Here is a 230,686-nt window from a genome sequence, read left to right as displayed (position 1 = left end):
TGTCCACAATCAGCTTGGCCTTGGACGCGATCAGTGCGTAATCGAACTTGTCGTGATCGGTGGCCAGTACCACAGCGTCGAAACTTGCCAGGTTTTCAGCGGTCAGTGGCTCGCTGCTCAGCTCAAAATGATGCTCGCGCATTTTCGGGAAGTCAGGCACATGAGGGTCGCTGTAGGCAACAACGCCGCCCTTGGCTTCGATCAACTCCATGATTTCAACGGATGGCGATTCACGCATGTCGTCGACATTCTTTTTATACGCGATGCCGAGCACCAGGATTCGGCTGCCTTTGAGTGCCTTGCCTGCGTCGTTGAGACCATCCATCAGTTTGCCCAGGACGTACTCAGGCATGGCTTGGTTGACCTCACCGGACAACTCGATGAAGCGGGTGTGCAAGCCGTATTCGCGCGCTTTCCAGGTCAGGTAGAAAGGGTCGATCGGGATGCAGTGGCCACCCAGACCTGGGCCAGGATAGTAAGGCGTAAAGCCGAACGGTTTGGTGGCAGCTGCATCGACGACTTCGAAAATGTCGATACCCATGCGGTCGGCAACAATTTTCATTTCGTTGACTAGGCCGATATTTACAGCTCGGTGAATGTTTTCAAGCAGCTTGGTCATTTCAGCTGCCTTGGTGGAGCTCACCTGCACGACTTGATCGATTGCTTGTTCGTAGAGCGCGACGCCCACCTCCAGGCAGTGCGGCGTGTGACCGCCGATGACTTTCGGGATGGTGCGGGTTTCAAAATTCGGGTTGCCCGGGTCTTCACGCTCAGGGGAGTACACCAGAAAGATGTTCTCACCGACAACCAGACCACCTTCCTGCACACGCGGCAACAACTCTTCTTCAGTGGTACCTGGGTAGGTCGTGCTTTCCAGCGATACCACCTGTCCAGCACGCAAGTAAGGCTTAAGCGCGTCGGTGGTGTTGATCACGAAACTCATGTCCGGCTCGCGATACTTGTTCAACGGGGTAGGCACGCAGAGAATCAACGCATCGCACTCGGACACACGAGTAAAGTCGGTCGTTGCTTCGAAGCCACTCTGGCGTGCCTTGGCGATGTTGGCGGCGGGGATATGTTCGATGTAGCTCTGACCGGCATTGAGCTTATCGACCTTAGCGTCATCGATATCGATGCCCAGGACATTAAAGCCAATAGCGTTGTAACGCAGCATCAGTGGCAAGCCTACGTAGCCGAGACCAACAATACCAATCAAGGCCTGCCTGCTTTTGAACTTCTCTACTGCTGTTTGTTTAATGTCTGTCATTTCTCGCAACTCACCTTGAATTAACCTACCCTTGCGCGCCGTTTATGCCACAGAGGGCTTCACTCCCTAAAATTCGTTCGACATACGAGCGAACCGCATGCCGCCCTTACGTCTCGCTTAGCTGCGGCCGGAACTGTCCAGATCGACATAGCGCCACATGGGAAGCCCTATGAAAGCAGCTGCAATCATAAGGACTCACCCACCAATGTTCTATCGAAGTTTGCATGAATGGCGATCTTATCTGCTAGCCGGAATCCAACATCAAAAGGGTCACACCAAAACGATGTCACCCTAACATCATCCAGTTGCAGAGGTAGGATCTCTTTGATTTCTCGTTTCGCTGCCGACCATACCTGACGCCACCACTCGCTCAGCAGAGCCCTCAATTTCAAGGGTTTTGAGATGACGTAATCTGGTTTTTATCATCCCGCGTGCCAGTGCAATGATGGCCCCAAGCACAAGCCCTGCAACCAATGCAAATAAGACAATCAAGACTTTACGTGGTTTGACTGGACGGTTCGGTGCTACTGCCTGTTGATCCACATCGACCAGTCGTAGCTGCGACATATCTGTATTGATACCTTGAAGGCGCATACGCTCTACACGCAGTGATTCGATGCCTTCAAGAAACAGCGTTTCATTTTTTCGGGCCTTAAGCGTTTCAACCTTACGATTGGACTCCAATAGGATCAACTGCTTGCGAATCTGAGCGACCCGGGGCGATGTAAAATCATCTGAGCTACGCTTACGCAAAGTATTGCGCTCAGCTTCGAGGGCATCGGTGCCCAAGAAGTACATGGGAATCTGTTGATTATTCACCTCAGTGCGGATCACGTTTGCACTACCCAGCGAATCTTGCCCCATGGATGATGGGGTTGACGGCCTTCTGATACCTAGGCTTCTCGCGATCGAGATTGCTTCATCAAGCTGGGCCAAGCGAGCCTCGCGTTGCATTTTCAACTGAACTCGCAGCGCCTTTAATTCATCCTGCAACTCTGCTCGCTTAATATCGTCACTTTCCACTAACTTGGCAATTCGGCTTTCTTTCTTAGCACCATATTCCACTTCAGCGGACTTGAGCTGGTCATCTATTTCCTGAAGGCGGTTACCGATAATCACCTGGATATCTTGGGTCAACTGAGCCCGCTCGCGCGATATAGCATACGCCACAAAATCATTGAGAACAGAGACACCATCCACCCCCTCTTCATAGCGCAAGTCTACGCCAATAAAGGAACTTAATGGATTTGCTTTCTTAAGGTCAGGCTGAATTACTTTCAAACTACCTGAATTGAAGTTACTGAAGGCTTGTTCTGGAGACTGCCCCAGTGAACTGTAGGCCTCGACCAACTCAGGTCTGGATCGGAAAAAGCTCCAGCGGGCATCATACGAATCTAATGTAGCCCCGAGCCGCTTCAGCGCTTTGTCCGGTGGCAGACTATAAACTTTGGATCGGTTCAACAAGTCGAGGTCGTTCAACGCAGCGGGACGCAATACCGCACTCACTTCGTAGATCGGAGTAATCATATATGCGTAGAAGCCGCCCAACACTGCGCATAATACCCCGGCACCGACGATCAGCGCTTTACGCCGCCAAAGCACTTGAAGGATATTAAAAAGATCAATCTCATCTTGAGCATGATGCACTGCTGAAACGCGAGAAACACTAGTCACTGCTTAGGCCTGTCTGTTGAATGGACAACACTCACTCAAGACAGGCGTCCTTGGACCATAGCTCGGCAGATCGCAGAGTCATCCATCAGTACAATCCATGTCATCAGTGACGGGGGCGCTATTCTCGCACCATCCGTCACCTCACAACAACCTCAAGTGGAGTCTCTTTGCTATCAAGGCATCCACGCTATGCTCAGGCAACTCTGCGTCTGACCCATACATCCCGACCCAACGCAACTACCACCCCAAGCCCGAGGCCCACTAAAGCACTCAGCAGTACAATTATCACCTTCCGAGGTTTTACCGGCTTGTCTGGCTGATCAACTACACCATCCTGCTGATACACCGCAATCAGCGAAGGATCGATTTTGAGGTTTCGGTAGAAAGTCAATTTTTCCTGCTTGCCTCGCAGCCCCTTGATAAACGGGTCGTCGGAAGCTCGCGATTCAAGGTTAGCAATTTCCGCCTCGAGCGCGTTGCTACCCCTCATATAGATGAGCGCTCCGTTCATTCCGGCTGAAACCTCACTGGAAACCTCGCCCGAAATAATCGGCGGCTTTTCAAGGCCAATTGAGCGGGCAACACGTAGCGCCTCCTTAAGTTGAACGATTTCGTCCTCGCGATGTTTGCGCGCGGTGACCTTGGCGCTGGCAATTTCCTGCTGAAGGTTGTCCGCTTTGACCAACGCCTCGCTTTGGTTGCCCCTAAGCACTTCCCGCTTGGCTTTGTCAGCAGCCATCTCAGCGTAAGTAGCCACCCAAGTCGCCGCCTGCTGAGGATCTTCGACGTTAGCCGTGATCACATATCTCAACGGAGAGTCTTTGGCTGCCATTCCAACCTTAAGCAAACCATTGAATTGGTTGTAAAGCGCATCACGCGAACCACTGCGCTCTTCCTCCCCCAGCGTCGTTAGATAGACTGTGCGGAAGAAATTGTTACGCACAGCCTCAGATTGCAGCGATCTGAGATAGACCTCATACACATCCTTGATAGAAAACAAGCCCAAGCCGGAATCCCCACCCCGACCATAATTCAACTGAGCAACATCATTCTGTGAAGGGGGCTGCACATACAGCTTGGCTTCGTAGACAGGTGAGGCTAGTGATGCATAGGCAATCCCTAAAATAGTGATTGGCAAGGCAATGATGGCAACCCAGATTTTTTGCCGCCAAATTCCTTGCACCAACTCAAACAGATCAATTTCATCGTCACCACGGCGCTCAGGTTCATTGCGCATTTATTCTAATTTTCCTTGGGTCCGTCTAACTGTATTCGTACTTGAGGAGCGCGATCGTCGGGCCTTGACTGGCCTCATCACCCCAGAGCCAGAAGATTTCCACCCTCTCCGATCTGTAGCGTAGCGGCATTTTGCCAACCTGCTCGCGACTTCTTCGAATTGCTGGTGCTCTCGCCATATTGGGAGCAATATCTGAAGTAGAACCCCAAAAAGCGCAATAAGTTCAATCGCTTCCGACCACCAACCAACCCATCTGCCAAGCGGTCAGTCGAACCCAGGGATCATCGCCTTCACCTCTCGCCCCACCTCAGCAAAACGTTGCAGAAGCGCTTCCCTCAACGCACGCTTCGCCCTGCCCTCTCCATGCACCAGCACTATTTCACTGGGTGGTTGCTCCATGCCGATTGCAAATTCGACCAAGCCCGCCTGGTCCGCATGGCCGGAATAGCCTTCCAGGGTGATGACCTTTGCCCGCACTTCGTACATTTGCGCATCAAGATCGATTTGAACGAATCCGGACGCGCCTTCGCTTGCCTGGATGACTGCTCCTGGGGTGCCTTTGACCTGATGCCCGACGAACACTACTTCATGGCGGGGATCACCCACCATGGCCTTGAGGTAGTTGACGATGCGACCACCCGAGCACATACCGTTGCCGGCGATGACGATGGCTGGGCGGCCGGTGCTTTTTAGATAGTTGACGACTTGTTGGTGTTTGGCGTGGGTGTCGATGCTGATGAGCTGTCGGAATCCCAATGGCGCTCGGCCTTCGCTGAGGCGTTGTCGGGCTTCATCATTCCAGCACTGGTGCAGGTCACGATAGGCCTGGGTAATGCGTTGAGCCAAGGGGGAGTCGAGGACGATCGGCAGTTGGGACCAATCGATGGACTGGATCAGGTCGGTTTCGCTGCCACTTTCGCTGGCATCGGTTTTCAGTAGTGCTTTGCGGTGGAGTATGTCTTCGATTTCGTACAGCAGTTCCTGGGTTCGGCCGAGGCTGAATGCCGGAATCATGATGGTGCCCTGGTCCGCCAGTGCTCTATCGATGGCAGCTTCAAGGCGTTGCTGGCGCTGCATGCGGTCAGGGTGCAGGCGGTCGCCGTAGGTGCTTTCGAGTACCAGGATGTCGGCACGCTCAGGCGGCTGGACGCTGCGTAGCAGCGGATTGCACGGTGCTCCCAAGTCTCCCGAGAAAACGACGCGGGTGTCTTTTTCAGCACCTGCAGATTGAACCTCGCATTCAACGTAAGAGGAGCCAAGCAGGTGGCCTGCGCGCTGTAGACGGATTCGACATTGGACGTTGTCGCGGTCTACCACTGAATGCCACTGACCATAAGGCAGAGGCAGGATGAGCTTTTGGATGCGCTCTATGTTGCGCTTCACTTGAGCCGGCTCGTTGGTGATGCCAAGTTTAAAGGCGTCTTCCAGCACAAGCGGCAGTAGCCGAGCTGAGGGATCGCTACACAGTATCGGGCCGTTGAAACCTGCCGCTAACAAGGCGGGGATGCGGCCGACATGATCGAGGTGAACATGGGTGACTACCAGCGCCTCGATACCACGAACATCGAAGCCCAGGTGCTGTTCGGTATCTTGTGCGTCAGCCCCTTGTTCGAGGCCGCAATCCACCAACAGACTGCAGTGATCATCCAGGTGGAGTTGATGGCAGGAGCCAGTGACGCCGCGGGTGGCGCCATGATGCGAAAGGGTTGGATAGCCCCTCATGGAAGGTATGCTCCAGGCTGGTAAAGAGGGCCGCTATAGTCCCATACCCTCCTCGGCACCAAACCCGGACGAATCGCACTCCCCTCTAGGAAAAGTCCGATTATCACGCAAGACCTCCTTAGGAGGTTGCTCGCAACCGACGCTTGCTACGCAGCACGCCATAAGCCCCGAGCAATGGGCCTATCGCCAGTCCGACCAGCAACGCGGCAACCACAGGAACTGCGACGGGCATTTCCGGCGCTGACCAACCAAACAGGACCAAGGCAACGGTCTGCTGGTTTTCCAGTACGAAAAACAGCACCAGTAACGCTAGCGCCAGAACAAACAATACCGCCAAGGCGCGCTTGAGATTACGCATCACTCGCCCCCTGGCATCCAGTCTGCATCTTGCTCTTCTTCATTGACGCGATCGCGCAGTTCTTTGCCAGGCTTGAAGTGCGGCACGAATTTGCCGTCAAGACTGACCGACTGCCCCGTCTTTGGATTGCGGCCTACCCGTGGCGCACGGTAGTGCAGGGAGAAGCTGCCAAAGCCTCGGATCTCGATACGATCTCCGGTCGCCAGGCACTGGGACATCTGTTCAAGCATGGTCTTGATGGCCAGCTCCACATCCTTGGATGAGAGCAGCCCTTGATGGGTGACAATACGTTCGATCAGCTCCGACTTCGTCATATTTTTCCCTTCTTTATCAAGCAGCTAGATCATTGCTTCATTGTTTTTAGCATGACCTGAAGGTTTTGAACAGGGTGGTTATTGACTTAATCGAAGAAACTTGTATCGGACACATCATGAAGAAACCCAAAGGACTTCACTGGCGGGTCTCGTCGAAGCAAGCGGGGGGCAATGTTGCAGCGACTTTCTGTGAAGGCCTGACGCATGGATTTCGCCACTGACAAGCAGGAACCGGGGAACGCACCCCGCCATCGGCGCCCTTGCAAGACGGTCATAGGAGTTAGCAAAATTGAAAAAGCCCTCTTAAAAGAGGGCTTGAGTCAGGGTATAAAAATTTCAGCCGACCCTGTTATTACCTTCTTACCGTTCGCCACGCACACTGTATCAAAGAAAACCCGCCGTTTGGAAATATCGACGGATGTTACTGTAACGGTAGCGGTAACAGTGTCATCTATATAAACAGGCCTCAAAAACGAAAGATTTTGAGATACATAAACACAACCTGAACCAGGCAGTCGCGTCCCGAAAATCGCAGAGAAGAAACCTGCAGACATTAGACCGTGAGCGATTCGTTTTTTAAATCTTGAGGCCTCAGCATACTCTTTATTAACATGCACAGGATTATGGTCACCACTCAGACCTGCGAACGACTTAATATCGGCATCAGTGATAGTTTGAGAATAACTGGCAGTCATACCCGGATAAATAGAATCTAATGGAATACTGGAGAAATCCATATCAACCACCCAAACCCTTTCTTCCCAACGGCTTGGCGGGATTGCCAACGACGGTATCGCCCGCTGAAACACTCTTGGTTACAACAGCCCCCATACCCACGATTGCACCTTCGCCGATTATGATAGGCCTCTCAGGCGTACCTTGTTTAATAATGGCTCCAGTGCCGATGTAAGCATGATTTTCTACTATTACATTGCCGTTGCATTTTACACCGGGTGCGAATGTAACAAAGTCACCAATAACACAGTCATGAGCGACGTACGAATAAATATTCGCCTGAAAGAACTTACCAATCTTGGCATTTGAAGTGATGATTGTTAGTGGGCACAATACAGCCCCCTCACCAAATGAGTTGCCATCAAGGCGCACACCTGAAACAGCGTATATATTGAATGGCCTAGCCCCTCTACCTAACATAGCCTCGGCTACTCGCTCTCTCGTTCTCCCACTACCAATGGCAATATTGAAAAGATACTCATCTGCAGGAGTAGAGAAAAACTCTTCAGTACTTAATACTTCATAACCGTTAACAAGTTTTTCTGTAACACCATCATCGATAAATACAAGGCGGAATGCGTCCTGACAAACCATTCCTATATATTCCTTGGCGACAGGCATTACCTCCCGACCGAATCCCCCAGCGCCGACAATTCCGTATAGCAACATTCCAAGTCCTCACACGACTCAAGCGAAAATGGTAGGGGTTCTACCTAGATGAAGATCATATCGAATGATGCCACATATCAAGCACGCCGTGCTCGGGCACCTCGGGCTAAGCCAAAGTTTTGCAAGTCGAAGGCAGCACCCGCTGCAATAGCTGAAGGAGTTCTCCCTGCAGTCTCGGAAGCTGTTTCTGGAACAAGACCTGGCCAATTCCACCTTACCGCGTAGAAGGAGCCATCATGGATGATGAACTCATGCTGGACTGGCAAACACAACTACGTCTTGCCGGATAACCTGAGCGGAAAACAAGCATAAAAAAAGGGCGACCCGAAGGCCGCCCTTTTTTGATCCAAGCAGAACTTAGTTCTGTTTGGCCATTGCCTGACGCAGCAGCGCGGCCATGGTGGTATCAGCAGCTTCCGGAGCAGTTTCTTTCAGGCTCTGGATGGCTTCTTTCTCTTCAGCGTCGTCTTTCGACTTGATGGAGAGGCTGATTACGCGGCTCTTGCGGTCAACGCTGATGATCTTGGCTTCGATCTCTTCGCCTTCCTTCAGAACGTTACGCGCGTCTTCAACGCGGTCACGGCTGATTTCGGAAGCTTTCAGAGTAGCTTCGATGTCGTCGGCCAGGGTGATGATGGCGCCTTTGGCGTCAACTTCTTTTACAACACCCTTAACGATTGCACCCTTGTCGTTCGTTTGAACGTACTCGGAGAACGGATCGCTTTCCAGCTGCTTGATGCCCAGCGAGATGCGCTCACGCTCTGGATCAACAGACAGGATGACGGTGTCCAGCTCGTCGCCCTTCTTGAAGCGACGTACGGCTTCTTCGCCGACTTCGTTCCAGGAGATGTCCGACAGGTGAACCAGGCCGTCGATGCCGCCGTCCAGACCAATGAAGATACCGAAATCGGTGATCGACTTGATGGTGCCGGAGATCTTGTCGCCCTTGTTGAACTGGCCAGAGAAGTCTTCCCATGGGTTCGACTTGCACTGTTTGATGCCCAGGGAGATACGACGACGCTCTTCGTCGATGTCCAGAACCATAACTTCCACTTCGTCGCCGACTTGTACGACTTTCGAAGGGTGGATGTTCTTGTTGGTCCAGTCCATTTCGGAAACGTGCACCAGACCTTCCACGCCTTCTTCCAGCTCTGCGAAGCAGCCGTAGTCGGTCAGGTTGGTAACACGCGCCATTACGCGAGTGCTTTCTGGGTAACGAGCTTTGATAGCAACCCATGGGTCTTCACCCAGTTGCTTCAGGCCCAGGGATACACGGTTACGCTCACGATCGTACTTCAGAACCTTGACATCGATCTCGTCGCCAACGTTGACGATTTCCGATGGGTGCTTGATACGCTTCCAGGCCATGTCGGTGATGTGCAGCAAGCCATCAACGCCGCCCAGGTCAACGAATGCGCCGTAGTCGGTGAGGTTCTTGACGATACCTTTGACCTGCTGGCCTTCCTGCAGCGATTCCAGCAGAGCTTCGCGCTCGGCGCTGTTTTCGGCTTCCAGGACACTGCGACGGGAAACGACAACGTTGTTGCGCTTCTGGTCCAGCTTGATGACCTTGAATTCCAGCTCTTTGCCTTCGAGGTGGGTGGTGTCGCGCACTGGGCGGACATCAACCAGGGAGCCCGGCAGGAACGCACGGATACCGTTAACGTCGACAGTGAAGCCGCCTTTAACTTTACCGTTGATAACGCCCTTGACCACTTCTTCGGCGGCGAAAGCTGCTTCCAGAACAATCCAGCACTCGGCGCGCTTGGCTTTTTCACGGGACAGTTTGGTTTCGCCAAAGCCGTCTTCGACCGCGTCCAGCGCAACGTGAACTTCGTCACCGACCTTGATGGTCAGCTCGCCAGCTTCGTTGTAGAACTGCTCGAGCGGGATGACGCCCTCGGACTTCAGGCCAGCGTGTACGGTAACCCAGTCGCCGTCGATGTCGACAACGATACCGGTGATGATCGCACCCGGCTGAAGATTGAGGGTTTTCAGGCTTTCTTCAAAGAGTTCTGCAAAGCTTTCGCTCATTTTAATTCCTGTAAATTAGGGCGAAACATACGCCCATCAGCCACATTCCAGACAATGTGGGTTTCGTTCATATAAAGGAAAGCGGACAGGACGTTGACTGGTGCCCCTGTCTGCTTACCTGGTCATCAGGCGATATCGCGAAGTGCGATTTCACTCTTGATGCGTTGCAACACCTGCTCGATGGACAACTCCGTGGAATCCAGCTGTATCGCGTCGGCCGCCGGTTTGAGCGGGGCCACTGCGCGCTGGGTGTCACGCTCATCGCGCGCACGAATCTCATCTAGCAGACTCGACAGACTAACATCTTCGCCTTTGCCCTTCAACTGCAAGTAACGTCGACGGGCACGCTCCTCGGCGCTGGCGGTCAGAAAAACCTTCAAGGGCGCATCGGGAAACACCACCGTACCCATGTCGCGACCGTCGGCGATCAGCCCCGGCGCTTCCTGGAACGCGCGCTGACGCTGCAACAATGCATCACGCACCGCAGGTAGCGAGGCGACCATCGAGGCCCCGGCACCAACGGTTTCGGTACGAATCACATTGCTGACATCCTCACCCTCGAGAATGATCTGCTGCAATTTGCCTGGTTCGGCGGCAATAAACTGCACATCCAGGTGTGCCGCCAACTTGACCAGCAACTCTTCATTGGTCAGGTCAACGCCATGATTGGTGGCAGCGAACGCCAACAGGCGATAAAGCGCACCCGAGTCCAGCAGTTTCCAGTTCAGCTCACGCGCCAGAAGACCGGCAACGGTACCTTTACCCGAGCCACTTGGACCGTCGATAGTGATAACTGGCGCTACGCTCACGGCTTGCCCTCTTCTGCAACACGGATCCCGACTTCAGCGCACAGCGACAGGAAGTTCGGGAACGAAGTAGCAACGTTTGCACAATCATGGATACGAATTGGCGCAGTGGCACGCAGCGAAGCAACACTGAAGGCCATGGCAATACGGTGGTCGCCGTGCCCGTGCACTTCACCGCCGCCAATCGGACCACCCTCAATGATGATACCGTCCGGAGTCGGCTCGCACTTCACACCCAGGGTCAGCAGGCCATCAGCCATGACCTGGATGCGGTCGGATTCCTTGACCCGCAGCTCTTCGGCGCCGCGCAGTACGGTGCGCCCTTCAGCACACGCCGCGGCTACGAACAGCACCGGGAATTCGTCGATAGCCAATGGCACCAGGTGCTCTGGAATCTCGATACCCTTGAGTTTAGCGCCGCGTACGCGCAGGTCTGCGACCGGCTCACCGCCTACTTCACGCTGGTTTTCCAGGGTGATGCTACCGCCCATCAGGTTGAGGATATCAATCACACCAGTACGGGTCGGGTTGATACCCACGTGCTCGAGCACCAGCTCCGAACCTTCGGCAATCGACGCGGCTACCAGGAAGAAAGCTGCCGAGGAGATGTCAGCCGGCACTTCGATGTGGGTCGCAGTGAGCTTGCCGCCTGCTTCCAGGGAGGCAGTCGGGCCATCGACCTCAACCGTGTAGCCGAAGCCGCGCAGCATACGCTCGGTGTGGTCACGGGTAGGTGCAGGCTCGGTGATGGTTGTCTTGCCTTCGGCGTACAGGCCGGCCAGCAGCAGGCAGGATTTCACCTGAGCACTGGCCATTGGCAGGGTGTAGGTCAGCGCCTTGAGCTTGTGACCGCCACGAATGGTCATCGGTGGACGACCTTCTGCTGCAGTCTCGATCACCGCACCCATTTCCCGCAAAGGATTGGCAACACGGTTCATCGGACGCTTGGACAGCGACGCATCGCCGGTCAGCACGGTATCGAAAGGTTGCGCGGCCAGCAAGCCTGAGAGCAGGCGCATGGATGTGCCGGAGTTACCCAGGTAGATCGGGCCCGGCGGCGGCTTCAGGCCATTGAGGCCGACGCCGTGAATGGTCACTCGACCATGGTGCGGGCCTTCAATGACTACGCCCATGTCGCGGAACGCCTGCAGGGTCGCCAGCGCGTCTTCACCCTCAAGGAAGCCTTCGACTTCAGTGGTGCCTTCGGCCAGGGAGCCCAGCATGATCGAGCGATGGGAAATCGATTTGTCGCCTGGTACGCGAATTCGGCCAGACAGTTGGCCACCAGGTTTTGCCAGGAAAATCAGGTCGTTGGAGTTCATAGCGTCCACATAGGCCCGGCGGGCCAGGATTTTACTGAAATGCTCGCGGGCAACCCGGGCGCGCGTGAAGACGCCCAGCAATTGATGCCCATCCCCTGCATCGACCGCGTCGCGCAAGGCGTCGAGGTCGCTGCGAAATGTATCGAGTGTGCGCAGAACAGCTTCGCGGTTGGCGAGAAATATGTCGTGCCACATAACCGGGTCGCTTCCGGCGATTCTTGTGAAATCGCGGAAACCTCCGGCAGCGTAACGGAAGATATCCAGGTTTTCATTGCGTTTGGCCAGCGAATCGACCAAACCAAAGGCCAGCAGGTGCGGCAGGTGGCTGGTCGCCGCCAGTACTTCATCGTGGCGCTCGACCTGCATGTGCTCGACGTCGGCGTCCAGCGCACGCCAGAGCTGATCGACCAGCGCCAGGGCTTCTGGTGCGGTTTCAGCCAACGGCGTGAGAATCACCTTGTGACGGCGAAACAGCGCAGCATTGGAGGCCTCTACCCCGCTTTGCTCGGAGCCGGCAATCGGGTGCCCGGGCACGAAGCAAGGCAGATGCCCACCCAAGGCCTCACGCGCAGCACGCACCACATTACCCTTGGCGCTGCCGACATCTGTCAGCACCGCCTGCCCAAGATCAAGCTGCGCCAGGCGCGCCAGAAGTTTTTCCATGGCCAGGATCGGCACCGCCAACTGAATGACATCGGCACCGACGCAGGCAACAGCCAGGTCTTCTTCGCAGCGGTCGACCACACCCAGCTCCACCGCCACTTTTCGTGACTGCGGGTCCAGGTCGACACCGACCACTTCGCGGCACAAGCCGCTTTCGCGCAGCCCTTTGGCGAACGAGCCACCAATGAGCCCGAGACCGACCACTACCAAGCGGCCGATAAGCGGCCCGGCTTTGTTTACCACGACTTCAACCACGGGGCAGGACCCTATTCAAATCTGCGTGCACGCCACTCATTACTTCAAAGTACCGCTTTTGGATAGGAACCCAAGACCTTGAGCGCCACGGCCTCCTGGCTGATCTGCTCCAGCACGGCCTTGATCAGCGGATCACGGTGGTGACCGATGAAGTCGATGAAAAACACGTAGGTCCATTTACCACTGCGCGACGGACGGGTTTCGATACGCGTGAGGTCGATGCCGTTCTCGTGGAACGGTACCAACAACTCGTGCAAGGCGCCCGGCTTGTTGCTCATGGAGACGATGATCGAGGTCTTGTCGTCGCCGGTAGGTGGCACTTCCTGACTACCAATCATCAGGAACCGCGTGGAGTTGTCCGGGCGGTCCTCGATTTTCTCGGCCAGGCGGGTCAAGCCATACAGACCTGCAGCCATGTCACCAGCAATGGCAGCCGAGTTCCACTCACCCTTGACCCGCTTGGCAGCTTCGGCGTTGCTCGCTACCGCTACGCGTTCGACGTTCGGGTAGTGGGCGTCCAGCCACTTGCGGCACTGGGCCAGCGACTGGGCGTGGGAGTAGATACGGCTGATACTGTCGGTCTTGGTGTTTTCACCCACCAGCAGGTGATGGTGAATCCGCAGCTCAACTTCGCCACAGATGACCATGTCATGCTCAAGGAAGCTGTCCAGGGTGTGGTTGACGGCACCTTCGGTGGAGTTTTCCACCGGCACCACACCAAAGTTGACGGCACCGGCCGCCACTTCGCGGAACACTTCGTCGATAGCAGCCATCGGCTTGCTGATGACCGCGTGACCGAAGTGCTTCATTGCCGCGGCCTGGGTGAAGGTACCCTCAGGCCCCAGGTAGGCAACCTTCAGCGGTTGCTCCAGGGCCAGGCACGAGGACATGATCTCCCGGAACAGACGGGCCATTTCTTCGTTACCCAGGGGCCCCTGGTTACGGTCCATGACGCGCTTGAGCACCTGGGCTTCACGCTCCGGGCGGTAGAAGATCGGCTCTTCACCGGCAGGCAGTGCTGCCATCTTGACCCGAGCCACTTCCTGGGCACAGCGGGCACGGTCACTGATCAGCTCGAGAATTTTCTCATCGAGGCTGTCAATGCGCACCCGCAGCGCCTTGAGTTCCTGCTCAGACATCAAGCGTGCTCCTTCTCGAATTCAGCCATGTAGCCTACCAGCGCTTCGACCGCGTCCAGGCCCAGGGCGTTGTAGATGGAGGCACGCATGCCGCCCACCGAACGGTGACCCTTGAGGTTGAGCAAGCCACGGGCGTCGGCACCGGCCAGGAAAGCCTTGTCCAGGCGCTCGTCAGCCAGGCGGAACGGTACGTTCATCCAGGAACGGGCGTTGGCACTGATCGGGTTGCTGTAAAACTCGCTGCTGTCGATAAAGCCGTACAGGCGATCTTTCTTGGCCCGATTGCGTTTCTCCATGGCTTCAACGCCGCCTTGCTCCTTGAGCCACTCGAAGACCAGGCCCGAGAGGTACCAGGAATAGGTCGCCGGGGTGTTGTACATCGAGCCGTTGTCGGCGGCGACCTTGTAGTCGAGCATGGTCGGGCAACTGCTGCGGGCGCGACCGAGCAGGTCTTCGCGGACAATTACAACGACCAGGCCGCTTGGGCCAATGTTTTTCTGTGCGCCGGCGTAGATAAGACCGAAATCGGAAACATCGACCGGACGGGAAAGGATGTCCGAGGACATGTCGACGACCAGCGGTACGCCACCGGTCTGCGGCACCCAGTCGAACTCCAGACCACCGATGGTCTCGTTCGAGGCGTAATGCACGTAGGCGGCACCCGGCGTCAGGTTCCACTCGTTCTGACCAGGGATGTTCAGGTAGTCGTAGGGTTTGGCGCTGGCAGCAACGTTGATGTTGCCGAAGCGACGGGCTTCTTCAATGGCTTTTTTCGACCAGATACCGGTTTCGATATAGTCGGCAGTGCCATTTTCAGGCAGCAGGTTCAAGGGGATTTCGGCGAACTGCTGGCTCGCACCGCCCTGCAGGAACAGCACTTTATAGTTGGTGGGAATGGACATCAGGTCGCGCAGATCCTGCTCGGCCTTTTCGGCAATGGCCACGTAGTCGTCGCTACGGTGACTCATTTCCATCACTGACAGACCCTTGCCATTCCAATCCAGCATTTCGGCCTGGGCGCGCTGCAGAACAGCATCGGGAAGCGCAGCAGGGCCTGCGCAGAAGTTAAAGGCTCGTTTGCTCACATCCACTCTCGCTCTGCTCATGATGTCCGGGGAGCGGGCCGTGCGTTGCAAACCTGCAGCGCTACGGCCACCCCACCTGGATTACGCTACTGTTGGTTATTCCTGCGGCGCCTCTTCGTCGCCAGCGGCAGCGGCCTCTGGTGCTTCAACGGCGTCAGCATCTTCCTCGTAGTCTTCGTCGCCTTCCTCTTCGGATGGCTCCTGGACACGTTCCAGACCTACCAGGGTCTCGTCACTGGCCAGCTTGATCAGGGTGACACCCTGGGTGTTACGACCCAAGCTGGAAACCTCACCAACGCGGGTACGGACCAAGGTGCCCTGGTCGGAAATCAGCATGATTTCTTCGCCTTCCTGCACCTGCACCGCACCGACCAGACGGCCGTTACGCTCGTTGCTGACCATGGCAATAACGCCTTGACCGCCACGCTTGTACTCGGGGAACTCGCCGATTTCGGTACGCTTGCCAAAACCACGTTCGGAGGCGGTGAGGATCTGGCTGCCCTCCTCCGGAATGATCATGGAGATCAGCTTCTGGCCTTCGGCCAGACGCATGCCGCGTACACCACGGGCGGTACGGCCCATGGCCCGAACATCGGACTCTTTGAAACGGGTGACCTTGCCAGCGTCGGAGAACAGCATGACTTCGCGCTCGCCATCGGTGATGGCGGCAGAAATCAGTACGTCACCTTCGTCCAGCTCCAGGGCGATCAGACCGACGCTACGCTGACGGCTGAACGACTCCAGCGGGGTCTTCTTCACGGTACCGTTGGCGGTCGCCATGAAGATGAAGTGACCTTCGGTGTATTCCTCGACCGGCAACATGGTCGAGATGTACTCGCCTTCGTCCAGCGGCAGCAGGTTGACCAGTGGTCGACCGCGCGCGGCACGGGAGGCTTCCGGAATTTCGTAAGTCTTGAGCCAGTACACCTTGCCCTTGCTGGAGAACAGCAACAACGTGGTGTGGCTGTTGGCTACCAGCAGGTGCGAGATGTAGTCCTCGTCCTTGACGCCAGTGGCCGACTTGCCTTTGCCGCCACGACGCTGAGCCTGATAGGCCGCCAGCGGTTGGGTCTTGGCGTAGCCGCCGTGGGAGATGGTCACAACCCGGTCTTCTTCCGGAATCATGTCGCCCAGGGTCAGGTCGAGGCGCGCATCGAGGATTTCGGTGCGGCGCACGTCGCCGTATTCGGCACGGATCAGTTCCAGCTCTTCGCGGATCACTTCCATCAGGCGCTCAGCGCTGTTGAGGATGCGGATCAGCTCGCCAATCTGCTTGAGAATCTCCTGGTACTCGGCCAGCAGCTTCTCGTGCTCCAGACCGGTCAGGCGGTGCAGACGCAGGTCAAGAATGGCCTGGGCCTGTTCCGGCGACAGGAAGTACTTGCCATCACGCAAGCCGAACTGCTCGTCGAGGTTTTCCGGACGGCAGGAGTCGGCACCCGCGCGCTCGACCATGACCTGTACGGCGCTCGATTCCCACGGCGTGCTGATCAGCGCTTCCTTGGCTTCCGACGGCGTCGGCGAAGCCTTGATCAGGGCGATGACCGGATCGATGTTGGACAAGGCAACCGCCTGGCCTTCAAGAATATGGCCACGCTCACGCGCTTTGCGCAGTTCAAACACGGTACGGCGAGTAACAACTTCGCGACGGTGACGAACGAATGCTTCGAGCAGGTCCTTGAGGTTCAGTACCCGTGGGCGGCCATCGATCAGCGCGACCACGTTGATCCCGAAAACGCTCTGCAGCTGGGTCTGGGCGTAGAGATTATTGAGAATAACCTCTGGCACTTCGCCACGACGCAGCTCGATGACGATACGCATACCGTCCTTGTCGGACTCGTCGCGCAGCTCGGTGATGCCTTCGAGTTTCTTTTCCTTGACCAGCTCGGCGATCTTCTCGATCAGACGCGCCTTGTTCAGCTGATACGGCAGCTCGGTAACGACGATCTGCTGACGGCCACCGACCTTGTCGATGTCCTCGACCATCGAGCGTGCACGCATGTAGATGCGCCCACGACCAGTGCGATAGGCCTCGATGATGCCCTGGCGACCGTTGATGATTGCTGCGGTCGGAAAGTCAGGACCCGGGATGAACTGCATCAGTTCATCAATGGAGATTTCCGGATTGTCGATCAGCGCCAGGCAACCGTCGATGACTTCACCGAGGTTGTGCGGCGGGATGTTGGTTGCCATGCCCACGGCAATACCGCTGGAACCGTTGACCAGCAGGTTGGGGATCTTGGTCGGCATGACCGCCGGGATCAGCTCGGTGCCGTCGTAGTTGGGCACCCAATCGACGGTTTCCTTGTGCAGGTCGGCCAGCAGCTCATGGGCCAGCTTGGTCATGCGCACTTCGGTGTATCGCATGGCCGCGGCATTGTCGCCGTCCACCGAACCGAAGTTGCCCTGGCCGTCGACCAGCAGGTACCGCAGCGAGAATGGCTGCGCCATACGTACGATGGTGTCGTATACAGCCGTATCACCATGCGGGTGGTACTTACCGATCACGTCACCGACCACACGGGCGGATTTCTTGTACGGTTTGTTCCAGTCGTTACCCAGTTCGCTCATCGCATACAGAACGCGGCGATGCACGGGCTTCAAGCCATCACGCGCATCGGGCAGTGCACGCCCGACAATGACGCTCATCGCGTAGTCGAGGTAGGACTGTCTCAGTTCGTCTTCGATATTGACCGGGAGGATTTCTTTGGCCAGTTCGCCCATGAGAAGCCTGATTCCTTTTTCTGGTGAAACCTCGTCACATCCATATGGGACGAACGAAGCTCGCCGCTGCAAAGTGACTCCTTGCAGCGACTTACGACAAATCAACGAGTTAAGCCATGGATCTGCGCAGTAAAGACAGCCTCATAAGGCTGCCTTGGAAACCGTCGGATGTTACCACAATCGCCCAGACGGTGGGAGTAGGCTGCGGCACTACTACCCTACTGCTCGTCAGTAACGCCCGCCAGGCCGTACCAGCAGGCCGCAAGCGCAGGCAAACACTCAATGCAACCGCTTGCGACACATCAGTTGCGCCATCTTTACCGTGTCCGGACGTTCGACAATACCTTTCTCGGTGACAATGACATCAATCAGGTCCGCCGGGGTTACATCAAATACCGGATTGAACGCGTCGACCTCGGCGCCCACGCGCTGGCCGGCAATTTCCATCAGTTCGCTGGCATTGCGCTCTTCCAGAAGGATGTCTTCACCGCTGTCCAGGTTCAGGTCGATGCTCGAACTCGAGGCAACCACCATGAAGCGCACGCCGTGGTGCATGGCATTGACTGCCAACTGATAAGTACCGATCTTGCTGGCCACGTCGCCATTGGCGCTAATGCGCTCGGCACCGACAATAACCCAGGTAATACCCTTGGTTTTCATCAAGTGGGCGGCAGCGGCATCGGCATTGACGGTCAAGGGAATGCCATCGTTGGCCAACTCCCAGGCCGTCAGCCGCGAACCTTGCAACCATGGCCGGGTTTCGTCGACATACACCCGTTCAACCATGCCCTCCAGAAAAGCTGCACGAATGACCCCCAAGGCCGTGCCGAAACCGCCGGTTGCCAACGCACCAGCGTTACCGTGGGTAAGCACCGCCTGCTCGTTGCCCTGATGCTTGCGAATCAGCTCGGCGCCCAACTGGGCCATAGTCAGGTTTGCTTCTCGATCGCTGTCGTGGATGGCAATGGCTTCGGCCTCCATGATGGCCGCCACATCCTCACCTTCCTTGATTCGCAGCAGACGCTCGCGCATGCGATTGAGCGACCAGAACAGGTTGGCGCCGGTTGGACGCGAATGCAGCAGGGTCTCGAAGTCTTCCTCCAGGGCCATTTCCCAATCGTCGCCCTCAGCCAGGCGCTGGCGCACGGCCATGGCCAGGCCATAGGCCGCACAAATGCCGATGGCAGGCGCACCGCGCACTCGCATCGACGCAATGGCTTGCGCCACCTGGGCTGCATCGGAACAGGCTTGCCAGCGCTCTTCAGCTGGCAGAACGCACTGGTCGAGCAAGTACAAGATGCCATCACGCCAATCGATGGCGTTCACCTTCTCTGCTGCCAGTAGTCGATCGCGCATGCCTCACCCCGTCATTCGGACATCAAAAGCGCACGATTATAGCGAGCCCCAGGCGCAGACGCTCGGGTATACTTCGCCCTCAGCCCATGTGTCCCAGGAAAATCCTGCCATGCCCAAACCCGCTACACCGCTCGACCTGTTGCTCCTGCCTACCTGGCTGGTGCCTGTCGAACCTGCCGGGGTGGTATTGAAGGATCATGGCCTGGGTATCCGTGATGGCCACATTGTTTTCATCGGCACCCGCGCCGAAGCCGAGCGCTTTGTCGCCAGCGAAACCCGCGAGCTGCCAGGCTGCCTGCTCAGCCCCGGGCTGATCAACGCGCACGGCCATGCCGCCATGACCCTGTTTCGCGGCCTGGCCGACGACCTGCCGCTGATGACCTGGCTCGAAGAACACATTTGGCCGGCCGAAGGCCGCTGGGTGGATGAAGCATTCGTGCGTGATGGCACCGACCTGGCGATCGCCGAGCAGATCAAAGGTGGCGTTACCTGTTTTTCCGACATGTACTTCTTCCCCAAGGTCGCCAGTGAACGGGTACACAACAGTGGTATCCGTGCGCAAATCGCCGTACCGCTGCTCGACTTTGCGATACCAGGCGCACGCACCGCCGAAGACGGCCTGCATCAGGCGGTTGAATTGTTCGGCGACCTGCGCTACCACCCACGCATAACCGTGGCCATGGGCCCGCATGCCCCGTACACGGTGAGCGACGAAAATCTGGAAAAAATCCGCGTCATCGCCGAAGAACTCGATGCACCGATACACATGCACATCCACGAAACCGCGTTCGAGGTGGAGCAATCGCTGGCCACCCGCAACGAGCGCCCACTGGCCCGCCTGGCGCGCCTGGGCCTGCTCGGCCCGCGCCTGCAGGCTGTGCACATGACTCAGATCAGCGACGACGACCTGGCCCTGCTGGTAGAAAGCAACACCAGTGTGGTGCATTGCCCGGAATCCAACCTCAAGCTGGCCAGTGGTTTCTGCCCCGTGGAGCGTTTGTGGCAAGCGGGTGTCAATGTAGCTGTGGGTACCGATGGCGCAGCCAGCAACAACGACCTCGACCTGCTTGGTGAAACCCGCACCGCCGCCTTGCTGGCCAAGGCAGTGGCCGGCTCGGCTGCTGCTCTGGATGCACACCGGGCCTTGCGTATGGCCACCCTCAATGGGGCACGGGCGCTGGGCCTGGAAGCAGTGACAGGTTCGCTGGAAGTGGGCAAGGCTGCCGACATGGTCGCATTCGATCTGTCGGGATTGGCCCAGCAGCCACTCTACGAGCCGGTTTCACAACTGATCTACACCAGCAATCGTGACTGCGTGAAGCATGTCTGGGTTGCTGGTCAACAATTGCTCGATGAGCGCCGCCTGACCCGCATGGACGAGCAGGCCCTGCATGCCGCCGCCTGCGCCTGGGGCCAGCGGATCGGCGAGCGTAGCGAATAACCGGCCGGCCGCTGAGGCTGCCAGCCCGTGACACCTTTAATCAAAGTTTCAGAGGAGCGCTCCATGAGCAACGTCGACCACGCAGAAATCGCTAAATTCGAAGCCCTGGCCCATCGCTGGTGGGACCGTGAAAGCGAATTCAAGCCCCTGCACGACATCAACCCACTGCGGGTCAACTGGATTGACGAACGGGTCAAGCTGGCCGGTAAGAAGGTTCTCGACGTCGGTTGCGGCGGCGGCATCCTCAGCGAGGCCATGGCTCAGCGCGGCGCCACTGTCATGGGTATCGACATGGGTGAAGCACCATTGGCCGTGGCACGCCTGCATCAGCTCGAGTCCGGCGTAGAGGTGGAATACCGCCAGACCACCGCCGAGGCGCTGGCCGAAGAAATGCCCGGGCAGTTCGACGTGGTGACCTGCCTTGAGATGCTCGAGCACGTGCCTGATCCTTCTTCGGTGATCCGTGCCTGCTACCGCATGGTCAAGCCCGGCGGCCAGGTGTTCTTCTCGACCATCAACCGCAACCCCAAGGCTTATCTGTTCGCGATCATCGGCGCTGAATACATCATGAAGCTGCTGCCGCGCGGCACCCACGACTTCAAGAAGTTCATCCGCCCTTCCGAGCTCGGCGCCTGGAGCCGTGAAGCCGGCCTGAACGTCAAGGACATCATCGGCCTGACCTACAACCCGTTGACCAAGCACTACAAGCTGGCCAACGATGTCGACGTCAATTACATGATCCAGACCCTGCGCGAGGAATGAGCATGCGCCTGAGAGCAGTACTTTTCGACATGGACGGCACCCTGCTCGACACGGCGCCGGACTTTATCGCCATCTGCCAGGCGATGCTCGCCGAACGTGGCCTGCCGGCAATCGACGACCAGCGCATCCGCGACGTGGTCTCCGGCGGTGCCAAGGCGATGGTAGCGGTTACCTTCAACCTTGACCCAGAAGCACCGGAATTCGAAGCCCTGCGCCTGGAGTTCCTCGAGCGCTACCAACAAGGTTGTGCGGTTCACAGCAAACTCTACGACGGCATGGCTGAATTGCTCGCCGACATCGAGAAAGGCAACCTGCTGTGGGGCGTAGTCACCAACAAGCCGGTGCGTTTCGCCGAGCCGATCATGCAGCAGCTGGGCCTGGCCGAACGCTCGGCCCTGCTAATTTGCCCCGATCACGTGAAGAACAGCAAGCCAGACCCCGAGCCGCTGATCCTTGCCTGCAAAACCTTGAACCTGGACCCGGCCAGCGTGCTGTTTGTCGGTGATGACCTGCGCGACATCGAGTCTGGTCGTGATGCCGGCACCCGCACCGCAGCGGTGCGCTATGGCTACATTCACCCGGACGACAACCCCAACAACTGGGGTGCGGATGTTGTGGTCGATCATCCGCTGGAGCTGCGCAAGGTGCTCGATAGCGCACTCTGCGGCTGCTGATTTGGTCACGCGGGCAAGCCCCCACAGGCTGGTAGTCTCCCCTGTGGGAGCGGGCTTGCCCAGCGATGAAACGTCCCACTTCCCACGAGGTAACCCCATGTTCGAATATTCCGCCCGCCCCGACCTGCTGCAAGGCCGGACCATCATGGTCACCGGCGCTGGTCGTGGAATCGGTGCAGCTGCGGCCAAGGCCTACGCCGCCCACGGCGCGACCGTACTGTTACTGGGCAAGACTGAAGGCAACCTGAGCCAGGTCTACGATGAGATCGAAGCGGCCGGCCACCCCAAGCCTGCGGTGATTCCATTCAACCTGGAAACCGCGTTGCCGCATCAGTACGACGAACTGGCAGCAATGATTGAAAACGAGTTCGGCCACATCGACGGCTTGCTGCACAACGCCTCGATCATTGGCCCGCGCACGCCGCTGGAGCAGTTGTCTGGCGATAACTTCATGCGCGTCATGCAAGTCAACGTCAACGCCATGTTCATGCTCACCAGCACCCTGCTGCCGCTGCTCAAGCTGTCTAAGGATGCATCGGTGATCTTCACTTCCAGCAGCGTCGGGCGCAAAGGCCGGGCCTACTGGGGCGCCTACGGTGTGTCGAAGTTCGCCACCGAAGGGTTGATGCAAACCCTCGCCGACGAACTGGAAAACGTGGCCCCGGTTCGCGCCAACAGCATCAACCCAGGCGCCACCCGCACCAGCATGCGTGCCCAGGCTTACCCGGGCGAGAACCCGGAGAACAACCCGTTGCCTGAGCAAATCATGCCGGTCTACCTGTACTTGATGGGCCCGGACAGCACTGGCGTCAACGGCCAGGCGTTCAACGCCCAGTAAGCTCAGCTCTCTACCAGTTCCGCCTGAACCCGGGCGGGCTGGTGCTGTTCCAGTTGCATGCAGCGCTCCAGAAACAAGTACATGTAGTCGTAGCTCTTGCACACCGCCCGCCGCAGCTCGGTCTGCAGCGCCTGGGTTGGATGATTGCCCGCCAGGGTGCAGACGATTTCCAGTGCTTCCCATGGGTGGGCGTCATCGTACTGGGCATGCATCTTCAGCCACTTCATGGCGCGCTTGCGACCCTCCTCGGGGAAGCCCTGGGCATAAACGCCGGTAGAGCACACCACCGCCGACCATTCGCCCGTCGCACCTTCGATTGCATAGTTGGTCGCCGCCACCGCCACCACCAGCGAATCGGCTGCACAGGTGTGCCAGCACCAATCGCTCAATGCGTTGAGCTCAGCCGGCACTTCCTGGGCCTGCAGGTCTTCCAGGCTAACGCCATGGGCCTGGCTCCAGTACAGCCAGTAATCGGCATGATTGAGCTCGACACGAATGTTGCGCATCAACCAGCGACGCGCCATGTCTTCGCCGGGATGGCGGGCGTAGCGGGTCTTGGTCAGGTTCTTGGCCATGTACAGGGAAAACTGTTCGACTACCGGCCAGCCGCCAATCAGGTACTGGCGCATGGTGCGGGCGCTGAGCCGGCCATCTCGCATACGCTGGTAAAGTTCGTGTTCGACTACCCGACGCTTGCTCTCATGACAGTCTTTGATCAACTGCTGGGCCCAGAGCGGGTAACTGGTGGGGTCCATCAATGGACCGGTACGAACAAACGCGTCAATCACTTTTAGCTCCTTGTTCCTTGTGATTATTCGTGCAGATTTCAGCGAAAAGTCCCTGGTGCCTTGAACAACAAAGGCCTTGCTGCAATCCGTTGGCGCTGCAAGCTGTCGCAGGTAAAGGCCTGCGGTCGCTCGATCAGGTAGCCCTGGGCGTAGTCGACGCCTATTTCCTGCAGGGCTTGCTCAATCAACGGCGTTTCGACGAACTCGGCAATGGTGCATTTGCCCATGACATGGCCGATATGATTGATGACCTCAACCATAGCTCGATTGACCGGGTCATCGAGCATGTCCTTGACGAAACTGCCGTCGATTTTCAGGAAATCCACGGGCAGATGCTTCAAGTAAGCAAATGACGACATTCCGGCGCAGAAGTCATCCAGCGAGAACCGGCAACCGAGGCTTTTCAGCTCGTTGATAAAGCGTATGGCACTGCCCAGATTGGCAATGGCACTGGTTTCGGTGATCTCGAAACAGATCATTTGCGGCGGAATATCATACTCACCGAACAGCCGGCGCAGGTACTCGAGGAATTTGTCATCGCCAATGCTGCTACCCGATAGATTGATCGCACACATGGCCAGTGGGCCATCACCGCGCTCATCCAGGCACTGGCGAATCACCTCGAAAACATTGCGTACCACCCAACGATCCAGCGCAGTCATCAAACCGTAGCGCTCGGCGGCTGGAATGAAACTGTCGGGCAGGATGATGCGCCCGTTTTCATCCTGCAGGCGCAGGAGAATTTCGATGTGCCCTGCCCCGTCATGCGCCCCGAGGGCCGCTATTTCCTGGGCGTACAGGCAGAAGCGGTTTTCTTCCAATGCCACATGCAGCCGCTGAATCCAGGCCATTTCGCCGAAACGCATGGACAACTCGCTGTCGTCGGCATGGTACACCTGGACCCGATTGCGGCCCTTTTCCTTGGCCATGTAGCACGCCATATCCGCCGCCCGCAGCGAAGCCTCAAGGGTGACGGGCGCTTGGGCAACATGCACCAAGCCGATGCTCACGGTGGTCATGAACGGGCGGTTCTTCCAGACAAAATGCAGGTTCTGGACGGCTTGGCGCAAGCTTTCAGCAATGCGCTCCGCCTGCTCGTGGCCACAATTCTCAAGGAGGATACCGAACTCATCACCGCCCAGGCGCGCCAGGGTATCGCCTTCGCGCAATCCCGCCTGCAGCACGGCACAGATATGCCTGAGCAGTTCGTCACCGGCGGCATGCCCACAGGTGTCGTTGACCAGCTTGAACTGGTCAAGATCGAGGAACATCAGCGCGTGCCGCGCCGGCTTACGCGCCAGGGCGTTGAGTGCCTGCTCCAGGCGATACTCGAATTCGCGGCGGTTGGCGAGGCCGGTCAGTGCATCATGGGTCGCCTGCCAGGACAGGTTGGCGATGTACTGACGCTCCTGGGTCATGTCATGCAGAACCAGCACGGTGCCACTTATCTGCCCTTCAGCCATGATCGGTGCACCCACCAGGGTGACCGAGACGGTGCTGCCATCAAGGCGCTGGATCAGCTTGGTATGCTCGGTGCCGCCGCTGAAGTCTCCACCCAGAATGCGTTCGACCAATGTCAGGCTGTTTTTCTCGGCGCTCTCGTCGAGCAGGCTGAACAGCGCCGCCAGGGGCAAGCCCTGGGCCTGGGCCGCATGCCAGTGGGTCAATTGCTCGGCCGCAGGGTTCATGTAAGCGATGCAGCCTTCAACGTCGGTGGTGATCACGCCGTCGCCAATCGACTCCAAGGTAATCTGCGCCCGCTCCTTTTCTACCTCCAAGGCGTTGGCAAAGGCTTGTCGTTGGGCCAGCAACTTGCTTGAGCGCATCCATGCCAAGGCAATCAGAAACAAGGCGGTGGCCAGGTTGGTCACCAGCAGTACCCGCAGCAGTACACGGGAACCTTCGCCCAAAGCATCACTGAACGCTCGGGCCGCAGGCGTTACACCATCGTTGATAGTGGCGATGCGCGCCTTCCATTCGGCCACATCGCTGGCGGTGGCGGTGTTACTGCGAAAGCCGTCCTGCATCTGTTGAGCGACATCGTTGAGCTGCTTCAGAAAGCTATCGCCCACCGACCACAGCTCAATGGCCTTTTCCAGGTAACTGACCTGGCGAAAGTTCAAGTACAACCAGATAAGACTGGAGACATCATCGGGGTGATTGCCGCCCTGCAAAATACCGCGTCGCGCCGCGTCCAGATCCGGTTCGGGCAGATCCAGGGCAGCACGCAGGTCGTGTCCGCCCTGCGGCACGGCGAAGGCAGTCTGGTACTTTGCGAAAACCGCTTCATCGCGATTGTCGGCATACAGGTTGAGGTAATAGATGGCGTCCTTTTGCCCCTTGGACCAAAGGCTCTCCCCTGCTACATAGCCACGTACTGCCGACAAGGCGTAGAGACTGATCCCCCCCAGTAATGCCTGAAACAACACCACGGCGACAAATGGCCAAATGATGCCGAACAAGTTCGGGGCTTCGAGAGTCCTTTTTCGCTTCATGAGGTCCCTTGCACACAGAGCCGGATGAATCTTTATCTTATAAAGGCACAGCCTAGGCTATTTGCTCGCAATACTGGAGAGCTTTTCTCCTTTACACGCAGTTTAAGCTCAACTCTGCTGCAGATGACCATACAGCTTGGCATACAAGCCGCCATCAGCGATCAACTGCTGATGATCGCCATCCTCGGCCACATGCCCACCATCAAACACCAGTACCCGGTCTGCCTGCTTCACTGCTGACAGACGATGGGCAATGATCAACGTAGTGCGCGCACTGAGAAAGCGTGCAAGCGCCTGGTGCAGGTTGTATTCGGTCGCCGCATCGAGGGCCGAGGTCGCTTCGTCGAGAATGACCACCTTGGGCTCGGCCAGCACCATGCGTGCGATTGCCAGGCGCTGGCGCTGGCCACCCGACAGGCGCACGCCCGAGCGGCCCACCACGGTGTCCAGACCACGGGGTAGCGCGGCGATGGTGGTTTCCAACTGGGCAATAGCCAGCGCCTGCCAGCAGGCTTCGTCGCTGCAGTCTCGCCCCATGGTCAGGTTGGCACGCACGGTGTCGTTGAACAGCGACGGATGCTGCAGCACCACAGCGACATGCTCGCGCAAGGTTTCCAGGCCGATGTCCTGCAGGGTCGAACCACCGAAGCGAATGGTACCGGCCTGCGGGCTATAGAGGCCAAGCAGCAACTGCACCAAGGTGCTCTTGCCGCCACCACTGGCCCCGACGATGGCAACTTTTTCACCGGGGGCAATGGACAGGTTCAACTGATCGAGAACCGGTTCGTCGGCATAGGCAAAGCGCAAGCCCTGCACTTCGATACCGACGGTGTCACGACCTCTGAATGGATCGACGCCACCTGGGTATTGCGGCTCGTCGGCACGCGCCAGCAACTCGTTGAGCCGGCTCAATGCGCCGCCTGCAGCGTAGTAGGCGTATTGCAAGTTCAGCAACTGCTCGACCGGGCCAATCATGAACCACAGGTAGCTGAACACTGCCAGCATCTGCCCGATCGACAGGTCGGAAAACAGCACCGTGAGCATCGCTGCCGCGCGGAAAATATCGATGCCGAATTGAAACAACAGACCACTGGCGCGGCCGCTGGCATCACTCTTCCACTGCGAAGCTACCGCGTAATTACGCACTTCCTGGGCACGCAAGCCCAGACGCCCGAGGAAATAGCCCTGACGGTTGCTGGCCCGAATTTCCTGGATGGCATCCAGGGTTTCGGTCAGCGCCTGGGTGAAGCGTGAAGTACTGTCGTTCTCCAGCTTCTTCAGGTGCTTGACCCGCTTACCCAACTGCACCGTGGCAAAAATGACCAAGGGATTGAACAGCAGAATCAACAGCGCCAGCTTCCAGTGCATCCACATCAAGATCGCCGCGGTGCCGGTAAGGGTCAGCATGGCGACCAGGAAGCGGCTGAGGGTTTCACCGACGAACTTGTCCAGGGTATCCAGGTCAGTGACCAGATGAGTGGTCACGGTGCCGCTACCCAGGCTTTCGTACTCTTTGAGGGAAATTCGTTTGAGACGCTCGATCAGGCGAATACGCAGGCGGTAGACAATATCCTTGGCAAGGCCCGCGAACAGCTTGGCCTGGACCACGTTGAAGGCCAGTGCGGCGCACCGCAGGCACAGCGTGAGCACCAGCATCAAACCGATGTAACCTGCCGCTACCTGCCAGCTGCCCGGCAGGAACTGATTCATCCACTTGAGCGCGGCATCACCATGCCCGAGCAATACTTCATCGACCAGCAACGGTAACAACAGCGGGATAGGAACGCTGCACAGGGCCGCCAGTACCGCGACACCGTTGGCAATCCACAGGGCTTTTTTATGCTGCAACGCCAGACGGCGAATTTCCGCCCAGCTCAGCCGATCGGCAACGGCGGGCGCCGGCCCCGGCACAGGGTCGGGTGACCCGGGGACATCAAGCACAGGCAGCCTGCTGCAGCCAGCGGCCGAGCAGCGGACTGAGGGATTCAAGCGGCTGATACCCATTGGTCAACAGCGCCAACTGACCGTTACGTTCCGCCAGCAAGGTTGGAAACCCGGCGATGCCCAGATCCTGCACCCAGGTGATATCGGAGGCCGTGGCCGAACGCACGTCAGCACTGGCAAAGCGCTCGGCAAACAGCCCGCGCTCGTAGCCGGCCTTTTCAGCCAGCTCCACCAGTTTCGGCGCAAGGGTGACGTCTTCACCACCTTGGTAGAACGCCTGCTGGATAGCCGCGAGCAATATCCAGGTGCGCTCCACGTCCAGGCCGCGCGCCGCCACCAATGCCCGACAGGCAGGCTCGGTGTCGTAGACGAAACCTTCCGGCATCGCCCCTTCAAGGGTAAAGGGCTGACCGGTGGCGGTATTAACAGCCTGCCAATGATCAAGAATGTAGCCGCGAGTCGATGCGTCCAGTGCACTGCTGCCGGTACGCAAGCCGCCTGGCACCAGGTGGGTTTCGACACCGGCGTCACGGGCCTGGGCGATCAAGGCCTGCGCGACGGGTGCAAAGCCCCAGCACCAGGAGCACATCGGGTCCATCACATAGAGCAGGCGTGCGGACATCTATCAGGCCTCGGCGGCTTTGCGGTAGTTGTGACCGATTGGGTGCGGCATGTTGCGAGCCTTGGCCAATTCGATCTGCTTCTGCCGGTCAACGGCGCTGCGGCGGGTCTTTTCGCTCAAGCTGTCCCAGCAATGCGGGCAGCTGATACCTGGCGAATAATGCTCGGACGCACGCTCTTCGACGCTGATCGGTGTACGGCAGGCATGGCATTGGTCGTAGTCGCCCTCGCTCAGGTCGTGACGCACAGTGACCCGGTTGTCGAACACGAAGCAGTCGCCCTGCCAGCGGGTTTCTTCCTGCGGTACCTCTTCGAGGTATTTCAGGATGCCGCCTTTAAGATGATAGACCTCTTCGAAACCTTCACCGAGCATGTAGCTGGAGGCTTTTTCGCAACGAATGCCGCCGGTGCAGAACATGGCCACTTTCTTGTGGCGCGATGGGTCGAAGTTGGCCTTGATGTAGTCCGGGAACTCACGAAAGGTGGTGGTTTTCGGATCGATTGCACCATCAAAGGTGCCGATGGCCACTTCGTAGTCATTACGGGTGTCGATGAGCAGTACTTCCGGGTCGCTGATCAGCGCATTCCAGTCCTTGGGCTCAACATAAGTGCCAACCTTGTGGTTCGGGTCTACGCCCGGCACACCCAGGGTAACGATCTCTTTCTTGAGTTTGACCTTGGTGCGATAGAACGGCTGTTCATCGCAATAGGACTCCTTATGATCGATATCCTCGAGCCGTGCGTCGCTGCGCAGCCAGGTCAACAGGCCATCGATCCCTTCGCGGGTGCCCGACACGGTGCCGTTGATGCCTTCTTCGGCCAGCAGCAAGGTGCCCTTGACGTCGTTGCTCAACATGGTTTCGAGCAGCGGTTCGCGCAGTTCGATGTAATCTTTCAGGGTGACGAACTTGTACAGCGCCGCCACGACGATAGCTTGGGTCATGCAATGAATCTCCAGGTGGTCACCCTCGTAAAGGGCGGACCGGATGACAAAAAAAACGCGCCGTCGAGCGGCGCGTTGCACATTCTAGCAAAAACCTGACGATGAAATCAGTGTTTGCTACCACCTGCGCAGGTGGGTGAAGCGGGTGCTGCACCGACCTTCTGCCATTCCTCAGGGGTATAGGTATGCAGGGCCAAGGCATGCACCTGGCCCATCAACTCGCCGAGGGTGGCGTAGACCTTCTGGTGGCGCTTCACGCTGTTCAGGCCAGTGAACTGTTCGCTGACCAGTACAGCTTTGTAATGGGTTTCCTGCCCACGGCTGTGCATATGGCTTTCATCGAGCACCGACAGGTGCTGAGGCGCCAGCGCGGCCAGGCTCTGTTCAATCTTTTGCTGCATGGACATGGCGGGCTCCGCGTATTACTTCTTCGCTGGCGCGGCGGCCTTGCCAGCGTTCGGGTCAAGTTCCTTGGTCATATCAGCCAACAGCTTGTTGACCACCGGCACTGCACTTTCCAGCTTTTGCTGGGTCAGTTGCGCCGATTGCTGGGTGACCTGAGGCATTTTTTCCAGGACTTTCTTGCCCAGCGGCGACTGGTAGAAGGCTACCAGGTCTTTCAGCTCGCTTTCGCTGAAGGTGCTGGTGTACAGCTTGACCATGTCGGGTTTGAGCTTGTTCCAGCCGATGGCCTGGTCCAGCGCGGCGTTGGCCTTGGCCTGGTAGCTGTCGAGCACGGACTTTTTCGAAGCAGGCGCCTTGGTCTGCTCGAAACGTTGGGCAAACATCTGCTGCACCTGCATATAGACCGGGGTGCCCAGCTTGTCAGCGTGCGCCATCATGAGGAATTTTTCGGCACTGGCGTTGTGGCTAGCGGTATCGGCAAGCACCTGGCCGCTGGCGCAGACCAGCGCAACAGCAGTGCAAAGGGCGCGAAGACGGGTCATCGTAATTCCTTCATTAGGACAGAAGAGGTAGTACCCCAGAGTAGAGCATTCTGCGCCGACTCGGGCGCAGCACTCAAGTGGGTCGACGAGCGATGGAACCGCTGCGACTAAAAGGGACCTAAACTGCGAATTCAGACCACAAGGGAGTGAGTGCAGTATGAGCCGTATCGAAACTGACAGCCTGGGGCAGGTCGAAGTTCCTGAGCAGGCCTACTGGGGAGCCCAGACACAACGCTCGATGATCAACTTCGCCATCGGCAAGGAGCGCATGCCAATCGCTGTCCTGCATGCGCTGGCGATGATCAAAAAGGCTGCTGCACGGGTCAATAACCGCAACGGAGACCTGCCGGCCGATATTTCCCGTCTGATCGAACAAGCGGCCGATGAAGTGCTCGATGGCCAGTTGGACGATCAGTTTCCACTCGTCGTCTGGCAGACAGGCAGTGGCACGCAAAGCAACATGAACGTTAATGAAGTTATCGCCGGGCGCGCCAACGAACTGGCCGGCAAAGGGCGCGGCGGCAAGATTCCGGTTCACCCCAACGATCATGTCAATCGCTCGCAGAGCTCCAACGACTGCTTTCCAACGGCCATGCACATTGCCGCGGCGCAGGCTGTTCAGCACCATCTGCTGCCAGCGATCACCGAATTGTCCTCAGGCCTGGCCGAACTCTCGGCACGTCATCTGCACCTGGTCAAGACCGGTCGCACGCACATGATGGATGCCACCCCGATCACGTTTGGCCAGGAAGTATCGGCCTATGTCGCTCAGCTCGATTACGCCCAGCGCGCAATCCGTGCCGCGCTGCCCGCCGTGTGCGAGCTGGCCCAGGGCGGTACCGCGGTCGGCACCGGCCTCAACGCCCCACATGGTTTTGCCGAAGCTATCGCCGCAGAGTTGGCCGCCCTCTCCGGCCTGCCCTTCGTGACGGCGCCGAACAAGTTTGCCGCCCTGGCCGGGCATGAGCCGCTGACCACCTTGGCCGGTGGCTTGAAAACCCTGGCGGTGGCCTTGATGAAAATCGCCAATGACCTGCGCCTGTTGAGTTCAGGCCCGCGTGCCGGCCTTGCCGAAGTGCGCCTGCCGGCCAACGAACCGGGCAGTTCGATCATGCCTGGCAAGGTCAATCCGACGCAGTGCGAGGCGCTGTCGATGCTCGCCTGCCAGGTGCTGGGCAACGACACGGCGATTGGCTTTGCCGCAAGCCAGGGGCACTTGCAGTTGAACGTATTCAAGCCGGTCATCATTCACAACCTGCTGCAATCGATCGAGCTGCTGGCCGACGGCTGCCGCAACTTCCAGCAGCACTGCGTGGCCGGCATCGAACCCGATGCCGAACAAATGGCAGCGCACCTGGAACGCGGGCTGATGCTGGTCACCGCGCTCAATCCGCACATCGGCTACGACAAGGCGGCGGAGATAGCCAAGAAGGCCTACAGCGAAGGCACCACCCTGCGCGATGCGGCCCTGAGCCTGGGCTACCTGAGTAACGAACAGTTCGATCAATGGGTACGCCCGCAAGACATGCTCGAACCGGGTAAAAAAGGCTGAATCAGCGGGCCAGGCGCACTCGCCTGGCCCGCCAGCCGGCAAGCAGCGACGGCCCCAGCGCAGTCAGCACCGAGCCCACTACCACCACCATTGCACCGATATATCCCAGCGTGTTGATCTGCTCGGCGTGCACATAGTCAGGCCAGAACCAGGCCGCCAGCGCCACGGCGACAAACGTCACCAGCGGCGTCAGCGCCAGGGTGGCACTGACCTTGGACGCTTCCCAGTGCGCAAGCGCTTCGGCGAAAGCGCCATAGGCAACCAAGGTATTGAGGCAGCAGGCGAGCAATAGCCAGCCTTGCAGCGGGTTCAGTTGCAAGGCTTCTAGCGGATGCACCCACGGCGTGAGGAGCACCGCGCAGCACAGGTAGATGACCATCATCACCTGCATCGAATTCCACACCGTCAACAATTGCTTCTGACTCAGGGCGTAAAACACCCAAATGGTGGTAGCCAGGATAATAGTCAGTACACCGGTGGTGTAGACACTCAGGGACGTCAGCAGCTCTTCCAGGCGTTGGTTGAAGAACAGGCCAAACCCCATCAGTAGAATCAACAGGCCCACACCCTGCCCCAGACTGAAGCGTTCCTTGAATAAGATCACACTGGCCACCAGCAGCAGCACCGGACCAAGCTGCACCACCAATTGCGCGGTGCCCGGGCTGAGCAGGTTGAGTCCCATCAGGTACAGCACGTAGTTGCCGACCAGGCCACCCGTGGCCAGCGCTACCAGCCCCCAGCCTTTGCGCCCAAGACGATTGAACGACGGCAGGCGCTTGCTGGCCGCCAGCCAGGCAAACAACAGGCCGCCGGACACCAACAGGCGAAACCAGGTGACGGTGACCGGGTCCATCACCTGCAACACTTGTTTGAGCTTGATCGGCAGAATGCCCCAGAGCAAGGCGGTCAGTAGTGAAAGTGACAGACCGTAGACCCAGCGTCCGGAAGAAATGTGCATAACAGCCTCAATAGCCCTGTGTGGCGGAAGCCTGAATTCTACGGATTGGCTGTGGGGGCCGACAGGTACAATTGCAGAAAAGATTTCAGCACTTCATTCCCCGAGCGACTGCTATTTCTTGTCTTTTTTGAACGCTGCCTCCAGGGCATTGTTGATGGTGCGCAACACTTTAACCCGCGCCCAGCGCTTGTCATTGGCTTCAACCAATGTCCATGGCGCGATTTCGGTACTGGTGCGGTCAACCATGTCGCCGACAGCTTCCGCGTATTGCCCCCACTTTTCGCGATTGCGCCAGTCTTCCTCGGTGATTTTGAAACGCTTGAACGGAATCTTTTCACGCTCCTGGAAACGCTCGAGCTGAGTCTGTTCGTCAATCGACAGCCAGAACTTGACCAGCACTACACCGGCATCGGTCAGTTGCTCTTCAAAGTCGTTGATTTCGCCGTAGGCACGCATCCAGTCGGCCTGGCTGCAGAAGCCTTCGATGCGCTCGACCAACACGCGGCCGTACCAGGAGCGGTCGAACACGGTGAATTTGCCGCGTGCCGGCACATGGCGCCAGAACCGCCACAGGTAAGGTTGTGCGCGTTCCTCTTCGGATGGCGCAGCAATCGGCACGATACGGTACTGCCGTGGGTCCAGTGCCGCGGCGACGCGACGAATGGCGCCGCCCTTGCCCGCTGCATCATTGCCCTCGAACACCGCCACCAGGGCATGGCGACGCATATGCTTGTCGCGTAGCAAACCCGCCAGCCGCGCTTGCTCGGTGATCAATTGCTCCTGGTACTCGCTTTTGTCCAGACGCAGGGTCATGTCCAGGCTACCCAGCAAGCTGCGCTCATCGATACTCTCGCCCAGCGGGGCGACGTGGGCGCGATGAATCGGTGCATGCTGGACCTTGAGTGCGGCCTGCAAGCCTTCAAGCAGAATGCGCCCGACTGCCAGGCTGCGGTAATGCGGGTCAACACCTTCAATGACATGCCAGGGCGCGTAATCTCGGCTGGTCTGGCGCAGCACCCGTTCACCGAAACGCACAAAGCGATCATAGGTTTGCGACTGCTGCCAATCCAGCGGGCTGATGCGCCAGCTGTGCAACGGATCGTCCTTGAGCGCCTTGAGCCGCGCCTTCATCTGTTTTTTCGACAAGTGAAACCAGAACTTGAAGATCAACGCCCCTTCGTCACAGAGCATTTCCTCCAGGCGCTCGGCGCCGCGGATGGCCTGGTCGAGCACGGCATCCTTGAAATGCCCGTGGACCCGCCCCTGCAGCATCTGGCTGTACCAGTTGCCGAAAAACACACCCATTCGCCCCTTGGCGGGCAATGCGCGCCAATAGCGCCAGGCCGGTGGCCGCGCCAGTTCTTCGTCAGTCTGTTGGTCAAACGTACGCACTTCAATCAGGCGCGGGTCCATCCACTCGTTGAGCAGCTTCACCGTTTCGCCCTTGCCAGCGCCTTCAATACCGTTGATCAACACAATCACCGGGAAACGCGCCTGCTGTTTGAGTTCGAACTGTGCCTCCAACAACGCTTCGCGAAGTGCGGGCACTTCAGCGTCGTAGGTTTCTTTATCGATTGCGTGACCAATTTCAGCGGATTCGAACATACCAGGCTCCCTACATGGATAAGCAAGACTAGCGGATCGAGGCCCTCTTTGTCCGGCAAACAAAGATTGCTCCAGGTCAGGCCAACAGTGTCGTGTCGATCAGCTAAAATGCCGTTCTAGCCTGACCTGAGCCGACCATGACTGAAGTAACCCAATACGCCCAGATCGACTGGGACGAGCAGGGCCGCCCCCATTCGCGCCAGTTCGATGACATTTATTTCTCCAAGGACCAGAGCCTGGAGGAAACCCGTCATGTGTTCATTGACCAGAACGACCTGCGCCAGCGTTTCAGCACGATGGCGCCGGAACAGTGCCTGGTGATCGGTGAAACCGGTTTTGGCACGGGACTGAATTTCTTCTGTGCCTGGCAACTGTTCAACGAATGCGCAAACGCCGATGCCCGCCTGCATTTCATCAGCGTGGAAAAGTACCCGCTCAGTCATGCTGACCTCGCTCGTGCCTTGGCCCTGTGGCCGGAGTTGGCGCCTTTCAGTGCTGCGCTGCTGGCGCAATACGTGGCGGTGCATGATGGCTTCCAGACCTTCGTCTTCGATCAGGGCCGGGTGCGGTTGACCCTGATGATTGGTGATGCCCTGGAGCAACTGCCACAACTCGATGCCGAGATCGACGCCTGGTTCCTCGACGGCTTCGCCCCGGCGAAGAATCCGCAGATGTGGACACCGGAACTGTTCACTCAAATTGGCCGCCTCTGCGCTGCCAACGCCACCCTCGGCACGTTCACCAGCACCGGCTGGGTGCGCCGCGGCCTGATTGCCGTAGGCTTTGAGATGAAGCGCATCCCGGGTATCGGCAAGAAGTGGGAAGTACTGCGTGGGGTCTTTCGTGGCACCCCCGATATCCAGGACAACACGGCTAGCGTCGCGCCCTGGTTCGCCCGCCCTCCTGCCCTGAACGGCCCACGTCAGGCCCTGGTCATAGGTGCCGGCCTTGCCGGGTGTGCCAGCGCCGCCAGCCTTGCCGCACGGGGCTGGCAGGTCAGCGTGCTGGAACGCCATGCGACCGTGGCTGCAGAAGCCTCGGGCAATCCACAAGGGGTGCTCTACCTCAAGCTTTCGGCCCATGGCACAGCGCTGTCACGTCTGATTCTGAGTGGCTTCGGTTACACCAGACGCCTGCTGCAATGCCTGCAGCGGGGGCAGGATTGGGACGCCTGCGGTGTACTGCAACTGGCTTTCGACAGCAAGGAAGAGCAACGCCAGGAAACCCTGGCCAACGCCTTCGACCCGCAACTGCTGCAGCGCCTGAGTCGCGAGCAAGCACAGGCTGTGGCCGGCGTAGCCCTGGCCAGTGGCGGATTGTTCTACCCCCAGGCGGGTTGGGCGCATCCGCCGGCGTTGTGCCAGGCGCAATTGCAGCACCCCAATATCACCTTGCTGACCCACCACCAGGTGATGCAACTGCGAAAAGTCGATGGCCTGTGGCAGGCCTGGGAGAGCGAGAAATTCCTCGCCAGTGCACCGGTGGTGGTGCTGGCCACTGCCGCCGAAATCCAGCGCTTCGAACCTTGCGCCGGCCTGCCGCTCAAGCGCATACGCGGGCAGATCACCCGCTTGCCAGCTACCGCCCGAAGCCAGACCTTGAACACCGTGGTATGCGCCGACGGCTACGTTGCACCGTCACGAGGCGGCGAGCACACCCTGGGCGCCAGCTTCGACTTCCATAGCATCGACACGACCCCCACCGTCGAAGAGCACATCGGTAACCTGCACCTGCTCGATGAAATCTCCAGCGACCTCGCCGAACGCCTCGACACCCACCAAATCGACCCACACACCTTGCAGGGACGCGCAGCCTTCCGCTGTACCAGCCCAGACTATCTACCAATCGTCGGCCCGCTGGCCGATCGACAAACGTTCGACCAGCAATACGCCGTCCTGGCCAAGGATGCCCGTCAGGTGCCAGAGACGCCCTGCCCCTGGATCGAAGGCTTGTACATCAACAGCGGCCACGGCTCGCGCGGAATCATCACCGCGCCACTGTCCGGCGAAATGATCGCCGCCTGGATCGACAACGCACCACTGCCAGTCCCGCGCGACGTAGCCGAAGCCTGCCACCCCAACCGCTTCATGCTGCGCGAGTTGATTCGCGGAAAAAAAACAGCGCCAACTCCCAAGCCCTGAGCTAGAAGTACTGCAAGCGGCACCTCCCGCTTGCAGTCTTGCAGCTCAAAGCTCGTCGCTACCGCATATAACCAATCGTTCTAAAACTCTCGCCAGCCCGCTCGGTCAGTTTCAATGTGCCCGCGTTTTGGGCACCTTCCCCAACGGCAAAACCGGTAAGGACTTATGTGCGGATTAGCTGGAGAGTTTCGTTTCACCCCTGTTGCCCATCCACCACGCCCGGCGGACCTCGCCGCGGTCGAGCGAATGACCCATCACCTGGCGCCTCGCGGGCCGGATGCCTGGGGCTTTCATAGCCAGGGCCCTATTGCGCTGGGCCATCGTCGGCTGAAAATCATGGATCTGTCCGACGGCTCGGCGCAGCCCATGGTCGATAGTCAGTTAGGTTTATCACTGGCCTTCAACGGCGCCATCTACAACTTCCCTGAACTGCGCAGCGAGCTTGAAGAGCTCGGTTACGGGTTCTATTCAGACGGCGACACCGAGGTACTGCTCAAGGGCTACCATGCCTGGGGCGCCGATTTGCTGCCGCGCCTGAACGGCATGTTTGCCCTGGCGATCTGGGAGCGCGACACCCAACACCTGTTTCTTGCCCGCGACCGTCTCGGGGTCAAGCCGCTATACCTGTCGCGCAACGGCGAGCGTCTGCGCTTCGCCTCAAGCCTGCCGGCCTTGTTGAAAGGCGGCGACATCAACCCGATGCTCGACCCGGTAGCGCTCAACCATTACCTGAATTTCCATGCGGTGGTGCCTGCACCGCGCACCCTGCTGGCCAATGTGCAGAAGCTGGCGCCGGCTACCTGGATGCGTATCGATGCCCAAGGCCGTGTCGAACAGCAAGTATGGTGGCAACTGCAATACGGACCGCGCACCGACGAGTTGGACCTGAGCCTGGAAGACTGGCGTGACCGCGTACTCGACAGCACCCGCGAAGCCGTGGCGATTCGTCAGCGGGCAGCCGTCGATGTCGGCGTCCTGCTGTCCGGTGGCGTTGATTCGAGCATGCTGGTCGGGCTGCTGCGCGAAGTGGGCGTGGAAGACTTGTCGACCTTTTCCATCGGCTTCGAAGATGCCGGTGGCGAGCGCGGCGACGAATTCCAGTATTCGGACCTGATCGCACGCCATTACGGCACACGCCATCATCAGTTACGTATCGACGAGCGAGAAATCATCGAGCAACTACCGGCTGCATTCCGCGCCATGAGCGAGCCGATGGTCAGCCACGACTGTATCGCCTTTTACCTGCTGTCACGGGAGGTAGCCAAACACTGCAAAGTGGTGCAAAGCGGCCAGGGCGCTGACGAGTTGTTCGCCGGTTATCACTGGTACCCGCAGGTTGATGGTGCATCGAACCCTTATGCCGCCTACCGCGACGCCTTTTTCGACCGCAGCTTTGCCGACTACGCCGAGACGGTTCAACAGCCGTGGCGACTCGAGCATGACGCTGCCGGCGACTTTGTCCGCCATCACTTCGCTCAACCCGGCGCCAGCGACGCCGTGGACAAAGCCCTGCGTCTGGACAGCACAGTGATGCTGGTCGATGACCCGGTCAAACGCGTCGACAACATGACCATGGCCTGGGGCCTGGAGGCTCGCACGCCGTTTCTGGATTACCGCCTGGTGGAACTGTCGGCGCGCATCCCGGCACGCTTCAAACTGCCCGATGGCGGCAAGCAGGTGCTCAAGGAAGCGGCACGCCTGGTGATCCCCAGCGAAGTCATCGATCGCAAGAAAGGCTACTTCCCGGTACCGGGCCTCAAGCATTTGCAAGGTGCCACGCTGGACTGGGTGCGCGAACTGTTGCTCGACCCAAGCCAGGATCGCGGCCTGTTCGAACCGGCCGCCCTGGACCGCCTGCTCAGCGACCCTCACGGCCAATTGACGCCGCTGCGCGGTTCGAAGCTCTGGCAACTGGCGGCTTTGAACCTGTGGCTCAGCGAACAAGGAATCTGATCGATGAAAGCCCACGCTTCACCTTATGGTCAGCGCCTGGTTCGCGGCCAGGTACCGTCCTACGAGCGTCTGCAGGCGCAACTGGCTGGCGATGGCAGCGATCCTCACGACCAACCGCGTTCGCTGCATTGCGGCTGGGGGCGCTTGCTGATCGGTCACACCTATCCCGACCCGCAAAGCCTTGCCTGCGCGTTGCAGGATGAGCGTGCCGGGGAACGCGATATCGCCCTGTATGTGGCCGCCCCTCAACAAGTGTTGGCCCAGGCGCCCCAGCAGTTATTCCTCGACCCTTCCGACACGCTGCGCCTGTGGTTCACTGACTACCGTCCGGCACAGCGGGTGTTTCGTGGTTTTCGTATCCGCCGTGCGCAGAACGACAGTGACTGGCAAGCCATCAACGCCCTGTATCTGGCGCGCAATATGCTGCCGGTCGATCCGGCGCTGCTCACCCCGCGCCACCAAGGCGGCCCGGTGTACTGGTTGGCCGAAGATGAAGATACGGGCGCGGTGATCGGCAGCGTGATGGGCTTGAATCATCACAAGGCTTTTGCCGATCCCGAGCACGGCAGCAGCCTCTGGTGCCTGGCGGTCGACCCACATTGCACCCGGCCTGGGGTGGGCGAAGTGCTGGTGCGGCACTTGATCGAGCATTTCATGAGTCGCGGCTTGAGTTGTCTCGATCTTTCGGTGTTGCACGACAACCGCCAGGCCAAGCGTTTGTATGCGAAATTGGGCTTTCGCACCCTGCCGACCTTCGCGATCAAACGCAAAAACGGCATCAACCAGACTTTGTTCCTCGGCCCAGGTCCGCAGACCGGGCTCAACCCCTATGCCCGCATCATTGTCGAGGAAGCCTACCGACGCGGCATTGAGGTACAGGTCGATGACGCCGACGCCGGTCTGTTCACACTCAGCCTGGGCGGTCGGCGGGTACGCTGCCGCGAGTCGTTGAGCGACCTCACCAGCGCCGTGAGCATGACCCTGTGCCAGGACAAGAGCCTGACCCACAAGGTACTGAAGAACGCCGGCCTGCAATTGCCGGCGCAACAACTGGCGGGCAACGCCGACGACAACCTGGCCTTTCTCGAAGACCATGGCGCGGTGGTGGTCAAACCCCTGGATGGTGAGCAAGGCCAGGGGGTGTCCGTCAACCTCACCAGCCTTGAAGAGATCAGTCAGGCGGTGGAAAACGCCCGGCGCTTCGACAGTCGTGTGTTGCTGGAAAGCTTCCACGAAGGCCTGGACCTGCGCATCGTGGTCATTGGTTTCGAAGTGGTGGCTGCCGCCATTCGCCATCCTGCGCACATTGTCGGCGACGGCCAACATGCAGTCGGCGCGCTGATCGAAGCCCAGAGCCGACGCCGCCAGAGCGCTACCGGCGGCGAGAGCCGCATTCCGCTCGACGACGAAACCCAGCGCACCCTGCACGCGGCTGGGGTCGACTACGACACCGTGTTGCCTGCCGGCCAGCGCCTGGCGGTACGACGCACTGCCAATCTGCACACCGGCGGTTGCCTGGAGGACGTCACCGAGCGCCTGCACCCGACCCTGGCCGACGCGGCGATCCGCGCCGCGCGCGCCCTGGACATTGCGGTCGTCGGCCTCGACCTGATGGTCACCGCCGCCGACCAGCCCGACCACGTTTTCATCGAAGCCAACGAACGCGCCGGACTGGCTAACCACGAGCCACAACCCACTGCCGAACGCTTCGTCGACCTGCTGTTTCCACACAGCCGGCCGGCACCCTGAGCACAGGAGGATACATGGCTGAACAGCTACCGGAACCTGACCTCAATTACCTGCAAAAAGTCTTGTTGGAGATGCTCGCCATCCCCAGCCCCACTGGTTTTACCGACACCATCGTGCGCTATGTTGCCGAGCGTCTGGAAGAACTCGCTATCCCCTTCGAACTGACCCGCCGCGGCACCATTCGCGCAACCCTGAAGGGTCGCAAGAGCTCTCCGGACCGCGCCGTTTCAGCCCATCTGGACACCATCGGCGCCAGCGTGCGGGCGATCCAGGACAATGGCAGGCTGTCGCTGGCGCCGGTAGGCTGCTGGTCGAGCCGCTTCGCCGAAGGCAGCCGCGTCAGCGTCTTCACCGACAATGGGGTACTGCGGGGCAGCGTGTTGCCGCTGATGGCCAGCGGACACGCCTTCAACACCGCCATCGACCAGATGCCAGTGAGTTGGGAGCATGTTGAATTGCGCCTGGATGCCTACTGCGCCACCCGTGCCGATTGCCAGACCCTGGGGATCGACATCGGCGACTTCGTGGCCTTCGATCCATTGCCGGAATTTACCGAAAGCGGCCATATCAGTGCCCGTCACCTGGACGACAAGGCCGGCGTCGCAGCACTGCTGGCGTCACTCAAGGCCATCGTCGACAGCGGCGCACAACCCTTGATCGACTGCCATCCGCTGTTCACCATCACCGAGGAAACCGGCTCAGGCGCGGCGGCTGCCTTGCCCTGGGACGTCAGCGAATTCGTCGGTATCGACATTGCGCCTGTCGCCCCCGGTCAACACTCCAGCGAGCATGCCGTGAGCGTCGCCATGCAGGACTCGGCGGGGCCCTATGACTATCACTTGTCACGGCATTTGCTCAAACTTGCCCGCGACAACGAACTGCCTGCGCGCCGCGACCTGTTTCGCTACTACTTCAGCGATGCCCACTCGGCAATTACCGCAGGCCACGATATTCGCACTGCGTTATTGGCTTTTGGTTGCGATGCCACCCACGGTTACGAACGAACGCATATCGACAGCCTGGCTGCCCTGAGCCGGTTACTGACCGCCTACCTGCTCAGTCCGCCGGTGTTCGCCAGCGATTCGCACGCCACCGGCAGTTCCCTGGAAAGCTTCAGCCATCAGTTGGAGCACGACACCCAGATGGAAAGTGACACGCGCGTGCCGGCAGTCGACAGCCTGGTAGGCAACAAGGGTTAGCGCCTACACAGTAAGGGCAGGTTTGGCGTAGCATGCGGGCTTATTTCGCCAAACCTGCGCTGATTATGCTGATTCCCTACGACCAACTGGAAGCCGAAACCCTCACCCGCCTGATCGAGGACTTCGTCACGCGCGACGGCACCGACAACGGTGACGACACGCCGCTGGAAACCCGCGTGTTGCGCGTACGCCAAGCGCTGGCGAAGAAACAGGCGTTTATTCTCTTCGATCTGGAAAGCCAGCAATGCCAGCTGTTGGCCAAGCACGACGTGCCCAAGGAATTGTTCGACTGATCAACTCGGGTTCTTGGCCACCTTTTCGGCTATTCGTCGGTAGATCTCGGCGCGGTGCACTTCGATTTCACGGGGTGCACTGATACCAAAGCGCACCACATTGCCCTCCACCGACAGCACCTTGACCTTGATTTTCTCGTCAATAGTGATGACTTCGCCAACTTCGCGGCCTATTACTAACATGCTCCGATCCTCCACTAAGCTGAGAATTCGGAGACTGCACGGGGTGTCAGAGCGCTTCAATACTCCGCCGGTCAAATAGACCGATCCCACCAAAGCTGGCGATAACTCCTACAGATTTTCGACGTCTGAGCCAGCTCAGGCACTCTGCAACCGTGGCCCCAGCACGATGATGCTTGCGCCCAGCACACACAGCAACGCACCGATCCAGTCGCTACCCAAGGGCCGCGCCCGCTCGACCAGCGCCAGCCAGAGCAATGAAGTGACGATATAGATCCCACCGTAGGCGGCGTAAGCGCGCCCGGCATAGGCCGCTTCGACGCGCGTCAGAATCAGCGCGAACAGGGTCAGGCTCAAAAGCGCTGGCGCAATCCACCAGCCGCTTTTGCCTAATCGCAGCCACATGTAAAAGGCGTAGCAACCGGCGATTTCAAAAACCGCCGCAAGAAAAAACAACACGTAATTGATCACACCGGCAATCCCGTTCCAACTGAAAACGGCCCTAGGATAGCCGATCCGGTTCCTCGCCAGTGGCACGCGCCAGGCCTGTACTACACAACAGGCTTGGCTTTGGCGCGCATTTTTTCTGCCATGACGGCCATCTCGTCATAGATCAATTGCGGGTTGCGCTGCTTGAGCGTCCAGGCTTCGCGCCCCTGCTCGTGGGGCAGAATCAGGAACTGACCCTGAGCAACCTGCTGGTAGATGTACTCGGCTATATCGGCGGCGGTAATCGGCGAGCTTTCAAGCAGCTTGCCGACCTGCGCCTTCATCGCTGGGGTCGGGCCCCGGAACGAGTCCAGCAGGTTGGTCTGGAAGAACGACGGACACACCACGTGCACGGCGACTTCCTGCTGGCGAAGCTCAATCAACAGGCTTTCCGAAAGCGCCAGTACACCAGCCTTGGCCACGTTGTAGTTGCTCATGGCCGGCCCCTGCATCAACGCCGCCATCGAGGCAATATTGATGATCCGGCCTTTGCTGCGTTCGAGCATCGGTAGAAATGCCTTGCAGCCCTTGACCACGCCCATCAGGTTGATCGACAGCTGCCACTCCCAATCCTCCAGCGACAACTCGGCAAAGAAGCCACCAGCAGCAACACCTGCGTTGTTGACGATGACGTCGATACCGCCAAACTTTTCCTCGCAGGCCTGGGCCAGTGCAGTCAGTTGGCTGTAGTCGCGTACATCGCAGCGCTGCACGAAACCCTGACCGCCCGCCTGGCTGACCAATACCAGGGTTTCCTTGAGGCCAGCCTCGTTGACATCCGCCAACGCCAGTTGCCAACCCTCGCGCGCCCAACGTAGTGCGATCTCCCGGCCCAGGCCCGAGCCTGCGCCAGTAATCATCATGCGATTTTGCATAGCCGGATGCCTTGTACGGTTCTGAAAGTTAGCGCCAGTGTAGCGAAGGCATGGCCTGCCCCCACGCTCTATCAGGATGCTGAATGGCACAGGCAAACAGTGATGAAAGCAGAATTAAACTTTTCGCTGCGCAAAGGAGTCGGAATTAACAAGCGGGCATGAAACCCATGACCGATTAGATGGATTGTACCGATACGCCTACTCCCTCAAGTCAAACAAGGAAATTGCCATGGGCACCATTCTCATCATCATTCTGATACTGCTGCTGATCGGTGGTCTACCCGTCTTCCCGCACTCCAGAAGTTGGGGCTATGGCCCGTCCGGTATCATCGGTACGGTTCTTATTATCCTGTTGATCCTGTTGCTACTAGGCAAAATCTAGACGCAGCAAAAAGCCGCAGGCCAATGCAGTACACATACTGCAGTAACGTGCGGCTTGAGGTGTTCAGTTGGTGACTAATAAGGCAGCCCCTGAACCCAGGGGCTGCCTTATTACTTAGTGCGAGACTGCACCGCTGGCACCCAGGCCAGTCTGCGAACGAACAAACTGCGGGAAGAACAACGCGCGTTCCTCGTCAGCTGCCTTGGACTTGTCAGTGATCGAGAAGAACCAGATCCCAACGAAGGCAATGAGCATCGAGAACAGTGCCGGGTACTCGTACGGGTAGATCGCTTTCTCATGACCGAGGATCTGCACCCAGATGGTTGGGCCGAGAATCATCAGTGCCACGGCGCTGATCAGACCCAACCAGCCACCGATCATGGCGCCACGGGTGGTCAGTTTTTTCCAGTACATCGAGAGCAGCAGTACCGGGAAGTTGCAGCTGGCAGCAATCGAGAACGCCAGGCCGACCATGAAGGCAATGTTCTGGCTTTCGAAAAGAATACCCAGGCCGATCGCCAGAATTGCCAGGGCAATGGTGGTGATTTTCGAGACACGGATTTCATCCTTCTCGTTCGCCTTGCCCTTCTTGATCACGCTGGCGTACAGGTCATGGGACACCGCGGAAGCACCGGCCAGGGTCAGGCCGGCCACTACTGCCAGAATGGTCGCGAAGGCAACCGCCGAAATGAAGCCGAGGAACACGCTGCCACCGACGGCGTCAGCCAGGTGCACCGCTGCCATGTTGTTGCCGCCGATCAGGGCGCCAGCGGCGTCCTTGAAGTCCGGGTTGGTGCTGACCAGCAGAATCGCGCCGAAGCCGATGATGAACGTCAGGATGTAGAAGTAACCGATGAAACCAGTCGCGTAGAGAACGCTCTTGCGTGCTTCCTTGGCATCGCTGACGGTGAAGAAGCGCATCAGGATGTGCGGCAGGCCAGCGGTACCGAACATCAGTGCCAGACCGAGCGAGAACGCCGAAATCGGATCTTTGACCAATCCGCCAGGGCTCATGATTGCTTCACCTTTAGGGTGAACATCAATGGCTTGCGAGAACAAGGCGTTGAAGTCGAAGTTGACGTGCTTCATCACCATCAGGGCCATGAAGCTGGCACCGGAGAGCAGCAGCACAGCCTTGATGATCTGTACCCAGGTGGTCGCCAGCATGCCGCCGAACAACACGTACATGCACATCAGGATACCGACCAGAATCACTGCGACATGGTAGTCCAGACCGAACAGCAGTTGGATCAGCTTGCCAGCACCCACCATTTGCGCGATCAGGTAGAACGCCACCACCACCAGCGAGCCTGAGGCCGACAGGGTGCGGATTTCCTTCTGGCCAAGGCGATACGAGGCGACGTCGGCAAAGGTGTATTTACCGAGGTTACGCAGGCGCTCGGCAATCAGGAAGAGAATGATCGGCCAGCCGACCAGAAAGCCGATCGAGTAGATCAGGCCATCGTAGCCAGAGGTGAACACCAGGGCGGAAATACCCAGGAAGGAGGCTGCCGACATGTAGTCACCGGCAATCGCCAGGCCGTTCTGGAAACCGGTGATACGGCCGCCGGCTGCGTAGTAGTCGGAGGCAGAGTTGTTGCGCTTGGAAGCCCAGTAGGTGATGCACAGCGTTGCACCGACGAAGGCGACGAACATGAGGATCGCAGCCATGTTCAAAGGTTGCTTGTGCACCTCGCCGGTAAGGGCGTCGGCGGCCCAGACGGCAGGTGCGAAAACGCCGAAGGCCAGAGTTGCCAGAAGACGCCGGATCATTGCTGTGCCTCCTTGAGAATCGCTTTGTTCATCTCGTCGAACTCGCCGTTGGCGCGACGCACATAGATCGCCGTCAGCACGAATGCCGAAAGGATCAGGCCAACACCGAGGGGGATACCCCAGGTAATCGAAGAATCAGGACTGAGCTTGGCACCCAATACATGCGGGCCATAGGCGATCAACAGGATAAAAGCGGAGTAGAGACCGAGCATGATCGCCGAGAGAATCCAGGCGAAACGTTCACGTTTTGACACCAGCTCCTTGAACCGCGGGCTGTTTTGTATCGAGAGATAAATGCTGTCGTTCATTGTTTTTGTCCTCGCAGCACAGATTAGGTAGTACCCGCTCCACTTTATGCTGCCTTTGGACGCACTCCAGACGACCTTAGTCTTAGATGCAAAACTGTTTTACCGATTCGGTAATAGCCAGGAACGACAAGGACCGCAGCACTGTTGTCAGTGCTGCGGTCCTGGAAGATGCGCGATAGAGGCTTCAGGCTATTATTTGGCGATCCATTCCGCGACGCGTTCGGGGTGTTTGGCCACCCATTCCTTGGCTGCGGCTTCAGGCTTTGCGCCCTCTTGAATGGCCAACATGACCTCGCCGATTTCATCCTTGGACTGCCACTGGAACTTCTTCAGGAAGGCCGCGACTTCGGGCGCCTTCTTGTCCAGGTCTTTACTGCCGATGCTGTTGACCGTTTCAGCGGCACCATAAACGCCTTTCGGATCGTCGAGGAACTTGAGTTTCCACTTGGCAAACATCCAGTGCGGCACCCAACCGGTGACGGCGATGGATTGCTGCTTGGCATAGGCGCGACCCAGTTCGGCGGTCATCGCTGCGCCGGAGCTGGCCTGCAATTTGTAGCCGGTCAGGTCGTAGTCCTTGATCGCCTGATCGGTCTTGAGCATCACCCCCGAGCCTGCATCGATGCCGACGATTTTGTGCTTGAAGCTGTCGTCAGTCTTCAGATCGGCCAGCGATTGCGCCTTGACGTACTCGGGGACGATCAGGCCGATCTTGGCGTCCTTGAAGTTGGGGCCGTAGTCGACAACGTTATCTTTGTTCTTGGTCCAGTAATCACCATGGGTGACCGGCAACCAGGCCGAGAGCATGGCGTCGAGCTTCCCGGTGGCAACCCCCTGCCACATGATGCCGGTGGCGACGGCCTGCAGTTTGACGTCATAACCGAGCTTCTGCCTGATCACTTCGGCAGCCACGTTGGTGGTGGCGACACTGTCGGACCACCCATCGACGTAGCCGATGCTCACTTCCTTGGCCGACGCGTGTGCAGCGCCAATGGCCATTACCAGGGCTGTGCCCACCCCCAGGAGTCGTCGCATTTTCATCAAAGCTTCCCCTCGTCACGTCACGGAAGTTGCATCATCAACCGCTACCGCCCTCTGACCTGCTCTGGCAACGACCTTTAGGCATCGAGAAGCGACATCACATCGCCAGCAACTAGTGCCGTTACATGAAGCAACATGCAGCCTGGCCAAGTTTTCCGCCCAAGGCTTTAGCCCGGCTCATTTGCAGGTACTATTGACGGCTTTGCTCCCTGACGGTCCGATCCATGTCCCCGACTGCCCGCTTCCCCTTGTTGCCGTATCTATTCGCCTGCCTGCTTGGCCTGTTTGCATTGGCAGGCCTCTGGTATGGACTGGGCCAGCCGGTGGTCCTGCCGGATGCGGCCAGTGCCTCGCACAAATTGCAGTGCGCCTCCTACACCCCGTTCGACAAGGACCAATCGCCGTTCGACCAGCCATTCAAACTGCGCCCGGCGCGCATGGACGCCGACCTGGCATTGCTTTCCCAGCGCTTCGAGTGCATTCGCACCTATTCGATGACGGGGCTGGAGGCCATTCCCGAGCTTGCTCGCAAGCATGGGTTGAAAGTCATGCTCGGCGCCTGGATCAACGCCAATCCGGTCGATACGCAAAAAGAGGTCAACGCCCTGATTGCCTCGGCCAACGCCAACCCGGATGTGGTCAAAGCAGTAATCGTCGGCAACGAAACCCTGCTGCGCAAGGAAGTGACCGGCCCGCAATTGGCTGCATTGATCAAACAGGTGAAAAGCCAGGTCAGTGTGCCGGTGACGTATGCCGACGTCTGGGAGTTCTGGCTGCAGCATCCGGAAATCGCCCCCACCGTAGACTTTCTCACCATCCATCTGCTGCCTTACTGGGAAGATGATCCCAAGGGCATCGACGATGCCCTGGTGCACGTCGGTGAGATTCGCCAGGTGTTCGGCAACCGCTTTGCGCCCAAGGATATCGTCATTGGTGAAACCGGCTGGCCCAGTGAGGGCCGACAACGCGAAACCGCACTGCCTAGCCGGGTGAATGAAGCGCGGTTCATTCGCGGTTTCGTCACCATGGCCGAGCAGAACGGCTGGCATTACAACCTGATCGAAGCCTTCGACCAACCCTGGAAACGTGCCAGCGAAGGCGCGGTAGGGGGTTACTGGGGCCTGTACGATGCAGACCGCCAGGACAAGGGCATTCTCGAAGGCCCGGTGAGCAATCTGGTGTTCTGGTCGCAATGGTTGATCGCAGGTGTCCTGCTGTTTGCTGCCACCCTGCTGCTGGCCGGTCGTGTCAGTAGCACCCGCGCAGCCTTGCTGTTGCCGCTACTGGCAGCCCTTGGTGCCGCGAGCCTGGGCCTCTGGGGCGAGCTGGTACGAATCAACAGCCGCTTTGTTGGCGAATGGATCTGGGCGGGGTTGCTGGCGGGCTTGAACCTGCTTGTCCTCGCCCACGCGGCGCTGGCACTGGCGCAACGGGACGGATGGCGCCAACGGCTATTTGCCTGGCTTGAAGCACGTGCTGGCTGGTGGCTGCTGGCGGCAGGTTTTGCTGCGGCAGTGAGCATGCTGGCGCTGGTGTTTGACCCGCGTTATCGCAGCTTCCCGAGCGCTGCATTGATTCTGCCAGCGGTGGTCTACCTGCTGCGCCCGGTGCGCGGACCGCGGGCAGAAATAGGCTTGCTGGCCTTTATCGTTGGCGCCGGCATCGCCCCGCAATTGTACAGTGAAGGCTTGAATAACCAGCAGGCGCTGGTATGGGCGGGCGTCAGTGTGCTGATGGTTGCGGCGCTGTGGCGCAGCCTGCGGGTTCGTGTTCAGGGCTAGGACCAAACGTGGTTAGCGCCTCAATGTGGGAGCCGGCTGCCGGCGATGGGACTGCCACGCAGCCCTTTGCGGATGAGCCCGCTCCCACCTGGGGGTGATTCGCTAGCGCGAACGGCGCACCAGGCGCAATCCTGCCAGTACCACCGCAAACACCGCGATGCTGGCGGTGTACAACACCAGCGCCGGAATCCCGAACACCAAGGCCAGTACCGCCAGGCGCCAACCCGCACGGGCAGGCAGCACTTGCGCCAGCAGCGCCAGGCCCAGGGCGGTCCAGGCGATGACCCGAAAGTGAATCATCAACCCCAAGGTCGAGCGTGCCTGGCACTCCCACAGTTGCGCCTGCTCGGCACAGATACCCACCCATTGGCCATCTTCCATCAGCACGTAACGCACCCCGTAACTGACCGCGACCCATAAGGGCACAAACAGCAACAATATGATCAGCGGCAAACGGCGAGACATGCAATGCTCCGGAATCTTCGAATTCGGCGCCCAGCATAATGGTCCGAGCCGTCTATGCAAGGCAAAAGCGCCAGGCTCGGCTACTTTGAACTGAAGATAAATGGAACCAATTGTTGCCGCACTACAGATGAAAGCGGCAACATCTGGGACGATAAATGCCGGAGCGCCAGGCAACTTTGCCAGGGACATCATGGTCCTAGCCTGCGTTACGCAATTTGCAGTTGCCTTTTTTGGGGATCCGTCATGCTTCGATTACTACGCCTCGCTGCCCTCGCGGGCGGCATTTTTCTGAGTGCGTCCGCTTCGGCACAAGATATCGATGCCGCCAGTTACGGCTATCCGCTGACCAATCCGTTCGAAGCGACCATCGCCACCACGCCCCCGGACCTGCGTCCGGAACTGCCCACCGACGATGATATCTCTCAATCCGACTACAGCCTGAACCTGCGTCCGGAGCGTGCCTTCACCCTCCCCGATAATTTCTGGGCAGTGAAGAAACTCAAGTACCGCCTGGCTAGACAAGACCACCCGGCACCCCTGATATTTCTCATTGCCGGTACAGGCGCACCCTACTCCAGCAGTATCAACGAATACCTCAAGCGGCTTTTTTACAAAGCCGGTTACCACGTGGTGCAGTTGTCCTCGCCAACCAGCTTCGACTTCATCACCTCGGCGTCGCGCTACGCCACACCGGGTATAAGCCAGGACGATGCCGAAGACCTCTACCGGGTCATGCAAGCGGTGCGCGCCCAACATCCGCGACTGCCGGTGACCGAGTACTACCTCAGCGGTTACAGCCTGGGTGCATTGGATGCTGCATTCGTCAGCCACCTGGATGAAACCCGACGCAGCTTCAATTTCAAGCGCGTGCTGCTGCTCAACCCACCCGTCAACCTGTACACCTCGATCAGCAACCTCGACAAGATGGTGCAAACCGAGGTCAAGGGCGTAACCACCAGCACCACTTTCTACGAACTGGTGCTGAGCAAGCTCACCCGCTACTTTCAGCAGAAAGGCTACATCGACCTCAACGACGCCCTGCTCTATGATTTCCAGCAATCGCGGCAACATCTGAGCAACGAACAGATGGCAATGCTCATCGGCACCTCGTTTCGCTTCTCTGCCGCCGACATCGCCTTCACCTCCGACCTGATCAATCGTCGCGGGCTGATCATTCCGCCCAAGTATCCGATTACCGAGGGCAGTAGCCTCACGCCGTTTTTCAAGCGTGCGCTGCAGTGTGACTTCGACTGCTACCTGACCGACCAGGTCATTCCCATGTGGCGCGCACGCACCGATGGCGGCAGCTTGTTGCAACTGGTCGATCAGGTCAGCCTCTATGCGCTTCAGGATTACCTGCAAAACAGCTCGAAAATCGCCGTGATGCACAACGCCGATGACGTGATTCTCGGCCCGGGCGACATTGGCTTTTTGCGCAAGACCTTTGGCGATCGCTTGACCCTTTACCCCCACGGCGGCCATTGCGGCAACCTCAACTACCGCGTCAACAGCGACGCCATGCTGGAGTTTTTCCGTGGTTAAACACCTATTGATTGCCACCGCACTGTTTGCCAGCGCCCTGGCCCAGGCTGATGAAGTCGCGCCGCGTGCCAGCGTGGTCGAAGCCGATGGCTTCACCGAGCCACTCAAGGAATTGAAATTCAACCCGGGGCTGGACCAGCGAGAGTTCGAACGCTCTACCCTGGCGGCACTCAACGTCTACGACCCGCTGGAGTCGATGAACCGGCGGATATACCACTTCAACTATCGCTTCGATCAGTGGGTGTTCCTGCCAGTAGTCGATGGCTATCGCTACATCACCCCAAGCTTTGTGCGCACCGGGGTCAGCAACTTCTTCAGCAACCTGAGCGATGTGCCCAACTTGCTCAACAGCCTGCTGCAGTTCAAGGGCCAGCGCTCAATGGAGATCACCGCACGCTTGCTGCTCAATACCACCATCGGCGTTGGCGGGCTGTGGGACCCGGCAACGAAAATGGGCTTGCCCTACCAAGGCGAAGACTTCGGTCAGACCCTGGGTTTCTACGGCGTGCCGGACGGTCCTTACTTGATGTTGCCAATCCTGGGCCCTTCGAACTTGCGTGACACCAGCGGGCTGGTGGTCGATTACAGCGCTGAGAACTGGATCAATTACCTCAATGTCGCCGAAGTCAGCAGCAACCATCCAGAAGTGTGGATTTTGCGCGCGATCGACAAGCGCTACACCACCAACTTCCGCTATGGGCAACTGAACTCGCCATTCGAGTATGAAAAAGTCCGCTACGTGTACACCGCAGCGCGTCATCTACAAATCGCCGAGTAATCCTGCTCAGCCAGCGGCCTGGGGCAAGCCGAGGAAGTTGCACAACTCCCGACGCTTGGCCAGGGCATCGCGACGCCCCAGCTCGATCAGCTCACTGCAGTAGCCCGCCTCGAACAACAGGTAGCTGAGCACACCGGCACCGCTGGTTTTCGTCGCCCCCGGGCCACGCAGAAACAGGCGCAGCGCCGCAGGTAGCTCGCGTCGATGGCGTGCAGCGATTTCATCCAGCGGCTGACTCGGGGCCACCACCAATACATCGACTGGCGCCAGGCCAAGGCGACGGCGTTCCAGGTGCTCGGGCATCAGGTGGCTGAGGTGGTTCAGGCGCTGCAACAGCTCAATGTCGTCCTCCAGGCTGTCGATGAAGGTGCTATTGAGCATATGCCCGCCGATCTGCGCCAGGCTCGGTTGCTGACCGCTGAACACCCGCGCCCGCGACTCACCCTCCAGCGGCCGCTGAGGGTTGCCGCTGACCCCGACCACCAGCACGCGGCTGGCCCCCAGGTGCAGCGCCGGGCTGATGGGCGCCGATTGGCGAACCGCACCGTCACCAAAGTATTCCTCGCCCAACTTGACTGGCGCAAACAACAACGGAATGGCTGAGCTGGCCAGCAAGTGTTCGACGCTCAAGCGCGTCGGCAAGCCGATGCGACGGTGGCGCAGCCAGGGATCGATCGCGCCCTTGCCCTGAAAGAATGTGACAGCCTGACCCGACTCATAACCGAAGGCTGTGACCGCCACCGCATGCAGGTGCTGCTGTTCGAGCGCCTGGGCGATACCGTTGATGTCCAGGTGTTCGTTGAGCAACTGACGCAACGGCGAACTGTCCAGCAACGCCACCGGCACCGGCGCGCCCAGGCCGAGAAGGCTATGCCCGACAAAGCGGCTAGCCTGGCGAATGACCCCGGGCCAATCGCTGCGCAGTACCTGGTGACTGCGAAAACCCTGCCAGAAACTGGTCAGGCGGCGGATGGCATCGGCAAAATGCATGGCGCCACTGGCCAGGGTCACAGCGTTGATTGCCCCGGCGGATGTACCGACGATCACGGGAAACGGATTGCCAGCATTGGCAGGCAGAAGATCGGCGATCCCGGCCAGCACACCCACCTGGTAGGCGGCGCGGGCGCCACCGCCGGAGAGGATCAATCCTGTGATCGGTTGTGCTGACATGGTGTCTCTCAAGAAAAATATCGGCCCGCGAATGGCTTCAACGCCGCTTGTCGTAGAGCTTCGGCGCCCCCGGCGGCCGTGACTTGAAACGTCGGTGAGCCCACAGGTACTGCTCGGGGCATTCGCGCAGAGCACTTTCGATCCACTGGTTGATGCGCAGGCAATCGGCCTCTTCAGTCTCGCCGGGGAAGTCCGCCAGCGGTGGATGAATCACCAGCCGGTAACCGCTGCCATCAGCCAGGCGCTGCTGAGTGAAGGGAATCACCCGGGCCTTGCCCAGACGGGCAAATTTGGTGGTCGCCGTGACCGTCGCCGCCTCGATACCGAACAACGGCACGAACAGGCTTTGCTTGGCGCCATAATCCTGGTCGGGTGCGTACCAGATTGCGCGTCCGGCGCGCAGCAGCTTGAGCATGCCGCGCACGTCCTCGCGCTCTACGGCAAGCGAGTCGTGGTTGTGCCGCTCGCGGCCGCGCCGCTGAATGAAGTCGAACACCGGATTGCCGTGCTCGCGGTACATACCGTCGATGGTGTGTTCCTGGCCAAGCAGGGCTGCGCCGATTTCCAGGGTGGTGAAATGCAAGGCCATCAGAATGGCCCCTTGGCCTTCACGCTGGGCAGCCTGCAAATGCTCCAATCCTTCGATATGGGCCAGACGCGCCAAGCGGGCTTTTGGCCACCACCAACTCATGGCCATTTCGAAGAAGGCGATGCCGGTGGAGGCAAAATTTTCCTTGAGCAGGCGCGTGCGCTCGACGGACGGTAGTTCCGGGAAACACAGCTCCAGGTTGCGCGCGGCAATGTACCGGCGCTCACCGGCCACCCGATACATCAAGGCACCCAAAGCGCGCCCGATAACCAGCAGAACCCGGTACGGCAGCTGCACGATCAGCCACAACAGGCCCAGGCCCAACCATAGCGGCCAGAAACGCGGGTGGAGAAAATAACGACGAAAACGCGGGCGATCCATTAAAGATTCCGGAATGACAATGGCCGTGCATTCTACAACGGTTCGGCACGGGTTGCGGCTAACCGGCGTTCTCGTTATAAGTCAGGGCACTTTTTCGCAACAAGCCGTCCAATGCAGACCATGAGCCAAACCCAAACGTCAGACCAAGACCCCGTGTTCCAGCTCAAGGGCAGCATGCTTGCCATTACTGTGCTTGAGCTCGCCCGGAACAACCTCGAAAGCCTCAACCGGCAGTTGGCGGCCAAGGTCGCCCAGGCACCCAATTTTTTCAGCAACACGCCGCTGGTGCTGGCCCTGGACAAACTTCCGGCAAGCGAAGGCGCAGTTGATCTGCCAGGGCTGATGCGCGTCTGCCGCCATCATGGCCTGCGCACTCTGGCCATCCGTGCCAGCCGCATCGAAGACATCGCCGCGGCCATTGCCATCGACCTGCCGGTGCTGCCGCCGTCTGGCGCTCGCGAACGTGCAGTCGAACCGGAGCCTGAGGTCAAGCCTGCTCCGGCGCCACCACCGCCCCCCGCGCCTGCCCCGGAGCCTGCGATCAAGCCGACCAAGATCATCACCACGCCGGTACGTGGCGGTCAGCAGATCTACGCCCAAGGTGGCGATTTGATAGTAGTGTCGTCGGTCAGCCCGGGCGCGGAACTTCTCGCCGATGGCAACATCCATGTGTACGGTGCAATGCGTGGCCGTGCACTGGCCGGGATCAAGGGCAATACCCGTGCGCGCATTTTCTGCCAGCAGCTGACCGCCGAAATGGTCTCGATCGCCGGACAGTACAAGGTCTCCGAGGACTTGCGCCGCGATCCGCTATGGGGGGCCGGTGTGCAGATCAGCCTGTCTGGTGACGTGTTGAACATCACCCGTCTTTAACGGATACTTGCCGCCATTTTCTGCGCAACTTTTTTCGATGTTGCCGTTTTTTTTGTATTTTTGGGACTCGACGTCCTTTTTCATTAGGGGTGAAGCACCTTGGCCAAGATTCTAGTGGTTACATCCGGCAAGGGTGGTGTGGGTAAGACCACCACCAGCGCCGCTATTGGTACCGGCCTCGCACTGCGTGGCCACAAGACAGTCATCGTCGACTTCGACGTCGGCCTGCGTAACCTCGACCTGATCATGGGCTGCGAGCGCCGCGTGGTGTACGACTTCGTCAACGTGGTAAACGGCGAAGCCAACCTGCAACAGGCGCTGATCAAGGATAAACGCCTTGAGAACCTCTATGTCCTGGCCGCCAGCCAGACCCGTGACAAAGATGCGCTGACCCAGGAAGGCGTTGAAAAGGTCCTGATGCAGCTCAAGGAAGACTTCGAATACGTGGTCTGCGACTCCCCGGCCGGTATCGAGAAAGGTGCCCACCTGGCGATGTACTTCGCCGACGAGGCCATCGTCGTGACCAACCCGGAAGTCTCCTCCGTACGTGACTCGGACCGCATGCTAGGCCTGCTGGCGAGCAAATCGCGCCGCGCCGAACGCGAAGAAGATCCGATCAAAGAACACCTGCTGATCACCCGCTACCATCCAGAGCGCGTGAGCCAGGGCGAAATGCTTGGCGTTGAAGACGTCAAGGAAATCCTCTCGGTTGCCCTGTTGGGCGTGATTCCGGAATCCCAGGCGGTGCTCAAGGCATCCAACCAGGGTGTCCCGGTCATCCTCGACGACCAGAGCGATGCAGGCCAGGCGTACAGCGATACTGTCGACCGCCTGTTGGGCAAAAATGTGGAACATCGGTTCCTTGATGTTAAGAAGAAGGGATTCTTCGAGCGCCTGTTTGGAGGCAACTAACCAATGAACCTTTTTGACTTCTTTCGTGCCAGCAAAAAAGTAAGCACCGCCTCGGTCGCGAAAGAGCGTCTACAGATCATCGTGGCGCACGAGCGCGGTCAGCGCAGTACTCCGGACTACTTGCCAGCCTTGCAGAAGGAACTGGTGGAGGTAATCCGCAAATACGTCAACATCGGCTCCGATGATGTGCATGTCGCTCTGGAAAATCAGGGCAGCTGCTCAATCCTGGAACTCAACATCACCCTGCCCGATCGTTGATCGGCGCTTACGGGTAACCTGCCACGGCGATGGCTGGTGCTTGTGTAGGAGCGGGCTTGCCCCGCGATAGCGATGTAACTGAACCATCGCAATCGCAAGGCAAGCCCGTTTACACATAGGCGTCAGTCGTCGCCGTTGGCGTTTGCAGAGAACACGCAATGCCGCTGTCCAATGTTCAAGTCCTCTTCGAAGACGCTGCCATCCTGGTGATAAACAAGCCGACCTTGCTGTTGTCGGTGCCTGGGCGCGCCGACGACAACAAGGATTGCCTGATCACCCGCCTGCAGGAAAACGGCTATCCCGATGCCCTGATCGTCCATCGTCTGGATTGGGAAACCTCGGGCATCATCCTCCTGGCCCGCGACGCCGATAGCCATCGCGAGCTGTCCCGGCAGTTTCATGACCGTGAAACCGAGAAGGCCTACACCGCCCTGTGCTGGGGTCAGCCGGAACTCGACAGTGGCAGCATCGATCTGCCGCTGCGCTACGACCCGCCGACCAAGCCACGGCATGTGGTCGACCACGAACAAGGCAAGCATGCCCTGACCTTCTGGCGCATTGTCGAACGCTGTGGCAATCATTGCCGCGTGGAGCTGACGCCGATCACCGGGCGTTCGCATCAGTTGCGGGTACACATGCTTTCAATTGGCCACCCGCTGCTCGGTGACCGCCTGTACGCCTACCCCGAAGCCCTCGCTGCCCATGAGCGCCTGTGCCTGCACGCGAGCATGCTCAGCTTTACCCACCCGGTTTCCGGGGAGCGCCTGCGCTTCGAGTGCCCGGCCCCGTTCTAATACAGCGCACCGCGGCGCCAGCCCGCCTCCAGACCGTTTGGGAGCGGGCTTGCGCCACGACAGGCACGCCACAAATCCGCCGCCAAGTACGTTAAACTCGCGCCACTGCTGTCTGGAGTGACCTATGCGCGAAGCACTGAATCAAGGCCTGATCGACTTTCTCAAGGCCTCCCCCACCCCCTTTCATGCCACCGCGGCCTTGGCTCAGCGCCTTGAAGCTGCCGGTTACCAGCGCCTGGACGAGCGCGATAGCTGGGCTACCGTGGCCGGCGGTCGTTATTACCTGACCCGCAACGATTCTTCGATTATCGCCTTCAAGCTCGGTCGTCACTCGCCGCTGCTCGACGGCATTCGCCTGGTGGGTGCGCACACCGACAGCCCGTGCCTGCGGGTCAAGCCACAACCCGAACTGCAGCGCCACGGCTTCTGGCAGTTGGGCGTGGAAGTCTACGGTGGCGCCCTGCTCGCGCCCTGGTTCGACCGCGACCTGTCCCTGGCCGGACGCGTAACGTTCCGGCGCGACGGCAAGGTCGAAAGTCAGTTGGTTGACTTCAAGCTGCCGATTGCAGTCATTCCAAACCTGGCGATCCACCTCAATCGCACCGCCAACGAAGGCTGGGCGATCAACCCGCAAACCGAACTGCCACCGATCCTGGCCCAGGTTGCAGGCGACGAGCGCGTCGACTTCCGCGCCCTGCTCACCGACCAACTGGCCCGCGAGCATGATCTGAACGCCGATGTGGTGCTGGACTACGAGCTGAGTTTCTACGACACCCAGAGCGCAGCCCTGGTTGGCCTGCACGGTGAGTTCATCGCCGGTGCGCGCCTGGACAACCTGTTGTCCTGCTACGCCGGCTTGCAGGCTTTGCTCAACGCCGACAGCGAGGAAACTTGCGTACTGGTGTGCAACGACCATGAAGAAGTCGGCTCCTGCTCGGCCTGCGGCGCCGATGGCCCGATGCTGGAACAGACCCTGCGCCGCCTGATGCCCGATGGCGACGACTTCGTGCGCGCAATCCAGCGCTCGCTGCTGGTCTCGGCCGACAACGCTCACGGCGTCCACCCCAACTATGCCGACAAGCACGATGGCAACCATGGCCCGAAACTCAATGCCGGCCCGGTCATCAAGGTCAACAACAACCAGCGCTACGCGACCAACAGCGAGACCGCGGGTTTCTTCCGCCATTTGTGCATGGCCGAAGAGGTGCCAGTGCAAAGTTTTGTCGTGCGCAGCGACATGGGGTGTGGCTCGACCATCGGCCCGATCACCGCCAGCCACCTGGGTGTACGTACCGTGGATATCGGCTTGCCGACCTTTGCCATGCACTCGATTCGTGAACTCTGCGGCAGTCAGGACCTGGCCCATCTGGTAAAGGTACTCACTGCTTTCTACCGCAGTCGCGACCTTCCATAGCGTTGCAGCGCACGTCGTTTTGCGGCGACCTTGTTTTGTCGCATCCGTGTCGCCGCCAAGGCCGACACCCACACGAACCCGGACAACCGGGTTCGTGCCCCATCACTGACCTCAATCACCCCTTGTGCCGGTGTTTCCCGCTATCCTTGAACATAAATTCGAATTCAAGGACCTTGCCGCATGTCAGCTTTTCAATCCCTGTTCCTTCCCGTTATGGCCGGCCTGATCATGCTGACCGTGGGCTTCAACTTCCGCGACCGTAATTTTGGCGTGGTGATGATGTGGATCGGCACCCTCGGCATGATTGGCATCATGTGCTGGAAGATCCTCGAGAAACTCAACTGACAAATACACTACACTCGGGCGATTGATCGTTTTGAGGTTGATTGTCCGGTGCCTGCCTTTTTCCGCGTATTAGCTTTATTCCTGGCGTTATTCACCTTAGTCCCAGCCTATGCTGCCGGCCTGCCGAGCATGCTCGGTGGCAGCAAGGCCCAGCCAGAGGCAACCGAGCCGCTGGGCCAGTCCCTGGATGAGGTGATCAAGACCCTGGAAAACGACCAGCAGCGCACCAAGCTGCTGGCCGATTTGAAGAAGCTGCGCGACAGCACCAAACAAGCCCAACCCAATGCCGAGCAAGGGGTGCTGGGCCTGATCGGCACCACTTTCGCCGAGCTGGAAAAACAGTTCAGTGGCGATGCCAGTCCGCTCACGCGCTGGAGCCGGGAACTTGAACTGGCACAAATCGAATTCGACGCACGCCTGGTGCCCCTGCACGAATGGCCGCCGATTCTGTTCGGCTTTGCAGCCATCATTGCCCTCTGGAGCTTGCTGGCCTACGCCCTCAACTGGGTCAGCCATCAGGTACGCCTGCGCTTTGGCCTGAGCGAGGAACTGCCGCAGCATCCTCGCACTTGGGACCTGGTGCGCTTTGCCTTGCGCAAGCTCGGACCGTGGCTGGTGGCCTTGGTCATCACCGTGTACCTGAGCTTCGTTCTGCCCTCATCGCTGGGCAAGTCGATGGCGATGGTACTGGCCTACGCCCTGGTGATCGGCACCTGCTTCTCGGCCATCTGTGTCATCGCCTTTTCCCTGCTCGATGGTCCGCACCGCCATCGCGCCTTGCATATCCTCCGTCACCAGGCCTTTCGCCCCCTGTGGCTGATCGGCAGCTTCGCCGCCTTTGGCGAGGCGATGAATGACCCACGCATGGCCGGTACCCTGGGCGATCATCTGGCCCATACCCTGGCCACCCTGGCCAATGTGCTCGCCGGGCTATCCACCGGGTTGTTCATCCTGCGTTTTCGTCGACCCATCGCCCACCTCATTCGCAACCAACCGCTGTCCCGGCGCCTTACCCGCCGCGCCTTGAGCGACACCATCGAAATTCTCGGCACCTTCTGGTATCTGCCTGCCCTGGTGCTGGTAGCGATCTCACTGATTGCCACCTTTATCTCTGCCGGGGACACCAGTACAGCCTTGCGTCAGTCGTTGATGTGCACAGTACTGCTGATCCTGTGCATGGTCATCAATGGCCTGGTACGCCGCCACGGCCTCAAGCCGCAACGTGCCAATCGCCGCCAGGCGGTGTACAGCGAACGCTTGCGCAACTTCGGCTACACCTTGGTGCACATGGGTATCTGGCTGGTGTTCATCGAGCTGGGGATGCGCGTCTGGGGTTTCTCCCTGATCGCGTTCACTGAAGGCGAAGGCCACGAAGTGGCAGTTCGGCTACTGGGTCTGGCCGGTACCCTGATCGCCGCCTGGCTGGTCTGGATTCTCGCCGACACCGCCGTTCACCACGCCCTGACCCGCTCGCGCAAAGGCCTGGCCAATACCCGCGCGCAAACCATGATGCCGCTGATCCGCAACGTGTTGTTCGTGGCCATTTTCATCATTGCGGTGATCGTAGCCCTGGCCAACATGGGCATGAACGTCACACCGCTGCTGGCCGGTGCCGGTGTCATCGGCCTAGCCATCGGCTTCGGTGCCCAGTCGTTGGTCGCCGACCTCATTACCGGTTTGTTCATCATTATCGAGGACTCGCTGGCCATCGATGACTACGTCGATGTCGGCGGTCACCTGGGCACGGTCGAGGGCCTGACCATTCGCACGGTGCGCCTGCGCGACATCGACGGGATTGTCCACACCATCCCGTTCAGTGAAATCAAGAGCATCAAGAACTACTCCCGCGAGTTCGGCTACGCGATTTTTCGTGTGGCCATCCCGCACAGCATGAACATCGACCAGGCCATTAGCCTGATTCGCGACGTCGGCCAGAAGATGCGCAACGATCCGTTGATGCGTCGCAATATCTGGTCACCGCTGGAGCTGCAAGGGGTCGAGAGCTTCGAGTCGGGCTCGGCCATTCTGCGCGCACGCTTCAAAACCGCGCCGATCAAACAATGGGAAGTTTCACGGGCGTTCAACCTGGCGCTCAAGCGCCAACTCGACGAAGCAGGCCTGGACCTGGCCACGCCGCGCCTGAGCGTACAGGTGATCACCAGCGATGCCAGCACGCCATTCAACGATGGCGATAGCAAGTCTTAACCGGCTTCGGCCTTGATGCGAATGGCATCGTGGCGCCAATACTCCAGGTCACAGTCGATCAGCCTGCCGTGCTGATCACTGTTGACCCGGGTAATGTGCAGCCCGGGGTTACCCACCGACACCTTAAGCGCAGTGGCTGCCGCCGAGGGCAACGCCGTCGGCAGGATCTCGAAAGCCACCCGCCCATACGCGATACCGTAGTGACGGGCATAAAGTTCGGTCAACGACTGGCTGAGGTCGTGATCGAGAATGCCCGGAAAGTACTCCGGGTTAAGGTAGTGCTCGGCATACAGCACGGCACGATCGTCGATTCGCCGTAGCCGACAAATCTGGATAACACTGGACAGCGGCGCCAGTTGCAGACGCGCGCAGACCATCGCGGCTGCAGGCAGCAAGCGCGCCGACAACAATTGTGTGTGCGCTTCGCGGCCCTGCTCGCGGACCATGGCATGGAAGTGGCTGCGCTGGATCAGGTCATACGTCAGTCGTTCAGGTGCAACGAACCAGCCACGCCTTTCCTCCCGATAAATCAACCCGCGTGCCTCCAACTGCACCAGCGCCTCGCGCAGGGTAATGCGCGTGGTGTCGAACACTTCACTGAGCTTGCGCTCGGCCGGCAGTTTGCAGCCGGGCGACAGCAGACCATGCTCGATCTGCTCCTGCAGGGCATGACAGATGGCTGTTACTGCACGGGGCGGCAGTGGCGTCATCGAAGGTTACCTATCTGGACTAGTCCAGCGCTGGCAGCGCACACAATTGGCGCCTTCAGGGCTATGAGAATAGTGCAAGCCTAGGCACCACAGATGAATCTCAGATGACAGCCAAGGTGGTCTACGCTTGATTTTCAGGGGCACAGACCCTGAGCAGGCGTGGCTGCGGACATTAAATTGTCATGCAACAGGCCTACCTTGGCTCGGGTATTGCTGACCTAGACCAACCGAATCGCAACAACGTCCAACAACACTTTTCGCGTTTTGCACGGCACCCATCAAGGAGCTTCGGATGAAACAGCTTTTTCTGGCCTCACTGCTCGGTTCGACCATCGCCCTGTGTACCACGGCCATGGCCGCCGGTACCGACCTCAAGGCCCTCGAGGACGCCGCCCGCAAGGAAGGCGCCGTCAATAGCGTAGGCATGCCCGATGCCTGGGCCAACTGGAAAGGCACCTGGGAGGACCTGGCGAAAAAGTACGGCCTCAAGCACATGGACACCGACATGAGTTCGGCTCAGGAAGTGGCCAAGTTCGATGCGGAAAAAGACAATGCCAGCGCAGACATTGGTGACGTCGGAGCCGCGTTCGGGCCGATAGCAGTGGCCAAGGGTGTGACCCAGCCGTACAAGCCCAGCACCTGGGAACAGATCCCGGATTGGGCCAAGGATAAAGATGGCCATTGGGCCCTGGCCTATACCGGCTCCATTGCCTTCATTATCAACAAGCAACTGGTCAAAGCCGAAGACATGCCCAAAACCTGGCATGACCTGGAAAAAGGCAAATACAAAGTCGCCATCGGTGACGTAGGCACTGCGGCCCAGGCGGCCAACGGGGTACTGGCCGCAGCCATCGCTTACAAGGGTGATGAAAAGAACATCGAGCCAGGCTTGCAGTTGTTCACCAAGCTGGCCCAGCAGAAGCGCTTGTCGCTGGCCAACCCGACCATCCAGACCCTGGAGAAGGGTGAGATCGAAGTCGGCGTGGTCTGGGACTTCAACGGCCTGAGCTATCGCCAGCAGATCGACCCGACGCGTTTCGAGGTGCTGATTCCGTCTGATGGCTCGGTGATTTCCGGCTATACCACCATCATCAACAAATATGCCAAGCACCCCAACGCCGCCAAGCTGACCCGTGAGTACATCTTCAGCGATGCCGGACAGATCAATCTGGCGCAAGGCCACGCCCGACCAATCCGCGCCGAGCATCTGAAGCTACCCGCTGAGGTACAGGCCAAACTGCTGCCGAACGAGCAGTACAAGTCTGTGCAGCCAATCAAGGACGCCGCGGCCTGGGAAGCGACCTCCAAGAAGCTGCCACAGATGTGGCAGGAGCAAGTGATTATCGAGATGGAGTGAAGTTATTCGCCGGGCGAGCCCGCACCCACCAGGTTTCTCCTGGGGGAGCAGGCTTGCCCGGCGATAAGCCCCCTGCTACCGCGGAGAAGCCATGAAACACAACGTCATCCTGGTCCTGCTCGATGGTCTGAACTACCAGGTAGCCCACCACGCCATGGGTCACCTGCACGCCTATGTCGAGGCTGACCGCGCCGCCTTGTATCGGGTCGAATGCGAACTGCCAGCCCTGTCGCGGCCACTGTACGAATGCATCCTCACCGGCGTAGCGCCAATCGACAGCGGCATCGTGCATAACAACGTCACCCGCCTGTCGCAGCAACGCAGCATCTTCCACTACGCCCGCGAAGCCGGCCTGGGCACTGCGGCGGCGGCCTATCACTGGGTCAGCGAGCTGTACAACCGCTCACCGTTCGATCCGCTGCGCGATCGTCACACCCATTCGCCCAAGCTGCCCATCCAGCACGGGCTGTTCTACTACGCCGACCACTACCCGGACTCGCATCTGTTCGCCGATGCCGAATACCTGCGCCGCCGCCACGCACCGAACTTTCTCCTCGCCCATCCGATGAACATCGATGACGCCGGCCACCGCCACGGCCTGGACAGCAGCCAGTATCGCAACAGTGCGCGCAGTGCCGACATTCTTCTGGCCGACTACCTGCACACATGGCTGCAGGAGGGTTATCAGGTGCTGGTGACTGCCGACCACGGCATGAACAACGACCGCTCGCACAACGGCCTGCTGGTCGAAGAACGCGAGGTCCCACTGTTCGTGTTTGGCGAAGCGTTCAGCCTTGATCCGGCGGCCAAGCCGTTGCAGACCGAATTGTGCGGCACCATTTGCGAGTTGCTGGGTGTCGCGCATGACAAGCCTGTGTGCCGGGAGCTGCTCAAGTGAATTCGATCAAACGCGGCCGATGGCTGGCGATGCTTTTCCTCCTGCCTTTTGCGCTGTTCTTCATCATTTTCCAAATCGCCCCCTTGGCCTGGGTCGCGATTCACAGCCTGCAGGCAGAGAGTGGCTGGGGCCTGGCCAATTTCAGCAAGATCTTCGACTCGCGCTTCTACCGCCAGGCCATCCAGCACAGCCTGGAGATCAGCTTCTGGTCGAGCGTATTCGGCATTGTCATTGCCGTTCTCGGTAGTTATTCCTTGCGCAAGGTCGATTCACGCCTGCGCGATTTCGTCAACGCATTCGCCAATATGACCAGCAACTTTTCCGGGGTGCCGCTGGCCTTCGCCTTCATCATTCTGCTGGGTTTCAACGGCGCGCTGACCTTGCTGCTGAAGCAGGCCGGCATCATCGAAGACTTCAACCTCTATTCGAAAACCGGGCTGATCATTCTCTACACCTACTTCCAGATCCCGTTGGGTGTATTGCTGCTTTACCCTGCCTTTGATGCGCTGCGCGAAGACTGGCGAGAATCGGCGCAACTGCTCGGTGCCAGCACCTGGCAATACTGGCGGCATATCGGCTTGCCGGTGCTGACGCCCGCGCTGCTGGGCACCTTTGTGATCCTTCTGGCCAATGCCCTGGGTGCCTATGCCACGGTCTATGCCTTGACCACCGGCAACTTCAACGTATTGCCGATTCGCATCGCCGCGCTGGTGGCCGGCGACATCTCACTGGATCCGAATCTGGCCAGCGCCCTGGCGATGATCCTGGTCGGGTTGATGACCTTGGTGACCATTGTCCATCAATGGCTGCTGAAGAGGAGCTACCATGTCGCGCGCTGAACCGGGCACCCACCCGCTCTACCATCGCCTGATGGTCTACCTGCTGTTCATCATTCTCCTGCTACCGCTGGCCGGCACCCTGCTCTACTCGCTGGCCACCAGTTGGTCGGCGAGCCTGTTGCCCAGCGGTCTTACCTTCAAGTGGTACCTGGCGCTGTGGAGCGACCCGCGGTTTCTTGCGGCCTTCGGGCAATCGTTGCTGGTCTGCGTCGGGGCGCTGGTGTTGTCGGTGCTGCTGATCCTGCCGCTGCTGTTCGTGGTGCACTACCACTTTCCGCGCCTTGATGCGCTGATGAACATCCTTATCCTGCTGCCCTTCGCCGTGCCACCGGTCGTGTCTTCAGTAGGTTTGTTGCAGCTGTACGGTTCAGGGCCCATGGCCATGGTCGGTACGCCGTGGATTCTGATCGGCTGTTATTTCACCGTGGCCTTGCCGTTCATGTATCGGGCAATTACCAACAACCTGCAGGCCATCAATCTGCGCGACTTGATGGACGCCGCCCAACTGCTGGGAGCAAGCACGTTCCAGGCTGCGTTCCTGGTGGTGCTGCCAAACCTGCGCAAGGGTCTGCTGGTGGCCTTGCTGTTGTCGTTCTCGTTCCTGTTTGGCGAGTTCGTCTTTGCCAACTTGTTGGTGGGCACCCGTTACGAAACCCTGCAGGTGTACCTGAACAACATGCGTAACAGCAGTGGTCACTTCAACAGTGCCCTGGTGATTTCCTATTTCATCTTCGTGCTGGTGCTGACCTGGATCGCCAACCACCTGAACAAGGACAAGTCCTGATATGAGCTTTGTCAGCGTACAGAATCTGCAAAAAAGTTATGGTGGCAACCCGGTGTTCAACGACATCAACTGCCAGATCCAACGCGGTGAATTCGTCACCCTGCTCGGCCCCTCCGGCTGTGGTAAATCCACCCTGCTGCGTTGCATTGCCGGGCTGACAGCGGTCGACAGCGGCAAAATCCTCCTCGACGGCAATGATCTGGTACCCGTGAGCCCACAAAAACGTGGAATCGGCATGGTGTTCCAGAGCTACGCCCTGTTTCCCAATATGACCGTGGAGCAAAACGTCGCTTTTGGCCTGCGCATGCAAAAGGTCAATGCCGATGAAACCCGCACGCGGGTGCGTGAGGCGTTGCAATTGGTAGAGCTGCAGGACTTCGCCAGCCGCTATCCACATCAGTTGTCCGGCGGTCAATGCCAGCGCGTCGCCCTCGCCCGCTCACTGGTCACCCGCCCGCGCCTGCTGTTGCTCGACGAGCCCCTGTCGGCTTTGGATGCGCGAATTCGCAAGCATTTGCGCGAGCAGATACGCCAGATCCAGCGCGAGCTGGGCCTGACGACAATCTTCGTCACCCATGACCAGGAAGAAGCGCTGATTCTTTCGGACCGTATCTTTCTGATGAATCAGGGCCGTATCGTTCAGAGCGGCGATGCCGAAACCCTCTACACCGCGCCCGTGGATGTGTTCGCGGCCGGCTTTATCGGTAACTACAACCTGTTGGACGCGCAGAGCGCCAGCCGCTTGCTGCAACGCCCCGTGGACAGCCGCCTGGCGATCCGCCCGGAAGCTATCGCCCTGAGCCTTAGCGGTGAGCGGGAAGGCCTGGTACGCGGCCACAGCCTGCTTGGCAATGTGATCCGCTACCGCGTCGAGGCCCGCGGAGTAGAATTGATGGTCGATGTGCTCAACCGCTCGTCCGCCGATCTGCACCCCGACGGCCAGCGGGTATCCTTGTTGATCGATCCCACCGCCCTGCGCGAAGTCGCGTGAGGGTTGCACAGGAGCTTTTCTGAATATGGCACTAGCGATTTTCGATCTGGATGAAACCCTGATCCACGGCGACTGCGCCTCGTTGTGGAGCGAACAGATGGCCCGCCTTGGCTGGGTCGATGGCGAATCCTTCCTGCGCCGCGACAAGGAACTGATGGACGCCTACGGCAAGGGACACCTGGCCATGGAAGACTACATGGCGTTCAGCCTCGAGCCCTTGATCGGGCGTACCCCGGAAGAAGTCGATCACCTGGTGGGACCCTGGGTTGAAGACTTTATCGAGCCGATCATCTTCAGCGACGCCACCCGAACCATCGCCGAACATCGCAAGGCCGGTGACCGCATCCTGGTGATCTCGGCCTCGGGCACCCATTTGGTGGGGCCGATTGCCGCGCGCCTGGGCATTGATGAGTACCTGGGGATCAATCTGAGCGTGCAAAACGGGGTGTATACCGGCAGCACCAGCGGTGTTCTGACCTACCGTGAAGGCAAGATCACTCGTTTGCTGGAATGGCTGGATCAGGAAGAGGAAAACCTTGAAGGCGCGAGCTTCTACTCGGACTCGCGCAATGACCTGCCACTGCTGGTGAAGGTCGATTACCCGCATGTGGTCAACCCGGACCCGGTGCTGCGCGAGCATGCCGAAACCAACAATTGGCCGATTCACGCCTGGACTTGATCGACGTCGTCGCGGGGTAATCCCGCTCCCACTGCTGTGGGAGCGGGATTACCCCGCGAACTGGGTTACGCCAGGCTCTCGTCGATCACCAGTACCAACTTGCCCGACACTTGATTGCTGGCAAGTTCGGCAAACGCCGCTTCGGCGTCCTTGATCGGGAAGGCCTTGGCCAGTTGTGGCTTGAGCCGCCCTTCAGTGAACAGTGGCCACACTTGCTGGCCCAGATCGCTGAGCAGTTCCGCCTTGAATTGATCGTCGCGCGTGCGCAGCGTCGATCCGGTCACTTGCACACGCTTGACCAGCAGTTGCGCCAGATCCAGCTCGGCCTTGCGCCCGCCCATCAAACCAATGATCACCCAGCGTCCATCCCGGGCCAGCAGTTTGAGGTTCAGCTCGGCGTAGTTGGCCCCGACCGGGTCAAGAATCACATCGAACGGCCCGAAATCACTCAGGCTGTTCAGGTCATCACCGCGCACCACCCCGGCGCTGGCCCCCAGCGCTTCGCAGTAGGCCAGGCGCTCGGCCGAACCGACGCTCACCCAGCACGGGCTACCGAAGGCTTTGCACAGTTGAATAGCGGCCGAGCCGACGCCACTGGCGCCCGCATGCAACAACACCTTCTCGCCCGGTTTGAGTCCAGCCAACTGGAACAGATTGAGCCAGGCAGTGGCGTACACCTCGGGAATCGCCGCGGCTTCGTGCAGGCTCAAACCTTCCGGCACCGGCAGCACATGACGGGCATCCACCACCACTTCTTCAGCCATGCCGCCGCCCGCCAGCAGCGCACAGACGCGGTCACCGACCTGCCAGGACGAACCTGCGCCCACTTCAGTGATCACCCCCGAGCATTCCAGGCCAAGAAACTCACTGGCCCCAGGGGGTGGTGGATAAAGCCCTGCACGTTGCAGCAGATCGGCACGATTGAGGCCAGCAGCAGCCACACGAATTCGTACTTGACCGATATCGCAAGCTGGACTTGTCGTCGCAACCCACTCCACATGTCCGTCAACGCCTTGCAATGCCTTCACAGTGCCTCCATAGTTGAGTCATGACTGAGCCTGGGTGCTGTAGCCCCGGGCTTTTTGCATTATGCGTCCGGTTCTTATGGAACCGGCGAATTCAAAGACGGCCTAATATGCGTGATCAATTGTCCCTACGTCGAATCAGCATGAAGCATTTTTTACCAAGCACCACCCTCGCACTGTTGATCGGACTGGGCAGTTTGCCGTTTACGGGCAATGCATTGGCTGCCAACAGCTGGGATAAACTCCAGCCTGATCGCGATGAAGTCGTCGCCAGCCTCAACGTGGTCGAGCTGCTAAAGCGCCACCACTACAGCAAGCCGCCGCTCAATGACGCGCGCTCAGTCATCATCTACGACAGCTACATCAAGCTGCTCGATCCTGCGCGCAGCTACTTCCTGGCCAGTGATATCGCCGAGTTCGACAAGTGGAAGACACAGTTCGACGACTTCCTCAAAAGCGGCAACCTGGACCCTGGCTTTACCATCTACAAGCGCTACCTGGACCGCGTCAAGTCGCGCCTGGACTTCGCCTTGGCCGAGCTGAACAAGGGCGTCGAGAACTTCGACTTCAACACCAAGGAAACGCTGCTGGTCGACCGCAAGGACGCCCCGTGGATCAAAAGCCAGGCAGAACTCGACGATCTGTGGCGCAAACGTGTCAAAGATGAAGTCCTGCGCCTGAAGATCGCCGGCAAAGAGCCAAAGGCCATCCAGGAACTGCTGACCAAGCGCTACAAGAATCAGCTTTCGCGCCTGGACCAGACCCGCGCCGAAGATATCTTCCAGACCTACATCAACACCTTTGCGCAGTCCTACGACCCGCACACCAACTACCTGTCGCCCGATAGCGCGGAAAACTTCGATATCAACATGAGCCTGTCGCTCGAAGGTATCGGTGCTGTGCTGCAAAGCGACAACGACCAGGTCAAGATCGTGCGCCTGGTGCCTGCCGGCCCTGCTGCCAAGACCAAGCAAGTCGCTCCGGCCGACAAGATCATTGGTGTCGCCCAGGGTGACAAGGAAATGGTCGACGTGATCGGCTGGCGCCTGGATGAAGTGGTCAAGCTGATTCGTGGCCCGAAAGGTTCGGTGGTACGCCTGGAAGTGATTCCAGCGAGCAACGCCCCGAACGACCAGACCACCAAAATTGTGCCGATTACCCGAGAAGCGGTGAAACTCGAAGAGCAGGCAGCGAAAAAATCGGTGCTCAAGCTCAAGCAGGACGGGCGCGACTACAAGCTCGGCATTATCGAAATTCCGGCTTTCTACCTGGACTTCAAGGCTTTCCGGGCCGGTGATCCAGAGTACAAGAGCACCACCCGTGACGTGAAAAAACTGCTCACCGAACTGCAGAAGGAAAAAGTCGACGGCGTGGTCATCGACCTGCGCAACAACGGCGGCGGCTCTCTGCAGGAAGCTACCGAGCTGACCAGTCTGTTCATCGACAAAGGCCCGACGGTGCTGGTACGCAACGCCGATGGTCGCGTCGATGTGCTTGAAGATGAAAACCCCGGTGCCTTCTACAAAGGTCCGTTGGCGCTGGTGGTCAACCGCCTGTCCGCCTCAGCCTCGGAGATTTTCGCCGGTGCCATGCAGGACTACCACCGCGCACTGATCCTGGGTGGCCAAACCTTCGGTAAAGGCACGGTGCAGACGATTCAGCCGCTCAACCACGGCGAGCTGAAACTGACCCTGGCCAAGTTCTACCGGGTTTCCGGGCAAAGCACCCAACATCAGGGCGTACTGCCGGACATCGATTACCCGTCGATCATCGACACCAAGGAAATTGGCGAAAGCGCCCTGCCCGAAGCCATGCCGTGGGACACCATCCGTCCTGCGATCAAACCTGCGGTCGACCCGTTCAAGCCGTTCCTGGCCCAGCTCAAGGCACGCCACGACAGCCGCACCGCCAAGGACCCGGAGTTTGTCTATATCCGTGACCGCCTGGCGCTGACGCAAAAGCTGATGAACGAGAAAACCGTCAGCCTCAACGAAGCTGAACGCCGTGCCCAGCATGCCGATATCGAAAGCAAGCAACTGGCGCTGGAAAACACCCGACGCAAGGCCAAGGGCGAAGAGCCGCTCAAGGAACTGAAGAAGGAAGACGAAGACGCGCTGCCAGCGGAGCCGGACGATACCAAACCGGAAGACGACGCCTACCTCGCGGAGTCGGGACGTATCTTGCTCGACTACCTGGGCTTGAACTCGGCAGTGGCGAAAAACAACCCGTAAAACGGTGATGGCAAAATAATGTGACTGTGCCTCCATTGCGTCATTAAACAGTCACGATTCTGTCGTGAAATAAGGGACTGAGCGCCACTGGCCTCAGTCCCTTTTTTTCAAGGTAGTACCGCCATGACCGTGACCGAACAGCTCAGCGCGTTGAGCACCATTCTTGCTCAAGGCGGCTTGCACAGCCTGTTCCAGCCGATTGTCTGCCTGTCCGAGCGGCGTATCCTCGGCTACGAAGCCTTGAGCCGTGGCCCGTCCAACAGCCCGTTGCACTCCCCCATCAACCTGTTTGGCGTCGCGCGCCAGGCCGGTCGACTGACCGAGCTGGAAGTGGCCTGCCGGGAAAGCGCCTGCCGACGCTTCAGTCAGCAGCAACTGGATGGCAAGCTGTTCCTCAACGTGTCTCCTGAGTCCTTGCTGGAGCCTCAGTATCAGTCTGGGCGCACCTTGAAAATGCTTCACGAGCTGGGTTTATCGCCAAGCCGGGTGGTCATCGAGCTCACCGAACAAACGCCCACCGACGATTTCCAGCTGCTGTTCAATGCCCTGCACCACTATCGTGACATGGGGTTTTCGATTGCCCTGGATGACCTGGGCGCCGGCTATTCAAGCCTGCGCTTGTGGTCGGAACTCCGTCCGGACTACGTCAAGATCGATCGTCACTTCATCGATGGTATTCACCTGGACACGGTCAAACGCGAGTTCATCGGTTCCATTCTGCAAATCGCTCGAGCATCGCGAGCGCAAGTGATCGCCGAAGGCATCGAGCTTGCCGAAGAGCTCAAGGTATTGACCGAAATGGGCGTCGACCTTGTTCAGGGCTACTTGCTCGGCCGTCCCCAGGAACAGCCATCGCGAGATATCCAGCACATGCTGGCCAGCCCTGACCGGCAAATGCAGCCCCTGAGCGAAGACAGCGGCAACCTGGCGGCCCTGCTCAACGAGCAGCCTGCGGTGCCGCAGGGCACCTCCACCGCGCAGGTGTTGGACCTGTTTCGGCGTCAGGCCAACCTCAATTCGCTGGCAGTGCTCAATGAACACCGTCAACCCTGCGGTATCGTCCACCGTCATTCGTTGTCCGATGCCTTGCTCAAACCCTTTGCCACCGACCTGTTTGCCCGCAAGCCGATCAGCAGGCTGATGAGCGACGACTTTCTGGCCGTGGAGTTGACCCAGTCGCTGCAACAGGTCAGTCGCTTGCTCACCAGCCGAGCACGCCAGCGCATTGAAGAAGACTTCATCATTATTCATAACGGCCGCTACTTGGGCCTGGGTCGGGTAATCGATGTGCTCAAGTTGATCACCGAACAAAAAATCCAGCAGGCGCGTTACGCCAATCCCCTGACCCTGTTGCCTGGCAACGTACCGATCCAGCAGTGCCTGACTCGCCTGCTGCAACAGCAGCGCGAGGCAACAATCTGCTATGTGGATATCGACAGTTTCAAACCTTTCAATGACATCTACGGTTATGCCCGTGGCGACGAGGTCTTGCTGTGCCTGGCCCAGTGCCTGAATGAACGGGTAGATCCCAACCACGACTTCGTCGGTCACATTGGCGGTGACGATTTCATGCTGGTTCTGGGTTCTGCCGACTGGGAGCGCAGGCTGCAACTGCTGCTCGAAGACTTCCAGCGCCAGTGCCGGCGCTTCTACCGCCCCGAACACGCGCAGGCCGGGTGTTTCATCGCCCCCAATCGGCAAGGGCAGCGTCAGGAGTTCGCGCTGTTGTCATTGTCGATCGGCGTGGTGCACCTGCGCCCGGAGGCATGCGCCGACCTCGATGCCGGGCAGCTCGCCGAACTGGCATCACAGGCCAAGCACCAGGCCAAGGAACTGTGCGAGCACAGCCTGTACCTGATCGATACCGTGGGTACGGATCAGGCTTCTTCTTTTTCCGGATAGCTGAATTCGAACACGCGCACCACTTCCGAGGCATGCCAGGAAGCAGCGGCCATTCCGTCAGATGGGCCGGTAAAGCGTCCGAGGCGCTCCACACACTCGAAAAAGCCGGTACGTGGCAAGCGGCTGGCACCTTGGCTGATCACCAGCGAGCTGCGCAGTGGCTGTTCGGCACGGGCATCGAGTGCCGCCAGATGTTCCAGCGCCGCGGTCAGGGTTTGCATGGCAGGGCTGGGCAGTTGCAGGCGTTCAAGTAACGCACGATAGGTCAGCAGGTGGCGTTGGCGGCGAGCCAGATCCAGCTCATCGAGCAGGCCATCCCAGTGCTGACGGCTGATCCGTACGCCGCTCACGTCGGCTCGCTCCATCCAGGTACACCTAGCTCCCACGCCAGGCTACGACGAATCGCGGCATCGGGGTGGCGCTCGCCGCTCTCGATCAAGGCCAGGTACACCGGGCTGATACCAACGCTGCGAGCCAGTTGCTCGGCGGCCAGTCCCTTGCCCTCGCGCAAACGCCCCAGCTCGCTGAAACACGGCAAGCTGCTGGTTTCTTGAGAGGTAGCATGCGCATCTTCAACAACCGTCGACTCCAACTGGCCTGCTGCCTTGAGCAGTGCCTGGTACTGCTCCCAAGGTACAACCGCATATTCGGGTTGACCGTCCCGGCTGATGACCTGAATACCCATTGCAACCCCCTTGTAGGATTACGAGATGTAATTTGTAGGCATAATCCTTATGCCAATTATATTACCAGCCCACAAGGGTGTGCAGCGTACTGATGAAATTAGCCTTTAGTCTGCTCCAGGCGTAGCGCTTCAGGGGTATCGGGCAGGCGTTCGACAACCCGCAGTTTTTCCGGCGCCTGACGCTTGCGCCAGGCGCTGAACGCCGCCAGCTCATCAGATACAGCCTTCATTACCCAGGCCAGGACGGCGATATCATCCAGCATGCCAACCCCCAGCAACCAGTCGGGAATGGCATCCAGCGGGCTTACGAAGTACAGCAACCCGGCGACGACGGTAACCAGCGCCTTGGTGCTGATCGAGCGGTATTCACCGCGCCACCAGGCCAGGCACAGCGCCTGCATCAAGCGCACGTCTTCGCGCAGCTTGCCCAGCCGTGGGCCTTTGCGCGCCACGGCGAAAATCAACGCTGGCAGACGGCCACGGCTGAGCAATCGCTCGGCCAAGGGCAGAAAGCGGGCGAAATTCCACGGAGCTTTCATACGTCCTCCATCCCCACCGGGGAAATGTTATCCACAATTATTGTGGATAACCTTGTGAACAGAGCCACTTTTGGAGCTCAGGGCGCCCGCCCGGCAAGGGCCGGGCTTAAATCGGGCGTTTTTTACACACCTGTTTCAATTGCGCAAACGTTTTGCCAATCCTGCACCTTTTACACATGGGGTGCAGCTTTTCAGACCGTCTGAGCCCTACAGCGTTCGTATCGATTACACAAACAACAACGCCCCGTAGAGACGGGGCGTTGTCGGTACTGCAAGCGAATTTACTCGGCTGCAGGATCAGCTGGCGCCTCGGCGTCAGGCTTGGCCTGGTCCTTGATGCCCAGCAGTTCCAGTTCGAATACCAGAACCGAATTGGCCGGGATCATCGGGCTTGGGCTTTGTGCGCCGTAAGCCAGGTCCGACGGAATGAACAGCTTGTACTTCTCACCAACGTGCATCAGTTGCAGGCCTTCGACCCAACCCGGGATCACGCCGCTTACTGGCAGGTCGATCGGGCTGCCGCGCTCGACCGAACTGTCGAATACCTTGCCGTCGATCAGCTTGCCTTCGTAGTGAACAGTGACTACGTCGGTAGGCTTGGGCTGAGCGCCGTCGGCCTTCTTGACCACTTCGTACTGCAGGCCCGAAGCAGTGGTGACGACACCGGCTTTCTTGCCGTTTTCATCAAGGAACTTCTTGCCAGCGGCAGCCGATTCTTCGCTCATCTTGACCAGGCGCTCTTCAGCGCGCTTCTGCAAGGCAGCAAAGGCTTCGACCAGTTCTTCGTCCTTGATTTTCTGTTCTTTCTTGCCGACAGCATCTTCGATGCCTTGAGCGACAGCTTTAGAATCAAGGTCGTCCATGCCTTCCTGAGCCAGGCTTTTGCCCATGTTCAGGCCAATACCGTAGGAGGCTTTCTGTGCCGGAGTCTTGAGCTCGACGCTGGTCTGCGAATCGCAACCCGCCAGGACCAGACTAACCAGGGCAACCGCAGCCGCCAACCGATGCTGTTTCATGCTATTTCCTTGTTCATGCGCCAATAGGGCAATCGAGTAAAGCCGCGAGCTTATCAGGCGGCCACGACCAATGGCTACCGGCATGAGAGCAAGAAAAGCCGGATAAGTTCAGCCAAGTAAATCCATCTTCATACAAAGCTGCAGCCAGTGGCCAGTATTGACGGGGCCACGCACTTGGGCAACTTCTTCCAGCAGGTTTTGTAGCTGTTTGTAAGATTGCCAGGATTTCACGGGTAGCTGCCATCGCGGTACTGCCCTGCCACTTCGCGCAGCACTTCGCACAGCCAGCGCGTGGGCAAGCTCAACGGCAAAGCGGCATTGCTACAGATGCCTACCGAGCCGCCCGGCTCTTGTACGCCAAGGTCCAGCTCGCACAACTCACCGCGCCCCAGGTCGATGCGCACCGCATCCCTGGGTGCGACCCACACCGCGTCACTGCTTTGCACGTAACGCCGGCTCAAGGCGGGCGAAAGGGTTTCCAGGCGCTGGGCCGGCTGCTCGATGGCGCACTGGATAAACAAGCTGTCGGCATGCTTGCGAATAGTGGTGCCGGCCAGCGGTAGCACCAATGGGTAACGCCCCAGTTGGCTGCGCTCGACGGGCTGGCGCGCAAGCAACGGATGAGCCGGACGCACCACCAGTGACATCGACTCGCTGTACAGATGTTCGAACGATAGGCCCTGGATCTGCGGACTGTCGGTCATGCGTCCGATCACCAGGTCAAGCTCGCCGACATGCAGTTGCGCCAGCAGGTGCGCGCTGGGCCCGGTGGCGACACTGACTACCAGGGCCTGGTGACGTTGATGCAGGCGGCACAGCACCTCCGGCATCAGCAGGCTTTCCACCGTCGACAGTACACCGACCTTGACCTGTGGTGGCGCATGTTCTTCGCCACGCAAGCTACTCACGCCTTCGCGCAAGGCCTGCACACTGGGCCCTGCGTAGCGCATGAAGCGCACCCCGGCAGAGGTCAGTTCGACGCCCTGCTTGCTGCGCTCGAACAGGCGGGTCTGCAAAAGCGCTTCAAGCTCCTTGAGGGTCTTGGAAATCGCCGGCTGACTGATCGCCATGGCGTCAGCAGCCTTGGCGAAACTGCCCTGACGAGCGATTTCGAGAAAGCACAACAGGTGGCGGAACTTGATTCGGGTGTCGAGGTTCATCCGCGAAGTTTATCGAGGCCCTGACCCGTCTGCGACTGCTTTCGCCGGATGAACCTGTTGTTACTACATTCCGATCTCTACCTGGTCACCGCGAATCCGCACCGGCCATACTTGCAGCCCCTGCTGTGCATCCTCCAGGCAGTGGCCATCGCGGAGGCTGAAATGCTGTTTGTACAAGGGCGCTGCCACCACCAACTCGCCCTTGATGTGTCCGATCAGGCCGCGACCGATCACATTGGCGCCTGACTTGGGGTCGTGGTTGTCGATAGCAAACAGGGGTGTTTGCTCCTCGGGCAGGTAGAACAGCGCCACCTGCCGGCCTTCGAACCAGACAACCACGCCCGATTGCGCAACCAGGTCCTGGCGTTTGCACACCGTTTGCCAGTCTTGGGTTTGCAGGTTTACAGCAGCATTGGACAGACTCATCACAGCACCTCTTCAGTGGTCGGGATCAAGTGAAGCTCTGCGGCGGCAATGGGGCGGCGTTGACCACGCTCACGAACAAAGTGCACGCCGGGATCTGGGCGATGGTCATTGACGAAAGTGCGAAAGCGCTTGAGCTTCTCGGGATCCTTGAGAGCATTGGCCCATTCACATTCGTAGCGATCGACCACTAACTGCATCTGAGCTTCCAGCTCGGCAGCCAGGCCTAGTGAATCTTCGATAATGACCTGTTTCAGATAGTTCAAGCCGCCTTCCAGGCTCTCGCGCCAGACCGACGTGCGCTGCAATTTGTCGGCGGTGCGGATGTAGAACATCAGCACCCGGTCGATGAGGCGGATCAGCCCGGCATCATCCAGATCAGTGGCGAACAGCTCGGCATGCCGCGGACGCATGCCGCCATTGCCGCAGATGTACAGGTTCCAGCCCTTCTCGGTGGCGATTACACCAATATCCTTACTCTGCGCTTCGGCACATTCGCGGGTGCAGCCAGAAACCGCGAACTTGAGTTTGTGCGGCGAGCGCAGGCCCTTGTAGCGGTCCTCCAGAAGCAAGGCCATCTTCACGCTGTCCTGCACGCCGTAGCGACACCAGGTGCTGCCGACACAGGATTTCACCGTGCGCGTGGACTTGCCGTAGGCGTGGCCGGTTTCGAAGCCGGCTTCGATCAGCTCACCCCAGATCGCCGGCAACTCGTGCAATTGCGCGCCAAAAAGATCGATGCGCTGGCCACCGGTAATCTTGGTGTAGAGGTCGTACTTTTTCGCCACCTCACCGATGACGATGAGCTTGTCCGGGGTGATTTCACCGCCAGGAATCCGTGGCACCACCGAATAGGTACCGTTCTTCTGCATGTTGGCCATGAAGGTGTCGTTGGTGTCCTGCAGCGGCACCAGCGATGCGTCCATGATGGGCTGGTTCCAGCACGATGCGAGGATGGAGCCGACCGTGGGCTTGCAAATGTCGCAACCGACATGGCCGCGACCATGCTTGGCGAGCATTTCGTCAAAACTGAGGATGCCCTCAACGCGCACCAGGGCATACAACTCCTGGCGCGTGTAGGCAAAGTGTTCGCATAGGCTCTTGTCGACACTGACACCCCGGGCAATCAGCTCGTGCTCGAAGACCTGCTTGAGCAATGCCGCGCAACCACCGCAACCGGTACACGCCTTGGTCTGTTGCTTGAGGGCAGCCAGTTCGCCACAACCCTCGTCGATGGCGCCGCAGATCGCGCCTTTGCTGACGTTGTGGCAGGAGCAGATGGTCGCAGTGTCCGGCAGGGCATCGGCACCCAGGGTCGGCGCCCCGGACACTTGCGGCAGAATCAAGGCCGCGGGATCAGCCGGCAGGGCAATTGCATTCTGCACGTATTGCAGCAAGGTGTCGTAATAGCTGTTATCGCCTACCAGCACCGCGCCCAGCACGCGTTTGCCCGAGGCATCCACCACCAGACGGCGGTACGCCGAGTTGGCTTCGTCGATGAAACGGTAGCTACGCGCCCCGGGTGTCGCACCATGGGCATCGCCGATTGAACCGACGTCAACCCCGAGCAACTTGAGCTTGGTCGACATGTCGGCACCGTTGAAGCGTGCGGCCGCATCCCCCATCAGCGTCGCCGCAACGTTACGCGCCATGCTGTAGCCCGGTGCTACGAGACCGAACACGCTGCCGTTCCACGATGCGCATTCGCCAATGGCAAAAATCCGCGGGTCGCTGCTGCGACAGTCGCTGTCGATCACCACGCCACCGCGTGCGGCAATCTCCAAACCGCTGTTGCGCCCCAGGGCATCCTGCGGGCGGATACCGGCGGAAAACACGATCAGGTCGGTTTCCAGGAATTCGCCACCATCGAAGTTCATCCGGTAGCGATAATCTTCACCGGTTACCACCGCTTGCGTGCCACGCGAGACATGCACACCGACGCCAAGTGCCTCGATCTGCGCCCGCAGGGCTGCGCCACCTTCGCTGTCCAACTGCACCGGCATCAAGCGTGGTGCAAACTCGACCACATGCGCTTCGAGCCCCAATGACTTCAGGGCATTGGCAGCTTCAAGCCCCAACAAGCCACCGCCGACCACCACGCCGCGCCGTGCATTGGCAGCTGCCGCGCGGATGCCATCAAGGTCATCGAGGGTGCGGTAGACCAGACGCGACGCCCCTTCGCAGCCGACGACTGGCGGAACGAAAGGGTATGAACCGGTGGCCAGGATCAATTGATCATAGGGGTAGCGACCAGCCGACGTCAGCACTTCACAGCGGTCGCGGTCGATCTCCAGCACGGCTTCACCCAAATGCAGGCTGACGCCGCTGTCGGCGTACAGGCTCGCAGCACCCAGGGCCAAGGCTTCAGCGTCGCTGCCACTGAAATACTCGGACAAGTGAACACGGTCGTAGGCACGCTGGCGCTCCTCACCGAACACCCGCACTTCGAAACGGCTCAAGGCATTGCGCTCAATCAGTTGCTCAACGCAGTGATGCCCGACCATGCCGTTGCCGACGATGATCAACTTTTGCCGCTGGACGATAGTTTCTGCATTCATACCCGATCCTCACTCAAGGCCATTCACGGTGGCTGTGCTGCTGGGGCTAGCCCGGAAAAACAAAAAGGCGCCTGGAGCCGAAGCTCCAGGCGCCTTTGCCTGGTCGTTTTATGTAGTTCAGGGTGCAGATCGCCATTGACCCGCCAGAACGTTGTAACAGAGCAGCAGCACAGAGCGTGCCAACTGCCGAAGTCCCTGAAACCGCGGCCTGCGGTTACGACAAAGCGCACTTCCCGACCCAGCCTGGTGCAGCCCTCCCTCTTATGGGGCGCTCAATACACATCGCGCAGATAGCGCTTGTTGCGACTCATCTCTGCGACGTAGGCATCAGCCTGATCGACGTTCATCGCGCCATGCTTGGCAATCACCTGCTTGAGCGCCGCATCGACGTCACGGGCCATGCGCTCGGCATCACCACAGACATAAAAGTGCCCCCCTTCCTCCAACCAGCGCCAAAGCTCAGCGCCTTGTTCGAGCATGCGTTGCTGCACATAGATTTTTTCCGGCTGATCGCGGGAGAACGCGGTGTCCAGCCGATGCAAATGCCCTTCGCGCTGCCAGGTCTGTAACTCGTCCCGGTAGTAAAAATCACTGGCAGCCTTTTGCTCGCCGAACAGCAACCAGTTGCGCCCCTTGGCCCCCTCGGCCTGACGCTCCTGCAAAAACGCTCGAAACGGTGCGACCCCAGTACCGGGACCGACCATGATCACCGGCGCGGAGTTGTCCTTGGGCAAACGAAAATGGGCCGTCGGTTGGGTGAAAATGGCCACCTCGGCTTGCGTGGCGCGATCGGCCAAATAGGTGGAGCAAACACCTTTGCGCTGGCCGTAGCGAACGGTAGAGAGGGTCAGATGAACCTGGTCCGAATGCAGCTTGGGGCTCGAACTGATCGAGTACAGCCGGGGCTGCAAGGGTTTGAGCAGGCTCAACCAGGTTTCCTGGTCCCATTGCGGCTGGAAGGCATGCACCAGGTCGATCAGTTGTTTGCCCCACAGCCACGCTTTGAGGGCCGCCTTGTTCTGCGGCTTGAGCATATCGGTCAGCATTGAGTCGCCGCTATGCCGGGCGATGGCCTCAAGGATTGCCGGGGTAATGCGGGCAATTTCCAGGTGCTCGCTCAAGGCGCTGAACAACGCCATGTCGGCCTTGCCTTTAAGGCTGACAGGGCTGGCTCCCTCAAGCCCCGCCGCCGTCAGCAACTCATCCACCAGCGCCGGGCAGTTGCGCGGCCACACGCCCAAGGCATCACCCGCCTGATAGCGCATTTCGCTACCGGCCAAATCGAAGATTATCTGCCGTGTTTCCTTGCTCGCTCCTGGACTGTTCAGCAAGCGGTTGCCCACCAATCTGGTCGGCAACGGATTGTGCTTGTTGAAACCCGAGGTCGCCGGCGCTGGCATAGGCAGAGCAAGCAGCGGCGCCTGCTGGCCGAGCTTGCTGAGCAAGGCCTGCAGCCATTGCCCGGCGGGCTCGCTGAAGTCACCCTCGCAATCGACGCGTGCCAGCAGGCGCTGGCCGCCCACCTCGGACAAGCGCTGGTCCAGCTTGCGACCAAAGCCACAAAACTGCTCGTAGCTGGAATCGCCCAGGGCCAATACCGCATAGGGCAGCCCGGCACAGCGTTGCGAATGCTCGCCATGCAGGTCCTGCCAAAAACCGGCGCCTGAATCTGGCGCATCGCCGTCACCAAAGGTGCTGGCGATCAACAGCAGACTTGCGGGGCTATCGAGTTGCGCCAGCGCTACATCTTCCATGCAGCTCAACTGCACCGCCAGCCCCACTTCGCGCAAGCGCGCTGCGCACTGTTCAGCAAGGGCCTGGCCGTTGCCGGTTTGCGAGGCCCAGAGCAACAAATGCTGGTCTTGCGTCGAAACAGGCGGTTGCTCAATTTCAACTGCTTTTATGCGCTCACCTGCTACCCGGCTTAACGCCACTGCGCAGTATTTGAAAGCAGGTTGCAGCGAGTCAGGATCAACGGCGTCACTGGTCAGTGCGTTAATTGCCAGGTTTTCACCGTAGACATCATTCCAATGAAAGGGTGCAAAACAATTGCCCGGCAGCACCCGCGTGGTGATTCGTGCCGGTAATACCGCCTGGCCCCGTCGTGAACGTATTTGCACCTGATCTTTTTCAGCGATACCCAGGCGCGTGGCATCTTCCGGATGAATTTCCACAAAGGTGCCAGGGTCAAGCTTGTTCAGTGCGGCAACCTTGCCGGTCTTGGTCAGCGTGTGCCATTGATGCTGGACCCGGCCGGTATTGAGCACCAAGGCAAACTCATCATCCGGCAACTCGGCAGCGGGCAGGCACGGACGCGCAAAAAAGCGCGCCTTGGCGCTGCTGGTGGGAAAGGCAATGCTCGGCGTATGCCCTTGAACATCGCAGTACAGCGTCTGGCTGATGCCGTCGTTGCGATAGCGCAGCGAGCTGCGCGTGTCTGTGCGCCCGGGTTCGCACGGCCACTGCCGAGGCGCCTGGCGCAACGCGGTATAGCTGATCCCACGCACGTCGTAGCCCGTCGCGGGATTCCAGGCGCGGCGGATCTCATCGAATACAGCCTCGGCATTTTCGTAGCTGAAGGCCTCGGCGTACCCCATGGCACAAGCAACTCGGGCGATGATTTGCCAGTCTGGCAAGCTGTCACCCGCAGGCTCTACGGCCTTGTTCATCAACGTCAGGTTGCGCTCGGAGTTGATCATCACCCCTTCGCCTTCGGCCCAAAGCGTCGCGGGCAAAAGGATATCGGCGTAGCGGTTGGTTTCGGTATCGAGAAAGGCATCCTGGGTGATCACCAGCGCTGCCTTGCGCAATCCATCGATCACCTGTTGGCGATTGGCAACGCTGGCCACCGGGTTGCTGCAGATGATCCAGCACGCCTTGATCTGCCCTGCAGCCAATTGCTCGAACAACGCCACAGTGCCATCCCCTGCTTCACTGCGCAGGCTACCGGCAGGCACTTGCCAGAGCTGTTCGACAAAGGCCCGATCACTGTCGATCAAGGCCGACCGCTGACCGGGCAGGCCTGCGCCCATGTAGCCCATCTCGCGCCCCCCCATCGCGTTAGGCTGGCCGGTCAGGGAGAACGGCCCACTACCCGGCCGACAGATCGCCCCGGTGGCCAGGTGCAGATTGCACAAGGCGTTGGTCTGCCAGGTGCCATGAATGCTCTGGTTCAGGCCCATGGTCCAACAACTCATCCACTCCGGCGCCTGGCCGATCCAGTCGGCGGCCTGGCGAATGTCCGCCTCGGCAAGCCCGGTTATGGCCGCGACGCGCTCGGGGGTGTAATCCTCGAGAAATTCCGCCATGGCCGCCCAGCCTTCGGTGTAGCGCTCGATGAAGGCATGGTCACAGTGGCCCTTGTGCCTGAGTAGATACAGCAGGCCATTAAGCAGCGCCAGATCGGTGCCCGGCTTGATCTGCAGGAACAGATCGGCCTTGTCGGCGGTCGCACTGCGCCGCGGGTCGACAACAATCAGTCGAGCCCCAGCCTTGAGCCGATCAAGCAGACGTAGAAAAAGAATCGGATGACAGTCGGCCATGTTCGCGCCGATGACGAAGAAGACTTCGGCGCGATCGATGTCCTGGTAGCTGCCCGGTGGTCCGTCGGCGCCCAGTGATTGCTTGTAGCCACTGCTAGCGCTGGCCATGCACAGGCGCGAGTTGGACTCGATGTGTCGGCTGCGGATAAAACCTTTGGCCAGTTTGTTGATCAGGTATTGGGCCTCCAGCGACATCTGCCCGGAGACATAGAACGCCAGGGCGTCCGGTCCGTGCGCGTCGATGATTGCGCGCAAACGCAGCGCCGTCTGCTCGATGGCGACATCGATGGGGGTCTGCACCGGATCGCGCTGGCGTTCATTGCGCACAAAGGCGTGCTCCATGCGACCTGAATCGCACAGCGGCAGATGCGCGGTCAGCCCTTTGGTGCACAAGCGCCCGAAATTGCTCGGATGCTGCTTGTCACCACTGATCTTGGTTACCCGGTTGCCCTCAACCGACATGACAATGCCACACCCAACCCCACAATAAGGGCAAACGCTACGCACACTGGTGCTGTTCATCTGCCGACCTCCTGCTTGCGCAAACAAAAAGGCGCCCTGCTGCCCCGGCTCGAAAAAACAAGCAGGGCAACACGGCGCCTTTGTCGTGAACGGGGCAATCTGCGTTGATTGCCGAATGCTCAAGCTAAAGCAAGGGTCGCGCCAGAACCGCAGGCGCCGCATGAGCCCGCGATTTGCTCAAGCGCGCAGCGCAACTTTTGCACTGCCTTGGGTATGCGCGCACCAACTCGGCCCATGCTGGCACGGAGAAAGCAATGGCGTACCAGCGTGCTGGTGGCGTCTGGGAAAATTCCAGGCACAAAAAAAGCGACCCTAAGGTCGCTTTCTTTGTTGCTTCAGGGTGTTCAGTGGGCCCTGAAGCTAAATATGGCGCAGCGGACGGGACTCGAACCCGCGACCCCCGGCGTGACAGGCCGGTATTCTAACCGACTGAACTACCGCTGCGCTATACACTGAGTGGTGGGTGATGACGGGATCGAACCGCCGACCCTCTGCTTGTAAGGCAGATGCTCTCCCGGCTGAGCTAATCACCCTTCGTCTCGGTGTGGCGCGCATTCTACGGAGCACCGAACACTCTGGCAAGCACTTTTTTAAAAAAATTTTTCAGGCGTTCCAAAGACTTAGCGCGGGGTTGGCCTTGGGTGCCTGCTCGGAGAATAATGCCTGCCTATGTATTAAGGAGAGCTTCACCCCATGTGGTTCAAAAACCTGCTGACCTACCGCCTGACCCAGGATGTCCCGTTCGATCCCGAAGCACTGGAAACCGCTCTGGCCAGCAAGCCGGCGCGCCCTTGCGCCAGCCAGGAGTTGACCACTTATGGCTTCGTCGCCCCATTCGGCAAAGGCGAAGATGCTCCACTGGTTCACGTCAGCGGTGACTTCCTGCTGATCGCTGCGCGCAAGGAAGAGCGTATTCTTCCAGGCAGCGTGGTACGTGATGCGGTGAAAGAGAAGATCGACGAGATCGAAGCTGAACAAATGCGCAAGGTCTATAAGAAGGAGCGCGACCAGATCAAGGACGAGATCATCCAGGCTTTCTTGCCACGTGCCTTTATTCGCCGCTCGATGATCTTCGCTGCCATCGCCCCCAAGCAGGGCCTGATCCTGGTCAACTCGGCCAGCGCCAAACGTGCCGAAGACCTGCTCTCGACCTTGCGTGAAGTCATGGGCTCGCTGCCCGTGCGCCCGGTAACCGTAAAAATTGCCCCGAGCGCAACCATGACCGATTGGGTCAAGACCCAACAAGCAGCGCCTGACTTCTATGTACTGGACGAATGCGAACTGCGTGACACCCATGAAGACGGTGGCATCGTGCGCTGCAAGCGTCAGGATCTGACCAGCGACGAAATCCAGCTGCACTTGGGTACCGGCAAGGTAGTGACCCAGCTGTCACTGGCCTGGCAGGACAAACTGTCGTTCGTACTCGACGACAAGATGGTCATCAAACGCCTGCGCTTCGAAGAACTGCTGCAAGACCAGGCCGAAGAAGACGGCGGCGAAGAAGCCCTGGGCCAGCTCGACGCCAGCTTTACCCTGATGATGCTGACCTTTGGCGATTTCCTGCCGGCGCTGTTCGAGGCATTGGGCGGCGAAGACATTCCGCAGGGCATATAAGCCTAAAGCTTCAAGCACCAAGTGAAGGCATGTCCTGCGTATTCCATGCCTTTACTTGAAGCTTGAAACTTGCAGCCTTAAGCTGCCGAACGGTGAGGACGACCTCACGACGCAACGCGTGACCATTACGGGGACGGCCCCATCATTCGATGGAGATACTGCATGTCCTGGATCATTCTGTTTTTCGCCGGCCTGTTTGAAGTTGGCTGGGCTGTCGGCCTCAAGTACACCGACGGTTTCACTCGCCCTTTGCCCACCGTGCTGACTGTCGCTGCCATGCTGGTCAGCCTCGGCTTGCTCGGGTTGGCAATGAAGGAGCTGCCGCTGGGCACCGCGTATGCGATCTGGACCGGGGTTGGTGCGATCGGCACGGTGATCGCCGGAATCATCCTGTTCGGCGAGTCCATGGCGTTCATGCGCCTGGCCAGTGTTGCCCTTATTGTCGCAGGTCTGGTCGGCCTCAAGGTCAGCGCCAGCTGACCTTGAGCTCGCCTGTTAGCGCACGTCGCCACGCAACTGGCTGACCCGCTCGCGCAACAGTGCCGGTTCTGCTGTCTCTACCGGGATGGCAGCACCGGCTACCAGGGTCACCCGCGACCATAAGCGGTGAAAAAAGCCCTTGGCCGGATCACGGCTGAAGAAACTTCCCCACAAACCCTGCAAGGCCATCGGTATCACCGGTACCGGTGTCTGCTCGATGATTCGGCTCAAACCGCCCTTGAACTGATCAATCTCGCCATCGCAGGTCAACTTGCCCTCGGGGAAAATACACACCAGCTCGCCTTCAGCCAGATAGGCGGCAATCTGCTTGAACGCCTGCTCATAGATTTCCGCGTCTTCGTTGCGTCCGGCAATAGGGATGGCGCCTGCCGTGCGAAAAATGAAATTGAGCACCGGTAGTTGGAAGATCTTGTAGTACATGACAAAGCGAATCGGCCGACGCACTGCGCCACCTATCAACAACGCATCAACAAACGACACATGATTGCACACCAGCAGTGCCGCTCCTTCCTCCGGAATTTGTTGCAGGTCTCGATGCTCGACCCGGTACATGGAATGGCTGAGTAACCAAATCATGAAGCGCATGGTGAACTCAGGAACAATCCGGAAGATGTAGGCGTTGACGCCGATGTTGAGCAGCGACACCACCAGGAACAGCTGGGGAATGGTCATCTCCACCAGGCTCAGCAGCACGATGGTGACAATTGCCGACACCACCATGAACAACGCATTGAGAATGTTGTTCGCAGCGATCACGCGGGAGCGCTCATTCACCGCGGTACGCGATTGGATCAAGGCATACAGGGGCACGATATAGAACCCACCAAATACCCCCAGGCCCACAATCGACAGCAGTATCCACCAGGCCTGAGTCATCCCCAGAAGCGTCAACCAGTCATAAGGCGTCGCTGCTGTGGGCACATCCCCGGAATGCCACCACCAGAGCAAACCAAACAGGGTCAGGCCAAAGGAGCCAAAGGGCACCAGGCCGATTTCCACCTTGTGACCGCTGAGGCGTTCGCACAGCAGTGAACCCAGGGCGATGCCGACGGAAAACAGGGTCAGCACCAAGGTGACCACGGTTTCGTCACCGTGCAACCAATCCTTGGCGTAGGCCGGAATCTGCGTGAGGTAGATGGCCCCGACAAACCAGAACCAGGAGTTGCCGACAATCGAGCGAGACACTGCTGGTGTCTGCCCCAGTCCCAAACGCAAGGTGGCCCAGGACTGGGTGAAAATGTTCCAGTCCAGCTTCATCTGCGGCGACGCTGCACTGGCCCGTGGAATCCACTGGCTGGACAGATAACCGAGCACAGCCACCGCGACCACCGCCGTGGCAACCACAGGCGCATAGTGACTGCTGGACATCATGACCCCAGCGCCGATGGTACCGGCCAGAATCGCCAGGAAGGTGCCCATCTCCACCAGGCCATTGCCGCCCACCAACTCCTGCTCTCGCAGGGCTTGGGGCAGGATCGAGTATTTGACCGGCCCGAACAGTGCCGAATGGGTACCCATGGCGAACAGCGCCAGGAGCATCAGCGCCAGATGATTGGTGAGAAAGCCGATGGCGCCCACTGCCATGATGCCAATTTCGGCCAGCTTGATCAGTCGAATCAAGGCGTCCTTGGGATACTTCTCGCCAAACTGCCCGGCCAGGGCGGAGAACAGGAAAAACGGCAGAATGAACAGCAAGGCGCAGAGGTTGATCCAGATCGAGCGGTCACCCTCGATGGCCAACTTGTAGAGAATGGCCAGGATCAACGATTGCTTGAACAGGTTGTCGTTGAAGGCCCCGAGCGACTGGGTAATGAAGAATGGCAGAAATCGCTTTTTGCCAAGAAGACTGAATTGCGAAGTTTGACTCATCGTCCGTGTACCTGAGTGGGGCTTTGTCATTGGAGGCACGCAACCCGCACAAAGCCACAACCACCCAGGTAATTACAACCTACTTATGTAAGCTGACAATGCACGGCGAGGCGAACAACTCACCACGCCAGGCGCCGCGCAAGGTCAGACTGAAGACCATCAACCACAAGCCGACCAGCGCGACCACCAACACCAGCCCCATGTGTTGGAAGAACGCCAGTCCCAACCAGGCACCGAGTTTGAGGGTGGCCAGGCTGTAGACACCCAGCGGGAAAGTGAAGCCCCACCAGCCCAGATTGAACGGCATGCCATGGCGCATGTAGCGCCAAGTGATCAGCACCGCTGTGAGCAACCACCACAAGCATGCGCCCCATAGCACGATCCCGGCGATCAAGCCCAGGCCTTGAGCGATCTCCCCCAGATTGCCAAAGCCGTTGGCGGCAAATATCGCGGGTGCATCAGCCCCCAGTAGCAACATGCCCAGGGCGCCGGTACCGATAGGGCCGAGTGCCAGCCAGCTGGACGCCGCCATGTTGGCAGCAGGTAATTTGTGCAAGGCCATGCGCAGCATGAGAATGGTCAGAATGCTGAAGGCCACTGGCAGCGATACCGCCCACATCACATAACTGGTCACCAGCACCTGAAACTGGCTGTGGGCATCGACCAGGTGCGGCGCCAACTGACCGCCACTGGCAGCAGCAACCTCCGCGGCGACTACTGGCAGCAGCCAGACAGCGGTCATCTGATCGATGCTGTGCTCCTGGCGGGTGAACATCAGGTAAGGAATCGATACCCCGCAGAGCAGCGCCAGGCCAACATCGAACCACCACATCGCCTCGATCCAGGGCACGATCCCTTCGCCCCAGCGATCAATGCCAAATAGCAGGCATCCATTGAGGATGGTCGCCAGGCCCATCGGAATAGTGCCGAAGAACATCGACACCGTTGAATGAGCAAAAATCTGTCGCGCCTCATCGAAGAACATGACCCAACGTGCGACGTACAAGCCGCTGAACAGTAAAAACAGGGCAATGGTCAGCCACCACAGCGCCTGCGCCAGACTCTGCAGATTGCTCATACCTATTTGCATGAGAGCCAGGGACAACACCCCGGTGCCCATGGTTGCAGCGAACCAGTTGGGGGTGAACTGACGGATAACCTCACGGGGATGCGCCAGGTGGCGCAGGGGTCTGAGGGGCGAAGCGTTGTGTTGCAAGCACGGCATGATCGAGGTCTCCTGTTGGTCGGTGACGCAAGATCATCCTAGGACGAAAAATAATATCTATAAAATGGGTATTTTATCTATCTGTTATCTATTTTACAGATGTATAAATCCTCTGTTCAGGCGTTGTTCACCGAGCGTATGCTTCACCGTTGTCGGCTTATCGCAGTAACAACAAGGACGTGAAAATGCTCGCCGCCGCAAGACGCTACAGCCCACAGGTGCGCCTGTTGCTGGCCACCACCTTTGTATTGACCCTAGCCCGTGCAATCACCCTGCCCTATCTGGTGGTCTACCTCGCGCAGAACTTTTCCCTGGATATCAGCGGCATCGGCTTGATGATTGGCGGCGCGTTGATTGTTGCGTCGCTGTTGAGTCTGTATGGCGGCTACCTCATCGATACCCTGCGCAGCTATACGGTGATCATCGCCTCGACCCTGGTGTTCACCGGGGCTTTCATTGCCGCAGTGGCCAGCCGTGAATTGAGTCTGTTCTTCATTAGTCTGGTCCTGATCAACCTGGCATTGGCGGTTGTCGACATTGCCGCCAAGGCTGGATTCTGTGCACTGTTACCGCTGGATGAGCGCTCCGAGGTGTTCTCGATCAAATACACCTTGAGCAACGTCGCTTACGCGGTTGGGCCATTCGTTGGTGTAGCGCTGATTCTGCTCGATGATCATCTGCCTTTTCTGGTATCTGCCCTGTTGGGCCTGGTCATGTGCCTGATCTATCGGCGCTGGGGCGAGCGCTCGGCACGGGCAAATCTGGATAACGGCCCGCAGGCGGGTTTTCTCAGTGTGGGTGGGCAACTGCTCAAAGATCGTCGACTGATCTGCTTTACCCTCGGCGGCGCGCTCAGCGCCGTGGTGTTCGGACAATTCACCGCTTACCTGTCGCAGTACCTGGTGGTCACCAGCAGTGCCAGCGAAGCGGCCCGGTACATCAGCTACCTGGTAGCCACCAACGCGGTTACCGTCATCGCCCTGCAATACGTGATCGGCCGACGTATCAGCAGCCGCCAGTTGATGCCCTGGCTGCTTGCCGGCATGGCATTGTTCCTGGCTGGGCTGCTTGGCTTTTCCCTGGCCCAGTCGCTGCTGGCCTGGTGCCTGGCAATGCTGGTATTCACCCTGGGAGAAATCATCGTGATCCCGGCTGAATACATGTTTATCGACAGCATCGCTCCTGAGCACCTGCGCGGGGTTTATTACGGTGCACAAAACCTGTCCAACCTGGGTGCTGCCCTGGGCCCGGTAATTTGCGGATTCGCTCTTGCTCACCTGGTGCCCGTGGCCACGTTCTACCTGCTGATTGGCTCCGTGTGTCTGGCGGCGCTGTTCTATTACCTGGGCGCCAGAGGAAACACCGGCGCGACAGCTTGAATTGACGCAAGGCCAGATCGCGGTGGGCATTTCAATCTGCTTTTTCATCTTGAGCTTGGCCCACCCGCCCCGACAACCCTATTGACCACGTTGTCAGCGAACCTGCGACGCTCTGCCACTGCTACCATCGTCGGCGCTGACGAAGCGTCTACGGCGTGCCAGACTGATTAATCGAGATTCGCCGTTACGCCGACGGCTCTAGCATATTTTTGTTTCGGAGTAGTCATGTCGCTGTCCAGTGGGCTGATCGCCGTGGTCGCCCTGGCCTATATGGCCATCATGTTCGCTATCGCATTCTATGGTGACCGCCGTAAAACGCCGTTGCCACCGCGCCTGCGCGCCTGGGTGTACAGCTTGTCGCTGGCGGTGTACTGCACCAGCTGGACGTTCTTCGGCGCGGTCGGCCAATCCGCCGAACAACTCTGGGCCTTCCTGCCCATCTACCTGGGCCCTGTGCTGTTGCTGCTGTTTGCACCCTGGGTGCTGCAGAAAATGGTGCTAATCAGCAAACAGGAAAACATTACCTCGATCGCTGACTTCATCGCCGCCCGCTACGGCAAGTCGCAGTCACTGGCGGTGGTGGTGGCGCTGATCTGCCTGGTGGGCGTACTGCCGTACATTGCCTTGCAACTCAAAGGTATTGTGCTTGGCGTGAACCTGTTGATCGGCGCCAGCGCCGACGCCACCGGCAGCCGCGTGCAAGACACTGCATTGGTGGTCTCGCTGGTACTGGCACTGTTCTCCATCGTGTTCGGTACCCGCAGCCTGGATGTCACCGAACACCACCGCGGCATGGTCCTGGCCATCGCCTTCGAATCGATGGTCAAACTGCTGGCATTCCTGGCCGTCGGTATCTTCGTTACTTTCTACCTGTATGACGGTTTCGACGACCTGTTCAGCCAAGCGAAATTGGCGCCGCGCCTGGAAGGATTCTGGAACGAAACCGTCAATTGGCCCTCGATGGTGGTCCAGACCGGGGTGGCGATGATGGCGATCATCTGCCTGCCGCGACAGTTCCACGTCACCGTGGTCGAAAACATTGAACCGCAGGATCTGCGCCTGGCGCGCTGGGTATTCCCGACGTACCTGATTCTTGCGGCGCTGTTCGTGGTGCCTATTGCCCTGGCCGGACAAATGCTCCTGCCAGGAGTCATACCCGACTCGTTCGTCATCAGCCTGCCGTTGGCCGAAGCACATCCGACCCTGGCGCTGCTGGCGTTCATCGGCGGTGCCTCTGCCGCCACCGGTATGGTTATCGTCGAAGCCGTGGCCCTGTCGACCATGGTGTCCAACGACATGCTGCTGCCGTGGTTGCTGCGGCGCAACAACGCCGAGCGTCCATTCGAAGTGTTCCGTCACTGGATGCTGTCGGTACGCCGGGTGACCATTGTCGCCATCCTCCTGCTGGCCTATGTCAGCTATCGACTGCTCGGCTCCACGGCCAGCCTGGCCACCATCGGCCAGGTCGCCTTTGCCGCAGTAACCCAGCTGACGCCAGCAATGCTCGGTGCCCTGTACTGGAAACAGGCCAACCGCCGGGGCGTGTTCGCAGGCTTGGCAGCGGGGATTTTCCTCTGGTTCTATACCCTGGTCCTGCCGATCGCCGCCCATAGCGTAGGCTGGTCACTGGACCTGTTTCCTGGCCTGGCCTGGCTGCATGGCAACCCGTTGAACCTGCCGATCACGCCGCTAACCCAAGGTGTCGTGTTGTCGCTGGCGGGTAACTTCACGCTGTTTGCCTGGGTCTCGATCCTGTCGCGCACCCGCGTCTCCGAACACTGGCAGGCCGGCCGCTTCATTGGTCAGCAAACCAGTGCCCGCCCCAACAGTCGCTCGCTGCTGGCGGTGCAAATTGACGACCTGCTGCACCTTGCCGCGCGTTTTGTCGGTGAAGAACGCGCGCGCCAGAGCTTCATCCGTTTTGCCTACCGCCAGGGCAAGGGTTTCAACCCCAACCAGAATGCCGACGGTGACTGGATCGAGCATACCGAGCGCCTGCTGGCGGGCGTGCTGGGGGCGTCCTCGACCCGAGCCGTGGTCAAGGCGGCCATCGAAGGCCGTGATATGCAGCTTGAGGATGTCGTGCGCATCGCCGACGAAGCCTCGGAAGTCCTGCAGTTCAACCGCGCACTGCTGCAAGGCGCCATCGAAAACATCAGCCAGGGCATCAGCGTGGTCGATCAGAACCTGCTGCTGGTAGCCTGGAATCGCCGGTATCTGGAGCTGTTCAACTACCCGGACGGCCTTATCAGTGTCGGCAGACCGATTGCCGATATCATCCGCTATAACGCCGAGCGCGGTCTTTGCGGGCCGGGTGAAGCCCAGGTTCACGTAGCCCGCCGCCTGCACTGGATGCGTCAGGGCCGCGCGCATACCTCGGAGCGGCTGTTTCCCAACGGTCGCGTCATCGAGCTGATCGGCAATCCAATGCCTGGCGGCGGCTTTGTCATGAGTTTCACCGACATCACCCCGTTCCGCGAAGCCGAGCAAGCGCTCAAGGATGCCAACGAAGGCCTTGAGCAACGGGTCACCGAGCGTACCCAGGAACTCTCGCAATTGAACCAGGCGCTGACCGAGGCCAAGAGCCATGCCGAGTCCGCCAACCAGTCGAAAACCCGCTTCCTGGCTGCCGTAAGCCATGACCTGATGCAGCCATTGAACGCTGCACGGTTGTTCTCCGCCGCCCTCTCACATCAAGGCGACGGGCTCTCAGCGGACGCCCAGCAGTTGGTCCAGCATCTGGACAGCTCGTTGCGCTCGGCAGAAGAATTGATCAGTGATCTGCTCGACATTTCGCGCCTGGAAAACGGCAAGATCAATCCCGATCCCAAGCCGTTCGCCCTTAACGAACTGTTCGACACCCTGGGCGCCGAATTCAAGGTCCTGGCCCAGCAACAAGGCCTGGACTTTCGCGTGCGTGGCAGCCGCCTACGGGTGCACAGCGACATGAAGTTGCTGCGGCGCATCCTGCAAAACTTCCTTACCAACGCCTTCCGCTATGGCAAGGGCCCGATTCTGCTGGGGGTGCGTCGCAACGCCGGCAAGTTGTGGTTGGAAGTCTGGGACCGTGGCCCCGGAATTGCCGACGACAAGCTGCAAGTGATTTTCGAAGAGTTCAAGCGCCTGGACAGTCATCAGACGCGCGCGGAAAAAGGCCTGGGTCTGGGGCTGGCCATTGCCGACGGCCTGTGCCGCGTACTTGGCCATAGCCTGGAAGTACGCTCCTGGCCCGGTAAGGGCAGTGTCTTCCGGGTCAGTGTGCCCCTGGCGACAACACCTGCCGCTGTGGTCAGCGCGCCGACCGAACAAGCCGGACAGCCCCTGGCCGGCTTGCAGGTGCTGTGCGTGGACAACGAAGACAGCATTCTGATCGGTATGAACAGCCTGCTCAGCCGCTGGGGCTGCCAGGTCTGGACAGCCCGCAACCGGAATGAATGCCAAGCACTCCTGGAAGAGGGCCTGCGCCCGCACCTGGTCCTGGTCGACTATCACCTGGACGAAGGCGATACCGGCACAGAGTTGATGGCCTGGTTACGCAAAAGCCTTGGCGAACCCGTTCCCGGTGTGGTGATCAGCGCCGACGGTCGCAGTGAAACCGTCGCGCAAGTGCATGCTGCAGGCCTTGACTACCTGGCCAAGCCGGTCAAGCCAGCCGCGTTGCGCGCCCTGCTCAATCGGCACCTGAGTCTGGTCCAGTAAGGGCACTGGCGGCCAACGGGTCGCCTTCGCTCATGGCCCGCTCCAGCAAATCTGCCGGCAGGCTTTTGCTCGCTCGCGCGCCCAGCAATTTAAGCTGCTCGCTACGGCTGATCAGGTTGCCACGCCCCTCACAGAGTTTGTTGCGCGCCGCGCTGTAGGCCTTATCTACCTGTTGCAAGCGACTGCCGAGTTCGTCCAGATCCTGGATGAACAGCACGAACTTGTCGTACAGCCAGCCGGCACGCTCGGCAATCTCCCGCGCGTTCTGGCTTTGGCGCTCCTGCTTCCACAGGCTGTCGATCACCCTCAAGGTAGCCAACAGTGTGGTTGGACTGACAATCACAATCTGGCGGTCGAAGGCTTCCTGAAACAGATTCGGTTCGGCCTGCAGCGCAGCGGAGAATGCCGCCTCGATTGGCACGAAGAGCAAGACGAAATCCAGGCTATGCAAGCCTTCCAGGCGGTTGTAATCCTTGCCGGACAAGCCTTTGACATGATTGCGCAACGACAGCACATGCTGCTTGAGCGCGGCCTGGGCGATGTCGCTGTCGTCAGCGGCAATATACTGCTGATAGGCCGTCAGGCTAACCTTGGAATCGACCACAACCTGTTTGTCGCCAGGCAGCATGATCAGCACATCGGGCTGAAAACGCTCACCATCGGCGCTCTTCAGATTGACCTGGGTCTGGTATTCACGGCCCTTCTCCAGTCCGGCATGCTCAAGCACGCGCTCCAGAATCAACTCGCCCCAATTGCCTTGAGTCTTCTGGCCTTTCAACGCCTGGGTCAGGTTGGTCGCCTCGTCACTGAGGCGCAGGTTCAGCTGTTGCAGGCGCTCCAGTTCCTTGGCCAGGGAGAATCGCTCGCGCGCCTCCTGCTGGTAGCTGTCCTCGACGCGCTTTTCGAACGCCTGGATACGCTCTTTCAACGGATCGAGCAATTGTCCAAGGTGCTGGTGGCTGGTTTGAGCGAAACGTTGCTCACGTTCGTCGAAGATCTTCGTCGCCATCTCGGCGAACTGCGCCCGCAGCTCATCGCGAGAGCCCTGAAGGTCGTTGAGACGCTGCTGGTGGCTTTCCTGCTGCTCACGCAGTTCAGCAGCCAGGGCCGCACTGTGCGCGTCCAGGCGGCGTAACTCTGCCTCTCGGGCGTTACGTTCGATCTGCCAGGCATGACTGGCGTCGCGAGCGTTGTCACGCTCGATCTGCAGCAACTCCAGTTCACGGGCTTGAGCAGCAAGTGTCGCCTGCTTGGCGGCATTGGCCTGGCTCAGGTCACTGATTTCGTCGCGGCAGGCATCAAGTTGAGCGAGCAAACCTTCCTGGGCCAACTGTGCGCTGCTCAGGCGCTCCTCCAACAGCGCCGCCTGCGCTTCGCGCGCGGCCTGACGCCGTTGCTGCTGGAACAACCAGCCCAGACACGGCACAGTGGCCGCTACGACACCCAGTACGATGCTGGTCAAATCCAACGCCATTGCCACCCGAACACTCCCACCTGAAATCAGCGCCTGAGCTTACCAGCCTTGCCGCTGCGCCGCGTCAGGCATCGGGCAATTGCTTGAGCAAGCGCCTGGCTTCCTGCGACCCCTGGGACGAAGCCTGCTCCAGCCAGTAGCGTGCCTGTTCGAGTTCATTGTGCTGCGGTAGCGCACACAGACGACCGAATTCAAGCTGGGCACGCCGGTCACCCGCTCGAGCGGCCTGGCGCAGCAGGTCGTGGCCGATACGCCGGTCGCGGGCATTGCCACAATCGCGACAAAGCATCTGCCCAAGTCGACTTTGCGCAACGACCACACCCTGGCGTGCCGGCTGCTTCAGCAAGCGCCCAGCAAAATGCTTGACGTTCGGATTGTCACCCAGGCGCGGATTGTCGAGCAGCCACAAGGCAACCTTCAAGGAGAAGCGCTTTGGCTCAGGGACAGGCGGGGGAACTGAAGAAATTGCAGGAATTTTAGCGCGAAACTTCATAACGACAGCGAAGGCAACTCGAGAGGCGCGCCACTCTACTCCATTTTTCCGAGAATGACCCGAGCCTCACGGATACTTTTTACAAAATATTTCCATGTTGAGTTATTGACCGTGGACAACGCTTTTTCAGCTGGCGGATGCCTGCGAACAGATTGTCAGACAGATCGGAAAAACCTAGCACGCCCGTCCTAGAGCAAGCGCTCGGGACAATCCACAGAAGCTGTGGATAACTCGGTGGACAACCCCCTCCAAGGGGCCGCAAACCCCCATGAAACGGGGCTTTGGCTCAAACTGTCGATTTTTTCACCAGCTAAAATTAGTGTTTTTTTTCATTGACTTAAGTGTTCAGCCAAGTCATTGGCAGTCTCCCCCCCTGCGGTTGCAAAGCTGTGACAGCTGCTGCCTCAAGTGTGTACAACCACCGTACAGAAACGCATTTCCCCGCACGAAATTGGCACGTTCGCGGCGTTTCGCCCGTTACACAGGCCTTCACAGCGCGGTCAAAACACGAGATACTGGCCGGCTCCCCGAATGAAAAGCCAGGCATGCTTGCCTAGGCACGGCAATTGCTGTATTCTTGCCGCCGTTAGTACCAAGCTGAAAGTCAATTCTGGCCAAAGCAGTCCTTACAGGTCCACTTCACCCTGAAGCCGCACCTGTTGAAACAAGGACCGGCCCACTTGATGGTTCCCAGGTAAACCACTTATTACTCTGACCGAACCAACCTGCAGATTGATCAGGATCTTCACCCCGTGGCATAGAACCTCGACCCGGTGTGTTGCCTGCCCTCTGACGTACCTACCAGTCAGCCCCAGCGCCACATTATAAATGCGCCCAAAACTGGCTGCTCTGTTCCAGTCAGGTTCTTCGCCCCGACTAAATCCCGGCGTTACTGGAACGTTTTAAGTGTGCACGGATCGAAACCGTGTCTATTGCAGGAACACCTAATAACTATGACTAACTCTATCCATACTCAGGCTGCCATTCGCACCCTATCCCAGGCATTTGCGCCACTGAACTGCTTGATCATGGCATCGCGCAAAGGTGGCTTCAGTTTCACCCTGGTCAACGAGCACGGCATTGCCCGTCACAGCGAGCGTCTGTACCCCGAGCAGTACAGCCAGTCCGAACCGCTTCAGGCGGTCATCGAGCGTACCCGTCAGGCCTTGGTGGCCTGATTCACGCTTCGCTGCAGCAGCTCAAGCCCCGCCCTCTCGCGGGGCTTTTTTATAACTCGTTACGGAATCCCGGCGACTACAACCCCTGACTGGACTGCTTGGGGATTGAGACTGCGAGCTAATCCACAACCTGATCTTGATCTTGATCTTGATCTGGATCTTGATCTTCATGCACGTCAGCTCAGGCGCCGTGGAGTGCGACTTCAGCAGGCCGAGTGGAGGTGCCTGTAGGGGCGGTGCGCAGCACCTTCGGCGTTAGCCGAAGACGCGAGACGTAGACTTGGCGAAGCAAGTCGTAGGCCGCGTCGCCCTGGAAGGTGCCGTAGCGAGGGGACCCGAAGCGCAGCGTAGGGCCGTATGCAGGAGCAAGCGGTTTTGGTTCCTTTTGCCAAGACAAAAGGGACCCGCCGTAAGGGCGGAAGGGGCCGACAGCGGCGCCGCACTGAATGGATAAGCCTCAAATCCCAGTCCCGCCCAGTCCACTCCCAGAATCACCCACCAGGGATAACACGAAGAACCCTTTTTATGCCCATAGCAAGCGAAGCGCTAATCACCACACGGCATATGATTTATAACCAAAAGCTGCAAATGTTTTAAAAACAGGCCTTTACACCGCGAATATGACACTACACTTCAACTCAAGCGGCCATCACCGCTTCCGGCGGGCCTGTCCGACTCACCAGCTGCCAAGCTCCAGTGTCCGCCGGCCAAAACAATGTTCGAGGGTGTTATGGGTATCGCCGCGAGCGAGTTAAGTGAATTTGTCATCCGCCCGACCCTGATTTACCTGGGCCGTCACTGCGCAAGCGCTGAAGCATTGTTGCTGGGTGTTGCCGCCAGCCAATCCGCCCTCGGCTCCGCGCTACACGATCGACGCGGCCACGGTCTCTACCGTATCGGCGAAATGCGCCACCAAAGCGTCTGGGATCAGTTCCTCGCCCGTGACCCCGAACTGGCCAGCCTGGTCCGGGGCCTGGCCAGCCAGCACGCCTTCCTCAGCGGCCCGCACCTGGAGCTGACGGTCAACCTTCGCTACGCCACAGCCATTGCCTGGATGCTCATCGAGGAACAAGCCCCAACACTTCCTGCTGCCGACGACCTCTTGGGTCTGGCACGAATTTGGCGCCAAACATTTCACCCTCAAGGACGCCTGCGCGACTTTACCTGCGCTTGGCAAAACTGCGTCGCCCCCGTGACCCTCCAAGCCTGCTAGCAATCACCAATTTCCATATTCAGAAAAATCCCACAAATTTGGTCGGATTGTCCTACAAAACCGCTCTATCTCCTGCGATACGGCGCTATAGCGCTGCGGGCCAAATGTTGGTAATTTTCGCCCCGGAGATATCAAGGAGTTCTAATAATGAAAAAAGTAATGCTCAAAACCTCTCTTGGCCTGGCCGTCACGCTTGCTTCGACTCAACTGTTCGCGAGTGGCTTTGCCCTCAACGAACAAAGCGTCAGCGGTATGGGCACAGGCTTTGCGGGGCGTTCCTCATCTGCCGATGATGCCAGCACTGTATTCGGCAACCCTGCCGGTATGTCGCGCCTCAAGCGCGAACAAGTCACCGTTGGTGGCGCAGCCATTATTGCCAAAACCGACATCAAGAATGGCCAAGGCACCTTCGGTGGTAGCAACGACGGCGACATGGTGCCGTTTGTCGGCGTACCTATGGGGTTCTACGTCAAACCTATCGATGAGCACTGGGCTTTCGGTATCGGTATGTACGTACCTTTCGGCCTGGTCACCGATTATGAAAGCGGTTTTGCCGGCCGTTACTTCGGCAGCAAGAGCGAAGTTCAAGTCGTGACCCTGCAGCCGACCATCAGCTATGCCTTCAACGACAAGGTATCGATTGGTTTCGGCCCAACCATCAACCGCATTGATGGCACTCTGGAATCCGCTGTACCGAATGGTCGCCCGCTGGGTACCAACGACGGTAAGGTGAAAATTTCTGGCGATGACACCGCCATCGGTTACAACATCGGTGTCCTGGTCCAAGCGACTGATAGCACTCGTGTTGGCCTGACCTATCACTCGATGGTCGACTACAAACTTGAGGGTGATACCAAGATCAGCGGACAGGGCTTTGGTCCGTTCAGCGGCAACAAATTCGATGCTTCGCTGAAAATCAAAACCCCTGAATCGGTCGACTTCTCGGTTACCCACGAACTGGATGCCAACTGGACCCTCTATGCCGGTAGCACCTGGACCCGCTGGAGCCGCCTGGAAGCCATCACCGTCAACAACAAAGGCGTTCCTGGCCCACTCGCCCCAGCAATTGGCCAGATCAGCGAAGAGCAGAATTGGCATGACACCTGGGCGCACGCCATTGGTGCAGCCTACAAGCTGAACAAGGAATGGACCCTGCGCGCCGGTTTCTCGGTTGACCAGTCGCCAACCAACAACCACGACCGCTCGCCACGCATCCCAACTGGCGATCGTAAAGTGTTCAGTCTGGGTGCCGGTTACAACCCAACAGACGACATGACGATCGACCTGGCCTATTCCTACCTGTGGGAAGAGGACACCAAGGTTGATCTGAGCAGTCCAACCAAGGGCTCCTACAGCGGCAAATATGAAAACAGTGCTCACGGTCTGGGTGCCTCCCTCACCTACCGCTTCTGATTTCAGCTCGCTGAAAAAGCCGCCTTCGGGCGGTTTTTTTATGCCCTCGTATCAGACGACGAAAGGTTGCCTAAACGCTCCTGAAGAAAATCCATAAACACCCGCACCTTGGGTGTCATGGCAAAACGATCGGCGACACACAGATAGATATCCATCGGTTCCGCCTGCACATAAACCTGATCAGGTTGTGAATACTCAAAAAGCGCAACCAACTGCCCGCTCTCGATCAACGGTCGGGCGACGAAGTCTGCAAGACGAGCGATTCCGCCATGGTTGATGGCCATTTGGGTAAGCACGTCGATGTCGTCACTGATCAGCACGTCCCCGAACTCAGCATCGAAACGCAAGCCATCGCGGACAAATCTCCAACGCAAGAATCGACCGTCTACCGGATAACGAAACACCAGGCAGCGATGCTGCTTGAGTTCTTCCGGCGCACCTGGCCAGCCGGCCTGGGCGAGATACACAGGTGAGGCGCAGCAAATAAAAGGGACTCGGGTAATGTGGCGCGCCAGCAAGCCATCCTCCAACTGCGGGGTGATACGAATACTGACATCCACGCCTTCCTGAGCATGATTGACGCGCCTGTCATTCGTAACCAGTTCAATCGAAAGCTGCGGGTAGCGAGCACTGAACTCAGGAATCAACGGCGCCACGGCATGACGACCAAAAGCCGACGTCGAAGCAATGCACAAACGCCCCTTGGGCTCACTGTCAGGCGTGGTGATCGCTAGATAGGCCTGCTCGAGGTCGCGCTCGATGTGCTTGACCTTGTCGTAATACAACGCGCCCTCTGGCGTCAATGCCATGCTACGGGTAGTACGCGACAACAGTCGGACCTGCAGATGGCCCTCCAGGCGCGCAACGTTCTGGCTCACTGCTGCCGCACTCAACCCTAAGGTCCGGGCGCCCCCGGCGATGCTGCCTGCTTCGACAACTTTGATAAAACTTTTAATCGAGCCCAGCAGGTTCATGCAGATCAATCCAGCATTCGTAAGGTTTTCTTTATAAAGACCTAAGCCCGCCTCGTCTACCTGCGCTCAAGGGCGCTTGCTAGTCTGCGACCTCGAAATTCACCAGGAGTCTTCATGACAACACAGAAGGTCGGCCTCGGCCGACGCAAGCTTGGCGTGCGCGCCACCCCTTACGTATTTGCATTCTATATGTCAGCCATCATGGCCTTTTTGATGTGCTTCGTGATCACAGCAGCCACCACCGGCATCGACGCCAATTACCTGAACCATGTATTCAAGGCTTATCAGCTTGCGATGCCGGTGGCTTTTGCCTGCGTTCTGGTGGTGCGTCCGGTTGTGCTCAAACTGGTGGCCTGGACCGTTCATCCCAGCCAGTGACCAGGCAATTCACGGCTGTGAAGCGATGGCCTTCTCGATAGCCGCCGTGAACTCGGGATCATTAGGTTTGGTCAGGCTGGAAAAGCTGGCGACGACCTTGCCTTGGCGATCGACCACGTATTTGTAGAAATTCCACTTTGGTGCACTGCTCTGCTCGGCCAGCTCCTTGAACAGCGCTGTCGCATCGCTGCCGCGTACTGGCTGCGGCTTGGTCATGGTGAAGGTAACGCCGTAGTTGGCGTAACAAACCTTGGCGGTCTTTTCCAGGTCGGCGTCTTCCTGCTTGAAGTCATTGGATGGTACGCCAAGCATTTCCAGGCCTTGCTCGTGGTAGGTCTTGTAAACGCTTTCAAGCCCTTCGAACTGCGGTGCAAAGCCGCAGTAGCTGGCGGTATTGATCACCACCAGCGGCTTGCCGGCAAAGCGTTCGCACAAGTCGATCTGCTCCTTGCCGCGCAGTTCCGGCAAGCTGCCTTGCTTCTCAAGCAGCGCCGGACACCCGGCTGCCTGCGCCGTTGCCGCAGCCATGAGGGTAAACAGCGGAACCAACATCCAGCGTGCGCGCATTGTCGTCTCTCCTTTGATCAAGCCTTGTAGCTTGCAGGATACGCTCAGCACACGCCCATGCCCAACTGCATCAACGCCAAGCCACCTTCGTGCCAGCCCCACCAGATCAGGGCCAACAGCAGTAGCGAGGCCAAGGCCAGGCCCCCGCGCAAGGCAAAGCGACTCATGCCGCTTGTGCCTGCAAGCGCGCCACGGGCCGCTCACGCACCGGCCAGTTGAGCGCCGCGGCGATCAGACTGAGCACGATCGATATCTGCCAGACCAAGTCATAGTTACCCGTTTTGTCATACACCACCCCGCCCAGCCACCCACCAAGGAATGCCCCCAACTGATGGAACAGGAAGACAATCCCTCCAAGCATGGACAAGTTACGCACTCCAAACAACGTAGCTACGGTGCCGTTGGTCAAGGGTACCGTCGACAACCACAGCAAGCCCATGGCGATGCCAAACAGGTAGGCACTGAACTGAGTGACCGGTGCCCAGAGGAACAGCACAATGACCACGGCACGTAGCAAATACAGCGCCGCCAGCAAGCGCGGCTTGGACATACGCCCACCCAGCCAGCCGGCAGTATAGGTCCCGACGATATTGAACAGCCCTACCAGCGCCAGCACCGTAGTGCCAATGGTGGCGGGTAAATGCTGGTCGACCAGGTAAGCCGGAATATGGACACCGATGAACACCACCTGGAAACCACAGACGAAAAAGCCCAGCGCCAGCAACCAGAAACCGGAATGCGAGCAAGCCTCACGCAACGCTTGGCCAAGACTTTGCTCGACACCGTGACTGGGCAGCGGCCGATCTTTCAACAAGCCCACCAGCGGCACAATGAACGCTACCAGCAAGCCCAGCACCAACAAGGCTGCCGACCAGCCAAGCCAGCCAATCAGGCCAAGGGTTCCGGGCAGCATGGCAAATTGGCCGAACGAACCGGCGGCACTGGCGATGCCCATGGCCATGCTGCGTTTCTCGGCGGGTACGGCACGACCGACTACACCCAGGATTACTGAAAACGAAGTACCGGAAAGACCAATGCCGATCAACAGGCCAGCACTGAGCGACAAGGTCAGAGCCGAATCCGACATCCCCATCAACACCAAACCGACGGCATAGAGAATGCCGCCGACCATCACGACTTTTGCCGCACCCAAACGGTCAGCCAGAGCCCCTGCGAAAGGTTGCGCCAGCCCCCAAATCAGATTCTGCAAGGCAATGGCAAAGGCAAAAACCTCTCGTCCCCAGCCAAAATCTGCACTCATAGGCGCCAGGAACAAGCCGAAGCCGTGCCGCACCCCCAGCGAGAGGGCCAGAATCAACGCAGCCCCCAGGAGAATCCAACCACTGGTTCGCCATACCGATGTCATTATTGTTTTCTCCACAACGCTGCAAGGTTACGCGGGTATATACCCGCTTTAAGTCGAAAAAAATTCAGGCAAGTAGCTCAAGCAGACGTACCAGTTCATCGCGTTGCCCTGCTCCCAAGGTCTCGATCATGCGCGCCTGGGCCTTCTCCCAAGCCGGCTCGGCCGACTGCAAACAGGCCTGTCCCTGGTCAGTGAGCAGCACCAGGCGATTACGCAGATCCCGACCTTCCGTCAATGCCACCAGTCCTTCAGCCTCCAGCACTCGCAGGTTGCGTCCCAGGGTGCTGCGGTCCAGGCCCATGGCATCGGCCAGCGTTGAAATGCTCGGCTGATCAAGACGACGCAAATGGCGCAATAGCGAAAACTGCGCGACATTGACCCCGAAGCCTTCAAGCGCTTCGTCATAATGTCGACTGACCCCACGGGCAGCACGACGCAGATGGGTGCAGATGCATTCACTGGTCAACATGATTACGTGTATATACCCGCGTTAATCTCACGGCAAGTGTTTCTTCCAACTGAGGCTATGGCTGCAAGCGCTCACGAATCGGTTCGAACTCAGCCGTGGCCTGACGCTTCAACGGATCTGGAAGTTGCTGCTCTATGGCCTGCCAGTACGCCCAGGGCACTTTGGCGTTACCCAGTTCGTAATCCATGCCATCCCAGCTGTCTTCACGAAAGCTGTAGAAAGCCCAATGCAATTTTGCTCGATCGAGTGGGCCAAGCACGTCTTCAAGGTATTGCCGACACCCCGCCAGTCGCCGCATGCAACCAAACTCGCCGGCCACCAGGCGACTGGCCGGCACCTGCTGTGCTTGCGCCCATTGCAAAGGCTTTTGCAGGTAAGCTTCGACCCTGGCGCTGTCCCAGTTCTGGGTCTGCCCGGCAAAAGGGACCGGCCCTGGATAAGCATAAGGCTTCGCCCGAGCCAGGTTAGGTGCGCTGGTGGCCTGATAAGGCTCATACATATGGAAGCTGTACAGTACCCGCTTATCCGCCAACGCTTGCGGCCAATAGGCAAAGGCATCAGCCGCTGCGTACCAACCGGCATCGACCATTACCGGGGTTAACGGGTCGACTTCACGAATGGCCGTGATGATATGCCGATACAACGCCGGCAGATCACGGGCGCTACCCTGCTGTTGCTGATACCAGGCACGCATGGCAGCAGGTGGCGCGTGCTCGGCCAGCCCGCCCATTTTTTCAGGCGCAGGCTCGTTGATAAGGTTGTAGGCAGCGACTGCCGGATGATCCTTGAGTTGCGTGGCCAGGTCGCGCCAGAAGTCAGCGGATTGATCCCACCAGGCTTTGTCCTGCCAGAGTCGGTCGTCAAAGCGATTGCTGTTGTTCTGCGCCCAACGCATACCGGGCAACGACAGCGGCGCGATGACCACCTTGAGTCCGGCAGCATGGGCAGCATCGAGGACCTTGCGCAGTTGCGTAAGGTCTGCCCCTGCCAGACCTTTGTAGCCGTCCGCATCACCCAACAAAAAGTCGCGATTTTCCGGCTGCCATTTGTCATAAGACAAACGCACCCAAGTGGCCCCGTAGTCGCTGAGCGCCTGGAAATATGGCTGGTCAGGCGGCAGTCGGTTGAAACTGTTGCCGCCGTGGCGGGGGGTATCCCAGAAGTCGATCAAGTCTGCAGCCTTGGCGCTGGTGACAAAACAACACAGCGCTACCAGCATGCTTTTCAACAGTCCTCGCATATGCCACCTCTATGCCCCAGAAGCGGGCGAGCATACGCCTGAATACGACCCGAAAAATGGCTCCCTGTTTACAAGCGATTACAGGGTCAAACAGAGCAGAACCGCCAACTCCAGCAATTCCAGGAGGGCGCCGGCAGTGTCACCGGTAGTCCCACCTAAGCGCCGAATCATCACTCGACGAAACCAGAAAAAGGCTACGCCTGCGACGACCAATACGTACAAACCTTGCAGACCTGCGATACACACACACAGGACACAACTGGCGAAGAGCACCCATGCCCCACTTCGTCGTGGCAGATGATCGGCCAAGGCCTGGCCTATCCCTCCGGCCCGAACATAAGGGGTGCAGAGAAACAGCCCCAACAAGGACGCACGCCCCAGCACAGGCGCCAATATCAGCAACACACCTTGCTCACGCTCCACCAGCACCAGCACCGCGCAAAACTTGAGCAACAGCACCAACACCAGCGTCACCACCGCAATGGGGCCGCTGCGCGGGTCCTTCATGATTTCCAAAGTACGTTCGCGATCACCGAAACCACCGAGCCAGGCATCAGCGCTGTCAGCCAGACCATCCAGATGCAGGCCGCCACTGAGCACTACCCAGGCGCTCAGCAGCACGGCCGCATGCAATAGCACCGGGCTGCCTTCGAGCAACGCGTGCAAGCCCCAGAGCAATACCCCGAACAGCAACCCCACAAGTGGATAGAACAGCACCGAGCGGCCCATCTGCGCGGGTGTCGGCATGCCCGACAGGCGCACCGGCAAACTGCTGAGGAACTGCAAGGCAATCCAGAATCCCAGCATTTCAGTGCACTTCCCGCAGAGTACCGTCGACCAACAGCTCAAGACGGTACAAGGCGCCGTGGCCGACCTCGACCTGCAACAACTGCTCACGGGGCAGCCCCCTGGCACGTGCCAGCAGCAAACGCATCACGCCCCCATGGGTAACCAGCAACACATGCTTGTCGGCATGCTCACGACGCAAATCGGCAATAGCTGCCAACACACGGCTGGCGAAGTCGATGACAGCCTCGCCACCAGGCGGGGTATAGGCATAGGGATCTGACCAGAACTGACCCAACTGTTGCTCATGGGTAACCATCAAGTCCGCGGCGCTACGCCCTTCCCACTCACCGAAATGCAGCTCTTGCAATCCAGGCGCCAATTGCACTGGCAAGCACCGTTGCTCGCCGAGCATTTGAGCAAAACGCGCGCAGCGCTGCAGGGGTGAGCTGACCACGACCTGCCAGGGGCCAGCACTGGCGACGGCCGCCTGCATCTGCTCCCAGCCCTTGGCTGTCAACGCATCATCCAGGCTGCCGCGCAGGCCGCCGCCCAGCTCGGTTTCGCCGTGACGCAGCAGGTCGATAATCATGCCGGACGGTCTGCCACGGCTGCTTCAGCGAAGGTCGCCATTTGCCCGTGCAGATCACAGGCCAGGCGCAACACGGGAACCGCCAGTGCCGCGCCACTCGCTTCTCCAAGGCGCAAGCCAAGCTCCAGTACCGGCTCACCCTTCAGTTCCGCCAGCACGCGACGATGTCCAGGTTCGGCGCCACAGTGGCCGAACAACAGCCAGTCCCGACACGCGGGATTGATTCGTACCGCCACCATTGCGGCAACGGTACAGATGAAGCCATCAATGAGCACCGCGACCCCAGCTTGGGCGCAGCCCAGATAAGCGCCCACCAATGCCGCGATTTCGAAGCCGCCAAAACAGAACAACTGCTGCAAAGGGTCATCGGACAGTTGCCCATGCACCTTCAGTGCGCGCTCGATCACCTGCGCCTTGTGCGCAACGCCAGCAGCGTCCAGTCCGGTACCGGGACCACTGAGGTCGCTGGCCGGGCATTTGAGCAAGGCGCACGCCAGGGCACTGGCGGCGGTGGTATTGCCGATACCCATCTCACCACCGATAAACAGCTGGGCGCCGCTGGCAGCTGCTCGCAGCGCGCTATCACGGCCACCTTGCATGGCTTGCAGCCCCTGCGCCCGACTCATCGCCGCCGCCTTGGCAAAATTCGCCGTCCCTGGCCCCACGCGCAAGTGGCGTACACCCGGCAGGTTCAGGTCAGGATCGATTGTGCCCAGGTCTACCACTTCCAGTTGAGCATTCAACTGACGGGCCAGCACGCTGATCGCCGCACCACCGCCGACAAAGTTTTGCAGCATCTGCCCGGTAACCGCTTGGGGATACGCCGAGATACCTTCGGCAACCACCCCATGATCACCGGCAAAGATGCTGATACTGACATTATCAAGGCGTGGCTTGAGCTGCCCTTGCAGGCCGGCCAGTTGCACCGCAAGCAGTTCCAGGCGTCCGAGGGAGCCGGCCGGCTTGGTCAATTGCTGCTGACGCGCCAAAGCCTGATCGCAGGCAGCCTGATCAACGGCACGGCAGGCATCAAGCCACCAGGTCTGACTCATGGTGCAGTTCCTTTCAAAGTAAGGGGAAGGCCGGCAACGCTAAGCACCACCCGCTGGCAGCGTTCGGCAATCGCCTGGTGCAGCCAGCCGGCTTCATCGACATAGCGCCGGGTCAGTTCGCCCATCGGCACGACACCAAGGCCAGTTTCGTTGCTGACCAGAATGATTTCACCCGGAAGCTCAGCCAGGCACTCCAGCAAGGCGCAGCGTTCGGCGAGCAGACGCTGCGGGTTGTCCAGCATCAGCAGGTTGGTCAGCCACAACGTCAGGCAATCGACCAACAGGCAGTGCTCGGCGCTGGCATTGGCGCGCAGCACCTGGGCCAGGGCCAGGGGTTCTTCGATGAGCCCCCAACTGTCTGGCCGGCGCTCACGGTGCAATTGCACCCGGGCATTCATTTCACCGTCCAGCGGCTCGCTGGTGGCAATGTAAATCACTGCCAGGCCACTGCGTTCGGCCAGTTGTTCGGCCAAGCGGCTCTTCCCTGAACGGGCACCGCCAAGAATCAGGTTGAGCATGTCAGTTCAGTCCGCACAGTTGACGCAGGCGTGGGGTATCCAGATGTTGCTCGACCAAGTCAGCCAAGCGCTCGATGTCGCGTTCGCGCAATGCCTGGTAATCCACGTGCTCGACCTCGTGCAAGCCCGCCCAGCGCAACAATGCCGCGCACGATTGCGGGCTCTCGAACAGGCCATGCAGATAGGTCGCCAAAACCTGGCCATCGGCGCTGATAGCACCATCGCTGCGGCCATCGGCCAGCAACACGGCCGGATGTTCAAGCGCTGCACCGCGGGTTACACCGGCATGAATTTCATAACCGCTGATTGGCGCTTGCTCCAGTTGCAAGGTGCCAGCCACGTTGCGCAATTGCTTTTCTGCTTCGAGCACCGTGACAAAATCGAGCAAGCCCAATCCGTCACTGCTGCCGGCCTGCCCTTCCAGCCCCAGTGGATCGTCCACGCGCTGGCCGAGCATCTGTAGCCCGCCGCAAATACCCAGGATCTTGCCGCCATAACGCAAATGGCGACTGATCGCCTGGTCCCAGCCTCGGCTGCGCAATTGCGCCAGATCGCCGCGCACACTTTTGGAGCCTGGCAGGATGATCAGGTCGGCGGGTGGAATGGGCTCACCGGGACCGATGAACTGCAGGTCGACTTGCGGATGCAGGCGCAACGGGTCGAAGTCGGTGTGATTGCTGATGCGCGGCAGTACCGGCACGATCACTTTCAGCGCCCGCGCCGTCTTCTCGCCCTGGCGCTGGTCGATACCGTCTTCAGCCTCCAGGTGCAAATCCATCACATAGGGCAACACCCCCAGCACCGGCTTGCCGGTACGTGTTTCGAGCCAGTCCAGGCCGGGTTGCAGCAAGGCAATGTCGCCGCGAAAACGGTTGATGACAAAACCTTTGACCCGCGCCTGCTCAGTGGCCGACAACAGCTCCAGGGTGCCCACCAGGTGGGCGAAAACACCACCGCGATTGATATCGGCAATAAGGATAACCGGGCAGTCCACCGCTTCGGCAAAGCCCATGTTGGCGATGTCGCCGGCACGCAGATTGATTTCCGCTGGCGAGCCAGCACCTTCCACCATCACCATCGGATACTGCGCACTCAATCGTTGGTGAGACTCGAGTACCGCCTGCATGGCGATAACCTTGTAGTCGTGATAAGCCACCGCATTCATGCTGGTAACCGCACGCCCGTGAACGATCACCTGCGCCCCGGTATCACTGTTGGGCTTGAGCAGCACCGGATTCATGTCGGTGTGTGGAGCCAGGCCAGCAGCTTGCGCCTGAACAGCCTGGGCGCGGCCGATTTCCCCACCGTCGGCGGTCACCGCACTGTTGAGCGCCATGTTCTGTGGTTTGAAAGGCACCACCGCCACGCCCTGGCGCAACAGCCAGCGGCACAGCGCGGTCACCAGGGTGCTTTTGCCGGCATCGGAGGTGGTGCCCTGCACCATCAAGGTACTCATGCGTGCTCCTTGCGGTATTCATTGAGCGCCTGCGCCAAGCGCTGAAAGTCTGCCTCTGTGGCGGGCAGACCCAGTCGCAGGCTAGGCGGCTGGAAGAACAGGCGCAGCAAAATACCGCGCTGCGCCATGAATTCATGCAACTGCGCCGCGTTGTCGATAAGCAGATACTGGAACAGGTCACAGCCTCCAGCCGGGATGAAACCTGCCGTCATCAGCATGTTTGCCAAGCGCTGACTGGCCACCGCACAGCGGCTGATCTGACCCTGGTGCGCAGCACTGTCGAGCAGACAGGCCTGACCGAGAATGCGGGTCGGCCCGCTAATGGTCCACGGCCCCAGAAGTTCAGCCAGACGCTGCAGGAGCGCTGTCTCAGCCAACACAAAGCCCAGACGCACGCCGGCAAGACCGAAGAACTTGCCAAAGGAGCGCAACACGATAAGACCGGCTTGCTCAGCCTCGGCGCCAATACTGTGTTGCGGCGTGTTGTCCATGAACGCTTCATCGACCAACAACCAACCGCCACGCCGGGCCAGACGGGCATGCCATTCCAGCAACATCTCAGCCTTGAACAAACAGCCGGTAGGGTTGTTCGGGTTGACCACCACCAGCACATCGAGGCTGTCGAGAAGGCTGTCCACTTGCTCGCCCTGCACTTCCAGGACCTGATGGCCGGCACGACGCCAGGCCTCGGCATGCTCGGCATAGCACGGCGAGAGTACCCCCACCCTGCTGCGCCCGCGCAGTTGCGGCAAGGCCTGGATCGCAGCCTGCGAGCCCGCTACCGGCAGTACCTGGCGGACTCGATAGTAATCGGCCGCTGCCTGCTCCAGACCATCTTCGGTTTCCGGCAGACGTGCCCAGGCGCGCAGCGGAATGTCTGGAATGGCATAGGCCCAAGGCGCGATACCACTGGACAAGTCCAGCCATTGCTCGCGAGGGATGCCGTAGTGCTGCACTGCGCGCTGCAGACGACCACCGTGTTCAAGCATAGAATTCGGCTCCCAGGCACAACAGTAGCAGCCATAACCATACGCCTTGGCAAACCAGGCGCCAGCCACGATCGATCGCATCAGCATCAGCCACCGGGCCTTCGCCCAGTTGCGCACGCTCATGCAGCTCACCGTGATACACCGCCGGGCCGCCCAGCTCCACGCCGAGAGCACCAGCACCGGCGGCCATGACCGGGCCGGCATTGGGGCTGTCCCACAACGGTGCCTGACGGCGCCAGCACGAAAGGGCCAGACGGGTCTTGCCCAGCAATGCGTAGGTCAGCGCCACCAGCCGAGCAGGAATATAGTTGAGCAGGTCATCGATACGTGCGGCCGCCCAGCCAAAGCGCTCGAAGCGCTCGTTGCGATAGCCCCACATGGCGTCGAGGGTGTTGCTCAAGCGATAGAGCACTACGCCTGGCGCTCCTGCGACGACAAACCAGAACAACGCGGCAAACACCGCATCACTGCCATTTTCCAGCACCGACTCGGTCGCTGCACGCGCCACCGCGGTTTCGTCCAGCTCGCGGGTTTCGCGGCTGACCAGAAAGCCCACGCGACGGCGCGCTTCATCAAGATCGGCATTGCGCAACGCGTCTGCCACCGGCGTGACGTGCTCACCGAGGCTGCGCAGCCCCAAGGCACAGTACAGCGCCAACACCTCCACCAACCAGCCGATATAGGGCAGCCAGGACAGCAGAGTGGCCAACAGGGTCAAAGGAATCACCGCCAGGAACCACGCAGTGACCCCATGGCTGCGCCATCCACGGCCCGCCGCATTGAAGCGCTGCTCCAGGCGTTTGGCCAAGCGACCAAACGCAACCAGCGGATGTCGACGCTGAGGCTCGCCCAACAACGCATCCAGCGCCACCCCGGCTACGGTCAGCAACGCCACGCTCATCAAGACTCTCCCCACTGATTTTCAAACAACATTTCGCTCAACGGCCGCGCCGTGGTCCAGCCTTCGAGCACCAACATCGGTGCCGGGTAGAACGCCTGGACCGGGCCGAGGCAGAGAATCGCCAGCGGTTTAGCCCCGGCCGGCATACCCAGCAGTTCGGCCAGGGCCTGGGGTTCGAACAGCGACACCCAACCCATGCCCAGCCCTTCGGCGCGCGCGGTCAGCCAGAGGTTCTGGATTGCGCAGGACAGTGAAGCCAGGTCCATCTCCGGCAACGTGCGACGACCGAAAATGTGCTTCTCGCGATCATCCATCAAGGCCGCTACCAACAGTTCGGCGCAGTCGTTAATACCTTCGACCTTGAGCTGCATGAACGCGTCGGAGCGCTCACCCAGTGCTTCGGCGGTGCGCACGCGCTCCGTTTCCACCAGGCCCTGGATGCGCTGACGCAGCTCGCGGTCAGTGATACGAATAAAGCGCCAGGGCTGCATCAGGCCGACGCTGGGTGCTTGATGGGCTGCCTGGAGCAGACGCCCGAGCAGTTCGGGCGCTACCTCACCCTGGATGAAGTGACGCATGTCGCGGCGTTCGCCGATGACTCGGTAGACCGCTGCGCGCTCGGCGTCGGAGAAGGCCTGGTCGCTCATGGTTTCAACAACGCCGCCGCAGCCAGAGGATTGGAGGCGAAATAGAAGTGCACATAGGAGGCCGTCAGCCGACCACTGCGATAGACCGCTTCAGCACCGCGCCCGCCGTTGGGGCTCAGACCCCGGGCAATGGGCTGCAGCGAGGTAGTGGTCAGCGAGTGATGGTAGGTGTGCCCACGCAAGGTGCCCTCGGGCAACTCGACCGCTTGCAGGGCCAGTGCCGCAAGGCGCTTCTGCATCACCGCTTCGCCCTCCAGCAGGCCAAGTAGCTCGGCACGCTCACCGGCCACATCGGTCAGGGCATCGAGCAGATAAAGCATGCCGCCGCATTCAGCGAGCACAGGCTTGCCGGCCTGATGATGGCTGCGAATCGCCGCGAGCATCGAGGTGTTCGCGGCCAACGCCTGGTGGTGCAGCTCCGGATAGCCGCCAGGCAAGTAAAGGCTGTCAGCCGGCGGCAGGGTTTGCTCATGCAGTGGCGAAAAGAATCTCAGCTCTGCCCCCATGGCCCGCAATAGATCGAGGTTGGCACCATAGGTGAACGCAAATGCTTCATCACGGGCCACGGCGATGGTCAGTCCTTCGAGCAAAGGTTCGATGGCCTGTGCGCTCGGCGCCGCAAAAGCCACTGCTGGCGGTAGCGACGACTCACAACTGGCCGCCAGGGCTGCTGCTGCGGCGTCGAGGCGAGCGTCCAGATCATTGAGCTCACTGGCCTGGACCAGGCCCAGGTGCCGACTTGGCAACTCGATGCCGGTTTCCCGCGACAGCCCGCCATACCAGCGCAACCCTTCAGTCAGGCTACCCTCGAGCAATTGCGCGTGGCGCAGCGTGCCGACACGGTTGGCCAGCACACCAGCAAAGGGTAAATCCGCTTGATAGCGAGCCAGCCCCAGCGCCAGGGCACCAAAGGTTTGAGCCATCGCCGTGCCGTCGATAACTGCCAACACCGGCACGGCAAAATGACGGGCCAGGTCGGCACTCGAAGGCGTGCCGTCGAACAGCCCCATGACGCCTTCGATCAGAATCAGGTCGGCATCGCCTGCAGCCTCCCAGAGCAGCCGCCGGCTTTCCTGCTCACCGACCATCCACAGATCCAGTTGATACACCGGTGCACCACTGGCTCGCTCCAGAATCATCGGATCGAGAAAGTCCGGACCGCACTTGAACACGCGGACCTTGCGCCCTTGATTGCGGTGCAGTCGCGCCAGGGCGGCGGTCACGGTGGTCTTGCCCTGGCCGGAGGCCGGGGCAGCAATCAGTACCGCCGGGCAGTGACGCGTGTCACTCATAGTTCAACGCCCTTCTGAGCACGAATGCCTGCCTGGAAAGCATGCTTGATCATGCCCATCTCGGTGACGGTGTCAGCCAGCTCGATCATTTCATCCTTGGCACCGCGCCCCGTGACAATCACGTGTTGCATTGGCGGACGCGCCTGCAGGTCGCTGAGCACCTGTTCCAGATCGAGGTAGCCATGCTTGAGGGCAATGTTCAGCTCATCGAGCACGACGAAAGTGATCGCAGGGTCCTGCAGCAATTGACGGGAAACCGCCCAGGCGGCTTCGGCCGCGGCGATGTCGCGCTGGCGATCCTGGGTTTCCCAGGTGAAACCCTCGCCCATCACGTGATAGCGCACCTGCTCGGGGAAGCGACGGAAGAACAACTCTTCACCGGTGCTGTTGCGGCCCTTGATGAACTGCACCACGCCGCATTGCATGCCGTGGCCCATGGCCCGGGCAAGCATGCCGAAGGCCGAACTGCTCTTGCCTTTGCCGTTGCCACTGAGCACCAGGAGCAAGCCGCATTCGTTAGGCGAGTTGGCAATACGCTCGTCGATTACTGCCTTCTTGCGCAGCATTCGTGCCAGGTGGCGTTCGTCACGCTCGGTGGATTCAGTCATCGAAGTCTCCGCAAACCACTGTCAGCCGTTGCACGACGATTCCTGCAGCGCAGCGCTGCACGAATTTCGAGGTAATGACCAGGCGACAGATGAATGGATATGGCAAACGGAGAATTGCGCGGGGCTGCGGCACAGGCCGAAGAGTACGCGCATCACCCTCCGTGATGCCGTTGGCTGTAACAGGCCGGTCTCCGGGCTCGTGAGTGGGTTCGAATACCCAGGATCGCGCGCCTTCCCGGGCTCGATTACCCAGTGGCCGTGCGCGGCCTTGACTCACTTACCGTTGCGGGGGCAGCGCCGGACTCGCACGCGTTTGCGCACCCACCGGCTTCCCTGTTTCACCCTGCCAGGCCATCGCCCACAGAGCACCTGAAACAAGTCGCGAAGGTTAGAGGGTTGCACCCGGAGCGTCAATGAAAGGCGCAGTACCGACGTGGGTCAATGGCGCCTGCTTGGTCTTGTGCCAACGTACCCGCAGTGATATCAAATAGCCATGTCTTGGCTATGCTCAATTACAACAGCTACAAGGAGAGCGACATGCAAGGTCTGATCATCAATAACGCGCGCCTGGAATTCCTGCGCCCTGCCCTGGAACGCTGGGTAGCCTGCATTGACCGTTTCAATCAGGTGCAGGGCGACGCGCAGGCACCGTACTGGCATGGCGCCCAAGCCAACCTGAGCCTGCTTTCTACCGCCGCCTGGCAAGCGGAGCTTGTGACCTTGCAACACCACCAGAGCAAAAAGCAGCGTGACGAAGGTGAGCGGGAGGCGCGCTGCGACCTGTACATCGCCAGCCAGGGCGAAGCCGCCTACCTGCAAGCCAGCCAACGCTGGCCATGCATCGGCCGCCTGGACCTGAACAACGCCCTGCAGGAAAGCGTCGCCGCCGCCCGCTACGTAGCAGCCCCCAGCCAGCTGAAAATCGCAGCCCTGTTTGCCAGCCCCTGGAAAGCCGGGCAGCACGCCAGCCCTGAAGAACTCCAGGACCTGGTCGAGGACCTGCAGAAACATACCGCCTGTGCCATCGCCTGGTACTTCCCCTACGCCTACCGCAAGCTGCACAACGAATCCGGACACTATCATCCCGGCATTGCCCTGCTGCTCAAGCAGGCGTAATTGAAGGAACCTCTGCCCGGCTGACCGCCTCTACTTTTTACAGTGGTCAACTTTGCAAGGGGAATGACATGGGCATGCACAGGATTGCGTTGCTATTGGCGGTTGCCGCCGGCTTGAGTGGCTGCGGGGAAACCGCTCGCTTGGAGGTCAGCGACGGTTTCGGTCCGTCACCGCAGTTACCCGAGCCGAACAAAACCTTGATCCCTACCGTTAACGTCGCCCCCGCCATCGGCTGGCCCCAGGGTGCCAAGCCAGTGGCGGCGGCAGGCACTCAGGTGGCAGCCTTTGCCGAAGGCCTGGATCATCCGCGCTGGCTGTATGTACTGCCCAATGGCGATGTGCTGGTTGCTGAAACCAATGCCCCACCCAAGCCTGAAGATGGCAAAGGCATTCGCGGCTGGATCATGGGCAAGGCCATGAGCCGCGCCGGTGCCGGAGTGCCGAGCGCCAATCGCATCAGCCTGCTGCGTGACAGCGACCATGATGGCGTAGCCGAAACGCGCACGACCTTTATCGAAAACCTCAATTCGCCGTTTGGCATGGCACTGGTCGGCAACGACTTTTATGTGGCCGACACCGATCGCCTGCTGCGTTTCAACTACCAGCCCGGCGCCACCTCGATCCAAGGCCCCGGCACCCTGGTAGCCGTTCTACCCGGCGGCCCCTTGAATCATCACTGGACCAAAAACGTGATTGCCAGCCGCGACGGCACGAAACTCTATGTAACCGTCGGCTCCAACAGCAATGTCGGCGAAAACGGCCTGGATAAGGAAAAAGGCCGCGCAGCGATCTGGGAAGTCGACCCCGCCAGCGGCAAGCAACGCCTGTTCGCATCCGGCCTGCGCAACCCCAACGGCATGGCGTGGGAACCCCACAGCGGGCAGCTGTGGACGGCAGTCAATGAGCGTGACGAGATCGGCAGCGACCTGGTGCCCGATTACATCACGTCGGTCAAGGACGGTGGTTTTTATGGCTGGCCGTACAGTTACTACGGCCAGAATATCGACAAAAGGGTCAGCCCCCAGGATCCACAACGGGTCGCCCAGGCTATCGCCCCGGACTACGCCGTCGGCCCGCACACCGCCTCACTGGGCCTGACCTTCGCTGAACCCGGCGTGCTGCCACCGCCATTCGAAAACGGCGCCTTCATCGGCCAACACGGCTCCTGGAACCGCAAACCGCACAGCGGCTACAAAGTGATCTTCGTGCCATTCAGCACTGCCGGCAAACCGGCGGGCAAACCCATCGACCTGCTCAGCGGCTTTCTCAGTGACGAAGGCAAGGCCATGGGCCGGCCGGTGGGTGTAATCAATGATCAGCGTGGCGGCTTGCTGGTAGCCGATGATGTGGGCAACAAGATCTGGCGAGTGAGCAAAGCCCAGTAGCCTTCAACTGGCAGCGAGCCCCGCGATCTGCAGCAAAGAAACGGCGCCTGGCTACAAACGCTTACGGCAGAGTGTCAGACCATCGCCTATCGGCAGCATCGACAGGTCAACGCGCGGATCATTTTTCAGCGCCAGGTTCAGTGCCTGGATCGCGCGCGTATCGTCACTGTCCGCCTGCTCCTGTAAAACCCGCCCACTCCACAGGGTGTTGTCGAACACGACCAGACCGCCCGTGCGCAGCAAGCGCAGCGCCTCCTCCAGGTACAGCGGGTAATTGGCCTTGTCGGCATCGATGAAGATCAGGTCATAGCGCTCATCTGGCAAGGTGGCCAGGGTTTGCAAGGCCGGCCCCAAGCGCATCTCGATACGCTCGGCCACTGCAGCTTCGCGCCAGTAATGCCAGGCAATGTCGTTGTAGGTGCCCGGCAGGTCACAGCACAGTAATTGCCCATGGTCCATCGCCTGAGCCATGCACAAGGCGCTGTAGCCGGTGAACGTTCCGACCTCGATCACCCGCTGTGCACCAATCAACCGCACCAACAATGCCAGCAATTGGCCCTGCTCTGGTGCTACTTGCCATCGCGCTTCGGGCAATGCCTGGGTTTCTACGCGCAAGCGTGCCAGCAACGGCGTCTCGCGTACGGACACCGCTTGCAGGTAGTGGTAGAGAGCATCATCGAGGTAGAGCGTTTGCGCAGTCATCGCTTACCTCGACAGGTCAGGGGTTGCGGGCCAGGTGAGCAGGCACAATGACCCGCTTGGCATTCAGGTACGCCTTGTTCCAGTAGCTGTTGGACAGGTAGTCCAGGCGCACCGTGCCACCAGCGGAGGGGGCGTGAACGAAGCGGCCTTCGCCGACGTAGATGCCAGCATGGCTGACCTGAGCGCCGCCACTGGTGGCAAAGAACACCAGATCTCCGGACTGCAGGGCGCCGCGCTCGATGCTTGGCCCACGGATACCGATCATTTCGCGCGTGGTACGCGGCAGTGCAATGCCTGCAGCATCACGATAGACGTAGCCAATCAGGCCGCTGCAGTCAAAACCGGCATCCGGCGTGTTGCCGCCCCAGCGATAAGGCGTACCGACCAGGCCCAGGGCGCGGAACAGAACATCTTCGGCAACGGGGGAGAAATACACTTGAGGGGCCATGACAACGGGCTCGACCACTTTAGGGGCCGGAGCATGGCTAGAGCAGGCACCGAGCAGTGCCAGCAGGGAAAATAGAGCGAAGCGCGCCTTCATCGCCATGATCAGAACATCCTGTCTGAGGCCGTCCGGCGTTAGGCCGGAAATAGTTGAGAATTTAGATTAGACGCTTTCTGTAAATACGCACGGCGACGAGCTTTTCAGCTACGTCGCCGTGATACCGCAACGGTTCATGATCAGTTGCGCGAGATGGTGGTCGCGGTCGGTGCCATGGCCAAGGCGCGCTTGGCTTCAATGAAGGTCTTGCTCCAGTAGCGATCACCGAGCTTGTCGATACGTACACCACCGCTGCGGCGGCTGCTGGAGTGAATGAACTGGTCATCCCCCAGGTAGATCCCGGCATGGCTTACACGACCGCGACCGTTGGTGCTGAAGAACAGCAGGTCACCCGGCTTGAGGTTGTTACGTGCAACCAGCGGGGCCTTCACGTTGATCATTTCGCGGGTAGAGCGCGGCAGGTTCACGCCAGCTTCTTCGCGGAACAGGTAACCGATGAAACCGCTGCAATCAAAACCGGTGTTCTCGGAGGTGCCGCCAAAACGGTAACGGGTACCGATCAGGGACATACCACGCTCAAGAATGTTGTCTGCCAGGGCTGGCAGCTGGTATGGCTTGCTGCTGGCGAAGTCTTGCAGCTCTTCTTCAGTCGCCATTTCTTCTTCGAATACCGAAGAGAGGGAGGACTGGCTGGAAAGCTGGGCGCTAACCGGTTGCTCAACCTGCTGCTGCGAAACAGGGCTATGCGCTGCGCAGCCGAAAAGCAGGGTCACAAGTGCGAGGGGCACGAGGGGTGCGAAGCGCTTTAGCATGGGCACGACCGTGTCTGGAATTTAAAGAGGGGGAAACTATGCCTTCTATCGGGTCGATTTGCAAATTCAATCAAAAAAAATGTGACTTTTATGTGCCGAGGCTCTAGACCCTGCCTTACCAGCCCAAGGTTTCTTTCAAAAACGGGATGGTGAGCTTGCGTTGAGCCTGCAACGAGGCCTGATCCAGACGCTCGAGCAAATCGAAAAGCGCACTCATGCTGCGGGTGCCGCGGGTTAGAATGAAGTGCCCGACCTCATCGGTGAGGTGCAAGCCACGCCGTGAGGCACGCAGTTGCAGGGCGCGCAGTTTGTCTTCGTCGGACAACGCACGCATCTGGAAGATCAGCGCCAGGGTCAGGCGCGACTTGAGGTCTGCCAGCTTGATCGGCAGTTCGCGAGGCGAACTGGAGGCTGCCAGCAACAACCGCCGACCACTATCGCGCAGGCGGTTGAACAAGTGGAACATGGCCTCTTCCCACTCTGGCTTGCCGGCAATGACATGCAGGTCGTCGAGGCACACCAGTTCGTATTGTTCGAGGTTGTCCAGTAGCTCGACACCGCGGTCGAGCAGTTGTGCCAGCGGCAAGTATACGGCGGGTTCGCCCAGTTGCTCGAAGCGCAGGCAAGCCGCCTGGAGCAAATGGGTACGCCCCACGCCCTGCTTGCCCCAGAGATAAATCAGGCTTTCGGTCCAGCCGGCGTCGGCTTCGCAGAGTCGCTCAACGTAGCCCAATGCTGCGGCGTTGGCACCCGGGTAATAGTTGATGAAGGTGGCGTCGTCACGCAGACGCACACCCAAGGGCAACTGGATCGGTTTCATGCTGGCTGGGCAGTTCCGAAGAACCACAAGGGGCCTTTTGTGAAAAGTCTGCAAAGTTTATACCCGTGGCGCCGGTCGCACAATCAGCGCGGACCACAAGTAAAATCAAAGGCTTGCATCGACGCCTGATAATCGATGAAAGCCCTTGGCCATTAAGCTAGAGCTCCGGGTCGATCTCGCCCGCATACATGTCCGACTCTTTATAGAGATCATGGACATGGCGCAGCAACACCATGATTACCGCGGCCATCGGCAACGCCAACAGCACCCCGGTAAATCCGAACAGTTCACCGCCGGCCAGAATGGCGAAAATCACCGCCACTGGGTGCAGGCCGATACGGTCGCCCACCAGCAGCGGCGTCAGGACCATGCCTTCCAGCGCCTGGCCGACCATGAAGACCGCAGCGATGCCCATCAGCGGATAAGGATCACCGCCAAACTGGAACAAGCCGGCAATCATTGCCGCGCCGATGCCGATGATGAAACCCATGTACGGCACGATCGCTGCCAGCCCCGCCAGCAAGCCAATCAACAGGCCCAGTTCAAGGCCGACCAACATCAGGCCAGAAGCGTAGATGATGCCCAACGCCAGCATCACCAGCAGTTGACCGCGAACGAAAGCGCCCAGCACTTCATGGCACTCCGCGGCCAGTGCCACCACCCTTTCCTCACGCTGGCGCGGCAACAGTCGGCGGATCTTGGCCATCATCAAGTCCCAGTCGCGTAGCAGATAGAAGCTCACCACCGGAATCAGCACCAGATTGGCCAACCAGCCCAGCAACGCCAGGCCTGACGCCGTGGCCTGGGACAGAATGACCCCGACGATGTCGGTGGTCTGCCCCATATGGCCACTAATGGCAGCCTTGATCTTGTCGAACTTCCAGAACCCGTCGGCCAGCCCCAGTCGCGTCTGCACCCAGGGCAGCGCGTCATGCTGCAGCCAGTCGAGCATTTGCGGCGCCAGCTCGTAGAGTCGTATCAATTGTTTGGCCAGCATCGGCACCAACACCAGCAACAACAACGTCAGCAGCAAGGTAAACAGGGTAAAGACCAGTACCACGCCCCAGGTGCGGGACATTCCGGCACGCTCCAGGCGATCGACCAGCGGGTCCGCCAGGTAGGCGAGCATGATGCCTACCAGAAAAGGCGAAAGGATCGGGTGCAGCCAGTACAACAAGGCTGCGCACAGCAGCGCTACGCCCAGCCAGACCCAGCGACGCATATCAGTCATGGACAACCTCGGTACTACCAGCGAAAACGCAGGCCATTGAACGGTTTAGGGGCAGCGGCCTGAGCTGCTGCCGGATTAGCCGCAGTGGCTTGAGTGGCTGGATCGGCAACTGGCGCTTGTACCGGCGCCTCGGCGGGCAGCTCCTGGAGCTTGGCCAGACCGAGCTGGGCACGCAACTGATCGCTGTTGCCGGTCACCTGGTAAGTAAGGGTATCGCCGTCGACCTGATTGAGGCGTGCACCATAGGGCTCCAGCACCCGGCCCAGCTCGGCATAGCGAGCCAGGTTCATCCCCTGGACCTGCACTTGCATATCGCTGCTGGCACCGGGGCGGGCGACAAAACGCGGCGCCAGGCGATTGCTCACCGCAAGCATTACGGCATCTGCCAATGCAGCCTGATCGGCGCCCTCGACCTTGCCCTGTTCGCGCTGGTCCCCCAACCACAGGCGCCAGGTGCCCTGCCATTTGCCATCGGCCTCGCTGGCATGAACGGCCAGCAGCGCATCAGCGCCATAACGTTCGGATGCATCGCGCAGTGGCGCAGGATCGGCACCTTCAAGATTCTTGGCCGTTGCCACCAATTGTTCATTGAGGTCCGCCAACGGCAGACGCAATGGCAGGCCGCGGTGCTGGGCCGCACGGCGCAACGGCTCGGCACTGCCCTGGCCATCGCCGACCAGGCTTGAGCCTTCAACGCTGTCATTCAGCCACCAGCCGAGGATCGAGGGGCGGTTGTTGCCCCACAGTGCCAGACCCGCCTGACGCAAGGTACGCTCGGTGGTACCCGGATCGAAATCCACCAGTACGGTCTCCGGTGGCCCAGCTTCGAAACCGAACTGACTGATGATTTGTTGCGGATCCTTGCGCAACCCGGCCAAGGCCGGACTCTGTGGTGCCTTGGGGTCGCCCGTCAGGCGCAACACGAGGGTGTCCAGGGCTTTGCTTGTAGCTTGGGCGCGGGCTTCGGCGCCCTGGCCATCGACCGGCTCGCGGACCTGATAAAGGCTAGAGACGGTTTCGGCCTGGGCCGAGCATGCAAACAAGGCAAGACAGCCAATGGTCAGGTAATTACGCAAACGCATGGAGGATTCCTGTCCTGGTAATAAAGAAGCGATGCTTATAGAAGAACGTGGCTATGACCGCAGCACCGTGCAAAACATTCAGCCACTGCGCCCGATTTCATCGAATAGCCTTTGCTATACCTTATACAGCCTGCGCCCTGGCAACCAGTCGGACACGGTTAAAGACGATTTTTTTAGCTGATCTGGGCCCTGCCCGTCGGCCTGAGGATGGCCGCTACGGGGCAACCCTGATAAAATCGCGCGCCTTCGCAGACCGGCGACGGTCAGGCAGCAGGATTACCCTGCGCTATGCCTGGCAGGTCACGGTCGATTCCCCTGAATCCCTCCCCCCTAAAGGCCTGGATCATGAGCAAGCAACCCTCCCTGAGCTACAAGGACGCCGGTGTAGACATCGACGCCGGTGAAGCATTGGTCGAACGCATCAAAGGCGTTGCCAAGCGCACGGCGCGCCCGGAAGTCATGGGCGGCCTGGGCGGCTTTGGCGCCCTCTGCGAAATCCCGGCTGGCTACAAACAGCCGGTTCTGGTCTCCGGCACCGATGGCGTGGGCACTAAACTGCGCCTGGCCCTGAACCTGAACAAGCACGACAGCATCGGCCAGGACCTGGTCGCCATGTGCGTCAACGACCTGGTCGTTTGCGGTGCAGAGCCGCTGTTCTTCCTCGACTACTACGCCACCGGCAAGCTGAACGTTGACGTTGCTGCCACCGTGGTAACCGGCATCGGCGCTGGCTGCGAACTGGCAGGCTGCTCCTTGGTTGGCGGTGAAACCGCAGAAATGCCTGGCATGTACGAAGGCGAAGATTACGACCTGGCTGGTTTCTGTGTCGGCGTAGTGGAAAAAGCCGAAATCATCGACGGCTCCAAGGTTGCCGCTGGCGACGCACTGATCGCCCTGCCGTCTTCCGGCCCGCACTCCAACGGTTACTCGCTGATCCGCAAGATCATCGAAGTATCGGGTGCCGATATCGAAAACATCCAGCTCGACGGCAAACCGCTGACCGAACTGCTGATGGCCCCGACCCGCATCTACGTCAAGCCGCTGCTCAAGCTGATCAAAGATACCGGCGCAGTCAAGGCCATGGCCCACATCACCGGTGGCGGCCTGCTCGATAACATCCCACGCGTGCTGCCAAAAGGCGCCCAGGCCGTTGTTGACGTCGCCAGCTGGGCACGCCCAGCGGTGTTCGACTGGCTGCAGGAAAAAGGCAACGTCGACGAGCACGAAATGCACCGCGTCCTCAACTGCGGCGTTGGCATGGTCATCTGCGTAGCCCAGGACCAGGTCGAAACCGCCCTGAACGTTCTGCGTGAAGCTGGCGAGCAGCCATGGGTTATCGGCCAGATCGGCGTTGCCGCCGAAGGCGCTGCCCAGGTCGAGCTGAAGAACGTCAAGGCGCACTGATGCCAAGCAAGACTTGTGACGTTGTGGTGCTGCTGTCTGGCACCGGCAGTAACCTGCAAGCCTTGATCGACAGCGTTCGCACCGGCGATAGCCCGGTGCGAATCCGCGCGGTCATTTCCAATCGTGCCGATGCTTATGGCCTGCAGCGCGCCCGCGATGCAGGTATCGATACCGCCGTGCTCGACCACAAGGCCTTTGACGGTCGCGAGGCATTCGACACGGCCCTGGTCGAACTGATCGATGGCTACCAGCCGCAGTTGGTGGTACTGGCCGGTTTCATGCGCATCCTCAGCGCAGGATTCGTACGCCATTATCACGGCCGCCTGCTGAACATCCATCCATCGCTATTGCCCAAGTACAAAGGTCTGCACACCCATCAGCGCGCCCTCGAGGCCGGTGACGGCGAGCATGGCTGCAGCGTGCATTTCGTTACCGAGGAACTCGATGGCGGGCCGCTGGTCGTACAGGCAGTAATACCGGTAGAGTTGGACGACACACCGGAAAGCCTGGCGCAAAGGGTTCACCGCCAGGAACATCAGATTTACCCGCTGGCGGTGCGCTGGTTTGCCGAAGGTCGTTTGCGCCTGGGCGAGCACGGTGCTCTACTGGATGGCCAGCCCCTGGCGGCCAGCGGCCACTTGATTCGACCCTAGGAGATAATATGCGTCGCGCCCTGCTCTTCGCACTTGCCGTGCTCGCACTGCCACTTCAGGCAGCCGATCTGAAGCCATTCTCGGCCAGCTACACCGCCGACTGGAAACAGCTGCCAATGAGCGGCACCGCTGAACGCAGCCTGGAAAAGAACGCCAACGGTACCTGGAGCCTCAACTTCAAGGCATCGATGATGATCGCCAGCCTGACCGAGCAAAGTACCCTGCGCCTGGACAAGGACACGCTGCTGCCACAGACCTACCACTTCGAACGTGGCGGCCTGGGCAAAGCCAAGAAGGTCGACCTCGACTTCGACTGGAACAGCAAGCTCATTACCGGTTCCGACCGTGGTGATGCAGTCAAGCTGCCGCTTAACCGCGGCGTACTGGACAAGTCCACCTACCAACTGGCCTTGCAACACGATGTGGCCGCCGGCAAGAAGAGCGTCAGCTACCAAGTGGTCGATGGCGACGAGATCGACACCTATGACTTCCGCGTCCTGGGTACCGAAAAAGTCACCACCAAGACCGGTCAGGTCGAAGCCATCAAGGTCGAGCGCGTACGCGATCCAAGCCAGAGCAAGCGCATCACCGAGCTGTGGTTTGCCAAAGACTGGGATTACCTGCTGGTACAACTACGCCAGGTCGAGACCGACGGCAAAGAGTACGTAATCGTGCTGCAGGACGGTACGGTTGACGGCAAGGCGGTCAAGGGCAACTGATTTATCGCCCTGCTGCTGGTTACGCTGAAACCCCGCCCGGTGCGGGGTTTCTTTTTTTACGCGAGCGATTAGACGCCTGCATGAAAGATGTTTCATGCGCCAAGCATTTACGTAGCCAGCTAACAAACTCTATAAAAGAGACCTGCGACAAGGTGCCGCAGGTAACTGAATCGGAGTTTGCAGATGACTGTCAAAGTAACTGAGCACGACGACAACAGAATGTCCTACGAAGTCCTGGCTGCGGGTGTACGCATCTGGGATGTGCACCAACAAGGCGAACTGGTAGGCATGTTCCATACCGAGCATGAAGCCCATAACTATCGAATCGAACTGGAATGCCTGGAGGCCAGGCGGCAGCAGGAATAGCCTGCAGAAAGAACAAACCCCGCCAAGGCGGGGTTTGTCGTGTTTACCACATTAGATCATCAGGGATCACATAGGCTGCGTAAGGATCATCGGCATCCGGCTCGTCGACCTGAGTGTTGAGCAGGACAATACGCTTGGGATCGCGCTCCTGGATCTTCAGTGCCGCTTCGCGCGGGATAACCTCGTACCCCCCACCATGGGCAACGATGGCCAGTGAGCCGCTGCTCAGCTTGCTGCGCATCAGGGCATTGACCGACAGCCGCTTGACCTTCTTGTCGTCGACGAAATTGTAGTAGTCCTCGGTGGTCAACTTAGGCAGGCGCGACACCTCGATCAATTGCTTGACCTGGGCGGCACGGGCCTTCTGCTCGGCTTTCTCCTGCTGCTGGCGGTTCAGTTCCTGGTCGCGCTTGGCTTTCTCGGCCATGGCTTCCTTGGCCAGCCGCTGCTGGGTATCGTCAACTTCGACCTGGCCCTTATGCTCCAGGCGCTTCTGTTTTTTCTGCTCTTTACTGACCTGCTTGACCTGCTTCTGGTTAACCAGACCGGCTTTGAGCAATTGGTCACGAAGGGAAAGGCTCATCGTTCACTCACTTATGTGCGTCTACTCAGCCGCAGCTGGGCAGGTTCTTTTCCTGACGTTTGGCTTCGCCCCAAAGCGCATCCATGTCTTCTAGGGTGCAATCTTCAATCGGACGCCCACTGTCGCGCAATGCCTGCTCGATAAAACGGAAACGTCGTTCAAACTTTTGATTCGCGCCGCGCAAGGCGTTTTCCGGGTCGACTTTCAAATGCCGGGCCAGATTGACCGTGGCAAACAGCAGGTCACCGAGTTCATCGGCCAACGCCTCGCTGTCATTGTCGGCCATCGCTTGCAGCACTTCGTCGAGTTCTTCTCGAACCTTGTCCAGCACCGGCAAAGGATCGGGCCAATCGAAGCCGACCTGGGCCGTACGCTTTTGCAGCTTGGCGGCCCGGGACAACGCTGGCAAGGCGGCCGGCACATCGTCAAGCAACGACAGCTGTTCGGGAACGCCTTTTTCGGCGCGCTCCTGAGCCTTGATCTGCTCCCAGCGCTGCTTGACCTCGGCCTCGTCGAGCTTTGGCGTATCCAATGACGCGTACAGCTCGCCGGTGGGAAACACGTGAGGGTGACGACGGATAAGCTTGCGGGTAATGCTGTCGATTACCCCGGCAAATTCGAATCGCCCTTCTTCACGGGCCAACTGGCTGTAATAGACGACCTGGAACAGCAGGTCGCCCAACTCCCCCTGCAAGTGCTCGAAATCGCCGCGCTCGATCGCGTCGGCCACTTCATAGGCTTCTTCCAGGGTATAGGGAATGATGGTCGCGTAGGTCTGCTTCAAATCCCATGGACAACCGTGCTGCGGGTCACGCAGTCGGGCCATGAGGTGAAGCAGGTCGTCTAGGGTATACATCGGTGCTCTCTGCTGGGGCCTTCGCGAGGCTAGCCCGCCCCCACACTGCGGGGCGGGCTGCGCGATGACAGTCTCAAGGCGTACGGTTACGCCGCGTCTCGATGATGTTCGGCAACTGCGAGATCCGCCCCAGCAGGCGCCCAAGGGCATCCAGGCCAGGAATCTCGATAGTCAGCGACATCAGCGCCGTGTTGTCTTCCTTGTTCGAGCGGGTGTTGACCGCCAGAACGTTGATCCGCTCGTTGAGCAATACCTGGGAGACATCTCGCAGCAAGCCTGGGCGGTCGTAGGCACGAATGATGATATCCACCGGATAGGTTTGCACCGGTACCGGCCCCCAGCTTACCTGGATAATCCGCTCCGGTTCACGCCCGGCCAGTTGCAGCACCGAGGCGCAATCCTGACGGTGGATGGTTACACCACGGCCTACGGTGATGTAGCCGACAATCGCATCGCCCGGCAACGGCTGGCAGCACCCGGCCATTTGCGTGAGCAGGTTGCCGACGCCCTGGATCTGGATATCGCCGCGCTTGCCCGGCTTGTAGCCGGTGGCTTTGCGTGGCACCAACTCGATATGCCCGCTGCGCTCCGGTTCCACCAGTTGCTGCGCCGCGTTGACCAGATGCGCCAGACGCAAATCGCCAGCCCCGAGCGACGCGAACATGTCCTCGGCGGCCTTGAGATTGGCTTTTTCAGCCAACCGTTCGAAGTCCACCTGCGGCAGCCCCAAACGGTTGAGCTCGCGCTCGAGCAGGGTTTTACCGGCCGCGACGTTCTGGTCACGCGCCTGTAGCTTGAACCAGTGGACGATCTTGGCCCGCGCCCGCGAGGTGGTGACGTAACCCAGGTTGGAGTTCAACCAGTCGCGGCTCGGATTGCCGTGCTTGCTGGTGATGATCTCGACCTGCTCGCCAGTCTGCAGGCTGTAGTTGAGCGGCACGATCCGCCCATTGATTTTCGCGCCACGGCAGTTGTGACCGATCTCGGTATGCACCCGGTAGGCGAAATCCAGCGGCGTAGCACCTTTGGGCAGGTCGATGGCGTGCCCGTCCGGGGTAAAGACATACACCCGGTCCGGTTCGATATCCACCCGCAACTGCTCGGCCAGGCCGCCGATGTCGCCCAATTCTTCGTGCCACTCCAACACCTGACGCAACCAGGAAATTTTCTCCTCGTAATGGTTGGAGCTGGATTTGACATCGGTACCCTTGTAACGCCAGTGCGCACACACGCCGAGTTCGGCTTCCTCGTGCATGGCATGGGTTCGGATCTGGACTTCAAGCACCTTGCCTTCAGGACCAATAACGGCAGTGTGCAGCGAGCGGTAGCCGTTTTCCTTGGGGTTGGCGATGTAGTCATCGAACTCTTTGGGGATGTGCCGCCATAGGGTATGCACGATCCCCAACGCGGTGTAGCAGTCGCGCATTTCCGGAACCAGTACACGCACCGCTCGCACGTCGTAGATCTGGCTGAACTCCAGGCCTTTGCGCTGCATTTTGCGCCAGATCGAATAGATGTGCTTGGCTCGGCCGCTGATATCGGCCTTGACCCCGGTGGCCAGCAGTTCGTTCTGCAGCTGGTTCATCACATCGCTGATGAAGCGTTCACGGTCCAGGCGCCGCTCATGCAACAGTTTGGCGATCTGCTTGTATTGATCGGGCTCCAGGTAGCGGAAGGACAGGTCCTCCAACTCCCACTTGATATGACCGATACCCAGGCGGTGCGCCAGGGGCGCGTAGATATCGAAAACTTCGCGGGCGACACGGTTGCGCTTCTCGTCGTCAGCACCCTTGACCGCGCGAATTGCACAGGTACGTTCGGCCAGCTTGATCAGCGCCACGCGCACGTCATCGACCATGGCCACGAGCATTTTGCGCAGGTTCTCGACTTGCGCTTGCGAACCCAGTACCAGCGATTGACGTGGGCTGAGACTGGCGCTGATAGCGGCCATGCGCAGCACGCCGTCGATGAGCTTGGACACCACTGGACCAAAACGCTGACCGACTTCGGCCAGGGTCACCTTGCCTTCACGCACGGCACGGTAGATAACCGCAGCGACCAGGGAGTCCTGGTCGAGCTTGAGGTCGGCAAGGATTTCGGCAATTTCCAGGCCGGCCTGGAAACTCGAGGTTCCGTCAGCCCAGGAATGCTTGGCCGGGTTGCCCTTTTTCTCGATTTCCTGAGCGAACTCGCAAGCCTCTTTAAGCGCTTCACGGTCCAGCGCCAGGTCGACGCTCACCACATGATCCAGCCATGCTTCGAGATTGATACTGCCGTCGGTGTTGACCGGCTGGTGTACTCTCACCTGTACCATCTTTGTTTACCTTTCCCTACAGCGCATTCACGATGCGCTTGAAATCACTGGTGCTGCCCCTGCCGGACCCGAGGTGCAGCGCCTGACGCGCCAGTCCCGCTAGCCCGCTTCGAATAACGCCATGGCTTCGACATGCGCCGTCTGAGGAAACATGTCGAGAATCCCGGCACATTTTAACCGGTAACCCTGCCTGACCAGCTCGAGCGTGTCGCGGGCCAGGGTTGCCGGATTGCACGATACATATACAAGACGTTTCGCACCGAGGTCTGCGATTTTTCGCACCACCTCGAAAGCACCGTCTCGCGGTGGATCCAAGAGTACCGCAGAAAAGCCCCCAGCGGCCCAGCCAGAGGCGGACAATGGCTGCGATAGATCGGCCTGAAAAAACTGCACATTATGCAAATTGTTGCTTCGTGCATTGGCCGCTGCTCGCTCGACCATTGCCTGTACACCTTCCACTGCCACCACTTCACGTGCCTGCCGAGCCAGCGGCAGGGCGAAATTGCCCAGGCCGCAGAACAAATCGAGTACCCGCTCGTCAGCCTTTGGCGCCAGCCATTGCAGTGCCTGCTCGATCATCGCGGTGTTGACCTCGGCGTTCACCTGAACGAAATCTCCAGGCCGGTAGGCAAGCTCGAGATTCCACGGTGCCAGGGTAAAGCCGAGGGTCTGACCTGCCTCGACAGCCGAAGGTTCACCCTCGCCTTGTAACCATAGCTGTACACCTGCCTCATTGCAGAATGCCTGCAAGCGCGCCTGGTCGCCCTCAGCCAGTGCAGCGGTATGGCGCACCAGCAAGGCCAACGCCGTGCCACTGAACAATTCGACATGCCCAATCACCTGCGCCTTGCTCAGACTCTGCAAGAGCATTGGCAGGTGACGCATGATCGACTGCAAGGGTTGTACCAGTACCGGGCACTCTTCGATGGCGACGATGTCCTGGCTGGCCTCGGCACGAAAGCCGACGTCAAGCTTCTTCGCCTTGACGTCCCAACGCACCGCAACGCGCGCCCGACGCCGGTAACCGAACTCAGGTCCGGTCAACGGCGCGACCCATTGCTCGGGTACCACACCGGCCACCCGCTGCAACTGCTCAGCGAGCAAGCGCTGCTTGATGTTCAACTGATCAGCGTGGGCCAAGTGCTGCAGGTTGCAGCCGCCACACCGATCGAAGTGCTTGCACGGCGCTTCGCGGCGTTCTGGGCTGGCGTTGAAAACACGCTCCAGGCGTGCCTCGACGACCTTGCCATGGGTATTGAGGACCCGGGCCTCAACCTCTTCTTCGGCAAGCGCACCACTGACAAACCAGGTACGCCCCTCGAAAAAGGCGATGCCACGGCCATCCCCCGCCAGGCGCTCAATGCGCAGGCGTTGCTTTTTTCCCGTAGGAATCTGTGGTGCACGGCTGCCGCCGGTCGGCTGGAAGCGCAGACCGCTGTTGCGTTTACTTTTGGACATCAGTTCGCCGCGTCGAAAATGCCGGTCGACAGGTAACGGTCGCCACGGTCACAAATAATCGCCACGATCACGGCGTTTTCCAGTTCACGCGACAGGCGCAACATCGCCGCCACGGCACCACCCGAGGACACGCCGCAGAAAATGCCCTCTTCTCGCGCCAGTCGACGCGTCGTTTCTTCTGCTTCGACCTGCGCCATGTCGACCACGCGATCAACGCGATCGGACTGGTAGATTTTCGGCAGGTATTCTTGCGGCCAGCGGCGGATGCCCGGAATCGCCGAGCCTTCCATCGGCTGCAAGCCAACGATTTGCACGGCCGGGTTCTGCTCCTTGAGGTAACGCGAGCAGCCCATGATGGTGCCGGTGGTACCCATGGAACTGACGAAATGAGTAATGCTGCCCTGGGTCTGCTGCCAGATCTCGGGCCCTGTGCTGACATAGTGCGCTTCTGGATTGTCACCGTTGCCGAACTGGTCCAGCACCAGGCCACGGCCATCGGCCTGCAGACGGTCGGCAAGGTCGCGGGCGCCTTCCATGCCTTCTTCCTTGCTGACCAGAATCAACTCGGCACCATAGGCGGTCATCGCTGCCTTGCGCTCGGCACTGGAGTTGTCGGGCATGATCAGGATCATCTTGTAACCCTTGATCGCCGCCGCCATGGCCAAGGCGATGCCGGTATTACCCGAGGTCGCTTCGATCAACGTATCGCCTGGCTTGATCTGCCCACGCAGTTCGGCTCGGGTGATCATCGATAGCGCGGGTCGGTCCTTGACCGAACCTGCCGGGTTATTACCTTCAAGCTTGAGCAGGAGGGTGTTGCTGGTTTCACCGGCAATGCGCTGCAGGCGGACCAGAGGCGTGTTGCCGACGCAATCGGCGATGGTTGGGTACTGCAAGGTCATGGCGTAGTTCGCAATCCAGACTGCGGGGGCGCCTATCATACCGGCAAAAGTGCCCTGTCCATATCACGCAATGTACTGGGCTTATGCCGGAAAGCTATAAGCTTCAGGCTGAGGCGGGGAGCTGGAAGTTCAGGCGCAGGCCTTGGCCTGTGTTCTGCGCCCATAGGCGTCCGCCCTGGCGCACGACTGCGTTGCGCGCAATGCTCAGGCCCAGGCCGAAGCCGCCGTCTCCAGGGCGCGAGCCATCCAGGCGGGCGAAGGGGGCGAAGATCCGTTCAAGTTCGCCCTCGGCCACACCGCCACCCTGGTCTTCCAGCCACAGCAGCCAGTGCTCGCCCTGGCGCTGACCACCCAGGCGAATCACACCATTGGCCGGCGAGTGGCGGATGGCATTGCGCAGAATGTTTTCCAAGGCTTGGGCCAGACTATTGAGGTTGCCCTGCACCCAGCACGCGGGACCAACATCGCAACGTAATTGCGATGACGGCCACGTGCTTTCGAAGCAGGCGTCTTCGGCGAGCATTTCCCACAGCGCCTGGATCTGGATCGGCTCCTTGCTCATCGGCGCGCGCTCGGTATCGAGCCAGGCCAACTGCAGGGCGTCTTCGACCAGGCGCTGCATGCAATCGACCTCGCGCCCCAGGCGCTCACGCAGTTGCCCGGCATCGGTTTCACCTTCGCAGGCCACGCGCAGGCGGCTCAGCGGGGTGCGCAACTCATGGGAAAGGTCGCGCAACAGCTGCTGTTGCAACGCGACGGTGCCCTGCAGCCGCTCGGCCATGTCATCGAATGCGCGCCCCAGCTCACCCAGTTCGTCCTGACGACTGGTGGTGCTGCTGGCGACCCGCGCCGACAAACGATCCGCCCGCCAGGCATTGGCCTGCTCACGCAACTGGATCAACGGCATGATCAACATGCGATACAGCCCGACGCACAGCAGCAGGGTGAACAGTCCGGGGATCACGCCATTGGTGATGAACTGCCAGAACAGGCGGTATTGGCCGGGCATCAGGCGCTCTGGCAACTCCACTACCAGCAACCCTCGTTCCGGGTGCTGCACAAATGGTACACGCATCCATGGCAGGCCGATTACCCGTCGGCTCACGGGCCAATCGATGCCACGTAAAAAGGTTATCTTGCGGCTTTGCTCAGACAGCAGCGGTGTGCTGCTCAACGACTGTAAATCCTCGCCCAGCACTGCCATCCAGGTATCTTCCCTGTCGGCCATCTCGGCCAGCCATGCATCCACCCCAGCCTGGCCGCCCTGCTCCCAGGCTTGCTCGGCCTCGGCGGCATAGCCGGTCAAGGTGGCACGAGCGTCATCGGAGAGAAAGGCATTCTGGGTTTCCATATGACGGCCCCAGCTCATGCTCAGACCGATCATCAGCAGGCAAAAGCCGATCAGAAGAATGGCCAGTTTCCAGAACAACGAGTGGCGATTGGGCAATTCAGTTGACCTCTGCCGCACTGAGCACATAACCCTTGCCCCACACAGTGCGCACTTCACGCTCCTGGTAACCGATGGCCTTGAGCTTTCGGCGGATCTGGCTGACATGCATGTCCAGGCTGCGATCATGCCGGGAATAGCCACGCTGCAGCACCTGCTGATAGAGGAAGGCCTTGCTCAGCACTTCCTCATGGCTGCGGTGCAAAGTGTCGAGCAGGCGGTATTCACTGAGGGTCAGGCCCGCCCAACGATCGTCGCAGCACACATCGCAGGTCTGCTCGTCGAACTGTAGCGCCCCGACCTGCGGGGTGGGAGCTGGCTGCTGGCGACGGCGTTCCAGAGCAACGCGGCGCAGGATCGCTTCAATTCGTACCTGCAACTCAACCATGCTGAACGGCTTGGGCAGGTAATCATCAGCACCCCGCTGAAAACCACTGATGCGATCCGCTTCTGCGCCCAGGGCCGACATCATGATGACCGGCGTCGAACTTTTTTCACGCAACTTGGCCAACACATCCAGGCCGTTCAGACCCGGAAGCAGGATGTCCATCAGAACGACATCAAAACGCGACGCGCGCGCAGCATCCAATCCATCCAGGCCATTCTTGCACCAGGTGACCTTGAAACCGCCACGCTGCAGTTCTTCGTGCAAATGGGCACCGAGGACCGGATCGTCCTCGATGGCAAGAATGCTGGACTCGCTAATAGCTACGGGATTCATTGGCTGCTGCTAGTAATTCTCAATTGCGCGATTATTGAGCAATTGTCTTGCACAGGCAACCCGCAACTGCTGGTTGATTTGAGGTGGGCGAATTGCCCAGAGTCAAAAGTAGATACAAATGGGTGCAATGCGCGAGAAGGCGCGGTACTTTTCCGTCTTGCCCGCACAACGTGTGCTGAGGGCGGCTACAGCACTTGCCAGGCACAGGAGAGTTGCGTGCTGAATCGTTTGGGAATTCGCAGCCGCGTGTTGCTGTTAGCTTTATTGCCGGCTGGGCTGATGGCCTTGGTGCTGGGCAGTTATTTCACCTGGCTGCAGCAGAACGAGCTGCAGTCCCAACTGTTGCAGCGCGGCAAAATGATTGCCGAGCACCTCGCGCCGCTGGTCGCCCCAGCTCTGGTTCGTCACGACCCGGCGCAACTGGAGCGTATTGCTGCCCAGGCGCTGGAACAACCGGATGTACGTGCGGTGGCTTTCCGCGATCCGGGCCGCAACAACCTTGCCCATGCCGGCCCCTCCATGCTCAATCAAGCGCCTTCCGGCGGCGGCACACAAATGCTCGAGCGTTCGGGTAAAGATGCAACCCGCTACCTGCTTCCCGTCTTCGGTCATCATCGCGACCTGGCCGGTGATCGCATTCCCAGCGAAGCTGATCGGCTGCTGGGCTGGGTAGAAATCGAACTGTCCCACGATGGCACCCTGCTGCGCGGCTACCGCAGCCTGTTCACCAGCCTGTTGCTGATTTTCTTCGGCATGCTCGCCACTGCCTTGCTGGCGCTGCGCATGAGCCGCGCAATCAATGGCCCCATCAGCGAGATCAAGCACGCTGTCACCCAACTCAAGGACGGCAACCTGGAAGAGCGCCTGCCGGTGATGGGCAGTTATGAGATGGACGAGCTGGCCTCGGGTATCAACCGCATGGCCGAAACCCTGCAAAACGCGCATGAAGAGTTGCAACACAGTATCGACCAGGCAACCGAAGACGTTCGACAGAACCTGGAAACCATCGAGATCCAGAACATCGAACTGGACATGGCCCGTAAAGAGGCCCTGGAAGCCAGCCGGATCAAGTCCGAGTTCCTTGCCAACATGAGTCACGAGATCCGCACACCGCTCAATGGCATTCTTGGTTTTACCCACCTGCTGCAAAAAAGCGAGTTGACGCCGCGTCAACACGACTATCTGGGCACCATCGAGAAGTCTGCCGGCAACCTGCTCGGCATCATCAACGAGATCCTCGACTTCTCCAAGATCGAAGCAGGAAAGCTGGTGCTCGACAGCATACCGTTCAACCTGCGCGACCTGATCCAGGACACCCTGACCATTCTGGCCCCGGCCGCGCATGCCAAGCAGTTGGAGCTGGTCAGCCTGGTGTACCGCGACACCCCCTTGTCATTGGTGGGCGACCCACTGCGCCTCAAGCAGATCCTGACCAACCTGGTCAGCAACGCCATCAAGTTCACCCGCGAAGGCACCATTGTTACCCGGGCCATGCTCGAAGAAGAGCACGAAGACAGCGTGCAACTGCGGATCAGTGTCCAGGACACTGGGATTGGCCTGACCAATCAGGACGTCCGCGCCTTGTTCCAGGCCTTCAGCCAGGCCGACAACTCCCTGTCGCGCCAGCCGGGAGGCACCGGCCTGGGGCTGGTGATTGCCAAGCGCCTGATCGAACAGATGGGCGGTGAAATCGGAGTCGACAGCACCCCAGGCGAAGGTTCGCAATTCTGGGTCAGCCTGCGTCTGCCCAAGGCCCGCGACGATGCCGAGGACTTGCCGCTGCAATCGCTGGTGGACCGTCGGGTGGCGATAGTCGACGCCCACGAACTGGCGCTGCAGGCCCTGGAACATCAACTGGAAGATTGCGGCCTGCGCGTTACCGCCTTCAACTCCATTGACCCACTGCTGCACGCAGTAGCAGCCGCACGGATGGCCGGCGAACCCTTTACCCTGGCGGTCATGGGCGTAAACCTGGACAGCGTTTCTCCTGAGCGCCTGGGGCAGTACGTGCAACAACTGGAGCGCCTGGACTGCCAGGCGCTGGTGCTGTGTCCAACCACCGAGCAGGCGCTTTACCACCCTTATCTGCCCAACGCCCACGGCCAACTCCAAGCCAAGCCTGCTTGCACGCGCAAATTGCGCCGGGCCCTGCTGGACCTGGTGCAGCCACGGCGCATCAACAGTGAAGCCAAAACCAGCAGCGACCAGCCATCACCAAAAGTGCTCTGCGTCGACGACAACCCGGCCAACCTTCTGCTGGTGCAAACCTTGCTCGAGGATCTAGGCGCCGAAGTGCTGGCGGTCGACAGCGGCTACGCGGCAGTGCAGGCGGTTCAGGATGAACGCTTCGACCTGGTGCTGATGGATGTGCAAATGCCGGGCATGGATGGTCGCGAATGCACCGAACAGATACGCCAGTGGGAGATCAGCCAAGGTGGAGCGCCACTGCCTATCGTCGCCCTCACCGCCCACGCCATGGCCAACGAAAAGCGTGCGCTGCTGCACAGCGGGATGGACGACTACCTGACCAAACCGATCAGCGAGCGCCAACTGGCCCAGGTGGTGCTCAAGTGGACCGGCTTGAACCTCAGCGCGCCAAACCACGAGCGCACACCGGAGCGCATCGCCAACAGCAGCGAACTCAAGGTTCTCGACCCCGAAGAAGGCTTACGTCTGGCCGCGGGCAAGCCGGACCTGGCCGCCGACATGCTGGCCATGTTGCTGGCATCCCTGGAGGCCGACCGCGAGGCTATTCGCATCGCCCGTGAAGCGGCGGATCGCAACGGCATGATCGAGCGCGTGCACCGTCTCAATGGCGCTTCGCGCTACTGCGGCGTGCCACAGTTGCGCGCAGCCTGCCAACGCAGTGAAACCTTGCTCAAACAGAATGACCCCGAAGCCCCGCGAGCCTTGGACGAACTGGACCGGGCTATCCTGCGGCTGACCGCCCAGGCACGCCTGAGCGCCTGATCCAAAGCAAGTTCAACACTGGCGCCCGCGGTTAGACTTGTTCGCAATCGACTCAGGATGACTCCATGCGCGTATTGTTTTTCAGTAGCCAGACCTACGACCAGGACAGTTTTACCAGTGCTGCGGCACGCCACGGCCTGGACCTGCACTTTCAACCGGCGCGCCTGACTGAAGACACCGCAGCCCTGGCCAACGGCCATGAAGTGGTGTGCGCTTTCATCAATGACGATTTGAACGCCGACGTGCTCAAGCGCCTCGCCGACGGCGGCACTCGCCTGATCGCCCTGCGTTCGGCCGGCTACAACCATGTCGACCTGGCCGCAGCCAAACGCCTGGGCCTGGCAGTGGTACGGGTCCCGGCCTACTCACCGCACGCCGTGGCGGAACATGCCGTCGCCCTGATCTTGGCGCTGAACCGCCGCCTGCACCGCGCCTACAACCGCACCCGCGAAGGCAACTTCAGCCTTCACGGGCTGACCGGCTTCGATCTGCATGGCAAAACGGTCGGCGTGGTCGGCACTGGTCAGATTGGTGCCACCTTCGCACGCATCATGGCCGGCTTCGGCTGCAAGCTGCTGGCGTATGACCCCTACCCCAACCCTGAGTTGCTGGCGTTGGGCGCCACCTATCTTGAGCTGCCGGAGTTGTTGCGCCAGGCGCAGATCATCAGCCTGCATTGCCCTTTGACCGAACAGACGCGTCACCTGATCAACCCACAAAGCCTTGCCCAGTTGCAGCCGGGGGCCATGTTGATCAACACCGGTCGCGGCGCGTTGATTGACACACCAGCGCTGATCGAGGCGTTGAAAGACGGTCAACTGGGCTATCTGGGCCTGGACGTCTACGAAGAGGAGGCCCAGTTGTTTTTCGAGGACCGCTCCGACCTGCCATTGCAGGACGATGTGTTGGCGCGCTTGCTGACCTTCCCCAACGTAATCGTCACCGCCCACCAGGCGTTCCTCACCCGCGAAGCACTGGCAGCCATTGCCACAACTACGCTGGACAACATTACCCGCTGGGCGGCAGGCAATCCGCAGAACTTGGTCGAGGGTTGATGCTAGGATACGCGGCAGATTTGGAGGACCCATGGTCGAACACGATTTCCGCTACACCCTGTTTAATCCGCAGTACACCCTGATCGAATGCCGCGCCCTGGTGCCGGGTCGCTACCAAGTGACCGGCAATGGTGGTTCGATCAAGAAAAACGACGTGCTGTTGGTCACCCTCAAGGGCAGCAAGGACTTGTCCATGCGCTTGACCGTGGAAACCGTACGCCACCTGATCAACCCGACAGGCCAATGGGTCGCAGTGGCCAGTGGCCCGGTGTTCGGCGAGCTGGCGATCCACACCTGGGAAGTCAATTGCGACAGTTGCCAGGCCAACCTCAGCTTCGAGTTCGCGGTAGACGCCAAGCTTGGCAAGAAAGCCTTGCAGCCAGCCGCCAGTGCACGCATCGCCGAGCTTGGCTGGAGCAGCCGTGGCGACAAGCACCTGTGCCCGACATGCAAGGAGACGGCCCAGTGAAAAACCTGCTGCTCGCGGCACTGACCGGCACAGCGCTGCTGGGCTGCGCTGCCGAGCCGATGAAGCTGGAGCAGGAGCGTAGCTACCTGCTGGAATGGATTGGCGAGCGCCCACTGATGGACTACAGCCACCTGACCCTGACCCTGGCCAGCGATGGCCGGGCGTATGGCAATGGCGGTTGCAACCACTGGTTCGCGCCCTACCAGCTCGACGGCGACAAAATCACCTTCGGCAAAGTCGGCAGCACCCGCAAAATGTGCGCACCGGCTTTGATGGAACAGGAAAAGCGCTTCCTCCAGGCTCTGGAGACCGTGCAGCGCTGGGACATCTCGCCAATCGAACAAGTACGCTTCTGGCCTACTGAAGGCAAGCCACTGCGCTTTTGGCCTGAAGAGGGTTGACGGTAGCCTTAAGCTACAAGCTACAAGTAAAAGCAGGTGGTGAACCTCCTGCTCGTTCTTGCAGCTTGTAGCTTGACGCTTCAGACCCCCTTGAGAGCCTTGATTTTTGCGTTCAGTCCTTCCAGTGTCTGCTCGCCCATCAACTGCTCGCGTACTTTGCCTTTGTCATCGATGATGTAGGTGACAGGTAACGCTTCGCTGCGCGGCAGTTCATAACGTTCAGCCGGGTCCTGGGCCAAGACGGTGAAGCCGATATTCAGGGCCTCGGTGGCCTTTTTCAGATCATCGCCTTGCAGGCCGTCGAAGTTGACGCCCACAACCTTGATGCCTTGCGCCTGCCATTGCTTGGCGGCAGCATTGAGTTCGGGGATTTCAGTACGGCATGGCCCGCACCATTCCGCCCAGTAATTGAGCACCAGCCAGTGCCCGTCGATCTGCTCGGCTTTCACGGTCTGGCCGTTCTGGTCCAGGCCATAATCTGCACCGCAACCGCTGAGCAACAAACTCGCGGTGATGGCCAGTGCTGCTGCCAAACGCCTTGTCATGGGTCAATCCTTCTCGAAGATTCAAGCAAAATGCGAAGTCGCTGCGGTTAGAATAGCTGCCACACCCTGCTGGATGCGACCCGAACATGACTGACCTGACGCTTTATCACAATCCACGCTGCTCGAAGTCTCGCGCAGCCCTGGAACTTCTCGAAGCCCGTGGCCTGGCACCCACCGTGGTCCGCTACCTGGAAACCCCACCCGATGCAGCGACCCTCACGACCCTGCTCGGCAAGTTGGATATAGATGCGCGTCAACTGCTGCGCAGCGGTGAAGACGAGTACAAGATGCTCAACCTGGCTGACCCAGCCTTGAGCGATGCGCAACTGATAGACGCCATGGTCAAGCACCCGAAACTGATCGAGCGCCCTATTCTGGTTGCCGGTGACAAAGCGGTTATTGGCCGTCCTCCGGAGAAGGTTCTGGAGATCCTGCCGTGAGCGCACCTTACATCCTGATCCTGTTCTACAGCCGCCACGGCTCGACAAGTGAAATGGCCCGGCAGATAGCCCGCGGTGTCGAAATGGTAGGCCTGGAAGCACGGATTCGTACCGTTCCGGCGATTTCCACCGAATGTGAAGCGGTGGCCCCAGACATTCCGGTCGCCGGCGCGCTGTACGCCACCCTTGACGATCTGCGCCACTGTTCGGGCCTGGCCCTGGGTAGCCCGACACGCTTCGGCAACATGGCTGCGCCACTGAAGTACTTCATCGATGGCACCAGCAGCCTGTGGCTCAGTGGAGGTCTGGTCGGCAAACCGGCAGCGGCGTTCACCTCCACCGCCAGCCTGCATGGCGGCCAGGAGTCGACCCTACTGTCGATGCTGCTGCCGTTGATGCACCACGGCATGCTGATCATGGGGCTGCCCTACAGCGAGTCGGCGTTGCTGGAAACCCGCGGTGGCGGCACCCCTTATGGCGCCAGCCATCACGCCGGGGCAGACGGCAAACGCGACCTGGATGCTGACGAAATCGCCCTGTGCCGCGCCTTGGGCCAACGCCTGGCCAGCACTGCCAAACTGCTGGAGAACAGCCGTGGCTAAAAAGCCCAAGGTACTGCCCTCTATCGACTGGTTGATGCCGCGCCTGCGGCTAGTCCGCGCATTGAGCCTGGCAAGCTTTTTTGGCCTGATTGCGCTGCTGACGATCAACAACCTGTTGTTCGCCGACCTGCATGGCGCCCGTACCGGCGTGATCCTGGCGGTAGAATTGGTGCCGCTGGCGTTGTTGCTACCGGGCATGCTACTGGGCAACGCCCGCGCTCATGCCTGGACCTGCTTTGTGGTCAACCTGTACTTCATCAAAGGAGTACTGGCTGCATTCGACCCGGCACGGGCACTGTTCGGCTGGCTGGAAGTGGCAATCAGCCTGGCGCTGTTCATCAGTGCCTTGCTGTATGTGCGCTGGCGCTTCCAGTATGACCGGCGCCTGGCCGGTGAAGGATCGAACTGATCGCGGCGCAAGCTCGCTCTACCGGGTGGCTAAACCGGCATCACCCGGCAGGCCCCTCAATGATTGACGGTGTGCGCGAGCATCACCGACAACTGACACAACGACCGGCCGCTTTCAGCGTGCCACTGATTGAAAGCAGCCTGGACCAACGCCAGGTCGCGCTGGCTGGTCGGTGGCTTGTCGATGATGTCCTGGGCGATCAGCGCTGCGCTCATGTCATTGGTCGGAATGAACGTATCCTTGCCCACCATGCGCAGGAAGCGCGGTGCCGACAACCCACCCATCTGGTTGCCATGCTTGGCCAGGTACTTCCATAAGCCGACTATATCGGTTACCGGCCAATCGGCGATCAGGGCACCAAAGCTACCCCGCTCCTTTTCCACGTCGAGCATCATCTGCGCATTGCGCGGCACGCTCTTGAGCTTGCCCAGGTGGCGAATGATGCGCGTGTCCTGCATCAGCCGCTCCAGGTGCTCGGCGCCCATCAACACGACCTTGTGCGGATCGAAGCCAAAGAACACCTGCTCGAAAGCCGGCCACTTGGAATCCACCAGGCTGTGCTTGAGCCCGGCGCGAAACACCCGCAACGCCAAGGTCGACAGATAACGATCGGCGCTGATCGCACGCAGCTGCTCTGCGCTCCTGGCCTGGGGCAGATGGGCTTCCAGGGCCGCCGCGGAGCCGAAGCGATTCAGGCAGTACTCATGCAACCATTGGTAATCGCGCATGCCGGTCAGATGTTCATCACGTCGACAAAGCGCGGGGTGGCGGTTTCGTCGATTTTCAGATTGACGAAGTCGAACAGGTTACGGTCAGCCAGTTGCGACGGCACGACATTCTGCAAGCCACGGAAGATGCTCTCGGTACGGCCCGGTGTTTTACGCTCCCACTCCACCAGCATGTCCTTCACGACCTGCCGCTGCAGGTTTTCCTGCGAACCGCAGAGGTTGCACGGAATGATCGGGAACTCCTTCAGGTCCGAATACGCCTGGATGTCTTTCTCGCTGCAATAGGCCAGCGGGCGGATCACCACGTTACGACCGTCGTCGGCGCGCAACTTCGGCGGCATGGCCTTGAGGGTGCCGTTGAAGAACATATTGAGGAAGAACGTTTCGACAATGTCGTCACGGTGGTGACCAAGAGCCATCTTGGTTGCACCGATCTCGTCGGCAAAGGTGTACAGGGTGCCGCGACGCAGGCGCGAGCACAGCGAGCAGGTGGTCTTGCCTTCCGGTACCAGTTCCTTGACCACCGAATAGGTGTCTTTCTCGACGATGTGATACTCGACGCCCAAGGTCTTGAGGTAAGCCGGCAGCACGTGCTCAGGGAAGCCTGGTTGCTTCTGGTCCATGTTCACCGCGACGATCTCGAACTTGATCGGCGCCACTTTCTGCAGGTACAGCAGAACATCGAGCATGGTGTAGCTGTCTTTGCCGCCGGACAGGCAGACCATGACCTTGTCACCATCTTCAATCATGTTGAAGTCGGTAATGGCTTCGCCAGCGAGACGACGCAGGCGTTTTTGCAGTTTGTTCTGGTTGACCGAAAGGGTGCCCATAGCGCTTGAAATCCGCGAGGTGTGACAAAAGCGGCATATTTTACGCACAAACCGTCGGCAGGCGTAGGCCCTTCCGATAAAGACTGCAAGGTGATTAGCCGTGGCGCTTACAGCGCAATTTGCTCTAAAAAGCCGGCTTTGCGGGGCGTACTCCTTCCTATACTGCGACATAAGGCCACACATCATAGGTGACCTCGATCCTCTGGCCCCCATCACTTGGGGTCACAAGCGCTCCGCTGGGGGGCGATGGTAACGACGGAAGGAGTGACTGGCATGATCCATCACGTACTGGGGCTGTTTACCCATCCTGACCAAGAATGGAAAGAAATCCGTGGCGAGGAAGAAAGCATCAGCCACATGTACCTGACCCACACACTCATCCTGGCGGCGATCCCCGCCATCTCGGCATTTATCGGTACTACCCAGGTCGGCTGGGTCATTGGCGATCGCGCCCCGGTCATGCTGACCCAGGAAAGCGCGTTATGGATGACCATCATGTCGTACCTGGCAATGCTTGCCGGTGTCGCGGTAATGGGCGCCTTCATTCACTGGATGGCGCGCACCTACGACGCCAACCCAAGCATGGCCCGCTGCATCGCGTTTGCCACTTATACCGCAACGCCGCTGTTCGTCGGCGGCCTGGCGGCGCTCTACCCCCACTTGTGGTTGGGGATGGTCGTCGGCACGGCAGCCGTGTGCTACACGGTTTATCTGCTCTATGTCGGCCTGCCGACCTTCATGAACATACCTTCGGATGAAGGTTTTCTGTTCTCGAGCTCGGTATTGGCGGTCGGCCTGGTGGTGCTGGTAGCCATCATGGCCTTCACCGTGATTGTCTGGGGACTTGGCGTGGGGCCTGTCTATACCAACTAGCATCCATTATTAGAAAATCAGCAACATAGGCGCAGTAACCTTCAGGCCGCCGCAAGGCGGCCTGATGCTGTGCGCTGACAGGTGGCTCGGCAACGCCGCGGCGGTTGCGGCATAATTGCCGGCCAGGAGTGTTCCCCGATATGCCCGAACTGCTCAAATCCCGCGTCGAAACCTGTTATCAGCAAGCCGAAACCTTTTTCAAGCGCCCTTTTCCCCGCCCTGAAGTGAGCTTCAAGCTGCGTGGGCAAAAGGCTGGCGTCGCCCATTTGCATGAAAACCTGCTGCGATTCAATTTGCAGTTGTACCGCGAAAACAGCGATGACTTCCTCAAGCAGACCGTGGCCCACGAAGTCGCGCATCTGGTTGCCCACCAGCTGTTTGGTGATCGAATCCAGCCGCATGGCGAGGAATGGCAGCTAATCATGCGTGGCGTTTACGAACTGCCACCCAACCGCTGCCACACCTATGAAGTCAAACGTCGCACAGTGACGCGTTACATCTACCGCTGCCCTTGCGTCGGTAGTGACTTTCCCTTCTCGGCCCAGCGCCACAGCCTGGTACGTCAGGGGCGGCGCTACCTGTGCAGACGCTGCCGCAATACCTTGGTGTACAGCGGCGAGACGCGCGTCGAGTAACGCCCTGCCCGGTCAGGTTTCAACCAGGCACAAAAAAACCCATCCGAAGATGGGTTTTTTCATGGCTCAGCCAATAGCTTAGCGAGCAGGACCCTCGGCTACGCCCAGGTCGTCCATCGGACGGGTATCGATCAGCGGCGAACCACCGGAAGCAAGCTCTGCGTGCAGCTTGTCTTCGTCCAGTTCCTTGACCCACTTGGCCACCACCACGGTCGCAACAGCGTTACCGATCAGGTTGGTCAGGGCACGGGCTTCGGACATGAAGCGGTCGATACCCAGGATCAGCGCCAGGCCGGCAACCGGCAAGTGGCCCACTGCGGACAGGGTAGCCGCCAGCACGATAAAGCCCGACCCCGTGACGCCGGCAGCGCCTTTGGACGCAACCAGCAGCACCAGCAGCAAGGTGATCTGGTGGGTGATATCCATGGTGGTATCGGTGGCCTGGGCGATGAACACCGCAGCCATGGTCAGGTAGATCGAAGTACCGTCCAGGTTGAACGAGTAGCCCGTTGGAATCACCAGGCCGACCACGGACTTCTTCGCACCCAGGCGTTCCATCTTGGTCAGCATGCGTGGCAGGGCCGACTCGGACGACGAGGTACCCAGCACGATCATCAGCTCTTCACGGATGTAGCGGATCAGCTTGAGAACGCTGAAGCCGTGTGCACGAGCGATACCACCCAGCACCACCAGAATGAACAGTACGCACGTGGCATAGAAGCAGGCCATCAGGTAGCCCAACTGCACCAGCGAACCTACGCCGTACTGGCCGATGGTGAAGGCCATGGCACCGAAAGCACCGACCGGTGCCAGCTTCATGATCATGTTGATGATGTTGAACATGACATGGGCAAAGCGATCGATCATGTCCAGCAGCGGCTTGCCGTAGGCACCCAGGCGATGCAGGGCAAAACCGAAGATCACCGAGAACATCAGCACTTGCAGGATGTCGCCGTTGGCGAAAGCGCCGACCACGGTGTTTGGAATGATGTTGAGCAGGAAGCCGATCGTTGTCTGCTGCGCGCCGGCGGCGGCATAGGCGGCCACACTGCTGGCGTTCAAGGTGCTGACATCGATGTGCATGCCGGCGCCCGGCTGGACAACGTTGACCACGACCAGACCGATGATCAGGGCGATAGTGGAAACAACTTCGAAGTAGAGCAGCGCGTAGCCACCGGTCTTGCCAACCGACTTCATGCTCTGCATGCCAGCGATACCGCTGACCACGGTGCAGAAGATGATCGGGGCGATGACCATTTTGATCAGTTTGACGAAGCCGTCACCCAGGGGTTTGAGGGCAACGCCGGTTTCAGGGTAGTAGTGACCCAGCAGGATACCGATGGTGATGGCTACCAACACCTGGATATACAGCGATTTGTACAGTGGCTGACGCGTCGTCATGGCTATTTCCTCAAGTGTACCGCCCCGATCCTTCCCAGGACGCGTGGGGTACCTAAAGCGCGAACCCTCCTGCACTGGAGGGATTTGTTGTGTCGAGCTGCCTGGCAGAACTCTGTCAGGTCAATAGCAAGCCCGATGCCAAGGTGCGCTTTATGAGTGCAAACCCAGTGTTTACGCGGGTTTCGTGCACAACGAGGATGCAAGGGTGCCGAGCGACTTGGCGGATTTCCGCCCGACACCTTTTGCAAAACCTTAAGGATGGCGGTAATCCGCCCAGAGAAAATGGCGATTCAGTCCAGGGAAAAGCGGATACGAAAAGCGGCGCCGCCGAGCTCGGAGTCGTCCAGGGTGAGGCTGGCGTCATAGCTCTCGATGATGTCCTTGACCACCGCCAGACCAATACCCTGCCCCGGATTCTGCCGATCCAGGCGTTCGCCGCGCTGCAGAATGCGCTCACGCTGATCAGGCGGCACGCCCGGACCGTCATCCTCGATACACAACTCGATCATCGAAGGATCGCTGCGCAGGCTGATGCGGATCTGGCTCAGGCACAGGCGGTAGGCGTTTTCCAGCAGGTTGCCAAGCAGTTCGAGCAATGCTCCTTGCTCCATCGGCACGACAGCCTGCTCGGGCACATCAAGGGTGATGTTCACCTGTTTGTCGCGGTACACCTTGGCCAGCGTGCTGCACAGGCTTTCGAGCAACGGTTGCACCGCTACCTGATAACGGACCAGGCCACTCTTGCGCAGGCTGGCGCGTTGCAACTGGTAGTCGATCTGCTGGCTCATGCGCTCGATCTGACTTTGCAGAATCCGCGACTGCTCACGGTCTTCACGACGCTGGCCCATGCTTTCACTTACCCCTTGCAACACCGCCAACGGGGTTTTCAGGCTATGGGCCAGGTCGTCCAGGGAATCACGGTAGCGTTGGCGCTGGTCACGCTCACTGCGCAACAGGCGGTTCAATGAACCGGTCAAACGCAACAACTCACGAGGATGCTCGCCGCTGAGCCCATCGCGGGCACCGGACTCGACATCATCAAGCTCGTGACTCAACTGGCGCAACGAGCGCAAGCCCCAGGTCAAACCCGCCCAGAGCAACACCAGCAAGGCCAGCAGCGCCGCACCAAACCCCAGGTACAGGCGTTCGCGCAGGCCGTCGAGGGTATGCTGGTATTCGCGCACCGGCTGTAATGCAACGATGCTGAACGCTGCCGTCTTGCCACCGAGCAGCTTGACTTCGACGTCATAGACAAAGAACTCCTCGCCGTCGGCCTGGCGGATGCGCGCAAACTCGTTGCCGCGCCCGTCATAGCGTGGGGTGTAGTTGATGTTTTCATCGGCCGTAGCCCGGGACCGCCAGACCAGATTGCCCTGGCGATCATAGATGTAGCCGAGCAAACGGCTGTCGGGCAGGTTGTATTTTTCATCCGGCAGCAAGTCCGGCATCTGCAACTGGTTGTGCTCGATGCGCGCTGCCGATATCAAGGTAGTAACATCCGAGGCCAGGCGCTTTTCGATCGACTCCTGCAATGCCAGGCTGAACGTCTTCTGCAGGGCCGGCAGCAAGGCGAGCATGAACAACAGCGCCAGCAGCGCAGCCGCCAGCATCAGGCGCACCCGTAACGAACGGATCATCGGCAACGCTCAGTGAACAGGTAGCCCAAGCCACGGACGGTATCGATCGGCTTGAAGCCGTTGTCACCCTCAAGTTTGCGACGCAACCGCCCCACCAGCACTTCGATCACATTTGGATCGCGCTCGTCGTCATCGGGATACAGCTGCTCCATCAGGCGATCCTTGGCCACCACTTGCTGATGATGGCGCATCAGGTACTCCAGGATGCGGTACTCATAAGCTGTCAGCGCCAGCGGCTGCTCATCCAGCGTCGCCTGTTTGCGATTGAGGTCCAGCACCAGGGGGCCGGCTGCGATGGTCGACTGGGTAAAGCCGCTTGAACGACGGAGCAAGGCGTTGAGCCGCGCCTCGAGTTCTTCGAACTGGAAAGGCTTGACGACATAATCGTCGGCGCCTGCCGCCAGGCCTTCGACTTTGTCTTGCCAGTTGCCCCGCGCGGTAAGAATCAGAATGGGAAAGCCCTTGCCCTGGGAGCGCAACTGGCGAATGAGGTCCAGCCCACTCATGCCCGGAAGGCCCAGGTCGATCACCGCCAGGTCATGGTTGAACTGCGCGGCTTGATACAAGGCTTCCTCGGCGTCGGCCACCGCTTCAACCACATGCCCACTCTCGGTCAAGCGGCTGTACAAGTGATGCCGCAACAGCGCTTCGTCCTCCACCACCAGCAGTTTCATAGGTTCCTCCCTACCCTTTCCTTAGTTCGTCACGCAGGCCTGGCCCCGTGCAGAATAACAGCGAACCGGCCATGCGCTTGCAGGCCGGTTCGAGCAATCCCTGGCGTGGGTCAGAACAAGTAGTTGGCCGAAAGGTAGGTTTGCGCGCTGCTGTCCAGGCGCAGGGTACCGACTTTCGGGCCGCCATGTTCGGCAAGCTCGGTGCTGGCATTGCTGCGCAGGTAACGGTAGCCCAGTTCAACCGACGCATTGTCGGAAACCTGCTGCAGCACGCCGGCTTGCAGGCCGATGGCATACCCGGTGTCGGTGTCGCGGCTGTAGCCGGAAGACTCCTGGCTGAGTTTGGTCAGGCCAGCGCTGGCACCGCCGAACAGCTTGGTGCTGGTGCCCAGTGGGTAGAACATGTCGTAGCTGCCCAAGAGGTTTTCCTGGCGCACCTTCAAGCCGCTGTGGTCGTTGGAAACGTTGTCGTAGGTGAGGTAGTAGCGACCCTGGTCGTTCATCTGGCCGACGCGTACGCCCCAGGTGCCGTCCTTGCTGATGATGCCGTCGGTGTTCAAGTGCTCGGTGTTGCTGCTGAGCAAACCGGATTTTTTGATTTTGTCGCTGGTCTGGCCGTAAGTGACACCGGCGAAAGTAGTGTCGGCTGCCTGGACTGCAGCGCTGGCGCTGAAAAAGGCTGCGGCGAGGAACAGAGTGTTGAGCGCTTTCATGAGAGTTACTCCTGGCGGTGTGCCGTTCAAGTGATGGCGCTAGGTTAAGAAACCCCTCCTGAACCGCTGCTGAACCCTGCCTGAACCTAGGCTGAACGACTCCCGTAGAATGAAAATACCCACGCCTCACACCGGGGTGCTCCCCCTGCACATCACTGGCAAGCGCTTGATCGCCGCGGCACAATAGCGGCCATGAACCGACTGCCCTCCTGTTGCACCGCTTTGCACCACCACTGGCCCTTGCCGCAGACAATTACCGGGGCAGAGCTGGTCAGCTGTGCCTTTGACCCTAGCTTGCTCGCCAGCGACGACTTCGCTCGCGCCGGCATCGAGCAGACGCCCAGCCTGCAACGTTCGGTCGCCAAGCGCCAAGCGGAGTACCTGGCTGGGCGGGTATGCGCCCGGGCAGCCCTGCAGTGCCTGGATGGTCGTCTGTATGTCCCCGGTACCCACGAGGATCGCTCCCCGATCTGGCCCGCCGGCATCAGTGGCTCGATCACCCACGGCAAAGGCTGGGCGGCGGCCGTGGTCGCGCGCAACAGCGACTGCCAGGGCATTGGACTGGATCAGGAAACCTTGCTCAGCCATGAACGCGCAGAGCGCCTGGCCCGGGAGATTCTTACCGAGGCCGAGCAGCAAAGAATGGATAGCGCGCAGACCGGACTCAGCGTGACCCTGACGTTTTCCCTCAAGGAAAGCCTGTTCAAGGCCCTTTACCCCATCGTGCAACAGCGCTTCTATTTCGAGCATGCCGAGGTGCTGGAATGGTCCGCTGACGGCCACGCACGCTTGCGCTTGCTCACTGACTTATCGCCGCAGTGGCACAGCGGCCGCGAACTTGCGGGACAGTTCTGTTTGCAGGATGACCAGTTGCTGACCCTGGTCAGCGTCTGAGGTTCAGGCAAGCAACGGGCAGTGCTGACAGTGGCCGACCCAATCCACCTTGTAGCTAAGGCAACAGGTGCGACGCTGGCGTTTACCTGAAGCACTCAGGCCCACCGCCGCATACAGCGGACTGTCGGCGCAGGTGAGCAAACGGGCCAAGTCGCCAACGTCCGATTCGACACCCTGCAATGCCTGATCCAGGCAATCGCCCGCGTTACCCCAGAGCACCGCCGGGGCAACCGCCCCCAAAGTCGCCAGACGCGACACCAGCGGTTGCAGGTGCTGTTGCAGCAGTGCATCCCGTCCTGCGCAATGCGCTGCGCTCCCCGTCAGCATGGTGGGCAGCCCACGAGCGTCCAGGATTACTTCGGTGGCAGCGAACACTGGCAATGATGCGCCGCCCAGCAGCAACTGCCAGACCGTTGCAAAGTAGTACTTGGACCACTGCGATACCAACACTGGCCGCTGGACTGGCATCAGTTCCGGGCCATACAGTTCAAGCAGCAGTGCGTCGAAACGAGATGGTTCAAACAGCTTGTGCAGCGGCTGGGCAGTACTCATTGCTGGCCCTGGCTACGCGGCCAGGTCAAGCTGAACCGGGCGCCCCCCAGTTGCTCACTATTACCCACCGAAGCCCGTCCGTTATGCCAATAGATAATCCGCCGCACGATTGATAAGCCCAGACCGTGCCCGCCTGAAGCCCGGGTTCGGCTGTCATCGAGTCGGGTGAAGGGCGTGAAGATGCGATCCCAGACTTCCTCTGGAACACCCGGGCCGTCATCCTCGACATCGATTCGGCAACGCTGCGTTCCCAACTGATAACTGAGGCTGACCTGGGACTCTGCGTGACGCATGGCATTGCTCACCAGGTTCTGTACGGCCCGTTGCAAATAGCGCGGCTCGGCTTCGACCCATGCCCCCTGCCCCTGCGCCTCTTGCTCATCGCCCAGGCACACGCCGCGCACAACCTTGACGTCGCTGCGCAGAGGCGCCAGCTCGGCTATTACCTGCTCGAACAGCGCATCCAGGTTGACCCGCTGAAAGTTCAGGGCCGGGGCGCCCTGCTCGAGGCGGGCGTAGGTGAGCATCTCGTCAACCAGCTTGTCGAGTTCCTGGATGTCCCCGTCCATGCCGCTCAAGTACTTTTCCCGCGCCTCGTCGTCGCGGGCGCTGGCGATCATTTCCAGGCCAAAGCGCAACCGTGCCACAGGCGTGCGCAACTCATGGGAAACAGCGCGTACCAGCTCCCGCTGGATGGCCAGCGAACGCTGCAGGTGTTCGGCCATGCCATTGAAAGCTGCGGCCAGGCGCCCGACAGAGTCGGCATCATCGGCAGCCACACGGGTAGACAAGCTGCCTTGGGCGATGCGCGTGGCGGCAGTCTCAAGATCGGAAAGGCGTCGCTCCAACTGTCGCACCAATAAATAGACGATCAAACCAATCAGGCACAGCCCAAGCACCGCAATCAACGCCAACAACTGCGGCGGATAAGGGTTCATCTGATACAGCGGGCCAATCTCCAGCACCCAGGGCGTACCGACCATGCCGGCAACTACGCGGATCGAGTCGCCATCCTTGCCCAGCGCCATCACCGTGTCGCCTTCATCGACACGTCGACGCTGGTCGTCGTCCATGTCCGTCTGCTCGATACGACGCAGGCTCAAGTCGAAGCCGAAACCTTTGTCTTGCTTGATCTGCGCCAGGCGCCGGGGCTGCTCACCAATGGGATAGCGCACCAGTTCATCGGCAAGCAGGTAGATCGTCGCTCGCGCCAACTGCTCGCTGATCTGCTCGACCTCGCCCACCAGCAGCAGGTCCTGCGTGCCGACCTGGCGCATGACCCTGGCCGCATGCGGGCCGGTCTTCTCTACCAGCACCTGGCCGCGATTCAACTTGCTGCGCTGGCTGCCATCCAGACCTGCGGCAGACGACGACTGCAGGTCCAGCGGAATGCCCAGCAAGCGCTCCCAGATCAGCAGATTGCGCTTGCGCTCCACTTCACCAAGCGGCGCCAGGTTGTCGGCCATCAAGGTGAAGGTGCCGTGGGCCAGACGCTCACGGTACTGACCGGCTCGAACCTCGTTGAGCAAGTGCACACTCAGCACCCCAAGCACCGCGACCAGCACCAGGGCGGCGAGCATACCGCCATAGATACGCAGGAAAATCGAATTCATCGCGGCTGGCCCATCGCCTCTGCCGCCTCGCGCACGAATAGATAGCCTTTGCTGCGGATGGTCTTGATCATTCGCGGGTGCTCAGGGTCGTCGCCGATTTTGGGGCGGATTCTGGAAATACGCACATCGATGGAGCGATCCTGGCCGTCATACCCGACGCCACGCAACGAGGTGAAAATTTCTTCCCGGGACAACGTGCGCCCGGCGTTGCTGACCAACAGCCAGAGCAAATCGAATTCCGCGCTGGTCAGCTCGATACCGTTGTCCTGCAGCCAGGCCTCGCGCAGCACGTTATCGACCCGCAGCGGCCCGAACTGCAGACACTGCACCGGCTCGTTCTCGGCAGGCTCGCTGCGGCGCAGCAACGCGTTGATGCGCGCCAGCAACAAGCGCGGCCGAACCGGCTTGCAAACATAGTCGTCGGCGCCCAGATCCAGGCCTTGAACCTGGTCCAGGTCGTCGCTGCGAGCGGTAAGCATGAGAATCGGCCCGGCAAATTGCTGGCGAACCTTGCGGCAGATGCTCAGGCCGTCCTCACCGGGCAGCATAAGGTCGAGAATCACCAGGTCCGGTTGCTCGGCGATTATCCGCGCCGCGGCCTTGGCGCCATCACCTTCAACCTCGACTTCAAAGCCGTTGGCCTGCAGGTACTCGCGTGTCAGGTCAGCCAACCGCTGGTCATCCTCGACAATCAATACCTGGCTGCGCTGCTGCTCCACGGTCCACCTCGACAGCTCGTTGTTATGAACTTGTTGTTATGTGCCTTGGGTACTGGCGTCCCAAAAAGGCATGATCGGCACCGGATACTACGGAAGGCACCGACGCCTGCCAACCGCCGCGTTGGTCGCTCGGAAGTGCCCGGAAATTGTGGTAGGGTGCGCGCCCTAAAATTTGTACCGGGATAACGACAGCCGGTTAAAAAAAGGGTGACGAGCGGCCATCTGGCGCTAAGACGCGGCCTACAAGGCTTTAGGCAAAATCACTCACAAACTACGCACAAGTTATCCACAGAGCATGACCTTGCAATACCCCTTGGACCGCATTATCTTGTATCCCCATCGAAACAAAACACTACATCTTGGGTTTTGAAGCGATTCCCAAGCACAAGTCAAGCAAAGAACTCAAGCCCTGATGCAGTGCTTTTTTGCTTGAACTTAAAACGTAATCAGTAGCCAAACCGCTCCGGCGCAGGCGTCCGTTGCAAACCCTTGGAGGGTGTTGTTTCGGGTACGGGTGTTGCAAGCCATAGGCACACCTTACAGCAACAGTTTTGAGCGAGACTCAAAACCTTTGACTTCGGCCAGGGAGCGGCAAGTAATTGCCCCTTATTTCCTGATCTGTCCCGAAGTGAGTATGCCCGACCTGTTCGGCATGCCGGAGCGTCGTGTTCCTGCGTGTCATCAGGGTCGGTTGTTGGGCTTTCGGACGGAACGGTTGGCGCTTACAAAGCGCCTAAATAAACATAGAGAATGTGGAGACACCCATGCAAACCGACACAACTCGCGAGAACCCGCAGGCCAAGGCGCCGCAGGCTGCCGATTCGAACCAGGATCTGGCTGCTACCGCCCCAGGCCAACTGCGTGTGATCAAGCGCAATGGCACTGTCGTCGCCTACACCGACGACAAGATCACCGTGGCTATCACCAAGGCGTTCCTTGCAGTTGAAGGTGGCACCGCTGCTGCCTCGTCGCGTATCCATGACACCGTTGCCCGTCTGACCGAACAGGTCACTGCTACGTTCAAACGCCGCATGCCCTCGGGCGGCACCATCCACATCGAAGAAATCCAGGACCAGGTAGAACTGGCCCTGATGCGTGCCGGCGAGCAGAAAGTTGCCCGCGACTACGTGATCTACCGCGATCAGCGCGCCAAAGAGCGTGCTACCCGTAGCCACGCCGAAGACAGCACCGTTCAGCCGCACCCAAGCATCCGTATCACCCTGGCTGACGGCAGCCTGGCGCCGCTGGACATGAACCGTCTGAACACCATCATCTCCGAGGCCTGCGAAGGTCTGGCCGAAGTCGATGGCGACCTTATCCAGCGCGAAACGCTGAAGAACCTCTACGACGGCGTGGCCATCAAGGACGTCAACACCGCCCTGGTAATGACCGCCCGTACCCTGGTCGAGCGCGAGCCGAACTACTCGTTCGTCACCGCCCGCCTGCTGATGGACACCCTGCGTGCCGAAGGCCTGGGTTTCCTCGGCGTTGCCGACAGCGCTACTCACCACGAAATGGCCAACCTGTACGCCAAGGCCCTGCCGGCCTACATTGCCAAAGGCGTCGAGTTCGAGCTGCTCAATCCGGCCCTGGCCGACTTCGACCTGGAACAACTGGGCAAGGCGATCAACCACGAGCGCGACCAGCAGTTCACCTACCTGGGCCTGCAGACCCTGTACGATCGTTACTTCATCCACAAGGATGGCGTACGTTTCGAGCTGCCTCAGGTGTTCTTCATGCGTGTGGCCATGGGCCTGGCGCTGGAAGAGAAAAACAAAGAAGCCCGTGCCATCGAGTTCTACAACCTGTTGTCGTCCTTCGACTACATGGCTTCGACCCCGACCCTGTTCAACGCTGGCACCCAGCGTCCTCAGCTGTCGAGCTGCTACCTGACTACCGTGCCGGACGACCTCTCGGGCATCTACCATGCGATCCACGACAACGCCATGCTGTCGAAATTCGCCGGTGGCCTGGGCAACGACTGGACCCCTGTGCGTGCACTGGGCTCCTATATCAAGGGCACCAACGGTAAATCCCAGGGCGTCGTTCCGTTCCTGAAAGTGGTCAACGACACAGCTGTTGCGGTAAACCAGGGCGGCAAGCGCAAAGGCGCTGTCTGTGCCTACCTGGAAACCTGGCACCTGGACATCGAAGAATTCATCGAACTGCGCAAGAACACCGGTGATGATCGTCGTCGTACCCACGACATGAACACCGCCAACTGGATCCCTGACCTGTTCATGAAGCGCGTCTTCGATGACGGCAAATGGACCCTGTTCTCGCCAAACGAAGTACCCGACCTGCACGATCTGACCGGCAAGGCCTTCGAAGAGCGCTACGAGTACTACGAAGCCCTGACCGAATACAACAAGATCAAGGTATTCAAGACCATTCAGGCCAAAGACCTGTGGCGCAAGATGCTCTCGATGCTGTTCGAAACCGGCCACCCATGGTTGACCTTCAAGGACCCATGCAACCTGCGTTCGCCACAGCAGCACGTGGGCGTGGTCCACAGCTCGAACCTGTGCACCGAAATCACCTTGAACACCAACAAGGACGAAATCGCCGTCTGCAACCTGGGCTCGATCAACCTGCCGAACCACATCGTCGACGGCAAGCTCGACACCGCCAAGCTGCAACGTACCGTGAACACGGCCGTGCGCATGCTCGACAACGTGATCGACATCAACTACTACTCGGTGCCGCAAGCGCGTAACTCGAACCTCAAGCACCGTCCAGTGGGCCTGGGCATCATGGGCTTCCAGGACGCGCTGTACCTGCAGCACATTGCCTACGGTTCCGACGCTGCCGTCGAATTCGCCGACAAGTCGATGGAAGCGGTCAGCTACTTCGCGATCCAGGCATCCTGCGACCTGGCCGACGAGCGCGGCTCGTACGAGACTTTCCAGGGCTCGCTATGGTCCAAAGGCGTCCTGCCGCTGGATTCGCAACAGATCCTGATCGAAGCCCGTGGCCAGAAGTACATCGACGTCGACCTGAACGAAACCCTGGACTGGGCACCGGTACGGGCGCGTGTTCAGAAAGGTATTCGTAACTCGAACATCATGGCCATTGCGCCGACCGCGACCATCGCCAACATTACTGGCGTATCGCAGTCGATCGAGCCGACCTACCAGAACCTGTACGTGAAATCGAACCTGTCGGGCGAATTCACCGTAATCAACCCGTACCTGGTTCGCGACCTCAAGGCCCGCGGTCTGTGGGACTCGGTCATGATCAACGACCTGAAGTACTACGATGGTTCGGTACAGCAGATCGAGCGCATTCCACAGGAACTCAAAGACCTGTACGCCACGGCGTTCGAAGTGGAAACCAAGTGGATCGTCGATGCCGCCAGCCGCCGTCAGAAGTGGATCGACCAGGCTCAATCGCTGAACCTGTACATCGCCGGTGCTTCGGGCAAGAAACTGGACGTCACCTACCGCATGGCCTGGTACCGTGGTCTGAAAACCACCTACTACCTCCGTGCCCTGGCTGCGACCAGCACCGAGAAGTCGACCATCAACACCGGCAAGCTCAACGCGGTATCCAGCGGTGGCGACAGCGCCCCGATCCAGGCAGCCGGCCCTGCACCAGTGCCGAAGGCTTGCGCTATCGACGAGCCGGATTGCGAAGCCTGCCAGTAACGCCACACCCCCTGTGGGAGCGGGCTTGCCCCGCGAAAGCGGCCAAAGCCACTCCCACAGCAGCCTAATAGAAGGTCAGGGACAACCCTGGCCTCCTCCGAGGAGCCAAGCTCCCGGAAGCATTCCAAGTTTTTGCGTGCACAGCAGTACTCAACCGCAAGCAACGCAACCAAGATCCACCGGCCATACTGAACATGGCCCTCAAGCAGGAGACCCACCATGCTGAGCTGGGACGAATTCGACAAAGACGAAGGCGAAGAAGCCGCCAAAGGCGCAACCGCCACTCAAGCTGCTGCCGCAGGCATCGACAAGCTCGATAACGCTGGCGGTGTTGCCGCGTTGGAAGCCCGCGCCGTGACTGCCGATGACTCGGAAGCCGTCAAGCGTGCCAAGGCTGCCCTGGACCAACTCGACATCGCCGAAGGCCTGGCTGAGCTGGAAGGCTCCGCTGCCCGTGTTGCGGTTGACGAAAAGCGCATGATCAACTGCCGCGCCGACCTCAACCAACTGGTGCCATTCAAGTACGACTGGGCCTGGCAGAAGTACCTGGACGGTTGCGCCAACCACTGGATGCCGCAAGAGGTCAACATGACCGCGGACATCGCCCTGTGGAAAAACCCGGAAGGCCTGACCGACGACGAGCGTCGCATCGTCATGCGTAACCTGGGCTTCTTCTCCACGGCCGATTCCCTGGTTGCCAACAACCTGGCGCTGGCCGTGTACCGCCTGATCACCAACCCCGAATGCCGCCAGTACATCCTGCGCCAGGCGTTCGAAGAGGCGATCCACACCCACGCCTACCAGTACTGCATCGAGTCGCTGGGCATGGATGAAGGCGAGATCTTCAACATGTACCACGAGATCCCGTCGGTTGCGAAGAAAGCCGCCTGGGGCCTGAGCTACACCCGCGCGATCTCCGACCCGGAATTCAACACCGGTACCGTCGAAACCGACAAAGAACTGCTGCGCAACCTGATCGCCTACTACTGCGTTCTGGAAGGCATCTTCTTCTACTGCGGCTTCACTCAGATCCTGTCCATGGGTCGTCGCAACAAGATGACTGGCGTTGCCGAGCAGTTCCAGTACATCCTGCGTGACGAGTCCATGCACTTGAACTTCGGTATCGACGTGATCAACCAGATCAAGATCGAAAACCCACACCTGTGGGATGCCGAAATGAAAGAAGAAGCCTCGCAAATGATCCTGCAAGGCACCCAGTTGGAAATCGAATACGCTCGCGACACCATGCCGCGCGGCGTACTGGGCATGAACGCAGCGATGATGGAGGACTACCTCAAGTTCATCGCTAACCGTCGCCTGTCGCAGATCGGTTTGAAAGAAGAATACCCAGGTACCACCAACCCGTTCCCATGGATGAGCGAGATCATGGACTTGAAGAAAGAGAAGAACTTCTTCGAGACTCGGGTTATCGAGTATCAAACGGGTGGCGCGTTGAGCTGGGATTGATGCCTTGCTCCTTCACTTTTCACGATGACTGAGACTTTTTTCAGAAATCTGAGACTGACCGCACTAATGCAGTGCATGACATGAAAAAAGCCACCTAAGCCGCGAGGGCAAAGGTGGCTTTTTTGCATATAGCGCGATAAGTATCCGCACCGGCCGCTGGCAAACCCTGCTGTATGGCTAGAGACCCACCCGCTTCAGCGCTTTGATCTCATCCCGTATTTCATTGAGAAGCGCCTCTTCATCACCTTCTAGGCCGACCTGCATCAAGACAATCAAAGTCGCAGGATTCACCCCTAATCGCTCCGCAAATTCTTCCATTTTTTCGATCGTAGGGCTGCGAATGCCACGTTCAACTGTGGAAACGAAGGACTGGCTCGCCCCCAGCTGCTCTTGTGCGATCTCCTTTCGGACCCGAACCTCCTTAAGCGCGGAGCCAAAAGCCAACTTACGTTCCATCTGCTTACTCACAAAAGGAACGATAAAGCCCTGATATGGACTCAAGTGCTATGCTGCATACAGCATATGTGAGAAAATCCGTTACCCCCAATTAATCAGTACCACCCCACTCCGTCACAGTTCTAAACGAGGCTCCAGACCGTGTTTGTTTCAGACCCCCAGGAAGAGGTCATCACTCTTATTGGCAAAGTCGACCCGAGTTATAAAAGCTGGCCCAGGGTTGATACTAGCGAGACATTCTTCCACGTCCACACTAAACAGCGAGGGGAATCCAGGCTCACTTTCGGCGTAGTACTGCTCGCAACACCGCGAGCACTTCTGGATTTTCTGGAATGCTGTCAGCGAGATGAGCAAATACGAATTGAACAGATTGCCTTATCAACCCCTCCTCACGCTAACCAGACCAAGCATTGGCGCACCGAAGCACTCATCAAGCTCGAGGTAAGCTTCGATGACAACGGGGTGCCAAACTCGATCATCTACCACACGGCAGATGACGCCTATTACGAAGATCGCGTCTTTGGGAAAGATAAGGGTCAAGATCTGCGTAAATTGCAGACAATATACAAAGCACGTAGCACACGACGGACTAGCCCGGGCAAATCCAATACCTTGCTAGGCGCCTGACCAGACACTTAATGCCCTCGCCGCCCCTTACGCACTGGAGCGTGAGAGTAACGAATTTAGTGGCCTCAATCTGATCCATCCCGATCGGGCGCGACTCATTTAGTCGCGTTCAGTTCAAGGGGTACGACCCACAGTTTAATTACGCACCGTAAAATATAGGTTTTGTTTCAAAAGTTACATAAGATGAAACGTTTAATCCCACCAACCTTTAACTTTGACTTCAACTAGTAAACGTGATTAAATCGAAACATAAAACCCTCTTCAGATAATATTTTTTTCCAAGACCGAGTTGATGGCCGCAAGGATTTTGACACCCGTAAAAGTCAAAAAAACGCCGCCACGTTAGCTGGGAATGGTGAACGCAGAATCAATGGTTCTCGACCACCTCCTATAAGAACTTAGTATCTACAGCGTGGTCATAGCATTGCGCTTACATGTAAGACTTACTGAAAATCTTGACTAATCACTTTCAGAAAGTTTGTACGACGTCTGCGCCCCACGGCTCAGGCTAGATGCCCTAGTGCTATACGAAACCAGAATAGACATGCCTTTCAAACTGACTCACGTCAGCACGAGGCGATATCTATTCGTCTTAAAAAATGGCTCCCTCTCTGACGAGGCTTGATATGACTATTCAAGATGAACAAACCAGACGTCTCAGCTGGGAGCACCTGCTCCTCCGTGCCGCTCGCGATATTTCGCTGACTAAAAGTCAGTACGAAATTATCGACAGCCGATACAACCAGTTGGAAAAAATTCTTTCGGCATCAACCGATCCATTGCTTGCTGAGGCCCATATTTTCCCGCAAGGCTCGATGCGCCTAAAAACGACTATCAACCCTGTCGATGATGCGCCTGAAGACCTCGGCACCATTGATGCCGACGCAATTGTCTGGCTACCCAATGCGGGTGGCGCAGATGCTACTGCCGTACTGGATGCAATTGAAAAACGCTTTACTGAAGGTACTCGAGTCACAGCGAAAATCGTACAGCTCCGCCGCGGCATTCGTATCGTATACGCTGACGAGAATCCAGGCTTTCACATCGACGTCACCCCGGCACGCGCGATTAATGGAAATCGCGAAACCAAGGGTGAAGGCAAGCTGGAGGTGCCCGATCGTGAAATGGGATGGAAGCCCAGCAGCCCCATTCCATACGCAAACTGGCTTAATGCCGCGTCTGACGAACACATTTTGCTCAAATCGTTTGAAGGATTTGAAGCGTTCGCCATGGACAGTCGCGACCTGGTCGTAGGTTCCGCAACCCAAGATCCACTTCCAACCTACCAAGATTACGACGACAACGACCCATTGCGCGCGACGATCAAACTGCTGAAACGGCACCGAGATGAGTGGGCGATTGAGACGAGGAGTGAAAGCCACCGCCCGATCTCAGCAGTAATCACCACGCTCGCTACACATGCCTACTTGCAAGTGGTGCAAGAATCCCGTTTCTCGCCACTCCGCCCACTTGACGCGATTATCAAGATCGTGGAAAAAATGCCGAGTTTCGTTTCACAGGTGTTCGGACAGTACCAGGTCTTGAACCCCAAAGATTCAGGTGAGAACTTCGCCGAAAAATGGAACCGCCTAGACGAGGGTGCAAAATACCGCCAAGCGTTTTACAACTGGCACGCAAGCGCGACCGTTTCGATTATGCTGGGGCTGAGAACCCATGAGTCTGAAGAGGCTTTCGCTCGAGCAATGGATTCAAGCTTTGGTATCGGCAAGAAACTGATCAACGAAGCCAATCGTGAGATTCCAAAAAATTGGACTCTGCCCGGGCGCAAGGAGGGCATCACGCAGAACTCGGTTGCTCTGACCGCCCTCACTGGCATTGCAATCAGCAGTAAACCTCAAGCGAGTGTGAAGCCCGTTGAACGCCTTGGTTGATGCAACTCATAGCCCGGAGGTTGAGCGCGGTATTTCCGCGCTCAACGAGCTTTTGGGAACGGAAGCTGCTGCCCTTCTAACTCCCGCAAAAACTCGGGATGGTGAAGTCGTCTGTTTTTCCTTCCCTATTCCGTCTGATTACACCGGCAAACCTAGAACATTGCGCATCGCGTTTCCGCGCGATTTCCCACGCGCGTCGCTCAGACTCAATGTAGAGCCCTCCCCTTGGCTTGAGTGGCCCCACGCCATGAAATCAGGGCTATGCCTGCATGGGTTTCGTGAAAAACCTATTACTGGCACGCCAGAGACGGTTGTGCAGGATAGCCTCTCACGCTTTAGCACAATCCTAAATTTCGTCACAGAGGGTTCAGATCCCGAAATACGCGATGCCGAGTTTCGCAGTGAAATCACCAGCTACTGGAACACGCAGCTTGGCGTCTCTCCCCAGGATCTGTTGCTTTTGGAGCGCCCGAAATCAGGCTCCGAGCTTTATGCGACTAGCGACCCTCGGCCATCGCGACGGAATCACACTGCATGGCTCGCGACCAGCATTGAATCGCTAAGAATCCATTTCAGACGCATCGCTGGGTTTAACGCAAAAATTCGGTCACCTGCGGTACCTGGTTTCTACCTAAAGCTGCAGACATTCCCTAGCGTGCGCATCCCTGACGCTGACCGTCTAATTGAATGGTTAACGCCACATCTCAGCCCAGACGATTGCAAGAAATTTCTGGCTTGGTTCTCAGGCCATGGATCCTTGGCAAACCGCTGGATCGTATTGGAATTGCCGGGCCCAGACGTCTCTCCGGTTTATTGCCTAGACGTTCGCTCTTACAGCAAGCAGCCGGACCACGGTCGTTGGTATGGGTTCCGATCGGCACGTCGATGGTCAGGAAAGAATCAGCCAAATCATGTTCCCGTTCTTGTACGCGGGACCATCATTAACATTCTTGACCGGAACGAAGTTCTGTCACGCGATCTCAGCGGCACCGCAGTAGAGCTAGAAAAGGCTCGCGTCGTAATGGTTGGCATTGGATCACTTGGCAGCACCATTGCCCAACAGCTGGCAAGATCAGGTATCGGCGAGATTGTTCTGATCGACCCTGATGTCCTCGAGTCTGCAAACCTAGGACGCCATGTACTCGGCGCCGATGATCTTGGGAAATGGAAAGCCATTGCGCTTGCCGAAAAAATTACTCGCGACCTACCGACCGTTAAGGCCATCCCATACGTGGACTTCGCGGAAAGGCTGCTTATCTCGAAGCCAGGGCTGTTCGAAAATTCCGACTTAGTCATCGTCACTACTGCCGACTGGTCATCCGAGGCTGCGTTGTGGCGAAGGAAATCTGCCGGCACTCAATGGGGATTACTGCAGGCTTGGAGTGAACCCCACACCCTGATTGGCCATGCCTTGCTGGCTCCCGCAGGCGAATATGATGGACGCCACCTCTTCGATGACAGTGGTAATTTCAACTTTAAATACACCGAATGGCTAAAGGGTGACGGCGTCATTGCTATCCCGTCCTGTGGCCAAAGCTTCATCCCCGGAGGAGCTTCAGGCATGGCGAACGTGGCGTCCATGGTAGTACAAACGGCCTTGAGGTCATTGACCGCACAACTCAATGAGCAGGCATGGATTACGACGATCTATAGGCCACAAGATGCTGCCAATCGCGGAGGCATCTACAAAGGTCCCAAACTTGAAAATGGGGTCCAACATATTGTCTTGGAGCGAGAATGGCCGACGCCTGAAGGTGGAGAGGCATGACTACAATTGCATGGAACTGGTGGTGGCCTGAAATCAACAGCTGTTTGTCTGTCTCCCGAAGCGTAGCCAGTGTCTTTGATCAGCACCGACAATGCTTGTGGCGCTCTGAGCGAGGTGGCCAGTTGTTTGTAGATCTTTCGAATCCGAATGGACTGATCATGACATTGGCCACACCTCCTCACCCAAAAGATCGAGCAGGAAGGATATGGTTGGAGCTCGATGGCGAACGCTGCCAACGAGAGATTGAATCAGCCAATGCCAAAGGGCTTCGGCTTGTGGGCTATTGGCACACTCACCCACAAACCATCCCAGCAATCTCTCCGACGGACATGACTAGCTTCTCAAAATTCGCAAGACAATATTCCAATGAGCTGCCCCACCCGATTGCTGTCATCGTCGGCCAGTCAACCGAACCTAACGGCATCAAAGCCTGGTCATTCAGAAATGGGACATGCCTCGAGGCAACGATAAGCAGCGCTAATCATTCCTGAGCAGCCCTACGACGCAGCATCAAGTCGAACAGCTCTGCCTGAAAGCGGGCGTCATCCAGAGCGTTGTGGGTAGCAGAACTTCGCGGCTGCAGCTTTGCGGCCATATGCGAAGACTTAGTCTGCCTCCACTCAAGATTGAAAGCCCCCATGTAAAAAGCCTTGATATCAAGCGCTGCAAAGCCAAAAGGGTTTTCGCCCAAGTATTTGTGAAAGTAAAAATTCACAAACGACCAGTCAAAGGGTGCATTCAACCCTACAAAAATCGCCTTTTGGCCACCAACGCTGACCTGCGAGACCCACTCAGCAAACTTCCGCATCGCATCGCATGGCGGGAGCCCTGTTTTAGCTAACTCACCAAGATCGAACCCCGTTACACTAAGGGATTCGGGATCGTGCTTTGGGCTATCCGGTTTTAGCTCTATATAAATCGCTTGCTCTGCCTGCCCCACTACACAGGCACCTAGAGATAGCATACTGAACTCACCAGGAATTGGGCCGGATGCTTCAATATCAACAGAGATGTAAAGCTCCTCGCTGCTCATTAGCTTCCTCCTGACGTCAAAAGTAGATGTATAGAGTAGAAAGGATACCAGAGTATAGCTATCGATAGTGGCAATTTAAGTAACAATGCAAATCGCACCTCGCCCAAGCAACCCTGAAACCAATGCCGCCCACGGCCTTATAAATCAAGAGCCTCACTACGGCTGTAATCGATTATCGAATGCTTAACCGTCCACCCCATAGTTTTTTAAGTGAGATTAGTCAGGAAATAGCTTCTCGCCAGCGGAAGATAGTGGATCACCAATCAAGCCTTTAAAATTATCTTTCGTATCAGGAGGGATCATTAAATCTAGTACCTCGACACTATCCAGATCATATGTAAACAGCTCAATTATCTCGCTAGGTACGGCTCCTAACTCGTCATTTATTGCATACCGAACATGCCCGACGCACCCGACTCCAAGCCCCTGAAATCCAGCAATCTCTTTGAAGTGCTTCACAATATGATGATCTGGCGCACCGTCTCGCCGCAACCCCAAAGATTCCGAATAGTTGACTGAAAAAGCCCCGCCATTCCGCTCATACCTAACAAATGAATCTGCAGGGTTAAAGCTATCAGGAAACCTCAGCACTTCAAGATCGCTTGACAACTTCACTTTAATCAAGAACCGTACCGCAGTAGTTCCCATATCACGATAGCAGTACTCTGCAGCATAAAATGCACTCTGCGACAACCATAGGCTACCTTGCTTCGCTATAAGGGCTTTGACATCCGAGATCGAAGACCTAGAGCGCAACCCAGAATAAAGTACTGTCCCAGCTTTTACCGTTGAACTCACAACACCCACGTCGTTCCAAACTGCCGCCAACGCTTTATTGGTTTCCGAAAAATCCTGCTTAGACTCCGTCTTCTCCTCTACTTCTTTCCCCACATTTTTTTCAACCGATGCACTCCGCAAGGTGTCGTCAGCAACAGGCTCGCTGGACGACCGCCTCAATAACCAGTTTAGAAAACCCATCACCTGCCCCCTCACAACACAACCCGAAAAATTAACTAAATTAGAGCATACTGCAGACAGCTACCGGCACATCACTCCAAAAAAACCGCTCAGGAACTGAAGGGCTCATCCATACGATCGGGCACCTTCGGAGTTTTAGAAAGCACCAAACAGCGACTATTACCAAGAAACTCTTCTATCAAGCAAAGGGAGTCACCAACGTCAAGCCCAAGCTCCTGCAAGGCAACGTCCGGGATCCGGACTGCACCGTCTCCATCCCAATCCTCTATTACGATTTTGTATGCTGTGCTCATAGCTTTTCCTATTAATGTGGCTATAAGAGGGCTTGCACCCCCAACGTTTGCATTGCGATTAATGCAGTAAGCTTGACACGCCGCACATGCGGCAGGCCGGTCAGCTGGCTTGCTTGGAGCCCCAATTACTACCCAAAAGGACAAAGGTTTCAGAAGTCCTTCAGCCTCGTGAGCCAGAAAAAGCGCGAGGGAACGATCTTTTGAGGCCCCTCGCTTGCACCTTTCAGCCGCAGTCAAGTAGTCGCTGTCCGTCGTTATTACTCCCGCTCTTTCGAGACTGAGCAGTACTAGGTTGATAATTTCGCCCTCTCCACCACAAAGGCTGCCAAGTAATCAAATGGCGAATCAGCGTGAAGAGCTTAGGAAAGCCAAGATTCTACAGTGTCTGCCCCATACTTTGCTTTCCACTCTTTAAGAGTCCGATGGTTGCCACCTTTAGTCTCAACCCCCTCCCCGGCATGGGGATTCTTAAACACCTTCATCAGCCGCGGCTTCCTAGCATCATTCGTTGGACGGGTTGCAATATCTGAGCAAATACTGGGATCTAGGATCGCAATCTCATCACGCAAGCTGTAACCGTACTCCCCAAGAAGTGCATGAAGCTTTCCTTCAAACTCAATTTCCTGCTTCTACGCACCGTCATTTTTAAGTTTTCTAGCTCTGCCAACTGAGCAGGGAACTTCTGCTCAAGCGCACGGAATTCAGCGAGTCTGGACATGGCACATACCTATATTAATTAGTTTATTAACATTCAATAATTATCTTACTTAGCATTTCAACCTAACCTATTCCTTACGTAACACGTCAGCAATGTTCCCGTCATTTTTATTATTCACCTTGAGGTAGCCGACTACTAGCATCCCACGCCTTCCTCCTTCCGCTGTTACGATAAATATTCAAATCATGGTGGCATTCTTCGGTGCCTTCCGCGATTATTCTCGACGAGGCCGTGCTGCAATATTTTCACATCGACTAGCTCAAATTTTTGGATTTCAGGATGCTTAAGGAAGAATTACTAAGCTGGGGACGAAAAATCGTCGACTGGTTCGTTCGCCCCAAGAACATTGGCATCTGTCTGATCCGCTATGGCACGGTGGTTATGGGCGCCTCCCTCGCTGGTGGCTTGGCCGGGACAATCAGGTACATCAGCGCATCAACCCAACTGCAGGCAAACATCGATACCACAGGAGGACCTGCCGCCTGGATGGCCGTCGCCGCTTTCGTCGTGGGTGTGCTGATGGTCATTGTAGGAGTTCTACTCAACCTTCAAGACCGTAAACAGCTAGCCCGCCAACGGGTGCTTCTGCTTGAGCAAAAAGGGTTGTTCAAGATTGATAGCCCCTTGGATGCTGCAGTGAAAAGTACAGTCGGAGGCACAGTTGACACCATCCTCGTCGATATTCGTGAGGGGATTACGGAAGGGCGCATATCGCACCCAGAAACTGCCCTACAAAAGGTGGTGGACGGCAGAGGTGACCTGGTTCGCCGCCTTGATGGGCAGAATAAAAACGATATCCAAATCGCCTACGGCGGGCTCATGCCCGTGCCGTTTACATTCCTCACTGGATGCTTGGTGGATGATGAAGGGGGTGGGATAAAGGTCTTTGACTGGGACCGCCTGGGTGCAGGCCAGTGGCGTCTGATTCAAAGCGGTATTGATGATGGTCAGCGCCTGCAAACCGTGGCTGCGCTTGCTGCCCCTGCCGAGGAAGCCGTGCTCGCACTTTCAATATCCTATCCGGTTGACGAACCTGCGATAGCTACCACTTTCCCAGATTTGCCAATCATGCACATGAAAATGGGTGAGCTATCGTCCAATGCTCACTGGTCAGTGGAAAAGCAAAGCGCCCTTGCTGAGCAATTCCTACAAGCGCTGAAGGGACTCGCCGGTCAAGGGGTGAAAACCATTCACTTGGTTATCGCTGCGCCGAACAGTGTGGTCTTCAATCTTGGGCGCATTTACGACAGAAGACTTTTGCCAGCCGCTATTATTTACCAGTACGAACGCTCATGCACCCCACCCTATCCATGGGGTGTCACTATCCCTTCCCACAGTCAAAATCAGCCAGCAATCGTGCACACCCCCTGCCACGTCGATTAACCTCAGAAGCAAAAACAAAGAGTTCGACACTGCAACAAGCCTGAGGCGTCATTAAGCTGATATTGATCGATGCTGTGCCAACCCCATAACGCATCGGGGTTGGCTTACGGTCAACTTGTAGTGATATCTCCCTGGCTGTAGGCGAGCACTCTCCCTGTAAAAGAAGTACTAGATTGACTTGCATAGTCCTATAGACGAGCCAACCCATGCTTTCATTTCCGATCCTTTTCCACGATCAAGTGATCATTCGGCACATCCACTTGCCTCTTCGATTGACCATCTTTGAACGTAATGACAGTGCTGTTTCCAAAACCCTGAAACTCAACTACAACACCGGAAAATGCTTTGTAGCCTTCTACTGGTTTTGCCTTAACTTCGAGCAAGTTTGAAGGAAGCAGTTCTGAGTAGGGAGCCTTTAGATAAACCTCCGATTTTTCTACACGCACTTGGGCAAGACGCATCGCAGCATCAGCAAGCTGACCGGTTACTCCACTGGTCACCAGTGGGGTGAAAATCAAGGCACAAACCAAAGAAATATAAATATTTTTTAGTTTACCAACCCTACCCATTCGGACTAGCTCTTCTTTTTCTTTGGTATCGATCGGACTATTTAGTACCCGCCCCAAACTTCGGTACTCCGCCTCTATTGCCTTGACCCCAGAATAAAGCAAGTACATCAACACTGACAAGCAAGACAAACTTAGATACGCCATCGGATCTTTTTCACCGAACGCCCAGATGAATGCAACAGCAGGCATAGCAAAAAACAATGACATGACGTGAAAGTTAACCAATTTTAGTTTTACTGATTTCATCTCCGAATTGAACAGTGACGCAATCCAGATAAACGCCTTGCATGCCAGTTTTATCGGAAACGAGAAAGCCACACCCAAAGATGTTAGAGACGCTGAAAACAGCGCATAGACCATACCGAAGCATCCGGCGGTCAGCAAAAACAGCAGCCCGTCACCTAGCGTTAACCCTTTTGGAAAGTGCCCAATCCGCAGCGCATAAAAAATCACGCAGACACTGCCAATAGCAATACTACACTTTAACGCACTACCACCCAGCTTAAGGACAACATCAAAAATCGCCCCAATTGTAGAAAACAGACTATTCATTAAAACTTCCATTTAATTGAAAAAACATTACCTCTACCTCTATTGGGATGTCCCGAACACTCCAATCTTGAAAGTGAGCTGAGTGAGGACCCAAGACCTCTTTGGGGCTGTGCCTAGGTGCACGCTAGCCGCAATAGGCCCCTCCCTCAAAGTCACGGCCTCGCTCTTGTTGGCCCATGAGTACTTCCAGCGAACGAGCCGTCTGCTTCGAGGCACCGCCGGCGCCACCGCTAGACGCCAACCTGCTTTCATCTGGTTAGCGTTGGCAGTTCTGGAATGCTAGCATTCGCCATCATGTATAAAAAACCAGGTGTTACGCATGGAAGACACATCTGCCAAAGCCCCAGAACCTGATAACAACGCCGCAGCTGATGACGTTACGACAAGCCCTGGCAAGGGGCGCAATGGTGACCTTAAGACAGGCGACGAGCGCTTGTTGTGGGGACGGGCCGCTGGTAGATGCCAGCGCTGCAACGATGATTTGAGTCGTGACCCCTTGGCCTGGAGAGCTTACAACCTCGCCGAGAACGCCCACATCGTGGCCTCTTCAGTTGGTGGTGTTCGAGGGACCGGTGAGGAGTCTGCTGCCCTTGCAGATCAGATCGAAAACCACCTTTTACTGTGCCGAAAATGCCACAAAATCATTGATGACAAGCACAGGGGGGAGAAGCTATTCCCCACTGACCTTCTGAGAAAGTTGAAACTCGATCAAGAGGCTCTGGTACGACGCCTCATGGACCTGGCCAAGAAGCCCCAGAGCGTAGCGGTGTACATCAGTGCTGCTGTTGGGGATACGCGACTGCAGCCAATCGTGATCAATGACATCAACATGGCCATTGTGAACGCTGGGCTGGTACCAGCATTGAGTCACCCTATCCACATCAACCTGCTGAGCCTCCTTGAGGTCGAAACGCTAGATAGCGATCCCGAGTTTTGGATCAGAGCGAACAAGCTGGTACGGCGTGAGCTTGAAGCCAAGGTACTTGAAAGCTCGCACAAGCGATTGAGTGAGGTCGAGCACTTCAGTCTCTTCGGCATGGCACCAATCCCTGTGCTTGCACTGTTGGGAAGCCTCATTCCCGATACGCGGAAAGCTATGGTTTTCGAGCCCATCTGGCGGGAAATCAATCCTGGGAGAGAAGCCCTTCGCGAAACGATTGATATCGAGGTCCGTCAGTATGACCGCGACGCAGCTACGTGGTCTTGGCCCAAGGAACGTAGCCAGCCCTGGCCCTTGCTCGGCTATCGTCACTTGGCCGGCCCCCAAGAGCAAGTCGGTGGAGATATCGCTGTGCTCTGCGAAATGTCCTTCCCTACCCATCCTGAACTGGTAACTGCAGCCCTCCCGGATGCTCCGCTATACATGCTCAATTCGAGCACCGTATCGCCCAACATCATCCAAGCACTGGACACTGCCGAAGCCTGCAGAATGGCTAGGCCCCCACCCGCTTCAGGGCTTTGATTTCATCTCGAATTTTAGCCAGAAGCGCGTCCACATTGTCCGCCCCAAAAATTTAGGCCTAACGCTTATCCGCAACGGAGCGGTAGTGATAGGGCTCTCGCTTGCCGGAGGAATCGTCGGACAGGTTGTGTATAAAGCGAGTCCACCCAGCTGCAGGCAAACGTAGACACCACTGGAGGACCAGCCACGCGGATCAGCGTCATTGCCTTTAGCATCGGCGTGCTGATGATCCTGGTTGGCATTTACCTCAATCTGCAAGACCGTAAGCAGTTGGCCCGACAACGCGTACTGATCCTCGAACAGAAAGGGCTATTCAAAATAGATACCCCTCTGGACACCGCGGTAAAAAATACCGTCGGGGGTAACGTCGACACTATCCTCGTCGACACCCGACAAGGGAAAGTACCGACGGAGTCACTGGCTAAGCTGCTGCAAGCGTTGCAGACGGCACAGCACTTGGTGACATTGAAGTCGAGCGCGCGAGTTTGAAAATCTGGCGGCTGCTTTTGGGCTATGTCTGCCTGTCGCGAAGGGCTGCAACCCTATATAGATAGTCGTTATGGCTATCCGACGACCTGAAACGACCAAGGCGACACCTCCTGACGCAGGATGGCGAATTAGCTGTTCCGAGCACGATCACGCTGATTCAACGGGATGACGCTTGCTCAACTAGCCAGTCGATCAGCAGTACGATCTCGGGGACCCCGCGACTTTCTTCGTTACAGATACAGAAATAATCCATCCCTGCGGGCACTTTCAGTGAGAAGGGCTGCACCAGTCGTCCTTCCTCCAAATCCCGCGATGAGTTGATTTCGTCACTCAGAGCAACCCCGTATCCATCCCGTGCAGCCTGTAGCGCGATGCCGAAATCTTCGAAATGGACATCCGCATCACCAGGGTAAGGCAAGCGAGCCTCGAATAACCAGCGCCGCCATTGTGTTCCATCATCCTCATGCAAGAGTCGGTGATACATCAAATCCGCCGGTTGTTTCAATGCATGTTGGCCTCGCAACAATTGCGGGCAACAGACCGGGAACATGTGCAAGGTTTGCAAGGGGCGCCACCAAAACCCCTCCCAATTCGGGGCGTTGTAGAGCACTGCGATGTCAGCTCTACGCCAGTCCACTTCGCTGGGATCGTCCGCGCTAATAATCCGCAGGTGAATATGGGGATGTTCAGCACGAAAGGCGAAGAGCCTCGGCATTAGCCAGGACGCGCCAAAAATGGGTTCTGTCGAAACCGTAAGCACCTTGACCGAAGGCGCTTGAAAGTGCTCTTCCGAGATCTGGCGCACGCCTTCAGTGATCTCGTGCATACCGCGTGCAACCGAGCGTTGCAACGCCAACCCACTTTCGGTCAACACCAAATGACGCCCTTGTCTGTAGAACAGGTCGATGCCCAGGGAGCTTTGCAGCAGTCTCAACTGCTGACTGACGGCACCGGGTGTTACGTGAAGCTCGGCGGCGGCAGCACCGACGTGTCCGAGTCGGGCAACACATTCAAACACTCGAAAAGCATGGAGGGGAGGCAGGGACATAGGACTCAACTGTTTAGTTTTTTTGTCTTCAGTTAAGGCAATTTATATAGATGGATTATCCGGTAGGCAATCTTAACAATCGGGGGGGTGGTCAAGCTCAAACAATAATTTAGAGAGTTCATCCCATGACAGTGGTAACCAGCGACCTTAACGATCTGGCAATGACCCGCACGAGTCTTTACGGCACGGAGGCTGAAGCAACCTTTAGCGGTATTACGAGTTTTATGCGCCGGCGCTATAGCCGTGACCTGCGTGGAGTGGATCTGGTGATCAGCGGAGTCCCCTTCGACACCGCGACCAGCAACCGGCCTGGTAGTCGCTTCGGTCCCAGGTCGATTCGTGAAGCCTCGGTGCAATCTGCCTGGGTGCGCCATTGGCCTTGGGACTTTGACCCATTCGATGTGTTGGCGTGCATCGACTATGGTGATTGCTCCTTCGACTATGGCTCACCTCAGGAAACGCCCGCGAAGATTAAAGCCCATGCCGATCACATTTTGGCGGCCGGAGCTGCGATGTTGACGCTGGGGGGCGATCACTTCATCAGTTACCCCTTACTGCAAGCCCATGCCGCTAAACATGGTCCCTTGTCCATGATCCATTTCGACGCTCACCATGACACTGAGTCCGATGGTGAGGACCAGCGTATAGATCACGGTTCCATGTTTTATCACGCAGTACGGGAAGGGCTGGTTGATCCATCCAGGTCGATCCAGATCGGCCAGCGTATGACCAACGATGAATCGATGGGATTTCAGGTGGTGGACGCACGGCAAGCCAACACCACAAGCTCGCAAATTATTGCTCGCACGATTCGTGAGCGTGTCGGTGACCACCCTGTGTACCTGACATTCGATATTGATTGTCTGGACCCAGCGTTTGCACCCGGCACCGGCACGCCGGTATGCGGTGGGCTTTCTTCCTTCCATGCCCTCGAGATTTTGCGCGGGCTGCGCGGAATTAATGTGATTGGCATGGACGTGGTCGAGGTTGCACCGGCCTACGACCATGCAGAGATCACATCGCTGGCGGCTGCTGCGCTGGCGATGGAAATGATCTGCCTGTATGCGGCGCGACATAAGCTCTGAACGGATTGCCATTGACCACGGGAGTGATCGACCACCGTGGCACCACCGCACTGGCGACAGCTGTGTTGGGTGAACGCATCACTCTCTTATTGATGGATGAATTCGAATGAGAAACTACACCCGCCTGCTAGATCCGCGCACCGGCGACGAATGCGGCCGAGTGCTTATCGACGACGAGGCTGCAGTAAACAGTGCAGTTAAAGCTGCCCACAAAGCGTTTGCCGGTTGGAGCAAGAGTACGCCTCAAATGCGACATGACTGTTTGCTTGCATTGGCAAATGAGATCAGTAACCACGCTGAAGAAATCGCCGATGCTGAGGTGTGCAACACCGGCAAAACCCAAGAGCAGGTGCTCAGCGCAGAAATTCCTGCGGCCATCAATGAACTGCGCTTCATGGCCGGTGCGGCGCGCGCGCTGTTGAGCCCTGGTGCGGGTGAGTATGTGCCGGGGTACCTGTCCTATGCGTTGCTTGAACCACTAGGTGTCTGCGCACTCATCGCACCTTGGGATTACCCCTTTGCAACGGCCGTATCCAGACTTGCACCGGCCTTGGCGATGGGCAATACCGTGGTGCTGAAACCCGCAGAAACCACTCCATCGAGCGCGGAGATTCTGGTGGAATTGTGCGCCAAGGTGTTGCCCAGAGGGGTGGTCAACATCGTTTACGGGAACCATGAGACCGACCGTGCGCTGGTACGCCATCCACGTCCAGCGTTGGTCTGTGTCGCAGGCAGCAGTATGGCGGCCAAGCAGATAGCGATGGATGCAGCCGCGACACTCAAACGCCTGCATTTGGAACTGGGTGGAATAACCCCGGCCATCGTCTTTGCGGATGCGGATCTGCAACTCGCCGCCGACGGTATTACCGGCGCGGCTTTCTACAACGCGGGGCAGCATTGCACCGCGGCATGCCGTGTCTTGGTCGCCGAGCAGTGTTACGAGCGTTTTATTGAGCTGTTGGTTGAGCGCGCGAATGCCTATGAGCCAGATCCTCTCAATGGCCCGGCGCAATTGGCGCGCGTCGCCGGATTTATCCAGAACCTGCCGGCGCATGCCCGTGTCCGTGCTGGCGGGAAGATCCGTGAAGGCAGCGGTTTTTTCTATGAGCCGACGGTCGTCATTGATGTGCAGCACGATGATGAAGTGGTGCAGGAGGAGGTCTTCGGTCCCGTCATTACCGTGCAAGCGTTCAATACGGAACAGCACGCCATCCAGCTTGCCAATGCCGTGCCCTTTGGTCTTGCCGCGTCGGTCTGGACCCGCGACCACAGTCGCGCGTTACGGCTGCCAAAGCTCATTGATACGGGCACGGTGTGGATCAATTGCCACAGCGTCGTGGCGACGCAAATGTCCTTTGGCGGCGAAAAAGCATCGGGCTACGGCAATGTTTTATCGGTACTGGCGCTGGACTCATACAGCCGCATAAAACACGTGATGAGCCACGCCTAATGGTCCTGCTCCCCGATTCAAACAGGTCAGCCACTCAATAGGCGGAACCGTGTGTTGCTCATTCGCGAACACTCAAAGAGGGTCGCGTTTTTGCCAAGCGTTGTTGCTTTCTGTCCATCGCATGTTTTGTCGCAATCAAACTAGGAGTACCAAATGAAAAAAATCTCCAAAAGTCTGTTGTGTGCAGCGTTATGGGCCACGGGTTGCGCGGGCGTGCAGGCCGATCCAAGGGAGCTGCATATTTACAACTGGTCCGATTACATCGGTCCCCATACCCTGGAAGACTTCACCAAGGAGACGGGGATCAAGGTTGTTTACGATCTCTATGACAGCAGCGAAGTACTGGAGGCCAAGTTACTGGCAGGTAAGTCGGGTTATGACACCGTAGTGCCGGCCAACGCGTTTCTGGCCAAACAAATCCGGGCCGGCATCTACCAGCGGCTGGATAAATCCAAGCTGCCTAACTGGAAGAACCTCGATCCGGAAGTCTTGAGGATTCTTGAGACCAGCGACCCGGGCAATCAGTACGCCATCCCTTACCTGTGGGGCACGGTTGGTATCGGCTACAACGTCGATAAAGTCAAAGCGGTACTGAGTAGCGATGTACCGGTGGATTCCTGGGATCTGATATTCAAACCAGAAAATCTGGCCAAGCTGAAAAGCTGTGGCGTGAGTGTGCTCGACTCACCCACCGAGATGCTGCCGGCAGCCTTGCTTTACCTCGGATACAACCCCAATAGCCAGGTCCCCCAAGAGCTGCAAGCAGCAGTGGACTTGTTCAACAAAGTGCGACCTTCGATTACCTACTTCCACTCATCGAAATATATCGGCGACCTCGCCAACGGCAATATTTGCGTGGCTGTCGGTTACTCCGGTGATATTTACCAAGCCAGAGCCCGCGCGGTGGAGGCGAAAAATGGTGTAAAGGTGCTGTACAGCATCCCCAAAGAAGGCGCGGGTGCATTCATCGACACAGTCGCCATACCGAAAGATGCCGCCAATACCGAAGGCTCGCTTCAGTTCATCAACTTTCTGATGAAGCCTGAGGTGATCGCGGGAATCAGCAATGAGGTGGGCTACCCGAACGGCAACGCTGCATCGACTGAACTGGTGGTTGAATCGATGCGCAGCGATCCGAGCGTTTATCCGTCGTCAGAGGTGATGAAAAAACTTTATGCCTTCCCCGATCTTCCCGCCAAAGTCCAACGCAACATGACGCGGGCGTGGACCACCATTAAAACCGGAAAGTAATCGCTGTAACTCGATATCGGCGGCGTAATAAAGCGACCGCCGGACACTGCCTTGCCAGTCTGAACGCAAACCCATCGCGTCAAACCTCGCCTTTCCAAAATAGCACTGCCATTGCCACTCGAGCCATCGTCCGGCGTTGCAGTGTGGCCCTGGACCTACGCGCCCGCGTGGCGCAAGTGAGAGAACGATGAAGTTTGCAGCCCTTGAAGACGCCCGGGCCTTTCTGGCCAACAACCCCGATATCAACATGATCGAGCTATCGGCTCCGCCCGGGAAGTTTTGGCGGAATCACCAATGGCGCCATCCCAAAAAACACACTGCAGATCGGCCACTCCTGTGCCCGCGGCCGGGAACACAGAAGGGTCTTAACCGGCATGGGCCTGACTCAACATGGTGCCGGCTGGCCCTTTGCAGTGCCTGATTTCTTCATCAAGTTCCTGACAGAGCCCGGCGACTTGGTCGCTGACATCTTTTCTGGCCGGGGCATGGCCGGCCGGGCAGTTGAGGAGAATCAGCGTCGATGGATCTGCATTGAGAGCGCTTTGCAATACGTGCGTGGAGCCGCAGAACTCTTCCGCTCATTCCAAGGCTATTGCATCAATCCTGCCTTGGAGGAAGCATTCAAGTCATCCCACACCTCATACCCAGGTCGACAAACTGCTGCACGGAGAGGAAAACATGGTGGGTGCCTACGCGGGTTACACCGGCGTCGAGAAGCGCCCGGAACATGAAGGCCGGGAGGTGATCTGGCAGATCGCGGCCCGCCGCAGTACGCACAAGAAGCTGAGTAAGCGCAGCGCACTGTACAAAGCCAAGCGCAAGATCGAGAAGGCCAAGGCCCAGCTGCGCGCCAAGGTCGAGCACCCGTTCCGGGTGATCAAGCGCCAGTTCGGTTATGTGAAGACACGCTTCCGTGGCCTGGCGAAGAATACGGCGCAGCTGGTGACATTGTTTGCCCTGTCGAACCTGTGGATGGCGCGCCGACATTTGCTGACGAATGCAGGAGAGGTGCACCTGTAATGTGGGAAATGGCCGCAACGAGGTGCACGCGGCGGCTAAAAACACAGGAATGAGCGGGTGATCTGATCGTTTTTGATCAGTTTGCCGCGTTCAAAATCGGCGGAGGCTGAAGTCGACCGGAAATGCAGGGCTACTTCAGACCATCCCTAATAGGCGTTCCCTGCTTCAATTTGACGAACATTGGAAACGTTTGGACGAGTAAAAAACATGCCGATCATTAAGACCGGCATGTTTAGCTCATTTTGCGAAATCAAACAAACTCGTCGTCCTCCCCGTCACCGAAGAAGCCCTCGTCAGCATAGTAGTCATCTGCTGCGGGTTCGTCCTGCGCCACTGGTGGCTCTTCTGCAGGTGCTTGGCTAGAAAGTTGATCAACTCCATCGTCTTGGAACATACCCATCAACATGTTACCAAGCACCATCCCTCCAGCAACACCGGCGGCCGTTTGCAAGGCGCCCGAAAGGAAGCCGCCACCTTGCGCCGACGCACCGCGTTGGACGAACTCTAGTTGCTGTCCTGCACCTGGTTGTTGTCCGAAACGCCCGCTGGCAAGTGAACTTTGTGCACCGGTATTGCCAGCCAGGGAACTGGCCGACCGGCTCTCAACTGATTGAGGTTGGCTACGACTGCCAACCAGGCCTGCCAAGAAGCCGCCACTGTTCTGATGTGAGGCGTTCTGGGCACGCTTGAGAGCTTCAATCTCCGCTGCCTGCTCTTTGATGCGAACGTCCAGCTGCTCGATAGCATTTTCCTGCACGATGGCGGCCTGCGCCATGAAATATGGCGCAGCGGACTGACGAGCAACGTGCTCTCTGATCAATTCGTCGGCCTAGGGTTCACGCGGTGCAGGTTGCCCCTCAACAGCATGCAAGCGGGCAAAAAGTCCAATAATCAGGTTCTTCTCTTCAGGTTGCATAGTGTCTAAGTGGGTCATCCGGCATGATCATCTTGTGCACGTTCCGTTTCATCGATGTTCCTGTTGTAGTCGCTCTGTGCTCATCGGAGCGTAGCGCAATCTCGTACACCGCCCATGCAACAACCCGCGCCTACAGGGCGAAATAGATCAATGGCGATCAGTTGCCGCCCCAAGGGCGGCCAGGAACATCGATTACGATTCACGACTGCTCAGCTCGGGGCTCAAGCTCAAAACGCCTCACTATCTCGTTTAAACTTCCTGCCAAGCGTGTCAATTCATCGCTCGCTTGGCTATTCCGGGCAGCTTCGGAGGTCGATCTGAGTGAGAGATCCCTGACCTTCACAACGCTTCGGTCCACCTCTCGGGCAACATGAGCTTGCTCACCTGCCGCGCTCGCAATAACCAGATTCAGTTGCTCAATCTTGCTCACCGCTTCGCTGATCTCGTGGAATGCGTCGCTGGCGGTCTTTGCAACCTGCAGCGTTTCCTCCGCCCGAATGGTGCTGGTGCGCATGGCGTCTAACGCATGCTGGGTGCCATTCTGTACACCTGCGATCAACGCTTCGATTTCCTGTGTTGAGGCTTGGGTGCGATGGGCTAGTGCGCGCACCTCGTCGGCGACAACAGCAAAACCTCGCCCCGCCTCGCCCGCGCGAGCGGCCTCAATGGCAGCGTTGAGTGCAAGTAAGTTGGTCTGTTCCGCAAGTCCCCGGATGACATCGACTACCTTACCTATCTCGTGAGAACGACCGGCGAGTGCCTCAATGATTCTCCCGCTCTCTTGAACACCGTTATTCATGCTGTCAACGACTTCCACAGTACGTCGGACGGACTCCATACCCGTTCCAGACGAGACAGAAGCCAATTGAGAAACTTGCGCTGTAGACTCCGCGTTGCGCGCAACCTCTTCTGCTGCGCAGCTCATTTCCGTAATCGCAGTAGCGACCTGGTCGATTTCGCCGCTCTGCACCTGCAGCGCATGGGTGCTTTCTCCGGTTGAGCGGTTCAACTCCTGTGCTGCGCTGGCCAGCTGATGTGCGTAGTTCAATATCTGGAGCAGGGTATTTCGCAACTGCGCTTGCATCGACACCACAGCGGCAATGACGCTTTCATCATTCTCTGATGTTCGTCTGGCGACCTCTCGCAAATCACCACGCGAAATCGCCCTGGCGATCTCCGCAACCTCCCTGGGCTCCCCACCTATTTCTCTCATTATGCTACGGGTGTTAAGTAATGCGATGAGGCCCGCCACTGAACCGCCGATCAGCGCAATCAGTACGGCGAGCATCCTTGCGTATTCGGCATCGTGTTGCTGCTGTTCAGATCGCTGCACAGCCCGCTTACGAGCGGCGTTCCTGATGTCCTGTAACTTCCCAAACACGAGATTGGCATTTTGGCGGGCCGCTGTTCGGACCCGCTCGTTGTCGCGAGAGCTGTCCTTGGCCACAATCCCTTCAGTCTGAGTTAGCATCCCTTCGTGAAACTTTTCATAACCGCTGATGAGCTCTCGAATGTCTGGGTCATCTGGACGGTGGCTGACAAAGGTTTCCAACTGCTGTTCGATCTTCTGGAAAGAGAACTCATTCTCGAGCTTCCATTGCTTTACGAGTTTTTCATCATTGAACGCGACCATCCTCAGCATGTTGATGTTGATTCGGGTTAGTAGGCCGTCGACCTCCCCCACGACATCAACTACTTGCAAATCCTCAACATAGAGCCGCTCGAACTGGTCGTTTGAAATATCCAATTGCCGCAACAGAAACGCTCCAACCAACACGAGCGCTAAAAGTAAGCTAAAGGCTGAAATAAGCATACGAACCTTAACGCTCGATTTCATTATCGACTCCCTATTGTTCTCTTTAAGTCGTGCAGCTGAAATTCTGTGGGCAATTACCAGGCCCTTTCAAAGTCGAAAGACTTCCTCGATCAATTCAAAACTAATAACAACGGTTCGACTACGCCAGGAACTCAAGGCTGAAGAATTGGAATGTAAGCGATGGGATATCTGAAAGCGTCGCCGAGGTAGCACGACGCTTTTTCCATCTGCTCGGACACCCACTCAGTTTGATTCAACCGAGCTCGCTTATTTTCCGTCAAATACTTGATCGACGGACGAGAGGGGGTAGTGACTTGGGTATGGCAGTGTTGCGACACCGGACTCGATCGCGGCGCTCGCCACGGCATCGGAAACCACGGTGATCAAGCGAGCGTCCAGCGGCTTCGGAATGATGTACTCACGGCCGAACTCCAGCGCCTGAACGCCGTAGGCGTCGCACACTTCCTTCGGCACCGGCAGCTTGGCAAGGTCCTTCAGGGCGATGGCGGCAGCGATCTTCATCTCTTCGTTGATGAGCTTGGCGCGAACGTCCAGGGCACCCCGAAAGATGAACGGAAAACCCAGTACGTTGTTGACCTGATTCGGGTAGTCGGAACGGCCAGTGGCCATGATCACGTCGCTGCGGGTTTCGTGGGCCAGCTCCGGCTTGATTTCCGGATCAGGGTTCGAGCAGGCGAAAACGATCGGGTTGGCCGCCATCGACTTCAGGCCTTCAGGGCTCAGCAGGTTTGGGCCGGACAGGCCAACGAACACGTCGGCACCGTCCAGGGCGTCGGCCAGTGTGCGCTTGTCGGTGGCGTGGGCGAACTGCGCCTTGTACTGGTTCAGGTCGTCACGGCCGGCGTGGATCACACCGGTACGATCGATCATGAGGATATTATCAGCGGCCGCTCCCATGCTGATGATCAGCTTCATGCAGGAGATGGCTGCAGCGCCCGCGCCCAAGCAGACGATCTTCGCGTCTTCCAGCTTCTTGCCGGCGATCTCCAGGGCGTTGATCATACCGGCGGCGGTCACGATAGCGGTGCCATGCTGGTCGTCGTGGAACACCGGAATGTCGCACTGCTCGATCAGGGTGCGCTCGATCTCGAAGCACTCAGGTGCCTTGATATCTTCCAGGTTGATGCCACCGAAGGTGATGGCGATGCGCTTGACGGTGTCGATGAAGGCTTGCGGGCTCTCGGAGTCGACTTCGATGTCGAACACGTCGATACCGGCGAAACGCTTGAACAGTACGCCTTTACCTTCCATGACTGGCTTGGAGGCCAGTGGGCCCAGGTCGCCCAGGCCGAGGATGGCGGTACCGTCGGAAATGACTGCCACCAGGTTACCCTTTCCGGTGTATTTGTAAGCCAGCTCAGCATCACGGGCGATCTCACGCACGGGTTCTGCAACACCGGGGCTGTAGGCCAAAGAGAGGTCACGGGCGGTGGCGGTAGGCTTCGAAAGCTCTACGCTGAGTTTCCCTGGACGTGGGTGGGCATGGTACTCGAGAGCGTCGTTTTTGATACTCATTGCGGCATCCTAGAAGGGTCCGGCCCCGAGCATTCGGTTGCGCGGACTTGTTTTATTTTTATCAGGCGTTGCCGCGCAAGGATGCTACGGGTGTGCGTGGCACCCGTGTCACCCTTACGCAGCGAACGAGGCGCTTAGAAGATTCGATCGCTTTTTGCGTAGTGTTCAACCAGGTCAATCAACGCTTGGTGAACAACGGTGTGGTCTTGGGTGGCCAACGCGATGTCCAGCTTGTTCATGTACTCCAGCAGTTGACGATGGTTTCGCCTGGCGAAGTCCGCATCCAGACCCTGGTCCTCATAAATGAGCACGTAGGTGCGGCAAAATCCGGCAATCAAGAAAGCTGCACAGGATTGGAACGGCTCATTTTTGATGATGTCTTCGCAATGGGTGTTGGCGTGCTTGAACGAGTCCGTGCCTGGGAGAGCGGCAGCGAATCGTTGCACCATTTCTGAAAAGTTCATGTTTATCTAAACCTCGTATTGCTGCGTACTAAGTACGATCAATGTGGGGAGTGAAAGAAAGCCGCTGACCGCGTACCGAACCATCTACCGCGTTCCCGTCCCACACACGTGCGCCATTCACAAAGGTCGCGATGATGCTCGAAGAAAATGCGGTTTGATCGAAAGGCGTCCAACCGCACTTAGAAAGCACCTCGTCGTTCGTCACATAGTGCGGACGCTGAGGGTCAACAAGAACCAGGTCAGCTGCGTAGCCTTCACGCAGGTAACCACGGCGGCTCACCCTGAACAGCTCAGCCGGCGCATGACTCACTACCTCAACCAGTCGTTCGAGAGTCAGCTCGCCTTGGAATACACGCTCCAGGGCGGTTTGGAGTGCATATTGAACGAGTGGAATGCCTGAGGGCGCTTGGCTGTAATTTCCTTGCTTCTCTTCAAGCAGATGCGGCGCGTGATCTGTGGCCAAAACGTCCAGGCGGCCTTCAGCCAGCGCCTTTACGATGGCGTCTCGGTCACGGGCAGACTTGATCGCTGGGTTGCACTTGATCAAGAAGCCCAACCGGTCGTAGTCGTGATCAGTGAAGTGCAGGAAATGCACGCAGGTCTCAGCGGTAATGCGCTTACCGGCAATGGGTCCTGGCTCAAACAGCTCCAGCTCTTCCGCAGTAGAGATGTGCAACACATGGAGCCGAGTACCGTGCTTGCGCGCCAACTCGATGGCCAGGCGAGTAGATTTGATGCACGCCTCGCGTGAACGAATCAGGGGATGCGCTCGGGCCGGAATCTCGTCGCCGAAGCGAGCTTTGGCTTTCTCCAGCTCCGCGTTGATCATCGGCGTATCTTCACAATGCGTGATGATCGGTACCGGCGAGACGCGGAAAATTTCGTTCAGCACTTCTGGATTGTCGACCAGCATGTTACCGGTCGAAGCCCCCATGAATACCTTCAGGCCTGGTGTACTAGCCGGATCAATCTCACGGATCGCTTCCAGGTTGTCGTTGCTCGCGCCCATATAGAAGGCGTAGTTGACGACGCTGGACTCGGCAGCAATTGCGTACTTCGCCTCCAGTGTCGTGCGGTCCAGCGCCGCTGGCTTGGTGTTCGGCATTTCCATGAAACTGGTGATTCCGCCTGCAGCGCATGCACGCGACTCGCTGGCGATATCAGCCTTGTGGGTCAGCCCTGGTTCCCGGAAATGAACTTGATCATCGATCATCCCAGGCAGCAGCCACAAACCCGTGGCATCGATCAGCTCTTCCCCAGGGAACTGATCAAGGGACTCACCGATACAATGGATCCGGCCATCTCGCACCCGGACATCTGCGACCCAGTTGCGTCCTTCGTTGACCAGGGTTGCGTTGCGGATCAGCCAAGAGTTCTGTTGCACAGTCATGGTGTCAGCTCCAAGGTTGAGAGATACAGCACTTCGGTGGCCGCAAGGAAATCATCGAGCACCATCGCCTCATGGGGGTTATGTGACCCATGCTGGTTGCGGATGAAGATCATTGCGCTGGGGATGCCCATGTTCGCGAAGACAGCTGCGTCATGGCCTGCACCGCTAGGTGTGAGAACGCCCTTCCAGCCTTGATTGCGCGCATGGCGAACAAACACATCTGTCCATGGGGCATGCATAGCAGCAGGCGCGGTATCGATTCGCTTATCGAACTCGAAACGGACTTGGCGTGACTGCTCGATCGCTTCGGCTTCAGCCAAGGCTGCTGCATGGAACGCTTCAAGCGTTTCGTGATGCAGGCTGCGCATTTCGAGACTGAAACTGACCTCGCCAGGAATACGCGAGACGGCATGGTGCGCAGCATTTGTGCCTAGGGTACCGACGGTAACCACTAGGTCCCGATCGGCCGCAAGGTATTCGCTCCACATCTCATCTATTCGAGCGACGAGTTCACTCACCGCAAATACCGCGTCATGACGGTCCTCCCGAGCGACAGCACCGGAGTGGCCGTCTTCACCCAGGCAGCGAATCTGGTTATGGCGGAAATTACCCCGGATCCCTGGAACGGCACCCAAGGCTTGCCCCATTCGCTCCAGCGACTCCGCTTGCTCGATGTGGATTTCAAGGTAGCCAGCAAACTGGGCGCGGTCGATCAGCCACTCCTGGCGGCGAATCGCGTCAACATCGGCACCTACCGCCCCCATGGCTTCGCCAAGGGGGCGCTTGCTGAACCGATTGGTCAGGAGCAGGTCTTGATCAGTCAAACCACCGAACAGCGCACGTGATCCGATGTAGGACTTGCCGTACCAGGCACTTTCCTCACCACGCAACCCGATGACACGGATTGGGTGAGTGGTTTCTGCCTTTTCTTGATCCATCCGGCAAAGGCAGAGAAGCCCAGCCACCACTCCTGCAAGCCCGTCGTAATTGCCGCCCTGGGGAACGGAGTCGAGATGCGAGCCATACCACAGGGCAGGTTGACCGTTATCGCTCTTGCGCTTGAAGATTACGTTCCCAGCGCGGTCCGAGGTCACATCGAGACCATTCGTTAAAGCGAAATCGGTCAGGTAGGCGATGGTGTCATTTTCACCCGGACCATAGCTTTCTCGGGTGATACCTTCTTCAGGATCGCGAGACAGTAGTGCAATGTCGTTGAACAGCTTTCCGGCCTGTTCACGCCATTGTGCGGTCATGGCAATGCTCCAAACGGTTCTGCGGCAGAGTCATCAAGAGCACCGATCAGAGAGCTGATCGAAGCGACACCTTTACGCTGGCAGAACGCTTCCAGCTCACCCACCATGATGTTCATGGCTTTAGGGTGAAGGAAGGTGGCGGTACCCACCTGTACAGCAGAGGCACCTGCATAGATGAACTCCAGGGCATCGTCAGCAGTGGAGATCCCACCGCACCCAATGACAGGAATTTCCAGGGCTTTCGCGCATTGGTAAGTCAGGCGAACCATCAGCGGCCGGATAGCAGCGCCCGAAATGCCACCCATGAAATTGCCCAGCCTCGCCCGACCACGTTCGATATCGATGGACAGTCCAAGCAACGTGTTCCCCACGACTACAGCGTCGGCGCCGGCGTCTTGCGCAGCCAGCGCAACCGGCACGACTTCACCGGCATTAGGGGTGAGCTTCACCCACAGCGGAAGGGAGGTGACCTGGCGCATCAATGCCACGACGCTGCGCGTACTCTCAGCTTGCATACCAAATGACTGGCCATGAGCTTCAAGGTTCGGGCAGGAAATGTTTGCCTCGATACCGGCGACACCGGGAACATCGCTCAAGCGAGCGGCGAGGTCGGCAAACCCCTGCGCGGTTGGGGCCGAGATACTCACGATCAATGGCGAGTCGAAACCCCTATAAAACGGCACAACTTTGTCGATGAACAGATCCGCCCCCTTACTGGGAATTCCGATCGCATTCATCATTCCATCTGCCAGCTCACATACGCGCGGCATCGGGTTGCCAGTGCGCTTTTCCGAGGTGATGGTCTTCGTCACCAACGCCCCCAGCTGGTTGAAATCCAGCAGGTGGGTGAGTTCTTCCGCAAACGTCCCGGACGCAGGCATCACAGGGTTTTTCAGGCGCAGCCCGCCGACTTGTACGCTGAGATCGATCATCACACCACCTCCGCCAGGTCAAAAACGGGACCTTCAAGACATACCCGCTTACCCACTTTGAGCCCGTCCACCTCGAACACCTCAACGCAGCACTGGCACATGCCCAGACCGCAAACCATTTGCTGCTCAAGCGCTACCTGGCCAACCAAGCCAAGCTCAGCGCTCAGTTTTTTCAGCAACCGAGTCAGCCGCTTGGATCCGCAAGTGAACAGTGCGTTTGTCTCTTCACGCGCGATGATTTGCCTCAGCAGTTGCTCAAGCTGCTCGGGCGAGCTGCTGCCATCTTCGTCCAGGACGACTTGCACGTCGGCACCCAGCGAAGCGAAGCGCTCACGCGAAAGAAGGCTCTTCTCGCTACGAGCACTCAGGACTGCTGTCAGTCGAATACCGAGTTGATGCGCAGCCTCTGCGAGCGGCGCAAGGGTGGCCAAGCCAACACCACGGGCCACGATGATCATGTGGTTCCAGGAAGACTCCAGATCGAAGCCTTTACCCAGCGGGCCCAGGATCTCCAGAGTTTGTGATTCGCGAAGCGTCTCCAGACCGTAGGTGCCTTTCCCGGTCACCTTGTACAAGAACTCGACCTGACCATTGGTTGGATCAGCTTTGTAGGTACTCATTGGACGACGGAAATAAGGTTTGTGCTCGCCTTCGCTTGGGCACAACAGGTTGAAGAACTGCCCCGGCTGCGACTGACATGCAGCACCGTCGGCTTGAAGCACGAGGCGCTTGTACTCCTCGTTGACCCATTCGTTGGAAATGACGACTGCCAACGTGTCGTTAGGAGGGGTGATGGCAGTAGCCTGGCAGCAACCGGAAATCACGTTCATTGGATGGCCTCGCATTTGTCTAATTTTTTATACAGCATGGTCAATAGAAATTGCCGCCTCATCAAGGAGGCGGCGAGTGGAGCGGTGTTTCAGTGTTTACGTGCGCTGAATGTACTGCAGCTCAAACATATTGTCTAATTTTTGATACGAATCACACGAAACAGCCTGATAGCCGGCTTCGATCACAAGGCCGGCTGTACCTTCTTCAGCTCTTCGCTCTGACAGGGAGGCAGCAGGAACACGGTAGCGGCCATGGCCACGACGTACAGCGACGCGAGTAACATGATGGCTGCCGAGAAGGAATAGTGGAGCGCTATGGCGCCCACAACCAAAGGCCCGAAGCCGCCCGCTGCCCTTCCGATGTTGAACAGTACGTTCTGGGCAGTGGCTCGGATCTGCGCAGGGTAGAGATCGGAGATCAGCGCACCGTAGCCACCAATCATGCCGTTTACGAAAATCCCCATGATCGCGCCGGCGAACAGCATTACGGTCGGGTTATCAAGGTTGGCGTACGCGATAACCATGAACGCAGCGCCGGCTTGGTAGAGCAGGAAGATTTTTTTGCGCCCGAAACGGTCTGCGAGTTGGCCGAACAACCAGATCCCGAACGCCATGCCCAGGACGGTGACTGCGGTCCAGGTACCAGATGCCATGAGTGAGAAGCCGAATTTCTTGGACAGGTAGCTAGGCATCCAGATCATCAATCCGTAGTACCCGAAATTTTGCACAGACGTCAGAACCATCACCCCGATGCTGGCCTTGCTGGTTTGCCGGTCCTTGAACAGATCAGTGAACCGCCGAGCAAATGGAACCGGATTCTCTGCAGCTTTCACGAACTCAGCTGGTTCGCTCATGGTGTGACGGACAATGAGCGAGACGACCGCTGGGAGCAGCCCAACCAGGAACATGCCTCGCCAGCCGATGTACGGCAGGAGCAACGGAGTGAGCAGTGCCGCGGCGAGAACGCCAGCCTGCCATCCCATCCCCACGTAGGAGGATGCCCGGTTGCGCCGGTGAGCGGGCCAGGTCTCGGCAATCAGGGCCATACCAATACCAAACTCCCCCCCGAGACCGAATCCGGCCAGGGTTCTGTAAATGAGCAAGTCCCAGTAGCCCTGGGCAAATGCGCACAGGCCAGTAAAGATCGAGAAGGTGAGGATGCACAGCGTAAGCATTCGGACCCGCCCGTAGCGGTCGCTCAGCTGGCCAAAAATGAGTCCACCTGCCACCGCTCCCAGTAATGTCCAGGTCACCAGCGAGCCCGCCTCTGACGAGGTCAGCGCAAGCCCAATGGTGATCGCAGGCAACATGAATCCGAGAATCAGTAGGTCGAAGCCGTCCATCGCATAACCCGTTACGCTCGCTATCAGAGCTTTCCTGGGCGACGCATCCTTTTTTTGAAGCTTGTCGGACGAAGCCATCATGCTTTACCTCTTGTTTTTGTATAGTTTTTTAGACGACGGGGCGGATGGTCTCGCTAAATCGTCGTCTGGCCGCACCTCATGGGCTGCCCACAGGGTACTGCTAGCTTGGAGATTTGTCTAAATATTTAGACTTGCGGTTCGTACCAAGGTCTGAGGAAGCTCAGAGGTGCCATTCCAGGTTGATCGACAGAGCATCGACATCGATGCCATCTCCTTTGCGATTACCGAATTTGTTACGCCAGTATTCATATCCTGGCCCAATCCAAAACACATTTTTACGCGCTCCGACGAGCTGCCCGGCATCGATCATCAACGACGTACGCATCAGTTGCTCATCAGCGGTGGGGTTGTTTCGGTAGTCATCCCCTTTCTCACCGTTGTAGCTGTAAAAGCCTTGGAATTTCATAGGCACGCTGCCGACCGCGAACGGAACACCCCAGGTCAGATTCAACTGATAGAAGGGATCGAAAAGCATCCTTGAGTGGTTGCCCGGCAGGTCGCAGGCATCGAGCCCGCAGTGGTTCCACTCCCTTGCGTAGTAGAGGCTGAGGTCCAGGAACCCGGCGGGAAGCGCGAACTTGAGGGTTGGGCCAATGACCACCATTCGCTTGCGAGACTGGAACGCATTGTTCTTGGTGTTCCAATCGAACCCGACAGTCAGAGCGACATCCTTCACAGGCCCAAATGCCAGAGGCTTATCGAAAATCCGACCGTGCTGAAGCTGGTTGCGATAAGTCAGGTAGATCTCGGTGGCTCCACTGTCACTGTCTTTGCGAGGATCATTGTGATCCGACTTGAAGATATCGAGGTTCGCGAACTGCTGCCCCAAGGCATAGCTGCTGACGTGAGTGAGTTGGACGATGTGTTTGCCGATATCTTCTCGCTTACCCGGGTCAGAAAAATGATCGCTGTAGCGGTACCCGATGAAGGTATCGCTATAGGAGGGAGGCTGGGCTGCCATCACAGCAGGGGTAAAAAAAAGCGCGAACAGGGGCGCACTGATACACGTCTTCATTGAGAAGCTCCAATCAGGGTTGGGGGTGAAACCAGAAGGTGAAACGCCTGGTCTAGCTGAAAGGCTCGATGGCCAACACCAGACCTGGGGATCGGGGTACTGTTCGGGATGGAGCGGACAGCAGCGTTCGGGTGCGCAGTTGCACGGAACGACGCAGGGTGGTTTGAGTAGACATTAGCCGACCTTTTTTTGTATTTTTTAGACGAACAACATTGCCTGTCTAAATATTGATACACTCGTGGCATGGCGGCGTCAAGCCGATCTTTTCGGGCGCGCATCCACCGAATAACGATAAGGATTCTCAGTGAACCAGATTGATTACCAAGCCATCGGCGAGCGCCTCAGGGCATTCCGAATCGGCCGTCAGCTGAATGCCGATCAGGTCGCCGAGAAACTCGGAATCTCCCGTGCCGCCGTCTACCGCCTTGAGCTTGGCAAGATTGTGAAGCTCGAAACCTTGGAGCGCCTGGCCGAGCTCTTGAAGGTATCTCTGACCAGCCTGCTCGGATCTGACACAGAGTACTTCGACAATGCCCTGGGTTACTTCGAGCGGATGAGGCAGTTGGAGGCCAGGTCGACCAGCATCATTTCCTACTTCGACCCTTTTTCCTACCTTTTGACGACCCCTGAGTACTCGGAGCTGTTCAAGACGATGCTTTTTGAGGCGAGGCCTCGCGGGTTCAGCGAAGCCCAAGAGGAGATGGAAGCTCAAATCCTCAACATTCTGGACGAGCGGAAATCCACATTCTTCCGCCAGAAATTTCAGGTCAAATCGATCGTCAGCCTGCGACAGATCGAACGGTACCTGCACATTGGACTGGTAGGCCGCCTGGACCTGCCGCCGAGCGTTCGAATGGAGCGTGCGCTGCTAGCACGAAGAGAGATCGAGAATCTGATCAGCATCGTGGATGCAAACAGCGACCATCCAAACATCTACCTGATCGACGAAGCCCTTCCCAGCGCTACGTTCCAGATCTTTGAGCAAAAAACCACAAGCTACGTAGCGGTCAGCCCCTATCGCCTGGGCGAGCTGCCAAATCTGCACGTGGGCATTGCCAGCGTGACCTCTTCAGCCCAAGCAGTGGAAATGTATAAAACGATGTCCGTAGGTTTGCTGAGTCGCGCGTACTCGGGGCACGAGGCAACCAGAAAGCTAAAACAACTGCTGGCTAAGCTTTAACGGACTTGATTGATCAGCACTATCCGCCATCACGGCTCGAATTCAGCCATGAAACCCGTACCAGATAGTGCAATTGCCTGGCACCCAAGAATCCAGAAGTGTTGATGACTATGTGGCGGCTTTCGTCGGGCGCACGGTCGTTCCAAGTAGCCGCTTTCGATAGCGGCCATTCGCGCGTGGCCGTTTACAACTCAAACCCGAAGGTCACTGCCATCAAGAAGTAAGAGGATTTCGACTCGGGACGCCTAGCATCCTAAGCCCTCATCCCTTCTGATACAGCGGCCTGCATTGCAGGCCGTAGGTCTCGGAGTCCTATAGCAGCCTCTCTGCTTCAGTCTTCAACTTTGAGCAAGAAGCGACCTCCTCGCCGAAGATGTGGAATGCCAGTATGCGCCATCATGTATATGGATACAGGCGTACAAAAAATGGAAGACGCATCTGGCAAGCCGCCGAAGCCACCCGCCGCAAAAAAAGCCGCTTCAGCCCAACCGAAGGAAAAAGGTCGCAATGGCGATTTGGGAGAAAGAGACCAACGCTTATTGTGGGGGCGCGCTGCTGGTAGGTGCCAACGATGCAACATTGATGTCAGCCGTGACCGCCTAAGCTGGAGAGCCTACAACCTCTCTGAGAATGCTCATATCACCGCCTCCTCCGTCAATGGAACCCGTGGGACGAAGGAGAAATCTGCAGCTCTGGCTGACAAACTGGAAAATCACCTCCTTCTGTGCCGAGATTGTCACAAGATCGTTGATGACAAACGTCGGGGAGAGGTGCTCTTTCCTACAGAGTGGCTGCTCAAGCTGAAGCACGACCAAGAGGTATTGGTACAACGCCTCATGGAACTCGCCAAAAAACCACAAAGTGTGGCTGTCTATATCAGTGCTGCTGTGGGGCAAACACGACTGCAACCGCTGGTGATCGATGACATCAACATGGCAATCGTGAACGCCGGTCTCGTCCCGGCGCTTAACCACCCCATCCACATCGACCTGCTCGCCCTTCTTGAAGTCGATACGCTCGACAGCGATCCAGCGTTCTGGGCAGTGGCGAGCAAGCTGACCCGGCAAAAGCTTGAAGCCAAGCTCCTTGAAGGGGCACACAAGAAACTCAGCGAGGTCGAGCACTTCAGCTTGTTTGGGTTAGCGCCAATCCCCGTACTGGCCCTGCTGGGCAACCTCATCCCCGACACTCGCAAGGCCATGATGTACCAACCAAACTGGGACGAAATCAACCCAGGTCGAGAACCGCTTGGTCCAACGATCTCTATCGATATTCATCAATATGATCGAGACCCTGAAACCTGGTGCTGGCCGGAAGAACGCAGACAACCCACGCCGGTCTTCAGCCACGTGCACTTAGCTGGCCCCGCTCAACAGCTGGGCGGCGATATTGCAGTGTTGTTCGAGTTGTCTTTCCCTACTCACCTAGATCTGGTCGAAGCCGCTCTTCCGGGAGCACCGGTTTACCATTTCACCGCGAGCGACGTCACCCCCGATATCATTAAGGCCCCCGCTGACGTGAAGGCCTTCATGGCGGCATTCAGGCAACTGTTGAGCAGGCTTGAGCGTGATCATGGCCACAACGCTCATGTTCATGTATTTGGATCGCTGCCGGTCTCCTGTGCCATAGCGCTGGGTCGAATTCAGGTCAAAGGAAGCCTTTCGCTGACCATCCATAACCTGCAGCGAAACCCTAACCGCTACGAGCGCGGGCTGACATTGCCATTCGAGGCCTGACCAAGAAGCTGGAAACCTTCACCCCGGTAGCACCGACGCATCAATCGGATCTGATGCTGATTCAGTTGGTCGATGCACTGGAAATTCCGGCCAGTCGCTATGAGGCCGCCGAGCGTAGCTATAAGTCCGTAGGGCGCTGGCTCGATCGACCTGCATCGCGGCTAGCTGGTCATACGACTACGATATTTCCTCAGGGATCGTTTCGCCTACCCGGTACAGGATCAGAGCATACATCACCAACATCTGCGGCAAGGAAAATGATAATTAGGGCTTCGCATTTACGGGGAGTTGGCGAAAGCCGCCGCCCTGTGAATCCCTCGCTTGCGGCAGTCGCAGCTCGTAACATGCGATGGGAATACGCGTACGGTCAGCGGGCCCACTCCCCAAACGGCGCATTGCCTTCGATATACCGCGCGGCCGTCTGCACATCGCGCCACCCGACGTAGTCCATGAGGGCTTTACTGCTCCATTGGTTTTCACTCGCCCAGGTGGCGAAGCCTCGGCGCAGCGAGTGTGCCGAGTACCCTTCCGGGTCGACGCCGCTGCGCAGAAAAACCTGACGCAGCAAACGCGAGAGACTGTTGGCGTTGAGCGCATGCTCCCCTACATGTCCCCAGCGATCGATGGAGCGAAACAGCGCGCCCTCGGTGAGCCCACTTTCATTCAACCAAACCTCATAAGCAGCGACCGGGCACAAGCGCTTGAGTGCCGGAACTTTGACTACCCGACCGCGATTGCTGCGGTCGCTTTTGCTACTCGGCAAGAACAGCTCCAACCCCTGTGCCTTGCGCAACTGGATGTGCTCGATCCGCAACCGACTCAACTCATCGCTGCGAAACGCCCGCCAGAAGCCGAGCAGGATCAGCGCTTGGTCACGCGCAGCGCGCAGTCTCACCGCCGGCGTCGACTCAGCCAATTCTTCACCGAGTCGGGTGATACAGGTTTCCAACTCGTTCAAGGCCAAGGCCTCGGCTTGCTTTACCGGTTGGGGGTGCAGCGCTTGGATCCCCTTTAACGTATCGCGCACCCGCGGCGCCTTGGTGGGATCGGCAAAACCTAGCTGCTGATGCCATCGCGCCAAAGCTGCCAGGTGCACGCGGAGGGTTCTGCTCGTGAGCTGGTCACCATAGTGCGTGAGATAGCGCACGACACTTTCGCTGGAAGCAGGCAGCAACCCACCCCACTCTGCCTCGAAGTGCTCAATGGCCTGGGCATAGCGCCGCTCGGTACTGGCTCGACGCGCGGCCCGGAGATAGCGATCGGGCGAAGTGTCCACGCCCTCCTCCAGCTGTACCTCTAATGCGGCCAAACAGCCGCTAAAAGCGCTATCACGTTCGAGAAACTTGGCTTCTCAAACGTCAGTTTGTCTGATTATTTTCACAGGATCAGGCGTCTGTACACGTGTACTTCCATAATGGTTGAACAGTACGAAAAAATCGGAGCAGACACATGGCCCGCGCCGGTATCAACAAAGCGCTCGTGCAGCGCGCCCGTGACGCCCTACTCGCTCGCGGCCTGACGCCCAGCATCGAGGCCGTGCGCGCAGAACTCGGCCACACGGGTTCGAAAACCACTATCCTTCGCTACCTGCGTGAACTGGACGTGGCGGAACCGCACCCGCCGCAGGTGAATCTGTCGGAAGAGTTGCAGGCGCTCCTGCAAAGTCTAGCTGAGCGTTTGGCCAATGAAGCGCAGGCGACGGTCGCCGTCGAGCGCGCCCGTTTGGAACGCCAACAAGCGACCTATCAACAGCAGCGCGCCGTCGATACGGCGCGCCACGAGCAGCTGCAGATTGCGCATGCGGCGGAAGTAGCGGCACATCAGCAGCTTCGCCTTCGTGAACAGAGACTCATTGACCAACTGCAACTGGCGGAGGGTGAGCGACAGCGTCTTGAGGAAGCCTGCCGGCAACAGTTGCAGCTCCTCGAAGAGCGTGCGACGACGATCCGATCGTTCGAGGCCAAACACCAACAGGCGCGCGAATCGCTGGAGCACTTTCGCCAACAGCAGCAGTTGCAACGCCAAGAGGAACTACAACGTCATGATCAGCAGCTCAGTCAACTGCAAGCCGAGGTGCGGGGACTGCGTGAACAACTCGCCGTCCGTCAAGAAGAGCTGACGCAGCTCTACCGAGACTTAGAGCGCTCTACCAGTACGCAGAGCTACCAGCATCAACAACTCCGTCAACTCGAGCGTGAGTTGAACTCCGCGCAACAGCAATTGGCCGCCGAGACGGTTCTCGTGACCCTGGCGCATCAGCAGGGGGAAAAAATGGCGAGTGAGATAACCCAGCTGCGAGAGAAGTCCAAGTATTACCTACTCGCACACCGTCATGATCTGCGCCTCCTACGTCTCCAAGCGCAACAACTGGCACGCCTGCAAGGTTCACTCGAACCAGGATCGCATGACAATTCAATCCCTCAATGAGAGGCCGAATCATCCACCACAATTGGAGATCCAAGCGCGTTACCGGCCCGCCTGCCATCTCCAGGCGCGCGCCGCCCGGCGACGTATTCGGAAGCACCACGGCGAATGCCTCACCGCCATACCGGGCCGGCAGATCCGCTGACCGGGATTCGGCTGTGGGGAGAATGCCCTTACAAACGTGCAAAATTATCTGCAATAAAATGTGTAGAAACCTGTTACGACAAGCCTATGCGAAAGCGATGAAAGTCCCGAACCTGTTGAGGTAGAGTGGCTGAAAATATGTGCAAAAAAATGTGCACACTTGCACGTCCATCATCAGGATTTGCTGGCGGCGTCCGATGAGGCATACGTGGACAGTTAGAGAGAATTGCCCGTGTACCCATGTGGCGGCAAGTCCCTGTATTAGAGATTGCAGGGCCTACGGTTGACTCACGCTCAGGCATTTTCATGCAAATTGCCCAGGCCGATCCACCACCGCCCTCAAAGCAGATGAACCGCCATTAAGGCGTACGAGTAACACGCATTTTTGGCTAGGCTTCAGCGAACTCCGCGCTGTTCAGCGGTCAGTGGCTAGCAGACACATCCGCCCACGCGCCCCGCTACTCCACCGCCCTCATTTCGGTAGAGTTTCTGCGCAAGATGCCCTGTTGCATCACTGTCGCTCCGCCAGTGCTCGCCTTCTGCTGTCGGTAAAAACTGCATCGCTTTCTTCTTCGCGCTTGCCGTCTCTGTGGCCGATTGCGGGGGACGGCTGTGCATTAAGGCATTTATAATGCCTTCACCGCACGGTGCTGACACCGCTGAGAATACCCGGCAAGCCGCGCTGGTAAGGTCTCAGGCCTTACAGCTGCTCATACTCCCGAGGCTTCAGCCCGGAACGCTAATGACCGTGCTCGCCAGCTTGGCCAATGTGCGCCTGACGCGCATATACAGGTCATTCGGCTTGTCGACGGAAGCGCCGTCGACCACCGATCGTAAAGCCTCCACCGTGCCGATGTAGGAACGCTCACCTAGGTACCAAAGCCACACTACACAGTCGTCAGTCCATCCAGATACCCACCCCTGGCTGATAAGGCACTCTCCTAAACGGGCTTGACCCTGCAAAATACAATCAAAAGATTCTGCGCTGATGGGCCAGTAGTCGATGTCCCCCAACATTCCTTCTTCCACTAAGATATTGATCGCGCTCCAGAGCGGCACCGCCAGCTTCCTATCTGGAGGTCGCAGGCACATCAACGTGCAAAAGGCCGCGAAGTTCTTACGTAACCAGCTTCTCTGGGAACACCGTTCGTGAGTCGGAGACCTCAGGATCGCTAAAAGGGGGGCAAGCATGAGCCAGCCCGGACAAGCGCAGAACAGAGGCAATGACCTTGAGTGAAATACCTCCAGTGCCCTGCCGTCCAGGCGCGTGCCGCCTGCCATCTCGTCAATGCATTGCAGCCGGCACTCAGGACTCAACAGTAACCACATCGATGAATCGAACATAGCTCGAAGGCTCGGAAATCGCTGATACAGCATGGCTCTAGCCGGCTCACAGGCAACAGCTCCGTTGAACCGGCGCCGCCACACACGCAACAGTTCCGGCGGGGCCGCAGCACCGGGAAGACCTGCAATGTCGAGTGCTGCTTCACGGCCAGCCACTTCCCGCGAATCACTCGCGCATCCATACACCTTGGCGACGCAAACCGAGAACGCAATCGCACGCGCTCGCCTGACTTCAGGCACAGCCAGTCTTGTATGCCTCATGAGCAGGTAGTCCTCCAAGCAACCGGATAGTCATGCGGCCACAACGGGATTGAGGTTTACCCATCATGTAGCTGCACTACAAAAATGTAGCTCGACTACATCGGTTCGCCATGAAGTCCGATACTCAAAGCTTCGCTCTGAAGCTTTTAACAAATGCGAAAGTTTCTGCATTTGTTAAGTAGTTGATTTTTAGACCAAAAGCCCTTTCAAGATCGATAGATTTTGGAGTCGCTAGGGTCTGGAGTTCTGGATGATCATCGGCGACGATAAATGCGAGGACATTTCGGACGATTCGCTCGGTTTTCGCCAGACATGAGCGCCATAGAGCGGTGCAGTGAGCAATCGGCAGCCACCTTATAGCGACCGGCGCTTTTGGGGGATTTGGCGTACCGCGATACCTGCCCGTGGTTCTACCGAACATCTCGGGCGTTGTGCTTCAAACAGACCGGAGACATGCCGATGGACAAACTGAGTGCTAAGAGCTGCGCGTCGACGCCTCGGAACTGTGCACCTGCCTCTACGCGATCCGCGTCAGCAGGACACTCGCAGCCCGACAGTAGCCAGCGACTCGAGCCCGAGTGGCATCTGACCTTGGCGCGATGCAGGTTAGTTCCGCAGCTGCACTCCGAACGCTGCGACAAAGCGAGAAATGATCGCACAACCCGGTAGGAGCAGTTTTGATCCCAGCGAGATCGCCATGATGAACGAGAAGGGAACATACCGCCACGTAACGCTTGTTGGATCCGACCGAACTTCGATAACCGCCAAGGGGTGGCCGCGTTCCAGATCGTGCATGGCGACAAACATACCTGCCCGGAAGGTCTTGATCCCGCGCATGCTCTTGAGCAATGACGATGCTTGTCGCCACCCCGCTCAATCATTTATGCGTGCGATACAACCGAGAAACACTTGAGATTGTTCAGAAGTTAGCTTTAGACAAAACTCTGGATTTGACGAAACTAGTCGGAGCGCAGCTAATTACAATAGCTAGATCGAGATCCCGATGCTATCCGTCATTATCACTACGAGGGTCAACGAAAGGAACGCTCGATATGGATCCCATACATGAGACGAACTCCGACGCGGTATGCTTGGTAGCGAAAAAGCCATTAACCACAGGAAGGCGGTACTTAAGAGTTACGCACTTTCCGTCGCTAAAAAACAGCATGATGGTCCCCTGCGGATCGCTGTTGAATGCCAAATTCTGTGTCCATTTCGAATATGAAAAGGGCATCATCAGTTATGTCACCCGCCCCTGTGCTGTTCGCTTTCTCAAGCGCAACCTTACAGTCCACCCGGATTTTTCTGCGACATGGGAAGATGGAACGCAAGTTTTCTACCAAGTCTGTCAAGATATATCGGTACTGGCGCAATACAGCCTTTCACAGATCGCACGGGCTAAGGATGCATTCCTAGACGCAGATTTGGCATTTGAGCTCATCAGTGTCGCGGAGGTCCAGAACACTATATGGACCGACACACTCCGAACGCTGTATTTTCATTCGCAGGGAGGCCTGTCGTCAGAAAGCCTCGGCATTAACGAAGCCCTTATACGCCACTTTGGGGGGCGCGCAAAATTTCGGGAATTAATCGAATTAGGCATTCCCACGAATCACATTGCCCATGGAGTCTTCCATCAGACACTAGGCGCCAGCCTGACATCTCCGGCGAATCTTGAGATGATCATCGAGGCTCGTGTTTGAACGTAAAACTTTGACTGTCATATGGCGCACAGTTTGCTGTTTAGACTAATTACTGGCTGAAAAAAGAACATTCGATGATTCACCTGAAAACATGCTCAGGTGCCAATCTTAGGCTGGTTGTTATTAAACAGCGCCTAGCGATAGTCGTCTGCGCGAGCAGCTCAAACGCAGATGTCTAAGCAGCCGGAGGCAGCATGCTGATAAGTAAGTCATTAGAAATCAAAGTCGGCGAACGCTATACGTTGAGAGGCAGAAACTATCAGATTGAAGCGATCGACGGCGATGAAGTTCAGTTGCGGGGGGTGGACGGGCCTTGCTCCGTGACATTCCAGACATTGGCTGCGTTGCAACGAGCGCACGATCGAGGACACCTGAGAAAGATCCAGGAAGCGCCGTTCAGCATGTCACCCGAGAAAATAGTCGCGGGGCTCAATAAGAGTCAGGCGGAGAAATTCAAAATCCGCAATGCTTACATACAGACTATTACGCATTCATATAACGGTATTTTCTCTCGAAGTTACTTCACAGAACTTCAGGCAGAAGTGACGAAATGGATCGGTGAGCACGTGCGCCCCGCCTATAGCACCGTTTCTGCATGGAGGCGACGTTACCTGAAAGCTGGGGGTAATCCGGTTGCGTTGCTCCCTAACACCTACAAACCCCATCGAAAGCATTTATCCAATCAGCCGGAGGGCGTGCAAAAGCTCATTATTGACACTTTAGAAGAAGTATATTGGGTAACCACGCCTTTTTCGAAAAAAGACACCTCCACAGCAATACAGCTAGCCGTAAAGGATGAGAACAAATATCGCTCGGCGCGCAGCAAATACAAAATTCCTTCACTCAGCACGCTCTGGCGGATTATTTGCGAGCAGGACCACCACCGGACGTTACTAAAGCAAAAGGGGGTGCGTATAGCGGACAAAGCGCATCATGCGGGCGGAAGTCTCCCTGAACCTACGAGGCTGTTTGAACTAGTTGAGGCTGACTCGCAGATGCTTCACCTCTTCGCCTTTGATGAACGTTCAGGAGTAGTAGCCAAGCCGCATATCACTATTTTTCTCGAGATCAAATGCAGATACGTGATTGCCTGGCACATTTCTTTTGATCCGCCGTCTGAAGACACCACCCTGCTCACCTTGAAAAAAGCCATCAGTTCATCGAACCCATATGGCGGCGCAGCGGAACGATACACCTTTGACAACGGCCCAGAGAATGTTGGCGAAGATTTGCGTCACCAAATCGAACTGTATTTGGGAGAAGCATCGTTCTGCGAACCTTACACACCAAACGAGAAGGCTCGCATCGAGCGAATGATTGAAACTTTCACGTTACGACTGATACATAGAATGAAAGGCACAACTTTCTCAAACCCAGTGGAGCGCGGCGACTATGACTCAGCAAAAAACGCCCACTATACAATAGACCAACTTCGACATTATTTTTCTGAATATATAGAAAGGTATCATAATGAATATCACAGCACCCTGGAGATGTCTCCAAATGAGGCATGGTCAAAATGCCAAAAGTTGGAGTTGGAACCACGCCGGTTCAGTGAAGACGACCTGCGTAGACTATTCTGGCGCAAGGTCGTCGTAACACCACACAATGGACGGGTCCGGGCACATAATTTGCTATGGCACGGCGCTGGCGTTGCAGAGCTGGCAAACCGATATCCAGCGTCCAAAACCTTAGATCTTTATTTTGACCCCTGTGATGTCGGGCAAGCATGCGTCTGCCACCCTAAATATCCACAGGATAAAAAAACCGTCGATCCTTTGAGGCCGGCGTATCAAAACGGTTTAACGCTCTCATTTCATCGACTGATCCATGCGCGCAAACTGGAACTGCGTCAGCAGAAAAAATATGTATCGGCGAATGAGACCATGGTACAGCTTCTGCTCGAGATAGCGCGTGAAAACGCAGCGGCCGGTAACAAAGTATCTGGGAAAACTGTGACTGCTAAAACCTCAACAGGTAACTTTGGAGCGCCATTGACGCCTGATGCCCAGGCAGAACATATACCTGAGAAATCCCACGACACACGTAAAGATACCCCTGAAGATTTCGCAGTGAGGAAAAAATAATGAGCGATTCGATCATCGAGCTTCATCCGTTGCTGAGAGAGTTCAGTCAGATTACGATCTACTTTCCTGAATTTGCAATTGCGTTTTCGAAGCTCTGTAATGCAATCGAGCTCTGCAATCTAAATAAGTCACCCATGTCCGCAATTATTTGCGGACACTCAGGCGTAGGGAAGACTACTCTATTATACGAGGCTTTCATCAAATACGCCCAAAAGTCTCCAGAGGAAAAAGCCGATGGAATTTATATTCGCGATAAAGCTGTATATTTCGAGGTTCCCGAGCCTATAACGATCAGGGAATTGGTTGATAACATGCTTATCAGATTGGGGGTTACTAACGCACGAGGCTCAGTAGCCCACCTTACATCAATGTTGATTACCCAATTGCAAACTAAAGGAACGCAGGTTATTTTTCTCGACGAAATCCAACGACTTTGTTTTTCAAACGCAGATAAAGTCAGAGTTCCTATACTGAATTGGCTAACCAACTTCATGAACAAATTGGAGATACCGGTTATCTTGGCCGGCACGCAGGAGTGCCGTTATATAACCAACTACGACCAGCCATTCGCCAGCCGCTATCCCTGGATGATCGTTTTGAATCCACTTGAGTATGAACGCCGGCCTGATTCGCACTATCATCGAATTCTGGAAAAGTTTGACGAGACCATGCATGAACTTTGGCCTATGGCTAGTGAAGTGCATTTGAACGACGTCGAAATTGGAGCGCCACTTTTCATTGCCACCTCAGGAAACCTGAAGCAAATTAGCATGATTCTTATCCTCGCATTTTATCGTTGTTTGGGTCGAGCTAAAAGCTGCGGACTGACACGTGAGGACTTGAAATATGCTTGTGACCAATTAATTCTAGATCACAACCTAACCTCGCACAATCCTTTCTTATTAGATTTGCGGACATGCACTAAAATCATTGCAGGTACCGAAGAAACAAGACAAAAAATTCGGGTTCCTGTATGAACAAACTTTCTTTTATTCCACTCCCATTTCCAGAGGAAAGCCCCACAAGCATGTTGAGGCGCTTCGCGCTGCGTCATGGTTGTGAATACCCGGCTGACCTGCACAACCTTACATCTATTACTAATTTAGAAAAACTCACCAATAGTAGCGAAAGCCCGTTAGCACTGTGGATCGCTAATCGAGCAGGAAATTACCGCGAGCAGTTCTTGGAAGGATTTTATAAACCAGTCGGGCGCCTTGCCGAAAATATGCCTTATCGGGTATTCGGAACGCTCGTTCCTCACACCATGATTAGGTTTGCAGGCAGCGCTTTTTGCTCCGCCTGCCGCAAAGAAGGCCACGACCGTTTTGTAAAAGACTTCCGTCCAGCCCTATTCTGCCCTTACCATCGTCGCCGATACCTATTCCGATGCCCCAGTTGTAGCAGGAAGCTGAGATGGATCAACCCGATCTTAGACAAGTGTACTTGCGGACATATTCTCGAGTGTTCCGATTGCTCCGAACAGGATTGCGTTCCAGAGCAGCACCTCCGCACTATGGTCCTTGAAAAGCAGGACAATGCCTTTGAAACTCTCAAGCGTACGCTCACAATTTTACGCTACGACAAAACCTTACCACCCGACAACATTGAAAACCGTAAAATATTTAGAGTTGCCTTAGCTATCATCAGGGCTGACCGCGCCGGAATCCAGGATTATCTCCAAGACCTTCAGTCCCTATACCCTGAGATGCCTAGTGCAGCAATTGGTGCCAAGCTCGCAGGCATCAAGACACCAGAAGTTATAGAAGCTCGCAATCAATATTTAAATTGGACGTTAGCGGAACCAATAGAAAGGTCCACTGAGCTTATAGCCCGTTCGAAATTCTCACTGTACAAATCACAGATCAGAGACACCGTCGCTATCCGCAGCATCAATCTGACCAAAATAGCAGCCGAAAACTGCGCAGCTTGGATAGACTTCCCAAATCCCAAGAAGATACCACCGACAATATTCCTTCCCCTAGTACAAAAATGTAGCGAATGGAAGCTCAATGCCAGGAAGGATCTCACTAACCCTACTGATTTTGTGAGCATAGAGGAAGCCAGTTGTATGGTTATGGTGAAACCATACTTCATAAAAAAATTGGTTGACAATGGCGACCTCTGCCCCTTGAGAAAACCCAATCAAAAACTTAAAATTAGAAGGACTGAAGTCGAAGACTTTATTCAATCCTTCGAATCTATTAATTCAATAGCAACCCGCCTCGGCGTACCCAGAAATAAGGTTAGAAGGATTCTCGACGAATACAGTTTAACCCCTATACAGGTGGCGCGTTCCAGCCGACCAACCATTTATCAACGGAAAGATGTAGATACTCTCCTAGAGCTCCTGAGAGATTCAAAAAGCGGTTATACGTTCAAAAGGCTCACCGGCAGGAAGATCATCACTAGAAAACTTACAGCGTACTGTACGTTTGCAGAGGCTGCAAGAACCCTGCAGATCAGCGTACTCATCCTGAGACATTACGCGCAATCCGGGTTATTTCCAACTTACAAACATCCTACGAAGTCGCATTCTATGCTGTCTAGAGAAGACATTGATTCCTTTCATCAAAAGTATGTATTACCAACGGAACTTGGCCAGATAATTGGAGTAGGCGCTCCTGTTGCAGCACGGACGCTCAAGGACTTAGGGCACACTACGGTTCTCAGTGGCTCTACTCATGATTTCAAGATCATGTGCCGCACTCCCATGTTTCTGCGCTCTGATATTGATGCGCTGTACATGAAACGAAATTCAACTGGAGCAGACTATCTTACTATCAGAGAGGCTGGCAGCGAGCTGAGGCTTTCTGACAAGACTGTCATCTACCTGATTTCCTCAGGAATCTTAGCTATTGATAGCGACTCCCAAACCCTGCCATGGGCTAGCAAGTCAAAAGTCTATAAATTTTTTGACTCCTATGCCAACGGCGTTCAAACTGCAAAACTGTGCAATATCCCCGTGAGGAATATTCAGCGGTCTCTTCTGAAATTCAAAATAAAGCCATTATGTGGCCCTCTCATAAATGGCTGCCCAGAGGTTATTTATCGGATCGCCGACATTATAAACCATGCAGGCAAGGTCCCTTCATTTCAGGTCACGCCTAAATGCTCGATAGAGGACTTTAGAGCTATTACAATACTCACCAACCGCTATGATATTACAAGATCAAATTTTACCCGCACTTTTATTCAGTCCGGTCTAATCAAGACGCTACAGATAGGCAAAGAGTTATTTTTAACTTCTAAAGACTTCATTTTAGTCGAGGATATTCTAAAAAACAATCTAACCTTACCCATGACAGACCGCCAATTGAAAACGCATAGATATGCGCACGTACTGCTGAAGGATGGACGTTTATCACAACCCAAAAATCTTCCATCCGAACTCGATAGCTGCACCTTCGTAACAAGGGAATCACTGAACAAATTCCTAAAAACGCGTCCCCACCGGCCTGACTAGTTCCATTCGCACTCCCTTAGCTGGTCGCCTTGGTAGTCTTTAAATGCGGAATGGGTATGGGCATTACCGTTTATTTCCTCGCTACGACTCTGGGTTCACCTAGCTTCAGGCCCCTCCAGGTTTACAGGGATGTCAACACCCCTAGATTCAGTAGGAATACGGTCGCTCTCGGCTGACCCGCTTAGGCGGCGAAACTGCTGAGGCTTTTTAATGCCCGCGAACTGCACGTGATCACTGAAGCTCGCATCCAACTGGTGCACCCCTGAGTTGATTGATCAAATCGTCTCGAATCCTATTTTCCTGAAAAACCGAGGCTGAAAGCCTTTGAAAAAAGCCCGAAAAATCAATAGTGGCCAGTCCGCATAAAGATGAAAAATGAAGTGCTCCTTCAGTTTTCACGAGGTTTGAGACTTTTCTCAAAAATCTGTGACTGATCGCACCAATAAGCGCCCGTAATGAAAAAAGCCGCCTACGCCGCAACGGCAAGGGTGGCTTTTTTCATATCGCGTTTTGCATCCGAACACACGGCACGCGCTCCTAAAGCCAAGCTTCAGAACCTATCCGCTTCAGAGCTTAAATTTCACCCCGGATTGAGTTCGAAAGCGCGTCTTCATCTCCATCCAGGCCGACCTGCATCACAACAATCAAGGTCGCAGGATTCACGCCTGACCGCTCAGCAAATTCTTCCATTTTTTCGATCATCGGGGTGAAAATCCGGTTTCAGGCTTCCAGCTTCGCACTCAACTCTTTCCCTGCGCCCAAAATCACCAAAACCCCTACAATCAGCGCCTTCATCCCCCCCTCCAACTCAACCTCCATCTCCGACTCCTCGCCAACACGATCCGCTTCCAACACCGGCTCGCGCCCCGACACCGTGTAAACCGTATCCGCCACCGCAAACCCGTGAAACGCCACAGTCGACAGCACCCACCGCGCCTGCTCCAGGCTCAGGCCATACGTCTGGGCGATATGCGCTTGATGGTCGTTGATCTTACCGATCATCGCTTCCGTCGATGCCAACCTGCGGATCACGTACGGCGTCAGCCCCGGATGGGCCTTGACGAACGCCTGCACCGACGCGGCAAAACGGGTCAGGTAGGCATGCAAATCTTCAGCGGCGTCGCCTACTGCCTGCGGAATTTCCCAGCGCTGGAAGATTTCCTCGGCCACCAGGCACTTCAGCGCTTCAATATTCGGCACGTGCTTGTAAAGCGCCATATGGCTCACGCCCAACGCCGCGGCCACGCCCACGAAGGTCAGGCCCGGCAAGCCGATGGCGATGCTCACGTCCGCAATCCGTTCTCGGGTGATGGTGCGCGGACGACCACGTCCAGGCGTTCGTTCTGATGGCTGCATCGGTTACTCCAGCGTTCTGAAGACAGTCTTGTAGCTGTCTTGTCGGGTTTTCGCAAATTAGTTTATAGTGATGCAACTAATTAATTTGCAACTGCCCAGGCCCGCTTCATGTCCGATTCGTCTTCGCCCCTCCAAGATCCCGCCCCTGCCAACAGCAAAACGCGTAGCCCGCTCAGCCGTGTGCTCAGGCCTATCCGCGGGCGGCTGGCCGTCTCGGCGTTGCTTGCGGCAGTCGGGTCGATGCTGACCCTGGTCCCCCTCGCAGGTATCGCCCATATCGCAAGCCTGGCGCTGAGCGCTGCCGGCACGCCAGGCGCGATCAGCTGGGCCGTGGCGCTCAGCGTCGTCAGCCTGTTGGTGGGCATGCTGCTGATCACCGCCGGCGAACTGCTGGCACATCAGGCCGACAACCACATCACCCACCAGCTGCGCGTGGCCATCGGCCAACGCCTGATGCAGGTGCCGCTCGGCTGGTTCAGCGAGCGCACCTCGAGCGAGGTGAAACGGGCAATGCAGGACGATATCGGCACCCTGCACAGCCTGACCGCACATTTCTTCACCACCCTCGGCCGCGCCTCGGGTGCCGTGCTGATTTCCGTGGTTTACCTGGTTGCCATGGACTGGCGCCTGGCGCTGCTGGCCCTGCTGCCCTTCCCCGCGTTTTTCCTGTTCCTGCATCGGGCGATCAAGGCCAGCGCCGCGCACATGGGCGAGGTGGCCGGCGGCATGGCGCGCATCGACAATGCCGTGGTGGAGTTCATCAACGGCATGCCGCTGGTGAAAGCCTTCGGCGATCACGGCAACGCGCAAGACCGCTACCGCGCAGCCGTGGATGACTTCGCCCGGATCTTCACCGACTTTACCCGCCCGCTGGTGGCGTCGATGGCCAAGGCCAACGCACTGATCGCGCCGGTGACGGTGCTCGGCCTGGTGCTGCTGGCCGGTACGCTGTTCGTGGCCCTGGGCTGGGCCGAGCCGCTGCAGATTCTGCCCTTCGCCCTGGTCACGCCGGGCCTGTGTGCACCTTTGCAGTTGCTGCACTACATCACCCACGACCTGCACAACGCCGTCGGCGCAGCCCAGCGCGTACAGACACTGCTGGATACACCAGTGCTGCCGGTCCCGGCCAAGGCCCAACTGCCCACTGGCAACGAGGTGCGCGTGGAGCAGCTCAGCCACGCCTATGCCCCGGGCCACAACGTGCTCAGTGATGTCAGCTTCACCTTGGCGCCGGGTACCACCACGGCCATCGTCGGCCCGTCCGGCGCTGGCAAGTCGACCCTTGCGCGCCTGCTGCTGCGTTTCTTCGACCCCACTGCCGGGCGCATTACCCTGGGCGGTATCGACCTGCGCAATATCGAGCCACGCGAGCTGTACCAGCGCATCGGTTTCGTACTGCAGGAGGTGCGCCTGATCCACGCCAGCGTGGCCGAGAACATCGCCTTGGGCCGGCCGACCGCAACCCGCGAACAGATCGAGGCGGCAGCGCGTCTGGCCAACATCCATCACCGTCTTGTACAGCTGCCCCGCGGTTATGACTCGGTGATCGGTGAGGACGCGCAGCTGTCCGGCGGCGAACAGCAACGCCTGAGCATCGCCCGCGCCGTGTTGCTCGCCCCCCCCATTCTGATTCTAGACGAGGCCACCGCTGCCGCCGACGCGCAAAGCGAGGCGGCCATCCAGGACGCCCTGTCGCGCTTCGCCGCCGGACGCACCCTGCTGGTTATCGCGCACCGCCTGGACACGGTGATGCATGCCGAACAGATCCTGGTGATCGACGAAGGCATGCTGTGCGAACAGGGCCGGCACACCGAACTGCTCGCCCGTCGGGGAGTGTATGCCCGGCTATGGACGCAGGGCCGTTACCAGGACACCGTGAAAAAGGCGCTGCCAACATGCTGAGTACCCTCCTTCGACTGCTGGGCGACAGCGCTCCGGCGTTACGCCGCTACCTGCTGATGACTGTGCTCTACGGGGTGTTCAGTGGCGTGACGATCAGCGTGCTGGTGCCGATCATGCTGCACCTGCTCAGCGGCGACCTGCGCCGCGCCGCTGTCTGGCTGGCGCTGCTGGCAGCCGGTATGACCCTATGCTGGGTATGGCGACGTCGGATGGAACAGACCGGCATCGCCCTGGCCGTTGCCGTGTTGCAAGGCGGCCGCCAGCGCCTCGGCGCACACGTCGCGCAACTGCCGCTGGGCTGGTTCAACGCCGACAACACGGCGCGCCTCGGGCATGCGATCACTCAGGGCACGATGGCCATTGCCCAGTTGCCGGCCCATGTGCTCACCCCGCTGATCAGTGGCAGCGTGACGCCGCTGGTACTGGTGCTGGTGCTGATCACCCTGCACGGGCCACTGGGCTTGGTTGCCCTGCTGGCACTACCGGTCCTGGTGGTCGTGTTGCGACTCAGCTCGCGCCTGGGGCGCAGCGCCGATCTGGCCTTTCACCAGCACTTCGCCGAAGCCAGCCAGCGCATGCTCGAATTCGCCCAGGCCCAGTCGGTGCTGCGTGCGTTCAATGGCGCCGGCGGTGGCACGCGCCTGCTGGAGCAGAGCCTGGAGCGTCAGCAACGCAGCGGCATGGGCCTGATCGTTCGCGCATCGTTGTCGGCATTGCTCAATAGCTGGGCGGTGCAGGCGACGTTCTCGGCATTGCTAGTGGTCGCCGGTCTGTGGTTCGCCAGCCATGCCGACGCCCAGTCGCAGGAAGTGCTTGCGCTGATCGTGGCGCTGGTGGTGGCCTGCCGTTTTATCGACCCGCTGCAGGACGTGGCCAGCCACGTGGAAATCCTCCGTGGTGCGCAGGATCAGCTTGAGGAAATCGAGCGCATCCTGGCCGCCACGCCGTTGGCCCAACCGACGTCACCGCAAGCGCCAGAAGATGGCGCCATTGAGTTGCGCGGGGTGACCTTGCGCTACCACGACGACGGCCCCGATGTACTGCATGAGGTTGACCTGCATATCCCGGCCGGCAGCATGACGGCGATCATTGGCCCGTCGGGCTCGGGCAAGACGTCCCTGATGCGGCTGATTGCGCGGTTCTTCGATACGAGCCAAGGCAGTGTGCGGATCGGCGGCGTGGATGTGCGGCAGATCGACCGCGCCAACTTGACTGCGACGGTCAGCCAGGTGCTGCAGGATACCTGGCTGTTCCAGGGCAGCATCGCCGACAACATTCGCATCGGCAAACCCGATGCCAGTGATGCCGAGGTACTACAGGCAGCCCACATGGCCGGGGTGACGCCTCTCATCGAACGCTTACCGCAGGGCCTCGACACACCGACGGGCGAAGGCGGCGCCCGGCTCTCGGGCGGTGAACGCCAGCGGGTAAGCATTGCCCGCGCACTGATCAGGCAAGCGCCGGTGCTGCTGGTGGACGAAGCCACCGCAGCGCTCGACGCCGAGAACCAGGCACTGATCGCCCAGACGCTGCACAGCCTGCGTGGGCGCTGCACCCAGGTGGTCATCGCTCACCAGCTCAGCACGGTAGCCATGGCCGACCACATCGTGGTGCTCGAAGCCGGACGGGTCGTCGAGCAGGGCTCCCCGGCCGAGCTGCGCACCCGCGACGGGCGCTACGCGCACTTCCTCGACGAGCGTCGTGCCGCCGATGGCTGGCGCATTGCGTCAGCGCGAGTGGACCACGACTGATGCGCTGGCCCTGGTTCATCCTGTTCTTTCTGTTGTGCACGGCTTCCCTGGCAGTGGGCGCCCGTGAGCTGGCATGGTCCCAGCTCTGGACCTGGCACGGCGACACCTGGCTGACCCTGACTGCCAGCCGCCTGCCACGGCTGGCCGCGCTGATTCTAGTCGGCATTGGCCTGACGGTGTGCGGGGTGATCCTGCAGCAGATCGTGCGCAACCGCTTCGTCGAACCCGGTACCACCGGCGGGTTGGATGCCGCCCGCCTGGGCATCCTGGTGTCGCTGGGCGTGGCCCCTGCGGCCGGCGCGCTACCGCGGATGCTGTTTGCCCTGGCGTTCTGTTTTGCCGCCAGCCTGGTATTCGTCGCGATCATCCGCCGGATTCGCGCCCGCAATGCGGTGCTGGTGCCGGTGATCGGCCTGATGTACGGCGGCGTGCTCAGCGCGCTGGCCGAGTTCTATGCCTACCGCTTCAATCTGCTGCAAAGCATGCAGGGCTGGTTGCTGGGCGATTTTTCCAAGGTGGTGCAGGGCCGTTACGAGATCCTCTACCTGATCCTGCCGATCGTGTTGCTCACCTACCTCTATGCGCAGCGCTTCACTGTACTGGCCATGGGCGAAGGCATGGCCACCAGCCTCGGCCTGAACTACACCGCCAACGTGGCGCTGGGCCTGATGCTGGTGGCCGTGACGGTGGCGGCAAGTGTGATCGCCGTTGGCGCGATCCCCTTTGTCGGCCTGGTGGTGCCCAACCTGATCGCACTGCGCCATGGCGACAACCTGCGCCGCACCCTGCCGCTGGTGGCACTGGGTGGTGCGACGTTGCTGCTGGCCTGCGACCTGATCGGGCGGCTGCTGATCTACCCGTTCGAAGTGCCCATCGGCCTGACCGCAGGCGGCCTGGGCGGCATGATTTTCCTCGGGCTGATCGTCTGGAGGCAACGATGAGAAGCCATCGCCTGGTGTGGGCAGCGGTCGTTGCCCTGGCCCTGCTGTTCCTGTTCGCCAACGCGGGGCTGGACTTCGACTATGTGATCCCCAAGCGCCTGGCGCGGCTCGCGGCCATGGTGATCGGCGGCGTGTGCGTAGCTTGCTCGGCCATCGCTTTCCAGACCCTCACCGGCAACCGCATCCTCACCCCGGCGATCATGGGTTACGAGGCCGTTTACCTGCTGCTGCAGGCATTGCTGGTGCTAGCCATGGGCGTGCAGGGGCTGCTGATGTTCGGCAATGACGGTAATTTCCTGCTCTCGGTGCTGCTGATGCTGGGCTACTCATGGGCCCTGCACCGTTGGCTGTTCCACGACGGCAAAAGCAACGTGTTCTTCCTGCTACTGGTCGGACTGGTGCTGAGCCTGGTCATGGCCACCCTCACCCAGTTTGTCCAGCTCAAGGTGAACCCTGGCGAATTCTCGATGCTGCTGGGCTACACCCAGACCTCGTTCAACCGCACTTCGCCACAGTTGCTGGTGTATGCAGCGGTGCTGGTGACCGCGTTGTGCGCGGTGCTGGCCAAGGCGGTGCCGGAGCTGGATGTGCTGGCACTGGGGCGTGACCAGGCGGTGTCGCTGGGCGTGGACTACCGACGCACCGTGCGCCTGCAACTGGCGGTGATCGCGGCCCTGGTGGCGGTATCGACCGCCCTGCTCGGACCGACCGCGTTCATGGGCGTGTTCGTCGCCAACATCACCTATGCCGTGGCCGGCACCTTCCGCCACCGGGTCACGTTGATGCTGGGTAGCGCCGTGGCCATTGCCGTGTTCATTGCCGCGCAACTGCTGGTCGAGCATGTCTTCAACTACAGAACCACCGTCGGCATTCTCGTGAACCTGGTGTGTGGCACCTATTTCCTCACCTTGATGGTACGTAACCGGGGAGCCGCATGATTAGCGTCCACAACCTGCATAAAACCTACGGCAGCAAGGCGGTACTGAGCCGGGTGACCGTGAGTTTCCCGCGCCAGCGGCTGACCTCGCTGATCGGCCCCAACGGCGCCGGAAAAACCACCTTGCTGATGCTGCTGGCGCGTCTACTGGAGCCCGACAGCGGCGACATCCGCCTGGACGGGCGCAGCATCGCCAGCATGGCCATCGGCGACTACGCCCGGCGCGTGGCCACCCTGCGCCAGTCGGTCGAGTTCAACCTGCGCCTGACCGTCGACGAGCTGGTGGCGTTCGGGCGCTTCCCTTACAGCCGTGGCGCGCTCACCCGTGAGGACCGCCAGGCGATAGACGAAGCCATCGGTTTCCTGGCGCTGGAGCCCCTGCGCCATCGCTACCTCGATGAGCTCAGCGGCGGCCAGCGGCAGATGGCGTTTCTGGCCATGACCGTCGCCCAGCAGACCGACTACCTGCTGCTGGATGAGCCGCTGAACAACCTGGACATGGGCCATGCGGTGCAGATCATGCGCGCCCTGCGCCGGCTCTGCGACGAGTTCGGGCGCACGGTGATTCTGGTGGTGCACGACATCAACTTCGCCGCCAGCTATTCCGACTGCATCGTCGCCATGAAAGACGGCCAGGTGCATTGCACCGGCAGCGTGGAGGCGGTGGTCACTGAACAACAACTGCACACGCTGTACGGGCTGGAGTTCGAAATCACCCAGAGCGCGCGCGGCCGCTTATGCAACTATTTCAACCCACCTGGAGAACAGCGATGAAGCGTAATCCCCCGTCCGGCAACTGGTCGCTGGCGTTGCTACTGGGCGCCTGCCTGGCCCTGCACGGCTGCAACGAGCCTTCGGCCGCCACCCCGGCAGCGGAAAAAGCCGCCAGCCAAGGCGACTATCGACCGGTCACCCTACAACACAAGCTGGGCACCACTGTGATCAACCAGCTGCCACAGCGCGCTATTGCCCTGGACATGAACGAAGTCGACTTCCTCGACCAACTGGGCGTGGCGGTGGCGGGCATGCCCAAGGATTTTGTTCCGCACTTTCTGGCGCGCTACCGGACGGCTGCACAAGTCGCGGATGTCGGCTCGATCGTGCAACCCAACCTGGAGCGGGTCCATGCCGCTCGCCCGGACCTGATCCTGATCACCTCGCTGCAAGCCAACCACTATGCCGAACTGAGCGAAATGGCGCCGACGCTGCACTTCGATGTGGATTACCGCGACAGCGAAACCGGGCACGTCGAGGTGGTCAAGCAGCACCTGGCCAGTCTCGGGCAGGTGTTCGGCAAACAGGCGCTGGCCCAGCAGAAGACTGCCGAGCTGGAGGCGAAGCTGGCGCAGGTGCGCAGCATTACCCGCGACCGCCCGGAGCGGGCCATGGTGGTGCTGCACAACAACGGCGCGTTCAGCGCGTTCGGCAGGCAGTCCCGTTACGGCTTTATCTTCAACGACCTGGGCGTCAAGCCGGCCACCACCACCCTCGATACCGGCCTGCATGGCCAGCCGATTTCCAGCGAGTTCATCCAGCAGGCCAACCCCGACATCCTGTTCGTGGTGGACCGCACGGCAGTGATGGAACACCGGCCGCTGATGACGGCAGACACCCTTGGCAACCCGCTGCTGCGCCAGACCAATGCCTGGAAGCACGGCCGCGTGGTGTTCGTCGACCCCGAGGCCTGGTATGTCACCGCCGCCAGCCCGACCTCGCTGGCATTGATCGCCGATGACGTGATCAGGGGGTATCGGGACTAAGCACTGTCGGCGTTGTGTCCGCATCGTCGCGTCTATTGATGATTCTCATTTGCCTTACGTCTTCGTTTTTAATTTAAATTTGATGCTAATGGAGCTGTAACGTGTCCAACCGTCCCTTGTTTGCTCAACCTTCCCCTGCCCTCGCGTTACCTTCACTACAACGCACCCCGCTAGCCCACGCCGTACTGGTCGGGCTAGCCCTGGGCAGTTGCGCGTTACTGTCGACTTCGGCCCGTGCCGACAGCCAGGCCACTGTCGAGGAAGCCCCGGTAGCCGAACTGCCCGCAACGCTAATCGATGCCCAGGCTACCGCTGTCGACCCGCTCCCCCCTGCCTATGCCGGTGGCCAGGTGGCCACGGGCGGGCGCGTCGGGCTGCTGGGCAACAAAGACTTCATGGAGACGCCATTCAGCACCATCAGCTACACCGATACCTATATCCAGGACCTGCAGGCCAGGGACATCACCGACGTCATCGCCGCCACCGATCCTTCGGTATTCAGCAACGGCCTCACCGGCACCTTCAGCGAGAACTACTCGATCCGCGGCTTCCAGACCAACATCAGCGACATGACTGTCGATGGCTTGTTCGGCATGGCCCCCTACAACCGCGCCTCACCGGAAATGTACGAGCACATCGAAGTGCTGAAAGGCCCGTCTGCCCTACTTAACGGCATGCCGCCCGGAGGCTCGGTGGGGGGTATCGTCAATCTCATTCCCAAGCGCGCTGCGGACACCCCGCTCACGCGCCTCACCGCCACCTATGCCTCGGACGCCCAGTTCGGTGGTCATGTCGACGTGGGCAGGCGCTTCGGTGAAGGCAATCAATTCGGCGTACGTTTCAACGGCATGTACCGCGACGGCGACACCGCCATCGATGGTCAGGGTCAGCGTAACGTGCTGTCCTCGCTGGCCCTCGACTGGCGCGGCGAGCGCGGCAAGCTGTCGCTCGACCTGTTCGACAGCGACGACCATGTCCGCGGCCAGAACCGCGGCATGGGCCTGAAAGACGGACTAGCGGTACCCAAACCACCCAAGAACGAAACGTTGCTCAACCCCGACTGGGCGTACGTTCAAACCAAGGACAAGGGCGTCATCCTGCGGGGCGAATATGAACTGAACGATCGGCTGCTGGCCTATGGCGCAATCGGTACCAGCAAGACCGACTACCAGTACAGCGGAGCAATGATCGCCACCGTGATCAATGACGCCGGCGACTTCACCACCTCGATGGGCCAACTGAAAACGCAGTTGCACAAGACTTCTGCCGAGGCCGGGCTGCGCGGGTACTTCGATACCTTCGGCATCAATCACCAATGGTCGGTGAACGCTACCCAGTACACCGAGACGAAAAAGGACTTCGGTCGCCGCTCGGCCGGCGCGCCGTGGACGACCAACATCTACCATCCGGTGTGGGGTCCGAAGGCACCGGAAGCTTTTCCGCCGATCGCCCACACGGAAGACGACCTGAAAAGCTACGGCATCGCCGATACCCTGTCGGTGCTGGACGAGCGGGTGCAACTGACCCTCGGCGTACGCCGCCAGGAAGTGGTCACCGACACCTTCAATGTCAAGACCGGCGCCCGCAACAAGCCCGGCTACGACACCCACGCGACCACACCCGCTGGCGCGATTCTGTTCAAGCTGACCGACGAGCTGTCGCTGTATGCCAACTACATCGAAGGCTTGAGCAAAGGCACCGCCGCGCCGATCACTGCCGCCAACTTCGGCGAGGTGTTTGCCCCCTACAAAACCAAGCAGAAGGAAATTGGCCTGAAGCTCGACCTGGGCACCTTCAGCCACGCCCTCGCGTTGTACGAAATCAAGCGCCCAAGCAGCTACACCGACCCGGCAACCGATGTATTCTCATTCGGTGGCGAGCAACGTAACCGGGGGGTGGAGTGGACCTTCTTCGGTGCCCCGCTTGCCGAGGTGCGCCTGATGGGGGGTGTGGCCTACGTCGATCCCGAGCTGACCAAGACCATGGGCGGCGAAAACGACGGCAAGACCGCCACGGCGTACCCTAAGCTGCAAGGCAAGCTGGGCATGGAATGGGATATCCCCCGCCTGCACGGCCTGACCTTGACCGGCAATGTCACCTCGCAATCCAAGCAGTACATCAGTGCCGACAACAGCCTGTCGATTCCGGGTTACACCCTGTTCGACGTCGGTGCGCGCTTCACCACTCAGGTCGCCAGCAAACCGGTCACCTTACGCGCCAACATCGCCAACCTGGGCGACAAGGATTACTGGGGCGTACCGCTGACCCAATCCCTGGGATTGGGGGCGCCGCGTACCTATGAGCTGTCGGCAACCGTCGACTTCTAGCCTTGGCGCGTCCCTGACCAGGGAAACATAGCAAGAGATGTCGTTTCCAAAGCCACCTCGGCAATGCATGCTGCGGTGGCTTTTTTTGATCGAATTAGCCCTTGAAACGCGGCCTTTCAGGCACTGCCCTTGGCCTGTTGCTCCAGGTGCAGCTGCAATTGCGGGTCGATCTGTAGCGCGCCGGCCAGTTCGTCCAGGTAGGCTCGCTCCGCTTCCTGCTGGTCATCCACCAGCATCACGCTGGCCAGGTACATTTCCGCGGCCATGGCCGGGTCCTGGGCCGACTGGGCGACCTCGGCAGCATCGAGTGGCTTGCTGACTTCAACATCCAACCATTGCTGCAATTGCGGGTCGCTGGTATGGCGTTTGATTTCTGCGTAGATCAAATGTTCTTCCTGTTTGTCGATACGACCGTCAGCCTTGGCCGCAGCAATCAGCGCGCGCAGGATCGCATGGCTGTGGTCTTCGGCTTCTGGGCCGGATAATTGATCGACCGTGCGCACCATCTGTTGCGGGGCTGTCGCCTGGCTGCGCTGCCAGCTTTGATAGGCCTGGAAGGCCATCATGCCCAACGACGCCAGGGCCGCGTAATTGGTACCACCCCCGGAGCGCCCCTGACTATAGCCGCCTGCATTGTTACTGGCGCTACTGCCACCCAAAAGACCGCCGAGCAAACCACCGAGACCACCACCGCCAGCGCCTCCGCCGCCGCCGAGCAAACCACCCAGCAAACCGCCCAGGCCGCCCAACGGGTCTTGCGACGACATGCCGCCGCCCCCTTGTTGCGCCTGCGAGCCCTGCCCGGACCGGAGTAATTGTTCGAGTAGATCACTGGTGTTCATGGTACCGCCCTCCTTTGGTAGTTGTTGCCCAGACAACAAACGATAGCCCCCTCAAGACAACCCACCATGACCGTCTGGCCGACGGCCGAGCAGGCTCAGCCCGTTTATAGCCGCCCAGAATCATTGTCGCGTGGCACCATCGTGACGTAGCCGATTTCGCCGGCGTTATGATCTACGGGCTCGAGATCGATCTGGACCAAGTCGGCCTTGTGATTTTCATAGCCAGCGCAGCCCATCATCACAACAGCGACAGCCGAAGCCAGCCGGCCCATGCGCGTCATGGTCTTTCATGATTGCTCACTTGCAGAAGTAAGTACCCAGTATAGACCTGCCCCCGGTCAGCCTGCCTACCGCACGACAACAACATAGTTAACCAAAACCGAAAGCCGGATTAATCAGTTCAGGGTATCTATTCGCTTCAAACTATCGCTACTCTAGCCGCGCACAAAAAAACAACAAAACCCAATTAAAGCACCCTCGCACTACATCCCTGCCCATCTCTTGCGACCCACAACAATTACGAGGACAACAATGTCCCGTGGAGATAGCAAATGCCCAACGCCCGTATTGATTCAACGCCGCCGTCCTTGCTCGAAACACGCACTATCGACCATATACCCGAATCGGAAAGGCACGGCAGCCTCTTCAGCCAGTTCACCTTGTGGTTAGGCTGTAATTTACAGATTACTGCTTTGCTCACCGGTTCCCTCGCTGTTGTATTAGGCGGTGATGTATTTTGGTCATTGATTGGTTTATTGGTCGGGCAAATATTTGGTGGGGCGGTGATGGCCCTGCATGCTGCACAAGGACCGAAACTGGGGCTTCCGCAAATGATCTCCAGCCGTGTGCAGTTTGGTGTATACGGCGCAACTATCCCTATTATTCTAGTGGCCCTGATGTATTTGGGCTTTAACGCGACTGGAGCGATTCTATCCGGGCAGGCTGTTTCCCAATTGGCCGGGGTCAGCAACAGCAGCGGTATTCTGATCTTTGCCGGGCTGACAATGCTGATGACCATCATGGGCTATCGCTTCATTCACATCGCCGGCCGTGCCGCGAGTGTCGTTGGCGTTATTGCGTTCTGCTATCTCTTTGCCCGGCTGACCCTCACCAATGATATCGGCCAGTTGCTAGCGATTCGTCATTTCGACTGGGGTAGCTTTCTCCTCGCCGTGTCGCTCGCCGCGTCCTGGCAGATTGCCTATGGCCCCTATGTGGCGGACTATTCGCGCTACCTGCCAAGCAAGACCTCCTCGATCAAGACCATTCTCGCCGTTGGGCTTGGTTCGGTTATCGGGGCGCAGATCTCGATGGTACTCGGGGTGTTCGCCGCGGCTCTGGCAGGCGCGAACTTCGCCGGCCATGAAGTCTCTGTGATCGTCGGGCTGGGAAGCACCGGAGCGGCCGCCGCCCTGATCTATTTCAGCATCGCTTTCGGCAAACTCACGATCTCGACCCTGAACGCCTACGGCAGCTTCATGTGCGCCGCTACGGTAATTAGTGGCTTTCGTGGACACGTTGCAGTCAGCCAACGTCAGCGCATTGTTTTCGTATTGTGCATTGTCGGCGCATCGACCGCTGTGGCGCTGCTAGGTGAGGACTCTTTCATCGGGGTTTTCAAATCATTCATATTGTTCTTGCTGGCATTCTTCACGCCCTGGAGCGCTATCAATCTTGTCGATTTCTACTTCGTCAACAAAGAGCAATATAACTTGAACGCCCTGTTCGATCCCAACGGCCAATATGGCCGGTGGAATACCGTCGGGATCAGCACTTACATAATTGGCATCCTGATTCAAATGCCCTTTATTTCAACCAGCCTCTACACCGGCGCACTGGTAGAAAAAATGAACGGTGTCGATATCTCGTGGATTATCGGCTTGATAATACCCGGACTTATGTATTATTTCCTGGCTAAAAAATCCATTGCTCCCGTTTCATCCTCCGTACAGCAAAGTCTGTAAACAGCATTTACTTAAACCCCGCGCAGCTCACCCCGTGCATACACTCTCGGGGTGAGCATTCACCCAGCCATCACTTATTGTTTTTGAAAAGCTGACTTTCGATGTTGGCGATTTATCAACTCGCCCGCTGTTCGTACCCTGATCCTGGAAAATTCAAAAACAATAACAAGGTTCTTATCCATGCCCTCACTGCTCCGCGGTTTCACGCCCTAACTGCACCTGCCCTTTTTTACTCCTGAACGATAAAGACAATGAGCCAACCGTCACCCCGGTTCGGCGAGGAGAGCTGCTATGAGCAATAACAACCCGCAACCCGTTGATGCTGCACTGGTGCCACGTTTCGCCGGCATTCCGACCTTCATGCGCCTGCCCGTGTTCGAAGACCCCGCGCAGGTACGGATTGGCCTTGTCGGTGTACCGTGGGACGGCGGCACCACTAACCGTGCCGGGGCTCGGCACGGGCCGCGGGAAGTGCGCAATATGTCCAGCCTGATGCGTAAGGTTCACCATGTCAGCCGCATTGCGCCCTACGACCTGACCCGCGTCGGCGACCTGGGCGACGCGCCGGTTAACCCGATCGACCTGCTCGACTCCTTGAAGCAGATCGAAGGTTTCTTCAGCAAACTGCATCAGGCCGGGGTGATTCCGCTGTCGGTGGGCGGCGACCACCTTGTCACTTTGCCGATCTTTCGCGCACTGGCACGCCACCGTCCCATCGGCATGGTGCATTTCGACGCGCACTCCGACACCAACGACCGCTACTTCGGCGACAACCCCTACACCCACGGCACGCCCTTTCGTCGCGCCATCGAAGAAGGCCTGCTCGACCCCCGGCGCACGGTACAAATCGGTATTCGCGGTTCAATTTACTCCGCAGACGATGAAGCCTTCGCAGAAGAATGCGGCATTCGCGTCATCCACATGGAAGAGTTCTGCGACCTTGGCGTCGAGGGCACGCTGGCAGAAGTACGCCGTGTGGTGGGCCAGGACCCCACCTACATCAGCTTTGATGTCGACGTGCTCGATCCGGCGTTTGCACCGGGTACCGGTACCCCTGAAATCGGCGGGATGACCACCCTGCAGGCGCAGCAAATGGTTCGTGGTTTGCGTGGACTGAACCTGGTCGGCGCCGATGTGGTGGAAGTCTCCCCGCCTTTCGACCTGGGTGGCGCCACCGCACTGGTTGGCGCAACCATGATGTTCGAGCTCCTCTGCATCCTTGCCGATGCTTTGGCTGAACGCAGTTAAGTCGAGGAGAAGCCAGCATGAGCTTCAGCGACTTCATAGGCTACGACCGCAAGGGTGAGGTTCGGGAAATCGACACCACCCTGTCCAAAGGCCGGCTCAGCACACTCAACGTCTGCGCCAATACCCTGGCTTTCAACGGACCGGCATGGGTCGGGGTATCGTCGATGCCCCTGCTGTACACCCTGTCGGGAGAACTGGCTCCATTGTCGATTCTGGCGGCTTATTTCTTCCCGATGATGGTGATTGCCTTCAGTCTTATCTATCTGGTGCGACGTGCGCCAGCGGCAGGCGGGGTGTTTGTCTTCAGCAAGCGCTACTTGTCGCCCGGGGCCGCGACCATCCTCGGCTGGGCCTACGTAATCATGTGCTTCAGTGTCACAGCGATGTGTGCACTGGTGGGCGCGCAGTACACCCAAAGCCTGCTAGGGCTCAACGGCTCGCCGTACACCGGGCAACTGGTGGCCAGCGTGCTGATCGTGGTGTTCATGGTCCTCAACCTGCGCGGGGTGGAAGCGACCGCAAAAGTCGCTATCTGCCTCCTGGCGCTGGAGCTGGCCGTACTCCTGGGCCTTGGGCTGGCTGGCATCATCGACCCGCAGGTGCCTGGCGCCGGCGTGTTGAACTCCTACATGCCGTCATCGCTCGACAGCTTCTGGACCGCAATCGGACCGGGCATGTTGTTTGGCATGTGGATGCTTGCCCAATTCGACTCCTCGATCAATTTCATCGAGGAAGCGAAGACGCCCGTGCGCACCATCCAGCGCTCGTTTCTGCTGACCCTGACAGCCATGCTGGTGATCTACTCGATCGCCGCCATTGGCTGGAAGATGGCCGTGCCTGCAAGCACGCTGGCAGGCATGTTCGCCGACAGCGCTCAGGCGATTGGCAGTATTGCCCAGCTGTACTTGCCCTCGTGGCTACTGTGGTTGCCCACCCTGGTCATCATCACCTCCGCATGCAATTGCTTGAACATCTCGCTGAATGCCGGGGTTCGTGCCGGCTATCGCATGAGCCACGAGGGTGAGTTGCCTTCGACCCTGGAAAAACTCAACTCGCGACGCGTGCCGGCGCGCCTCACCCTGATCGGCACCTTGTGCGCACTGGCGATGATCTGGGCAAAACCGATCCGCGAACTGCAGTGGTACTACGACGTGGTGTCGATCACCATGATGATCTCCTACAGCACCATGCTCCTGTGCTTCATCTTCGCCACCTTTCGTGAGCAACAACGGACCAAGGCACTTGCCATGTCGGGCCTGCCCGCCCTGGCCCTGCTGACCCTGGCCTACATCGCCTACACCGCAGGGGCCCAGCCTGCAGACCCTGCCTATCTCTATCACGTCTGGTACTGCGGCGCGGTGATCATCGCCAGTGGCGCAGCCGTGCTTGTCTACAACCGCATGCGCCGCAAGGCGCTGTCGCAGAGGATCGTTTCCCCATGATCATGTGGCCTGATCGCAAACGCTTTGCCGTCACCTTGAGTTTCGACCTGGATGCAGAAACCGCGTGGGATTCCTCCAGCCTCGAGGGCCGTCGCCTGACACTCCTTTCAATGGGCGCATACGGGCGCCGGGTTGGCGTGCCGAGGATTCTCGAGTTGCTGGAGCGCTATGAAATACGCGCACAGTTCTATGTGCCGGCAGTGGTAGCGGAAAGAGACCCGAACGTGGTTCGCGGTATCGCCGAGGCCGGCCATAGCATTGGCTGCCACGGCTATTTCCATGAGCGGGTAGACGAACAAACGCCGGAACAGAACCTGCAGATTCTCAAAGACAGCAAAGCGGTGCTGGAGCGCACTATCGGGCGCGAAGTGCATCACTACCGCGCTCCTGTCTGGGAGATCACGCCGGATGTGATCGAGGCGCTGGTCGAGCTTGGTTTCAGAAGTGACAGCAGCCTGATGGGTGACGACCGTCCGTATCTGGTCGGGGGTGCTCCCGGGCAACTTCTCGAGCTTCCGGTCAGTTGGGCGCTCGATGACTGGGAGCAGTTCGCCTACTCCGCCGAGCCTGCGGTGGGTGGAGTAATCGAAGCACCAGACAAAGCCTTGAGCCTATGGACCGCAGAGCTCGAAGGCATGCGCGCCTATGGCGGACATTTCATTCTGACCATGCACCCGCAACTGATTGGTAGGCCTTCACGACTGCTGATGCTGGAACGCCTGATCCAGCTCATCAAGCAGAACGACGACGTCTGGTGGTGCACACCCGACGACGTCTACGAGCAGGTGCGCCGAGGCGCGCTCGAACTCCCCGTCCACCCTTACTGAAAGGTTGACCCATGAATGTTCTGGTAACTGGCTCCAACGGGTTTCTTGGGCAAGAAGTCGTGCATCAATTGCTCAAGCAAGGGCACAGCGTCACAGGCTACGACCGTAGTTTGCTATGCGCCATCGATGCGCCCGGCTTCCACTATCGGCAAGGCGATCTGCTGGACTTGGCCAGCCTGATCGAAACCTGCAGATTGCAGCGTTTTGACGCGGTTATTCATACCGCCGCTATCTCGCACCCGGTAGATTCTCGGCGCATTCCACTGCAAACCGTGCTGACCAACGCCCTGGGTACCACCCATGTGCTGGAGGCCGCCAGGCTGTGCGAAATTCCCCGCGTAGTGAACCTCAGCTCTGAATGCGCCTACGGACACAACCAGGCGCTTGGCGTTATCGATGAAACAGCGCCGCTGAATCCAACGACCCCTTACGGCTGCACCAAGGTGTTCACCGAAAAACTTGGCCAGGTCTACACCGACCTTTATCAGGTCAGTGTCGTTTCGCTTCGCCCCGGCTGGATCTACGGACCAGGACAATTCATGCAGTGCTATCTCAAGGAGTTGCTGCGCGCAGCCATCGATGGGCAGTCGCTCATGGAGCCCTGCGGCGGTGATTATCGACTGCAGTACGTGCATGTCGCCGATGTGGCTGCAGCCTGCCTGTTGGCAGCCTGTGTCGATGAGCAGCGACTCAAGCAACGGGTTTTCAACGTTACTGCAGGCGAGCAAGAGCGTTATGCCGACGTGGCCAACCGTGTGCGGCAGCTCTATCCCAACGCAGCCATCCATATTGGCCCGGGCACCCTCGAGGTGCTGGATGAGAACGCGTGTTTCGACATCACGGCCGCTTGTGAGCAGTTGGGGTATCGCCCCGAATTTCTGCTGAGTGACGGTCTGGCTAGTTACGCACGCTGGTTGGAAAACCACCCCTACTGAAGTGGAGCTGATCGATGAAATCGTATCTTGTGACAGGTGCTGCCAATGGTATCGGTCGTGCTATCGCGCTGGCGCTGGCCGAACCGGGGGACAGCGCAATACTGAACGACCTGACGTTCAGCCACGAACTTGAGTCATTGGTACAGGAACTGGAGCAAAAGGGTGTCAGCGTGCAAATCGCCCTGGGCGATGTTTCAGCCCAAGCGACGGTACAGCAGGCCTTCAGCGGCGTGCAGCGTCTGGACGTGCTGGTGAACAACGCCGGCATTCTCAATGAAGCGCCGATCACGCAAATGTCGTTCGAGCAGTGGGACAAAATGCTGCGCGTGCATTTGTACGGGACCTTCCTGTTCTCCCAGCAAGCTGCGCGCCTGATGACCCGCCAAGGCAGCGGTGCCATCGTCAACATCGCCTCCGACCTTGGCCAGCTTGGCTGCGCCAACCTTTGCCATTATTCCGCAGCCAAAGGTGGAATCATCGCCTTTACCAAGGCATTGGCGAGGGAGTTGGCACCGCAAGGTGTGCGCGTAAATGCGGTGGCCCCGGGTGGAACCCTCACCCCGATGGTCGAGCGCCTGGGGCCGGCCTATATCAAAGAGGAAGCCGCCCGCTATCCTTTGCAACGGCTTGGCAGCGCACAGGAGATTGCCAATAGCGTTGTATTCTTGGCCTCCAACAACGCAAGCTTCACCACAGGCCAGGTGTTGGGTGTGAATGGCGGTGGGGTGATGAATGGCTGAGCGCTCGAACGCTTTAAGGGACGCTATACCACCACGCTAGAAATGCCTGAAAAAAGAGGAAGCCATGCTCGGAAATCTGAACGACGTAGATCTGCGGATGTTGCGCACCTTCTGCACCATTGTCGAAGCCGGCGGTTTTACCGCTGCTCAAGTTCGTCTGAACATGAGTCTGCCGCGATTGAGTGTGGTTATCCGCGACCTCGAGATTCGCGTCGGCTACTCGCTGTGCAAGCGCGGCAAGTCAGGTTTCCAGCTCACCGACGAGGGCATGGCGACTTACACCGCAGCGCAGGAACTGTTCGCTGACATCGAACGCTTTCGGCAGAAAACCGTGGCGGTCAACGGGCGCTCCCAGGAGCATTTGCAACTGGGCACCGTCGACAGCCTGGCAACGATGCCTAACAGCCCTCTACCCTGTGCAATTGCGCGTTTTCGTAAAAGTAACCCCAGAGTGCGCCTGCAGTTGCATGTAATGCGCCCGGATGAACTGGAACAAGCAGTGCTGGAGGAACGCTTGCACCTGGCAATAGGTGCCTTCCATCATCGCCTGTCGGGACTGGACTACAAGCCGCTGTTCGATGAGGAACAGAACCTTTACTGCAGTGCCGAGCATCCCTTTTTCAATCGCCCTGACGAGTCGTTGACCATTGACGAAATCAGCGCCTCGGACTACGTGGATCGCGGCTACGTTGCCGAAAATCGCCGCCCCTACGAGCTGCACTTTCGCAACATGATCAGCGCCTTTTCAATGGAGGCCATCGCCCTTCTGCTGTTTTCGGGTAGCTACATTGGCTATCTGCCCACCCACTATGCGCAAACCTGGGTTGAGCAGGGACGGTTGCGGCCCATTCTTGCGGATCGGCTTTCCTATATCTCATCCTTCCACTGCATTACCCGCCAAGGCCTTCAGATCCAGACGGGCTTGGCCGGCTTTCTGGCCGCGCTGATGATAGATAGCAGCCAGGCCGCGACGGAATAAGGCCATCCCCGGGCATGCCCGCGGGTGAGTCTGCAGGGTCAATTTTTAGTTTCAGTTGAGCATTTAACCGGGGGGCATCGCCGTTTTACTGTAAGGATTGGCGCCTAAGAAACGCCTCACGTAGCTGCTAGCCCGCTCCCGACAGATGCGGCATTTTTTGCCTCTGGTCTACTGCTGCGCGCAAAACACTCTGATATGTCGGGAGTGGACTAATACAAGACCCGTAAGGGAAATACGTCCGGCCTTCTGCGTGGGGTTTCTTAGCTCCCGACACCCAGCCTTTACAAGGCTGTAATCACGCAGGGGTTTTGTATAGGCCTACCGCTAAAAGTAGAGGGGCCTATTGTGCTACCGGTGAAACGTAAACCAAGTTGGCGCGAATGTGCACAACGAGCGCTGCGGCTGCATAGGTTTGGGGATTGAGCCAAGTGCCCCCATTGGCTGTTTCTGCACAAGTAGTTACGCCCACCGGCACCTATTGATCTCTGCAGGTTTGCGCCGCATAAAACATGCTAAACCATCCTTGAACGCTTCCATCCCACGCAAGGAGCAGTGCATGAAAGAAAGCGGTTGGCGACGCTGGTTGCCCGGACTACAGGTGCTACGGTCGTATCATTTTGCGGACTTGCCCAAGGACCTGCTCGCCGGATTAGTGCTGACGACCATGTTGGTTCCGGTGGGTATCGCCTATGCCGAAGCCTCCGGGGTACCGGGCATCTACGGGCTGTACGCCAGTATCGTGCCACTGCTGGCCTACGCCCTGTTCGGGCCAAGCCGCATTCTGGTGATAGGACCTGACTCGGCATTGGCGGCGATTATCCTCGCCGTGGTGCTGCCGCTTTCCGGTGGTGACCCCATGCGCGCCATCGCCCTTGCCAGCGCCATGGCACTGGTGTCGGGGCTTGTGTGTATCGGCGCCGGTCTTCTGCGTTTGGGCTTTATCACTGAGCTGTTGTCCAAGCCCATTCGCTACGGCTACATGAACGGCATCGCCTTCACCGTGCTGATCAGCCAGACACCAAAATTGTTCGGCATCTCCGTGGAGAGCACCGGGCCGCTGCGTGACATGCTGGATCTCGGCGAGGCGCTGCTGGCAGGTCAGGCCAATTGGGCCGGCTTTGCCATAGGTGCCGCAACGCTGGCGTTGATTCTGCTGCTTGCCCGCTTCAAGCGCCTGCCCGGCATTCTCATTGCTGTGGTGGCCGCGACCCTGGTGGTCGGCAGCCTTGGGCTCGATGCCACCGATGGCGTGAAGGTGTTGGGCTCCATGCCCCAAGGTTTACCCAGCTTTTCTGTGCCCTGGCTTCAGGCCTCGGACCTCACCACCGTGCTGATCGGCGGTTTCGCCGTTGCCCTGGTGTCTTTTGCCGACACCAGTGTGTTGTCACGTACATACGCTGCCAAGACCCGCACACCTGTCGATCCGAATCAGGAAATGGTCGGCCTGGGTATCGCTAACCTCGCAACCGGGCTGTTCCAGGGTTTTCCCATCAGCAGCAGTTCTTCGCGCACACCGGTTGCCGAGGCGGCCGGCTCACGCACCCAGCTTACCGGCGTATTCGGCGCCATTGGCGTGGCGCTGTTGCTGCTGTTTGCGCCCAACCTGTTGCAACACCTGCCCAACAGCGCCCTCGCAGCCGTGGTGATCGCCGCCGCCATCGGCCTTTTCGAGTTCAAGGATTTGAAGCGGATCTATCGGATTCAGCGCTGGGAGTTCTGGCTTTCGATCACCTGCTTTGTCGGCGTCGTGGTGTTAGGGGCGGTTCCGGGCATCGGGCTGGCGGTGGTCGTCGCGGTTATCGAGTTTCTCTGGGACGGCTGGCGCCCGCACTACACCGTGCTCGGCCGGGTGGATGGGATTCGCGGCTTTCACGATATTTCGCGCTACCCCAGAGCCCGCCTGGTGCCCGGTTTGGTGTTGTTTCGCTGGGATGCGCCGCTGTTTTTTGCCAACGCCGAACTGTTTCAAAAGTGCGTGCTGGAAGCCATCGACAAATCCCCTACCGAGGTTCGTCGGGTAGTGGTGGCCGCAGAGCCGGTGACCAGCGTGGATGTCACCTCGGCGGATATGCTGGTGGAATTGGAGCAGGCGTTGCGCGCGGCAAACATCGAGTTGCGCTTTGCCGAAATGAAAGACCCGGTCAAAGACAAACTCCTGCGTCTGGAGGTGCTGGAGCATATTGGCACCGACATCTTTCAGCCAACGGTCGGGGCGGCCGTGGATACTTACCTCGAAGAGCATGGGGTGGACTGGACGCCATAAAATTTTGCCCAGGGCATTGTCCCTTTTTCAATCTGGATCGGCATAGCAATCGATAATGATTTCCACTTCGGTGGAATTGCATCGAGACTGCATAGGATCCCCGATTGATGTTCCGTCATCACCTCCCCCTCCCGTCTTTGCTGTGTGCTTCATTGTTGCTCGCTGTAGTGCCTGCGGTGCAGGCCGAAGAACCTGGGCGCAGCGCCGAACAATCCGCTGAAAAACGCTATTTTTCGCTGCCGGCCGCGCCATTGGGGCTAAGCCTTGCTCGTTTTGCCGAGCACGCAGGCATACGCCTGGCGTTCGACGCGCGTCTGGTCGACAAGCTGCAGGCGCAGCCATTGGAGGGCAACTTCAGCCCGATGTCCGGCTTGCAGTTGCTGCTGGCGGGCACTGGCTTGACCTACGAAGCGGTCGATGGGGGTTACCTGATCAAGGCCCAAAAAGGATTGTCGCAAGACAGCGTGCGTCTGCCCAGCACTGCCGTGACCGGCCCGCAAATGGCGGAGGAAAACCGCTTTGCTCATCCCTTCCGGCTCACTTCGGAGCAAATCGAACACCGGCCCCAGGCCAATAGCAACCTTACTGATCTGCTGCGCAGTCACCCAGTGGTGCAGTTCTCCAACAGTAGCCAGAACGGTTTGAGCCAAGGGGAAATCAAGCCCGACTCGATCTCTATCCACGGTTCACGTCCCTATCAGGGCTTGTTCAGCCTCGATGGCATGCGCATGAACAACGACCTGGATCCGGTCGATGCTGGCAACGGCGTTACCATGGCCTCAGGCACGTCGAGCGAACAGGGGTTCTACCTGGACAGCCGCCTGATCGATAGCCTGGAAGTTCACGACTCGAACATTTCCGCTCGCTACAGCGGCTTTACCGGCGGTGTGGTAGAGGCGACATCGCGCAGTTGGCGCGGCGGTCAGGCGGGCCAATTGTACTACCGCCACACCGACGCCGACTGGAACAAAACCTTCACCGACGACAGCCTGGATTTCGACAGTTCCAACAACAGCATGTCGCACCCCTCGCGCTTCCAGCCCAGCTACCAGAAAAGTGATTACGGCTTCTGGGGCGAAACCCAACTGGCGGAGAACCTCGGCGTAGTGGTCAGCGCTTCGCGCCGGGACTCGAAGATCCCTATGCGCGACCTGGGCGGGCCGGGATTCGATATCGATGGCGATACACTCGTTGGCTTCAATCACCCGGCAAGCAACCGCCTGCAACGGCGCCAGTCCGACAACCTGTCGAGCAAATTCAGTTGGTACGCGACCCCGGAAACCACCGTGCATTGGACGGTGCTGTACTCCGGTTACGAGGAACAGATGTTCCAGAACACGGTGGCCAACTCCGGCTACCAGAACAGCCATGACGGCCTGGCCAGTATCCTCAAGCTCGAACACATGACCTCGCTAGGGCAGATGGAGCTCAATGCCAGCTACCGGCACTTGACCGATATTCGCGACAGCGACACTGACTATCGAGTATCCCTGATCGATTCCAGCGATTGGCGTAATCCCGTTACGTACAACTACGGTGGCCCCGGCAGCCTGAATAGTTACCAGGACACTGTGGAGCTGTCCGGGCAGTTTGCCTTCGACCGCATCTTCGCTGCTGGCCTGGGACATCGTTTCACCCTCGGTGCTGGCGTCAACCAAGTGGATGCCGAGTTCGAGCGTGAGGAAACCTACTACGCGGCCAATTTCGACGCGTACGGCGAATACATCAACCTGCGTCAGATCGATGCCTTCTTTGCCGGCTCAGCAAGCACCCGCTACACCAGCTACCACCTGTTCGCCGAGGACGAGATGGATTGGGGACGCCTGACCGTTCGACCAGGCCTGCGCATGGATCGCGACGACTTCATCGGCAGCAACAATCTGGCGCCGCGTTTGTCGGTGTCCCTGGACGCGTTTGGCAACGGCGCTACGGTACTCAAGGCTGGCGCCAACCGTTACTACGGCAGTTCCATGCTCACCTACGCCCTGTACGGTGCACAGAACGGTGGCCTCAAACACTGTTACTTCGATTGCTTCCCGCTGATCGACAACGGCGACGGCACCTGGGACGCAACGCCAGACTATGAAGGCCTGGACAACCTGAAGACGCCTTACAGCGATGAGCTGATGCTCGGCCTGGATCAGCGCTGGGGCAACAGTTTGTGGGCCGTGCAGTACGTCAATCGCAAGCACCGCGATGAAGTGCGCAGTCGCCCCAAGTACCCGGACAGCCGCGCCAGCAACGAGCGCAGCGTCAAGGAATTCGTCAACGACAGCAAGACCGACAGCGACAACGTCTACCTCAGCGTCAGCATGCTCGAGCCTTGGCGTGCCCTGCATGCAGAACACCGTTTCAGCGCCGCATTGGCCTGGCAGCGCACCCGCAGTGACACCGCTCTGGAGCTGGGCTATAGCGACATTGATATGACCATGAAGCTGGACCCAAGCCAGGTTTGGTACGAAGGCAAAGTGATCAATGCCAAGGACCTGCCAGCCAGCGACTTCAACGCCCCCTGGAAGCTCAACGTAGATTGGCAGGCCGATTGGCAGGCTTACGGCATCACCCTGTTCAACCGGGTGACCTGGGAAAGCAGCCGCGATCAGGTGTACAAGCACGACACCGGCGTAGACGGCTATTACCCGCTGCCTGACAGTGATCTGCGCGTACGTAAATACAGCTCGGCGCGAATCGGTTCGCTGTGGCGTTGGGACACCAACGTGCAATGGAAGCCGGCCTTTGCCCACGGTCTGGGCTTCAACGCCCAGGTCAACAACGTGCTCAACAACAAAAACCAGAGCGACACCATGTCGTGGAACGGCGGCACCTACAAGATCTATCAGCCTGGCCGTCAGGTGTGGTTGGGCATGACTTACGACTTCTGAGCCGTCGCGGCCTTACGGGGCCGCCTCCTTCTTCTGAGGAGCGGCCCAGACCGGGCCGTGGATCTTGATGACAAGACTTCGACAATTCTGGGCCATCACCGGCCCTTTCTGGCGCTCGCGTTCAGCATTGCCCGCCTGGTTTTTACTGGCCACAGTGATCGCGCTGACGCTGCTTGGCGTGTGGTTCAGCGTGCGCATGAACCAGTGGAATGGCGACTTCTACAACGCCTTGCAAGCACTCAACGGCGAGGCGCTTTATCCCTTGCTGTACAGCTTTGTGGGGCTGGTTGCAGCAATGATTCTGGTCGTGGTGTATGCCGACTACCTGCGCAAGCACCTGCATATTCGCTGGCGAACCTGGCTGACAGAACATTTGTGCAACCGCTGGCTTTCTGCAGACGGCCAACACTATCGCCTGCAGCTACAAGACCGCGAGCCGGACAACCCCGACCAGCGCATCGCCGATGATGTGCGGCTGATGGTCGAGCATTCGCTCAAGTTGCTGCTGTCGTTCATCCGTTCGCTGGTTACGCTGGTTTCGTTCGTCAGCATTCTCTGGACCTTGTCGGGTGCTTTCACATTCAGCCTTGCAGGAGAGACGTACCGCCTGCCGGGCTATATGGTCTGGACCTGCTTGGCCTATACCCTGGCCGGGATTGCCGTGACCCATTGGATCGGCGGCGCGCTGCAAGGTCTGAACGTCGGCCAGCAACACCGTGAGGCGGACTATCGCAGCGCCCTGATCTTTCGCCGTCGCCACGCCGATGCGATCGCAGGGCATCACGGCCAGGAACAGGATCGCGAAGCCTTGCGTTCGCGCTTCGCTGAAGTGATCGGTAACTGGTACCGCCTGATGCGCGCAGAACGAAACCTGGCGTTTTTTACCGTCGGCTATCAACAAGCCACCCTGCTGGCGCCGTTCTTCTTTGCCTTGCCCAAATTTTTATCAGGCGAACTACAGCTGGGCGGGTTAATGCGTATTCAGTCGGCCTTCGGTCAAGTTGCTGGCGCGTTGAGCTGGTTTATCTACGCCTATCGCGACATTGCCGCGTGGGCGGCGTGTGTCGAGCGCTTGCATGGCTTTGTGGTAATCCTGGATGCACCGTTGCACGCGCCGTTGGCCGCCTGCAAACCTTCAGGCAATGCACTGCTGGAAGCCGAGCTGTCGGTCCAGCACAGCGATGGCTCCCCGTTGCTGCCCGCACTGACCCTGCGTCTGCAGCCCGGCACCCTGACCTTGCTGAGCGGACCATCGGGGATGGGGAAATCAACCTTGCTGCGAACCTTGGCCGGGTTCTGGCCACACGTTCAAGGCCGATGGCTTACGCAGGCTGCGGTGTTCTGGATGCCTCAGGACCCGTACCTGGGAGACGGAACACTGGCCGAGTTGCTGACGTATCCGCGCCTGACGGGGTCGTTCTGCGACAGCCAATTGCACTGGGCGCTGAATGAGGTGGGCATGGGCCACTGGGGTGATCAGTTGGCGCACCGAGCTGACTGGTATCAGCGCTTGTCCGGTGGTGAACGCCAGCGCCTGTTGATCGCCCGCCTGCTACTTAACCGCCCTGCTTTGTTGCTGCTCGACGAAACCCTCTCGGCGCTCGATCCACCTGCCGCCAGCGCACTGCTGGAAGTGCTGCGCCGGCACCTGCACAGCAGCGCCATCCTACTGGTCAGCCATCAGCCTCATCTGGCGCTTCAAGCCGACCACGTCATCGACTTGAACACCCCGACTTACCCCTGCGAGGAACGCTTTGCTCATGAACGCTAGACCCCTTCTGACGCTGTGTACACTGCTGTTGCTGACAGCCTGTGGCGCAGCGGTTGCGCCGCAGCCCGCGACGCCTGTGCCGAACGAGCCACGCGCTGAGCTACCCACGCGGCCTGAACTACGCGACTACCACCTGGCCAACGGCATGCGAGTGATGTTAGTACCGCGCGAGTCCGATGGCATGGAGCTGCGCCTGTTGGTAGGCAGCGGTTCACTGCAGGAAAGCCCGCAACAGCGCGGGTTGGCGCACTTTGTCGAGCACATGGCATTCAAAGGTAGCCAACACTTTCCGGGCAAAGCCGGCCTGGCCGCACTGGAACGCTTGGGCATCAGCCTGGGACCGGACATCAACGCCGCCACCAGCTTCAACAGCACCTTGTACAAAATCTCCCTGGCCGAGGATGCTCCTGAGCACGCAGACTTGGCGCTGCGCCTGATGGCTGATTGGGCGGCGAACCTGAGTTTCGACCCGGCAGCGTTCGAAGCCGAGCGAGAAGTAATCGTCGAAGAGTGGCGGCTGCGCCAAGGCGTGGGGCAACGCATCAATCAGCGTCTCGATGACTTGCTCTACCAGGATAGCGATTACCAGGGCCGCAACCCCATCGGCGATCTGGACGTCATTCGTCATGCGCCCCTTGCGCAGGCGCAGGCGTACTACCGCGACTGGTACCAACCCCAGCGCATGACCTTGCTGCTGGTCGGGCGCTTTGACGATGCACAACTACGTGGCCGCATCGAAGCATTGTTCGGCCTCCAACCGCGCGGAACTGCAGCACCGTCCAGTACCGCACAGTTTCGTGGCGGGAAGGCGTTGCGCGTGGCGTCGGTGTTCGATGCCGAACAGGGACAGCGTCTGGTGCAATTGATATTGCAGCGAAACCTGCCGGCCGCGCTGGACAGCCAGAATGGGCAATGGCGTGATCTGATCGACGCCCTGTGGTTGAGCGTACTCGACGAACGCCTGGACCTTTTGGTCGAGCAAGGGTCGTTCAGCCAGGCAGGGGTTGCCGAGCGAGCCATATTGCTGGACGCCCGCCGTGGTCAATACCGGATCGTGCTACACCCGCGTGACAATAACTACGCTCAAGCCAGCGAGCAGCTGTTCACCGAACTGCAACGCATGGCCACTCAACCGGTCACTGCGCAGGAGTTGGACGCCGCCAAGCAGCGCCTGGCGGAAAAACTGGATAACCAGGCTAGCGGCCAACAGCGTTATACCAATCAGGTGCTGGCCGACACCATGGCCCAGGCCGTGGAATTCCAGATGCCGCTGTATGACAAGCGTCAGCAACTGCAAATTACCCAGGCCTGGCTACCGAAGATCACCGCCTTGCACCTACAGGCAGCGGTCAGCGAGCTATTGGCTGAGGCATCCCCGCGTCTGGCGCTGGTAGGCCCCAAGAGCGACGCCAAGCAGCACAACGACCAGCACTGGGCGACATTATGGCAGAAAGCTCTGGCTAGCCAGCCTGGGGCCTTTCCTTACGCTGCGCGGATGCAACAACTGCAACTTGCCACGCCGGCGCCAGGAAGCTTGACCGACCTGTCGCCATTGAAAGCAGTCGATGCACTGCAGTGGCGCCTGAGCAACGGGCTGCGGGTGATCGTCAAGGCTGATCCATCCCTGCAAGACAATGTACGCCTGGAGTTGCGCCAGTACGGGGGGACATCTGTTGAGCCGGCCGATCAGGCTGGTCTCTCCAACTGGTCCACCAGCCTGGCGGAGCGCAGTGGTTACGGTGAGTACTCGGCATTGCAACTGGCGCGACTGGGCCAGGCCAGCCAGGTGCAACTGAAGCCGTTCAGCGAAAGCCTGTTTCACGGTATGCGCGGCACGGCACCTGCGGATCAGTTGGAAACCCTGTTCAAACTCCTGCGCCTGAAACTCTCGGCGCCACGTTTCGACAGTGAACGTCTGGAAGAAATGCGCCAACGTTACATCACCAGCCTCGACAGCTTGCCGGCGGAACGACGCTTTATGGATGCCATCAATCGCACCGCGTACAGCAACGGCGAGCGCTTGGTCAACGATGCCCAGGGACCGTGGCGCACCTTCCAGGCCGAGCAACTGCGCGAGGCATACAGCGAGCTGTTCGCCGTGCGTCAAGGAATGACCTTGGTGATCAGCGGTCCGGTGGACAGGGAGCGCGTCCAGCAGCTTTCTCGAACCTGGCTGGCCAGCTTGCCTGCAGTCGCCGGCCCGGCTGTACTTTGGCGCGACAGGGGGGTGCAGCCATTGCAGCAGAGCATGCACCACACATACCCGTGGTCCAGCAGCCCGAAAACGATGGTCAATCTGCTCTATAGCAATTCTGCGCAGTGGAGCGACCTGGATGTCCAGGCATTGGCTGTGGTCGACAAAGTGGCCAACCAGCGATTGCGTCAGGCCATTCGTGAAGAAGCATCCGGGGTTTATGCCATCGGTTTCAGCCAACTGCTTACGCGCTTGCCATCGTCCTACTACCTGGCCCGGCTGAACTTCACTGCCGCCCCCGAACGCGCCGAATCGTTGACCGCACAAGCACAGAAGGTAGTGAGCCAACTGGCCGAGCACGGCATCAGTCAGAACGAACTGGACCAGGCCCGGCAGGCCCAGCTCAACGAGATGACGCAGCAACGTCGTAGCGCCGCCTACTGGACCGAAGCCCTGGTCCAGGTGGCCATGGTAGATGACGACTTCAACAGCCTGGCCGATGCGCCGCAACGTCTGCGCGAGCTGGAGCTTTCCCACGTCAATGCACTTTGTCGGGCGCTGCTGGGGCGCAATCCCAAGTTGTTCGTGCTGGCCCCAGCCAGCGCCACCCTTCAGGCTGCGGGAACCACCGTCGCCCAGTAACGGGTGCGGTATTGCACTTTTACCGGCAAAACCTGGCCGAGCGTGGCCAGGATCTGCTCGGGATGGCGCAGATCGAAGGCACCGGAAACACGCAACGCTGCGACTTGCGGGTCGCAGTGCAGCCGCCCGCTACGGTAACGGTCCAGCTCACGAGTAAAGGATGCCAAGGACATGCCGTCACTGATCAACAAGCCACGGGTCCAGGCGTCGGAGGCAACCGGCAAATCTTCGCGGCGCGTCTCCTGCGTTGAAATCACTAATTGCTGGCCGCCGACAAGCTGTTGCTCCTTGTTGCCGACGTTGATGCGTAACTGACCCTGGTAGACACACACACGTGGCGACTCACCCTCCAGCGCACGAACCGAGAAACGTGCCTGCTCAGCCCACACTCGCGCCTCTGGCAATTGCACCTGTGTAGGACCGGCCACCACCTGGCGCGAGTCGACCATGATCTCGCCTTTGAGCAAGGCAATCCGTGTGCCCTTCCCGCCACTGTCTACATCCAGCGCTGTAGCGGTGTTCAGGGTCAATTGCAGATGATTGCCCAACTCCAGATTGCGCAACTCACCGGTAGTGGTGCGATAGCCCGCACTCAGCTCCGGCCATGCCTGGCGCTGTCCACTGTAGGCAAGTGCCCCCGCTCCGCCGAGCAACAGGCAAAGCTTACCGACGAAGGCGCGCCGTGAAGTATGCGCAGGGGTTGCTCGCAAGGAATGCAGCAGTAAACGACCCTGGGTACCTGACAGTCGCTGGCCTAGCGTCTCGACGCGTTGCCAGGCCTGACGATTCTGGCCGCTGGCCGCAAGCCATTCCTGCCAGGAGCGATAGCGAGGGTCGCCCTGTTGAGCTTCACGCAATTCAATGAGCCAGTTCAGCGCCTCGCTCAGGCTTTGCGGATCGTCGCGCAGCGCACTCATGCCTCCAGCTCCAATTCCAGTTCCAGGCAGCGCAGCAGCGCGGTGTGCATGTACTTTTTGATAGAGCTGACCGTAACGCCGAGACGTTCAGCGGCTTCAGCGTATTTGAGACCGTCGACCTGACAGAGCAGGAAGGCCTGGCGCACCTTGGTCGGCAAACTGTTCAACATGCGATCCAGTTCATACAGCGACTGCAGAATCGAGCAGGTCAGCTCAGGCGAAGCCGCCAGTGCCTCGGGCATCTGCTGCATGGTGATCAAGTACGCACGCTCAAGTTCCTTGCGGCGCACCTTGTCGACCATCAGGCCGTGGGCAATGGTCCTGAGAAACGCCCGAGGCTCTCGCACCTCCTCAAGGTTCTTGTGCAACACCTTGACGAAGATGTCATGCGCCAGGTCGGCGGCGTCGCTCGAACACCCCAGACGCTGCTGCAACCATCCCTTGAGCCAGCCGCAGTGATCCTGATAGAGGCTGACGACAACATCCTTGGTATGCATGATCAATTAGACATAAGGAATAATCGCTAATGATAATCATTATTTACAAGGATTGAAACGCCGAACTGCAGCGTAGTGACGACAACGTCGCATCCGCTGCCATCTATGCGAAAATACCGGGGCTTATGTTCATATGTGTGGAGATGTACAGTTTTGGTAATGCACTATTCAACCAGCAACGACTCGGTCGCTTGCGGTCGCAACGGCAATAACCTCAGCAGCACTTCTGAAACCGACAAAGTCGATTGCAAGTCGTGCCAACGTTCTCTGGTCAAAGCGCAAGAGGCGCCGGCCAAGACAGCAACCCCCTCATTGGCCGAGCTGCGCAAACAGCGCCAAGCCAGCCAAGTGCAAAAGGCTGCAGCGAGCGCGTTCTGCTTCAAGGCCAACTGGCGTGTACGCCTGGCCGCACAGCCCGATCGCTGCCGCCTGCCTCGCGGCGTAGCGCCACAGGCTTTTGTGTAAGCATACAGATGTCCAAGACCACCCTACGGGGTGGTTTTTTTTGCCATCGATTTGCTGGAAGGGATGGTATCGCCGGGCACGCTCGCTACCACAGCGGCGAGGTGTGCGATGCCGGAAAAGACAAAACCCCTACCTGCATGTGCAGATAGGGGTTTCGGAATTTAATCTTGACGATGACCTACTCTCACATGGG

General features: G+C 58.5%; 201 protein-coding genes, 2 tRNA genes, 4 pseudogenes and 1 riboswitch (1 of these 208 cut by a window edge). Of the genes and pseudogenes, 93 read left to right on the top strand and 114 right to left on the bottom strand.

Annotated features, from left to right (window positions below):
• From wbpA to mtnA, 15 genes are all read right to left on the bottom strand, one after another.
• A protein-coding gene (gene wbpA / locus V0R60_RS11045) for a UDP-N-acetyl-D-glucosamine 6-dehydrogenase (protein WP_330079685.1) crosses the window boundary here: on the bottom strand, nucleotides 1-1,267 show its 5' portion. 47 nt of this gene lie to the left of the window's left edge; the window shows 1,267 of its 1,314 coding nt (coding positions 1-1,267); the start codon lies at nucleotides 1,265-1,267; the stop codon falls past the left edge of the window.
• Nucleotides 1,268-1,564: 297 nt separating this feature from the next.
• Nucleotides 1,565-2,941, bottom strand: a complete 1,377-nt coding sequence (locus tag V0R60_RS11040; protein WP_330079684.1) for a Wzz/FepE/Etk N-terminal domain-containing protein — start codon at nucleotides 2,939-2,941, stop codon at nucleotides 1,565-1,567.
• 193 nt (nucleotides 2,942-3,134) lie between these two features.
• Nucleotides 3,135-4,178 carry an LPS O-antigen chain length determinant protein WzzB gene (locus tag V0R60_RS11035; RefSeq protein WP_330079683.1) on the bottom strand — a complete coding sequence of 348 codons (1,044 nt, stop codon included), beginning with the start codon at nucleotides 4,176-4,178 and terminating at the stop codon, nucleotides 3,135-3,137.
• Nucleotides 4,179-4,442: 264 nt separating this feature from the next.
• Nucleotides 4,443-5,900 (bottom strand): MBL fold metallo-hydrolase, encoded by a 1,458-nt coding sequence (locus tag V0R60_RS11030; RefSeq protein WP_330079682.1) that lies wholly within the window; start codon nucleotides 5,898-5,900, stop codon nucleotides 4,443-4,445.
• A 118-nt stretch (nucleotides 5,901-6,018) separates the two neighbouring features.
• The gene (locus V0R60_RS11025) at nucleotides 6,019-6,258 is read right to left on the bottom strand and encodes a LapA family protein (protein ID WP_203542991.1); all 240 of its coding nucleotides are present in this window, start codon (nucleotides 6,256-6,258) and stop codon (nucleotides 6,019-6,021) included.
• The gene (gene ihfB, locus V0R60_RS11020) at nucleotides 6,258-6,572 is read right to left on the bottom strand and encodes an integration host factor subunit beta (RefSeq protein ID WP_203542992.1); all 315 of its coding nucleotides are present in this window, start codon (nucleotides 6,570-6,572) and stop codon (nucleotides 6,258-6,260) included. The genes V0R60_RS11025 and ihfB overlap by 1 nt, the downstream gene beginning before the upstream one ends.
• 320 nt (nucleotides 6,573-6,892) lie before the next feature.
• The gene (locus V0R60_RS11015) at nucleotides 6,893-7,309 is read right to left on the bottom strand and encodes a MaoC family dehydratase (RefSeq protein ID WP_330079681.1); all 417 of its coding nucleotides are present in this window, start codon (nucleotides 7,307-7,309) and stop codon (nucleotides 6,893-6,895) included.
• A gap of 1 nt (nucleotide 7,310) precedes the next feature.
• Nucleotides 7,311-7,976 (bottom strand): acetyltransferase, encoded by a 666-nt coding sequence (locus tag V0R60_RS11010; RefSeq protein WP_330079680.1) that lies wholly within the window; start codon nucleotides 7,974-7,976, stop codon nucleotides 7,311-7,313.
• Between the two features lie 357 nt (nucleotides 7,977-8,333).
• Nucleotides 8,334-10,010: a 30S ribosomal protein S1 gene (gene rpsA / locus V0R60_RS11005; RefSeq protein WP_136475070.1), complete on the bottom strand. Its 1,677-nt coding sequence runs from the start codon at nucleotides 10,008-10,010 to the stop codon at nucleotides 8,334-8,336.
• 125 nt (nucleotides 10,011-10,135) lie between these two features.
• Nucleotides 10,136-10,819 (bottom strand): (d)CMP kinase, encoded by a 684-nt coding sequence (gene cmk, locus V0R60_RS11000; RefSeq protein ID WP_136475069.1) that lies wholly within the window; start codon nucleotides 10,817-10,819, stop codon nucleotides 10,136-10,138.
• Nucleotides 10,816-13,056, bottom strand: a complete 2,241-nt coding sequence (locus tag V0R60_RS10995) for a bifunctional prephenate dehydrogenase/3-phosphoshikimate 1-carboxyvinyltransferase (protein WP_330079679.1) — start codon at nucleotides 13,054-13,056, stop codon at nucleotides 10,816-10,818. Before V0R60_RS10995 ends, cmk begins: the two co-directional genes overlap by 4 nt.
• Nucleotides 13,057-13,100: 44 nt before the next feature.
• Nucleotides 13,101-14,195: a prephenate dehydratase gene (gene pheA / locus V0R60_RS10990; protein WP_136475067.1), complete on the bottom strand. Its 1,095-nt coding sequence runs from the start codon at nucleotides 14,193-14,195 to the stop codon at nucleotides 13,101-13,103.
• Nucleotides 14,195-15,280 carry a 3-phosphoserine/phosphohydroxythreonine transaminase gene (serC, locus tag V0R60_RS10985; RefSeq protein ID WP_330079678.1) on the bottom strand — a complete coding sequence of 362 codons (1,086 nt, stop codon included), beginning with the start codon at nucleotides 15,278-15,280 and terminating at the stop codon, nucleotides 14,195-14,197. Before serC ends, pheA begins: the two co-directional genes overlap by 1 nt.
• A 96-nt stretch (nucleotides 15,281-15,376) precedes the next feature.
• A complete protein-coding gene (gene gyrA / locus V0R60_RS10980) occupies nucleotides 15,377-18,004 on the bottom strand; it encodes a DNA gyrase subunit A (protein WP_203542996.1) in 2,628 nt (875 codons plus the stop codon).
• A gap of 279 nt (nucleotides 18,005-18,283) precedes the next feature.
• Nucleotides 18,284-19,360, bottom strand: coding sequence for an S-methyl-5-thioribose-1-phosphate isomerase (mtnA, locus tag V0R60_RS10975; protein WP_330079677.1), 1,077 nt, complete (start codon nucleotides 19,358-19,360; stop codon nucleotides 18,284-18,286).
• A gap of 109 nt (nucleotides 19,361-19,469) precedes the next feature.
• Between mtnA and V0R60_RS10970 the strand changes: the two genes are divergently transcribed.
• The 4 genes from V0R60_RS10970 to V0R60_RS10955 all read left to right on the top strand — a co-directional run bounded on the left by V0R60_RS10970 (nucleotide 19,470) and on the right by V0R60_RS10955 (nucleotide 23,075).
• Complete coding sequence (locus V0R60_RS10970) at nucleotides 19,470-20,801, top strand: TRZ/ATZ family hydrolase (RefSeq protein ID WP_330079676.1); 1,332 nt, start codon at nucleotides 19,470-19,472, stop codon at nucleotides 20,799-20,801.
• A 63-nt stretch (nucleotides 20,802-20,864) separates the two neighbouring features.
• Complete coding sequence (gene ubiG / locus V0R60_RS10965) at nucleotides 20,865-21,563, top strand: bifunctional 2-polyprenyl-6-hydroxyphenol methylase/3-demethylubiquinol 3-O-methyltransferase UbiG (RefSeq protein WP_136475062.1); 699 nt, start codon at nucleotides 20,865-20,867, stop codon at nucleotides 21,561-21,563.
• Between the two features lie 2 nt (nucleotides 21,564-21,565).
• Nucleotides 21,566-22,237, top strand: a complete 672-nt coding sequence (gene mupP, locus V0R60_RS10960; RefSeq protein WP_136475061.1) for an N-acetylmuramic acid 6-phosphate phosphatase MupP — start codon at nucleotides 21,566-21,568, stop codon at nucleotides 22,235-22,237.
• Between the two features lie 97 nt (nucleotides 22,238-22,334).
• Complete coding sequence (locus V0R60_RS10955) at nucleotides 22,335-23,075, top strand: YciK family oxidoreductase (RefSeq protein ID WP_330079675.1); 741 nt, start codon at nucleotides 22,335-22,337, stop codon at nucleotides 23,073-23,075.
• A 2-nt stretch (nucleotides 23,076-23,077) separates the two neighbouring features.
• Here the strand turns inward: V0R60_RS10955 and V0R60_RS10950 are convergent, their stop codons facing one another.
• The 7 genes from V0R60_RS10950 to V0R60_RS10920 form a co-directional block, all read right to left on the bottom strand.
• Nucleotides 23,078-23,830, bottom strand: coding sequence for a TenA family transcriptional regulator (locus tag V0R60_RS10950; RefSeq protein WP_375547273.1), 753 nt, complete (start codon nucleotides 23,828-23,830; stop codon nucleotides 23,078-23,080).
• Nucleotides 23,831-23,901: 71 nt separating this feature from the next.
• The gene (locus V0R60_RS10945) at nucleotides 23,902-26,358 is read right to left on the bottom strand and encodes an EAL domain-containing protein (protein WP_330079673.1); all 2,457 of its coding nucleotides are present in this window, start codon (nucleotides 26,356-26,358) and stop codon (nucleotides 23,902-23,904) included.
• Between the two features lie 108 nt (nucleotides 26,359-26,466).
• Nucleotides 26,467-28,299: an ABC transporter ATP-binding protein gene (locus V0R60_RS10940; protein WP_330079672.1), complete on the bottom strand. Its 1,833-nt coding sequence runs from the start codon at nucleotides 28,297-28,299 to the stop codon at nucleotides 26,467-26,469.
• Entirely contained in the window at nucleotides 28,292-28,924 is a 633-nt protein-coding gene (locus V0R60_RS10935) for a DsbA family protein (RefSeq protein ID WP_330079671.1), read from the bottom strand. Before V0R60_RS10935 ends, V0R60_RS10940 begins: the two co-directional genes overlap by 8 nt.
• A 3-nt stretch (nucleotides 28,925-28,927) precedes the next feature.
• The gene (trhO, locus tag V0R60_RS10930; protein WP_136475055.1) at nucleotides 28,928-29,866 is read right to left on the bottom strand and encodes an oxygen-dependent tRNA uridine(34) hydroxylase TrhO; all 939 of its coding nucleotides are present in this window, start codon (nucleotides 29,864-29,866) and stop codon (nucleotides 28,928-28,930) included.
• A gap of 107 nt (nucleotides 29,867-29,973) precedes the next feature.
• Nucleotides 29,974-30,273 (bottom strand): BolA family protein, encoded by a 300-nt coding sequence (locus V0R60_RS10925; RefSeq protein ID WP_136475054.1) that lies wholly within the window; start codon nucleotides 30,271-30,273, stop codon nucleotides 29,974-29,976.
• Nucleotides 30,274-30,288: 15 nt separating this feature from the next.
• Complete coding sequence (locus V0R60_RS10920) at nucleotides 30,289-30,813, bottom strand: DUF2059 domain-containing protein (RefSeq protein ID WP_038608281.1); 525 nt, start codon at nucleotides 30,811-30,813, stop codon at nucleotides 30,289-30,291.
• Between the two features lie 157 nt (nucleotides 30,814-30,970).
• Between V0R60_RS10920 and V0R60_RS10915 the strand changes: the two genes are divergently transcribed.
• Nucleotides 30,971-32,365, top strand: a complete 1,395-nt coding sequence (locus V0R60_RS10915; protein ID WP_136475053.1) for a class II fumarate hydratase — start codon at nucleotides 30,971-30,973, stop codon at nucleotides 32,363-32,365.
• A 1-nt stretch (nucleotide 32,366) separates the two neighbouring features.
• Here V0R60_RS10915 and V0R60_RS10910 read toward each other — a convergent pair whose 3' ends face one another.
• Together V0R60_RS10910 and pap are read right to left on the bottom strand one after the other, a co-directional pair.
• Nucleotides 32,367-33,323: a DMT family transporter gene (locus V0R60_RS10910; RefSeq protein ID WP_330079670.1), complete on the bottom strand. Its 957-nt coding sequence runs from the start codon at nucleotides 33,321-33,323 to the stop codon at nucleotides 32,367-32,369.
• A gap of 111 nt (nucleotides 33,324-33,434) precedes the next feature.
• Nucleotides 33,435-34,928 (bottom strand): polyphosphate:AMP phosphotransferase, encoded by a 1,494-nt coding sequence (pap, locus tag V0R60_RS10905; RefSeq protein ID WP_330079669.1) that lies wholly within the window; start codon nucleotides 34,926-34,928, stop codon nucleotides 33,435-33,437.
• A gap of 137 nt (nucleotides 34,929-35,065) precedes the next feature.
• On the opposite strand from pap, the gene mnmC reads away from it, so the two are divergent.
• The 5 genes from mnmC to V0R60_RS10880 all read left to right on the top strand — a co-directional run bounded on the left by mnmC (nucleotide 35,066) and on the right by V0R60_RS10880 (nucleotide 42,263).
• Nucleotides 35,066-37,069 (top strand): bifunctional tRNA (5-methylaminomethyl-2-thiouridine)(34)-methyltransferase MnmD/FAD-dependent 5-carboxymethylaminomethyl-2-thiouridine(34) oxidoreductase MnmC, encoded by a 2,004-nt coding sequence (gene mnmC, locus V0R60_RS10900; protein ID WP_330079668.1) that lies wholly within the window; start codon nucleotides 35,066-35,068, stop codon nucleotides 37,067-37,069.
• Nucleotides 37,070-37,234: 165 nt separating this feature from the next.
• Nucleotides 37,235-39,022 (top strand): N-acetylglutaminylglutamine amidotransferase, encoded by a 1,788-nt coding sequence (locus tag V0R60_RS10895; RefSeq protein WP_136475049.1) that lies wholly within the window; start codon nucleotides 37,235-37,237, stop codon nucleotides 39,020-39,022.
• Between the two features lie 3 nt (nucleotides 39,023-39,025).
• On the top strand, nucleotides 39,026-40,771 hold the full coding sequence (gene ngg, locus V0R60_RS10890) for an N-acetylglutaminylglutamine synthetase (RefSeq protein ID WP_330079667.1): 1,746 nt from the start codon (nucleotides 39,026-39,028) through the stop codon (nucleotides 40,769-40,771).
• Between the two features lie 14 nt (nucleotides 40,772-40,785).
• Nucleotides 40,786-41,970 carry an osmoprotectant NAGGN system M42 family peptidase gene (locus V0R60_RS10885; protein WP_330079666.1) on the top strand — a complete coding sequence of 395 codons (1,185 nt, stop codon included), beginning with the start codon at nucleotides 40,786-40,788 and terminating at the stop codon, nucleotides 41,968-41,970.
• Nucleotides 41,971-42,035: 65 nt separating this feature from the next.
• Nucleotides 42,036-42,263: a YheU family protein gene (locus tag V0R60_RS10880; RefSeq protein ID WP_107025990.1), complete on the top strand. Its 228-nt coding sequence runs from the start codon at nucleotides 42,036-42,038 to the stop codon at nucleotides 42,261-42,263.
• Here the strand turns inward: V0R60_RS10880 and csrA are convergent, their stop codons facing one another.
• The 3 genes from csrA to V0R60_RS10865 all read right to left on the bottom strand — a co-directional run bounded on the left by csrA (nucleotide 42,264) and on the right by V0R60_RS10865 (nucleotide 43,807).
• Entirely contained in the window at nucleotides 42,264-42,446 is a 183-nt protein-coding gene (gene csrA / locus V0R60_RS10875; protein WP_136475046.1) for a carbon storage regulator CsrA, read from the bottom strand. It lies immediately after the preceding gene.
• Between the two features lie 135 nt (nucleotides 42,447-42,581).
• Nucleotides 42,582-42,914: a YnfA family protein gene (locus tag V0R60_RS10870; protein WP_136478889.1), complete on the bottom strand. Its 333-nt coding sequence runs from the start codon at nucleotides 42,912-42,914 to the stop codon at nucleotides 42,582-42,584.
• An 80-nt stretch (nucleotides 42,915-42,994) separates the two neighbouring features.
• The gene (locus V0R60_RS10865; RefSeq protein WP_203585424.1) at nucleotides 42,995-43,807 is read right to left on the bottom strand and encodes an SDR family oxidoreductase; all 813 of its coding nucleotides are present in this window, start codon (nucleotides 43,805-43,807) and stop codon (nucleotides 42,995-42,997) included.
• A 223-nt stretch (nucleotides 43,808-44,030) separates the two neighbouring features.
• Between V0R60_RS10865 and V0R60_RS10860 the strand changes: the two genes are divergently transcribed.
• Nucleotides 44,031-44,189, top strand: coding sequence for a DUF3309 family protein (locus V0R60_RS10860; protein ID WP_136478888.1), 159 nt, complete (start codon nucleotides 44,031-44,033; stop codon nucleotides 44,187-44,189).
• A gap of 114 nt (nucleotides 44,190-44,303) precedes the next feature.
• Here the strand turns inward: V0R60_RS10860 and V0R60_RS10855 are convergent, their stop codons facing one another.
• From V0R60_RS10855 to V0R60_RS10845, 3 genes are all read right to left on the bottom strand, one after another.
• Nucleotides 44,304-45,962: a cation acetate symporter gene (locus tag V0R60_RS10855; protein ID WP_330079665.1), complete on the bottom strand. Its 1,659-nt coding sequence runs from the start codon at nucleotides 45,960-45,962 to the stop codon at nucleotides 44,304-44,306.
• Nucleotides 45,959-46,270, bottom strand: coding sequence for a DUF485 domain-containing protein (locus tag V0R60_RS10850; protein ID WP_107025985.1), 312 nt, complete (start codon nucleotides 46,268-46,270; stop codon nucleotides 45,959-45,961). The genes V0R60_RS10855 and V0R60_RS10850 overlap by 4 nt, the downstream gene beginning before the upstream one ends.
• A 192-nt stretch (nucleotides 46,271-46,462) precedes the next feature.
• On the bottom strand, nucleotides 46,463-47,311 hold the full coding sequence (locus V0R60_RS10845; protein WP_136475043.1) for a glycine betaine ABC transporter substrate-binding protein: 849 nt from the start codon (nucleotides 47,309-47,311) through the stop codon (nucleotides 46,463-46,465).
• A 224-nt stretch (nucleotides 47,312-47,535) separates the two neighbouring features.
• Here V0R60_RS10845 and V0R60_RS10840 point away from each other — a divergent pair, with 224 nt between their 5' ends.
• The gene (locus tag V0R60_RS10840; protein ID WP_330079664.1) at nucleotides 47,536-49,092 is read left to right on the top strand and encodes a glycoside hydrolase family 17 protein; all 1,557 of its coding nucleotides are present in this window, start codon (nucleotides 47,536-47,538) and stop codon (nucleotides 49,090-49,092) included.
• 102 nt (nucleotides 49,093-49,194) lie between these two features.
• Here V0R60_RS10840 and V0R60_RS10835 read toward each other — a convergent pair whose 3' ends face one another.
• Nucleotides 49,195-49,557 (bottom strand): hypothetical protein, encoded by a 363-nt coding sequence (locus tag V0R60_RS10835; protein ID WP_330079663.1) that lies wholly within the window; start codon nucleotides 49,555-49,557, stop codon nucleotides 49,195-49,197.
• A gap of 243 nt (nucleotides 49,558-49,800) precedes the next feature.
• Here V0R60_RS10835 and V0R60_RS10830 point away from each other — a divergent pair, with 243 nt between their 5' ends.
• Nucleotides 49,801-51,099, top strand: coding sequence for a serine/threonine protein kinase (locus tag V0R60_RS10830; protein ID WP_330079662.1), 1,299 nt, complete (start codon nucleotides 49,801-49,803; stop codon nucleotides 51,097-51,099).
• Nucleotides 51,092-51,877 carry an MlaA family lipoprotein gene (locus tag V0R60_RS10825; protein WP_136475039.1) on the top strand — a complete coding sequence of 262 codons (786 nt, stop codon included), beginning with the start codon at nucleotides 51,092-51,094 and terminating at the stop codon, nucleotides 51,875-51,877. Before V0R60_RS10830 ends, V0R60_RS10825 begins: the two co-directional genes overlap by 8 nt.
• Nucleotides 51,878-51,883: 6 nt before the next feature.
• On the opposite strand, the gene V0R60_RS10820 is transcribed toward V0R60_RS10825, so the two are convergent.
• Together V0R60_RS10820 and V0R60_RS10815 are read right to left on the bottom strand one after the other, a co-directional pair.
• Nucleotides 51,884-53,047: a patatin-like phospholipase family protein gene (locus V0R60_RS10820; RefSeq protein ID WP_136475038.1), complete on the bottom strand. Its 1,164-nt coding sequence runs from the start codon at nucleotides 53,045-53,047 to the stop codon at nucleotides 51,884-51,886.
• Nucleotides 53,048-53,084: 37 nt separating this feature from the next.
• Complete coding sequence (locus V0R60_RS10815; RefSeq protein ID WP_330079661.1) at nucleotides 53,085-54,017, bottom strand: lipid A biosynthesis lauroyl acyltransferase; 933 nt, start codon at nucleotides 54,015-54,017, stop codon at nucleotides 53,085-53,087.
• Between the two features lie 111 nt (nucleotides 54,018-54,128).
• Here V0R60_RS10815 and minC point away from each other — a divergent pair, with 111 nt between their 5' ends.
• The 7 genes from minC to V0R60_RS10780 all read left to right on the top strand — a co-directional run bounded on the left by minC (nucleotide 54,129) and on the right by V0R60_RS10780 (nucleotide 60,818).
• Nucleotides 54,129-54,890, top strand: a complete 762-nt coding sequence (minC, locus tag V0R60_RS10810) for a septum site-determining protein MinC (protein ID WP_371922256.1) — start codon at nucleotides 54,129-54,131, stop codon at nucleotides 54,888-54,890.
• Between the two features lie 99 nt (nucleotides 54,891-54,989).
• Nucleotides 54,990-55,802: a septum site-determining protein MinD gene (gene minD / locus V0R60_RS10805; RefSeq protein ID WP_136475035.1), complete on the top strand. Its 813-nt coding sequence runs from the start codon at nucleotides 54,990-54,992 to the stop codon at nucleotides 55,800-55,802.
• 3 nt (nucleotides 55,803-55,805) lie between these two features.
• Complete coding sequence (gene minE, locus V0R60_RS10800; protein ID WP_007898843.1) at nucleotides 55,806-56,060, top strand: cell division topological specificity factor MinE; 255 nt, start codon at nucleotides 55,806-55,808, stop codon at nucleotides 56,058-56,060.
• A gap of 158 nt (nucleotides 56,061-56,218) precedes the next feature.
• Nucleotides 56,219-56,854 (top strand): RluA family pseudouridine synthase, encoded by a 636-nt coding sequence (locus V0R60_RS10795; RefSeq protein ID WP_330079660.1) that lies wholly within the window; start codon nucleotides 56,219-56,221, stop codon nucleotides 56,852-56,854.
• Nucleotides 56,855-56,978: 124 nt separating this feature from the next.
• The gene (locus V0R60_RS10790) at nucleotides 56,979-58,268 is read left to right on the top strand and encodes a M18 family aminopeptidase (protein WP_136475033.1); all 1,290 of its coding nucleotides are present in this window, start codon (nucleotides 56,979-56,981) and stop codon (nucleotides 58,266-58,268) included.
• Between the two features lie 180 nt (nucleotides 58,269-58,448).
• Nucleotides 58,449-58,613: a hypothetical protein gene (locus tag V0R60_RS10785; RefSeq protein ID WP_168198441.1), complete on the top strand. Its 165-nt coding sequence runs from the start codon at nucleotides 58,449-58,451 to the stop codon at nucleotides 58,611-58,613.
• A 48-nt stretch (nucleotides 58,614-58,661) separates the two neighbouring features.
• Nucleotides 58,662-60,818, top strand: coding sequence for a mechanosensitive ion channel family protein (locus tag V0R60_RS10780; protein WP_330079659.1), 2,157 nt, complete (start codon nucleotides 58,662-58,664; stop codon nucleotides 60,816-60,818).
• On the opposite strand, the gene phnR is transcribed toward V0R60_RS10780, so the two are convergent.
• Nucleotides 60,815-61,528 carry a phosphonate utilization transcriptional regulator PhnR gene (gene phnR / locus V0R60_RS10775; protein ID WP_136475031.1) on the bottom strand — a complete coding sequence of 238 codons (714 nt, stop codon included), beginning with the start codon at nucleotides 61,526-61,528 and terminating at the stop codon, nucleotides 60,815-60,817. The genes V0R60_RS10780 and phnR overlap by 4 nt on opposite strands.
• Nucleotides 61,529-61,820: 292 nt before the next feature.
• On the opposite strand from phnR, the gene V0R60_RS10770 reads away from it, so the two are divergent.
• The 6 genes from V0R60_RS10770 (at nucleotide 61,821) to V0R60_RS10745 (ending at nucleotide 67,076) form a co-directional block, all read left to right on the top strand.
• Nucleotides 61,821-62,885, top strand: coding sequence for an ABC transporter substrate-binding protein (locus tag V0R60_RS10770; RefSeq protein WP_330079658.1), 1,065 nt, complete (start codon nucleotides 61,821-61,823; stop codon nucleotides 62,883-62,885).
• A 91-nt stretch (nucleotides 62,886-62,976) separates the two neighbouring features.
• The gene (locus V0R60_RS10765) at nucleotides 62,977-63,783 is read left to right on the top strand and encodes an alkaline phosphatase family protein (RefSeq protein WP_330079657.1); all 807 of its coding nucleotides are present in this window, start codon (nucleotides 62,977-62,979) and stop codon (nucleotides 63,781-63,783) included.
• A gap of 5 nt (nucleotides 63,784-63,788) precedes the next feature.
• Nucleotides 63,789-64,622 carry an ABC transporter permease gene (locus tag V0R60_RS10760; RefSeq protein ID WP_168198512.1) on the top strand — a complete coding sequence of 278 codons (834 nt, stop codon included), beginning with the start codon at nucleotides 63,789-63,791 and terminating at the stop codon, nucleotides 64,620-64,622.
• Nucleotides 64,609-65,406, top strand: a complete 798-nt coding sequence (locus V0R60_RS10755; protein ID WP_330079656.1) for an ABC transporter permease — start codon at nucleotides 64,609-64,611, stop codon at nucleotides 65,404-65,406. The genes V0R60_RS10760 and V0R60_RS10755 overlap by 14 nt, the downstream gene beginning before the upstream one ends.
• 1 nt (nucleotide 65,407) lies before the next feature.
• Entirely contained in the window at nucleotides 65,408-66,397 is a 990-nt protein-coding gene (locus V0R60_RS10750; protein WP_330079655.1) for an ABC transporter ATP-binding protein, read from the top strand.
• Between the two features lie 25 nt (nucleotides 66,398-66,422).
• Nucleotides 66,423-67,076: an HAD family hydrolase gene (locus V0R60_RS10745; protein ID WP_136475026.1), complete on the top strand. Its 654-nt coding sequence runs from the start codon at nucleotides 66,423-66,425 to the stop codon at nucleotides 67,074-67,076.
• A gap of 65 nt (nucleotides 67,077-67,141) precedes the next feature.
• Here V0R60_RS10745 and V0R60_RS10740 read toward each other — a convergent pair whose 3' ends face one another.
• Nucleotides 67,142-68,104 (bottom strand): NAD(P)H-quinone oxidoreductase, encoded by a 963-nt coding sequence (locus V0R60_RS10740; RefSeq protein WP_136475025.1) that lies wholly within the window; start codon nucleotides 68,102-68,104, stop codon nucleotides 67,142-67,144.
• A gap of 140 nt (nucleotides 68,105-68,244) precedes the next feature.
• Between V0R60_RS10740 and V0R60_RS10735 the strand changes: the two genes are divergently transcribed.
• Nucleotides 68,245-70,332, top strand: coding sequence for a carboxy terminal-processing peptidase (locus tag V0R60_RS10735; protein WP_330079654.1), 2,088 nt, complete (start codon nucleotides 68,245-68,247; stop codon nucleotides 70,330-70,332).
• 123 nt (nucleotides 70,333-70,455) lie between these two features.
• A complete protein-coding gene (locus tag V0R60_RS10730; RefSeq protein ID WP_330079653.1) occupies nucleotides 70,456-72,234 on the top strand; it encodes a bifunctional diguanylate cyclase/phosphodiesterase in 1,779 nt (592 codons plus the stop codon).
• Here V0R60_RS10730 and V0R60_RS10725 read toward each other — a convergent pair.
• The 10 genes from V0R60_RS10725 to V0R60_RS10680 form a co-directional block, all read right to left on the bottom strand.
• On the bottom strand, nucleotides 72,210-72,599 hold the full coding sequence (locus tag V0R60_RS10725; protein WP_330079652.1) for a hypothetical protein: 390 nt from the start codon (nucleotides 72,597-72,599) through the stop codon (nucleotides 72,210-72,212). The two genes, V0R60_RS10730 and V0R60_RS10725, sit on opposite strands and share 25 nt — an antisense overlap.
• Nucleotides 72,581-72,919: a helix-turn-helix domain-containing protein gene (locus tag V0R60_RS10720; protein ID WP_136475021.1), complete on the bottom strand. Its 339-nt coding sequence runs from the start codon at nucleotides 72,917-72,919 to the stop codon at nucleotides 72,581-72,583. Before V0R60_RS10720 ends, V0R60_RS10725 begins: the two co-directional genes overlap by 19 nt.
• A 98-nt stretch (nucleotides 72,920-73,017) precedes the next feature.
• On the bottom strand, nucleotides 73,018-73,458 hold the full coding sequence (locus V0R60_RS10715) for a YkvA family protein (RefSeq protein ID WP_136475020.1): 441 nt from the start codon (nucleotides 73,456-73,458) through the stop codon (nucleotides 73,018-73,020).
• Nucleotides 73,459-73,739: 281 nt separating this feature from the next.
• The gene (locus tag V0R60_RS10710; protein WP_136475019.1) at nucleotides 73,740-74,474 is read right to left on the bottom strand and encodes an FKBP-type peptidyl-prolyl cis-trans isomerase; all 735 of its coding nucleotides are present in this window, start codon (nucleotides 74,472-74,474) and stop codon (nucleotides 73,740-73,742) included.
• Nucleotides 74,475-74,701: 227 nt separating this feature from the next.
• Nucleotides 74,702-75,634, bottom strand: a complete 933-nt coding sequence (gene pcaQ / locus V0R60_RS10705) for a pca operon transcription factor PcaQ (RefSeq protein WP_136475018.1) — start codon at nucleotides 75,632-75,634, stop codon at nucleotides 74,702-74,704.
• A 63-nt stretch (nucleotides 75,635-75,697) separates the two neighbouring features.
• Nucleotides 75,698-76,060, bottom strand: a complete 363-nt coding sequence (nirD, locus tag V0R60_RS10700) for a nitrite reductase small subunit NirD (RefSeq protein WP_330079651.1) — start codon at nucleotides 76,058-76,060, stop codon at nucleotides 75,698-75,700.
• Entirely contained in the window at nucleotides 76,060-78,615 is a 2,556-nt protein-coding gene (nirB, locus tag V0R60_RS10695; protein WP_330079650.1) for a nitrite reductase large subunit NirB, read from the bottom strand. The genes nirD and nirB overlap by 1 nt, the downstream gene beginning before the upstream one ends.
• Nucleotides 78,616-78,887: 272 nt before the next feature.
• Nucleotides 78,888-82,679, bottom strand: a complete 3,792-nt coding sequence (locus V0R60_RS10690) for a bifunctional nitrate reductase/sulfite reductase flavoprotein subunit alpha (RefSeq protein ID WP_330079649.1) — start codon at nucleotides 82,677-82,679, stop codon at nucleotides 78,888-78,890.
• Nucleotides 82,680-83,046: 367 nt separating this feature from the next.
• Nucleotides 83,047-83,123 (bottom strand) — tRNA-Asp (locus V0R60_RS10685).
• A gap of 13 nt (nucleotides 83,124-83,136) precedes the next feature.
• A tRNA-Val gene (locus V0R60_RS10680) sits at nucleotides 83,137-83,212 on the bottom strand.
• 160 nt (nucleotides 83,213-83,372) lie between these two features.
• Between V0R60_RS10680 and rdgC the strand changes: the two genes are divergently transcribed.
• Both rdgC and sugE read left to right on the top strand, forming a co-directional pair.
• A complete protein-coding gene (gene rdgC, locus V0R60_RS10675) occupies nucleotides 83,373-84,293 on the top strand; it encodes a recombination-associated protein RdgC (protein WP_136475014.1) in 921 nt (306 codons plus the stop codon).
• A gap of 162 nt (nucleotides 84,294-84,455) precedes the next feature.
• Nucleotides 84,456-84,773 (top strand): quaternary ammonium compound efflux SMR transporter SugE, encoded by a 318-nt coding sequence (gene sugE / locus V0R60_RS10670; protein WP_136475013.1) that lies wholly within the window; start codon nucleotides 84,456-84,458, stop codon nucleotides 84,771-84,773.
• A gap of 15 nt (nucleotides 84,774-84,788) precedes the next feature.
• On the opposite strand, the gene V0R60_RS10665 is transcribed toward sugE, so the two are convergent.
• Together V0R60_RS10665 and V0R60_RS10660 are read right to left on the bottom strand one after the other, a co-directional pair.
• Nucleotides 84,789-86,663: an MFS transporter gene (locus tag V0R60_RS10665; RefSeq protein ID WP_330079648.1), complete on the bottom strand. Its 1,875-nt coding sequence runs from the start codon at nucleotides 86,661-86,663 to the stop codon at nucleotides 84,789-84,791.
• 79 nt (nucleotides 86,664-86,742) lie between these two features.
• Nucleotides 86,743-87,888, bottom strand: a complete 1,146-nt coding sequence (locus V0R60_RS10660) for a TDT family transporter (RefSeq protein ID WP_330079647.1) — start codon at nucleotides 87,886-87,888, stop codon at nucleotides 86,743-86,745.
• A 185-nt stretch (nucleotides 87,889-88,073) separates the two neighbouring features.
• On the opposite strand from V0R60_RS10660, the gene V0R60_RS10655 reads away from it, so the two are divergent.
• Complete coding sequence (locus tag V0R60_RS10655) at nucleotides 88,074-89,267, top strand: MFS transporter (protein ID WP_330079646.1); 1,194 nt, start codon at nucleotides 88,074-88,076, stop codon at nucleotides 89,265-89,267.
• Nucleotides 89,268-89,492: 225 nt separating this feature from the next.
• The gene (locus tag V0R60_RS10650) at nucleotides 89,493-92,966 is read left to right on the top strand and encodes a hybrid sensor histidine kinase/response regulator (protein ID WP_136475009.1); all 3,474 of its coding nucleotides are present in this window, start codon (nucleotides 89,493-89,495) and stop codon (nucleotides 92,964-92,966) included.
• Here V0R60_RS10650 and rmuC read toward each other — a convergent pair.
• Both rmuC and V0R60_RS10640 read right to left on the bottom strand, forming a co-directional pair.
• Complete coding sequence (gene rmuC / locus V0R60_RS10645) at nucleotides 92,938-94,326, bottom strand: DNA recombination protein RmuC (protein ID WP_330079731.1); 1,389 nt, start codon at nucleotides 94,324-94,326, stop codon at nucleotides 92,938-92,940. The genes V0R60_RS10650 and rmuC overlap by 29 nt on opposite strands.
• A gap of 178 nt (nucleotides 94,327-94,504) precedes the next feature.
• On the bottom strand, nucleotides 94,505-94,933 hold the full coding sequence (locus tag V0R60_RS10640; RefSeq protein WP_136475008.1) for a tetratricopeptide repeat protein: 429 nt from the start codon (nucleotides 94,931-94,933) through the stop codon (nucleotides 94,505-94,507).
• A 953-nt stretch (nucleotides 94,934-95,886) separates the two neighbouring features.
• Between V0R60_RS10640 and V0R60_RS10635 the strand changes: the two genes are divergently transcribed.
• From V0R60_RS10635 to V0R60_RS10625, 3 genes are all read left to right on the top strand, one after another.
• Complete coding sequence (locus V0R60_RS10635; protein ID WP_136475007.1) at nucleotides 95,887-96,111, top strand: hypothetical protein; 225 nt, start codon at nucleotides 95,887-95,889, stop codon at nucleotides 96,109-96,111.
• Nucleotides 96,112-96,841: 730 nt separating this feature from the next.
• The gene (locus V0R60_RS10630; protein ID WP_136478885.1) at nucleotides 96,842-97,324 is read left to right on the top strand and encodes a hypothetical protein; all 483 of its coding nucleotides are present in this window, start codon (nucleotides 96,842-96,844) and stop codon (nucleotides 97,322-97,324) included.
• A gap of 147 nt (nucleotides 97,325-97,471) precedes the next feature.
• A complete protein-coding gene (locus V0R60_RS10625; protein ID WP_330079645.1) occupies nucleotides 97,472-98,737 on the top strand; it encodes an OmpP1/FadL family transporter in 1,266 nt (421 codons plus the stop codon).
• A gap of 38 nt (nucleotides 98,738-98,775) precedes the next feature.
• Here V0R60_RS10625 and V0R60_RS10620 read toward each other — a convergent pair whose 3' ends face one another.
• Complete coding sequence (locus tag V0R60_RS10620) at nucleotides 98,776-99,711, bottom strand: LysR family transcriptional regulator (RefSeq protein ID WP_330079644.1); 936 nt, start codon at nucleotides 99,709-99,711, stop codon at nucleotides 98,776-98,778.
• 114 nt (nucleotides 99,712-99,825) lie between these two features.
• Here V0R60_RS10620 and V0R60_RS10615 point away from each other — a divergent pair, with 114 nt between their 5' ends.
• Nucleotides 99,826-100,089, top strand: coding sequence for a DUF2798 domain-containing protein (locus V0R60_RS10615; RefSeq protein ID WP_136475004.1), 264 nt, complete (start codon nucleotides 99,826-99,828; stop codon nucleotides 100,087-100,089).
• A gap of 9 nt (nucleotides 100,090-100,098) precedes the next feature.
• Here the strand turns inward: V0R60_RS10615 and V0R60_RS10610 are convergent, their stop codons facing one another.
• The 15 genes from V0R60_RS10610 to cobO all read right to left on the bottom strand — a co-directional run bounded on the left by V0R60_RS10610 (nucleotide 100,099) and on the right by cobO (nucleotide 112,572).
• Nucleotides 100,099-100,656: a glutathione peroxidase gene (locus V0R60_RS10610; RefSeq protein ID WP_136475003.1), complete on the bottom strand. Its 558-nt coding sequence runs from the start codon at nucleotides 100,654-100,656 to the stop codon at nucleotides 100,099-100,101.
• A gap of 44 nt (nucleotides 100,657-100,700) precedes the next feature.
• Nucleotides 100,701-100,823: a hypothetical protein gene (locus V0R60_RS10605; protein ID WP_330079643.1), complete on the bottom strand. Its 123-nt coding sequence runs from the start codon at nucleotides 100,821-100,823 to the stop codon at nucleotides 100,701-100,703.
• The gene (locus tag V0R60_RS10600) at nucleotides 100,820-102,022 is read right to left on the bottom strand and encodes an MFS transporter (protein WP_330079642.1); all 1,203 of its coding nucleotides are present in this window, start codon (nucleotides 102,020-102,022) and stop codon (nucleotides 100,820-100,822) included. Before V0R60_RS10600 ends, V0R60_RS10605 begins: the two co-directional genes overlap by 4 nt.
• Nucleotides 102,023-102,086: 64 nt before the next feature.
• On the bottom strand, nucleotides 102,087-102,491 hold the full coding sequence (locus V0R60_RS10595) for a MarR family winged helix-turn-helix transcriptional regulator (RefSeq protein ID WP_330079641.1): 405 nt from the start codon (nucleotides 102,489-102,491) through the stop codon (nucleotides 102,087-102,089).
• Nucleotides 102,492-102,546: 55 nt separating this feature from the next.
• Nucleotides 102,547-103,710 carry a glycoside hydrolase family 5 protein gene (locus tag V0R60_RS10590; RefSeq protein ID WP_330079730.1) on the bottom strand — a complete coding sequence of 388 codons (1,164 nt, stop codon included), beginning with the start codon at nucleotides 103,708-103,710 and terminating at the stop codon, nucleotides 102,547-102,549.
• A gap of 99 nt (nucleotides 103,711-103,809) precedes the next feature.
• Nucleotides 103,810-104,538, bottom strand: a complete 729-nt coding sequence (locus V0R60_RS10585) for an adenosylcobinamide-GDP ribazoletransferase (protein ID WP_330079640.1) — start codon at nucleotides 104,536-104,538, stop codon at nucleotides 103,810-103,812.
• Between the two features lies 1 nt (nucleotide 104,539).
• Nucleotides 104,540-105,109 carry an alpha-ribazole phosphatase family protein gene (gene cobC, locus V0R60_RS10580; protein ID WP_136474998.1) on the bottom strand — a complete coding sequence of 190 codons (570 nt, stop codon included), beginning with the start codon at nucleotides 105,107-105,109 and terminating at the stop codon, nucleotides 104,540-104,542.
• Entirely contained in the window at nucleotides 105,106-106,161 is a 1,056-nt protein-coding gene (gene cobT / locus V0R60_RS10575; RefSeq protein ID WP_136474997.1) for a nicotinate-nucleotide--dimethylbenzimidazole phosphoribosyltransferase, read from the bottom strand. The genes cobC and cobT overlap by 4 nt, the downstream gene beginning before the upstream one ends.
• The gene (gene cobU, locus V0R60_RS10570; protein WP_136474996.1) at nucleotides 106,158-106,679 is read right to left on the bottom strand and encodes a bifunctional adenosylcobinamide kinase/adenosylcobinamide-phosphate guanylyltransferase; all 522 of its coding nucleotides are present in this window, start codon (nucleotides 106,677-106,679) and stop codon (nucleotides 106,158-106,160) included. Before cobU ends, cobT begins: the two co-directional genes overlap by 4 nt.
• 1 nt (nucleotide 106,680) lies before the next feature.
• The gene (locus V0R60_RS10565; protein WP_330079639.1) at nucleotides 106,681-108,135 is read right to left on the bottom strand and encodes a cobyric acid synthase; all 1,455 of its coding nucleotides are present in this window, start codon (nucleotides 108,133-108,135) and stop codon (nucleotides 106,681-106,683) included.
• On the bottom strand, nucleotides 108,132-109,124 hold the full coding sequence (gene cobD / locus V0R60_RS10560; RefSeq protein ID WP_330079638.1) for a threonine-phosphate decarboxylase CobD: 993 nt from the start codon (nucleotides 109,122-109,124) through the stop codon (nucleotides 108,132-108,134). Before cobD ends, V0R60_RS10565 begins: the two co-directional genes overlap by 4 nt.
• Nucleotides 109,117-110,025, bottom strand: a complete 909-nt coding sequence (cbiB, locus tag V0R60_RS10555) for an adenosylcobinamide-phosphate synthase CbiB (protein WP_136474993.1) — start codon at nucleotides 110,023-110,025, stop codon at nucleotides 109,117-109,119. The genes cobD and cbiB overlap by 8 nt, the downstream gene beginning before the upstream one ends.
• A complete protein-coding gene (gene bluB / locus V0R60_RS10550; RefSeq protein WP_330079637.1) occupies nucleotides 110,025-110,672 on the bottom strand; it encodes a 5,6-dimethylbenzimidazole synthase in 648 nt (215 codons plus the stop codon). The genes cbiB and bluB overlap by 1 nt, the downstream gene beginning before the upstream one ends.
• On the bottom strand, nucleotides 110,669-111,964 hold the full coding sequence (locus V0R60_RS10545; protein WP_330079636.1) for a cobyrinate a,c-diamide synthase: 1,296 nt from the start codon (nucleotides 111,962-111,964) through the stop codon (nucleotides 110,669-110,671). Before V0R60_RS10545 ends, bluB begins: the two co-directional genes overlap by 4 nt.
• On the bottom strand, nucleotides 111,961-112,572 hold the full coding sequence (cobO, locus tag V0R60_RS10540) for a cob(I)yrinic acid a,c-diamide adenosyltransferase (RefSeq protein WP_136474990.1): 612 nt from the start codon (nucleotides 112,570-112,572) through the stop codon (nucleotides 111,961-111,963). Before cobO ends, V0R60_RS10545 begins: the two co-directional genes overlap by 4 nt.
• A gap of 165 nt (nucleotides 112,573-112,737) precedes the next feature.
• Nucleotides 112,738-112,960, bottom strand: a riboswitch (cobalamin riboswitch).
• A gap of 149 nt (nucleotides 112,961-113,109) precedes the next feature.
• Between cobO and V0R60_RS10535 the strand changes: the two genes are divergently transcribed.
• Both V0R60_RS10535 and V0R60_RS10530 read left to right on the top strand, forming a co-directional pair.
• Nucleotides 113,110-113,688 carry a hypothetical protein gene (locus V0R60_RS10535; RefSeq protein ID WP_330079635.1) on the top strand — a complete coding sequence of 193 codons (579 nt, stop codon included), beginning with the start codon at nucleotides 113,110-113,112 and terminating at the stop codon, nucleotides 113,686-113,688.
• Nucleotides 113,689-113,756: 68 nt separating this feature from the next.
• Nucleotides 113,757-115,073 carry a PQQ-dependent sugar dehydrogenase gene (locus tag V0R60_RS10530; protein ID WP_330079634.1) on the top strand — a complete coding sequence of 439 codons (1,317 nt, stop codon included), beginning with the start codon at nucleotides 113,757-113,759 and terminating at the stop codon, nucleotides 115,071-115,073.
• Nucleotides 115,074-115,124: 51 nt separating this feature from the next.
• On the opposite strand, the gene V0R60_RS10525 is transcribed toward V0R60_RS10530, so the two are convergent.
• The 6 genes from V0R60_RS10525 to V0R60_RS10500 form a co-directional block, all read right to left on the bottom strand.
• A complete protein-coding gene (locus V0R60_RS10525; protein WP_330079633.1) occupies nucleotides 115,125-115,775 on the bottom strand; it encodes an O-methyltransferase in 651 nt (216 codons plus the stop codon).
• Nucleotides 115,776-115,791: 16 nt separating this feature from the next.
• Nucleotides 115,792-116,322: a C40 family peptidase gene (locus V0R60_RS10520; RefSeq protein WP_136474986.1), complete on the bottom strand. Its 531-nt coding sequence runs from the start codon at nucleotides 116,320-116,322 to the stop codon at nucleotides 115,792-115,794.
• A 134-nt stretch (nucleotides 116,323-116,456) separates the two neighbouring features.
• Entirely contained in the window at nucleotides 116,457-117,089 is a 633-nt protein-coding gene (locus tag V0R60_RS10515; protein WP_136474985.1) for a C40 family peptidase, read from the bottom strand.
• A 115-nt stretch (nucleotides 117,090-117,204) separates the two neighbouring features.
• Nucleotides 117,205-117,909: a DnaA regulatory inactivator Hda gene (hda, locus tag V0R60_RS10510; protein WP_010220358.1), complete on the bottom strand. Its 705-nt coding sequence runs from the start codon at nucleotides 117,907-117,909 to the stop codon at nucleotides 117,205-117,207.
• A 157-nt stretch (nucleotides 117,910-118,066) separates the two neighbouring features.
• Complete coding sequence (locus V0R60_RS10505) at nucleotides 118,067-119,140, bottom strand: AI-2E family transporter (protein WP_136474984.1); 1,074 nt, start codon at nucleotides 119,138-119,140, stop codon at nucleotides 118,067-118,069.
• A 14-nt stretch (nucleotides 119,141-119,154) separates the two neighbouring features.
• Nucleotides 119,155-120,222: a DUF2066 domain-containing protein gene (locus V0R60_RS10500; protein WP_330079632.1), complete on the bottom strand. Its 1,068-nt coding sequence runs from the start codon at nucleotides 120,220-120,222 to the stop codon at nucleotides 119,155-119,157.
• Between the two features lie 345 nt (nucleotides 120,223-120,567).
• On the opposite strand from V0R60_RS10500, the gene purM reads away from it, so the two are divergent.
• From purM to V0R60_RS10480, 4 genes are all read left to right on the top strand, one after another.
• A complete protein-coding gene (purM, locus tag V0R60_RS10495) occupies nucleotides 120,568-121,626 on the top strand; it encodes a phosphoribosylformylglycinamidine cyclo-ligase (RefSeq protein WP_330079631.1) in 1,059 nt (352 codons plus the stop codon).
• A complete protein-coding gene (gene purN / locus V0R60_RS10490; protein WP_136474981.1) occupies nucleotides 121,626-122,279 on the top strand; it encodes a phosphoribosylglycinamide formyltransferase in 654 nt (217 codons plus the stop codon). Before purM ends, purN begins: the two co-directional genes overlap by 1 nt.
• 8 nt (nucleotides 122,280-122,287) lie before the next feature.
• Nucleotides 122,288-122,998, top strand: a complete 711-nt coding sequence (locus V0R60_RS10485) for a DUF3108 domain-containing protein (RefSeq protein ID WP_136474980.1) — start codon at nucleotides 122,288-122,290, stop codon at nucleotides 122,996-122,998.
• 183 nt (nucleotides 122,999-123,181) lie between these two features.
• A complete protein-coding gene (locus V0R60_RS10480) occupies nucleotides 123,182-123,364 on the top strand; it encodes a hypothetical protein (RefSeq protein WP_136474979.1) in 183 nt (60 codons plus the stop codon).
• Nucleotides 123,365-123,407: 43 nt separating this feature from the next.
• Here V0R60_RS10480 and V0R60_RS10475 read toward each other — a convergent pair whose 3' ends face one another.
• From V0R60_RS10475 to V0R60_RS10445, 7 genes are all read right to left on the bottom strand, one after another.
• On the bottom strand, nucleotides 123,408-123,947 hold the full coding sequence (locus V0R60_RS10475) for a DUF2058 domain-containing protein (protein WP_136474978.1): 540 nt from the start codon (nucleotides 123,945-123,947) through the stop codon (nucleotides 123,408-123,410).
• A 25-nt stretch (nucleotides 123,948-123,972) separates the two neighbouring features.
• On the bottom strand, nucleotides 123,973-124,803 hold the full coding sequence (mazG, locus tag V0R60_RS10470) for a nucleoside triphosphate pyrophosphohydrolase (RefSeq protein WP_136474977.1): 831 nt from the start codon (nucleotides 124,801-124,803) through the stop codon (nucleotides 123,973-123,975).
• A 73-nt stretch (nucleotides 124,804-124,876) separates the two neighbouring features.
• Nucleotides 124,877-127,117 (bottom strand): GTP diphosphokinase, encoded by a 2,241-nt coding sequence (gene relA / locus V0R60_RS10465; protein WP_136474976.1) that lies wholly within the window; start codon nucleotides 127,115-127,117, stop codon nucleotides 124,877-124,879.
• Nucleotides 127,118-127,216: 99 nt separating this feature from the next.
• On the bottom strand, nucleotides 127,217-128,575 hold the full coding sequence (gene rlmD / locus V0R60_RS10460) for a 23S rRNA (uracil(1939)-C(5))-methyltransferase RlmD (protein ID WP_330079630.1): 1,359 nt from the start codon (nucleotides 128,573-128,575) through the stop codon (nucleotides 127,217-127,219).
• Nucleotides 128,575-129,477: a cysteine synthase CysM gene (gene cysM / locus V0R60_RS10455; RefSeq protein ID WP_168198439.1), complete on the bottom strand. Its 903-nt coding sequence runs from the start codon at nucleotides 129,475-129,477 to the stop codon at nucleotides 128,575-128,577. Before cysM ends, rlmD begins: the two co-directional genes overlap by 1 nt.
• 103 nt (nucleotides 129,478-129,580) lie before the next feature.
• Nucleotides 129,581-130,954: a sensor histidine kinase gene (locus V0R60_RS10450; protein WP_136474973.1), complete on the bottom strand. Its 1,374-nt coding sequence runs from the start codon at nucleotides 130,952-130,954 to the stop codon at nucleotides 129,581-129,583.
• Nucleotides 130,926-131,645 (bottom strand): response regulator transcription factor, encoded by a 720-nt coding sequence (locus tag V0R60_RS10445; protein WP_136474972.1) that lies wholly within the window; start codon nucleotides 131,643-131,645, stop codon nucleotides 130,926-130,928. Before V0R60_RS10445 ends, V0R60_RS10450 begins: the two co-directional genes overlap by 29 nt.
• A gap of 216 nt (nucleotides 131,646-131,861) precedes the next feature.
• Between V0R60_RS10445 and V0R60_RS10440 the strand changes: the two genes are divergently transcribed.
• The 4 genes from V0R60_RS10440 (at nucleotide 131,862) to V0R60_RS10425 (ending at nucleotide 136,540) form a co-directional block, all read left to right on the top strand.
• Nucleotides 131,862-134,615 carry a response regulator gene (locus V0R60_RS10440; RefSeq protein ID WP_330079629.1) on the top strand — a complete coding sequence of 918 codons (2,754 nt, stop codon included), beginning with the start codon at nucleotides 131,862-131,864 and terminating at the stop codon, nucleotides 134,613-134,615.
• Nucleotides 134,616-134,680: 65 nt separating this feature from the next.
• The gene (locus V0R60_RS10435) at nucleotides 134,681-135,670 is read left to right on the top strand and encodes a 2-hydroxyacid dehydrogenase (RefSeq protein ID WP_136474970.1); all 990 of its coding nucleotides are present in this window, start codon (nucleotides 134,681-134,683) and stop codon (nucleotides 135,668-135,670) included.
• Nucleotides 135,671-135,701: 31 nt separating this feature from the next.
• Nucleotides 135,702-136,139 carry a hypothetical protein gene (locus V0R60_RS10430; RefSeq protein ID WP_330079628.1) on the top strand — a complete coding sequence of 146 codons (438 nt, stop codon included), beginning with the start codon at nucleotides 135,702-135,704 and terminating at the stop codon, nucleotides 136,137-136,139.
• The gene (locus V0R60_RS10425; protein WP_371922255.1) at nucleotides 136,136-136,540 is read left to right on the top strand and encodes an META domain-containing protein; all 405 of its coding nucleotides are present in this window, start codon (nucleotides 136,136-136,138) and stop codon (nucleotides 136,538-136,540) included. Before V0R60_RS10430 ends, V0R60_RS10425 begins: the two co-directional genes overlap by 4 nt.
• Nucleotides 136,541-136,620: 80 nt before the next feature.
• On the opposite strand, the gene V0R60_RS10420 is transcribed toward V0R60_RS10425, so the two are convergent.
• Complete coding sequence (locus V0R60_RS10420) at nucleotides 136,621-137,085, bottom strand: TlpA disulfide reductase family protein (RefSeq protein ID WP_330079627.1); 465 nt, start codon at nucleotides 137,083-137,085, stop codon at nucleotides 136,621-136,623.
• Nucleotides 137,086-137,171: 86 nt separating this feature from the next.
• Between V0R60_RS10420 and arsC the strand changes: the two genes are divergently transcribed.
• Genes arsC through V0R60_RS10405 form a run of 3 tightly spaced genes read left to right on the top strand, consistent with a single transcriptional unit; the run spans nucleotide 137,172 to nucleotide 138,536 of the window.
• Entirely contained in the window at nucleotides 137,172-137,525 is a 354-nt protein-coding gene (gene arsC / locus V0R60_RS10415; RefSeq protein WP_136474966.1) for an arsenate reductase (glutaredoxin), read from the top strand.
• Nucleotides 137,522-138,127 carry an NAD(P)H:quinone oxidoreductase gene (gene wrbA, locus V0R60_RS10410; RefSeq protein ID WP_136474965.1) on the top strand — a complete coding sequence of 202 codons (606 nt, stop codon included), beginning with the start codon at nucleotides 137,522-137,524 and terminating at the stop codon, nucleotides 138,125-138,127. The genes arsC and wrbA overlap by 4 nt, the downstream gene beginning before the upstream one ends.
• Nucleotides 138,120-138,536 carry a DUF2069 domain-containing protein gene (locus tag V0R60_RS10405; protein WP_136474964.1) on the top strand — a complete coding sequence of 139 codons (417 nt, stop codon included), beginning with the start codon at nucleotides 138,120-138,122 and terminating at the stop codon, nucleotides 138,534-138,536. The genes wrbA and V0R60_RS10405 overlap by 8 nt, the downstream gene beginning before the upstream one ends.
• A gap of 56 nt (nucleotides 138,537-138,592) precedes the next feature.
• Here V0R60_RS10405 and V0R60_RS10400 read toward each other — a convergent pair whose 3' ends face one another.
• Both V0R60_RS10400 and ttcA read right to left on the bottom strand, forming a co-directional pair.
• Nucleotides 138,593-139,264 carry a DNA-3-methyladenine glycosylase I gene (locus tag V0R60_RS10400; RefSeq protein ID WP_330079626.1) on the bottom strand — a complete coding sequence of 224 codons (672 nt, stop codon included), beginning with the start codon at nucleotides 139,262-139,264 and terminating at the stop codon, nucleotides 138,593-138,595.
• A 5-nt stretch (nucleotides 139,265-139,269) separates the two neighbouring features.
• Nucleotides 139,270-140,094: a tRNA 2-thiocytidine(32) synthetase TtcA gene (gene ttcA / locus V0R60_RS10395; protein ID WP_136474962.1), complete on the bottom strand. Its 825-nt coding sequence runs from the start codon at nucleotides 140,092-140,094 to the stop codon at nucleotides 139,270-139,272.
• A gap of 273 nt (nucleotides 140,095-140,367) precedes the next feature.
• Between ttcA and V0R60_RS10390 the strand changes: the two genes are divergently transcribed.
• Both V0R60_RS10390 and V0R60_RS10385 read left to right on the top strand, forming a co-directional pair.
• On the top strand, nucleotides 140,368-140,967 hold the full coding sequence (locus V0R60_RS10390; protein WP_136474961.1) for a Yip1 family protein: 600 nt from the start codon (nucleotides 140,368-140,370) through the stop codon (nucleotides 140,965-140,967).
• A 140-nt stretch (nucleotides 140,968-141,107) separates the two neighbouring features.
• On the top strand, nucleotides 141,108-141,602 hold the full coding sequence (locus tag V0R60_RS10385) for a SprT family zinc-dependent metalloprotease (protein ID WP_330079625.1): 495 nt from the start codon (nucleotides 141,108-141,110) through the stop codon (nucleotides 141,600-141,602).
• A gap of 78 nt (nucleotides 141,603-141,680) precedes the next feature.
• Here the strand turns inward: V0R60_RS10385 and V0R60_RS10380 are convergent, their stop codons facing one another.
• The 4 genes from V0R60_RS10380 to V0R60_RS10365 form a co-directional block, all read right to left on the bottom strand.
• A complete protein-coding gene (locus V0R60_RS10380) occupies nucleotides 141,681-143,003 on the bottom strand; it encodes a dicarboxylate/amino acid:cation symporter (RefSeq protein WP_330079624.1) in 1,323 nt (440 codons plus the stop codon).
• A 290-nt stretch (nucleotides 143,004-143,293) separates the two neighbouring features.
• Nucleotides 143,294-144,640: an ATP-binding protein gene (locus tag V0R60_RS10375; protein WP_330079623.1), complete on the bottom strand. Its 1,347-nt coding sequence runs from the start codon at nucleotides 144,638-144,640 to the stop codon at nucleotides 143,294-143,296.
• The gene (locus V0R60_RS10370; protein WP_136474957.1) at nucleotides 144,637-145,314 is read right to left on the bottom strand and encodes a response regulator; all 678 of its coding nucleotides are present in this window, start codon (nucleotides 145,312-145,314) and stop codon (nucleotides 144,637-144,639) included. Before V0R60_RS10370 ends, V0R60_RS10375 begins: the two co-directional genes overlap by 4 nt.
• Nucleotides 145,315-145,424: 110 nt before the next feature.
• Complete coding sequence (locus V0R60_RS10365; RefSeq protein ID WP_136474956.1) at nucleotides 145,425-146,027, bottom strand: outer membrane beta-barrel protein; 603 nt, start codon at nucleotides 146,025-146,027, stop codon at nucleotides 145,425-145,427.
• Nucleotides 146,028-146,219: 192 nt separating this feature from the next.
• Between V0R60_RS10365 and V0R60_RS10360 the strand changes: the two genes are divergently transcribed.
• The gene (locus V0R60_RS10360; protein WP_330079622.1) at nucleotides 146,220-146,921 is read left to right on the top strand and encodes a 4'-phosphopantetheinyl transferase family protein; all 702 of its coding nucleotides are present in this window, start codon (nucleotides 146,220-146,222) and stop codon (nucleotides 146,919-146,921) included.
• Nucleotides 146,922-146,924: 3 nt separating this feature from the next.
• Here V0R60_RS10360 and fhuF read toward each other — a convergent pair whose 3' ends face one another.
• The 3 genes from fhuF to V0R60_RS10345 are packed head-to-tail and all read right to left on the bottom strand — an operon-like array spanning nucleotide 146,925 to nucleotide 149,805.
• On the bottom strand, nucleotides 146,925-147,473 hold the full coding sequence (gene fhuF / locus V0R60_RS10355) for a siderophore-iron reductase FhuF (RefSeq protein ID WP_330079621.1): 549 nt from the start codon (nucleotides 147,471-147,473) through the stop codon (nucleotides 146,925-146,927).
• The gene (locus tag V0R60_RS10350; RefSeq protein ID WP_330079620.1) at nucleotides 147,470-149,086 is read right to left on the bottom strand and encodes an ATP-binding protein; all 1,617 of its coding nucleotides are present in this window, start codon (nucleotides 149,084-149,086) and stop codon (nucleotides 147,470-147,472) included. Before V0R60_RS10350 ends, fhuF begins: the two co-directional genes overlap by 4 nt.
• Nucleotides 149,083-149,805 (bottom strand): response regulator transcription factor, encoded by a 723-nt coding sequence (locus V0R60_RS10345; RefSeq protein WP_330079619.1) that lies wholly within the window; start codon nucleotides 149,803-149,805, stop codon nucleotides 149,083-149,085. Before V0R60_RS10345 ends, V0R60_RS10350 begins: the two co-directional genes overlap by 4 nt.
• 764 nt (nucleotides 149,806-150,569) lie before the next feature.
• Here V0R60_RS10345 and V0R60_RS10340 point away from each other — a divergent pair.
• Nucleotides 150,570-153,452, top strand: a complete 2,883-nt coding sequence (locus V0R60_RS10340) for a ribonucleoside-diphosphate reductase subunit alpha (RefSeq protein WP_136474951.1) — start codon at nucleotides 150,570-150,572, stop codon at nucleotides 153,450-153,452.
• Nucleotides 153,453-153,671: 219 nt separating this feature from the next.
• Complete coding sequence (locus tag V0R60_RS10335) at nucleotides 153,672-154,919, top strand: ribonucleotide-diphosphate reductase subunit beta (protein WP_045187463.1); 1,248 nt, start codon at nucleotides 153,672-153,674, stop codon at nucleotides 154,917-154,919.
• Nucleotides 154,920-155,096: 177 nt separating this feature from the next.
• On the opposite strand, the gene V0R60_RS10330 is transcribed toward V0R60_RS10335, so the two are convergent.
• The gene (locus V0R60_RS10330; RefSeq protein WP_330079618.1) at nucleotides 155,097-155,375 is read right to left on the bottom strand and encodes a helix-turn-helix domain-containing protein; all 279 of its coding nucleotides are present in this window, start codon (nucleotides 155,373-155,375) and stop codon (nucleotides 155,097-155,099) included.
• Between the two features lie 141 nt (nucleotides 155,376-155,516).
• Here V0R60_RS10330 and V0R60_RS10325 point away from each other — a divergent pair, with 141 nt between their 5' ends.
• The 4 genes from V0R60_RS10325 (at nucleotide 155,517) to V0R60_RS10310 (ending at nucleotide 160,153) form a co-directional block, all read left to right on the top strand.
• Nucleotides 155,517-156,002 (top strand): hypothetical protein, encoded by a 486-nt coding sequence (locus tag V0R60_RS10325; protein ID WP_330079617.1) that lies wholly within the window; start codon nucleotides 155,517-155,519, stop codon nucleotides 156,000-156,002.
• Nucleotides 156,003-156,628: 626 nt separating this feature from the next.
• Entirely contained in the window at nucleotides 156,629-157,894 is a 1,266-nt protein-coding gene (locus tag V0R60_RS10320) for a nucleotidyltransferase domain-containing protein (RefSeq protein ID WP_330079616.1), read from the top strand.
• On the top strand, nucleotides 157,878-159,662 hold the full coding sequence (locus V0R60_RS10315; RefSeq protein ID WP_330079615.1) for a HesA/MoeB/ThiF family protein: 1,785 nt from the start codon (nucleotides 157,878-157,880) through the stop codon (nucleotides 159,660-159,662). Before V0R60_RS10320 ends, V0R60_RS10315 begins: the two co-directional genes overlap by 17 nt.
• The gene (locus tag V0R60_RS10310; RefSeq protein WP_330079614.1) at nucleotides 159,659-160,153 is read left to right on the top strand and encodes a Mov34/MPN/PAD-1 family protein; all 495 of its coding nucleotides are present in this window, start codon (nucleotides 159,659-159,661) and stop codon (nucleotides 160,151-160,153) included. The genes V0R60_RS10315 and V0R60_RS10310 overlap by 4 nt, the downstream gene beginning before the upstream one ends.
• Here the strand turns inward: V0R60_RS10310 and V0R60_RS10305 are convergent.
• From V0R60_RS10305 to V0R60_RS10290, 4 genes and pseudogenes are all read right to left on the bottom strand, one after another.
• Entirely contained in the window at nucleotides 160,144-160,695 is a 552-nt protein-coding gene (locus tag V0R60_RS10305) for a 3'-5' exonuclease (RefSeq protein ID WP_330079613.1), read from the bottom strand. The two genes, V0R60_RS10310 and V0R60_RS10305, sit on opposite strands and share 10 nt — an antisense overlap.
• Before the next feature lie 216 nt (nucleotides 160,696-160,911).
• Nucleotides 160,912-161,673, bottom strand: a complete 762-nt coding sequence (locus V0R60_RS10300) for a hypothetical protein (protein ID WP_330079612.1) — start codon at nucleotides 161,671-161,673, stop codon at nucleotides 160,912-160,914.
• 89 nt (nucleotides 161,674-161,762) lie between these two features.
• Nucleotides 161,763-161,966 (bottom strand): AbrB/MazE/SpoVT family DNA-binding domain-containing protein, encoded by a 204-nt coding sequence (locus V0R60_RS10295; protein ID WP_330079611.1) that lies wholly within the window; start codon nucleotides 161,964-161,966, stop codon nucleotides 161,763-161,765.
• 359 nt (nucleotides 161,967-162,325) lie between these two features.
• Nucleotides 162,326-162,684 (bottom strand): annotated as a pseudogene (locus V0R60_RS10290) (histone-like nucleoid-structuring protein, MvaT/MvaU family).
• Between the two features lie 279 nt (nucleotides 162,685-162,963).
• Here V0R60_RS10290 and V0R60_RS10285 point away from each other — a divergent pair.
• Nucleotides 162,964-164,067, top strand: a complete 1,104-nt coding sequence (locus V0R60_RS10285) for an SAVED domain-containing protein (RefSeq protein WP_330079610.1) — start codon at nucleotides 162,964-162,966, stop codon at nucleotides 164,065-164,067.
• Between the two features lie 212 nt (nucleotides 164,068-164,279).
• On the opposite strand, the gene V0R60_RS10280 is transcribed toward V0R60_RS10285, so the two are convergent.
• Nucleotides 164,280-165,188, bottom strand: a complete 909-nt coding sequence (locus V0R60_RS10280) for a hypothetical protein (RefSeq protein ID WP_330079609.1) — start codon at nucleotides 165,186-165,188, stop codon at nucleotides 164,280-164,282.
• A 319-nt stretch (nucleotides 165,189-165,507) separates the two neighbouring features.
• Here V0R60_RS10280 and V0R60_RS10275 point away from each other — a divergent pair, with 319 nt between their 5' ends.
• Together V0R60_RS10275 and V0R60_RS10270 are read left to right on the top strand one after the other, a co-directional pair.
• Nucleotides 165,508-166,650, top strand: a complete 1,143-nt coding sequence (locus tag V0R60_RS10275) for an HNH endonuclease (protein WP_330079608.1) — start codon at nucleotides 165,508-165,510, stop codon at nucleotides 166,648-166,650.
• A 150-nt stretch (nucleotides 166,651-166,800) separates the two neighbouring features.
• Nucleotides 166,801-167,139, top strand: coding sequence for a hypothetical protein (locus tag V0R60_RS10270; protein ID WP_330079729.1), 339 nt, complete (start codon nucleotides 166,801-166,803; stop codon nucleotides 167,137-167,139).
• A 157-nt stretch (nucleotides 167,140-167,296) separates the two neighbouring features.
• Here the strand turns inward: V0R60_RS10270 and V0R60_RS10265 are convergent, their stop codons facing one another.
• Nucleotides 167,297-168,187 (bottom strand): LysR substrate-binding domain-containing protein, encoded by an 891-nt coding sequence (locus tag V0R60_RS10265; protein ID WP_330079607.1) that lies wholly within the window; start codon nucleotides 168,185-168,187, stop codon nucleotides 167,297-167,299.
• Between the two features lie 125 nt (nucleotides 168,188-168,312).
• Here V0R60_RS10265 and speB (V0R60_RS10260) point away from each other — a divergent pair, with 125 nt between their 5' ends.
• The 5 genes and pseudogenes from speB (V0R60_RS10260) to V0R60_RS10240 all read left to right on the top strand — a co-directional run.
• Nucleotides 168,313-169,272, top strand: a complete 960-nt coding sequence (gene speB / locus V0R60_RS10260; RefSeq protein ID WP_330079606.1) for an agmatinase — start codon at nucleotides 168,313-168,315, stop codon at nucleotides 169,270-169,272.
• 106 nt (nucleotides 169,273-169,378) lie between these two features.
• Nucleotides 169,379-170,722, top strand: coding sequence for an aldehyde dehydrogenase family protein (locus tag V0R60_RS10255; RefSeq protein ID WP_330079605.1), 1,344 nt, complete (start codon nucleotides 169,379-169,381; stop codon nucleotides 170,720-170,722).
• Nucleotides 170,723-170,875: 153 nt separating this feature from the next.
• Nucleotides 170,876-171,973 carry a polyamine ABC transporter substrate-binding protein gene (locus tag V0R60_RS10250; protein WP_330079604.1) on the top strand — a complete coding sequence of 366 codons (1,098 nt, stop codon included), beginning with the start codon at nucleotides 170,876-170,878 and terminating at the stop codon, nucleotides 171,971-171,973.
• Between the two features lie 374 nt (nucleotides 171,974-172,347).
• Nucleotides 172,348-172,704, top strand: a complete 357-nt coding sequence (locus V0R60_RS10245) for a DNA methyltransferase (protein ID WP_330079603.1) — start codon at nucleotides 172,348-172,350, stop codon at nucleotides 172,702-172,704.
• Nucleotides 172,616-172,993: pseudogene (locus tag V0R60_RS10240) on the top strand (transposase); the annotation flags it as partial. The gene V0R60_RS10245 and the pseudogene V0R60_RS10240, both read left to right, overlap by 89 nt.
• Nucleotides 172,994-173,243: 250 nt before the next feature.
• Here the strand turns inward: V0R60_RS10240 and V0R60_RS10235 are convergent.
• From V0R60_RS10235 to V0R60_RS10190, 11 genes and pseudogenes are all read right to left on the bottom strand, one after another.
• A complete protein-coding gene (locus tag V0R60_RS10235) occupies nucleotides 173,244-173,813 on the bottom strand; it encodes a DUF2076 domain-containing protein (protein ID WP_330079602.1) in 570 nt (189 codons plus the stop codon).
• A 295-nt stretch (nucleotides 173,814-174,108) separates the two neighbouring features.
• A pseudogene (locus V0R60_RS26965) lies at nucleotides 174,109-174,678 on the bottom strand (methyl-accepting chemotaxis protein); the annotation flags it as partial.
• A 552-nt stretch (nucleotides 174,679-175,230) separates the two neighbouring features.
• Nucleotides 175,231-175,746 (bottom strand): annotated as a pseudogene (locus V0R60_RS26960) (MCP four helix bundle domain-containing protein); the annotation flags it as partial.
• Nucleotides 175,747-175,992: 246 nt separating this feature from the next.
• Entirely contained in the window at nucleotides 175,993-177,261 is a 1,269-nt protein-coding gene (locus V0R60_RS10225; RefSeq protein ID WP_330079600.1) for a malic enzyme-like NAD(P)-binding protein, read from the bottom strand.
• Nucleotides 177,262-177,395: 134 nt separating this feature from the next.
• Nucleotides 177,396-177,725 (bottom strand): hypothetical protein, encoded by a 330-nt coding sequence (locus V0R60_RS10220; RefSeq protein ID WP_330079599.1) that lies wholly within the window; start codon nucleotides 177,723-177,725, stop codon nucleotides 177,396-177,398.
• 28 nt (nucleotides 177,726-177,753) lie between these two features.
• Complete coding sequence (locus V0R60_RS10215; protein ID WP_330079598.1) at nucleotides 177,754-179,115, bottom strand: dihydroorotase; 1,362 nt, start codon at nucleotides 179,113-179,115, stop codon at nucleotides 177,754-177,756.
• The gene (locus V0R60_RS10210) at nucleotides 179,112-180,368 is read right to left on the bottom strand and encodes a Zn-dependent hydrolase (protein ID WP_330079597.1); all 1,257 of its coding nucleotides are present in this window, start codon (nucleotides 180,366-180,368) and stop codon (nucleotides 179,112-179,114) included. Before V0R60_RS10210 ends, V0R60_RS10215 begins: the two co-directional genes overlap by 4 nt.
• The gene (locus V0R60_RS10205) at nucleotides 180,365-181,300 is read right to left on the bottom strand and encodes a dihydroorotate dehydrogenase (RefSeq protein WP_330079596.1); all 936 of its coding nucleotides are present in this window, start codon (nucleotides 181,298-181,300) and stop codon (nucleotides 180,365-180,367) included. Before V0R60_RS10205 ends, V0R60_RS10210 begins: the two co-directional genes overlap by 4 nt.
• A complete protein-coding gene (locus V0R60_RS10200; RefSeq protein WP_330079595.1) occupies nucleotides 181,300-182,130 on the bottom strand; it encodes a dihydroorotate dehydrogenase electron transfer subunit in 831 nt (276 codons plus the stop codon). The genes V0R60_RS10205 and V0R60_RS10200 overlap by 1 nt, the downstream gene beginning before the upstream one ends.
• Before the next feature lie 182 nt (nucleotides 182,131-182,312).
• Complete coding sequence (locus tag V0R60_RS10195; protein WP_330079594.1) at nucleotides 182,313-183,554, bottom strand: MFS transporter; 1,242 nt, start codon at nucleotides 183,552-183,554, stop codon at nucleotides 182,313-182,315.
• Nucleotides 183,555-183,714: 160 nt separating this feature from the next.
• Nucleotides 183,715-184,569, bottom strand: a complete 855-nt coding sequence (locus V0R60_RS10190) for a hypothetical protein (RefSeq protein WP_330079593.1) — start codon at nucleotides 184,567-184,569, stop codon at nucleotides 183,715-183,717.
• A 304-nt stretch (nucleotides 184,570-184,873) separates the two neighbouring features.
• On the opposite strand from V0R60_RS10190, the gene V0R60_RS10185 reads away from it, so the two are divergent.
• Together V0R60_RS10185 and V0R60_RS10180 are read left to right on the top strand one after the other, a co-directional pair.
• Nucleotides 184,874-185,749, top strand: coding sequence for a helix-turn-helix domain-containing protein (locus V0R60_RS10185; protein ID WP_330079592.1), 876 nt, complete (start codon nucleotides 184,874-184,876; stop codon nucleotides 185,747-185,749).
• A 398-nt stretch (nucleotides 185,750-186,147) separates the two neighbouring features.
• On the top strand, nucleotides 186,148-187,485 hold the full coding sequence (locus V0R60_RS10180) for an SAVED domain-containing protein (RefSeq protein WP_330079591.1): 1,338 nt from the start codon (nucleotides 186,148-186,150) through the stop codon (nucleotides 187,483-187,485).
• A 367-nt stretch (nucleotides 187,486-187,852) separates the two neighbouring features.
• Here the strand turns inward: V0R60_RS10180 and V0R60_RS10175 are convergent, their stop codons facing one another.
• Entirely contained in the window at nucleotides 187,853-188,761 is a 909-nt protein-coding gene (locus V0R60_RS10175; protein WP_330079590.1) for a site-specific integrase, read from the bottom strand.
• 173 nt (nucleotides 188,762-188,934) lie between these two features.
• Between V0R60_RS10175 and V0R60_RS10170 the strand changes: the two genes are divergently transcribed.
• The gene (locus tag V0R60_RS10170; RefSeq protein WP_330079589.1) at nucleotides 188,935-189,912 is read left to right on the top strand and encodes a DNA-binding protein; all 978 of its coding nucleotides are present in this window, start codon (nucleotides 188,935-188,937) and stop codon (nucleotides 189,910-189,912) included.
• A gap of 867 nt (nucleotides 189,913-190,779) precedes the next feature.
• Here the strand turns inward: V0R60_RS10170 and V0R60_RS10165 are convergent.
• On the bottom strand, nucleotides 190,780-191,112 hold the full coding sequence (locus V0R60_RS10165; protein WP_330079588.1) for a hypothetical protein: 333 nt from the start codon (nucleotides 191,110-191,112) through the stop codon (nucleotides 190,780-190,782).
• A 1,736-nt stretch (nucleotides 191,113-192,848) separates the two neighbouring features.
• On the opposite strand from V0R60_RS10165, the gene V0R60_RS10160 reads away from it, so the two are divergent.
• From V0R60_RS10160 to V0R60_RS10145, 4 genes are all read left to right on the top strand, one after another.
• The gene (locus tag V0R60_RS10160) at nucleotides 192,849-193,361 is read left to right on the top strand and encodes a hypothetical protein (protein ID WP_330079587.1); all 513 of its coding nucleotides are present in this window, start codon (nucleotides 192,849-192,851) and stop codon (nucleotides 193,359-193,361) included.
• Between the two features lie 194 nt (nucleotides 193,362-193,555).
• On the top strand, nucleotides 193,556-195,448 hold the full coding sequence (locus V0R60_RS10155; protein WP_330079586.1) for a hypothetical protein: 1,893 nt from the start codon (nucleotides 193,556-193,558) through the stop codon (nucleotides 195,446-195,448).
• On the top strand, nucleotides 195,448-196,425 hold the full coding sequence (locus tag V0R60_RS10150) for a TniB family NTP-binding protein (protein ID WP_330079585.1): 978 nt from the start codon (nucleotides 195,448-195,450) through the stop codon (nucleotides 196,423-196,425). Before V0R60_RS10155 ends, V0R60_RS10150 begins: the two co-directional genes overlap by 1 nt.
• The gene (locus tag V0R60_RS10145; RefSeq protein ID WP_330079584.1) at nucleotides 196,422-198,911 is read left to right on the top strand and encodes a TniQ family protein; all 2,490 of its coding nucleotides are present in this window, start codon (nucleotides 196,422-196,424) and stop codon (nucleotides 198,909-198,911) included. Before V0R60_RS10150 ends, V0R60_RS10145 begins: the two co-directional genes overlap by 4 nt.
• A 573-nt stretch (nucleotides 198,912-199,484) precedes the next feature.
• Here V0R60_RS10145 and V0R60_RS10140 read toward each other — a convergent pair.
• Together V0R60_RS10140 and V0R60_RS10135 are read right to left on the bottom strand one after the other, a co-directional pair.
• Nucleotides 199,485-199,613, bottom strand: a complete 129-nt coding sequence (locus V0R60_RS10140; protein ID WP_330079583.1) for a hypothetical protein — start codon at nucleotides 199,611-199,613, stop codon at nucleotides 199,485-199,487.
• Between the two features lie 18 nt (nucleotides 199,614-199,631).
• Nucleotides 199,632-200,198 (bottom strand): TetR/AcrR family transcriptional regulator, encoded by a 567-nt coding sequence (locus V0R60_RS10135; RefSeq protein WP_330079582.1) that lies wholly within the window; start codon nucleotides 200,196-200,198, stop codon nucleotides 199,632-199,634.
• Nucleotides 200,199-200,375: 177 nt separating this feature from the next.
• On the opposite strand from V0R60_RS10135, the gene V0R60_RS10130 reads away from it, so the two are divergent.
• The 7 genes from V0R60_RS10130 to V0R60_RS10100 all read left to right on the top strand — a co-directional run bounded on the left by V0R60_RS10130 (nucleotide 200,376) and on the right by V0R60_RS10100 (nucleotide 209,885).
• Nucleotides 200,376-202,169: an ABC transporter ATP-binding protein gene (locus tag V0R60_RS10130; RefSeq protein WP_330079581.1), complete on the top strand. Its 1,794-nt coding sequence runs from the start codon at nucleotides 200,376-200,378 to the stop codon at nucleotides 202,167-202,169.
• Entirely contained in the window at nucleotides 202,163-203,920 is a 1,758-nt protein-coding gene (locus V0R60_RS10125; protein WP_330079580.1) for an ABC transporter ATP-binding protein, read from the top strand. Before V0R60_RS10130 ends, V0R60_RS10125 begins: the two co-directional genes overlap by 7 nt.
• Nucleotides 203,920-204,861, top strand: a complete 942-nt coding sequence (locus V0R60_RS10120; protein ID WP_330079579.1) for an ABC transporter permease — start codon at nucleotides 203,920-203,922, stop codon at nucleotides 204,859-204,861. Before V0R60_RS10125 ends, V0R60_RS10120 begins: the two co-directional genes overlap by 1 nt.
• Nucleotides 204,858-205,799: an iron chelate uptake ABC transporter family permease subunit gene (locus V0R60_RS10115; RefSeq protein WP_330079578.1), complete on the top strand. Its 942-nt coding sequence runs from the start codon at nucleotides 204,858-204,860 to the stop codon at nucleotides 205,797-205,799. Before V0R60_RS10120 ends, V0R60_RS10115 begins: the two co-directional genes overlap by 4 nt.
• Nucleotides 205,796-206,572, top strand: coding sequence for an iron ABC transporter ATP-binding protein (locus V0R60_RS10110; protein WP_330079577.1), 777 nt, complete (start codon nucleotides 205,796-205,798; stop codon nucleotides 206,570-206,572). The genes V0R60_RS10115 and V0R60_RS10110 overlap by 4 nt, the downstream gene beginning before the upstream one ends.
• On the top strand, nucleotides 206,569-207,558 hold the full coding sequence (locus V0R60_RS10105) for a siderophore ABC transporter substrate-binding protein (protein WP_330079576.1): 990 nt from the start codon (nucleotides 206,569-206,571) through the stop codon (nucleotides 207,556-207,558). Before V0R60_RS10110 ends, V0R60_RS10105 begins: the two co-directional genes overlap by 4 nt.
• Before the next feature lie 101 nt (nucleotides 207,559-207,659).
• Entirely contained in the window at nucleotides 207,660-209,885 is a 2,226-nt protein-coding gene (locus tag V0R60_RS10100; protein WP_330079575.1) for a TonB-dependent receptor, read from the top strand.
• Nucleotides 209,886-210,001: 116 nt separating this feature from the next.
• Here V0R60_RS10100 and V0R60_RS10095 read toward each other — a convergent pair whose 3' ends face one another.
• The gene (locus V0R60_RS10095; RefSeq protein ID WP_330079574.1) at nucleotides 210,002-210,727 is read right to left on the bottom strand and encodes a tellurite resistance TerB family protein; all 726 of its coding nucleotides are present in this window, start codon (nucleotides 210,725-210,727) and stop codon (nucleotides 210,002-210,004) included.
• 104 nt (nucleotides 210,728-210,831) lie between these two features.
• Nucleotides 210,832-211,008 (bottom strand): hypothetical protein, encoded by a 177-nt coding sequence (locus V0R60_RS10090; RefSeq protein WP_330079573.1) that lies wholly within the window; start codon nucleotides 211,006-211,008, stop codon nucleotides 210,832-210,834.
• A gap of 270 nt (nucleotides 211,009-211,278) precedes the next feature.
• Here V0R60_RS10090 and V0R60_RS10085 point away from each other — a divergent pair, with 270 nt between their 5' ends.
• The 11 genes from V0R60_RS10085 to V0R60_RS10035 all read left to right on the top strand — a co-directional run bounded on the left by V0R60_RS10085 (nucleotide 211,279) and on the right by V0R60_RS10035 (nucleotide 228,614).
• Nucleotides 211,279-212,691, top strand: a complete 1,413-nt coding sequence (locus V0R60_RS10085; RefSeq protein ID WP_330079572.1) for a purine-cytosine permease family protein — start codon at nucleotides 211,279-211,281, stop codon at nucleotides 212,689-212,691.
• A 291-nt stretch (nucleotides 212,692-212,982) separates the two neighbouring features.
• Entirely contained in the window at nucleotides 212,983-213,939 is a 957-nt protein-coding gene (gene speB / locus V0R60_RS10080) for an agmatinase (protein ID WP_136474947.1), read from the top strand.
• A 17-nt stretch (nucleotides 213,940-213,956) separates the two neighbouring features.
• Nucleotides 213,957-215,381: an APC family permease gene (locus V0R60_RS10075; protein ID WP_330079571.1), complete on the top strand. Its 1,425-nt coding sequence runs from the start codon at nucleotides 213,957-213,959 to the stop codon at nucleotides 215,379-215,381.
• On the top strand, nucleotides 215,378-216,208 hold the full coding sequence (locus tag V0R60_RS10070; RefSeq protein ID WP_330079570.1) for a polysaccharide deacetylase family protein: 831 nt from the start codon (nucleotides 215,378-215,380) through the stop codon (nucleotides 216,206-216,208). The genes V0R60_RS10075 and V0R60_RS10070 overlap by 4 nt, the downstream gene beginning before the upstream one ends.
• An 11-nt stretch (nucleotides 216,209-216,219) precedes the next feature.
• Nucleotides 216,220-217,143, top strand: coding sequence for an NAD-dependent epimerase/dehydratase family protein (locus V0R60_RS10065; protein ID WP_330079569.1), 924 nt, complete (start codon nucleotides 216,220-216,222; stop codon nucleotides 217,141-217,143).
• Between the two features lie 14 nt (nucleotides 217,144-217,157).
• The gene (locus V0R60_RS10060) at nucleotides 217,158-217,883 is read left to right on the top strand and encodes an SDR family NAD(P)-dependent oxidoreductase (protein ID WP_330079568.1); all 726 of its coding nucleotides are present in this window, start codon (nucleotides 217,158-217,160) and stop codon (nucleotides 217,881-217,883) included.
• Nucleotides 217,884-217,947: 64 nt separating this feature from the next.
• Entirely contained in the window at nucleotides 217,948-218,862 is a 915-nt protein-coding gene (locus V0R60_RS10055) for a LysR family transcriptional regulator (protein ID WP_136474942.1), read from the top strand.
• 556 nt (nucleotides 218,863-219,418) lie between these two features.
• Entirely contained in the window at nucleotides 219,419-221,125 is a 1,707-nt protein-coding gene (locus V0R60_RS10050) for a SulP family inorganic anion transporter (protein ID WP_330079567.1), read from the top strand.
• A 107-nt stretch (nucleotides 221,126-221,232) separates the two neighbouring features.
• On the top strand, nucleotides 221,233-224,007 hold the full coding sequence (locus tag V0R60_RS10045; RefSeq protein ID WP_330079566.1) for a TonB-dependent receptor: 2,775 nt from the start codon (nucleotides 221,233-221,235) through the stop codon (nucleotides 224,005-224,007).
• A 67-nt stretch (nucleotides 224,008-224,074) separates the two neighbouring features.
• Nucleotides 224,075-225,778: an ABC transporter ATP-binding protein/permease gene (locus V0R60_RS10040; RefSeq protein WP_330079565.1), complete on the top strand. Its 1,704-nt coding sequence runs from the start codon at nucleotides 224,075-224,077 to the stop codon at nucleotides 225,776-225,778.
• Nucleotides 225,768-228,614, top strand: a complete 2,847-nt coding sequence (locus tag V0R60_RS10035) for a M16 family metallopeptidase (RefSeq protein WP_330079564.1) — start codon at nucleotides 225,768-225,770, stop codon at nucleotides 228,612-228,614. The genes V0R60_RS10040 and V0R60_RS10035 overlap by 11 nt, the downstream gene beginning before the upstream one ends.
• Here the strand turns inward: V0R60_RS10035 and V0R60_RS10030 are convergent.
• A complete protein-coding gene (locus V0R60_RS10030) occupies nucleotides 228,584-229,531 on the bottom strand; it encodes a FecR domain-containing protein (RefSeq protein ID WP_136474936.1) in 948 nt (315 codons plus the stop codon). The genes V0R60_RS10035 and V0R60_RS10030 overlap by 31 nt on opposite strands.
• A complete protein-coding gene (locus V0R60_RS10025) occupies nucleotides 229,528-230,028 on the bottom strand; it encodes a sigma-70 family RNA polymerase sigma factor (RefSeq protein WP_136474935.1) in 501 nt (166 codons plus the stop codon). Before V0R60_RS10025 ends, V0R60_RS10030 begins: the two co-directional genes overlap by 4 nt.
• A 159-nt stretch (nucleotides 230,029-230,187) precedes the next feature.
• Between V0R60_RS10025 and V0R60_RS10020 the strand changes: the two genes are divergently transcribed.
• Nucleotides 230,188-230,493: a hypothetical protein gene (locus V0R60_RS10020; protein WP_136474934.1), complete on the top strand. Its 306-nt coding sequence runs from the start codon at nucleotides 230,188-230,190 to the stop codon at nucleotides 230,491-230,493.
• Nucleotides 230,494-230,686: the final 193 nt, after the last annotated feature.

Source organism: Pseudomonas auratipiscis (genome assembly GCF_036324085.1).
Taxonomy (GTDB): Bacteria; Pseudomonadota; Gammaproteobacteria; order Pseudomonadales; family Pseudomonadaceae; genus Aquipseudomonas; species Aquipseudomonas auratipiscis.
The sequence above is the reverse complement of the archived record's forward strand: the minus strand, read 5'-3'. Positions and strand labels throughout refer to the sequence as shown.

What these genes read in the sequence shown, in the direction of transcription:
- V0R60_RS10485 (WP_136474980.1), top strand. Translation starts at nt 122,288, where the DNA reads ATGCGTCGCGCCCTGCTCTTCGCACTTGCCGTGCTCGCACTGCCACTT.
- V0R60_RS10420 (WP_330079627.1), bottom strand. Translation starts at nt 137,085, where the DNA reads ATGACAAGGCGTTTGGCAGCAGCACTGGCCATCACCGCGAGTTTGTTG.
- cobT (WP_136474997.1), bottom strand. Translation starts at nt 106,161, where the DNA reads ATGAGTCAGACCTGGTGGCTTGATGCCTGCCGTGCCGTTGATCAGGCT.
- V0R60_RS10365 (WP_136474956.1), bottom strand. Translation starts at nt 146,027, where the DNA reads ATGAAAGCGCTCAACACTCTGTTCCTCGCCGCAGCCTTTTTCAGCGCC.
- minE (WP_007898843.1), top strand. Translation starts at nt 55,806, where the DNA reads ATGAACCTTTTTGACTTCTTTCGTGCCAGCAAAAAAGTAAGCACCGCC.
- V0R60_RS10305 (WP_330079613.1), bottom strand. Translation starts at nt 160,695, where the DNA reads ATGAGCAGCGAGGAGCTTTACATCTCTGTTGATATTGAAGCATCCGGC.
- V0R60_RS10360 (WP_330079622.1), top strand. Translation starts at nt 146,220, where the DNA reads ATGAACCGACTGCCCTCCTGTTGCACCGCTTTGCACCACCACTGGCCC.
- V0R60_RS10910 (WP_330079670.1), bottom strand. Translation starts at nt 33,323, where the DNA reads ATGCACATTTCTTCCGGACGCTGGGTCTACGGTCTGTCACTTTCACTA.
- V0R60_RS10215 (WP_330079598.1), bottom strand. Translation starts at nt 179,115, where the DNA reads ATGACTGTGCAACAGAACTCTTGGCTGATCCGCAACGCAACCCTGGTC.
- V0R60_RS10155 (WP_330079586.1), top strand. Translation starts at nt 193,556, where the DNA reads ATGCTGATAAGTAAGTCATTAGAAATCAAAGTCGGCGAACGCTATACG.
- V0R60_RS10430 (WP_330079628.1), top strand. Translation starts at nt 135,702, where the DNA reads ATGGTCGAACACGATTTCCGCTACACCCTGTTTAATCCGCAGTACACC.
- V0R60_RS11035 (WP_330079683.1), bottom strand. Translation starts at nt 4,178, where the DNA reads ATGCGCAATGAACCTGAGCGCCGTGGTGACGATGAAATTGATCTGTTT.
- V0R60_RS10630 (WP_136478885.1), top strand. Translation starts at nt 96,842, where the DNA reads ATGGGTATCGCCGCGAGCGAGTTAAGTGAATTTGTCATCCGCCCGACC.
- V0R60_RS10770 (WP_330079658.1), top strand. Translation starts at nt 61,821, where the DNA reads ATGAAACAGCTTTTTCTGGCCTCACTGCTCGGTTCGACCATCGCCCTG.
- V0R60_RS10140 (WP_330079583.1), bottom strand. Translation starts at nt 199,613, where the DNA reads ATGATCGAAAAAATGGAAGAATTTGCTGAGCGGTCAGGCGTGAATCCT.
- V0R60_RS10720 (WP_136475021.1), bottom strand. Translation starts at nt 72,919, where the DNA reads ATGGGTATTCAGGTCATCAGCCGGGACGGTCAACCCGAATATGCGGTT.
- V0R60_RS10350 (WP_330079620.1), bottom strand. Translation starts at nt 149,086, where the DNA reads ATGAATTCGATTTTCCTGCGTATCTATGGCGGTATGCTCGCCGCCCTG.
- V0R60_RS11010 (WP_330079680.1), bottom strand. Translation starts at nt 7,976, where the DNA reads ATGTTGCTATACGGAATTGTCGGCGCTGGGGGATTCGGTCGGGAGGTA.
- V0R60_RS10050 (WP_330079567.1), top strand. Translation starts at nt 219,419, where the DNA reads ATGAAAGAAAGCGGTTGGCGACGCTGGTTGCCCGGACTACAGGTGCTA.
- csrA (WP_136475046.1), bottom strand. Translation starts at nt 42,446, where the DNA reads ATGTTAGTAATAGGCCGCGAAGTTGGCGAAGTCATCACTATTGACGAG.
- V0R60_RS10710 (WP_136475019.1), bottom strand. Translation starts at nt 74,474, where the DNA reads ATGAAACAGCATCGGTTGGCGGCTGCGGTTGCCCTGGTTAGTCTGGTC.
- phnR (WP_136475031.1), bottom strand. Translation starts at nt 61,528, where the DNA reads ATGACGCCACTGCCGCCCCGTGCAGTAACAGCCATCTGTCATGCCCTG.
- V0R60_RS10640 (WP_136475008.1), bottom strand. Translation starts at nt 94,933, where the DNA reads ATGAAGTTTCGCGCTAAAATTCCTGCAATTTCTTCAGTTCCCCCGCCT.
- V0R60_RS10275 (WP_330079608.1), top strand. Translation starts at nt 165,508, where the DNA reads ATGGAAGACACATCTGCCAAAGCCCCAGAACCTGATAACAACGCCGCA.
- V0R60_RS11025 (WP_203542991.1), bottom strand. Translation starts at nt 6,258, where the DNA reads ATGCGTAATCTCAAGCGCGCCTTGGCGGTATTGTTTGTTCTGGCGCTA.
- V0R60_RS10045 (WP_330079566.1), top strand. Translation starts at nt 221,233, where the DNA reads ATGTTCCGTCATCACCTCCCCCTCCCGTCTTTGCTGTGTGCTTCATTG.
- V0R60_RS10595 (WP_330079641.1), bottom strand. Translation starts at nt 102,491, where the DNA reads ATGTTGACCAGTGAATGCATCTGCACCCATCTGCGTCGTGCTGCCCGT.
- V0R60_RS10195 (WP_330079594.1), bottom strand. Translation starts at nt 183,554, where the DNA reads ATGATGGCTTCGTCCGACAAGCTTCAAAAAAAGGATGCGTCGCCCAGG.
- V0R60_RS10565 (WP_330079639.1), bottom strand. Translation starts at nt 108,135, where the DNA reads ATGAGTACCTTGATGGTGCAGGGCACCACCTCCGATGCCGGCAAAAGC.
- V0R60_RS10535 (WP_330079635.1), top strand. Translation starts at nt 113,110, where the DNA reads ATGCAAGGTCTGATCATCAATAACGCGCGCCTGGAATTCCTGCGCCCT.
- V0R60_RS10125 (WP_330079580.1), top strand. Translation starts at nt 202,163, where the DNA reads ATGCTGAGTACCCTCCTTCGACTGCTGGGCGACAGCGCTCCGGCGTTA.
- V0R60_RS10730 (WP_330079653.1), top strand. Translation starts at nt 70,456, where the DNA reads ATGACCGTGACCGAACAGCTCAGCGCGTTGAGCACCATTCTTGCTCAA.
- arsC (WP_136474966.1), top strand. Translation starts at nt 137,172, where the DNA reads ATGACTGACCTGACGCTTTATCACAATCCACGCTGCTCGAAGTCTCGC.
- V0R60_RS10515 (WP_136474985.1), bottom strand. Translation starts at nt 117,089, where the DNA reads ATGCTAAAGCGCTTCGCACCCCTCGTGCCCCTCGCACTTGTGACCCTG.
- V0R60_RS10585 (WP_330079640.1), bottom strand. Translation starts at nt 104,538, where the DNA reads ATGCTGGGATTCTGGATTGCCTTGCAGTTCCTCAGCAGTTTGCCGGTG.
- mtnA (WP_330079677.1), bottom strand. Translation starts at nt 19,360, where the DNA reads ATGCGCGATCGACTACTGGCAGCAGAGAAGGTGAACGCCATCGATTGG.
- gyrA (WP_203542996.1), bottom strand. Translation starts at nt 18,004, where the DNA reads ATGGGCGAACTGGCCAAAGAAATCCTCCCGGTCAATATCGAAGACGAA.
- V0R60_RS10210 (WP_330079597.1), bottom strand. Translation starts at nt 180,368, where the DNA reads ATGACCGCACAATGGCGTGAACAGGCCGGAAAGCTGTTCAACGACATT.
- cobU (WP_136474996.1), bottom strand. Translation starts at nt 106,679, where the DNA reads ATGCTCAACCTGATTCTTGGCGGTGCCCGTTCAGGGAAGAGCCGCTTG.
- V0R60_RS10610 (WP_136475003.1), bottom strand. Translation starts at nt 100,656, where the DNA reads ATGCGCGCACGCTGGATGTTGGTTCCGCTGTTTACCCTCATGGCTGCG.
- trhO (WP_136475055.1), bottom strand. Translation starts at nt 29,866, where the DNA reads ATGACCCAAGCTATCGTCGTGGCGGCGCTGTACAAGTTCGTCACCCTG.
- V0R60_RS10880 (WP_107025990.1), top strand. Translation starts at nt 42,036, where the DNA reads ATGCTGATTCCCTACGACCAACTGGAAGCCGAAACCCTCACCCGCCTG.
- V0R60_RS10755 (WP_330079656.1), top strand. Translation starts at nt 64,609, where the DNA reads ATGTCGCGCGCTGAACCGGGCACCCACCCGCTCTACCATCGCCTGATG.
- V0R60_RS10475 (WP_136474978.1), bottom strand. Translation starts at nt 123,947, where the DNA reads ATGAGCCTTTCCCTTCGTGACCAATTGCTCAAAGCCGGTCTGGTTAAC.
- V0R60_RS10620 (WP_330079644.1), bottom strand. Translation starts at nt 99,711, where the DNA reads ATGAACCTGCTGGGCTCGATTAAAAGTTTTATCAAAGTTGTCGAAGCA.
- V0R60_RS10285 (WP_330079610.1), top strand. Translation starts at nt 162,964, where the DNA reads ATGCTTAAGGAAGAATTACTAAGCTGGGGACGAAAAATCGTCGACTGG.
- V0R60_RS10605 (WP_330079643.1), bottom strand. Translation starts at nt 100,823, where the DNA reads ATGAGTCGCTTTGCCTTGCGCGGGGGCCTGGCCTTGGCCTCGCTACTG.
- V0R60_RS10855 (WP_330079665.1), bottom strand. Translation starts at nt 45,962, where the DNA reads ATGATCCGGCGTCTTCTGGCAACTCTGGCCTTCGGCGTTTTCGCACCT.
- V0R60_RS10445 (WP_136474972.1), bottom strand. Translation starts at nt 131,645, where the DNA reads ATGAATCCCGTAGCTATTAGCGAGTCCAGCATTCTTGCCATCGAGGAC.
- V0R60_RS10715 (WP_136475020.1), bottom strand. Translation starts at nt 73,458, where the DNA reads ATGAAAGCTCCGTGGAATTTCGCCCGCTTTCTGCCCTTGGCCGAGCGA.
- V0R60_RS10130 (WP_330079581.1), top strand. Translation starts at nt 200,376, where the DNA reads ATGTCCGATTCGTCTTCGCCCCTCCAAGATCCCGCCCCTGCCAACAGC.
- ubiG (WP_136475062.1), top strand. Translation starts at nt 20,865, where the DNA reads ATGAGCAACGTCGACCACGCAGAAATCGCTAAATTCGAAGCCCTGGCC.
- V0R60_RS10830 (WP_330079662.1), top strand. Translation starts at nt 49,801, where the DNA reads ATGCTTCGATTACTACGCCTCGCTGCCCTCGCGGGCGGCATTTTTCTG.
- V0R60_RS10035 (WP_330079564.1), top strand. Translation starts at nt 225,768, where the DNA reads ATGAACGCTAGACCCCTTCTGACGCTGTGTACACTGCTGTTGCTGACA.
- V0R60_RS10915 (WP_136475053.1), top strand. Translation starts at nt 30,971, where the DNA reads ATGAGCCGTATCGAAACTGACAGCCTGGGGCAGGTCGAAGTTCCTGAG.
- V0R60_RS10020 (WP_136474934.1), top strand. Translation starts at nt 230,188, where the DNA reads ATGCACTATTCAACCAGCAACGACTCGGTCGCTTGCGGTCGCAACGGC.
- rpsA (WP_136475070.1), bottom strand. Translation starts at nt 10,010, where the DNA reads ATGAGCGAAAGCTTTGCAGAACTCTTTGAAGAAAGCCTGAAAACCCTC.
- V0R60_RS10625 (WP_330079645.1), top strand. Translation starts at nt 97,472, where the DNA reads ATGAAAAAAGTAATGCTCAAAACCTCTCTTGGCCTGGCCGTCACGCTT.
- purM (WP_330079631.1), top strand. Translation starts at nt 120,568, where the DNA reads ATGAGCAAGCAACCCTCCCTGAGCTACAAGGACGCCGGTGTAGACATC.
- V0R60_RS10115 (WP_330079578.1), top strand. Translation starts at nt 204,858, where the DNA reads ATGAGAAGCCATCGCCTGGTGTGGGCAGCGGTCGTTGCCCTGGCCCTG.
- V0R60_RS10500 (WP_330079632.1), bottom strand. Translation starts at nt 120,222, where the DNA reads ATGCGTTTGCGTAATTACCTGACCATTGGCTGTCTTGCCTTGTTTGCA.
- ttcA (WP_136474962.1), bottom strand. Translation starts at nt 140,094, where the DNA reads ATGGGCACCCTTTCGGTCAACCAGAACAAACTGCAAAAACGCCTGCGT.
- V0R60_RS10655 (WP_330079646.1), top strand. Translation starts at nt 88,074, where the DNA reads ATGCTCGCCGCCGCAAGACGCTACAGCCCACAGGTGCGCCTGTTGCTG.
- V0R60_RS10205 (WP_330079596.1), bottom strand. Translation starts at nt 181,300, where the DNA reads ATGATCGATCTCAGCGTACAAGTCGGCGGGCTGCGCCTGAAAAACCCT.
- V0R60_RS10895 (WP_136475049.1), top strand. Translation starts at nt 37,235, where the DNA reads ATGTGCGGATTAGCTGGAGAGTTTCGTTTCACCCCTGTTGCCCATCCA.
- V0R60_RS10845 (WP_136475043.1), bottom strand. Translation starts at nt 47,311, where the DNA reads ATGAAAATGCGACGACTCCTGGGGGTGGGCACAGCCCTGGTAATGGCC.
- V0R60_RS10925 (WP_136475054.1), bottom strand. Translation starts at nt 30,273, where the DNA reads ATGTCCATGCAGCAAAAGATTGAACAGAGCCTGGCCGCGCTGGCGCCT.
- V0R60_RS10300 (WP_330079612.1), bottom strand. Translation starts at nt 161,673, where the DNA reads ATGGGTTTTCTAAACTGGTTATTGAGGCGGTCGTCCAGCGAGCCTGTT.
- cbiB (WP_136474993.1), bottom strand. Translation starts at nt 110,025, where the DNA reads ATGAGCGTGGCGTTGCTGACCGTAGCCGGGGTGGCGCTGGATGCGTTG.
- ngg (WP_330079667.1), top strand. Translation starts at nt 39,026, where the DNA reads ATGAAAGCCCACGCTTCACCTTATGGTCAGCGCCTGGTTCGCGGCCAG.
- V0R60_RS10180 (WP_330079591.1), top strand. Translation starts at nt 186,148, where the DNA reads ATGTATATGGATACAGGCGTACAAAAAATGGAAGACGCATCTGGCAAG.
- rlmD (WP_330079630.1), bottom strand. Translation starts at nt 128,575, where the DNA reads ATGTCCAAAAGTAAACGCAACAGCGGTCTGCGCTTCCAGCCGACCGGC.
- cysM (WP_168198439.1), bottom strand. Translation starts at nt 129,477, where the DNA reads ATGACCTTGCAGTACCCAACCATCGCCGATTGCGTCGGCAACACGCCT.
- V0R60_RS10865 (WP_203585424.1), bottom strand. Translation starts at nt 43,807, where the DNA reads ATGCAAAATCGCATGATGATTACTGGCGCAGGCTCGGGCCTGGGCCGG.
- V0R60_RS10330 (WP_330079618.1), bottom strand. Translation starts at nt 155,375, where the DNA reads ATGGAACGTAAGTTGGCTTTTGGCTCCGCGCTTAAGGAGGTTCGGGTC.
- pap (WP_330079669.1), bottom strand. Translation starts at nt 34,928, where the DNA reads ATGTTCGAATCCGCTGAAATTGGTCACGCAATCGATAAAGAAACCTAC.
- V0R60_RS10295 (WP_330079611.1), bottom strand. Translation starts at nt 161,966, where the DNA reads ATGAGCACAGCATACAAAATCGTAATAGAGGATTGGGATGGAGACGGT.
- minC (WP_371922256.1), top strand. Translation starts at nt 54,129, where the DNA reads ATGCAGACCATGAGCCAAACCCAAACGTCAGACCAAGACCCCGTGTTC.
- V0R60_RS10530 (WP_330079634.1), top strand. Translation starts at nt 113,757, where the DNA reads ATGGGCATGCACAGGATTGCGTTGCTATTGGCGGTTGCCGCCGGCTTG.
- speB (WP_136474947.1), top strand. Translation starts at nt 212,983, where the DNA reads ATGAGCAATAACAACCCGCAACCCGTTGATGCTGCACTGGTGCCACGT.
- V0R60_RS10435 (WP_136474970.1), top strand. Translation starts at nt 134,681, where the DNA reads ATGCGCGTATTGTTTTTCAGTAGCCAGACCTACGACCAGGACAGTTTT.
- V0R60_RS10375 (WP_330079623.1), bottom strand. Translation starts at nt 144,640, where the DNA reads ATGATCCGTTCGTTACGGGTGCGCCTGATGCTGGCGGCTGCGCTGCTG.
- nirB (WP_330079650.1), bottom strand. Translation starts at nt 78,615, where the DNA reads ATGAATGCAGAAACTATCGTCCAGCGGCAAAAGTTGATCATCGTCGGC.
- V0R60_RS10850 (WP_107025985.1), bottom strand. Translation starts at nt 46,270, where the DNA reads ATGAACGACAGCATTTATCTCTCGATACAAAACAGCCCGCGGTTCAAG.
- V0R60_RS10190 (WP_330079593.1), bottom strand. Translation starts at nt 184,569, where the DNA reads ATGAAGACGTGTATCAGTGCGCCCCTGTTCGCGCTTTTTTTTACCCCT.
- V0R60_RS10400 (WP_330079626.1), bottom strand. Translation starts at nt 139,264, where the DNA reads ATGCGCGATTACCAATGGTTGCATGAGTACTGCCTGAATCGCTTCGGC.
- V0R60_RS10745 (WP_136475026.1), top strand. Translation starts at nt 66,423, where the DNA reads ATGGCACTAGCGATTTTCGATCTGGATGAAACCCTGATCCACGGCGAC.
- V0R60_RS10120 (WP_330079579.1), top strand. Translation starts at nt 203,920, where the DNA reads ATGCGCTGGCCCTGGTTCATCCTGTTCTTTCTGTTGTGCACGGCTTCC.
- V0R60_RS10600 (WP_330079642.1), bottom strand. Translation starts at nt 102,022, where the DNA reads ATGACATCGGTATGGCGAACCAGTGGTTGGATTCTCCTGGGGGCTGCG.
- fhuF (WP_330079621.1), bottom strand. Translation starts at nt 147,473, where the DNA reads ATGAGTACTGCCCAGCCGCTGCACAAGCTGTTTGAACCATCTCGTTTC.
- V0R60_RS10030 (WP_136474936.1), bottom strand. Translation starts at nt 229,531, where the DNA reads ATGAGTGCGCTGCGCGACGATCCGCAAAGCCTGAGCGAGGCGCTGAAC.
- V0R60_RS10095 (WP_330079574.1), bottom strand. Translation starts at nt 210,727, where the DNA reads ATGAACACCAGTGATCTACTCGAACAATTACTCCGGTCCGGGCAGGGC.
- V0R60_RS10105 (WP_330079576.1), top strand. Translation starts at nt 206,569, where the DNA reads ATGAAGCGTAATCCCCCGTCCGGCAACTGGTCGCTGGCGTTGCTACTG.
- V0R60_RS10170 (WP_330079589.1), top strand. Translation starts at nt 188,935, where the DNA reads ATGGCCCGCGCCGGTATCAACAAAGCGCTCGTGCAGCGCGCCCGTGAC.
- V0R60_RS10250 (WP_330079604.1), top strand. Translation starts at nt 170,876, where the DNA reads ATGAAAAAAATCTCCAAAAGTCTGTTGTGTGCAGCGTTATGGGCCACG.
- V0R60_RS10320 (WP_330079616.1), top strand. Translation starts at nt 156,629, where the DNA reads ATGACTATTCAAGATGAACAAACCAGACGTCTCAGCTGGGAGCACCTG.
- V0R60_RS10255 (WP_330079605.1), top strand. Translation starts at nt 169,379, where the DNA reads ATGAGAAACTACACCCGCCTGCTAGATCCGCGCACCGGCGACGAATGC.
- V0R60_RS10520 (WP_136474986.1), bottom strand. Translation starts at nt 116,322, where the DNA reads ATGGCGATGAAGGCGCGCTTCGCTCTATTTTCCCTGCTGGCACTGCTC.
- V0R60_RS10150 (WP_330079585.1), top strand. Translation starts at nt 195,448, where the DNA reads ATGAGCGATTCGATCATCGAGCTTCATCCGTTGCTGAGAGAGTTCAGT.
- ihfB (WP_203542992.1), bottom strand. Translation starts at nt 6,572, where the DNA reads ATGACGAAGTCGGAGCTGATCGAACGTATTGTCACCCATCAAGGGCTG.
- V0R60_RS10635 (WP_136475007.1), top strand. Translation starts at nt 95,887, where the DNA reads ATGACTAACTCTATCCATACTCAGGCTGCCATTCGCACCCTATCCCAG.
- V0R60_RS10060 (WP_330079568.1), top strand. Translation starts at nt 217,158, where the DNA reads ATGAAATCGTATCTTGTGACAGGTGCTGCCAATGGTATCGGTCGTGCT.
- pheA (WP_136475067.1), bottom strand. Translation starts at nt 14,195, where the DNA reads ATGTCTGAGCAGGAACTCAAGGCGCTGCGGGTGCGCATTGACAGCCTC.
- V0R60_RS10055 (WP_136474942.1), top strand. Translation starts at nt 217,948, where the DNA reads ATGCTCGGAAATCTGAACGACGTAGATCTGCGGATGTTGCGCACCTTC.
- V0R60_RS10955 (WP_330079675.1), top strand. Translation starts at nt 22,335, where the DNA reads ATGTTCGAATATTCCGCCCGCCCCGACCTGCTGCAAGGCCGGACCATC.
- V0R60_RS10725 (WP_330079652.1), bottom strand. Translation starts at nt 72,599, where the DNA reads ATGGAGCGAGCCGACGTGAGCGGCGTACGGATCAGCCGTCAGCACTGG.
- speB (WP_330079606.1), top strand. Translation starts at nt 168,313, where the DNA reads ATGACAGTGGTAACCAGCGACCTTAACGATCTGGCAATGACCCGCACG.
- V0R60_RS10920 (WP_038608281.1), bottom strand. Translation starts at nt 30,813, where the DNA reads ATGACCCGTCTTCGCGCCCTTTGCACTGCTGTTGCGCTGGTCTGCGCC.
- V0R60_RS10795 (WP_330079660.1), top strand. Translation starts at nt 56,219, where the DNA reads ATGCCGCTGTCCAATGTTCAAGTCCTCTTCGAAGACGCTGCCATCCTG.
- V0R60_RS10280 (WP_330079609.1), bottom strand. Translation starts at nt 165,188, where the DNA reads ATGAATAGTCTGTTTTCTACAATTGGGGCGATTTTTGATGTTGTCCTT.
- V0R60_RS10380 (WP_330079624.1), bottom strand. Translation starts at nt 143,003, where the DNA reads ATGACGACGCGTCAGCCACTGTACAAATCGCTGTATATCCAGGTGTTG.
- rdgC (WP_136475014.1), top strand. Translation starts at nt 83,373, where the DNA reads ATGTGGTTCAAAAACCTGCTGACCTACCGCCTGACCCAGGATGTCCCG.
- V0R60_RS10200 (WP_330079595.1), bottom strand. Translation starts at nt 182,130, where the DNA reads ATGAACGTGATTTCCGGTTGCTGCCAGGCTACTGCCATCACCCCTCCT.
- V0R60_RS10385 (WP_330079625.1), top strand. Translation starts at nt 141,108, where the DNA reads ATGCCCGAACTGCTCAAATCCCGCGTCGAAACCTGTTATCAGCAAGCC.
- V0R60_RS10340 (WP_136474951.1), top strand. Translation starts at nt 150,570, where the DNA reads ATGCAAACCGACACAACTCGCGAGAACCCGCAGGCCAAGGCGCCGCAG.
- V0R60_RS10085 (WP_330079572.1), top strand. Translation starts at nt 211,279, where the DNA reads ATGCCCAACGCCCGTATTGATTCAACGCCGCCGTCCTTGCTCGAAACA.
- V0R60_RS10075 (WP_330079571.1), top strand. Translation starts at nt 213,957, where the DNA reads ATGAGCTTCAGCGACTTCATAGGCTACGACCGCAAGGGTGAGGTTCGG.
- cobC (WP_136474998.1), bottom strand. Translation starts at nt 105,109, where the DNA reads ATGATTATCGACCTGCTGCGTCACGGCGAAACCGAGCTGGGCGGCGGC.
- V0R60_RS10390 (WP_136474961.1), top strand. Translation starts at nt 140,368, where the DNA reads ATGATCCATCACGTACTGGGGCTGTTTACCCATCCTGACCAAGAATGG.
- V0R60_RS10665 (WP_330079648.1), bottom strand. Translation starts at nt 86,663, where the DNA reads ATGAGTCAAACTTCGCAATTCAGTCTTCTTGGCAAAAAGCGATTTCTG.
- sugE (WP_136475013.1), top strand. Translation starts at nt 84,456, where the DNA reads ATGTCCTGGATCATTCTGTTTTTCGCCGGCCTGTTTGAAGTTGGCTGG.
- V0R60_RS11030 (WP_330079682.1), bottom strand. Translation starts at nt 5,900, where the DNA reads ATGAGGGGCTATCCAACCCTTTCGCATCATGGCGCCACCCGCGGCGTC.
- V0R60_RS10335 (WP_045187463.1), top strand. Translation starts at nt 153,672, where the DNA reads ATGCTGAGCTGGGACGAATTCGACAAAGACGAAGGCGAAGAAGCCGCC.
- V0R60_RS10065 (WP_330079569.1), top strand. Translation starts at nt 216,220, where the DNA reads ATGAATGTTCTGGTAACTGGCTCCAACGGGTTTCTTGGGCAAGAAGTC.
- V0R60_RS10480 (WP_136474979.1), top strand. Translation starts at nt 123,182, where the DNA reads ATGACTGTCAAAGTAACTGAGCACGACGACAACAGAATGTCCTACGAA.
- V0R60_RS10735 (WP_330079654.1), top strand. Translation starts at nt 68,245, where the DNA reads ATGAAGCATTTTTTACCAAGCACCACCCTCGCACTGTTGATCGGACTG.
- V0R60_RS10265 (WP_330079607.1), bottom strand. Translation starts at nt 168,187, where the DNA reads ATGTCCCTGCCTCCCCTCCATGCTTTTCGAGTGTTTGAATGTGTTGCC.
- V0R60_RS10090 (WP_330079573.1), bottom strand. Translation starts at nt 211,008, where the DNA reads ATGACGCGCATGGGCCGGCTGGCTTCGGCTGTCGCTGTTGTGATGATG.
- V0R60_RS10070 (WP_330079570.1), top strand. Translation starts at nt 215,378, where the DNA reads ATGATCATGTGGCCTGATCGCAAACGCTTTGCCGTCACCTTGAGTTTC.
- V0R60_RS10785 (WP_168198441.1), top strand. Translation starts at nt 58,449, where the DNA reads ATGTCAGCTTTTCAATCCCTGTTCCTTCCCGTTATGGCCGGCCTGATC.
- V0R60_RS10310 (WP_330079614.1), top strand. Translation starts at nt 159,659, where the DNA reads ATGACTACAATTGCATGGAACTGGTGGTGGCCTGAAATCAACAGCTGT.
- cobO (WP_136474990.1), bottom strand. Translation starts at nt 112,572, where the DNA reads ATGACTGAATCCACCGAGCGTGACGAACGCCACCTGGCACGAATGCTG.
- V0R60_RS10145 (WP_330079584.1), top strand. Translation starts at nt 196,422, where the DNA reads ATGAACAAACTTTCTTTTATTCCACTCCCATTTCCAGAGGAAAGCCCC.
- hda (WP_010220358.1), bottom strand. Translation starts at nt 117,909, where the DNA reads ATGAAACCGATCCAGTTGCCCTTGGGTGTGCGTCTGCGTGACGACGCC.
- V0R60_RS10950 (WP_375547273.1), bottom strand. Translation starts at nt 23,830, where the DNA reads ATGGACCCCACCAGTTACCCGCTCTGGGCCCAGCAGTTGATCAAAGAC.
- V0R60_RS10450 (WP_136474973.1), bottom strand. Translation starts at nt 130,954, where the DNA reads ATGTGCTCAGTGCGGCAGAGGTCAACTGAATTGCCCAATCGCCACTCG.
- V0R60_RS10750 (WP_330079655.1), top strand. Translation starts at nt 65,408, where the DNA reads ATGAGCTTTGTCAGCGTACAGAATCTGCAAAAAAGTTATGGTGGCAAC.
- V0R60_RS10040 (WP_330079565.1), top strand. Translation starts at nt 224,075, where the DNA reads ATGACAAGACTTCGACAATTCTGGGCCATCACCGGCCCTTTCTGGCGC.
- V0R60_RS10505 (WP_136474984.1), bottom strand. Translation starts at nt 119,140, where the DNA reads ATGACTGATATGCGTCGCTGGGTCTGGCTGGGCGTAGCGCTGCTGTGC.
- relA (WP_136474976.1), bottom strand. Translation starts at nt 127,117, where the DNA reads ATGGTACAGGTGAGAGTACACCAGCCGGTCAACACCGACGGCAGTATC.
- V0R60_RS10885 (WP_330079666.1), top strand. Translation starts at nt 40,786, where the DNA reads ATGGCTGAACAGCTACCGGAACCTGACCTCAATTACCTGCAAAAAGTC.
- V0R60_RS10820 (WP_136475038.1), bottom strand. Translation starts at nt 53,047, where the DNA reads ATGTCAGCACAACCGATCACAGGATTGATCCTCTCCGGCGGTGGCGCC.
- V0R60_RS10615 (WP_136475004.1), top strand. Translation starts at nt 99,826, where the DNA reads ATGACAACACAGAAGGTCGGCCTCGGCCGACGCAAGCTTGGCGTGCGC.
- bluB (WP_330079637.1), bottom strand. Translation starts at nt 110,672, where the DNA reads ATGAGCGACCAGGCCTTCTCCGACGCCGAGCGCGCAGCGGTCTACCGA.
- pcaQ (WP_136475018.1), bottom strand. Translation starts at nt 75,634, where the DNA reads ATGAACCTCGACACCCGAATCAAGTTCCGCCACCTGTTGTGCTTTCTC.
- V0R60_RS10660 (WP_330079647.1), bottom strand. Translation starts at nt 87,888, where the DNA reads ATGCCGTGCTTGCAACACAACGCTTCGCCCCTCAGACCCCTGCGCCAC.
- V0R60_RS10835 (WP_330079663.1), bottom strand. Translation starts at nt 49,557, where the DNA reads ATGTCTCGCCGTTTGCCGCTGATCATATTGTTGCTGTTTGTGCCCTTA.
- V0R60_RS10690 (WP_330079649.1), bottom strand. Translation starts at nt 82,679, where the DNA reads ATGAACAGCACCAGTGTGCGTAGCGTTTGCCCTTATTGTGGGGTTGGG.
- V0R60_RS10225 (WP_330079600.1), bottom strand. Translation starts at nt 177,261, where the DNA reads ATGAGTATCAAAAACGACGCTCTCGAGTACCATGCCCACCCACGTCCA.
- V0R60_RS10245 (WP_330079603.1), top strand. Translation starts at nt 172,348, where the DNA reads ATGGGCCTGACTCAACATGGTGCCGGCTGGCCCTTTGCAGTGCCTGAT.
- cobD (WP_330079638.1), bottom strand. Translation starts at nt 109,124, where the DNA reads ATGCTTGAACACGGTGGTCGTCTGCAGCGCGCAGTGCAGCACTACGGC.
- V0R60_RS10650 (WP_136475009.1), top strand. Translation starts at nt 89,493, where the DNA reads ATGTCGCTGTCCAGTGGGCTGATCGCCGTGGTCGCCCTGGCCTATATG.
- mnmC (WP_330079668.1), top strand. Translation starts at nt 35,066, where the DNA reads ATGACTGAAGTAACCCAATACGCCCAGATCGACTGGGACGAGCAGGGC.
- V0R60_RS10545 (WP_330079636.1), bottom strand. Translation starts at nt 111,964, where the DNA reads ATGAGTGACACGCGTCACTGCCCGGCGGTACTGATTGCTGCCCCGGCC.
- mazG (WP_136474977.1), bottom strand. Translation starts at nt 124,803, where the DNA reads ATGTATACCCTAGACGACCTGCTTCACCTCATGGCCCGACTGCGTGAC.
- purN (WP_136474981.1), top strand. Translation starts at nt 121,626, where the DNA reads ATGCCAAGCAAGACTTGTGACGTTGTGGTGCTGCTGTCTGGCACCGGC.
- V0R60_RS10525 (WP_330079633.1), bottom strand. Translation starts at nt 115,775, where the DNA reads ATGACTGCGCAAACGCTCTACCTCGATGATGCTCTCTACCACTACCTG.
- V0R60_RS10945 (WP_330079673.1), bottom strand. Translation starts at nt 26,358, where the DNA reads ATGAAGCGAAAAAGGACTCTCGAAGCCCCGAACTTGTTCGGCATCATT.
- V0R60_RS10970 (WP_330079676.1), top strand. Translation starts at nt 19,470, where the DNA reads ATGCCCAAACCCGCTACACCGCTCGACCTGTTGCTCCTGCCTACCTGG.
- V0R60_RS11015 (WP_330079681.1), bottom strand. Translation starts at nt 7,309, where the DNA reads ATGGATTTCTCCAGTATTCCATTAGATTCTATTTATCCGGGTATGACT.
- V0R60_RS10025 (WP_136474935.1), bottom strand. Translation starts at nt 230,028, where the DNA reads ATGCATACCAAGGATGTTGTCGTCAGCCTCTATCAGGATCACTGCGGC.
- V0R60_RS10370 (WP_136474957.1), bottom strand. Translation starts at nt 145,314, where the DNA reads ATGAAACTGCTGGTGGTGGAGGACGAAGCGCTGTTGCGGCATCACTTG.
- V0R60_RS10790 (WP_136475033.1), top strand. Translation starts at nt 56,979, where the DNA reads ATGCGCGAAGCACTGAATCAAGGCCTGATCGACTTTCTCAAGGCCTCC.
- nirD (WP_330079651.1), bottom strand. Translation starts at nt 76,060, where the DNA reads ATGAGTCTGTCCAATGCTGCTGTAAACCTGCAAACCCAAGACTGGCAA.
- mupP (WP_136475061.1), top strand. Translation starts at nt 21,566, where the DNA reads ATGCGCCTGAGAGCAGTACTTTTCGACATGGACGGCACCCTGCTCGAC.
- V0R60_RS10815 (WP_330079661.1), bottom strand. Translation starts at nt 54,017, where the DNA reads ATGGATCGCCCGCGTTTTCGTCGTTATTTTCTCCACCCGCGTTTCTGG.
- V0R60_RS10765 (WP_330079657.1), top strand. Translation starts at nt 62,977, where the DNA reads ATGAAACACAACGTCATCCTGGTCCTGCTCGATGGTCTGAACTACCAG.
- V0R60_RS10220 (WP_330079599.1), bottom strand. Translation starts at nt 177,725, where the DNA reads ATGAACTTTTCAGAAATGGTGCAACGATTCGCTGCCGCTCTCCCAGGC.
- V0R60_RS10935 (WP_330079671.1), bottom strand. Translation starts at nt 28,924, where the DNA reads ATGTCCGCACGCCTGCTCTATGTGATGGACCCGATGTGCTCCTGGTGC.
- V0R60_RS10840 (WP_330079664.1), top strand. Translation starts at nt 47,536, where the DNA reads ATGTCCCCGACTGCCCGCTTCCCCTTGTTGCCGTATCTATTCGCCTGC.
- V0R60_RS10590 (WP_330079730.1), bottom strand. Translation starts at nt 103,710, where the DNA reads ATGCTGGTAGCGCTGTGTTGTTTTGTCACCAGCGCCAAGGCTGCAGAC.
- V0R60_RS10110 (WP_330079577.1), top strand. Translation starts at nt 205,796, where the DNA reads ATGATTAGCGTCCACAACCTGCATAAAACCTACGGCAGCAAGGCGGTA.